Source organism: Laceyella tengchongensis, assembly GCF_900182735.1.
Lineage (GTDB): Bacteria > Bacillota > Bacilli > Thermoactinomycetales > Thermoactinomycetaceae > Laceyella > Laceyella tengchongensis.
In genome coordinates this window covers 1-230,686 of sequence record NZ_FXTU01000004.1, presented here as the reverse complement: position 1 = coordinate 230,686, position 230,686 = coordinate 1, and the positions used below count along the sequence as shown (strand labels likewise).

At 48.2% G+C, this 230,686-nt stretch carries 219 protein-coding genes, 1 tRNA gene, 2 pseudogenes, 3 riboswitches and 2 other annotated features (1 of these 227 cut by a window edge); of the genes and pseudogenes, 72 read left to right on the top strand and 150 right to left on the bottom strand.

Annotation, left to right across the window (positions count from 1 at the left end):
* From QQZ12_RS10545 to QQZ12_RS10535, 3 genes are all read right to left on the bottom strand, one after another.
* Window positions 1–464 carry the 5' portion of a transglycosylase domain-containing protein gene (locus QQZ12_RS10545; RefSeq protein ID WP_284724398.1) on the bottom strand. 2,191 nt of this gene lie to the left of the window's left edge, so 464 of the gene's 2,655 nt are visible here — the first part of the coding sequence; its start codon is at window positions 462–464; the stop codon falls past the left edge of the window.
* A gap of 996 nt (window positions 465–1,460) precedes the next feature.
* Entirely contained in the window at window positions 1,461–3,074 is a 1,614-nt protein-coding gene (locus QQZ12_RS10540; RefSeq protein ID WP_284724397.1) for an esterase/lipase family protein, read from the bottom strand.
* Window positions 3,075–3,491: 417 nt separating this feature from the next.
* Window positions 3,492–4,424, bottom strand: coding sequence for an RluA family pseudouridine synthase (locus QQZ12_RS10535; protein ID WP_284724396.1), 933 nt, complete (start codon window positions 4,422–4,424; stop codon window positions 3,492–3,494).
* 206 nt (window positions 4,425–4,630) lie between these two features.
* Window positions 4,631–4,740: riboswitch (TPP riboswitch) on the top strand.
* Between the two features lie 139 nt (window positions 4,741–4,879).
* On the opposite strand from QQZ12_RS10535, the gene QQZ12_RS10530 reads away from it, so the two are divergent.
* The 4 genes and pseudogenes from QQZ12_RS10530 (at window position 4,880) to QQZ12_RS10515 (ending at window position 7,673) form a co-directional block, all read left to right on the top strand.
* Window positions 4,880–5,890 carry an ABC transporter substrate-binding protein gene (locus QQZ12_RS10530; protein ID WP_102993286.1) on the top strand — a complete coding sequence of 337 codons (1,011 nt, stop codon included), beginning with the start codon at window positions 4,880–4,882 and terminating at the stop codon, window positions 5,888–5,890.
* Window positions 5,891–5,892: 2 nt separating this feature from the next.
* Window positions 5,893–6,191 (top strand): annotated as a pseudogene (locus tag QQZ12_RS10525) (thiamine-binding protein).
* On the top strand, window positions 6,175–6,945 hold the full coding sequence (locus QQZ12_RS10520; RefSeq protein WP_102993287.1) for an ABC transporter permease: 771 nt from the start codon (window positions 6,175–6,177) through the stop codon (window positions 6,943–6,945). Before QQZ12_RS10525 ends, QQZ12_RS10520 begins: the two are co-directional and overlap by 17 nt.
* On the top strand, window positions 6,942–7,673 hold the full coding sequence (locus QQZ12_RS10515) for an ABC transporter ATP-binding protein (RefSeq protein WP_284724395.1): 732 nt from the start codon (window positions 6,942–6,944) through the stop codon (window positions 7,671–7,673). Before QQZ12_RS10520 ends, QQZ12_RS10515 begins: the two co-directional genes overlap by 4 nt.
* A 150-nt stretch (window positions 7,674–7,823) precedes the next feature.
* Here QQZ12_RS10515 and QQZ12_RS10510 read toward each other — a convergent pair whose 3' ends face one another.
* The 6 genes from QQZ12_RS10510 to QQZ12_RS10485 form a co-directional block, all read right to left on the bottom strand.
* Window positions 7,824–9,515: a transglutaminase domain-containing protein gene (locus tag QQZ12_RS10510; protein WP_284724394.1), complete on the bottom strand. Its 1,692-nt coding sequence runs from the start codon at window positions 9,513–9,515 to the stop codon at window positions 7,824–7,826.
* Window positions 9,516–9,617: 102 nt separating this feature from the next.
* Window positions 9,618–10,283, bottom strand: a complete 666-nt coding sequence (locus tag QQZ12_RS10505) for a hypothetical protein (RefSeq protein WP_106342268.1) — start codon at window positions 10,281–10,283, stop codon at window positions 9,618–9,620.
* Window positions 10,284–10,344: 61 nt separating this feature from the next.
* Entirely contained in the window at window positions 10,345–12,360 is a 2,016-nt protein-coding gene (ligA, locus tag QQZ12_RS10500) for an NAD-dependent DNA ligase LigA (RefSeq protein ID WP_102993291.1), read from the bottom strand.
* 64 nt (window positions 12,361–12,424) lie between these two features.
* Window positions 12,425–14,602 carry a DNA helicase PcrA gene (gene pcrA, locus QQZ12_RS10495; RefSeq protein ID WP_284724393.1) on the bottom strand — a complete coding sequence of 726 codons (2,178 nt, stop codon included), beginning with the start codon at window positions 14,600–14,602 and terminating at the stop codon, window positions 12,425–12,427.
* A complete protein-coding gene (gene pcrB / locus QQZ12_RS10490) occupies window positions 14,586–15,320 on the bottom strand; it encodes a heptaprenylglyceryl phosphate synthase (RefSeq protein WP_102993292.1) in 735 nt (244 codons plus the stop codon). Before pcrB ends, pcrA begins: the two co-directional genes overlap by 17 nt.
* 201 nt (window positions 15,321–15,521) lie before the next feature.
* Window positions 15,522–15,830 (bottom strand): YerC/YecD family TrpR-related protein, encoded by a 309-nt coding sequence (locus QQZ12_RS10485; protein ID WP_102993293.1) that lies wholly within the window; start codon window positions 15,828–15,830, stop codon window positions 15,522–15,524.
* An 885-nt stretch (window positions 15,831–16,715) separates the two neighbouring features.
* Here QQZ12_RS10485 and QQZ12_RS10480 point away from each other — a divergent pair.
* On the top strand, window positions 16,716–18,044 hold the full coding sequence (locus QQZ12_RS10480; RefSeq protein WP_284724392.1) for a UDP-glucose dehydrogenase family protein: 1,329 nt from the start codon (window positions 16,716–16,718) through the stop codon (window positions 18,042–18,044).
* Window positions 18,045–18,080: 36 nt separating this feature from the next.
* Window positions 18,081–18,518: a peptidylprolyl isomerase gene (locus QQZ12_RS10475; protein ID WP_102993296.1), complete on the top strand. Its 438-nt coding sequence runs from the start codon at window positions 18,081–18,083 to the stop codon at window positions 18,516–18,518.
* A 68-nt stretch (window positions 18,519–18,586) separates the two neighbouring features.
* Here QQZ12_RS10475 and QQZ12_RS10470 read toward each other — a convergent pair whose 3' ends face one another.
* The 13 genes from QQZ12_RS10470 to QQZ12_RS10410 all read right to left on the bottom strand — a co-directional run bounded on the left by QQZ12_RS10470 (window position 18,587) and on the right by QQZ12_RS10410 (window position 32,551).
* The gene (locus QQZ12_RS10470; RefSeq protein ID WP_154987647.1) at window positions 18,587–19,174 is read right to left on the bottom strand and encodes an N-acetylmuramoyl-L-alanine amidase family protein; all 588 of its coding nucleotides are present in this window, start codon (window positions 19,172–19,174) and stop codon (window positions 18,587–18,589) included.
* Between the two features lie 182 nt (window positions 19,175–19,356).
* On the bottom strand, window positions 19,357–19,989 hold the full coding sequence (locus QQZ12_RS10465) for a nitroreductase family protein (RefSeq protein WP_102993298.1): 633 nt from the start codon (window positions 19,987–19,989) through the stop codon (window positions 19,357–19,359).
* 129 nt (window positions 19,990–20,118) lie between these two features.
* Window positions 20,119–21,486: a 23S rRNA (uracil(1939)-C(5))-methyltransferase RlmD gene (gene rlmD, locus QQZ12_RS10460; RefSeq protein ID WP_431606307.1), complete on the bottom strand. Its 1,368-nt coding sequence runs from the start codon at window positions 21,484–21,486 to the stop codon at window positions 20,119–20,121.
* A gap of 119 nt (window positions 21,487–21,605) precedes the next feature.
* Window positions 21,606–22,490 carry a diacylglycerol kinase gene (locus QQZ12_RS10455; RefSeq protein ID WP_102993300.1) on the bottom strand — a complete coding sequence of 295 codons (885 nt, stop codon included), beginning with the start codon at window positions 22,488–22,490 and terminating at the stop codon, window positions 21,606–21,608.
* A 202-nt stretch (window positions 22,491–22,692) separates the two neighbouring features.
* Window positions 22,693–23,994 carry an NCS2 family permease gene (locus QQZ12_RS10450; protein WP_102993301.1) on the bottom strand — a complete coding sequence of 434 codons (1,302 nt, stop codon included), beginning with the start codon at window positions 23,992–23,994 and terminating at the stop codon, window positions 22,693–22,695.
* 206 nt (window positions 23,995–24,200) lie between these two features.
* Entirely contained in the window at window positions 24,201–25,616 is a 1,416-nt protein-coding gene (gene gndA, locus QQZ12_RS10445) for an NADP-dependent phosphogluconate dehydrogenase (protein WP_102993302.1), read from the bottom strand.
* Window positions 25,617–25,676: 60 nt separating this feature from the next.
* A complete protein-coding gene (locus QQZ12_RS10440) occupies window positions 25,677–26,771 on the bottom strand; it encodes a HupE/UreJ family protein (RefSeq protein WP_189318891.1) in 1,095 nt (364 codons plus the stop codon).
* Between the two features lie 208 nt (window positions 26,772–26,979).
* Entirely contained in the window at window positions 26,980–27,741 is a 762-nt protein-coding gene (locus QQZ12_RS10435) for a sirohydrochlorin chelatase (protein WP_102993304.1), read from the bottom strand.
* Window positions 27,742–27,773: 32 nt separating this feature from the next.
* A complete protein-coding gene (locus QQZ12_RS10430; RefSeq protein WP_102993305.1) occupies window positions 27,774–28,085 on the bottom strand; it encodes a hypothetical protein in 312 nt (103 codons plus the stop codon).
* A 59-nt stretch (window positions 28,086–28,144) separates the two neighbouring features.
* Entirely contained in the window at window positions 28,145–29,578 is a 1,434-nt protein-coding gene (gene gatB / locus QQZ12_RS10425; RefSeq protein ID WP_102993306.1) for an Asp-tRNA(Asn)/Glu-tRNA(Gln) amidotransferase subunit GatB, read from the bottom strand.
* The gene (gene gatA, locus QQZ12_RS10420) at window positions 29,575–31,041 is read right to left on the bottom strand and encodes an Asp-tRNA(Asn)/Glu-tRNA(Gln) amidotransferase subunit GatA (protein ID WP_102993307.1); all 1,467 of its coding nucleotides are present in this window, start codon (window positions 31,039–31,041) and stop codon (window positions 29,575–29,577) included. The genes gatB and gatA overlap by 4 nt, the downstream gene beginning before the upstream one ends.
* Window positions 31,042–31,056: 15 nt before the next feature.
* On the bottom strand, window positions 31,057–31,344 hold the full coding sequence (gene gatC / locus QQZ12_RS10415) for an Asp-tRNA(Asn)/Glu-tRNA(Gln) amidotransferase subunit GatC (protein WP_102993308.1): 288 nt from the start codon (window positions 31,342–31,344) through the stop codon (window positions 31,057–31,059).
* A 331-nt stretch (window positions 31,345–31,675) separates the two neighbouring features.
* Window positions 31,676–32,551, bottom strand: coding sequence for a LysR family transcriptional regulator (locus QQZ12_RS10410; protein ID WP_102993309.1), 876 nt, complete (start codon window positions 32,549–32,551; stop codon window positions 31,676–31,678).
* A 380-nt stretch (window positions 32,552–32,931) separates the two neighbouring features.
* Between QQZ12_RS10410 and QQZ12_RS10405 the strand changes: the two genes are divergently transcribed.
* Together QQZ12_RS10405 and QQZ12_RS10400 are read left to right on the top strand one after the other, a co-directional pair.
* Complete coding sequence (locus QQZ12_RS10405) at window positions 32,932–35,007, top strand: carbon starvation CstA family protein (protein ID WP_102993310.1); 2,076 nt, start codon at window positions 32,932–32,934, stop codon at window positions 35,005–35,007.
* Window positions 35,008–35,020: 13 nt separating this feature from the next.
* Complete coding sequence (locus QQZ12_RS10400; RefSeq protein ID WP_022737057.1) at window positions 35,021–35,233, top strand: YbdD/YjiX family protein; 213 nt, start codon at window positions 35,021–35,023, stop codon at window positions 35,231–35,233.
* Between the two features lie 60 nt (window positions 35,234–35,293).
* Here the strand turns inward: QQZ12_RS10400 and QQZ12_RS10395 are convergent, their stop codons facing one another.
* The 7 genes from QQZ12_RS10395 to QQZ12_RS10365 form a co-directional block, all read right to left on the bottom strand.
* On the bottom strand, window positions 35,294–35,542 hold the full coding sequence (locus QQZ12_RS10395) for a twin-arginine translocase TatA/TatE family subunit (RefSeq protein ID WP_022737058.1): 249 nt from the start codon (window positions 35,540–35,542) through the stop codon (window positions 35,294–35,296).
* A gap of 163 nt (window positions 35,543–35,705) precedes the next feature.
* On the bottom strand, window positions 35,706–36,050 hold the full coding sequence (locus QQZ12_RS10390) for a hypothetical protein (RefSeq protein WP_284724391.1): 345 nt from the start codon (window positions 36,048–36,050) through the stop codon (window positions 35,706–35,708).
* Between the two features lie 145 nt (window positions 36,051–36,195).
* Complete coding sequence (locus tag QQZ12_RS10385) at window positions 36,196–36,849, bottom strand: amino acid ABC transporter permease (protein WP_102993907.1); 654 nt, start codon at window positions 36,847–36,849, stop codon at window positions 36,196–36,198.
* Window positions 36,850–36,864: 15 nt separating this feature from the next.
* Complete coding sequence (locus QQZ12_RS10380; protein ID WP_029071915.1) at window positions 36,865–37,524, bottom strand: amino acid ABC transporter permease; 660 nt, start codon at window positions 37,522–37,524, stop codon at window positions 36,865–36,867.
* 141 nt (window positions 37,525–37,665) lie between these two features.
* The gene (locus tag QQZ12_RS10375) at window positions 37,666–38,511 is read right to left on the bottom strand and encodes a transporter substrate-binding domain-containing protein (RefSeq protein WP_284724390.1); all 846 of its coding nucleotides are present in this window, start codon (window positions 38,509–38,511) and stop codon (window positions 37,666–37,668) included.
* A gap of 72 nt (window positions 38,512–38,583) precedes the next feature.
* Window positions 38,584–39,312, bottom strand: a complete 729-nt coding sequence (locus QQZ12_RS10370; protein ID WP_284724430.1) for an amino acid ABC transporter ATP-binding protein — start codon at window positions 39,310–39,312, stop codon at window positions 38,584–38,586.
* A 369-nt stretch (window positions 39,313–39,681) separates the two neighbouring features.
* Window positions 39,682–40,350: a TetR/AcrR family transcriptional regulator gene (locus QQZ12_RS10365; protein WP_284724429.1), complete on the bottom strand. Its 669-nt coding sequence runs from the start codon at window positions 40,348–40,350 to the stop codon at window positions 39,682–39,684.
* 105 nt (window positions 40,351–40,455) lie between these two features.
* Here QQZ12_RS10365 and QQZ12_RS10360 point away from each other — a divergent pair, with 105 nt between their 5' ends.
* Complete coding sequence (locus QQZ12_RS10360) at window positions 40,456–41,622, top strand: DUF418 domain-containing protein (protein WP_284724389.1); 1,167 nt, start codon at window positions 40,456–40,458, stop codon at window positions 41,620–41,622.
* 64 nt (window positions 41,623–41,686) lie between these two features.
* On the opposite strand, the gene pruA is transcribed toward QQZ12_RS10360, so the two are convergent.
* A complete protein-coding gene (gene pruA, locus QQZ12_RS10355; protein ID WP_102993316.1) occupies window positions 41,687–43,231 on the bottom strand; it encodes an L-glutamate gamma-semialdehyde dehydrogenase in 1,545 nt (514 codons plus the stop codon).
* A gap of 454 nt (window positions 43,232–43,685) precedes the next feature.
* On the opposite strand from pruA, the gene QQZ12_RS10350 reads away from it, so the two are divergent.
* The 3 genes from QQZ12_RS10350 to QQZ12_RS10340 all read left to right on the top strand — a co-directional run bounded on the left by QQZ12_RS10350 (window position 43,686) and on the right by QQZ12_RS10340 (window position 45,776).
* On the top strand, window positions 43,686–44,453 hold the full coding sequence (locus QQZ12_RS10350) for a DUF2935 domain-containing protein (protein WP_284724388.1): 768 nt from the start codon (window positions 43,686–43,688) through the stop codon (window positions 44,451–44,453).
* 93 nt (window positions 44,454–44,546) lie between these two features.
* The gene (locus QQZ12_RS10345; protein ID WP_102993318.1) at window positions 44,547–45,287 is read left to right on the top strand and encodes a YheC/YheD family protein; all 741 of its coding nucleotides are present in this window, start codon (window positions 44,547–44,549) and stop codon (window positions 45,285–45,287) included.
* 99 nt (window positions 45,288–45,386) lie between these two features.
* Window positions 45,387–45,776, top strand: a complete 390-nt coding sequence (locus QQZ12_RS10340; protein ID WP_054096248.1) for a DUF2512 family protein — start codon at window positions 45,387–45,389, stop codon at window positions 45,774–45,776.
* Between the two features lie 53 nt (window positions 45,777–45,829).
* Here the strand turns inward: QQZ12_RS10340 and QQZ12_RS10335 are convergent, their stop codons facing one another.
* The 3 genes from QQZ12_RS10335 to QQZ12_RS10325 all read right to left on the bottom strand — a co-directional run bounded on the left by QQZ12_RS10335 (window position 45,830) and on the right by QQZ12_RS10325 (window position 51,267).
* Complete coding sequence (locus QQZ12_RS10335) at window positions 45,830–47,611, bottom strand: acyl-CoA dehydrogenase FadE (RefSeq protein WP_154986427.1); 1,782 nt, start codon at window positions 47,609–47,611, stop codon at window positions 45,830–45,832.
* 78 nt (window positions 47,612–47,689) lie between these two features.
* Window positions 47,690–48,871 carry an acetyl-CoA C-acyltransferase gene (locus tag QQZ12_RS10330; protein WP_102993321.1) on the bottom strand — a complete coding sequence of 394 codons (1,182 nt, stop codon included), beginning with the start codon at window positions 48,869–48,871 and terminating at the stop codon, window positions 47,690–47,692.
* Window positions 48,872–48,891: 20 nt separating this feature from the next.
* Window positions 48,892–51,267, bottom strand: a complete 2,376-nt coding sequence (locus tag QQZ12_RS10325; RefSeq protein WP_102993322.1) for a 3-hydroxyacyl-CoA dehydrogenase/enoyl-CoA hydratase family protein — start codon at window positions 51,265–51,267, stop codon at window positions 48,892–48,894.
* A 491-nt stretch (window positions 51,268–51,758) separates the two neighbouring features.
* On the opposite strand from QQZ12_RS10325, the gene QQZ12_RS10320 reads away from it, so the two are divergent.
* Window positions 51,759–52,757: a ketoacyl-ACP synthase III gene (locus QQZ12_RS10320; protein ID WP_102993323.1), complete on the top strand. Its 999-nt coding sequence runs from the start codon at window positions 51,759–51,761 to the stop codon at window positions 52,755–52,757.
* 90 nt (window positions 52,758–52,847) lie between these two features.
* On the opposite strand, the gene QQZ12_RS10315 is transcribed toward QQZ12_RS10320, so the two are convergent.
* The 13 genes from QQZ12_RS10315 to QQZ12_RS10255 all read right to left on the bottom strand — a co-directional run bounded on the left by QQZ12_RS10315 (window position 52,848) and on the right by QQZ12_RS10255 (window position 64,905).
* Window positions 52,848–53,234, bottom strand: a complete 387-nt coding sequence (locus QQZ12_RS10315) for a hypothetical protein (RefSeq protein WP_102993324.1) — start codon at window positions 53,232–53,234, stop codon at window positions 52,848–52,850.
* A 265-nt stretch (window positions 53,235–53,499) separates the two neighbouring features.
* The gene (gene bioC / locus QQZ12_RS10310) at window positions 53,500–54,312 is read right to left on the bottom strand and encodes a malonyl-ACP O-methyltransferase BioC (RefSeq protein WP_102993325.1); all 813 of its coding nucleotides are present in this window, start codon (window positions 54,310–54,312) and stop codon (window positions 53,500–53,502) included.
* A complete protein-coding gene (locus QQZ12_RS10305) occupies window positions 54,305–54,997 on the bottom strand; it encodes an alpha/beta fold hydrolase (RefSeq protein WP_102993326.1) in 693 nt (230 codons plus the stop codon). Before QQZ12_RS10305 ends, bioC begins: the two co-directional genes overlap by 8 nt.
* Window positions 54,994–56,178, bottom strand: coding sequence for an 8-amino-7-oxononanoate synthase (gene bioF, locus QQZ12_RS10300; protein WP_284724387.1), 1,185 nt, complete (start codon window positions 56,176–56,178; stop codon window positions 54,994–54,996). Before bioF ends, QQZ12_RS10305 begins: the two co-directional genes overlap by 4 nt.
* Complete coding sequence (bioB, locus tag QQZ12_RS10295) at window positions 56,175–57,155, bottom strand: biotin synthase BioB (RefSeq protein WP_102993328.1); 981 nt, start codon at window positions 57,153–57,155, stop codon at window positions 56,175–56,177. The genes bioF and bioB overlap by 4 nt, the downstream gene beginning before the upstream one ends.
* The gene (gene bioD / locus QQZ12_RS10290) at window positions 57,148–57,873 is read right to left on the bottom strand and encodes a dethiobiotin synthase (RefSeq protein WP_284724386.1); all 726 of its coding nucleotides are present in this window, start codon (window positions 57,871–57,873) and stop codon (window positions 57,148–57,150) included. Before bioD ends, bioB begins: the two co-directional genes overlap by 8 nt.
* The gene (bioA, locus tag QQZ12_RS10285) at window positions 57,870–59,252 is read right to left on the bottom strand and encodes an adenosylmethionine--8-amino-7-oxononanoate transaminase (RefSeq protein WP_431606306.1); all 1,383 of its coding nucleotides are present in this window, start codon (window positions 59,250–59,252) and stop codon (window positions 57,870–57,872) included. Before bioA ends, bioD begins: the two co-directional genes overlap by 4 nt.
* Before the next feature lie 204 nt (window positions 59,253–59,456).
* Complete coding sequence (locus QQZ12_RS10280; RefSeq protein ID WP_284724384.1) at window positions 59,457–60,347, bottom strand: ATP-binding protein; 891 nt, start codon at window positions 60,345–60,347, stop codon at window positions 59,457–59,459.
* A gap of 293 nt (window positions 60,348–60,640) precedes the next feature.
* On the bottom strand, window positions 60,641–61,414 hold the full coding sequence (locus QQZ12_RS10275) for a sporulation protein (protein WP_054096241.1): 774 nt from the start codon (window positions 61,412–61,414) through the stop codon (window positions 60,641–60,643).
* Between the two features lie 51 nt (window positions 61,415–61,465).
* Entirely contained in the window at window positions 61,466–62,317 is an 852-nt protein-coding gene (locus QQZ12_RS10270) for a methyltransferase domain-containing protein (RefSeq protein WP_284724383.1), read from the bottom strand.
* Window positions 62,310–62,465, bottom strand: coding sequence for a hypothetical protein (locus QQZ12_RS10265; RefSeq protein ID WP_189318894.1), 156 nt, complete (start codon window positions 62,463–62,465; stop codon window positions 62,310–62,312). The genes QQZ12_RS10270 and QQZ12_RS10265 overlap by 8 nt, the downstream gene beginning before the upstream one ends.
* Before the next feature lie 75 nt (window positions 62,466–62,540).
* Window positions 62,541–63,179, bottom strand: coding sequence for a lytic transglycosylase domain-containing protein (locus tag QQZ12_RS10260; RefSeq protein WP_102993332.1), 639 nt, complete (start codon window positions 63,177–63,179; stop codon window positions 62,541–62,543).
* A gap of 226 nt (window positions 63,180–63,405) precedes the next feature.
* A complete protein-coding gene (locus QQZ12_RS10255; protein WP_284724382.1) occupies window positions 63,406–64,905 on the bottom strand; it encodes a carboxypeptidase M32 in 1,500 nt (499 codons plus the stop codon).
* 214 nt (window positions 64,906–65,119) lie between these two features.
* On the opposite strand from QQZ12_RS10255, the gene QQZ12_RS10250 reads away from it, so the two are divergent.
* The 4 genes from QQZ12_RS10250 (at window position 65,120) to ptsP (ending at window position 70,036) form a co-directional block, all read left to right on the top strand.
* Window positions 65,120–67,342, top strand: a complete 2,223-nt coding sequence (locus QQZ12_RS10250; protein ID WP_284724381.1) for a sigma 54-interacting transcriptional regulator — start codon at window positions 65,120–65,122, stop codon at window positions 67,340–67,342.
* Window positions 67,343–67,508: 166 nt separating this feature from the next.
* The gene (locus QQZ12_RS10245) at window positions 67,509–67,838 is read left to right on the top strand and encodes a PTS sugar transporter subunit IIB (RefSeq protein WP_022737088.1); all 330 of its coding nucleotides are present in this window, start codon (window positions 67,509–67,511) and stop codon (window positions 67,836–67,838) included.
* 219 nt (window positions 67,839–68,057) lie between these two features.
* Complete coding sequence (locus QQZ12_RS10240; RefSeq protein WP_022737089.1) at window positions 68,058–68,312, top strand: HPr family phosphocarrier protein; 255 nt, start codon at window positions 68,058–68,060, stop codon at window positions 68,310–68,312.
* Between the two features lie 20 nt (window positions 68,313–68,332).
* On the top strand, window positions 68,333–70,036 hold the full coding sequence (ptsP, locus tag QQZ12_RS10235) for a phosphoenolpyruvate--protein phosphotransferase (RefSeq protein ID WP_189318895.1): 1,704 nt from the start codon (window positions 68,333–68,335) through the stop codon (window positions 70,034–70,036).
* Between the two features lie 121 nt (window positions 70,037–70,157).
* Here the strand turns inward: ptsP and speD are convergent, their stop codons facing one another.
* Window positions 70,158–70,568: an adenosylmethionine decarboxylase gene (gene speD, locus QQZ12_RS10230; protein ID WP_022737091.1), complete on the bottom strand. Its 411-nt coding sequence runs from the start codon at window positions 70,566–70,568 to the stop codon at window positions 70,158–70,160.
* Between the two features lie 371 nt (window positions 70,569–70,939).
* On the opposite strand from speD, the gene QQZ12_RS10225 reads away from it, so the two are divergent.
* The 3 genes from QQZ12_RS10225 (at window position 70,940) to QQZ12_RS10215 (ending at window position 72,127) form a co-directional block, all read left to right on the top strand.
* A complete protein-coding gene (locus tag QQZ12_RS10225; protein WP_102993337.1) occupies window positions 70,940–71,422 on the top strand; it encodes a DinB family protein in 483 nt (160 codons plus the stop codon).
* A gap of 116 nt (window positions 71,423–71,538) precedes the next feature.
* Entirely contained in the window at window positions 71,539–71,715 is a 177-nt protein-coding gene (locus QQZ12_RS10220; protein ID WP_189318896.1) for a hypothetical protein, read from the top strand.
* 61 nt (window positions 71,716–71,776) lie between these two features.
* Window positions 71,777–72,127, top strand: coding sequence for a L,D-transpeptidase (locus QQZ12_RS10215; protein ID WP_102993338.1), 351 nt, complete (start codon window positions 71,777–71,779; stop codon window positions 72,125–72,127).
* A 1-nt stretch (window position 72,128) separates the two neighbouring features.
* Here QQZ12_RS10215 and QQZ12_RS10210 read toward each other — a convergent pair whose 3' ends face one another.
* Both QQZ12_RS10210 and QQZ12_RS10205 read right to left on the bottom strand, forming a co-directional pair.
* On the bottom strand, window positions 72,129–72,512 hold the full coding sequence (locus QQZ12_RS10210) for a hypothetical protein (protein ID WP_102993339.1): 384 nt from the start codon (window positions 72,510–72,512) through the stop codon (window positions 72,129–72,131).
* A gap of 1 nt (window position 72,513) precedes the next feature.
* On the bottom strand, window positions 72,514–73,425 hold the full coding sequence (locus QQZ12_RS10205; RefSeq protein WP_189318897.1) for an alkaline phosphatase family protein: 912 nt from the start codon (window positions 73,423–73,425) through the stop codon (window positions 72,514–72,516).
* Between the two features lie 74 nt (window positions 73,426–73,499).
* On the opposite strand from QQZ12_RS10205, the gene QQZ12_RS10200 reads away from it, so the two are divergent.
* Window positions 73,500–73,799, top strand: coding sequence for a DUF1811 family protein (locus QQZ12_RS10200; protein WP_102993341.1), 300 nt, complete (start codon window positions 73,500–73,502; stop codon window positions 73,797–73,799).
* 311 nt (window positions 73,800–74,110) lie between these two features.
* Here the strand turns inward: QQZ12_RS10200 and QQZ12_RS10195 are convergent, their stop codons facing one another.
* The 7 genes from QQZ12_RS10195 to QQZ12_RS10165 form a co-directional block, all read right to left on the bottom strand.
* Window positions 74,111–75,070, bottom strand: a complete 960-nt coding sequence (locus QQZ12_RS10195; RefSeq protein WP_102993342.1) for a 4-hydroxy-3-methylbut-2-enyl diphosphate reductase — start codon at window positions 75,068–75,070, stop codon at window positions 74,111–74,113.
* A gap of 164 nt (window positions 75,071–75,234) precedes the next feature.
* Window positions 75,235–75,696 carry a hypothetical protein gene (locus tag QQZ12_RS10190; RefSeq protein WP_146130609.1) on the bottom strand — a complete coding sequence of 154 codons (462 nt, stop codon included), beginning with the start codon at window positions 75,694–75,696 and terminating at the stop codon, window positions 75,235–75,237.
* A 735-nt stretch (window positions 75,697–76,431) separates the two neighbouring features.
* On the bottom strand, window positions 76,432–78,288 hold the full coding sequence (locus tag QQZ12_RS10185; RefSeq protein WP_284724380.1) for a bifunctional homocysteine S-methyltransferase/methylenetetrahydrofolate reductase: 1,857 nt from the start codon (window positions 78,286–78,288) through the stop codon (window positions 76,432–76,434).
* 12 nt (window positions 78,289–78,300) lie between these two features.
* Window positions 78,301–81,744, bottom strand: coding sequence for a methionine synthase (gene metH / locus QQZ12_RS10180; RefSeq protein ID WP_284724379.1), 3,444 nt, complete (start codon window positions 81,742–81,744; stop codon window positions 78,301–78,303).
* A gap of 79 nt (window positions 81,745–81,823) precedes the next feature.
* Window positions 81,824–81,933: riboswitch (SAM riboswitch) on the bottom strand.
* 54 nt (window positions 81,934–81,987) lie between these two features.
* Complete coding sequence (locus QQZ12_RS10175; protein ID WP_154987593.1) at window positions 81,988–83,313, bottom strand: tetratricopeptide repeat protein; 1,326 nt, start codon at window positions 83,311–83,313, stop codon at window positions 81,988–81,990.
* A 293-nt stretch (window positions 83,314–83,606) separates the two neighbouring features.
* Window positions 83,607–83,945: a DUF2085 domain-containing protein gene (locus QQZ12_RS10170; RefSeq protein WP_181352905.1), complete on the bottom strand. Its 339-nt coding sequence runs from the start codon at window positions 83,943–83,945 to the stop codon at window positions 83,607–83,609.
* Window positions 83,946–83,961: 16 nt separating this feature from the next.
* Entirely contained in the window at window positions 83,962–84,303 is a 342-nt protein-coding gene (locus tag QQZ12_RS10165; protein WP_194830673.1) for a hypothetical protein, read from the bottom strand.
* Window positions 84,304–84,771: 468 nt separating this feature from the next.
* Between QQZ12_RS10165 and QQZ12_RS10160 the strand changes: the two genes are divergently transcribed.
* The 4 genes from QQZ12_RS10160 (at window position 84,772) to QQZ12_RS10145 (ending at window position 89,009) form a co-directional block, all read left to right on the top strand.
* Window positions 84,772–85,515 (top strand): DeoR/GlpR family DNA-binding transcription regulator, encoded by a 744-nt coding sequence (locus QQZ12_RS10160; protein WP_102993348.1) that lies wholly within the window; start codon window positions 84,772–84,774, stop codon window positions 85,513–85,515.
* The gene (pfkB, locus tag QQZ12_RS10155; protein WP_284724378.1) at window positions 85,512–86,426 is read left to right on the top strand and encodes a 1-phosphofructokinase; all 915 of its coding nucleotides are present in this window, start codon (window positions 85,512–85,514) and stop codon (window positions 86,424–86,426) included. Before QQZ12_RS10160 ends, pfkB begins: the two co-directional genes overlap by 4 nt.
* Window positions 86,427–86,437: 11 nt before the next feature.
* On the top strand, window positions 86,438–88,282 hold the full coding sequence (locus QQZ12_RS10150; RefSeq protein WP_284724377.1) for a PTS fructose transporter subunit IIABC: 1,845 nt from the start codon (window positions 86,438–86,440) through the stop codon (window positions 88,280–88,282).
* A 250-nt stretch (window positions 88,283–88,532) separates the two neighbouring features.
* Entirely contained in the window at window positions 88,533–89,009 is a 477-nt protein-coding gene (locus QQZ12_RS10145; protein ID WP_102993351.1) for a DinB family protein, read from the top strand.
* Window positions 89,010–89,093: 84 nt separating this feature from the next.
* Here the strand turns inward: QQZ12_RS10145 and QQZ12_RS10140 are convergent, their stop codons facing one another.
* The 7 genes from QQZ12_RS10140 to lepB all read right to left on the bottom strand — a co-directional run bounded on the left by QQZ12_RS10140 (window position 89,094) and on the right by lepB (window position 97,972).
* Window positions 89,094–90,329: a DUF4145 domain-containing protein gene (locus QQZ12_RS10140; RefSeq protein ID WP_284724376.1), complete on the bottom strand. Its 1,236-nt coding sequence runs from the start codon at window positions 90,327–90,329 to the stop codon at window positions 89,094–89,096.
* Window positions 90,330–90,474: 145 nt separating this feature from the next.
* Window positions 90,475–91,221, bottom strand: coding sequence for a thioesterase II family protein (locus QQZ12_RS10135; RefSeq protein ID WP_284724375.1), 747 nt, complete (start codon window positions 91,219–91,221; stop codon window positions 90,475–90,477).
* A 158-nt stretch (window positions 91,222–91,379) separates the two neighbouring features.
* The gene (locus QQZ12_RS10130) at window positions 91,380–92,006 is read right to left on the bottom strand and encodes a tetratricopeptide repeat protein (RefSeq protein WP_102993354.1); all 627 of its coding nucleotides are present in this window, start codon (window positions 92,004–92,006) and stop codon (window positions 91,380–91,382) included.
* 216 nt (window positions 92,007–92,222) lie between these two features.
* Window positions 92,223–93,005, bottom strand: a complete 783-nt coding sequence (locus tag QQZ12_RS10125; protein ID WP_284724374.1) for an SGNH/GDSL hydrolase family protein — start codon at window positions 93,003–93,005, stop codon at window positions 92,223–92,225.
* Between the two features lie 136 nt (window positions 93,006–93,141).
* Window positions 93,142–95,181, bottom strand: a complete 2,040-nt coding sequence (locus tag QQZ12_RS10120) for a hypothetical protein (RefSeq protein ID WP_284724373.1) — start codon at window positions 95,179–95,181, stop codon at window positions 93,142–93,144.
* Window positions 95,182–95,234: 53 nt separating this feature from the next.
* Window positions 95,235–97,367, bottom strand: a complete 2,133-nt coding sequence (locus tag QQZ12_RS10115) for a HelD family protein (RefSeq protein ID WP_431606305.1) — start codon at window positions 97,365–97,367, stop codon at window positions 95,235–95,237.
* A 140-nt stretch (window positions 97,368–97,507) separates the two neighbouring features.
* Complete coding sequence (gene lepB, locus QQZ12_RS10110; RefSeq protein WP_102993357.1) at window positions 97,508–97,972, bottom strand: signal peptidase I; 465 nt, start codon at window positions 97,970–97,972, stop codon at window positions 97,508–97,510.
* Between the two features lie 192 nt (window positions 97,973–98,164).
* Window positions 98,165–98,264: riboswitch (guanidine-I (ykkC/yxkD leader) on the top strand.
* A 235-nt stretch (window positions 98,265–98,499) separates the two neighbouring features.
* On the opposite strand from lepB, the gene sugE reads away from it, so the two are divergent.
* Window positions 98,500–98,817, top strand: a complete 318-nt coding sequence (sugE, locus tag QQZ12_RS10105; protein ID WP_102993359.1) for a quaternary ammonium compound efflux SMR transporter SugE — start codon at window positions 98,500–98,502, stop codon at window positions 98,815–98,817.
* 41 nt (window positions 98,818–98,858) lie between these two features.
* Here sugE and QQZ12_RS10100 read toward each other — a convergent pair whose 3' ends face one another.
* Window positions 98,859–99,698, bottom strand: coding sequence for a hypothetical protein (locus QQZ12_RS10100; RefSeq protein ID WP_102993360.1), 840 nt, complete (start codon window positions 99,696–99,698; stop codon window positions 98,859–98,861).
* Window positions 99,699–99,824: 126 nt separating this feature from the next.
* On the opposite strand from QQZ12_RS10100, the gene QQZ12_RS10095 reads away from it, so the two are divergent.
* Window positions 99,825–100,535, top strand: coding sequence for an endonuclease/exonuclease/phosphatase family protein (locus QQZ12_RS10095; protein ID WP_102993361.1), 711 nt, complete (start codon window positions 99,825–99,827; stop codon window positions 100,533–100,535).
* On the opposite strand, the gene QQZ12_RS10090 is transcribed toward QQZ12_RS10095, so the two are convergent.
* From QQZ12_RS10090 to QQZ12_RS10070, 5 genes are all read right to left on the bottom strand, one after another.
* The gene (locus QQZ12_RS10090; RefSeq protein WP_102993362.1) at window positions 100,532–100,732 is read right to left on the bottom strand and encodes a YwbE family protein; all 201 of its coding nucleotides are present in this window, start codon (window positions 100,730–100,732) and stop codon (window positions 100,532–100,534) included. The two genes, QQZ12_RS10095 and QQZ12_RS10090, sit on opposite strands and share 4 nt — an antisense overlap.
* 135 nt (window positions 100,733–100,867) lie before the next feature.
* Window positions 100,868–101,623, bottom strand: coding sequence for a hypothetical protein (locus QQZ12_RS10085; protein WP_102993363.1), 756 nt, complete (start codon window positions 101,621–101,623; stop codon window positions 100,868–100,870).
* 188 nt (window positions 101,624–101,811) lie between these two features.
* Window positions 101,812–103,368 carry an ABC-F family ATP-binding cassette domain-containing protein gene (locus QQZ12_RS10080; protein WP_284724371.1) on the bottom strand — a complete coding sequence of 519 codons (1,557 nt, stop codon included), beginning with the start codon at window positions 103,366–103,368 and terminating at the stop codon, window positions 101,812–101,814.
* Between the two features lie 269 nt (window positions 103,369–103,637).
* Entirely contained in the window at window positions 103,638–105,599 is a 1,962-nt protein-coding gene (locus tag QQZ12_RS10075) for a glycoside hydrolase family 15 protein (RefSeq protein WP_102993365.1), read from the bottom strand.
* 147 nt (window positions 105,600–105,746) lie between these two features.
* A complete protein-coding gene (locus tag QQZ12_RS10070; RefSeq protein ID WP_102993911.1) occupies window positions 105,747–106,787 on the bottom strand; it encodes a LacI family DNA-binding transcriptional regulator in 1,041 nt (346 codons plus the stop codon).
* A gap of 459 nt (window positions 106,788–107,246) precedes the next feature.
* On the opposite strand from QQZ12_RS10070, the gene QQZ12_RS10065 reads away from it, so the two are divergent.
* The 4 genes from QQZ12_RS10065 (at window position 107,247) to QQZ12_RS10050 (ending at window position 110,783) form a co-directional block, all read left to right on the top strand.
* The gene (locus QQZ12_RS10065) at window positions 107,247–108,497 is read left to right on the top strand and encodes an extracellular solute-binding protein (RefSeq protein WP_102993366.1); all 1,251 of its coding nucleotides are present in this window, start codon (window positions 107,247–107,249) and stop codon (window positions 108,495–108,497) included.
* A gap of 114 nt (window positions 108,498–108,611) precedes the next feature.
* On the top strand, window positions 108,612–109,532 hold the full coding sequence (locus tag QQZ12_RS10060) for a carbohydrate ABC transporter permease (RefSeq protein WP_223247984.1): 921 nt from the start codon (window positions 108,612–108,614) through the stop codon (window positions 109,530–109,532).
* Between the two features lies 1 nt (window position 109,533).
* Window positions 109,534–110,361 (top strand): carbohydrate ABC transporter permease, encoded by an 828-nt coding sequence (locus tag QQZ12_RS10055; protein ID WP_102993367.1) that lies wholly within the window; start codon window positions 109,534–109,536, stop codon window positions 110,359–110,361.
* A gap of 197 nt (window positions 110,362–110,558) precedes the next feature.
* Window positions 110,559–110,783 carry a hypothetical protein gene (locus tag QQZ12_RS10050; protein ID WP_102993368.1) on the top strand — a complete coding sequence of 75 codons (225 nt, stop codon included), beginning with the start codon at window positions 110,559–110,561 and terminating at the stop codon, window positions 110,781–110,783.
* Between the two features lie 67 nt (window positions 110,784–110,850).
* Here QQZ12_RS10050 and QQZ12_RS10045 read toward each other — a convergent pair whose 3' ends face one another.
* The 4 genes from QQZ12_RS10045 to QQZ12_RS10030 all read right to left on the bottom strand — a co-directional run bounded on the left by QQZ12_RS10045 (window position 110,851) and on the right by QQZ12_RS10030 (window position 115,890).
* Entirely contained in the window at window positions 110,851–111,705 is an 855-nt protein-coding gene (locus QQZ12_RS10045; protein WP_416332433.1) for an undecaprenyl-diphosphate phosphatase, read from the bottom strand.
* A 444-nt stretch (window positions 111,706–112,149) separates the two neighbouring features.
* Window positions 112,150–113,070, bottom strand: a complete 921-nt coding sequence (gene murQ / locus QQZ12_RS10040; RefSeq protein ID WP_284724370.1) for an N-acetylmuramic acid 6-phosphate etherase — start codon at window positions 113,068–113,070, stop codon at window positions 112,150–112,152.
* Between the two features lie 55 nt (window positions 113,071–113,125).
* Window positions 113,126–114,367, bottom strand: coding sequence for a (Fe-S)-binding protein (locus QQZ12_RS10035; protein WP_284724428.1), 1,242 nt, complete (start codon window positions 114,365–114,367; stop codon window positions 113,126–113,128).
* Window positions 114,368–114,453: 86 nt separating this feature from the next.
* Window positions 114,454–115,890: an FAD-binding oxidoreductase gene (locus QQZ12_RS10030; RefSeq protein ID WP_102993373.1), complete on the bottom strand. Its 1,437-nt coding sequence runs from the start codon at window positions 115,888–115,890 to the stop codon at window positions 114,454–114,456.
* A 303-nt stretch (window positions 115,891–116,193) separates the two neighbouring features.
* Between QQZ12_RS10030 and QQZ12_RS10025 the strand changes: the two genes are divergently transcribed.
* Complete coding sequence (locus QQZ12_RS10025; protein WP_284724369.1) at window positions 116,194–116,811, top strand: LysE/ArgO family amino acid transporter; 618 nt, start codon at window positions 116,194–116,196, stop codon at window positions 116,809–116,811.
* A 48-nt stretch (window positions 116,812–116,859) separates the two neighbouring features.
* Here the strand turns inward: QQZ12_RS10025 and QQZ12_RS10020 are convergent, their stop codons facing one another.
* The gene (locus QQZ12_RS10020) at window positions 116,860–117,630 is read right to left on the bottom strand and encodes a peptidoglycan DD-metalloendopeptidase family protein (protein WP_284724368.1); all 771 of its coding nucleotides are present in this window, start codon (window positions 117,628–117,630) and stop codon (window positions 116,860–116,862) included.
* Window positions 117,631–117,973: 343 nt separating this feature from the next.
* Between QQZ12_RS10020 and QQZ12_RS10015 the strand changes: the two genes are divergently transcribed.
* Window positions 117,974–118,399 carry an RrF2 family transcriptional regulator gene (locus tag QQZ12_RS10015; protein ID WP_284724367.1) on the top strand — a complete coding sequence of 142 codons (426 nt, stop codon included), beginning with the start codon at window positions 117,974–117,976 and terminating at the stop codon, window positions 118,397–118,399.
* Between the two features lie 190 nt (window positions 118,400–118,589).
* Window positions 118,590–118,907, top strand: a complete 318-nt coding sequence (trxA, locus tag QQZ12_RS10010) for a thioredoxin (RefSeq protein WP_102993377.1) — start codon at window positions 118,590–118,592, stop codon at window positions 118,905–118,907.
* Window positions 118,908–119,284: 377 nt separating this feature from the next.
* On the opposite strand, the gene QQZ12_RS10005 is transcribed toward trxA, so the two are convergent.
* The 8 genes from QQZ12_RS10005 to QQZ12_RS09970 form a co-directional block, all read right to left on the bottom strand.
* On the bottom strand, window positions 119,285–119,893 hold the full coding sequence (locus tag QQZ12_RS10005) for a CAP domain-containing protein (RefSeq protein WP_284724366.1): 609 nt from the start codon (window positions 119,891–119,893) through the stop codon (window positions 119,285–119,287).
* Between the two features lie 137 nt (window positions 119,894–120,030).
* Window positions 120,031–120,303, bottom strand: a complete 273-nt coding sequence (locus tag QQZ12_RS10000; protein WP_102993379.1) for a hypothetical protein — start codon at window positions 120,301–120,303, stop codon at window positions 120,031–120,033.
* Window positions 120,304–120,394: 91 nt separating this feature from the next.
* On the bottom strand, window positions 120,395–121,027 hold the full coding sequence (locus tag QQZ12_RS09995) for a response regulator transcription factor (RefSeq protein WP_284724365.1): 633 nt from the start codon (window positions 121,025–121,027) through the stop codon (window positions 120,395–120,397).
* Entirely contained in the window at window positions 121,024–122,088 is a 1,065-nt protein-coding gene (locus tag QQZ12_RS09990; protein WP_284724364.1) for a HAMP domain-containing sensor histidine kinase, read from the bottom strand. Before QQZ12_RS09990 ends, QQZ12_RS09995 begins: the two co-directional genes overlap by 4 nt.
* The gene (liaF, locus tag QQZ12_RS09985) at window positions 122,085–122,795 is read right to left on the bottom strand and encodes a cell wall-active antibiotics response protein LiaF (protein WP_189318899.1); all 711 of its coding nucleotides are present in this window, start codon (window positions 122,793–122,795) and stop codon (window positions 122,085–122,087) included. Before liaF ends, QQZ12_RS09990 begins: the two co-directional genes overlap by 4 nt.
* A 259-nt stretch (window positions 122,796–123,054) precedes the next feature.
* Window positions 123,055–123,342: a hypothetical protein gene (locus QQZ12_RS09980; RefSeq protein ID WP_102993382.1), complete on the bottom strand. Its 288-nt coding sequence runs from the start codon at window positions 123,340–123,342 to the stop codon at window positions 123,055–123,057.
* 166 nt (window positions 123,343–123,508) lie between these two features.
* Window positions 123,509–124,150, bottom strand: coding sequence for a PspA/IM30 family protein (locus tag QQZ12_RS09975; protein WP_189318900.1), 642 nt, complete (start codon window positions 124,148–124,150; stop codon window positions 123,509–123,511).
* A gap of 34 nt (window positions 124,151–124,184) precedes the next feature.
* Entirely contained in the window at window positions 124,185–124,562 is a 378-nt protein-coding gene (locus QQZ12_RS09970) for a hypothetical protein (RefSeq protein ID WP_102993384.1), read from the bottom strand.
* Between the two features lie 371 nt (window positions 124,563–124,933).
* Here QQZ12_RS09970 and QQZ12_RS09965 point away from each other — a divergent pair, with 371 nt between their 5' ends.
* The 8 genes from QQZ12_RS09965 (at window position 124,934) to QQZ12_RS09930 (ending at window position 134,198) form a co-directional block, all read left to right on the top strand.
* Window positions 124,934–126,019, top strand: coding sequence for a nitric oxide synthase oxygenase (locus tag QQZ12_RS09965; protein WP_284724363.1), 1,086 nt, complete (start codon window positions 124,934–124,936; stop codon window positions 126,017–126,019).
* A gap of 348 nt (window positions 126,020–126,367) precedes the next feature.
* A complete protein-coding gene (locus tag QQZ12_RS09960; protein ID WP_284724362.1) occupies window positions 126,368–127,063 on the top strand; it encodes an iron-containing redox enzyme family protein in 696 nt (231 codons plus the stop codon).
* A gap of 78 nt (window positions 127,064–127,141) precedes the next feature.
* On the top strand, window positions 127,142–128,377 hold the full coding sequence (locus tag QQZ12_RS09955) for an ATP-grasp domain-containing protein (RefSeq protein WP_284724361.1): 1,236 nt from the start codon (window positions 127,142–127,144) through the stop codon (window positions 128,375–128,377).
* Between the two features lie 9 nt (window positions 128,378–128,386).
* Entirely contained in the window at window positions 128,387–129,601 is a 1,215-nt protein-coding gene (locus QQZ12_RS09950) for an ATP-grasp domain-containing protein (RefSeq protein WP_102993387.1), read from the top strand.
* 22 nt (window positions 129,602–129,623) lie between these two features.
* Window positions 129,624–130,877 (top strand): MFS transporter, encoded by a 1,254-nt coding sequence (locus QQZ12_RS09945; RefSeq protein WP_284724360.1) that lies wholly within the window; start codon window positions 129,624–129,626, stop codon window positions 130,875–130,877.
* Window positions 130,878–131,579: 702 nt separating this feature from the next.
* Window positions 131,580–132,134 (top strand): DJ-1/PfpI family protein, encoded by a 555-nt coding sequence (locus QQZ12_RS09940; RefSeq protein ID WP_284724359.1) that lies wholly within the window; start codon window positions 131,580–131,582, stop codon window positions 132,132–132,134.
* A 341-nt stretch (window positions 132,135–132,475) separates the two neighbouring features.
* Complete coding sequence (locus QQZ12_RS09935) at window positions 132,476–133,639, top strand: S8 family peptidase (RefSeq protein ID WP_106342352.1); 1,164 nt, start codon at window positions 132,476–132,478, stop codon at window positions 133,637–133,639.
* 217 nt (window positions 133,640–133,856) lie between these two features.
* Window positions 133,857–134,198, top strand: a complete 342-nt coding sequence (locus QQZ12_RS09930; RefSeq protein ID WP_284724358.1) for a hypothetical protein — start codon at window positions 133,857–133,859, stop codon at window positions 134,196–134,198.
* A 106-nt stretch (window positions 134,199–134,304) separates the two neighbouring features.
* Here the strand turns inward: QQZ12_RS09930 and QQZ12_RS09925 are convergent, their stop codons facing one another.
* The 15 genes from QQZ12_RS09925 to QQZ12_RS09855 form a co-directional block, all read right to left on the bottom strand.
* Entirely contained in the window at window positions 134,305–134,937 is a 633-nt protein-coding gene (locus tag QQZ12_RS09925) for a DedA family protein (RefSeq protein WP_284724357.1), read from the bottom strand.
* 994 nt (window positions 134,938–135,931) lie between these two features.
* Window positions 135,932–136,297, bottom strand: a complete 366-nt coding sequence (locus QQZ12_RS09920) for a beta/gamma crystallin-related protein (protein WP_102993394.1) — start codon at window positions 136,295–136,297, stop codon at window positions 135,932–135,934.
* 452 nt (window positions 136,298–136,749) lie between these two features.
* On the bottom strand, window positions 136,750–137,226 hold the full coding sequence (locus QQZ12_RS09915; RefSeq protein ID WP_284724356.1) for a hypothetical protein: 477 nt from the start codon (window positions 137,224–137,226) through the stop codon (window positions 136,750–136,752).
* 326 nt (window positions 137,227–137,552) lie between these two features.
* Window positions 137,553–138,245 (bottom strand): hypothetical protein, encoded by a 693-nt coding sequence (locus tag QQZ12_RS09910; RefSeq protein WP_102993397.1) that lies wholly within the window; start codon window positions 138,243–138,245, stop codon window positions 137,553–137,555.
* Between the two features lie 212 nt (window positions 138,246–138,457).
* Window positions 138,458–138,844 carry a ribonuclease toxin immunity protein CdiI gene (cdiI, locus tag QQZ12_RS09905; protein WP_102993398.1) on the bottom strand — a complete coding sequence of 129 codons (387 nt, stop codon included), beginning with the start codon at window positions 138,842–138,844 and terminating at the stop codon, window positions 138,458–138,460.
* A 22-nt stretch (window positions 138,845–138,866) separates the two neighbouring features.
* The gene (locus QQZ12_RS09900; protein ID WP_284724355.1) at window positions 138,867–140,342 is read right to left on the bottom strand and encodes a CdiA family toxin C-terminal domain-containing protein; all 1,476 of its coding nucleotides are present in this window, start codon (window positions 140,340–140,342) and stop codon (window positions 138,867–138,869) included.
* A gap of 396 nt (window positions 140,343–140,738) precedes the next feature.
* Complete coding sequence (locus tag QQZ12_RS09895; RefSeq protein ID WP_284724354.1) at window positions 140,739–141,431, bottom strand: hypothetical protein; 693 nt, start codon at window positions 141,429–141,431, stop codon at window positions 140,739–140,741.
* 836 nt (window positions 141,432–142,267) lie between these two features.
* Window positions 142,268–142,516: a DUF7660 family protein gene (locus tag QQZ12_RS09890; protein WP_284724353.1), complete on the bottom strand. Its 249-nt coding sequence runs from the start codon at window positions 142,514–142,516 to the stop codon at window positions 142,268–142,270.
* Window positions 142,517–142,528: 12 nt separating this feature from the next.
* Window positions 142,529–144,058 carry a ParB/Srx family N-terminal domain-containing protein gene (locus tag QQZ12_RS09885; protein ID WP_284724352.1) on the bottom strand — a complete coding sequence of 510 codons (1,530 nt, stop codon included), beginning with the start codon at window positions 144,056–144,058 and terminating at the stop codon, window positions 142,529–142,531.
* 261 nt (window positions 144,059–144,319) lie between these two features.
* Window positions 144,320–145,234, bottom strand: coding sequence for an ABC transporter ATP-binding protein (locus QQZ12_RS09880; RefSeq protein ID WP_223247985.1), 915 nt, complete (start codon window positions 145,232–145,234; stop codon window positions 144,320–144,322).
* Between the two features lie 2 nt (window positions 145,235–145,236).
* Window positions 145,237–145,953, bottom strand: a complete 717-nt coding sequence (locus QQZ12_RS09875; RefSeq protein WP_123827484.1) for an ABC transporter permease — start codon at window positions 145,951–145,953, stop codon at window positions 145,237–145,239.
* Between the two features lie 127 nt (window positions 145,954–146,080).
* Window positions 146,081–146,311 (bottom strand): hypothetical protein, encoded by a 231-nt coding sequence (locus QQZ12_RS09870; protein ID WP_102993404.1) that lies wholly within the window; start codon window positions 146,309–146,311, stop codon window positions 146,081–146,083.
* A gap of 368 nt (window positions 146,312–146,679) precedes the next feature.
* Window positions 146,680–147,192, bottom strand: a complete 513-nt coding sequence (locus QQZ12_RS09865; protein WP_102993405.1) for an Imm6 family immunity protein — start codon at window positions 147,190–147,192, stop codon at window positions 146,680–146,682.
* 278 nt (window positions 147,193–147,470) lie between these two features.
* Window positions 147,471–147,842: a type II toxin-antitoxin system RelE family toxin gene (locus QQZ12_RS09860; RefSeq protein WP_102993406.1), complete on the bottom strand. Its 372-nt coding sequence runs from the start codon at window positions 147,840–147,842 to the stop codon at window positions 147,471–147,473.
* Complete coding sequence (locus QQZ12_RS09855) at window positions 147,842–148,231, bottom strand: hypothetical protein (RefSeq protein ID WP_102993407.1); 390 nt, start codon at window positions 148,229–148,231, stop codon at window positions 147,842–147,844. The genes QQZ12_RS09860 and QQZ12_RS09855 overlap by 1 nt, the downstream gene beginning before the upstream one ends.
* Window positions 148,232–148,409: 178 nt before the next feature.
* Here QQZ12_RS09855 and QQZ12_RS09850 point away from each other — a divergent pair, with 178 nt between their 5' ends.
* Window positions 148,410–148,901, top strand: a complete 492-nt coding sequence (locus QQZ12_RS09850; protein ID WP_102993408.1) for an HIT family protein — start codon at window positions 148,410–148,412, stop codon at window positions 148,899–148,901.
* Window positions 148,902–149,414: 513 nt separating this feature from the next.
* Here the strand turns inward: QQZ12_RS09850 and QQZ12_RS09845 are convergent.
* The 6 genes from QQZ12_RS09845 to QQZ12_RS09820 form a co-directional block, all read right to left on the bottom strand.
* Window positions 149,415–150,056, bottom strand: a complete 642-nt coding sequence (locus QQZ12_RS09845) for a class I SAM-dependent methyltransferase (protein ID WP_181353055.1) — start codon at window positions 150,054–150,056, stop codon at window positions 149,415–149,417.
* Window positions 150,057–150,114: 58 nt separating this feature from the next.
* Window positions 150,115–150,891, bottom strand: coding sequence for an alpha/beta fold hydrolase (locus QQZ12_RS09840; protein WP_102993410.1), 777 nt, complete (start codon window positions 150,889–150,891; stop codon window positions 150,115–150,117).
* Between the two features lie 17 nt (window positions 150,892–150,908).
* Complete coding sequence (locus QQZ12_RS09835; RefSeq protein ID WP_219904914.1) at window positions 150,909–152,222, bottom strand: salicylate synthase; 1,314 nt, start codon at window positions 152,220–152,222, stop codon at window positions 150,909–150,911.
* A gap of 2 nt (window positions 152,223–152,224) precedes the next feature.
* Window positions 152,225–152,371, bottom strand: a complete 147-nt coding sequence (locus tag QQZ12_RS09830; protein WP_181353052.1) for an SRPBCC family protein — start codon at window positions 152,369–152,371, stop codon at window positions 152,225–152,227.
* Entirely contained in the window at window positions 152,368–152,691 is a 324-nt protein-coding gene (locus QQZ12_RS09825) for an SRPBCC family protein (protein ID WP_181353051.1), read from the bottom strand. The genes QQZ12_RS09830 and QQZ12_RS09825 overlap by 4 nt, the downstream gene beginning before the upstream one ends.
* Before the next feature lie 164 nt (window positions 152,692–152,855).
* Window positions 152,856–153,953: a restriction endonuclease-related protein gene (locus QQZ12_RS09820; RefSeq protein ID WP_102993412.1), complete on the bottom strand. Its 1,098-nt coding sequence runs from the start codon at window positions 153,951–153,953 to the stop codon at window positions 152,856–152,858.
* Window positions 153,954–154,296: 343 nt separating this feature from the next.
* Window positions 154,297–154,533, top strand: a binding site (T-box leader).
* 49 nt (window positions 154,534–154,582) lie between these two features.
* Here QQZ12_RS09820 and metG point away from each other — a divergent pair.
* Window positions 154,583–156,565: a methionine--tRNA ligase gene (gene metG, locus QQZ12_RS09815; RefSeq protein WP_284724351.1), complete on the top strand. Its 1,983-nt coding sequence runs from the start codon at window positions 154,583–154,585 to the stop codon at window positions 156,563–156,565.
* 65 nt (window positions 156,566–156,630) lie between these two features.
* Here metG and QQZ12_RS09810 read toward each other — a convergent pair whose 3' ends face one another.
* From QQZ12_RS09810 to QQZ12_RS09800, 3 genes and pseudogenes are all read right to left on the bottom strand, one after another.
* On the bottom strand, window positions 156,631–157,290 hold the full coding sequence (locus tag QQZ12_RS09810; RefSeq protein ID WP_102993414.1) for an ADP-ribosylglycohydrolase family protein: 660 nt from the start codon (window positions 157,288–157,290) through the stop codon (window positions 156,631–156,633).
* A pseudogene (gene ileS, locus QQZ12_RS09805) lies at window positions 157,248–158,954 on the bottom strand (isoleucine--tRNA ligase); the annotation flags it as partial. The gene QQZ12_RS09810 and the pseudogene ileS, both read right to left, overlap by 43 nt.
* Window positions 158,955–159,016: 62 nt before the next feature.
* Window positions 159,017–159,811 (bottom strand): nucleotidyltransferase domain-containing protein, encoded by a 795-nt coding sequence (locus QQZ12_RS09800; RefSeq protein ID WP_102993415.1) that lies wholly within the window; start codon window positions 159,809–159,811, stop codon window positions 159,017–159,019.
* A gap of 60 nt (window positions 159,812–159,871) precedes the next feature.
* Window positions 159,872–160,084: a binding site (T-box leader), on the top strand.
* Window positions 160,085–160,128: 44 nt separating this feature from the next.
* Here QQZ12_RS09800 and argS point away from each other — a divergent pair.
* A complete protein-coding gene (gene argS, locus QQZ12_RS09795) occupies window positions 160,129–161,811 on the top strand; it encodes an arginine--tRNA ligase (protein WP_102993416.1) in 1,683 nt (560 codons plus the stop codon).
* A gap of 29 nt (window positions 161,812–161,840) precedes the next feature.
* On the opposite strand, the gene QQZ12_RS09790 is transcribed toward argS, so the two are convergent.
* The 6 genes from QQZ12_RS09790 to QQZ12_RS09765 form a co-directional block, all read right to left on the bottom strand.
* The gene (locus QQZ12_RS09790; RefSeq protein WP_102993417.1) at window positions 161,841–163,208 is read right to left on the bottom strand and encodes a nucleotidyltransferase family protein; all 1,368 of its coding nucleotides are present in this window, start codon (window positions 163,206–163,208) and stop codon (window positions 161,841–161,843) included.
* Between the two features lie 12 nt (window positions 163,209–163,220).
* A complete protein-coding gene (locus tag QQZ12_RS09785) occupies window positions 163,221–164,507 on the bottom strand; it encodes a hypothetical protein (protein WP_102993418.1) in 1,287 nt (428 codons plus the stop codon).
* Window positions 164,508–164,513: 6 nt separating this feature from the next.
* On the bottom strand, window positions 164,514–166,148 hold the full coding sequence (locus QQZ12_RS09780) for a pyridoxal phosphate-dependent decarboxylase family protein (RefSeq protein WP_102993419.1): 1,635 nt from the start codon (window positions 166,146–166,148) through the stop codon (window positions 164,514–164,516).
* 31 nt (window positions 166,149–166,179) lie between these two features.
* Entirely contained in the window at window positions 166,180–166,467 is a 288-nt protein-coding gene (locus QQZ12_RS09775) for a VVA0879 family protein (RefSeq protein WP_123827486.1), read from the bottom strand.
* Between the two features lie 11 nt (window positions 166,468–166,478).
* Window positions 166,479–166,781: a hypothetical protein gene (locus tag QQZ12_RS09770; RefSeq protein WP_102993421.1), complete on the bottom strand. Its 303-nt coding sequence runs from the start codon at window positions 166,779–166,781 to the stop codon at window positions 166,479–166,481.
* Window positions 166,782–167,153: 372 nt separating this feature from the next.
* The gene (locus QQZ12_RS09765; protein WP_102993423.1) at window positions 167,154–167,480 is read right to left on the bottom strand and encodes a hypothetical protein; all 327 of its coding nucleotides are present in this window, start codon (window positions 167,478–167,480) and stop codon (window positions 167,154–167,156) included.
* Window positions 167,481–167,836: 356 nt separating this feature from the next.
* Between QQZ12_RS09765 and QQZ12_RS09760 the strand changes: the two genes are divergently transcribed.
* Window positions 167,837–169,222: a helix-turn-helix domain-containing protein gene (locus tag QQZ12_RS09760; protein ID WP_102993424.1), complete on the top strand. Its 1,386-nt coding sequence runs from the start codon at window positions 167,837–167,839 to the stop codon at window positions 169,220–169,222.
* Window positions 169,223–169,269: 47 nt separating this feature from the next.
* On the opposite strand, the gene QQZ12_RS09755 is transcribed toward QQZ12_RS09760, so the two are convergent.
* Together QQZ12_RS09755 and QQZ12_RS09750 are read right to left on the bottom strand one after the other, a co-directional pair.
* The gene (locus QQZ12_RS09755; RefSeq protein ID WP_189318902.1) at window positions 169,270–169,998 is read right to left on the bottom strand and encodes an N-acetylmuramoyl-L-alanine amidase; all 729 of its coding nucleotides are present in this window, start codon (window positions 169,996–169,998) and stop codon (window positions 169,270–169,272) included.
* A complete protein-coding gene (locus QQZ12_RS09750; RefSeq protein ID WP_245888371.1) occupies window positions 169,982–170,293 on the bottom strand; it encodes a phage holin family protein in 312 nt (103 codons plus the stop codon). Before QQZ12_RS09750 ends, QQZ12_RS09755 begins: the two co-directional genes overlap by 17 nt.
* Before the next feature lie 26 nt (window positions 170,294–170,319).
* Between QQZ12_RS09750 and QQZ12_RS09745 the strand changes: the two genes are divergently transcribed.
* Complete coding sequence (locus QQZ12_RS09745) at window positions 170,320–171,030, top strand: site-specific integrase (RefSeq protein ID WP_102993427.1); 711 nt, start codon at window positions 170,320–170,322, stop codon at window positions 171,028–171,030.
* Between the two features lie 52 nt (window positions 171,031–171,082).
* On the opposite strand, the gene QQZ12_RS09740 is transcribed toward QQZ12_RS09745, so the two are convergent.
* Window positions 171,083–171,829, bottom strand: coding sequence for a hypothetical protein (locus QQZ12_RS09740; protein ID WP_102993428.1), 747 nt, complete (start codon window positions 171,827–171,829; stop codon window positions 171,083–171,085).
* Between the two features lie 1,007 nt (window positions 171,830–172,836).
* Here QQZ12_RS09740 and QQZ12_RS09735 point away from each other — a divergent pair.
* Window positions 172,837–173,430 (top strand): recombinase family protein, encoded by a 594-nt coding sequence (locus QQZ12_RS09735; RefSeq protein ID WP_106343015.1) that lies wholly within the window; start codon window positions 172,837–172,839, stop codon window positions 173,428–173,430.
* Window positions 173,430–173,807, top strand: coding sequence for a GIY-YIG nuclease family protein (locus tag QQZ12_RS09730; protein ID WP_106343014.1), 378 nt, complete (start codon window positions 173,430–173,432; stop codon window positions 173,805–173,807). The genes QQZ12_RS09735 and QQZ12_RS09730 overlap by 1 nt, the downstream gene beginning before the upstream one ends.
* A gap of 968 nt (window positions 173,808–174,775) precedes the next feature.
* Here QQZ12_RS09730 and QQZ12_RS09725 read toward each other — a convergent pair.
* The 12 genes from QQZ12_RS09725 to QQZ12_RS09670 all read right to left on the bottom strand — a co-directional run bounded on the left by QQZ12_RS09725 (window position 174,776) and on the right by QQZ12_RS09670 (window position 183,594).
* On the bottom strand, window positions 174,776–175,165 hold the full coding sequence (locus QQZ12_RS09725; RefSeq protein WP_106343013.1) for an HNH endonuclease: 390 nt from the start codon (window positions 175,163–175,165) through the stop codon (window positions 174,776–174,778).
* A 123-nt stretch (window positions 175,166–175,288) separates the two neighbouring features.
* Entirely contained in the window at window positions 175,289–175,864 is a 576-nt protein-coding gene (locus tag QQZ12_RS09720; RefSeq protein ID WP_284724350.1) for a hypothetical protein, read from the bottom strand.
* Between the two features lie 16 nt (window positions 175,865–175,880).
* Window positions 175,881–176,672 (bottom strand): hypothetical protein, encoded by a 792-nt coding sequence (locus tag QQZ12_RS09715; RefSeq protein ID WP_284724349.1) that lies wholly within the window; start codon window positions 176,670–176,672, stop codon window positions 175,881–175,883.
* Window positions 176,673–176,691: 19 nt separating this feature from the next.
* Complete coding sequence (locus QQZ12_RS09710; protein ID WP_284724348.1) at window positions 176,692–177,045, bottom strand: hypothetical protein; 354 nt, start codon at window positions 177,043–177,045, stop codon at window positions 176,692–176,694.
* Window positions 177,038–177,196 carry a hypothetical protein gene (locus tag QQZ12_RS09705; RefSeq protein WP_284724347.1) on the bottom strand — a complete coding sequence of 53 codons (159 nt, stop codon included), beginning with the start codon at window positions 177,194–177,196 and terminating at the stop codon, window positions 177,038–177,040. The genes QQZ12_RS09710 and QQZ12_RS09705 overlap by 8 nt, the downstream gene beginning before the upstream one ends.
* 309 nt (window positions 177,197–177,505) lie before the next feature.
* Window positions 177,506–177,772 carry a helix-turn-helix domain-containing protein gene (locus tag QQZ12_RS09700; protein WP_284724346.1) on the bottom strand — a complete coding sequence of 89 codons (267 nt, stop codon included), beginning with the start codon at window positions 177,770–177,772 and terminating at the stop codon, window positions 177,506–177,508.
* A gap of 230 nt (window positions 177,773–178,002) precedes the next feature.
* On the bottom strand, window positions 178,003–178,872 hold the full coding sequence (locus QQZ12_RS09695; protein WP_284724345.1) for a helix-turn-helix transcriptional regulator: 870 nt from the start codon (window positions 178,870–178,872) through the stop codon (window positions 178,003–178,005).
* 64 nt (window positions 178,873–178,936) lie between these two features.
* Window positions 178,937–179,326, bottom strand: a complete 390-nt coding sequence (locus tag QQZ12_RS09690; protein ID WP_284724344.1) for a hypothetical protein — start codon at window positions 179,324–179,326, stop codon at window positions 178,937–178,939.
* Between the two features lie 905 nt (window positions 179,327–180,231).
* Window positions 180,232–181,329: a hypothetical protein gene (locus QQZ12_RS09685; protein ID WP_284724343.1), complete on the bottom strand. Its 1,098-nt coding sequence runs from the start codon at window positions 181,327–181,329 to the stop codon at window positions 180,232–180,234.
* Window positions 181,330–181,384: 55 nt separating this feature from the next.
* On the bottom strand, window positions 181,385–182,191 hold the full coding sequence (locus QQZ12_RS09680) for a helix-turn-helix domain-containing protein (protein ID WP_284724342.1): 807 nt from the start codon (window positions 182,189–182,191) through the stop codon (window positions 181,385–181,387).
* 164 nt (window positions 182,192–182,355) lie between these two features.
* Window positions 182,356–183,381, bottom strand: coding sequence for a tyrosine-type recombinase/integrase (locus tag QQZ12_RS09675; protein WP_284724341.1), 1,026 nt, complete (start codon window positions 183,379–183,381; stop codon window positions 182,356–182,358).
* A 137-nt stretch (window positions 183,382–183,518) separates the two neighbouring features.
* Window positions 183,519–183,594, bottom strand: a tRNA-Ala gene (locus tag QQZ12_RS09670).
* 244 nt (window positions 183,595–183,838) lie between these two features.
* Between QQZ12_RS09670 and QQZ12_RS09665 the strand changes: the two genes are divergently transcribed.
* Window positions 183,839–184,618, top strand: coding sequence for a 2OG-Fe dioxygenase family protein (locus tag QQZ12_RS09665; protein ID WP_284724340.1), 780 nt, complete (start codon window positions 183,839–183,841; stop codon window positions 184,616–184,618).
* Between the two features lie 87 nt (window positions 184,619–184,705).
* On the opposite strand, the gene QQZ12_RS09660 is transcribed toward QQZ12_RS09665, so the two are convergent.
* The 3 genes from QQZ12_RS09660 to QQZ12_RS09650 all read right to left on the bottom strand — a co-directional run bounded on the left by QQZ12_RS09660 (window position 184,706) and on the right by QQZ12_RS09650 (window position 188,232).
* Complete coding sequence (locus tag QQZ12_RS09660; protein ID WP_284724339.1) at window positions 184,706–185,806, bottom strand: hypothetical protein; 1,101 nt, start codon at window positions 185,804–185,806, stop codon at window positions 184,706–184,708.
* A gap of 21 nt (window positions 185,807–185,827) precedes the next feature.
* Window positions 185,828–187,108, bottom strand: a complete 1,281-nt coding sequence (locus QQZ12_RS09655; protein WP_284724338.1) for a hypothetical protein — start codon at window positions 187,106–187,108, stop codon at window positions 185,828–185,830.
* Between the two features lie 239 nt (window positions 187,109–187,347).
* Window positions 187,348–188,232: a phosphate/phosphite/phosphonate ABC transporter substrate-binding protein gene (locus QQZ12_RS09650; protein ID WP_102993432.1), complete on the bottom strand. Its 885-nt coding sequence runs from the start codon at window positions 188,230–188,232 to the stop codon at window positions 187,348–187,350.
* 543 nt (window positions 188,233–188,775) lie between these two features.
* Between QQZ12_RS09650 and QQZ12_RS09645 the strand changes: the two genes are divergently transcribed.
* The 7 genes from QQZ12_RS09645 to QQZ12_RS09615 are packed head-to-tail and all read left to right on the top strand — an operon-like array spanning window position 188,776 to window position 194,576.
* Complete coding sequence (locus QQZ12_RS09645) at window positions 188,776–189,048, top strand: hypothetical protein (protein WP_102993433.1); 273 nt, start codon at window positions 188,776–188,778, stop codon at window positions 189,046–189,048.
* 18 nt (window positions 189,049–189,066) lie between these two features.
* Entirely contained in the window at window positions 189,067–189,390 is a 324-nt protein-coding gene (locus QQZ12_RS09640) for a hypothetical protein (protein ID WP_102993434.1), read from the top strand.
* 13 nt (window positions 189,391–189,403) lie between these two features.
* Window positions 189,404–190,072 carry a TraC-like domain-containing protein gene (locus QQZ12_RS09635; protein ID WP_284724337.1) on the top strand — a complete coding sequence of 223 codons (669 nt, stop codon included), beginning with the start codon at window positions 189,404–189,406 and terminating at the stop codon, window positions 190,070–190,072.
* An 18-nt stretch (window positions 190,073–190,090) separates the two neighbouring features.
* The gene (locus tag QQZ12_RS09630) at window positions 190,091–191,974 is read left to right on the top strand and encodes a VirB4 family type IV secretion system protein (protein WP_284724336.1); all 1,884 of its coding nucleotides are present in this window, start codon (window positions 190,091–190,093) and stop codon (window positions 191,972–191,974) included.
* On the top strand, window positions 191,974–192,996 hold the full coding sequence (locus QQZ12_RS09625; protein WP_102993437.1) for a peptidoglycan DD-metalloendopeptidase family protein: 1,023 nt from the start codon (window positions 191,974–191,976) through the stop codon (window positions 192,994–192,996). The genes QQZ12_RS09630 and QQZ12_RS09625 overlap by 1 nt, the downstream gene beginning before the upstream one ends.
* A gap of 16 nt (window positions 192,997–193,012) precedes the next feature.
* The gene (locus QQZ12_RS09620; RefSeq protein WP_102993438.1) at window positions 193,013–193,537 is read left to right on the top strand and encodes a hypothetical protein; all 525 of its coding nucleotides are present in this window, start codon (window positions 193,013–193,015) and stop codon (window positions 193,535–193,537) included.
* A 1-nt stretch (window position 193,538) separates the two neighbouring features.
* A complete protein-coding gene (locus tag QQZ12_RS09615; RefSeq protein WP_102993439.1) occupies window positions 193,539–194,576 on the top strand; it encodes a conjugal transfer protein TrbL family protein in 1,038 nt (345 codons plus the stop codon).
* A 180-nt stretch (window positions 194,577–194,756) separates the two neighbouring features.
* Here QQZ12_RS09615 and QQZ12_RS09610 read toward each other — a convergent pair whose 3' ends face one another.
* The 4 genes from QQZ12_RS09610 to QQZ12_RS09595 form a co-directional block, all read right to left on the bottom strand.
* Window positions 194,757–195,107 (bottom strand): hypothetical protein, encoded by a 351-nt coding sequence (locus tag QQZ12_RS09610; protein WP_102993440.1) that lies wholly within the window; start codon window positions 195,105–195,107, stop codon window positions 194,757–194,759.
* Window positions 195,108–195,214: 107 nt separating this feature from the next.
* Window positions 195,215–195,604, bottom strand: a complete 390-nt coding sequence (locus QQZ12_RS09605) for a hypothetical protein (RefSeq protein WP_102993441.1) — start codon at window positions 195,602–195,604, stop codon at window positions 195,215–195,217.
* A 195-nt stretch (window positions 195,605–195,799) separates the two neighbouring features.
* Window positions 195,800–196,180 carry a hypothetical protein gene (locus tag QQZ12_RS09600; RefSeq protein ID WP_123827487.1) on the bottom strand — a complete coding sequence of 127 codons (381 nt, stop codon included), beginning with the start codon at window positions 196,178–196,180 and terminating at the stop codon, window positions 195,800–195,802.
* Between the two features lie 40 nt (window positions 196,181–196,220).
* Window positions 196,221–196,580 carry a hypothetical protein gene (locus QQZ12_RS09595; RefSeq protein WP_284724335.1) on the bottom strand — a complete coding sequence of 120 codons (360 nt, stop codon included), beginning with the start codon at window positions 196,578–196,580 and terminating at the stop codon, window positions 196,221–196,223.
* Window positions 196,581–197,005: 425 nt separating this feature from the next.
* Between QQZ12_RS09595 and QQZ12_RS09590 the strand changes: the two genes are divergently transcribed.
* Window positions 197,006–197,314 (top strand): hypothetical protein, encoded by a 309-nt coding sequence (locus tag QQZ12_RS09590; protein WP_284724334.1) that lies wholly within the window; start codon window positions 197,006–197,008, stop codon window positions 197,312–197,314.
* A 143-nt stretch (window positions 197,315–197,457) separates the two neighbouring features.
* Here the strand turns inward: QQZ12_RS09590 and QQZ12_RS09585 are convergent, their stop codons facing one another.
* The 3 genes from QQZ12_RS09585 to QQZ12_RS09575 form a co-directional block, all read right to left on the bottom strand.
* The gene (locus tag QQZ12_RS09585) at window positions 197,458–198,696 is read right to left on the bottom strand and encodes a hypothetical protein (protein WP_284724333.1); all 1,239 of its coding nucleotides are present in this window, start codon (window positions 198,694–198,696) and stop codon (window positions 197,458–197,460) included.
* Window positions 198,697–198,716: 20 nt separating this feature from the next.
* Window positions 198,717–199,031 carry a hypothetical protein gene (locus tag QQZ12_RS09580; protein ID WP_154986581.1) on the bottom strand — a complete coding sequence of 105 codons (315 nt, stop codon included), beginning with the start codon at window positions 199,029–199,031 and terminating at the stop codon, window positions 198,717–198,719.
* Between the two features lie 202 nt (window positions 199,032–199,233).
* Window positions 199,234–200,187 (bottom strand): hypothetical protein, encoded by a 954-nt coding sequence (locus QQZ12_RS09575; protein WP_284724332.1) that lies wholly within the window; start codon window positions 200,185–200,187, stop codon window positions 199,234–199,236.
* A 354-nt stretch (window positions 200,188–200,541) separates the two neighbouring features.
* Between QQZ12_RS09575 and QQZ12_RS09570 the strand changes: the two genes are divergently transcribed.
* The 7 genes from QQZ12_RS09570 to QQZ12_RS09540 all read left to right on the top strand — a co-directional run bounded on the left by QQZ12_RS09570 (window position 200,542) and on the right by QQZ12_RS09540 (window position 208,418).
* The gene (locus QQZ12_RS09570; RefSeq protein ID WP_284724331.1) at window positions 200,542–201,564 is read left to right on the top strand and encodes a hypothetical protein; all 1,023 of its coding nucleotides are present in this window, start codon (window positions 200,542–200,544) and stop codon (window positions 201,562–201,564) included.
* Window positions 201,565–201,609: 45 nt separating this feature from the next.
* Entirely contained in the window at window positions 201,610–203,592 is a 1,983-nt protein-coding gene (locus tag QQZ12_RS09565) for a VirD4-like conjugal transfer protein, CD1115 family (RefSeq protein ID WP_284724330.1), read from the top strand.
* A 165-nt stretch (window positions 203,593–203,757) separates the two neighbouring features.
* A complete protein-coding gene (locus QQZ12_RS09560; RefSeq protein ID WP_284724329.1) occupies window positions 203,758–204,369 on the top strand; it encodes a hypothetical protein in 612 nt (203 codons plus the stop codon).
* Window positions 204,370–204,399: 30 nt separating this feature from the next.
* Window positions 204,400–205,302 (top strand): hypothetical protein, encoded by a 903-nt coding sequence (locus tag QQZ12_RS09555; RefSeq protein ID WP_284724328.1) that lies wholly within the window; start codon window positions 204,400–204,402, stop codon window positions 205,300–205,302.
* Window positions 205,303–205,953: 651 nt separating this feature from the next.
* Window positions 205,954–206,127 carry a hypothetical protein gene (locus QQZ12_RS09550; RefSeq protein WP_284724327.1) on the top strand — a complete coding sequence of 58 codons (174 nt, stop codon included), beginning with the start codon at window positions 205,954–205,956 and terminating at the stop codon, window positions 206,125–206,127.
* A gap of 111 nt (window positions 206,128–206,238) precedes the next feature.
* Window positions 206,239–206,790 carry a hypothetical protein gene (locus tag QQZ12_RS09545; protein WP_284724326.1) on the top strand — a complete coding sequence of 184 codons (552 nt, stop codon included), beginning with the start codon at window positions 206,239–206,241 and terminating at the stop codon, window positions 206,788–206,790.
* A gap of 410 nt (window positions 206,791–207,200) precedes the next feature.
* Window positions 207,201–208,418, top strand: coding sequence for a type VII secretion protein EssB/YukC (locus QQZ12_RS09540; RefSeq protein ID WP_102993453.1), 1,218 nt, complete (start codon window positions 207,201–207,203; stop codon window positions 208,416–208,418).
* A gap of 81 nt (window positions 208,419–208,499) precedes the next feature.
* Here the strand turns inward: QQZ12_RS09540 and QQZ12_RS09535 are convergent, their stop codons facing one another.
* On the bottom strand, window positions 208,500–209,420 hold the full coding sequence (locus tag QQZ12_RS09535) for a glycerophosphodiester phosphodiesterase (protein WP_284724325.1): 921 nt from the start codon (window positions 209,418–209,420) through the stop codon (window positions 208,500–208,502).
* A gap of 39 nt (window positions 209,421–209,459) precedes the next feature.
* The gene (gene glpT, locus QQZ12_RS09530) at window positions 209,460–210,809 is read right to left on the bottom strand and encodes a glycerol-3-phosphate transporter (RefSeq protein WP_102993455.1); all 1,350 of its coding nucleotides are present in this window, start codon (window positions 210,807–210,809) and stop codon (window positions 209,460–209,462) included.
* Between the two features lie 374 nt (window positions 210,810–211,183).
* Here glpT and QQZ12_RS09525 point away from each other — a divergent pair, with 374 nt between their 5' ends.
* On the top strand, window positions 211,184–211,714 hold the full coding sequence (locus QQZ12_RS09525) for a DinB family protein (protein WP_284724324.1): 531 nt from the start codon (window positions 211,184–211,186) through the stop codon (window positions 211,712–211,714).
* 149 nt (window positions 211,715–211,863) lie between these two features.
* On the opposite strand, the gene QQZ12_RS09520 is transcribed toward QQZ12_RS09525, so the two are convergent.
* From QQZ12_RS09520 to QQZ12_RS09510, 3 genes are all read right to left on the bottom strand, one after another.
* The gene (locus tag QQZ12_RS09520; protein WP_284724323.1) at window positions 211,864–212,115 is read right to left on the bottom strand and encodes a hypothetical protein; all 252 of its coding nucleotides are present in this window, start codon (window positions 212,113–212,115) and stop codon (window positions 211,864–211,866) included.
* Window positions 212,116–212,308: 193 nt separating this feature from the next.
* Window positions 212,309–212,926, bottom strand: coding sequence for a PH domain-containing protein (locus tag QQZ12_RS09515; protein ID WP_284724322.1), 618 nt, complete (start codon window positions 212,924–212,926; stop codon window positions 212,309–212,311).
* Window positions 212,927–213,112: 186 nt separating this feature from the next.
* Window positions 213,113–213,619 (bottom strand): TlpA family protein disulfide reductase, encoded by a 507-nt coding sequence (locus QQZ12_RS09510; protein ID WP_181353044.1) that lies wholly within the window; start codon window positions 213,617–213,619, stop codon window positions 213,113–213,115.
* A gap of 278 nt (window positions 213,620–213,897) precedes the next feature.
* Between QQZ12_RS09510 and QQZ12_RS09505 the strand changes: the two genes are divergently transcribed.
* Complete coding sequence (locus tag QQZ12_RS09505) at window positions 213,898–215,202, top strand: helix-turn-helix transcriptional regulator (RefSeq protein ID WP_106342987.1); 1,305 nt, start codon at window positions 213,898–213,900, stop codon at window positions 215,200–215,202.
* A 54-nt stretch (window positions 215,203–215,256) separates the two neighbouring features.
* Here QQZ12_RS09505 and QQZ12_RS09500 read toward each other — a convergent pair whose 3' ends face one another.
* The gene (locus QQZ12_RS09500; protein WP_022737991.1) at window positions 215,257–215,406 is read right to left on the bottom strand and encodes a hypothetical protein; all 150 of its coding nucleotides are present in this window, start codon (window positions 215,404–215,406) and stop codon (window positions 215,257–215,259) included.
* Between the two features lie 532 nt (window positions 215,407–215,938).
* Between QQZ12_RS09500 and QQZ12_RS09495 the strand changes: the two genes are divergently transcribed.
* Window positions 215,939–216,619 carry a Crp/Fnr family transcriptional regulator gene (locus QQZ12_RS09495; RefSeq protein WP_102993459.1) on the top strand — a complete coding sequence of 227 codons (681 nt, stop codon included), beginning with the start codon at window positions 215,939–215,941 and terminating at the stop codon, window positions 216,617–216,619.
* A gap of 43 nt (window positions 216,620–216,662) precedes the next feature.
* Here QQZ12_RS09495 and QQZ12_RS09490 read toward each other — a convergent pair whose 3' ends face one another.
* From QQZ12_RS09490 to QQZ12_RS09460, 7 genes are all read right to left on the bottom strand, one after another.
* Window positions 216,663–218,360 carry a YndJ family protein gene (locus QQZ12_RS09490; protein WP_284724321.1) on the bottom strand — a complete coding sequence of 566 codons (1,698 nt, stop codon included), beginning with the start codon at window positions 218,358–218,360 and terminating at the stop codon, window positions 216,663–216,665.
* 169 nt (window positions 218,361–218,529) lie between these two features.
* Window positions 218,530–218,916, bottom strand: a complete 387-nt coding sequence (locus QQZ12_RS09485) for a VOC family protein (RefSeq protein ID WP_022737987.1) — start codon at window positions 218,914–218,916, stop codon at window positions 218,530–218,532.
* Between the two features lie 102 nt (window positions 218,917–219,018).
* Entirely contained in the window at window positions 219,019–219,510 is a 492-nt protein-coding gene (locus QQZ12_RS09480; RefSeq protein WP_054095730.1) for a BslA/BslB family hydrophobin, read from the bottom strand.
* Between the two features lie 325 nt (window positions 219,511–219,835).
* Window positions 219,836–221,977, bottom strand: a complete 2,142-nt coding sequence (locus tag QQZ12_RS09475; RefSeq protein WP_284724320.1) for a tetratricopeptide repeat protein — start codon at window positions 221,975–221,977, stop codon at window positions 219,836–219,838.
* A 13-nt stretch (window positions 221,978–221,990) separates the two neighbouring features.
* Entirely contained in the window at window positions 221,991–223,757 is a 1,767-nt protein-coding gene (locus QQZ12_RS09470; RefSeq protein WP_102993464.1) for an HSP90 family protein, read from the bottom strand.
* A gap of 149 nt (window positions 223,758–223,906) precedes the next feature.
* Complete coding sequence (locus QQZ12_RS09465) at window positions 223,907–224,962, bottom strand: hypothetical protein (RefSeq protein ID WP_284724319.1); 1,056 nt, start codon at window positions 224,960–224,962, stop codon at window positions 223,907–223,909.
* Between the two features lie 330 nt (window positions 224,963–225,292).
* Window positions 225,293–225,799, bottom strand: coding sequence for a GNAT family N-acetyltransferase (locus tag QQZ12_RS09460; protein ID WP_284724318.1), 507 nt, complete (start codon window positions 225,797–225,799; stop codon window positions 225,293–225,295).
* A gap of 183 nt (window positions 225,800–225,982) precedes the next feature.
* Between QQZ12_RS09460 and QQZ12_RS09455 the strand changes: the two genes are divergently transcribed.
* The 4 genes from QQZ12_RS09455 to QQZ12_RS09440 all read left to right on the top strand — a co-directional run bounded on the left by QQZ12_RS09455 (window position 225,983) and on the right by QQZ12_RS09440 (window position 230,293).
* Window positions 225,983–226,231 (top strand): hypothetical protein, encoded by a 249-nt coding sequence (locus tag QQZ12_RS09455; RefSeq protein WP_054095735.1) that lies wholly within the window; start codon window positions 225,983–225,985, stop codon window positions 226,229–226,231.
* 269 nt (window positions 226,232–226,500) lie between these two features.
* On the top strand, window positions 226,501–228,033 hold the full coding sequence (locus tag QQZ12_RS09450; RefSeq protein ID WP_102993467.1) for an MDR family MFS transporter: 1,533 nt from the start codon (window positions 226,501–226,503) through the stop codon (window positions 228,031–228,033).
* Between the two features lie 110 nt (window positions 228,034–228,143).
* Window positions 228,144–228,341 (top strand): hypothetical protein, encoded by a 198-nt coding sequence (locus QQZ12_RS09445; protein ID WP_022737977.1) that lies wholly within the window; start codon window positions 228,144–228,146, stop codon window positions 228,339–228,341.
* A gap of 380 nt (window positions 228,342–228,721) precedes the next feature.
* On the top strand, window positions 228,722–230,293 hold the full coding sequence (locus QQZ12_RS09440) for an esterase/lipase family protein (protein ID WP_154986597.1): 1,572 nt from the start codon (window positions 228,722–228,724) through the stop codon (window positions 230,291–230,293).
* Window positions 230,294–230,686 lie beyond the last annotated feature (393 nt).

The following is a 230,686-nucleotide window of genomic DNA, read 5'->3' as shown; positions in this document are numbered from 1 at the left end:
ATGTTTTTGATTATCGCACGTCCCAAGCCTTCATAGTCAATCCCGTTATGCTCATAAAAACGACGGTCTTCCACTTTGACGAAGGCTGTCAATAAGTCCGGATTCACCTTCTTAATTTTATCAATCTCAACCCATTCTCGATATTCGTTACCAAACACAGCTACTACATCGCCTTTGCTATCGAGAATTTTGGAGTTGGTCGGCATTTTCGTCGGATCTTTCGCTTTTTCTAAATCCAACGTTTCCGCCGACATCATCACCGCGGTACAGCCGCCGACCATAATCAATAACGAAGTCAATAAGACCAGCATCATCCATTTCCAGTTGAAAAACCGTTGCCACCCTTGCTTTTGCGGGCCGCGTCCGCCGGTGCCCCTCGGGCCGCCGCTGCGGCTGGAGCGGGAACGGGAGCCGGCGCGTTCACTGCGAGTCCGTGGTGGCATGGGGCTGTATCCGCTTTTCATGCTCACCTTACGAAAATCGTCCATCGCGTCTACCTCCTGAAATACTGATCGTTCATCGCAGTATCTCTACCTGTCTGGATTTTCCTTCTATTAACAACTTCTTTTTCGGCTTTTGTCGGCTAGTTCCTGCCTCCGCACTTGTGCTATAGTGAAGCGGGAGGTGAGGGATAAATGCACGAGCGAGCCGCTATTTTTGCGTGTCGCTTCACCGGAGTGGTCGGACTGCTATTTTCCCTGTTCTTATGGAAAGTCAGCGGTCTCCCCTCCTTCGTTGCCGGCTTAGTCAGCTCCTGTTTCTGGTTTGCCTTGGCGTGGTGGATTCAACGACGCGCAGGGTCTGCGATAAAATAACACATTCCATTATAACGGAAAGCCCATCGAAATGGTTTGTCATTTTTAAAAAATATTACAGTAATATTACAATGACTTATGTAGATTTTACATGAAATCCCCTGATAGTCAAACCCCCGGTTATTGGAATGCGGCACCGGCCATGACACTGGCACAGAGCGAGCGAAAAGGGAAACCAACCGAATCGTCCGGCCCGCTTCTAGTCGTGTCTGGCAGATCGCGTTGATGGATGCAAAACAGCAAAACCTTTTTTCCGAAGAGTGTCTCACCACGCGGGAAGCAAATGGGCAAACGGAGCCGCTAGCCCTTGGGACCCATCATTCCTTTCCCGCCCAATGAGACGGCTAAACGCAAGACCGCCGAGCATCAGTGGCGATGAGCTGGTCTGGTTTGCTTCATGTGCCTCCTTCTATACATTCGACATACTCTGCCTTTTTATATTCTTTTTCGACACCTTGTCGATGATTGATCACATTTTAAATTCCCCGTTTGCTCACCGGCCATGGGGTCTATGTCTATTATTTATGTAGTATTCTTTCATATTAGAAGTGGTTTCCGCACAGCCAAACACTGGCAACAGTTAACATCAAACGCATAATCAAGAACAACCCCGGATCGTATCAATGTGATCCGGGGTTGTTTCATTCACTTACCGATGTATACTGATTTGACCAAAGTGCGGGCATACGGTTGCCCGTCTTTCGTTTTCCCGCTCAATTCCACGGTGATGTTATACACGCCAGCTTGCGATCCCGACACCGCACCAGTCAAGGTGGCGTCGGCTTTTTTGGTTTTATACAACGCCATTTCCTTGACTTGTCCTTGGGGATCGACAACCTTGATCTTGCCGGTCAAGGAGGCGAGGTCCACGCTCTCTAAGCCCTTCAGCTTCAATTCTGCCGAAGACTGTTTGTTCAGTGCAGGCAGATCCAGTTCAACGGTAGCTTTGCCCATGAAATGGGTTGTCAGCAGATACGCGTCTTTCTGTTTGGAAAGCAACTTCACCTGCCAATTGCCCGCTTCTGGCTTGGCGACACGGATCACTTGGACCGTGGCACCGCGGAAGAACGCCTGATCCTTGCTTTTTAACACAGGCTTCAGCACTTTGCCGGAAGGGGAAATGAGTGTCACCTGAGTGTCAGCTGCTTTGGTGCGCACCGTGAAGATGGCTTCTTTCACGCCCGGTTCCACGGGAACTTGCTGAACGTGTTGTTTACTGATAGGCAAGGCGCCACCACGGACAAAAGTTTCTTGCTTGTCGGCGCTGTTTACTGCCGCCGATGGTTGGCTAGCTTTCGGCTCGGTTGCGGACGTAGCTGTCGCTGTGCGCAAGACAGACTCAATCTTGCTAAACACGGCACGGCCGATGCGAATCTCATCATGGTCGAGGTCAGAGGCAGTAAATAGATGGGTTCCATAAGGGAGGTCGGTGCTCCATACGTTGACTAACCCGTCATTCTCCCCGTATTGGGACAGATAGGCTCCACCCAAAGCCAAAGCGGAGAAAGTCGGCCCCCAGCTGGTTCCAGCAGCGGTGTAATACTTGTTCAGGCGAGCGTTGGCGTGGTTATCCGTCTGTGCGCGGTATTTGGCCATCTCCCCTACTTGCAGGGAGTACGTACCCGGATCTTGTTTGCCCAGCAAAGCAGCCAGCCAGCCGGCCCAGCTACTGTACGCCAAGTCGGCCAAATGAGAACCTTCATGGGGCGAGCCCAAGGTGACTACTTTGTTAACATAGCGGTAAGCGCCATAATGGATCAAAGCGGCTTGAGAATCGGGGCCGCCCTTGCTGTGGGCGACAATATTCACTTTTTGGCCGAAGTGGTTATAGATTTTCTCCAGCATTCCAGCGAGCAGGCGCCCGTTGTCCATCGGAGTGGCCGCATCACCGCCGGGTGCGTCGTACAGCTGAACGAACGCCGTCCGATACCCTTTGTTGTATGCGGTTTCATACATATCATTCACACCGTGGTAGTTGGTTTCTTCCCACCAGCTTTGCGCCCTGCTGTGCAAGCCTTGCACAAAGACGATCGGTGGCTTGCTGAGGTCAGCATTGGCCGGGGTAGCCCCGATGAACCAAGTTCCCGGAGCGGTGCTGTTGCCCGGTGCTGGTAGCGCTTCCATTTGTGCCCCGTCGAAGGAGACTTGCCCCATCGGTTGCGGATCAGGAATTTTCCCGGTAGCTCCAACCGTTTGGTATGGCATGATCAGCAACACACTGACCAGCAACATCAACCACACTTGCCGGCGCTTTTGCATGTAACATCCCTCCATTTTTAATGAAAACGGCATCCGCTTATCCCTTTGTCGCTTTTGTGAAAATTTCCATAAATTTTCAAGCAACCCTGCTTGTAACAAAGGTAAAACAACAATGATTTCTTGCTTTAGAGCAAAAACGTTGCTGAGATAAGCGCATCCAATCCAATTGTATAATATTAAAAACATTAGTTCTATAAAGATTACATAAAATATTCGTTAATTAATTTAAATAATCAATTTATTCGGAACGAATAAACTAAAAAAGCCTGACCACCGCAGATGGGCGTGTCAGACTGGCGCTCACATTACCTTTACCTTTGTCAGGTTGGCTGGGCAGAATACATAAACTCACTTTTTTTAATAAATACCTCGTCATGCTGAACACATAGGAGAACGGTGTTGGAACCGCCGCACTCCTCAACTCCTGCTGTCAGATTGTCGCAACCGCTCCACGAGTTGCTGCATGTCGGCAGGCAATGGAGATTCCCAAGCCATCCATTCTTTCCGACGAGGATGAAACAATTTCAAGTAAGTGGCATGCAGGGCTTGCCGGGCGATCAAATCTTGGTCCCCACCTGTGCCATATACGTCATCACCGATGATCGGATGGCCGATAGAAGCGAGATGCAAGCGGATTTGGTGCGTCCGACCCGTTTCCAGTGAGAGCCGCACCAAGGTGGCCGCAGCCATCCGTTCCACCACTTCATAATGGGTCACCGCCGGATACCCTTCACCGGACTCGCTGACCGTGCGACTGATTTTCTGTTCAGAATCGATGTAAATCGCTTTGTCGATCGTACCTCGGTCACTGGCAAAGCGGTGATGTGTGCAAGCCAGATAAACACGCTCATATCGTTTCTCCGCCATCTGCTCGGCCAAAAAAGCGTGGGCATAAGCATGTTTACCGACGACCAACAAGCCGGAAGTGTCACGGTCCAGCCGGGTGACCGGGCGCATACGGTGTTTCTCCCCTCGCTCAGACCAATACTGCATCAAGCCGTTGGCCAAGGTTCCGTCTGGATACCCCCTGGTCGGATGGACCACCAAGCCAGGCGGTTTGTCAATGACGATGAGATCCTCATCCTCGTAAACAACGGTGAAATCGACGGGCTGAGGAGGGATATGATCCGTCTCTTCCGTTTGCATGCGGATCACGATCTGATCGCCGGCCTTGACCCGAGCCGTAAAATAGATGAACTCCCCATTTACCGTCACCAGGCGGTTTAGCTTCATCCGCGTCATAAAGCGCCTGGAAAAGCGGTATTGGCGGCGCAACACTTGATGAAGCATCAGGCCGTCTTCCTGGGAAGTGACAGTGTGTGTAAATGAAGCTTTGTTTTCTTGTTCCATGAACCGATTCAATCCTTCATCTCAGAGTGTGAGTCGATCGCTCCTCAAGTGGCTGGCGGTGATACGCGGCCGCCTTGGGGAGGCTGGCTGATGGATGTAGTATATCACGCTCACCTCGGAAACGAAACGCACCGCTTCTTGTCTCTGCACATAAATCCCTATGGACAAGCAGGAAGAGTTTCCGTATAATGAGCCCGAAACAACATACAAACCCATGGGGGAGCTGGATAATGGCCGGCTGAGAGTGTGTGCCGACACACAGACCCTTTCACCTGATCCGGGTAATGCCGGCGTAGGGATTTGGATTGTGATAGACATATCTGTCTGGCTAAACCAACGCCTCCCGGTCAGGGGGCGTTTTTTTTGTTGCGCGCGCTGGCCAAAGCATGAAAACGCTATTACCACCTCCATGGGCACATCAGGGAGCCTGGTGAAAAGAAAAGGAGCGGTTGTTAATGAAGAAACAATGGTGGAAGATCGGACTTACCATTGCTCTCTGCCTGTCCGCCGTGGCTTGCGGCAACCCTGCATCGTCCGGGACGACAGATGGGCAAAACACAGGAAAGAAGATCACCTTGGTCCTTGATTGGACTCCCAACACCAACCACACCGGCCTTTATGTGGCCAAAGAGAAAGGGTATTTCAAACAAGCCGGATTGGATGTGGACATCATCCAACCAGGTGAAAGCGGAGCGGAGCAAATGGTGGCCGGCGGCAAAGCTGATTTCGGCGTGAGCTACCAAGAAGCCGTCACACAAGCCCGCGTGCAAAAGGTACCGATTGTTTCAATCGCCGCAGTGATCCAGCACAATACGTCTGGTTTTGCGTCCCCTGTTTCCAAAAACATCCAAAAACCGAAGGGTTTTGAAGGCAAGACCTACGGCGGATTTGGCTCGCCGGTGGAAAAGCAGATGCTTGCTTCATTGATGCAACGGGAACAGGCCGATGTGAACAAAGTGAATATCATCAACACTGGAAACACGGACTTCTTCACTGCGGTAAAACGAAATGTGGACTTCATGTGGATTTATTATGGATGGACTGGCATCGAAGCGGAGTTGAAGGGCCAAAAACTGAACATGATCTATCTCACTGATTATGCCAAAGAGCTAGATTATTACACTCCTGTCCTGATCACCAACGAGCAGAAGATCAAACAGGACCCCGCGACCGTGAAAGCATTCATGAAAGCAGTCAGCCAAGGATACCAATTTGCGATTAAACAGCCGCAGGAAGCCGCCGACATCCTGAGCCGGGCGGAACCTGACCTCGACCCGAAACTGGTGCATAAGAGCCAAGCCTGGTTAAGCCCGCGCTACCAAGGAGATGCTCCCGCTTGGGGCGTGCAAAAGAAAGAAGTGTGGGCTGGTTACGCCGAATGGATGAAACAACACGGCTTGCTGGAAGGCACGTTTCAACCTGAGCAAGCGTTTACCAATGCCTTTCTACCTGAGGGGGGTAAATGAAAATGGCACAAGCGCTAGTGAGCGTGCAGATTCTGCCGCATACCCCAAATGGGGAGAGCGTCATCCCCTATGTAGACAGAGCGATCGAAATCATTCAGCAAGCAGGGTGCCTTACCGCGTCGGCCCGCTGGAAACGACGATGGAAGGGGAATTGCCTGAGCTGTTGGCGATTATCGAGCGCATGAATGAGGCCATGATCGAAATGGGCTGTCCCAGCGTGTTGCATCAGGTGAAAATCTACTTTAATCCCGCCGGCGCATCGATCCGCGGGTTGACAGGCAAATATGATGAAAAACAGTAAAGCGTTGGCCCCATTCGGCATGATTTTGTTGTTGTTAGCCGGATGGGAACTAACCGTGCGCACCAAACAGGTGGAAGCGTGGCTGTTGCCAGCGCCCTCCGCTGTATATGAGGCTTGGACGGCGTCTGTGGATCGGACGCTGGAACACCTTGGGGCGACAGTGGGAATCGCCTTGAGCGGACTGGGCTTTGGTCTTGTGGCTGGACTGCTCCTCGCCACGCTCTTTCATCTGTCACCTTTGTTGCGCGCCATGTTCCAACCGCTGGTGGTATTGTCGCAAAACGTGCCGATGATCGCCTTGGCGCCGCTCTTGATCATGTGGCTTGGCTTTGGCGACATGCCCAAAATCTTGGTGGTAGCGATCGCTTGCTTCTTTCCGATCGCCGTATCTACGATGGACGGGTTCCGACAGACCGACCGCACCCTGCTCATCTACATGGAAATGGCCGGAGCCACACGCTGGCAACGCTTTAGCAAGCTGGAATGGCCTTCCGCCTTGCCTGCCTTTTTCTCCGGCCTAAAACTGGCGGCCACCTACAGCGTGATGGGCGCCGTGATCGCCGAATGGCTGGGAGCCAAAGAAGGGCTCGGCGTTATGATGCAACTCGCCTCCGCATCTTTCCGCACGGACAGGGTCTTTTTGGCGATGTTTTTCATCGCCGGAGTGAGCTTGCTTCTGTACGCCGCCATCTGTCTCATCGAGCGGCTGGTGGTTCGATGGCGCCCGCAAGTGAAGGGAGGGACACCCCGATGAAGCTGGAAGTAACTGGCCTTTCCTTCGCTTATGGACAACGTCCTGTGATCGACGACCTTCATTTTGTTGTGCGTCAAGGGGAGTTCGTCTCATTGATCGGCCCTTCCGGGAGTGGCAAAAGTACGTTATTTTATTTGCTGGGAGGCCTGCACTGCCCGCAAGTGGGAGAAATTCTCCTGGACGGCCAACGGATCAACGGCGAGCGTGGCCACTTGGCATACATGCCACAACAGCCCTCGCTGATGCCGTGGCGCACGATTCTTGATAATGTGCGCTTGGCCCAAGAACTAAGCGGGCACAAGGACCCGACGCAACTCACACATTTGTTGCGGGGGGCTGGATTAGCCGAGGTAGCCGACCGCTATCCGCACGAGCTAAGCGGGGGCATGCAGCAGCGGGTGGCTTTCATCCGGGCGTTGGCAAGCAACCGCGACCTGCTTTGCCTAGACGAACCGTTCGGTTCCTTGGACGCACTCACGCGAACCCGCATGCAAACTTGGCTCTTACGTCTCTTGGAGCATGAGAAGCGCACCATTTTGTTTATCACGCACAGCATTGAGGAAGCGATCCTGCTGTCTGACCGCATTTTGGTGTTAAGTGCGTCGCCGATGAAGGTTATACGGGAAGTGCCGGTGCCTTTCGCACGCGGACAGGCACGTTATGAACGGCGCGGCACGAAGGAATGGTTGGCATTGCAGCGGGAGCTTGAAACGATGTTGCTCGGTTAGGGAAATGAAAAAAGCGGGGAGAATACTGTTTCGCAAGCGAACGCAAAGCATTCTCCCCGCTTTTTTTGATCTCAAACCCCATATCGTAAAGTGAATTATACCGGCAATACAAATCCCCTGCACATCAACGTGCGCAGGGGATTTGTATAGTTAATAGGAAACGCCGGTCCGCTTGTGTGTCCGTTTAAATTCATCGGGTAACGGATCAAAGTACTGCATATCCAGTCTTTTTACAAAGCGGCCATCCGGTGTAATATGCCCTGAACCCCAAGTCGGGTCCATCGTCACCCAACGTCCGTTCAACTTGGCTTCTACCCAGGCATGGCGTTGCCCTCCTGCCTCTCCTTCCACAAAGCGGCTGGGGATGTCTAAGCTTCGTAGCAAAGCGAGAGTCAAGAACACATAATCTTGGCACACTCCTTTGCGGGTGGACAACGATTTAATCGCACTGTCGTTCCAAGAGAACCGGTTATTCCGGAACTTATCCATGTCATAAGTCATATTTTTGGCTACATAGGTGTAGATGGCGCGGGCTTTCGCGCGGTCGGTCACTTTGCCGGCGGTGATCTCTTTGGCCAAATCGACGATCAGCGGATGATCTGATTGAATTCCGCGGCCCGGCAAAAGATCACGTCCATCCATTTGCGCCCGGCTGGTCACGCGAAAGGTCGCCACTGTGAAAAAGCGGAAGTAATCGCGGTTTTGTGAGGTGATCTCCGGCGCGTACAACGTCACTTTGTATTCTCCTGCTCCAAAGCGTAACCAAATCTTGCTGTCAAATTGATAACCTCCCACAGGCAGGAAATAGGTTGCTTTGTCCTTGCCTTTCTGTATGCGGACAATCATGTGCGTCGTTTGTTTGGCAAAAGGTGCAGATTCATCGATGCGGCCCGCGATACGGTAAGTCAGGTCGGCCTGCTCGCCACCCACCAGCGGTGCTGTAAGGTGAATCCCCCGTTCAGCGTAAAGCCTGGTGAAGCGTATGGGTTCCTTCTCCTCCGCCAGCGGGTGATTCACATACAAGGTGGCCCCGTCCAGATAGGTTCCTTTCCGCTTGCTGTCAGGCACCAATATTTTCAGCTGATGAACCCCTTGCCCGTAAGTCAGGGGGATTTGTTCTTCAAACTGCCCTTTTTCCACAGAGACGACCCGGCGCGTTTCCCGTGCCCCCCGCTTCAACTGCACCAATACGGTACGCACGTCGGGACGGATACGCCCTTTTAAGGAGATCGCTTTCCGCTTCTCGCTGTATCCCATGACCGGCTCATCCAGTTTGAGCTTCGCTTTTGCGGCCACGACGCTGTATGACACATCCCGCTCCACATCATCGTTCAGATTTGCGGCGATAAACGAAGCCATCAAATAATAAGTATCTTCCTGTTCCTCACTTGGCAATCTCAGTGTGACCCGATATTCCCCTTTGCCTTGAAACAGGCGAATCTTCTCATTAAACCGTCCCTGCTTGACGGGTGCGTAAACATCCTGTTCATCGGGAAGGTCGGGGTTCCCTCCCTTGCCCAAGTATTTAATGTGAATCCATACGTACGGTTGGGACAGACGTTGATACTGGGTGATTTTTCCCGCCACAGGCAACATCGTGTCCACATGCATCCGATTGTGCGCAGGCTGGTTCAAGGTGGCGTCCATCTTTTTCGCATAAGGATCTAGGGTGATCACCTCGTTACTATGCCGTTTGTTTACATCTTCCAAAAGCTCTTGAAGCGTCGGCTCCTTCAACGCGGACGACACCCATTTGTCAGGGGCGAATCCCCCCTCCTCATACGCGGCCATGCCAATGACGCAAACTGTCAGCAGTGCGCAACAGGTCACTATCCATCTCATGTTCATCGCTCTCCGGCCTTTCCGTCATTCTTTTCGGTCAAGCTCTTCGAACAAACGCGTTTTTTTACTTCTCATCACATATTTAAAACAACTCAGAAAAGATTATTTGCGAACCATCCCTTTTCCCCCCACCGCGACGGTTGCCGAATCGATGCCTTCCACGGGTTGGTTCAACTTGTAAACTTTATGGTTAATCACATCGCTGATCGTCTGGATGTCCAATTCATCCCGCATCTGGTTGACCAGAGACTGATACAAGTTGGAAAATTGAATCGCCACTTCTCTTGTCTCCAAACATTTCGGGTTAAACAAAATCCCTCCTGTCTGTGAAACGGAGAAGAGGCTCTGGATTTTGGACAGCGTCGCCAAAATGTCTTCTGGCAGAATCCACATCGATTTGCGACGAAAGGTGCGCAACCGAAAGTGCGACTCAATGATCTGCGAGCGATACTCTTGCTTCTTGAGAAAAAAGTAAGCAAGCAATGCCTGATTGAGATCATGCATGATGGTGCTCAATTCCTTGTACAACTCCAATCGCTCCTGCATCAAGAGTTGCGTTTTGGGCCCCAACTTCAACGCTTCCGAAGTGAGCACCGTATTCACTACTATGGTACCGCAAAACAATAATGTCGAAAACAGGCTGGAGATGATCGCCGCATCGACTTCCGGGCTGAAATTGAGCTTCCATGATAATCCCACCAGCCCCAGCAACAACAAGACAAGCCCCACGCTGATGTATATCCACTTCTTGCGCAATCTCTTCTGCATGGTTTCTCCTCCGTCAAATGAAACGGGGCATGAAGACCCGCCTCACGCCCCGTTCATCTCGTTACTTCGGCAAATGGGCTAAGAATGTCTCTTCGTCCCAGACCGTGATCCCCAACTTATTCGCCTTATCCAATTTGGAGCCTGCCTTCTCGCCTGCGATAAGCAGGTCAGTTTTCTTGCTCACACTGCCAGTCACATGGGCGCCTAACGACTCCAGCAATTCGGATGCTTCCTTGCGCGACATGCGCTCCAACGTGCCGGTGATGACAACGGTCTTGCCCGCAAATGGGCTCTCCATCGCCCCATCCCCAGCTCGGACAGGTGCAGGGCCAGTATAATGCATATTGACGCCCGCTTCCGCCAAGCGACGCAGCGTCTCGCGCACTTCCGGCTTCTTCATGTAAGTGGTAATGCTAGCCGCCATCTTCGGACCGATCTCTTCCAATTGGGTCAACTCTTCCTCCGTCGCCGAAAGCAACGCTTCCATGGAGCCGTAATGTTGCGCCAAGATCTTGGCGCCCTTGGCCCCCACAAAGCGAATGCCCAAGCCAAACAACAGCCGCTCCAGCGAGTTAGACTTGCTCGCCTCGATGGCGCGCAGGAGATTGGCCACCGATTTTTCGCCCATGCGCTCCAAACGCAACAGATCTTCGCTTTTCAGATAGTATAGATCAGCCACACTGCGCACTAACCCCCGCTCAAACAGTTGGGTCACCACTTTTTCGCCCAGACCCTCGATGTTCATCGCGCCGCGCGACACAAAATGAATGATCCCTTCCCGTGTTTGCGCCGGGCATGCGGGATTGATACAGCGCAGGGCCACTTCCCCCTCTAGGCGGACCAGCCGGCTCTCGCATTCCGGGCAGTGCGTCGGCATGGTAAAGGGCCGTTCGTCCCCTGTCCGCTTGTCGGTGAGGACGGCCACCACTTCCGGAATGATGTCGCCCGCTTTTTTCACTATCACATGGTCTCCCAACATCAAACCCTTTTCCCGAATCATGTCTTCATTATGCAACGAAGCCCGTTTGACCGTCGTTCCCGCCAGCGAAACCGGTTGTAGCACCGCGGTGGGCGTGACGACGCCGGTGCGCCCCACATTCAGCTCGATCTCCTCCAGCCGGGTGACTGCCTCTTCGGCGGGGAATTTGTAGGCAATCGCCCAGCGCGGACTTTTGGCAGTGAAGCCCATTTCTTCCCGCAGCGCTAAATCGTCCACCTTGATCACGATGCCATCGATATCATACGCCAGGTCAGGACGGCGCTCCTGCCATTCTTGCACGTACTGGAGCATCTCTTCGACACCTTCTACCGTCCGCCGTTCGGGGTTCACTTTAAATCCGAGTTCGGACAGGAATGCCAATGCTTCGGTATGGGTCGTGAAAGAGAGTCCCTCGTTCTGCCCAATCCCATATAAGAAGATGTCCAACGTCCGTTCTGCGGCCAGCTTGGGGTCCAATTGCCGCAGGGAACCAGCGGCGGCATTGCGCGGATTGGCAAACAAGGCTTCCCCACGCTCCTCCCGCACGCTATTCAGACGCGCAAACGCGGCCCGCGGCATGTACGCTTCCCCGCGCACTTCTAAGCTGACCGGCTGGCGCAACTTAAGCGGCAACGAACGGATCGTTTTCAGGTTTTGCGTGATATCCTCCCCCACCGTTCCATCCCCGCGAGTAGCGCCGAGCACAAACCGGCCATCCTCGTATCGCAGGGAGACGGCCAAACCGTCGATTTTCAACTCGCATACATACCGCACCGGCTTGTCTCCGGCCGCCTTTCGCACCCGCTCATCAAATTCCCGCAAGTCTTGTTCGTTGAAGGCGTTACCCAGACTGAGCATCGGAGAAAGGTGCTCCACCTTCTCAAAATGAGGCAAGATTTCCCCACCTACACGCTGGGTCGGCGAATCAGGGGTGGAAAGCTCCGGAAACTCACGCTCTAACTCAATCAACTCCCGTAGCAATTGATCGTATTCCGCGTCAGATATGGTCGGTTGGTCCAACACATGATACCGGTAATTGTGTTCATTCAGTATGTCGTGTAACGCTTGTACGCGTGCTTGGGCTTGTTCCAAATTCAATCCGTTTCATCCTCCTAAACTTAAGGACTGCATGTGAGTGGGTAAACGCAGGCCGCATGACACCCTACGCTTTTTTGATCGGGGCGTACTTGGCCAACAGTTTTTTCACGCCGATCGGCGCCGGAAAAGCGATGTTCAATTCCAAGTCCTCGCCTTCCCCTTGCACTTTTACCACTGTACCTAGGCCCCACTTGGCGTGTTCGGCTTTATCTCCCACCCGCCAATCGGCCACCACATTGGGGGTCGGCCGCACGACTCTGCGTGGGGTGGCGTTGCTGGCCGATTGTCTGCTACCAACTTCTTCCACCAACTCCACCGGAATCTCCTTCAAAAAACGAGAAGGTAAGTAGGAGGTGGTTTGTCCATAGATGGTTCGCGTCCGGGCACGCGTCAGATGTAACACTTTCTCCGCGCGCGTGATGCCCACATAGGCAAGCCGGCGTTCTTCTTCCATCTCGTCTTCGTCATCCAGCGAGCGCATGTGTGGGAAGATCCCCTCTTCCATACCTACCAAAAAGACGGTAGGAAATTCCAACCCCTTGGCACTGTGCAAGGTCATCAGCACCACTGAATCCCCCTTGTCCGCCTCTTCCTGCTCGTCTCCCAATGCATCCAAATCGGAGATGAGTGCCAAATCGGTCAAAAAGGCAACCAGCGACTTATCTTCATTGTGCTTCTCAAATTCTTGGGCCACCGACAGGAACTCGTCGATGTTCTCCAACCGGCTAGCGGCCTCCAAGCTGTTTTCCCGTTTCAATTCCTCGCGATAACCGCTACGCTTCAAGACCTCTTCCGTGATCTCCACCGCCGACAAGTACTCGATCATGGCGTGCAGGTGGCGCACCAAGTCCACAAATTCGCTGAGCGGCTTCAATGTGCGTTGCGTCAGGCCGATTTCCTCCATCTCCAACAAAGCACCAAACAGCGACAATCCGTGCTCGCGGGCATATCCGGCAATCTTGTCCAACGTCGCTACGCCGATGCCGCGCTTGGGCACATTGATGATCCGGGTCAAGCTCAGATCGTCATGCGGATTGACGATGAGGCGTAGATAAGCTAGCACGTCTTTGATCTCTTTGCGCTCATAGAATTTGATTCCACCGACAATCGAATAGGGGATGTTCGCCTTCATCATCACTTCCTCCAACACCCGCGACTGGGCGTTGGTGCGATATAGAACGGCGAAGTTTTTATAAGGTTGCCCTTCTTTGCGGCCCTGTAAGATATGCTCAGCCACATAGTGCGCTTCCTCATGCTCCGTCCCCGCCTCAAACAGGTGGAGCATTTCCCCCTCGTCATTGTCCGTCCACAACTCTTTCGGCTTGCGCTCGGTGTTGTGGGCAATGACATGGTTAGCGGCGGCCAAGATCTTTTTGGTTGAGCGGTAGTTTTGTTCCAATTTGATCACGGTCGCTTGGGGATAATCGCGTTCAAAATTGAGGATATTGCTGATATCCGCACCGCGGAACCGATAAATGGACTGGTCCGAATCGCCCACGACGCAAAGGTTTTGGTGTTTTTCGGCCAGCATCTTGGTGAGGATGTACTGCACATGGTTGGTGTCTTGGTATTCATCAACATGGATGAATTGAAACTTCCGCTGGTAATAATCTTTTACCTCAGGTTGGGTTCGCAACAACTTCACCGTGACCATCAACAAGTCATCAAAATCGAGCGATTCGTTGGTGCGCAGTTTGTCTTGATATTTCTCGTACACGTCAGCCGCTACTTCATCCATAAACGTCTGGGCATGCGCCTTCATTTCGCCCGGTTCGCGCAACATATTTTTGGCATGGCTGATCTTACCCAGCAAAGTGCGCGGCTCAAACTTCTTGGGATCAAGGTTTTGCTCTTTTAACACCTGTTTGATCACCGTCAACTGGTCTGATGTGTCCAGGATGGTGAAATTGCGGGAATAACCCAGCCTGTCGATGTCTCTGCGCAACATGCGGACGCACATGGAGTGAAACGTGGAGATCCAGATTTCTTCTGCCATCGGGCCTACCAACTGGCCGATGCGCTCCTTCATCTCCCGCGCCGCTTTATTCGTAAATGTGATCGCCAACACATTCCAGGGATGAATCCCTTTCTCCGCTAACAAATACGCCACGCGATGTGTCAGCACGCGGGTCTTGCCGCTGCCCGCACCCGCAATGATCTGAACCGGCCCGTCGGTTGTTTCCACGGCCTGCTTCTGCATCGGATTCAGCCCCTGCAGAAGTTCTTCACCGGTTTTTAACACGCTGATCACCCTTTCTATCCGTCTCTTTCACCCACTTGACCGTCTTAGCCGCCCGTTCTGCATGGGTGTAGATCAAATTGCCGACGACGACGGTGTCGGCAAGCTCAGCCGCTGCGACGGTTTGCTCCTTTGTGGTGATGCCACCGCCGTAAAAGATACGGCTTTTCCTACATACACGTTGTGCAGCATCCACCAACGCCATATCGCCAAATCGTCCGCTGTATTCGATGTACAGCACCGGCCAGCAAAACAAATGTTCGACCAAACGCGCATACGCGACCATTTGCTCCTCCGTGCAAGCCGTCTCCGCCTGCGTGAGGCGCGCCACTTTGGCCTCTGGATTTAGCACCGTATACCCCAATAACAGCACTTTGTCCCACGGGATCAGGTCTCCGTATTTGCGCAAGGCATCCACATGCGCACCGTGAATCCAGCGCGCTTCCTTCGTATTGATAACGGTGGGAATCAAATATCCGTCAAATCCCGGCACCACCGCATTGATCTCCGAAACCTCTTGCACACACAAAACTCCATATTCACGGACACGATGGAGCAAATCCCTTGTGTTTTTAAACGTAATCCCATCCGTCCCGCCGACGATAATCGCATCCGTCCCCGCATTGCACACCAACTTGAGGGCCAGATCGGAAATCGTCCGGTTCGGGTCTAATTTAAACACATGCCGCCACCTGGCGGCCTGCTCTTTCAATATCGTCATCTCTCATCTCGCCCCCAAACCTACAAGCATTATTATACACTGGGTATTGTGGCAAAAGAAAACCCCGCCTATATGAATAAGCGGGGACTATTTGGTGACAAAGGGCCGGAACCGATTTTTGCGCTTGCCTCCCGCGGTCACGTCGGCGAAAAAGGCTGTTGCCACAATCGCTCTTCGGGTTACCGGCCTTCTTACCTGCCGTCAGGCTTTGTCGCCCTCATCTTTATACAGGCGATCCAAAGCGAGCTTATACCCATCCGTGCCGTAATGAAGACACCGTTTGACGCGGGAGATCGTAGCCGTGCTCGCTCCCGTCTCCGTCTCAATCTGGTTGTAGGTGTAACCCTCTTCCAACATGCGCGCCACTTCCAAGCGTTGCGCAAGGGATTTGATCTCATTCACGGTGCAGAGATCTTCGAAAAATCGATAGCAATCTTCCATATTCTCTAGTTGAAGTACTGCATTGAACAATTGCTCGACTTCTTTTTTATTCAACTTGTTGAGTTGCATCCTTTTTCCTCCTCATGGCGAGGGCTTATAGCTTTTACTCTTTAAAGTAACACATTCTTTCATGTGTGAAAAGATTTTTGTCCTATTCCCTTTCAACCAAATGCCCTGATCCCTCCGCATGCTGAGCTTACCCCGCGCGGGTGGGATCAGTTGGCGAAAGCCCCATTATTCATAAGAGTAAGCGCTTTCTGTCTGTGTCCATTTACAGTATACAAGAACTACTTGTTTTTGGCACGTCTTTTGCGATCATCCCCGACGCCTCTTATCTGCTCGACGTCGGCGGCGGAAAAATTATTCGCATGCGAAAGATGCGCACCGAGATGCACAATTGGTACAATGGAGGAAAGAGTTTCCACTGACGAAACGAGGTGATTGTCTGTGTATCAAAGTTGAAACATGAGAGCTGGAAGAGTTCAAGTAATCCACTGCGTCAGCTAAGACGGGAAGCAGCAGGCGCTCATCAGTGTGGGGCGGCCGGGCTTCGCCGGTTTCGGCATAAATAAATCAAATCAACCTTTCATCCTTCCTCAACCCATTTTTTACAATGGCCACCTAATATAAAATATAGGGAATTTTTGCTTCCAATGGCGATGAAAGGCTTGTACCGCCTCGTCCAACACCTTCACGACCAAAGGGGCAACATCCAGCTCCTCGCTCCCGACGCCAATGAAGGCGAGTATGTCGTCAATCAAGTCACTCTTTCGCGAGTTTTCCTTTTTTTCTGTACCCTGATTGCTAGATTGCGATCTTTCACCCTTTTCGATGAAAAGAGTACCGTTGACGGATGCCTGAGAGGGGGCGCCATCCGCGCATCGGACGGGGTGTCGCCGGGTTGATGGAACCATGTTTGAAAAGAACGGCTCAACTTGCAAGGGAGGCAGAAACATGAACATCGGAGTTATCGGATTAGGCTATGTCGGATTGGTGACTGCGGTTTGCTTAGCCACTCAAGGGCACCGCGTCATCGGCGTGGATGTCGCGCAAGCCACCATCGACCAGTTGCAAAACGGAAAACCGCCCATTTACGAAACAGGGCTTGCGGAGCTGTTGCGCCAAGCGCAGTCCGGCAGCGTGATCCGCTTCACGACGGATATCGCGCATGCCATCAAAGAATCAACCGTCCTATTTGTGACGGTGGAAACGTCCTCCCTGCCAGACGGCTCGCCCGACCTCAGCCAAGTGTGGGAAATATGCGACCAGCTAGCCATTTACGGGCAAGCGGGGCAGCTGGTGATCATCAAAAGCACCGTTCCGGTCGGGACAACCGATGCCTTCGCCGAACGGCTATCCAATAACCATCACATCCAATTTCTCGATGTGGTCCACAATCCAGATTTTTTGCAGCAAGGGCGGGCGGTGGACGATTTCCTTTCCCCCGACCGCATCGTTGTCGGCTACGAAAACGAATCAACCATTCCTTTGATCAACGAACTGTATCATTTCAATCAAACGCCCATTCAATTTTGCCGGCGTACCAGCGCTGAACTTATCAATTATGCGGCCAACGCTTTTTTGGCGATGAAGATTTCCTATATCAACATGTTTAGCCAACTCTGCGAGACGTTTGGCGCAGATGTCGCTGATATCGCGCAAAGCATTGGCAACGATCCCCACATCGCCCCGCATTTTCTCAAAGCAGGTATCGGCTATGGCGGTTCATGCATCGCGAAAGACATCCACACACTGATCCAGACGGCCCGGGCGGAGGGAGTCCCCTTGCCGCTATTGGAAGCGGCTGACCGAGTCAACGCTTGGCAAATGACGCGCTTCGTGGAAAGAATCGAACAACGGCTGGACACGCTAGCTGATAAACGCATCGCCTTGTTCGGACTCTCCTGCAAACCGGGAACCGACGATATCCGAGAAGCCCCCTCCCTTCGGTTCACCGAGATCGCCTTGGCCAAGGGGGCCCGCATCGTTGCGCACGACCCATTGGTGAAGGCGTTCCCTTATCCTCAAGTGGAGCTATTTTCTGATCCATACACCTGCATGCAAGGGGCAGATGCCATCGTCATTCTGACGGACTGGCCCGATTTCCGCGCAATTAATTGGAAACGTATGTGTGAATTGCCCAACGAACCGCTCCTATTTGATGGATGCAACCTATTCTCCATCCAAGAAATCAAGATGTTAGCCGGCTCTTGCCCGTTGGAGTACCATTCCATCGGTCGCCCCTGTGTGAAGACATTTGAATCCGAGAAACAGGTAAGGTAGAATGAGAAACGTATTGCGAAGAGAGGAGAGTTTCACATGGCGATCAAAGGCCGTATCGAACTGGAAAACGGGGGCCAAATCCTGATTGACTTTTTCCCCGAAGCTGCACCCATCACCGTGAAGAACTTCCAAAAATTAGCGAATGAAGGGTTTTACAACGGACTCACCTTCCACCGAGTCATCCCCGGCTTCGTCAGCCAAGGCGGTTGCCCCCATGGCATCGGCACGGGAGATGCAGGATACACCATTCCTTGCGAAACGAAAAACAACCCGCACCGCCATGTGCCAGGTGCGCTATCCATGGCCCATCGCGGCCCAGACACAGGTTCCTGCCAATTCTTCATCGTGCATGAGCCCCAGCCGCATTTGGATGGGGTCCACACGGTGTTTGGTCAAGTGACGTCCGGCATGGAATTCGTGACCAGCATGAAACAAGGCGAAAAAATGAAAACCGTAGAAGTATGGGAAGAATAAACCCAACAAAAAGACTGCTACCCTGATGAAGGTTAGCAGTCTATTTCAATTCTTTAGCTGAAAAATCACTAAACACTCGCCTCTTCTTTCCGTCTGCATTTATAAATGCGGGCAATGCCGTCGGCGATGCACTTGGCGTACTCTTCTATAAATGATTCATGGGATAACAGGTGATTGTCTTCTTCATGGGTGATAAATAATGATTTGACTGCAATCGCCGGCATCTTCACTTGTCTTAGCTCCAACATCTGTCCGTCAATCCACTCCGTGTCGTTCTTCTTTCCTAAATCCGCCACCCCGTGCTTGCGCATGAATAAGGCGATTTGATTATGCAGCCAACATTGGATTCGGCGCGTTTCGCATCCGGCGACCACGCTGACATAGGAAGCGAAGCCCGATGCTTTCGGATCAAGGGAAGCGTTGGTATGGATACTTAAAAATAAATCCGCACCGCACTGATTGGCCCACTGAATGCGCTCCTCTGTACTAGTCGTGACATCCATCGAGCGCGTCATCGTCACCTGAAGGCCGTCATAGCGAAGCAGTTGCCTGCGGATATGGCGGGCGATGTTTAAGCACACCTCTTTTTCCGATAACTTATTCCCAACCGCTCCGTAATCCGCACCACCGTGTCCCGGATCTAAGCAAACTAACACCACAATGTCACCTCACGACTCACCATTCTCCACTCCTCGTCGTCTTATCCATTAGTTCCCGTCTTACACTATACCAAAACACCATTCCCCGCCCAAACTTTTTCTTTTTCGTCGAGCGGACCGATTCGGAAATGAAGGAAGGCGACATTCCACTTGGAACATCGCCTTAGAAACCCGTCGCGTCAAAAACAGTCTTGAATCACCAATTGATCGAGCGGCAACCGGTTGGTCGGACGAGCCGGAGCTTCGGCTTTGCCCACAGATATCAACATAACAGGTACATACCGTGCGGGAATGTTAAACTCCTCGATCAGCGCCTGCCGGTTGAAACCGCCCATGGGGCAAGTGTCATACCCCTTCGCTTTCGCTGCCAACATCAGTTGCATAGCCGACAACGACGCATTCATTATCGCTTCATCGCGCGCAAATTGCGGGTTGTTGGTATACGCGCCATCGATTTGCGAAATCATGGTGTCGTGGATTTGTTGGGTGATGTGCCCTTCTTTCAACGCTTCGCCATAGATCTGATGCCCCGTTTTATTCGCTTCCAAATCCCCCAGCACCGCTACCGTGACGCAAGCGTCAACCACTTGCTCTTGGTTGTACGCGATAGGTAACAATTTTTGCTTTTGCTCAGGCGAAGAGATGACGAGATACCGCCAATGCTGCAGGTTCCAGGATGAAGGTGCTTTGGCCGCCAGTGTGAGGATTTCCTCCAGATCCGCTTGCGGCATTTCCACTCCTGCTTGGTACTTGCGCACACTGCCGCGGGCTAGCATCACTTCGATGGCCGACGCCGCTGTCGATTGTGTCATGAGCGATTTCCACCTTTCCTAAAAAATAACTCGTTGAACTCATTTTACTATATTATAGTAACTAAGTATACAAAAATAATAAATACCTCGGAAACAAAAAAATTCTCATTCACATACTGTCCACTCAGGTCATGAGCGAGGCTCCCTCACCAACAGCGCACAGCACTCCACATGGCCCGTTTGTGGAAACATGTCTACTGGTTGCACTTCCTGCACCCGATATCCCAATTCCAGGAGCAACTTGGCGTCCCGGGCCAGGGTCGCGGAGTTGCAGGAAACATAAACCAACCGCTCCGGACGCATATCGGCCACCGTCTGAAGTAACACAGGGTCACACCCTTTGCGCGGTGGATCAACAATGACTACATCTGGTTTGATCCCTTCCTCCAACCATTTGGGCATCACTAGCTCAGCGGCCCCGACGGCGAAATGAGCGTGGGTGATCCCGTTCAATCGGGCGTTGGCTTTGGCGTCGCGAATCGCCTCAGGCACGATTTCCACTCCGTACACCCGTTTGGCGTGTTTAGCCAAGTACAGGGCGATGGTGCCGATGCCACAATAAGCGTCGATGACGGTCTCGTTTCCGGTCAAGGCTGCATAACGCAAAACTTGATCGTACAGCACTTTGGTCTGGCTGGTGTTCACTTGGTAGAAGGAATGGGGAGAGATGGCGAATTTCACATCGCCAATGGTATCGTGAATCACTTCTTTTCCCCACAATCGCTTGTTTTTGGGGCCCAAGATCACATTCGTCCGTTTGCTATTGATGTTTTGAACCAATGATGTCAGCTGTGGGAACGCCGCCACCAGCCGTTTAACCAACTCCTTGCGCTTAGGAAGGGATTCTCCGTTTGTGACTAGCACAATCATCATTTCTCCGGTGTTGGAACCGATTCGCACCATGACATGGCGCAGCACCCCCGTATGCTTCTGCTCGTTATAGATGGGGATGCCCAACTCCTCGGCCTGCGCCCTGACTAGGCTGATGGCCGCATCATTTAATTCGTGCTGGATCACGCATGATTCCATGTCAATGATGTCATGAGACCCCGGCGCATAAAAGCCGGCGACCACTTTCCCCTGCCGCCGCCCGAACGGCACTTGCGCTTTATTGCGATAACGCCACGGATCACTCATTCCCAACACCGGATGGATCAGCACATCATCCATCCCGCCGATCCGCTTGAAATGGTCAGCCACCTGTTGCCGTTTGTGCTTCAACTGCGCTTCATAGGAAAGGTGCTGGGACTGGCAGCCACCGCATGCCTCATAGACGGGGCAAATCGGTTCGGTCCGGTCGGGATGGGCTTGCACCAGCTCCAACAGCTTGCCGCGCGCGTAATTTTTTTTGACGGACTCGATCCGCACCCGCACAGTTTCGCCGGGCACAGTCAAAGGGACAAAAACGGCGAATCCCTCATATTTGCCCACACCCGCTCCATCATGGGCCTGTCCCGTCACCTCTAACTCAATCAATTGTCCTGGCTGCACAACCAACAGTCATTCCTCCATTAGCTATCATAATCTCCTATGCTGTTCCGCCCACTACAAGGCTCGATGGGGCGGGCGGCTTCTATCCATTCATGAAAAAAACGTCCACCGCTGTATGATGAACGCTAAGGGCAAAAAATCTCGAGACGGTGCGGCACAATCTCAAATCTTCCCACCAATTCGCCGCCATGTTCCCCATCCAAATTCAGCTTCAATGTTTCAGGCGTATCTACGTCGATTTGTTCCGTCTGGAAATAAACCACCCGCGAATCATGCACATGCTCCCCCTTCATGGCCAATGTGGCCAATTGCAGGAGATCGGCCATGTTGGTTTTGGGCACCACCAATACATCAAACAGACCATCACTGATATCGGCCGTGGGCGCCAACCGTTCAAAACCGCCTACCGACACGCTGTTGGCAATAATAAAGAGCAGGACTTCCGCTTCCCACTCACCGCGCGGTGTCTGCAAACGCAACGGAAATGGCTTATGCAAGGTTCCCAGCTTCTCAATCGCTTTCGCATAATAAGCGAAAGGGCCCATCATGGTCTTCAGGCGGCTGGGCGCTTCATAAGTCACTTCGGTGATTCTTCCCGCAGCGGCCACGTTGATGAAATAACGCTCACCGAATTTGCCCACATCAACCAAGGTGGTTCGGCTCCCAGTGATGACATCGCATGCCGCCAGAATGTCCCGTGGCAACCGCAACGCCCGCGCCAAATCGTTGGTTGTTCCCGCTGGCAAGATGCCCAATTTGGGTGGATGCTCACATCCGGCCAAGCCATTGACCACTTCATGAATCGTCCCGTCCCCTCCCGCAGCGATCACGACATCAAACTGGCGTTCCGCCGCCTGGCGCGCTTCCTCCGCTGCCGTCCAACGTTCGGTCGTTGCATAGCAAGAGGTTTCAAACCCGGCTTGTTCCAATTTGGTCAGCAGCTGTGGCAATTGCTTGACGACCAATTCCCGACCCGCAGTTGGATTATAAATCAGGCGAGCGCGTTTCATTTCACTGCCACCCCCCTGTATACTTTCACGGATGCATCCATTATGACTTTAGTTTACCCAACTTCCGCCCCGACTTCACATTCAGATCGAACAATCCTGTGTCGATTTCCCCCGCTGAACTGCTAGCTCCCCGTTCCATGAGCGCAAAAAAGCCTTTTCCCGTAGCCGGATAGCCGGGAAAAGGCCGGTACACCAGTTTCAATCAGTGTGGCAAGTAAACCAATTGGAACAAAAACAGCACAGCAAACACATAAACCAGTGGATGAACCTGCTTGCTTTCTCCTTTGCACAGCTTCATCAACGGATAGGAGACAAAGCCCAGCGCGATGCCAGTAGCAATGCTGGAGGTCAGCGGCATGCTCAGAATCACCAGAAAAGCAGGAAACGCTTCATCAATGCGGTCCCACTTGATATGAGCCACATGCCCCATCATCAGTGAGCCGACCACGATCAGCGCAGGTGCGGTGATCGCCGACATCCCTGACACGGCGCCGATCAACGGGCTGAAGAAAGCGGACACCGCAAACAGCAGAGCCACCACAACCGCCGTCAATCCCGTCCGTCCTCCTGTCGCTACACCCGATGCCGATTCAATGTAAGCGGAAGTTGGACTCGTTCCAAAAATCGAACCGATGAGAGTTGCCAGCGAATCGGCCAGGATGGTCCGCTCCCCGCGCGGCAGGTGATCCCCATCCATCAGCTTCGCTTGTTTAGCCACTCCCAACACGGTGCCGGTGGTGTCAAACAGCGTCACCAGCAAAAAGGAAAATACGACTGCGTACAAGCCGAAATCAATCACATCTTGCACAGCGGTGACCGGATTGGAGACCGCCAACTGTTCGGGAAAGCGAGGCAAGGCCACAATTCCTTTGTCAAATGACAATTTCCCCATCAAGGCAGCGATAATCCCCGTGCCCAGCATCCCGATGAACAGGGCGCCATTGATGTTTAGTGCTAGGCAGACCAAGGTAATCGCCAAACCGACCAAGGTGAGGATCACCGAAGGGGAGTGCAGATCGCCAAGTGCAACCAAGTTGCTCGGATGATCTACCACCAACCCTGACATGCGCAATCCGATGAACGCGATGAACAAACCGATTCCGGCGGTGATGGCGCTTTTCAAATTGCCGGGAATCACTTCAATCAGTTTGGTTCGCAGAGGAGTCAAGGAGAGCAGAACAAACAACACTCCCGCGACAAAAACGGCGGCAAACGCTGCCTCATACCCCAATCCCTTGTGCCCCTGCACCACAGAATAGGCAAAATAAGCATTCAACCCCATCGCCGGCGCAATCGCAATCGGATAATTGGCGAACAATCCCATGATCAGGGTGCCGACAATCGTTGCGATCACGGTGGCCATAAAGCTCATTTCAAACGGAACACCAGCATCTTTCAAAATGATCGGGTTGACCACAATAATATATGACATCGTGAAAAACGTCGTCAGACCGGCGACGATTTCATTTCGTACAGTCGAGCCAGCTTTTTTGATATTAAACATGAATGAGTTCCTCCGAAACACGAATATTAAACATCACAACAACAATATTATTCGTTTTTTAGTCTTTTTTCAATGGGTGATTTTTCTATCTGCGCTAACCCGGTCAATAACAGGATGCATCCTCACCTCCCAAACCATGCAAAAAAACAGCACCTCTCCCCAGTTGATAGGGAAAGGTGCTGTTTTCGCTTTCGTTCTTTTGCTGATTATTTATCCAGCCATTGGGTGTGAAACACGCCTTCTCTGTCCACCCGCTGGTAGGTGTGCGCCCCAAAATAATCCCGTTGCGCTTGCAACAAGTTGGCAGGCAACTGCTCAGAGCGGTAGCTGTCATAATAGCTCAGTGCGCTGGCAAACGCCGGTACCGGGATGCCGTTGAGCACCGCTGCGGCAACCACTTCACGCCATGCTTCTTGATATTCTTCCACAATGCCTTTGAAATAGGGGTCCAAGAGCAGGTTGGTCAAGCCGGGGTCGCGGTCATACGCCTCCTTAATGTTTTGCAGGAAACGAGCACGGATGATACAACCGCCCCGGAAGATCATCGCGATTTCACCCGGCTTCAAATCCCAACCGAACTCGTCGGACGCCGCTTTCATCTGTGCAAATCCCTGTGCGTAAGAACAGATTTTGCTTGCATAAAGGGCTTTTCTGATCGATTCCACAAACGCTTTGCGGTCTTGGATCACAGTGCAGCCTGGTTTCGGCCCAGAGAGCAACTTGCTCGCTTTGATCCGCTCTTCTTTCATCGCTGACAAAAAGCGTGCATACACCGATTCGGTGATGATGGTCAAAGGCACACCCAAGTCCAGCGAACTTTGGCTGGTCCATTTGCCCGTCCCTTTTTGGCCAGCGGTGTCCAAAATCTTTTCCACCAACGGCTCGCCGGTCTCTTCGTCCACTTTGGCGAAAATGTCAGCAGTAATTTCGATCAGGTAGCTGTCCAATTCGCCTTGATTCCACTCGGCGAACACTTCATGCAGTTCCTGGGCGTCCATGTTCAACAGGTGTTTCATCAAAAAGTACGCTTCGCAGATCAACTGCATGTCCCCATACTCAATGCCGTTGTGAACCATTTTCACATAATGGCCGGCTCCGTCCGGACCGATATATGTACAGCAGGGCTCCCCATTCACTTTGGCGGAGATGGCCGTCAGAATCGGCTCCACCAACTGATAAGCTTCACGCTGTCCGCCTGGCATGATCGCCGGCCCTTTCAACGCCCCTTCTTCGCCGCCGGATACACCCGCGCCGATAAAGTGAATGCCCGCTTCAGACAGCTCTTGGTTGCGGCGAACCGTATCCTGATAGAACGTGTTTCCACCGTCGATGACGATGTCCCCCGGTTCTAGATACTTTTTCAACTGGGCGATCATATCATCCGTCGGCTTGCCCGCTTTCACCATCAACAGAACCCGTCGCGGCCGTTCCAACGAATCGATGAACTCTTGCATCGTGTAAGTGCCGACCAGCTTCCGGCCCGCATGCTCTTCCAGCATTTGCTTTGTTCTTTCCGGCGACCGGTTGAACAGGGACACGGTATACCCTCTGCTCTCAATATTCAAGGCCAAGTTTTTGCCCATGACTGCTAGGCCGATTACGCCAATATCACTTTTCGCCATCAGGCTCCACCCTTTCTTCTCATCACATTGGCCTCATCGGTGTCAATCCACCGTGAGGCTTTACAAATCAAACATCGGAATGTCCCATGCAAACGCCCGTTCCACAAACCAAGCCAGCCCGCACAAGGCGATCACGACCGTCAAGCCGCGTGCCACAAGGACAAATGGCTTGTACCGCCAGGCATAAGTCAGCAGGGGCCACACCAAAGCGACTAGGACGACTTGTCCCACTTCTATCCCAATGTTAAACGAAAACAATGCCGTCAACAAATGGTTTTTCGGCAACTGGATATCCGCCAAGGACCCCGCGAATCCCAAACCGTGAATCAATCCAAAATAAAACGTTAGCACCCAGCGCTTCACCCACGGTTTCCCTTGGGCTAGCCAAACATTTTCCAACGCCACGAACAAGATGCTGAGGGCGATCAACGCTTCCACCCACTTAGATGGAACAGCCAAAATGTTCATCATCGCCAAGAACAATGTGATGGAATGCGCGATGGTGAAGGAAGTGACCACCTTAAGCATCTCCCGCCAATGATCGCGCACCAGTAGAAGCGCCAGCAGAAAAGCCAAGTGGTCAAATCCAAACCATATGTGCTCCACACCCAACTGGAAGAATTCTTGCGCGGCTACCCACCAAGACAGGGCCGTTCCGGCATGAACCGTCAACTCCCTGACACTCTCGCTGAAGACAAATGTGCTCTTCGTCCCATTCTCCGAGAGGGTCAACACATTTTGGTGCTGTTTACCCGCCACGTCAAAAAAAAGATCGTCCACAAAGGATAGCTTGCCCAATTTTTGATTGGATGAATAAACCAACTTCAGTTCCACGTGCGCATGGTTCTGCCAATCCGCCGCCACTAAACGCACCTGCATCGGCCGATCTTCATTGCTGATCTTGAAAGACTGACGGATCATGCGCTCCAGTTTGGATTTGGTTTCAGGTGACAACGGTTCATTTTGTTGCAATCGAATCCCATCGACCCGCGCCAATAAGGCCGCTTCCACCAACATCTCCACGGTAAGGGATGTCTCTTGCAACGAGACTTTCGTCGACACAATGGTCAACGGATGGGCGGACGTTTGATGTACAGGCAATAACAACAATAAGGCCAGGACGACGATCAACCACCTGCGCCACCCGTTCCGCATCGGCATCACTCCTTGTCAAACATACTCACGATTATATCATGTTTGAACGAAGTTATTTGCCCAACTTGCGGAAATGTTCATTTGCCCATGCACTTCGGGCCGCTACTCGCTTTTTACGCATCCTCAGTTTGTTGTCCTTTTGCTTTGAAACTATTAGAGAGTAGCATAGTCTGAAGCCCCCCTTATGGTAAAGGGGGGCTTGTCGGTTTCACTGCCCATATTTGTCTGCCCATGCTTCCCGCACCACAGCCTCGATCCAGTGCGGAATCAAAGGGCTGGGCAAATAAGCTTGCCCCGTGTACACCACCTCGGCGCCGCTGAGCCGCTTTGGCAACTTGTTCCGAGTAAACGTTCCCTCGCTCAAAAAGAGGGGCACGACCAACACCCGGTACCTTGTTGACAACGCTAAAAGCTGCTGTCGTACATTATCTGGCAACAAGGTGGCACAGGCAACAGCCGCAAATCCCAACTTGGCTTGCAATTGCCGAGCCAAGCTCTCCATCATCGACTGCCACCGTTCCTGAAATCCAATCTGGTCACTCCCATGCCCCACCAATAATAACGCTTCTTCTGCTGGCTGGGTAGATAGAGAACCCGCCCGCTCAGCCAGTACCTCCACGATCAACGGATGATCATCCATGGCCGGGCACAAGCGAACAACCAGATCGCCCGGCACCGCCTGCTGAATCATTACCTTGTGGAATTCGCCCCCCACGCCGAGCAGGTGACGGATCTCTTCTATGTGGGTGCTTCCAGAAGAAACGAACAATGGCACCGCGGCAAGGTCAGTAACCCCTAGCTGTTTCAGCGCCGCGATTCCCTGCACTACCGACCGTCCAGGCACATACTCCAAAAAACTGGTCGCCAGCGGGGCATCTACTGCCGCTTGTGACACAGCACGGTCAACCAGGTGCACCCAATCTTTGTTTTTTGAACCATGCGCGATCACCAGCACACCGCGTTTACCCATCCAGCCTCACCCCTGTGTTTCCATCTGCCCGTTTATGCCCGTTCTCGATAGATGCGGCGGTACGATTGCAGGCAGAGAAAAGCGAAAAACATGCTAACCATCCCGCTCAATATACTTTCAGACACCAGCAAAAGATTCACCAACCCGTCGGCCACCAGCAACCAAATTGTGATCAAATACACATTACGGGAAAACGGCTTACCCCTCAGCTCATAGAAAGTGACATAAAAATAAAGTGCTACCAAAAACGAATGGACGGCAAAGACGGGCAATTGAGCGACAAACAGTTGATAAAGCCCTCCGCCGAGAAACAAGACAGCGATGATCAGGTAAAAGCCCAGCATCTCTGTCGCCCCCTTTTTAAAAGGAGCCCGCCTCTTTGAAAGGCGAGCTCCCCAACCTTTTATAGTCCGATTTCTTCTTTAATCAATTTGTTGACCAGTTGCGGATTGGCTTTCCCTTTGGTCGCTTTCATCACTTGACCCACGAGGAAACCGAGTGCGCGGTCTTTGCCGTTTTTCAAGTCTTCCACCGACTCTTGGTTGGCCGCCAACACTTTGGTCACTTCCTCACGCAACTGCCCTTCGTCGCTGATTTGGACGAGGCCCTTCTCTTCGACGATCACATTTGGTTCTTTACCGGTTGCAAGCATCTCTTTAAACACTTTTTTAGCGATTTTGGTACTAATCGTCCCTTTTTGGATCAGTTGGATCATGCCAGCCAGATGGGCGGGCGTCATCACGATGTCCGTGATTTCTTTCCCTTCCGCATTGAGGTGGCCCAACAGATCAGTAATCACCCAGTTGGAGGCCAATTTGGGGTCGACATTGGCCGCGACCACTTGCTCATAATAATCGGCAACCGCCTTGGTATTGGTAAGAATCGTGGCATCGTAGTCGGACAGTTGGAATTCAGTCATATAACGTTCCTTACGAGCATCCGGCAACTCTGGCAACTCGCGACGGATCGCTTCTTTCCAGGCCTCTGAAATATGCAAGCGTACCAGGTCCGGTTCTGGGAAATAGCGGTAGTCATGCGCTTCTTCCTTGCTGCGCATCAACTTGGTGCGATTTTCATTTTCCAACCAGCGCAAGGTCTGCTGGGTGATCTTCTCGCCTCGATCCAACATCTCTGCTTGGCGTCCTTGCTCATATTCCAGCGCCCGCTCTACATTGCGGAACGAGTTGAGGTTTTTCATTTCTGTTTTGGTGCCAAACTCCTTTTGTCCCACCGGCCGCAAGCTGATGTTGGCGTCACAGCGGAGAGAGCCTTCTTCCATCTTCACATCGGACACACCGGTGTATTGAATGATCTGCTTCAATTTCTCCAGATACGCTCTGGCTTCCGCTGGAGAGCGCAAATCAGGCTCCGACACAATCTCGATCAATGGCACACCGACACGGTTGAAATCGACGAGAGAGCCTTCTCCCTCTTCCAGGTGGTTTAGCTTTCCTGCATCCTCTTCCAAATGAAGGCGTGTGATGCCGATTCGTTTTTTCTCCCCATCCACCTCAATCTCAATCCAGCCGTTTTGCCCGATGGGTTGGTCGTACTGCGAGATTTGATACGCTTTGGGTGAGTCTGGATAGAAGTAGTTTTTCCGATCGAACTTGCTGTATTCGGCGATCTCGCAGTTCAAGGCCATGGCTGCCTTGATCGCGAAGTTGACCGCTTCTTTGTTCAGCACCGGCAACACTCCGGGATGTCCCAGACACACCGGGCAGGTGTGGCTATTTGGCGGAGCCCCGAATTCCGTAGAACAGCCGCAGAAAATCTTGGTTTTCGTGGAAAGCTCCACATGGACTTCCAGTCCAATCACCGTTTCATATTTGCTCATGCTCGTTTCCCTCCCAACGGCGGAACAGGCAGTCGTTCCGTTTCTTGCTCAAACGCGTGTGCCACACGGAGTACGGTCGCTTCGTCAAATGCTTTGCCGATGATTTGCAGGCCGACCGGCAAGCCTTCAGCCAAGCCGCACGGCACGCTAATCGCGGGCAATCCAGCCAAGTTGACAGGGATGGTCAAGATGTCGTTCATGTACATTGTCAACGGATCGTTGATGTTTTCACCGATCTTAAAGGCCGTCGTCGGCGTCGTCGGCCCGACGATGACGTCATAGTCAGCGAATACCCGTTCAAAATCTTGACGGATCAAGGTGCGCACTTTTTGCGCTTTCAAATAGTACGCATCATAATAACCCGAGCTAAGCGCATACGTACCCAGCATAATCCGCCGTTTCACTTCCGAGCCGAATCCTTGGCTACGCGTTTCGAGGTACATGTCCAACAGATTTTGCCCTTGTTTGCGCACACCGTAACGAACCCCGTCATAACGGGCCAAGTTGGACGAAGCTTCCGCTGGAGCGATCAGATAATAAGCGGCCACGGCATAGTCGGAGTGAGGCAACGACACCTCTTCCACCACTGCTCCCATTTGTTCCAGCTTCTTGATCGCCGCTTGAACGCGCTCTTTAACCCCCGCATCGATCCCTTCACCCATCATCTCTTTGGGCACTGCCACTTTGAGCCCCTTGATATCGCCAGTCAGGGCGGACAAGAAGTCAGGCACGTCCACTTGGGCCGACGTAGAGTCTTTGGCATCATGCCCGGAGATCGCCTGCAACACATAAGCGGCGTCTTCCACGTTTTTGGTCAACGGGCCGATCTGATCCAACGACGAAGCAAAAGCGACAAGACCGTACCGTGAGACCCGTCCATAGGTAGGCTTGAGGCCGACCACGCCGCAAAACGCCGCTGGTTGCCGGATCGATCCGCCTGTGTCGGAGCCCAAAGCGTAATAAACTTCCCCTGCAGCGACAGCAGCCGCAGAACCACCGCTAGAACCACCCGGCACCCGGGAGAGGTCCCAAGGATTGTATGTAGGATGAAAACCGGAGTTTTCCGTAGAGCCACCCATGGCGAATTCATCCATGTTCAGTTTGCCGACGGTAACCGATTCGGCTTCAGCAAGCTTATCGACAACCGTAGCATTATAAATCGGGTTGTAGTTGGCAAGCAACTGGCTGGCGCAAGTGGTCGTCAGCCCTTCCGTGCACAAGTTGTCTTTGAGCCCGACCGGCAATCCTCCCAACAAGCCGCGTGTGGAGGAGTTGGCCCACTTTTTGTCTAGTTCTGCTGCTTGTTTGCGCGCCCCTTCTTCATCCACTTTCAAAAAAGCGCGCACGTCGCCGTCCACTTTCGCAATTTGCGCCAAGGACTCTTCAACCAGGTCACTTGCCGACAATTCTCCAGTGGAGAGTCGTTTATGTATTTCCTTCAATGAGTCACGCAATAAAGACATTCCGTTTCCCCCCTATTATTCAAATACAGCTGGCACGCGGAACATGCCGTCTTGCTGCTCCGGCGCATTGGCCAATGCTTTGTCCCGCTCAAGCGAAGGCCGAACCTCGTCTTCCCGAAGCACATTCTGCATGGGCAGGACATGACTCGTTGGTTCCACGGCTTCTGTATCCAACTCGTTCAGCTTTTCCACAAATTGAAGAATATCGTTAAGCTGGGTGGTGTATTGCTCCGCCTCTTCCTCGGACAACTTCAATCGGCCCAGCATCGCTACTTTTTGCACTTGTTCTTTGGAAATAGACAATTTTCTTCACCTCCGCAAACAATAAACCTTGCATCATAAGTCAAATCTTTTCACAGTATAGCACAAAAAGAAAGCCAACACTCACTAAGGAGTGCCGAGACGGATGACAAAGTGCCCCAAAGCGGGTTGTCAGACCGCATTCCCTAGCGGCCCCAAACGATCGAAGTCGCTTCCCTTCCATCACAGGGCCTAAGACGAACATGCAACTGACGGGGGTTGTCTACCATCTGAACACTCTCAAAGGAATGTCGGCAAAAGCATAATTCACCTTTCACACTATAACAATCGAAATATTCCATCTCTTCCTGGCGACACTTGCCTGCTGGTGAAATTATGATCTGTATTGGCGGAAGTAGTCCTTGATGATCGCCACAAACGGCTCTAGTGTTTCCACCGCTTCCTCTTTGCAAATGAATACGATGCTCTCCTTTCGGTATTGTTTGGGGATGGGATAACTGCGAACCCATCCTTCCTGCACCAGTTTGTCGCTCATGGAACGGGAAACAAGGGCCACCCCCATCCCGGAGCGCATGCACCCTAGCAGATTTTCTATCGTATAAAATTCTATTTTTTTATGGGGGATGATCTGTTCCTCAGTCAACCACCGTTCCAACTTGGCCCGGTATCGACATCCCGACCGCAAAAGAAGTAGCGTTTGATTTTGCAAGTCTTTATACGAGGTCAACGGGGGATGAGAAGCGTTCATAATCAAAACCAATTCTTCGTCGATAATGTGCTCTTTGGCGAGCTTCACTTCTTTGTCGAAGTCGATCACCAACGCGCCATCCAATTCATTGGCAAGCACGGCATTGGTAAGCTCTTCCGTGGTGCCGGTCGACAAGGATAGGTTTACTTGGGGATGCAATTGATGGTAAAGGGAGATGATGGGTGACATGTGGAGGTTGGATGTAATGACTGTCGCACCAACAGCCAAGGAATCGGGAGCGGGTGGCAGGTGATGGATGGACTGTTTCATTTCTTCATAAAGGGCTAATATTTTTTTGGCGTATTCCAAAAAATCTTTTCCCTTCGGTGTCAATTCCACGCCCCGACCTGTTCGGTAAAACAACTGTGTCTGAAAAACCGACTCGATCTTTTTGATCCGGTTGGAGACATTGGCCTGAACATAATTCAAGCGGACGGCCGCCTTGCTGATGCTTTTATGGGTGGCCACGGATTTAAACACTTCCAAATCACTGATATTCATGTCCCAGCATCACCTGTGTATGATTTTTTTTATATCTATTATTAACACTAATAGTTTAACATAAATAAATTTAGACATTAAAATGCAACCGTAAAAGGACTGTTTAAATATTCCGTATAATGGGAGCAGGTAGCATGGCTTTGACTTATTTCCATGCTGATCTCCGTCGTCACCGTGTCAGCACTCCTCATTTCGCTTGGGCAAACTTGATACCATAATAAATGGCTTGCGTAGAGAGAAGGGCTTTCCTTCTCCATTTTTCTCTTTACCGCTTCCAGCGTGCATGATTACGATGCAAATACGATTTGCCATTTTAAAAATTGTATATATAATTAGAATAAAATCTCTATTTTAATACCGCTTTCTTGAGGAGGTATGGTATGATCCGTTCTCGTTGGCTTTCTTATCTGCTATGGACAGGCATCTCTGTGCTTGGCGCCGCCGCTTTCGCCATCCTCGCACTACAACGCGGTGAGTCGGTCAACGCCATCTGGCTACTGACGGCCGCCATCTGCTCTTATGCTATCAGTTACCGCTTTTACAGCCGCTTCTTGGCCAGAAAAGTGTTTGAATTGGACGACAACCGCAAAACTCCAGCCGAGATTCACAATGACGGCAAAGATTTCGTCCCCACCAACAAATGGGTCTTGTTTGGGCACCACTTCGCAGCAATCGCTGGCGCCGGCCCACTCGTCGGCCCGATCTTGGCCGCGCAAATGGGGTATCTGCCTGGCACCCTGTGGATCATTGTCGGGGTCGTGATCGGCGGTGCCGTACATGATTTTATCGTTCTCTTCGGTTCCATGCGCAGAAACGGAAAATCCATCGGTGACATGGTCAAGGAAGAGATCGGGCCAGTCGGGGGCTTCACCGCCCTGTTCGGCATTCTCGGCATTCTGATCATCTTATTGGCCGTGCTGGGCCTGGTAGTTGTCAAAGCGCTCGCCGACAGCCCTTGGGGCATGTTCACCATCACCATGACCATCCCCATCGCCCTGTTCATGGGTGTTTATATGCGTTATTTGCGTCCGGGGAAAGTGCTGGAAACCTCATTGATCGGGTTTGCCTTGCTCCTGCTTTCGCTCTATCTGGGGCAATGGGTGTCCACCCATCCGACGCTAGCCACCTATTTCACTCTGGAAGGCACCACCATCGCCTGGCTCATGATCATTTACGGCTTTATCGCTTCGGTTATCCCGGTTTGGCTGTTGTTGGCACCCCGCGACTATCTGAGCACCTTCCTGAAAGTGGGCACGATCTTCGCGCTGGCCTTCGGTATTTTGCTTGTACTTCCTGATTTGCAAATGCCCGCGATCACCAAATTCATCGACGGCACCGGCCCCGTGTTTGCCGGCGACCTCTTCCCGTTCGTCTTCATCACCATCGCTTGCGGCTCCATCTCTGGGTTTCACGCCTTGGTTTCATCTGGCACCACTCCCAAAATGATCACTCGCGAATCCCATGCGCGGATGATCGGCTTCGGGGGCATGCTGACGGAGTCACTCGTCGCGGTGATGGCACTGATCGCCGCCTGTCTGCTCACACCAGGCGTCTACATGGCCATGAATAGCCCAGCAGCCATCATCGGCACCGACGTAGCCTCCGCTGCTGCTACGGTTTCCAAGTTCGGCGAAGTATTCACGATCACACCGGCCGACCTGCAAAATTTGGCCAACGCCATCGGTGAACAGTCGATCTTGTCGCGCACGGGCGGCGCACCCACGTTGGCAGTTGGCATTGCGACCATTTTCTCCAGCGTGATCGGCGGGAAGGCACTCATGGCCTTCTGGTATCACTTCGCCATCTTATTTGAAGCGGTGTTCATCCTGACAACGATTGACGCCGGCACACGGGTTGGCCGTTTCATTTTGCAAGATCTGCTGGGGCATTTCCATTCCAAGTTAGGAAAAACAGACTGGTATCCCGCCAACATCATGGCCAGCGGTCTGGTCGTAGCCGGATGGGGTTACTTTTTATACCAGGGCGTGATTGACCCGCTTGGCGGCATCAACACCCTGTGGCCGCTATTCGGCATCGCCAATCAGATGTTGGCGGTTGTGGGGTTGGTGATAGGCACGACGATTCTCATCAAGATGGGAAAAGCGGTGTATGCTTGGGTTAGTTTTGTTCCGCTCGTTTGGCTCACAACGGTGACGATGACCGCAGGGTGGCAAAAGCTATTCCACGACTCCCCCTCTGTCAGTTTCTTGCGAGCAGCCGAAAAATACGAGCAGGCAATCGCTTCCGGACAAGTGCTGGCACCAGCCAAATCCATTGCAGAGATGGAGCGCATCGCGTTCAACAACCACATTGATGCGGTGATGACACTCCTCTTCATGGCCTTGGTGGCAATCATCATTCTCGATGCGGTGCGCGTCTGGTATAAAGTGCTGGTCAAGCGGGAAAACCTCCCGCTGAAGGAGGCACCCTATGTCCCACGCCAACCTGGAGTATAAGGGAGGGAAAGTCATGGAAAAACAAGCGACTTGCCCAATCTGGCTAAAAATGTTGAAAGCGCTGGCATCTTATCTGAACGGCATGGCCGGGGTGCCAGACTATGAGCGGTATCTCGCCCATTTTCACAAGCATCATCCTGGAGAAACCCCACTTACCGAAGCGGAATTCCATCGTCGGGCCACTGATGAGAAATATGGCGGCGGTAGCATTCGCCGGTGCTGTTGAACAAAAAGCCAGACGGCCATAAGGCTGTCTGGCTTTTTGTTTGCCGGCGCATCAGATCCCTTAGTTTGTTTGCGGCTTCACTTCTTCTTTCTTCACTTCGGCTTTTGCGGAAGCAGGTTCCGTCACAGTCGCCGCAATTGCTTGGGGCTTTTCTTTTTTGTCGTCATCATCCATCAGGCCGTTGGTCGCGTTTTTAAACTCACGAATCGACTTGCCAAGGGCTCGTCCCAAGTCCGGCAACTTCTTCGGTCCAAACAGAATCAATGCCACGATAAAAATCAGAATCCACTCAATCCCATTGATGCCCATGGTTTCCCTCCTTCCGGCAAAAAAGATCGGGCGCATTCTCAGTTGTATTATACAGCTATTTGCCGCCAATAGAAAAGAAAAGCCTATTTTCCCCTCGCACTGGGCTCTTCCTTTTAAATCTTCACCTAAACAAAAAAAGCACTGTCCAACAGCGCTTTTCACATCAACCCACGCTTTTGTCCATCAGCTTGGACAACTCCTTTTTTTGCTCCGGCGAACAGAGCGCCAACGCTTGCATGATCTTAGATTGCCATTCTTCCTCCCGCGCCAGCTGTTCATCAAATGTTTGTTGCCGATGTTGCATCGACGCGATCTCCTGTTTGATTTCCTTCATGTCCTTTTCCAATCCGACCCAATGCCGCTCCCACTTCTCCAAACACTGTTCCAAACGCACCATATCTTCGTGCATCCGGTTCATGTCCGTCTTTAACTGCTCCACGCTCGCTCCTTGGACATCCAATCTTTCAAGCACCGCATAGATGAGCGATTTGATCTCCTCCATTACCATCAGCCCCAACCCTCTTAATTATTCTCATACGCTTCTCTTTTCTATCATCAACCTTTTACAAAAGCCTTGTTACCAATCGGCTCCTTCCCAACCCGCACGACAATCTCATGTATATTATATGATAACCTCAACATCCAAAATATGTCTATCCTGCTAATTTTTTCTCTAACTGCCTACTTGCTTGCGAGAGACTATAATTGATCACAAAATAGACCAACGACACAAAAATCAGCAAAGGAACGGTCATGTTGTAATAACGGCTGTACACGATTTGCGCGTTATGCATCAATTCGGGCAATGAAATGGCTACCGCTAGTGAAGTGTCTTTCAATAATGAGACAAATTGGCTCACCATCGGCGGAATCATGCGCCGCAATGCTTGCGGCAACACAATGTGCCACAAAGTTTGCACATAAGTCAAACCGGAAGCCCGCGCCGCCTCGATTTGCCCCTTGTCAACCGAATTCAGGCCACCGCGCACGATTTCCCCGACCAGCGCAGATGTAAAAATGGTCATGCTGATGATCACCGATATGGTGATCGGCAATTCCCAGCCCCACTCTTTGAAAGCGAAAAACCCGAAGAAGATGATCAACAAAAGTGGGAGGTTGCGAACCGTTTCGATATATAGCGCCGCCAAGTGGGATAGCACGGGTATTTTGGTGTAGCGTAGCGTTCCCAAGACAATGCCGCATATGAAGCTGAATAAAATCGAAAACAAGGCGACTTCCAAGGTGACCAACAGACCGTCCAACAACGTCTTCATAATGTCGGCGCGTGTCAAAAAGGAAAAATCCATCGCTTCCCCCTCCATTTAACTAGATTCCTTGCCCAGCCAACGGCGTTCTAAAAAATGGACCAACAGGCTGAGTGGAACAGTGAGTAGCAGATAAACGACCGCAACAAAAAGATATACAGGCGTCACATCTGCTTCCGTCGTAGCCACATCGGTGAAATACATCAATTCTCCGCCCGCGATTACCGCCAACACTGACGAGTTTTTCACTAGATTGATGAACTGGTTACCAAGCGGCGGGACAATTAGTTTAAACGCCTGCGGCAAAATAACGTACCACATCGCCTGGACATAAGTCATTCCCGACGACCTGGCTGCTTCCATCTGCCCGCGCGGCACGGATTGGATTCCGGCCCGGATCACTTCTGCGATATAAGAACTGGTGTAAATGGACAAGCCAATCGTCCCCACCGCAAACTGTGAGAGCTTGATCCCCACCGCAGGTAAAGCGAAAAAGACAAAGAAAATCTGTGCGACGAGGGGGGTGTTGCGGATGAACTCAACATACGCCGTTCCAAAACCGGCCAACGCCTTAACACCGGAGATGCGCAACACGGCGATCACCGTACCTAAGATCAGGCTGAAGACCAGTGCAAGCAAACTAACGGAAATCGTTGTCCACAACCCATCATAGAACTCTTGCTGATAAAACTCCAAAAAACTGAAATCCACCTGCACGCCACTCCTTTCTCATTCCCACTCGGCCGAAAGCAACCTTCACACGGTGAGCGCCTCCTCATTTCATCGGAAAAGGATGTTTTCCGACCGCATACCAGTGAAACCGCTGGAAAACATCCTTCCCATCCTTTGCTTCCTCTTCTATTTCCCAGGCGAAGCTTGTACCGCCTGCCGGGGCAGATCTTGAGGCGGCGCTTGTTTAAACCACTTCATGTACAGGTTGGCATAGGTACCGTCCGCGATGATTTGATCGAGAAATTGATCGACATAGGCTCGTAGCTCATTCGCCCCTTTTTTCAAGCCGATGCCGTAAGGCTCTTTGGTGAATTGGCCCCCAACCAGTTTGAAGTTGGGATCTTGTTGTTGCATGCCCATCAATATACTGTCATCCGTGGTCAAGGCGTCCACTTGACCCGCGCGCAAAGCGGTAAACGCATCGGCGTAATTTTCATACAATTGAATTTGCGCGTCAGGCTCCACCGACTTCAGGTTGTTTCCGCTGGTCGCCCCTTTGGCCGTGGCCACTTTTTTCCCTTTGGTGTCATGCACTGTTTTGATGGGACTGTTGTTGGGGACGAGCAACGATTGACCAGCCATAAAATAAACGCGCGAGAAATCGACTTCTTTTTTTCGCTTCTCCGAGATGGTCATCGTAGCGCAGATCAGATCGATGTCTCCGCCATTGAGCAGCTTGATCCGCGTTTTGGAATTCACTTCTTTTAACTCCAACTTGGACTCATCTCCCAGCATGCGCTTAGCCAGTTCTTTCATCAAGTCGATTTCAAACCCTTTGACCTGCCCGTCCGCGGGATCTTTATATCCAAACAGGTGCGTATCGTATTTGACGCCGGCAACCAGCTTTCCACGTTGCTTAATCTGTTCGAGCGAGTTGTCATCGGCTACCTTTCCCCCACCGCCGGTTCCGTTGCAAGCGGCGCCAAACAACGCCATGGCGGTTATCAGTAAAAGAGTGCACCATTTGCGCATGCCTATCTCCCCTTTTCATGTGCCTTCTCTCCACTCCACCGTTCTTTTAACCCGTCCTGCCCCACGCGTGGCTCAGTGTTTTAAGATTTTGCTTAAAAAAACCTGTGTCCGCTCTTCTTTCGGGTGGTTGAAAAACTGGTCAGGAGTAGCGTCTTCCAAGATGCGGCCCCCGTCCATGAAAATAATCCGGTCCGCCACTTCACGGGCAAATCCCATTTCGTGCGTCACCACGACCATGGTCATCCCTTCATTGGCCAGTGTTCGCATCACATCCAACACTTCGCCGATCATTTCGGGGTCCAGTGCCGATGTCGGTTCATCAAACAGCATGATCTTTGGCTTCATGGCCAACCCACGGGCAATGGCCACGCGTTGTTGCTGTCCGCCTGACAACTGAGCTGGATAGCTGTCCGCTTTTTCCGGAATGCCCACTTTGGCCAAGTATTGTCGCGCGATGCGTTCCGCTTCCTCCTTGGGCATTTTGCGCACTTTGCGGGGTGCCAACGTGATATTTTCCAACACCGTTTTATGCGGATACAAATGAAAATGCTGAAACACCATGCCGATTTCTTGGCGCAAGCGATTGATGTCCGTTTTTTTGTCCTGCACATTATATCCATCCACAATCAGCTCTCCGTCCGAGATCGTCTCCAACTGATTAATGCAACGCAACAACGTGCTTTTGCCCGAACCACTCGGGCCCAAAATGACAACCACCTCACCGGCTTTGATCTCGAGATGGATATCGCTTAAAACTTGAAAGTCGCCATACCATTTATTCACTCCCTTAAAACGGATGATGGCTAATCCCTCCCTTCATCGTGCAAAGAGTAACAATAGTCAATCTTTTATTCCGGTCACCCGGTCATGCTTTCATCTTACATTGAAGGCTTCAAAAAACGACAAATCGCTACAATAAGTTACAAATCGCCGCCATTTCTTTTTTCCGGCCACTCTGGCCCCCTCTCTTGCTTGCTCTTCGCACGAGGGCGGGTCTGGCAAATAACAAACCCCGAACCCCACCTACACAGGTGAGATTCGGGGCTCTTCCGCATGAAGCCGCATATCGATGTGATGAACGGGCCATATCAAGCTCGACCCAGTCGCTCGACTCGCGAGGCGTAACACACGTCCCTTCCTCGCGTGAACGTCATCATCCCTCCTCTTTATTCAGTTGAGCAAGCCTAATCGATACGCTTTTAAAGCCTTCGAAATCTCCTCCATCACAAAATTATCCTGGCTGTCCCTGTGAAGAAACAAAGGTTCCAGATGGTGCGTCAAAATGGCGTCAACCTTGGCTGGCGGGAACTTGTCCGGTAGGAGAATGCTATGTATCGCTAATCCGTCTACCAACGCATACAGTCGCTCCGTCTCCAAATCAAGGTCAAGATCAGGCTTTAACAAGTTCACCTGCGTCAGCAAGCGTAGCGCTCCCCGAATAATTTGGTGCAAGTCTTCATACATCTCTTCATTCAGCGGCTGTAGCTCAGGGTCATGTAGCGCCTTGGCTGAAAACGAATGCCACACTTCCACTTCCAACTGCCTATCCTCATCCAATGGGATGAATTGCTCCAGCAACAACTTGAGGTCATTGAAAGGAACTCCCGTGTAAGGGATGGTCTCCAACCGTTGCGCGATGCGGTCATTCAGATGCTTGGTGGCAAACACGAACAGCTGCGACTGGTTGGAAAAATAATAGCGCATCGAGCTGACCGGCAATCCCGCTTCTTTGGCGATGTTGCGCACCGTGCATTGCTCCAGCCCTTCGTTGCGAATAACCCGCCAAGCGGCTTCCGCGATTTTCTGTTTTTGTTTTTCGTGATCCACTTTTTTTGGCATAAACAAAATTATAGCACACTTGATTTATTTCGCTCAATTGTGTTAATATTTATTTGGTACTTCTGTACGAAATAAAACCAAAGGATGGGAGAGGAAGCATAAAAGATGGCACACGCCAAGCGAATCAAAACGCTGGACATTTTGCGGGGGTTAGCGATCTTAGGCACATTGGGGACCAACATCTGGCTATTTGCGTATTTGGGTGACTTAAATTATCTTTTAACCTTTACCCACAACGAATGGTGGTCCTCGGCGGACGCGTTTTGGCGCACCTTGATGCTTGCTTTGGTCAACGGAAAATTGCTCGGTTTGTTAGCGATCATGTTCGGTATCGGATTAGAGTTGAAATATCGGCAAGCGCAACGATTGGGGCGCCCCTGGCCGGGCATGTATATATGGATTTCACTCATTTTGCTGTTGGAAGGATTTCTACACTTCACCTTGGTGATGGAGTACGACATTTTGATGTCTTATGCCGTGACGGCGATTCTAGTCTCCTTCATCGTCAAGGGGGGAGAAAAAGTGATGCGCATCGCCATGATCGTCTTCGCGGTCATTCACGTTTTCTTCATCGGCTTCGTCAGCTTGGGCGTGCTAGCTCATCAAGTCACCGCCGACACGATGGCCACTCCTCAAGCGGTGATCACCCTCTATCAAAGCGGAACCTGGTGGGAACAGGTGCAATATCGGCTCAGTGATTTTTGGCTCTTGCGCCTCGAAGCGCTCTACGCCATTCCTTACAATACCCTTCTGTTTTTGATCGGTGTCAAATTGATGCGAAAAGGGGCCTTCCAAGATGACGTCAACGGCCGGAACCTGCGGAAGAAATTGATGAAGATCGGTTTGCTCGTCGGCTTGCCTCTCAATTTGTTGTGGTTTGTTCCTGGCGGTTATTTCGACTTTCCGGTGCGGTATCTATTCGCCCCGATTCTGTCGCTCGGTTACATGGGGTTGATCGGGTGGTTGGTAGACAAATTCCGTTCCTTGTCTCTGTGGGGCTTCTTGGAGAAGGCGGGTAAAATGTCCTTGAGTTGTTATGTGTTGCAGAATATCGTGTGCTCGATTTTGTTTTACGGATGGGGAATTGGTTTGGGCGGCAATCTCAACTCACTTACGGTCATCGCCATTTGGATCGGCGTCTGCCTGTTTCAACTGCTTTTCGCCCACTTATGGCTCCGGCGCTTCCCCATGGGGCCGATGGAAACCGCCCGCAAGGCGCTGACTGGATTGCTGGAGAAAGGAAAACGGACGGAAAAAAGCTTGCGCGCCTGATTGCAGAGCAAAACGACAAATAAGCCGCCGGGTCGATTCCCGACGGCTTGTTCTTTGCACAGGCTTACAGCGCTTCCGATACCAATTTTGCTTGGGTAAACAGCAACAGGTAGTCACGGCCACCTGCTTTGGAGTCCGTACCGGACATGTTGAATCCGCCAAACGGATGAACACCTACCAGCGCACCCGTGCACTTGCGGTTGAAGTACAGGTTACCCACGAAGAATTCTTCGCGTGCGCGCTCCAAGTGCATGCGGTTGCGGGAGATGACGGCACCGGTCAAACCGTAATCGGTGTTGTTGGCAATCGCCAAGGCATCGTCAAAGTCTTTCGCTTTGATAAACGCTACCACCGGACCGAAAATTTCTTCTTGGGCAATCCGTGCATCAGGTGCCACATCCGCAAACACGGTCGGCTGGATGAAATAACCGTTCCCTTCGGCTTTGCCACCGCCAGCCATCAGGCGGCCTTCTTGTTTACCAATCTCAATGTATTCAAGGATTTTGTTGTACGCTTTGTCATCCACAACTGGACCCAGGTCAATGCCCAAGGTTTGTGCTTCGCCAACTTTAAGCTCTTTCGTTTTGGCAACCACTTTTTCCAACACTTCATCATACACATCTTGGTGGATGATGGCGCGAGAGCATGCGGAGCATTTTTGGCCGGAGAAACCAAATGCCGACTTCACAATGCTGTCAACCGCCAAATCGATGTCGCAGTCACTGTCTACCACGATGGAGTCTTTTCCGCCCATTTCAGCCACTACGCGCTTAATCCATTTTTGGCCTGGCACGGTTTTGGCCGCCAACTCGTTGATGCGCAAGCCGACTTCACGGGAACCGGTGAAGGAGATGAAACGGGTTTTCGGATGGGTCACAAAGTATTCTCCCACTTCTCTGCCTGGTCCCGGTACATAGTTGACTACACCATCAGGCAGGCCAGCTTCTTTGAGGATCTCCATGAATTTGTAAGCAATCACGTTGGTTGGGGTCGCTGGTTTCAGCACGACGGTGTTCCCAGCCACTACTGCGGCGGTGGTCATACCTACTGTGATCGCGAGCGGGAAGTTCCATGGCGGAATGATCGCACCCACGCCAAGCGGGATGTAGTAAAGGTTGTTGTCTTCGCCCGGCAATGGGGTCAGCGGTTGACGTTCGCTCAAGCGAATCATTTCACGGCCGTAGAACTCCATGAAATCAATCGCTTCCGCTGTATCCGCATCTGCTTCTGGCCAGCTTTTGCCCGCTTCCAATACCATCCAAGCCGAGAATTCATGCTTTTTGCGGCGCAGGATGGCAGCAGCTTTAAACAGCACACGCGCGCGTGCTTCCGGGCTCACTTTTTTCCAGCTTTCGAAAGCGGTGAGAGCCGTTTGCATCGCTTTTTCAGCCAATTCGGTATTGGCTTCGGACACAATCCCGATCACTTCATCCACATTGGATGGGTTGATCGATTTTACTTTGCGATCGGTTTTGATGTGCTCGCCGCCGATGATGATGTCATATTCTTTGCCCAGCTCAGACTTCACTTTGTTTAAAGCGGTTTCAAAAGCGCGACGATTAGCTTCTTGGGAAAAATCCGTAAACGGTTCGTTGCGGTACTCGATCATTTCATAACCTCCTATAGCTTGATCGTTCCTTGATAGTGTAGCCCACTACCCACCCTACCATGAAACGACGGGCAAAACGAGCCTTGTTTATTTTTATTTCAAACTATATAATAAAAAGACCTTATCACCTAATACTATACAATAATAAAATCCCAAATGAAAGTAAGAGTTCCTTTAACCCGTGACCGCTCCAGCTTAAGCACCTATCAATAAAAAAAGCTGGCTCCCCATCAAGGCTGTCGCTTCCACTTTCCACTTTTCCTCCTATTCCATTTTATTCTATCTGGTATTCCATCAACCCCATTCACTCTCTCCGTAAAATAATATTATCATCCACCTTTAAAATTTTTATAATCATGCATCAAATTGCATAAACATTCGCTTTATTCCTGCGACTATTGTCCATTTTCTCCGCATAACATGGTACGGAAATCGCATGCAAGGAGGAACAAACATGTCCGATATCAAACAGGCCACACATTTTGAGCAGCGGTTTTGGCTGGCTGTGTTGCGGGATCATTGCCAATTCATTCTTGATGCACTCGGCCCCTCCGAGGAGAAAGAAATCGCCCAAGCGCAGGCGCTGTTGCAACGGTTTACCCATTTGGCTGACCACACCCCCTTTGATCTAAACGCGTCACAGGAAGCTGCTCAATCGTTGCGAGAGCTGAAACTCCATCTTTTGCGCCGCTTGTTAACCGAATCCATCACCTTTCATTTGCCGCCAACCTTCATTAATCATATGGTGAACGAAATCGATGAGTATCTACGCATTTTGGGCTGCCTGATCAACAATCAAGTTCCGCCCCTTGAGCATCCTTTGCACCACCACCTGCTTTGGTTGCCCGACGCGGCCGGACACGCGGAAGGGATTCAAATCAATACGGATGGTACGGAAAAAGAATTCAAACGCAAACAACGCTATTTCATTAAAAAATTTGAGGAATTTTACATAAAGGCCATCGAGTTAACCGGGTATTTGCGAACACAGTTGTCTCATTTTCCCGCCTTGTCCCGTTTCAACAAAGAGGTGGATTTGGAGATCCGCGTGTTTCAAGCATTTTTGCGAGAGGTAGAAGAGCTTCGCCTCAGCAACAAGTTGTTAGGCACCCTTGCCCCGCTGATGGCCGATCACATGTACAGAGAAGAATGCTATTATCTGCATAAGCTGGCACAAGTTTCGGAAATTAAAAAACCCCGTTGCCGCCCAATAGAAAATTAGGCGGGCCCCCTAGTCATTCCACCACACTTCATGTTCCTCCCTTCATAGGATATAGCAATACCAACATTCTCTTAGGGGAGGAACATAACCGCCATGGACAATATCATAAGCAAGCAGCATAACAAACGATTGCTTCAACAAGACCCTCTCTTGGCTCCCCACCTACCCAAGACGCTCCCCCTCACTTTGTCCAACCTCGATGACATGCTAAAACGGTACGCTTTTGTTTATTTGAAACCGGATAATTCCTGCCAAGGCAAAGGGTTATTTCGTGTCGACCGCCTCGACCCCTCCCATTTCGCCTTGCGTTCACGCGAAGAGCACCGCCCCCGTGTCTTCCAATCCCTCCACACCCTATATACCTTTTTGCTCAAACATAAAATGCGCCGTCGATATTTGATTCAGCGTGGAATCCGCAGCCAGACATTGACTGGGCAAATGGTAGACATCCGCGTGCACTTGTCCCGTGTGCACGGCAAGTGGGTGGTAGCGGGTATCGTCGGACGCGTCGCACCCCATCGCCGGATCGCCACCAATGCCTACAGCGGCGGGAAATCTGTTCATGTCTATCCCCTCCTGACCAAAGGCATGGGATACACACACCACGCCGCGCTGGCCACCATCGACAATATGATCGCGCTATCCCGCAGGGCTGTTGCGGTCATGAGCGCCCGCTATCCCAAATGGCCAGAATACGGGCTGGACATAGGTATCGATGGCAATGGCCACATGTGGATTTATGAAATCAATATCAAGCCTGGCGGTTTGGTGTTTAAAAACTTAAGTGCCAAAGCGTATAAGCGGATTCTGCTGTTGCACCGGTTGGCGCGCTGACGAGGAGTCAGGTGATTGATTCTGTCTGGTGAACGGGTATAAGGCCATTTCATCCGTGGCATGCTAGAAGAAGATGACAAACGCAAGGGGCGAAGGTTGATGAGCCATCCGTTTCAGTTATTAGTGAAATTCATTTATACCAGTCTCATTCTCTACCTCATATTAGGCTTTGCCTATCACGTCCCGACCGCGTGGATTTTACTCACCAGCATCGCCTTGACTTTATCGGGCTATGCGATGGATGTCTATCTCCTGCCGCGGATCGGCAATCTGTTTTCAACCCTCTCCGATTTGTTCGTGAGCTTCACTTTAGTTTGGTTGATCGGCACCTACACATTCGATAGCGACATCGGACTGCAATTGTATAAGCTTCAAAACATCCCGCTTTTTCAGCTTTCGCTGACGGTTTCCATCATCTACAGCGCGATCGAATGGTTTTTTCACCGCTGGATTCATCGTCTGAGCGGAAAGGAAGAGATTTTTCCATAAAAGAGCAACCCCCCAGCTTTGGGCCGAGGGGTTGCTCTTTTTTCCTCGCTCAATTATACAACGTATTTTTCCGCATCCAAGATGCGCGCAGCAATGGTCCGCTTCAAAGCCACTTCGTTCAGCGGTTCGAGGCGTGTGAGTCTCTTCAGGACAGACAGTTGCGTACGCAACACATCTCCCTCTTCCAACGCTGCCAGGGTGTGGCGAGCGAACGATTCCACCCGCTGGAACGATTCGTAGATAAACGCACGAGTCAAATCGATTTTGGCTTGCTCTTTGTCTTCCCCGTTTTTGGAGATGGCTTTTTTGGTGCGCAACAGCGCGCTTTCCATAGCAAACGTCTCAATTGCGATGTCTGCGATGTCACGCAGAATCTCTTGTTCTTTGTTCAATTCGGCCTCGTATTTTTGCACGGCCAGGCCTGCGACCATCAGGAACACCTTTTTGGCATTTTCCACCAGATGCTCTTCCGCTTCCAAAGCAGGAGCGTCTTCTTCTGGAATGTATGGCATCATGGACAGCAGCTCTTCTTGAAGTTCCATTCCCGCTTGCAGGAGCGCCAGCTCGCCTTTCATCGCTTTTCTCATCAGGGTCGCCGGAATGAGCAAGCGGTTGATTTCGTTGGTGCCTTCGAAGATGCGGTTAATCCGCGCGTCACGGTACATGTTTTCGATCTCATACTCATTCATGAAGCCGTAACCGCCGTGGATCTGTACCCCTTCATCCACCACATAGTCCAGCACTTCCGAGCCGAACACTTTGGCGATTGAACACTCAATAGCCAATTCTCCAATCGCTTCAGCGACAGCTGCACCTTCAGCGTCTTCTACACCTTCCAGTCCGGCGTCAAACATGCCGCCCACCCGGTAGGCCAAGCTTTCCAACGCGTAAATTTTGGTAGCCATCGTCGCCAACTTCTCTCGGATCAAGCCGAATTTGGCAATTGGAATGTTAAACTGTTTGCGCTCTTTGGCGTATTTGGCGGAGATCTCCAATGCCCGCTTAGCCGAACCCAAGGTGCCGACAGCCAGTTTGTAACGGCCGATGTTCAGGATGTTGAAGGCGATTTTGTGCCCTTTGCCTACTTCACCGAGCAGGTTTTCCACCGGCACCTGCGCATCTTGCAGGATCAGTGTACGGGTGGAGGAACCTTTGATCCCCATTTTCTTCTCTTCCGGACCGACGGATACACCCGGGAAATCACGCTCAACGATAAAAGCGGTAAACTTGTCGCCATCTACTTTGGCGTACACGACAAATACATCAGCAAAGCCGGAGTTGGTGATCCATTGCTTTTCACCGTTTAAGATGTAATGCTTGCCATCTGGGCTCAGAACTGCGGTGGTTTTAGCTCCCAGCGCGTCGGAACCGGAGCTCGGCTCGGTCAGTGCGTAAGCGGCGAACTTTTGTCCCGTAGCCAGGCCGGGTAGGTATTTTTTCTTTTGTTCTTCATTACCGAAGAACACAATCGGCAACGTACCGATTCCGACATGGGCACCGTGGGACAAGCCGAATGCGCGACCCAGGGAGATTTTTTCGGTGATGAGGCTGGAGCTGATTTTATCCAAGCCGAGTCCGTCGTATTTCTCTGGCACATCGGCGCCAAGCAGACCCAATTCGCCTGCTTCACCCAAGAGGCGCACCGTGTGCTCAAATTTGTGTTCTTCGATTTCGTGCAGCACCGGCCACACTTTATCTTTAACGAAGTCTTCTGTTGTTTTGGCAATCATCTTTTGCTCTTCGTTAAACTCTTCTGGAGTAAACACATCTTGCAAGTCCGCCTGTTCCAGCAGGAAAGCTCCGCCTTTTACTTTTTTATCCGCCACTTTTGTCATCCTCCCATAGTCGAAGTGAATATAAGATATGCTGGCGTTTGCCGGCGCCGTGCTATCGCGCCGGCATGGTTGCCTCTGTTACGAAACCCGTTCGATCAAACCGGCCGCGCCCATGCCGCCGCCGATACACATGGTGACGATTCCGTATCTTCCATTTCTCCGTTCAAGCTCGTTTATGATAGAAACAGTCAGCTTCGCTCCAGTACATCCCAGCGGATGGCCCAACGCAATGGCACCACCATTGACATTGACGATTTCAGGATTGATGCCCAGCTCCCGAATCACCGCTACCGCTTGCGATGCAAAAGCTTCATTCAGTTCAACCAGGTCGATCTCATCCAAGGAGACTCCCACTTTGTCGAGCAACTTCGGTACAGCTGCCACCGGTCCGATTCCCATAATCTCCGGAGCCACTCCACCCAAAGCGAACCCGCGGAAAATGGCTAGCGGTTTCACACCCAACGCTTCTGCTTTCTCGCGGGACATGATGATCACCGCCGCCGCGCCGTCACTGGTTTGCGATGCATTCCCCGCCGTCACCGTGCCATTCACATGGAAAACGGGGCGCAACTTGCTGAGCGTTTCCAAGTTGGAGTCCGGACGAACCCCTTCGTCGGTGTCAAACACCCGCTCCGTGAACTGCAACTTGCCTTTGGCATCGAAAGAATGCTCTTTCACCGTGATCGGTACGATTTCGTCTTTGAATTTGCCCGATTGGATGGCTGCATACGCTTTTTGATGGCTGGCGAGCGCGAACCGGTCTTGGTCTTCACGGGTTACATTAAACCGCTTCGCCACTTCCTCGGCCGTGTGCCCCATGGACATGTACGCCTCTGGCAAGTGCTCCATCAAATAAGGGTTGGGAGCTGGCTTGTAGCCGCCCATCGGCACCATGCTCATGCTTTCCACACCGCCGGCGATGATGATATCGGCGAAACCGGTCATGATTTTCTCCGCGGCGATTGCAATCGTCTGCAAACCGGAAGAGCAGAACCGGTTCACAGTCATCCCCGGCACATCGTTTGGCAATCCGGCGCGCAAAGCGACGAGCCGAGCCATGTTCATGCCTTGCTCCCCTTCAGGGAAAGCACATCCCAACACCACATCTTCAATCTCTTTCGGGTCCACCTGCGGGACGCGGCGCAACAAATCTTTTACCACCTCTGCGGCCAAGTCATCTGGGCGGGTATGTTTCAACGAACCTTTCCCCGCTTTGCCGACCGCCGTTCTCGCCCCGGCGACAATCACAGCTTCACGCATAATCTTTCCTCCTTCTCCCTCTAGTTGCGCAACGGTTTGCCTTTTTTCAACATGTATTGCATCCGCGCCTGTGTTTTCGGCTCCCCGATCAAGCTGAGGAATGCCTCCCGCTCAATGTCAAGCAGATATTGCTCGCTCACCAAGGTTCCTTCTGGCACATTGCCGCCAGATAAGACAAACGCGAGCTTATCTGCGATTTTATAGTCATGTTCGGAGATGTGACCGGATTTCAACAGGCCGTAAGCACCCAATTTCAAGACGTTGTACCCCGTTTCGCCGACTACGGGAATCATGCGCGGCTTCGGAGCTTGGTAACCGGATTTATAAAGACCCAAGGCGACTTGTTTCGCATCGTGGACGAGATGATCGCGATTGGCGGTAATGCCGTCATAAGCGCGAAGGAACTTATACTTCCGCGCTTCCAAGGCGCTTGTCGACACTTTGGCCTGACCGATAGCCATAAAAATGTGATTGACCAGCGGTTGCAACGAGATGCGATCCTTCGGGTCAACCCCTTCCGTCCAGCGCAACAACATCTCTTTGTTGCCGCCGCCACCCGGAATGAGACCCACGCCGACTTCCACCAATCCCATATACGTTTCTCCCGCCGCTTGAATGCGGTCGCAAGGCAGACACATTTCCACACCGCCACCCAGCGTCAAACCGTACGGAGCAGCCACAACCGGACGATCCAAGGTTCGCAGGGAACCCATCGCGTTTTGGAATTGGCGCACCATCAGGTCGAGTTCAAACCAGTTTTGATCTTGCGCCTCCATCAGCATCATCATGATGTTGGCCCCGACGCAGAAGTTGGCGGCTTCTGCCGAGATGACCAGCCCCCGGTAATTGGCGGCTACTTCTTTGACGGCAGCGTTGATCATGGAGATCACGTCTGCACCGATGGCCTGTTTCAGCGGATGCAATTCCAGGCAGGCGATGTCGTCTCCGATGTCGATCAAGCTGGCACCGCGATTGCCTTTGATGAGCTTGCCTTGCTCTTTCAAGCGGGCGAGGGAAATCACTTTTTCGTTTTCTTCCACTTCACCCCACTTGCCACCGATATGGAAGGAATGCCGCTTGCCTTCCTTCACTTCGTAGAAGCGGGTGTTTCCGTCCGCAATCCACGCCTCTACCCAAGCCGGGATGGTCTCTCCCTCTTCTTTCATCCGTTCCACTGATTTAACCAATCCGATTGCATCCCAGGTTTCAAAGGGACCCAAATCCCAGTTGAAGCCCCATTTCATCGCTTGGTCCACACTGACGATGTCACCGGCGATCTCTTCCAGGCGCTTGGCGGAATACAGCAACACTTTCTTAGTGATGGTCCAAGCCAATTTGCCCGCCACATCGTCGGCGTACACCAGTGCTTGCAATTGCTCCGGCAAGCTTTTGGCCTTCTTGGCCTGCTCCAATGAGCGCGTTTTCAACTTCTTGCGCGGCCGATACTCCATCGTCGCCAGATCCAATGCGTGAATCTCTTTTCCGGACTCGGTTTTCACTTTCTTATAGAAGCCTTGGCCCGTCTTTTCACCCAGCCATTTTTTCTCCACCATCTGTTTCAAGACGGGGGAAACTTCAAACGCCGCTTTTTCCTCTTCATCACTCGCGTTTTCATGGACATTGCCTGCCACATGCACAAAGGTATCCAAGCCGACCAAATCCAGTGTGCGGAACGTGGCGCTCTTAGGACGGCCCATCGCTCGCCCGGTTACGTCATCCACTTCATCCGGCCCCATGCCCAGATCGACCATCGCTTGCAAGGTGATCTGTAAGCCGTAGGTACCGATGCGGTTAGCGATAAAGTTTGGTGTATCTTTGCAAAGCACAACTCCTTTGCCCAGCACCTCTTCGGCAAAATGTTTCATCTCTTCAACAATCTGAGGATCCGTATCGTTCCCGGGAATGATCTCCAACAACTTCATATAGCGGGGCGGATTGAAAAAGTGTGTCCCCAAAAAGTGGCGGCGAAACGCTTCTCTTCTTCCTTCCACCATTTTATTGATGGAAATGCCAGAAGTGTTAGAACTAACCACGGTTCCCGGTTTCCACACTTTTTCGAGGCGTTCGTACAAGCCCTGTTTGATAGCGAGGTTCTCCACGACCACTTCAATGATCCAATCGACTTCCGCCAAACGGTCGAAATCATCTTCCATGTTGCCGATTTCAATGAGTGCCGCCACGTCCTTGGTGTAGAGCGGTGCTGGCTTCTCCTTGAACAAGCGCTCTTTTCCTGCTTGCGCCAACCGATTGCGTTCTTTCTTATCCTTGCTCTCCACTGACTCGCGGGGCACGATGTCCAAGAGCAAGGTGGGGATGCCCACATTAGCGAGATGGCCGGCAATGGCTGCCCCCATGACGCCTGCGCCCAAGACTGCCGCTTTTTTGATGCGTGCCAACGATGATTCCTCCTCTCAAAGTCCGCCCCTCATCTGAATGAACAGTCATTCATTAAGAGGTCTGAAAAAAACCCCTCCAACCGGATAGAGTTTCGAGTAAGCGTTATCATTTAGAAATGGGTAAATTTTATATCATTTAATAATATTATTTCTCTGTTTTTTTCATGCGTCAAGGGGCTAATAAAAATTTTTTGCCAATTTCTTTTCTGAATAGACGAAAACCCTTGCCGCTGATGGTATATCCTCTTTTTCCTGCACATCATCTCTCGGGTGTGCCTGGCAAATCAAGTTGGTGGGGAACACGCCCTAGTGAAAACAGCACGGACATTCCCGCATGCTCTACCGTTTTGACGGCTTGCAGCGCACACCTTGCAAATGCCCCTTTTCCTTTGCACAGGAATGAGGTATACTCGGCGTATAAGTTTATAACCTGGTACTAATATAAGGTACTAATATAAGGTACTAATGCCAGGTATCAAGGAGGCCCCATGATGTATTCCCTAGCGAAAATCACCGGCATCGGTACACATGTGCCAGAAGAACGGCTCACCAATGCCGATTTGGAGCGAATGGTTGACACCTCTGATGAATGGATCGTCCCCCGCACCGGCATTAGAGAGCGGCGCGTCTCAGCACCTGATGAATGGTCAAGCCATCTGGCCATCAAAGCGGTGGACAATATGTTGGCACGTTATCCAGTCACCTTGGACCAGGTCGATCTGATCCTGGTCGCCACTGCGACGCCCGACACCTCGTTTCCCAGCGTCGCCTGCCAGATCCAAGACCATTATGGATTGCCCGACACGGGAGCCCTTGACATCTCTGCCGCTTGCGCGGGTTTTGTCTACGCCCTTCACCTCGCCAATGGCATGATCACATCAGGACTTCACCGCAAAATCCTCGTCATCGCCGCAGAAACACTGACCAAAATCACAGACTACACGGACCGTAACACCTGCATCCTGCTGGGGGATGGCGCCGGCGCAGTCATGGTTGAAGCCTGTCCAGCCGACCAAGCGAGTTTTATCCACACCCGCATGACAACGGACGGTTCAGCGGGCATCCATTTGTACAAAAGCGACCTCGCCACCCATATTCGGGGGAAGGAGATCATCAAAAACGGATACATGATCCAGAACGGACGAGAAGTGTTTAAGATCGCCGTCAGCACCTTGTCGCGCGAAATCCCGCGCTTGTTGGAACAAACAGAATACACGCTTGACGACATTGATTGGTTTGTGCCACATAGCGCCAATTTGCGCATCATTGACGCTGTCTGTGGGCGACTTGATTTTCCGACCGAAAAGACACTGTTTAGCGCGGAGTATTTTGGTAACACCTCCTCCGCTTCGATTCCGCTGGCATTGCAAATGGGGTTGGATGAAGGCAAAGTGAAACAAGGGGATTTGTTGTTATTGTCCGGCTTCGGAGGGGGATTTGTTCACATGAGCTCACTGCTTCGCTGGACCGCATCAGGGCGTCGAGTCTGAAAACAGCATACAAAAAAAGGGGTTCTACCTGTTTGGTAAGACCCCCTCTCTCTGGCACGCTTTCCTGAATCTGCCCATCCAATCCCTTCCTTACGCTTGTTGCACCCGCGAAGGTGACGTCCGCGGCCGCAAGGCAGGTGTTTGTGGGATGTACTTTTTCATTTGCTGAAACGACAAAAAGACCCACCACAGATAATGAATCACACCAAAAACAATGGCGTGTATCCACCATTCCATCTGCGGCAAGATGTCTATCGCAATCAAGTAGGAAGGCAAGATGGCCCATTGTGCCTTTTCGCCAACCGCTTCCGCCATATCCCAATAGTACACCTCTTCCACCCGATTCACTCGGTCGCGATAGGCCAGTTTAAGAAACGGACGGACACAGTTGTAATAGAAAAAGCCGGGGATTCCCAACAATCGGCGATTCGCGGCCATCATCAGATAGGTCAGGATGATGAGCAAAAGATAGGTCATGTGATCACCCCGATGCGAAAGTTATTATTTAAAATAGTACTATACACTCTTCTTTGTTTTTGACTGATTTCCTGCTTTAATTCGTTAATTTCACACCGATTCCATATCATTTATAAGAAAAGGGAAAAACAAAATACAATTTAATAAAATAACAAATTTTCTCCGCAAAAGCAAGTGGCAATCACAACAATCCATCATGGGCCTTAACACCTTTTGCATCACAACACAAGCCGGGTAGTGTTCAACGCACCACCCGGCTTGTTTGTCATGTTTTCTCCGTTTTTTTCCCTTCCATCAGCAACACGTTATAAGTGGCAATCACCCCGTCTGGTACTGCATATTCGCGGTCATACCGGTTCATGACTTCTTTGAGCAACCGCCGTTCGGTCGCCAGGGGCAAGCGAGATTGGCTGTGGCTGGCCCCCGTCTTTTTCAGCGCCGATAAAAATTGACGACAAGATGCGAACTCCACCTTTACCCTCTCTTCCCGTACCTCTGTCTCCGTCCAGCCTGCACCATCTAACCACGCTTTCCAGCGCGCCGCCGACAACAGCGGCAAGCCATGCGTCTGCGTCGGCAAGCCCCACTCTTTTTCAACCGTGGCACAGATGTGGTGCAACTCCACAAATGTATCTGATCCAAATGTGCCCGCAACCAGCCGCCCACCCGGACGCAACAAGCGGAACCAGTGTTCAAGCACGGTTTGCGGCTGGGTAAACCACTGAATGGCGGCATTGGAGATGATCAGGTCATAGCTTCCCTTGGCCGTAGCCGACCATGCTTCCGCATCGGCCACAATAAATGTGACCCTATCAGTCGCCACCCGCCGTTTCGCCTCGCTCACCATCGCTTCGGCCAAATCGAGCGCTACAATCTCTGCTTTCGGGAATGCCCCCGACAACAGCGCCGTCAAATATCCCGTCCCGCAACCCACCTCCAACACCCGCTGAGGCGATGGCCCCCCTTGTATGACGGAGTCGAGCAATTGGCGAGCCATCTTCCGCTGCACGTCCGCATATCGGTCGTAAGTGGCCGCGGCCGCATTAAAACTACGGGCGACTCGTTGTTTGTCAATCAATGTTGCACCTCTCCTTCATCCATGCGACAAATCGGTCCGGTTGGCTCAAAAACGGCACATGACCCACCTCCGGCCACACCGTCAGATCACCTTGCGGCAATAGCTCCGCCAACTCTTCCGCGCCGACAACAGGGCAAATCGGGTCGGCAGCCCCACTGAGCAAGTGAACGGGAAGCTGTAGCCAAGGCGCAAGTTCACGAACGGAAACCGTCCGCAAATAACCAAGGCCGTCCAGCAACGTTTCCGCATCAGGCGCACAGCCGCGAATCACTCGTATTGTAGCGGGAATGCGCTTGACTTCCGTAGTGGTGAACAAACGCCCGTCAAACTCCTGCAACACCTGCTCCGGGTCTTCAGTCACTCTGCGCATCATCCTCTCAAGCAGGCGCGCATCCCGTTTCTGTGTGATGAATTGGCTTGCACCACTGACCACGCACACCTCCGTCACGTGCTGTGGATAAGCGGCTGCATACTGGAGCGCCAGAAAAGCGCCCATCGACCATCCAATCAGCACAAACGGGGGCGCAATGTGAAGGCGGCGCGCAATCTCCTCCGCAGAGGGCGCCACATCGAGGAAAGATATCACCTGGTGTTCAGCCTCTGGTAAGCGCTCGATGACCAGTTGCCAACAGCGCTCATCGGCCGACCAACCCGCCAGCCAAAGACAGCGAACCCGCTGTTTCATCGCACCGCCCCCTGTTCGGCCACCCGCAGTACCGCCGCTACTGCCCGCTCCACATCTGCTTTCGTATGAGTGGCCATCAGGGAAAACCGCAGGCGGCTCTGCCCTTCCGGCACGGTCGGCGGACGGATGGCTACAGCCAACACGCCTTCCTCAGCTAAAGCTTGGCTCAGCTTGATCGCCAGTTCGCTCTCACCCACAATCAACGGGACGATCTGGGTGGTCGATCCGCCGATGGATAGGCCTGCCTCTTGCAACTTTTGTCGAAACCACGCGCTCCGTTCATGCAGATCGCGGCGCAGATTGTCCCCCGCTTCCACCAAACGCAAGGACGCGCGGATCGCCGCCACTAACACCGGTGGCAAGGCGGTGGTGTAGATCAAAGGGCGACAACGGTTTAGCAGATATTGAATCCACTCCTTTTTACCAGCTACATATGCGCCGTACACGCCAAACGCTTTGCTAAACGTACCCATATGCAGATCGACGTCCTCCGCCACCCCCAGATGGTGGGCCATACCCGCCCCGCCGGGTCCCCACACCCCTGCGGCATGTGCCTCGTCCAACACCAGTGCGGCGTTATACTTCCGCTTCAACTGCACCAGATCGGATAATGGCACCACATCGCCGTCCATGCTGAACACCGAATCGGTGACAATCAGCTTGCGCTTAGCTCCTTTAGCATCGGCCCGCTTCAACAGAACTTCCAAATGATCTAGGTTCAGGTGGCGGTAACGATATGATTGGGCGCCGCTCAACCGAATCCCGTCCACGATGCTGGCATGGTTGTACTGGTCGCTGAACACCGCGTCTGACGGCTTCAGCAGAGCGGACAACAGCCCTAGGTTGGCCATGTACCCGTTGGGAAATAACAAGGCCGCTTCGGTCCCCTTGAAACGGGCGATTTCCCGCTCCAGCGCCTCCGTTTCCTCGTTGTGACCGATAATCAGCCGGGACGCCACCCCGCCAATCCCTTGGGATACCGACTCGGCCACAGCCATCCCCAACTCCGGATGAGTGGCCAAGCCGAGATAATTGTTAGACGAAAAATTGAGGAGACGCCGTCCCTCCCGGATGAGAACAGTTTGGCCCGCCTGTTGTGCTGGAATGAGCGTGCGGAGCAAATGCCGCTCCGCCCACGCCCCCGTTTCCTCGCGTAACGTGCTCTCCCAACTTTCGCTCACAGTGCGCACTCCTCAATCTCAAAGCCCATGTCCTTGATCATCTGATGATCAGTCAAAACGGCTTGCCCTTCCGTCGTCAAATAATCACCGACAAAGATGGCGTTGGCGGGGTATAGAGACAACGGTTGCAATTGACGCAAATTGGATTCGCGCCCTCCTGATACCCGGATCTCTTTGTCGGGCAACAGGAAGCGGAACAGAGCCAACACTTTGAGGCAATAGAGCGGGTTAAGCTCATCCAGATGTCCAAGCGGTGTGCCCGGGATGGCGTGCAAGAAGTTAACCGGTACCGAATCCGCATTCAACTCCCTCAACCCGTATCCCATCTCAACCACTTGTTCCATCGTCTCGCCCATGCCGATGATGCAACCCGAACAAGGGGAGATTCCGGCCGCTTTGGCCATCTCCACCGTGCGCACCCGGTCTTCATACGTATGGGTGGTCGTAATGTTGGCGTAATGTCCGGCGCTGGTGTTCAAGTTGTGATTATACCGGTCCACACCGGCTTCTTTGAGCTGGTGGGCTTGCTCTTCGGTCAAAATTCCCAAGCAGGCGCAGATCTTTAACGGCATTTCTTGCTTAATTTCTTTCACCGCGGCGATGACTTCCTCCAATTCACCTTTGGTCGGTCCCCGGCCGCTGGCCACAATGCAATAGGTTCCCGCTTTACGGCGTTGCGCCTCTTTGGCCCCTGCGATCAGCTGGTCTTTCTTTAGCAAGGTATACTTCTCGATGGGTGCCGTGGAAACGATCGATTGCGAACAGTAGCCGCAATCCTCGGGACACAAACCGCTTTTGGCGTTCATGATCATGTTGAGCTTTACTTTCTTGCCGAAATACGTCCGGCGTACGCGGAATGCCGCCTGCAACAGGGGCAACACCTCATCGTCCGGCGCTTTTAGCACCGCCAATCCTTCCTCCAACGACAATCTTTCCCCCGCCAAAGCCTTATCCGCCAGCTGTTCCCAATTACCCATTTGCGTTTCCCCCTTTTAACGTTTCCATGACCAGTCCGACATCCAGGTTCGCGCATCCCGCTTCTTTAAGCACTGCCCCGGTAAGCTCCCCCTCCAGCCAAGGCAGACTTCCCCAGACAGGGAGTTTCGCCACTTGCCTGATCAGACGCGGATTGTCCGCCGCGCTCGGATCGTCCAGCCCCGCAGGCCAGCCGTTTAAGATGACCCCAGCCGGTGTCAAACCTTGTTGGCGAATAGCTAGGGCAGTCAGCGCCGTATGGTTGACTGTTCCCAACCGTCCATGCGCAACGATCACCACCGGCCACCCGATTGCGGTAGCTAAGTCGGCGATGGTCCAATCCGCGCCAAGCGGAACCAGCCATCCGCCCGCCCCCTCAACCAGCACCACATCGCATGCTCGCGCCTGTTCTCCCAGCCTACGCAAGATCGGCTCGCGCGCAATCTCCACCCCGGCCCATTCAGCAGCCAGCCCCGGTGCCACCGGTTCCGGGAAGTGGTAACAGACGATCTCATCCACTGGTTCGGAAAGATCCAGCCACGTCTTCAACCGCATCCCATCCGTGTCAGGGTCTATTAAGCGGCCTCCGCTTTGCACCGGCTTCATCACCCCGACACGGAGTCCCTGCTCCCGCAGAGCCCACGCTAAGGCCGCCGTGACCACGGTTTTGCCAACCTCCGTTCCCGTTCCAGTGATAAACAAGCCGTTTCCCGGAATCACGCTGTCCCCTCCCTGATCGCCTGTTCCAGAATCCCAACCATCGCTTGCAAATCGGCGAGGGGAGTAGCTAGCGGCGGCATGAAGGTGACGACGTGATCCAGTGGCCGGGTGATCAGCCCCAATTCCCGCGCCCGTCGGCAAACCCGCGCCCCGATCGCTTCCTCCCACGGATGCGGCTCTTTGGTCACCTTATCCTTCACCAACTCGATGCCGACCATCAAGCCGAGTTGGCGCACTTCTCCGACGTGGGGCAGGGCCTTCATCGGCTCTAGCCACTCCGCCAGGTGCCGGCTGGCCTTAGCCACATGCTCTAGCACGCGCTCTTCCTCATACAGTGCCAAATTGGCTAGCGCCACCGCGCATCCCAGTTGGTTTCCCGTATAAGAATGTCCGTGATAGAACGTTTTGCCTTCATGGTGTTCGCCATAAAAAGCGTCATACACCTCATCGGAGGTGAGTGTCGCTGCCACCGGCAAATATCCGCCGGTCAGCTTTTTGCCGACCATCATGATATCCGGTTGCACCGCTTCATGCTCACAGGCGAACAGCCGCCCGGTCCGTCCGAATCCGGTGGCCACTTCATCAATGAGCAACAGCACCTCATGCGCCCGGCAAAGCTTTTCGATCTCAGCTAACGTTCCTGGCGGCATCATGATCATGCCTCCCGCACCCTGCACCATCGGTTCAACGATCAATCCTGCCACCTTATCCCCATGTTCCGCCAACACCTCAGCCAACTCATCCAAACAGGCTTGCCGGCAGGCCTCTGGCGAACCATCAAAACGATAAGGATAAGGGTAAGACACTTTCAGCGTCGGAAACAGCATCCCGGAAAAAGTGGTGTGAAACGTGTCCATCCCTCCCACGCTCACCGCTCCAACCGTATCGCCGTGATAAGCGTTCTTCATGCTGATGAATACTTGTTTCTCTGGACGTCCCCGCAATTTCCAATACTGGTAAGCCATTTTTAACCCGATTTCCACCGCTTCCGCCCCGCTGTCGGAATAAAACACTTTTTGCAGTCGCTCTGGGGTCAACTGCACCAGCTTTTCCGCCAACAACAACGCGGGGACATTTGACATCCCCAACAACGTGCTGTGGGCCACTTGATCCAGCTGTTCTCGTATCGCAGCATTTAGCTTTGGATGCCCATGGCCATGCACATTGAGCCATACCGACGCATTGCCATCGTAATACGCCCGGCCCCGCACATCGTAAAGCTTAACCCCTTCTCCCCGTTCGATGATCAAGGGCTCATCTTCCAAATACCCCTTCATCTGTGTAAATGGATTCCATAGAAAGCGCCGATTTTTCTCCAGCAACTCGTCATAACTCCACGTCGCCAAGCCACTATCCCCCTTTATGTAAACCAATACCAAACAATAGGTTTACATTAATAATAGGAATGACTTCAGTATATTGTCAACTTAATTATAAAATCTAGTTTACAATTATTAGACAGGCACCCACTTAAAGAGGTGCCTTGGCCTTGCCTTTGGGAAAATTCTTTACTATGCCCATCTGCGTGCAAGGAGAAAAAATGACCGAACAAATAGAAAATGGAGATCGGCAACATCAGTGACTCAACCATCACCTCCGCGTTGTGCCGTCAGCTTAGGAAGACAAACGGAAATCTTCGTTCCCCTTCCAACTTGGCTACTGATGTGAATTTCACCCCCATGTGCCTCAATCAATTGCTTGGCGATCGCCATTCCCAGACCCGTGCCTTGGGAATGCTTTGCCGTATTCGTTCCGCGATAATACCGTTCAAACAACATCCCTTGTGTCTCCTGATCCATGCCTTGGCCGTCGTCTTCCACCACGATCACCATTCGATCCGTCTCTGACTGTACCGACACCTTTACTTCCGTCCCTGGTGGATTATGCGTCACCGCATTGGCCAACAAATTATGTAACGCACGTTGAAACCACTCTTTATCCAACCGCACCATCACGCGATCCACAAACGGTTGAAATGACAAAGCATACGCCTCCGAACATGGATCGTTCATCACATCGATCACCGTTTGCCGCACCACCTCTACCAGATCATGCTCCGCCAACTGAAGTGGCAATGCCTCATTCTTCAAGCGAAACGTCAGATTTAGATCCGCAATCAACTGTTCCATATAATGCGCCTTGTCTCGGATCACCCCGGCATAGCGGCGAATCTCTGCCGGCTCCCAGTCGTACTGCTCTTCCGCCGGCAAATCAGCGTATCCTTTCACCGAACTGCGCGCAGTCAAAAACAAAATCGGCGCTTCCGTCCGTTCCCGCAGATCATAGCCGTTGGCGTCGGGCAACATGACATCAAGCACAATGATGTGCGGTTGGAACTCGTCGATCAACCGCAAGGCTTCGCGGCCGTCTTCAGCCAATGCCACATGACTAAACCCTTCTTTTTGCAACACAATCTGGATCAATTGCGAGATCTCCCGTTCATCATCGACCAACAAGACACGAACCTCTTCCACGGTCTCCGCTCCTCCTTTGACAGTTGCGATCTAGCCTAATCCAACCGTTCACTGACAAATCCCCTCTGAAAACCGCATTCAAACGCCATCAATCTTGCCAATACATACAAAAAAAACCACCCGTTTGCAAGGTGCCTTTCCATCACGACTCCCCCAGGGTGCGGACCGAACAACGTAAAATGCCACGTGATAAGCGGCGTAGAAAAAAGCAAAAACCAAGCCTGATCTCACATGGCTTGGTTTTTGCGTCTTTATCAGCGCCTGTCGGCATCTTTTGCTGGCCGCTTAGCCAGTTAGCCGATCAAGTCTTTGGCGTGGTGATTGATAAACTGCCGAATCGTTTCCGCGGCGTACTCGCCAGAAGTGAGATCGGCTTTGGTGAACACAAACCGCCCCTTCTTTTCATCCAAATCCAATTCGTCAGCCAACAGACCGAGTAGGCCTTTGCCCTTTTTGTCCAGCTCGAAAAAGCCAGCCACCCCGTTTTGCGTATGTGCCGGCTGGAACATAAAGACGATCTCGTCATATTCGCCGCGCAACCATTCCGTCGGCCGGAACTGTATGATTTGGAAGCCGCCGCCTTTCTTACCAGTGTAGCCTTCTTCGTGCGGCACAAAGCCGAGCTTGTTAAACCCATCCCAGAAATATTCTTGCAGGCCGGATGGGTAAACATCCACAAAGTCGCGATCCTGCGCATCAATGCCGCTTTTGATCTCCAGGTTGGTTTGGAAATAATATCGCGTATTCACTGATGACGCCGGAATAAATTCTGGGCAAACAAAAGTGAATGGATACTCTCTTGTTTCTTCTGGGGCCACCTGAAAGGTTTCCTCTGTAACCGGAATAGTTGCGATCGTTTCGTTGACATTGACGATATTGTCCCCGCGCTGATAAGCGGAAGCCAAGCGAAACTCCACTTCCAACCCTTCGATGGCTTGTTCGACCTGCCCTCCGGTCAAGACGATTTTCCCCGTCACAGGCTGTCCCATTTTCAGCCGAAAATCATCTAATACCAGGTCGACCTTTGCAGCGCCGAACCCAAAAGAAGCAAAGATGTTTTTTAACATTCATTTTCAGCCCTTTCGATGTTTTCAACCTAATCCTATCATAAATTCATGTTATTTAAACAGCATTACCTCTGATGGGTCATCTGTCTTTTCAAAAAGAAACTGCAAAAAATGCATGGTGGCATACACCCCGTTTCCACAGCGGTGCGCCCGTTCATAACGCCGGATCACCTCTAGAAGTATGCGCCGTTGGAGCCAAAGGGGATGGCTCGTCCGACCAGCCGCTTCCCCCACCGCCTTGATCGCTTTCAAAAAGGAAAGGCCATTCGCATATTCCAAGCGCATCCAACTCTCCCACGAGTCGATTTTGACGAGTCCAGCCGCCGTCAATAACTCTTCCCACTCTTTCGATGAACGGGTGGGAAACAAGTGTTGCTCGCGGGGGAGATTCCATTCTTCCTCCACTTGGCCAAACAGCGCACCCAGTTCAGCGCAGTTGTCCGGCCCGTAAATGGAAGCTAGCAGGCGTCCGCCCGTTTCCAGATTGTCCGCCAATCTTCCGAACGTCTTCAGCGGCTCCCGAAACCAATGGCACACCGCATTGCACACAATCAGGCCAAACGGCCCCAACCCGCTCAAGTCGACGTCCTCCACATCGCCGACCACCACTTTCAGCCGGGAGCGATCATCTCCCACTTTCTCACAGGTGGCCCGCACCATGCGGTCGGCGATATCCAGAGCGACGACCTCCGCTTCCGGAAATGCTTCCAGAATCAATTGTGTCATATGGCCCGTCCCGCATCCGACATCCAATATCCGACGCGGTGGCGGCCACCCATGGCGATCCAGTTGCATCAGAAGGCGGCAAGCGACTTTCCGGTAACTCTCCGCATAATCGTCATAAATGAGCGAAGCCCGGTTAAAGCGATTGACGCGCTGTTGCTTCTCCTTCTCCCTATCCACCGGCTTCTCCTCCCCTTTTGACACCTTTGTCGCCATCTTCGTCGGCAACCGGATGCTCAAGCCGCTTACTGCGGCTTCTCCGGCGGTCATCCCGCCCAAGGGGCGCTAGAAGCAAGATCGCCTGCCGACGGGATAACTTTTCTATCATCTGTCTCCAATCTCCTGCACTCCGCCGAAAAGGGAAAAATCCGGTGGAATCCCAGCCGGATTTTTATTTTGGCTTCTATTTTTTCTCCTTCTGTTCTCTCAGATACTCTTCGTAATTATCCTTGTACAACTGTTTGTACTTTTCGTAGTAATAGCTTACGCGAGCCACGTAATGGCGCGTCTCACCATATTTGATCTGATCGAGGTTTTGCCTCGTCCCGTCCCAGACCCCGGTGCGTAACCATTTATCCACATTTCCTAAACCGGCATTGTACGCGGCAATCACAGCTACATAATTCCCTTTGTAACGGTCACTTAAAAACTTGATGTACCAGCTACCCATTCGGATATTCGTCGCCGGGTCAAACACATAGTCTCGAAAAGCGGGCGAAAAATGTCCGTTCCGAATGATATCATTGACTGTCGACGGCATAAGCTGCATCAGCCCTTGCGCGCCAACCGCCGATTTCTTGTCTGGATCGAACTTGCTCTCCTGGCGGATCACCGCCATGACCAGAAACGGATCTGCTCCCGTCTCTTGTGCACTATCAAAGATATACTCTTCATATTCAAGCGGATACATCAACCGATTAAACAAGGGAATGGCCACCATCACAAACACTAGCAGCACGGCAAACGCCAGCAGAATCACCCGCTTAGACGGAAGAGCTTCCACCGCTGGCTTGATCCACTTTTTTATATTCATCTGCTCCATTATTGATCAACCTATCTTTCCCCTTGTGGAAGTCCGATTGTCATGCATGTAAACAATACCGTCAATAATCTACCTTCCACGATAAACTTAATTTTAAGCGGCGTCAATTCACAACCTTCGCGATGAATTAAACGATTTGTGTATATTTTTCGCACACAGGCGAAGACGGCCCAGCACCAAACCGCCCCACCCCCGCGAGATATGATGCGCAGGGGTGGGGCGGGGCTTAACGCCCGAGGTGCAACTCGTCTGCTTTCCGCTTCAGATAAGCGATGTAAGGGGCGATCGTCATCTCGGAACCGGTCGCTCGCCGCACCAACTCGGTCGTCGTCCATCTGCTTCCGTGGCGGTATACGTTCTCCTTCAACCAACCATGGAGGGTCGATACGTTTCCGTTTGCGATTTCGTCCGGTATCTGCGGATGGACGCGGCATGCGGCCTCATAAAATTGGCAACTGAGGATATTGCCGAGGGTGTATCCTTGAAACATCCCGCCGATGAAGTCAGCATACCAATGAATGTCTTGAAGCACCCCGTGGTTATCATCCGTCGGACTGATTCCAAGATCACTTTGGTAGCGGGAGCGCCACATCTCCGGCAAATCTTTGACGTCCAGTTTTCCTTCCAACATGGCCATTTCCAGATCGAAGCGGATGATAACATGCAGATTGTATGTGAATTCATCCGCTTCAATGCGAATGAGCGACTTCTCCGCCCGGTTGATCGCCCGCACGTAGTCATCCAAGGAAACATTCCCCAGCTGGGAGGGAAAAGCGGCTTGTAAAGAAGGATAGTGCGCTTGCCAGAATGCCCGGCTCCGGCCGACGACATTTTCCCACAAGCGGGATTGGCTTTCATGAATCCCTGACGAGGCTCCCGTATGCAACGGTGTTCCTTCCAGATCAGCGTCTATACCCAACTCATAAAAGGCGTGCCCCGTTTCATGGATGGTGCTAAACAGCACCTCCGTCACATCCTCTTCATTGACCCGCGTTGTGATTCGCACATCATCGTGCGCCAATCGAATCATGAACGGATGAGGTGCCAAGTCAAGCCGCCCGCGGTTGAAATCGAAGCCCATCGCACTGATCAGTTGCTTCGCATAAGCCAATTGCTTTTCTTTAGGAAAGTGCTGTTTAATACAGGCTTGCGACACCTCCGGACCGGCTGTCACCTGCTCCACCAATGGTACCAACTGCTTGCGCAATTTCCCGAACAACGCTTGCAGCTCTTTGGCTTTCATGCCATAGTCGGCGCGGTCGATCAGCGGATCGGCCACATGATCAAAGCCGGAGAAATAATGGGCGTATTCCCGGCTCAGCTCCAATGTTCGTTCCAGATGCGGAGCCACCTTGTCAAAACGATTTTCCTCCCGGGCGGCTACCCAAGCCTGATAGGTTTCTGAGGTATTTTGATAGAAGCGGGAAACAAAATCCGCTGGCACCTTTGTTTCCCTGTCAACCTCTCTTTTCGCCGCGCGGATCAAATCCGCTTCAAGGGAGTCAGACGGCCATTGGCCATCCAATTCTTCCAAAAGTTCACCCAAGCGGGGATCAGTCAGCTTATCATGCGCAATTCGTCCCAAAGCCGCCAATTGGCTACCCCGCGCACCTCCTGCCGTTTGGGGCATGTATGTATTTTGATCCCAATTCAACAGTGAGATTACAGATTGCAAATCATAAATTTCCTTGAGCCGCTTTTTCAACTCTTGCCATTTCTTTTCCATTTTGTTCCCTCACTTATCTTATGCGCTGAATCGTTCATTCTTAATTGAATTTCTTCATATAAGACATTCTTCCTGCTCCCGAAATGATTTCCGCAGAGAACAACGCTCCTTAATCCCTTAACTTGCCAATTAATCCTAAGGAATCCAATCGACAATTAGTGTGCAAAGTGTGTATGATAGAATCACCAACTTTTACACGGAGCGAAAAGGAAGTATGAAAAAACTTGATGCCATCCATCAACAACTGAACAAACAGCCAGCAGGAACCACTGCGGGAGAGTTGGCAAAACAATTGGACTTAGACCGTTCAACCGTCAGTCGCTACCTCAACCAACTCGTCAAACAGGGGTTGGCGGAAAAAATTGCCGGGCGACCAGTTCTATACCGTCCAACCCAGCCAGAGGCTCCATTTCCGATGCAAGCGGCCCATTCCGGGATCGCCGACCTGTTGAAAGAAGCATTGGCGGCTTTATTGTATCCCCCGCACGGATTACCCATCTTGCTCACCGGTGAAACAGGGGTGGGTAAAACACACATGGCGCAAACACTGGTTCAAGTCGCCACGGAAGCAGGCCACTTATCGCCGGGCACACCGTTTATCACCTTCAACTGCGCCGAATACGCCCAAAATCCTGAGCTCTTGCTGGCCCAGCTATTCGGGGTGAGAAAAGGCGCCTTCACCGGAGCCGTAGAAGACAAGCCGGGCTTGGTGGAACGGGCCGATCGCGGCATTCTTTTTTTGGATGAGATCCACCGCCTTCCCCCATCGGGTCAGGAAATGCTATTCTCCCTGATGGATCAGGGGAGCTTTCGCCGGCTAGGGGAGACCCATGCTGAACGAACGGTGGCCATCCGCCTGATCGGCGCTACCACGGAAGCACCGGATGCCGCCTTACTGCCCACATTGATGCGCCGTTTTTCAGTCAAGCTGACCATTCCTCCGCTACGTGAACGCCCCCCGCAAGAACGAGCGCGGCTACTCTCCACTTTCTTGAAAGAGGAAGAAACGCAGATGGGGGTACCCTTGACTGTGACAGAGGAATGCCGGGCCCGTTTTTTGTCCTATCCCTGTCCGGGCAATATCGGCCAATTGAAGAGTGACATTCAAATCGCTTGCGCCAGAGCCTTTCTGCGTCAGCTTGGTCACCGCAAAGACCAAGTGATCGTCACCATCAACGATTTGCCTACACACCTGCGCCAACAAGGGCCAGTGACCACGGCCATCGCTTCCCGTTTGAAACAGGTGCCCTCAGACAATATTTATGAGCAACTGTTGCATCGCCATGCCCTGTTGTCACAGCAAGGAGCGACACCCCTGGAAATGGAACGGGAACTTCAGGAAACGGTCAATTCCTACATCCGCCGCTTGGTTACATCATTCAAACCAGGCGATTCCCAAGAAAGCGAACCGCCGCTAGACCCACAATTGCTCCAATTGTTGGAGCAGACGCTCTCACCGTGGCGTGACAAACTCCCACAAGCGGCACAGCCATTTCCACTGAAAGCGTTGGCATTGCACATCCAAGCCTTCATCCGGCAACCGGAACGGCGCCCATCTCAGCCCGTGCTATCCGACTTGCCTGTCCTTCCTCTGCACAAAAAACTGGCGCGGCAAATCGGCCGTGCTTTGGAAGAGCATTACCGGCTGCGCCTGCCTGAATATGAATTGGACTTGATCGCACTCTTTTTCTCGCTGGATGGACAAACCGATCCGGCCAAACAGCGGTGCATCGCCACAGTCTGTCTCACCGGGGAAGGGGCCGCGTCCACATTGGAAAGTTGGTTGGCAAAGCGCCTGCCGCCCGCCGACAGTGATGTGGTGGTCCGCTCGGCGCAAATCGATCCGTTTACGCGCCGGTCCCCAGGTTTAGAGCAGCTGCGGGAAACCTATGACTTGATTGCCATCGTGGGCACGGTTCCGCCCGCCCTGACGGATATCCCTTATTTCCCAGCATGGGAGTTGTACCAGCCAGAAGGATTCCGCAAGTTGGCGCACCATTTGGCTAAGACCCGCAAACCACAGTCGGTGCAAGAATCGGAAATCCCGTTGACGCCGGAACGGGTGCCAGAACTCATCCTTCAAGGGCTTTTGGACACAATAACCCATTATAACCCCAAACGGTTGGTGCGATTGATTGAGCAAGAAGCGCCCCGCTTTCGGGAACTGTTCGATTGGACGCCCGAACGGGAGATGGGCATGTGGATGCACTTGGGCATTTACATGGATCAACTCCTTGCTGCCCAATTACACCGGACGCAAGCCAAAGTGTCCTCCCAAAGTCCGCCTGCTCCCAAACCGCCCACCGCCCATCTGACGCTGTGGGAGGGTTTTCTGCAACAATTGGAACAAGACATGGGTGTCCGTTTTCCGCCCGCCGCCGCGCATGAACTGGCTCGTTTGTCTGCCGAAACAACAAACAGATCCATTTCTTCATGAACCGTGCGAAGTGTGCAACCTGTTTTTGCACACTTTCCCGGTTCATCTTCATTTACCGCCCGTTACGAGGGTTGGCATCAAAATTGCACGTCATATGGGTGCCATCCCCCGAAAACGGTTTTTCCATCTTGAAGTAAAAAACCTGTCACCGGGGAGGGACAAACCGATGGGTCGCACCATCCGTTTATTGCTTGTGTGCAGTTGGGGCGCCTCTTCCGGCGTGCTATGTCGAAAAATCAATGAAGCCGCGCAGGACAAAGGGGTTCCATTAGTGGCTGAAGCCGTCGGGATCCATGAGTGCCAAGCGAAGTTGCCGCTGGTTGATGTGATTTTATTGGAGCCGCAAATCGGACATCATAAGCGTGACCTGCAAAAAAAGGCGGATGCCCATGCCATCCCCTTGGCCATGGTGAACCCGGTAGCCTTCGCCACCATGAACGGCGAAAAAGTGTTGGAGCAAGCAATGGCGCTCGCCTCCATTCCTTTCTCCTCTTGAACCATAACGCCTTTGGCACACAGACAAATGAAAGCGTACAACAAAAAACGCTGTTTCATCTGACACCTTAAACTGTCACAAACAGCGCCAGAAGATGAAAAAAACATCGCGGATCTTCCCGCCAAACGGGATCATCCATTCTGGCAGGCATGCGAGCCATTCTTGGGAAGGCCGCACGCCCCATTCAAATAAACCGTAAGAAAGGATTTGTGAAGACCTATGGAAAAAACAGTAACCATTACCAACGCAAGCGGATTGCATGCACGTCCAGCAGCTCTTTTGGTGAAAGAGGCTTCCGCATTCAAAAGCGTTATCAAATTAGTGAAAAACGGAAAAGAAGTAGACGCTAAAAGTTTGCTCGGCGTAATGTCCTTGGCTGCCAAACAAAATGATGAGATTACGATCCGCGCTGAAGGCGAAGATGCAGAAGCAGCTGTCAATAAATTGGCGGAAATCATCGCAACGCTTTCGTAATGATTAAGGGGGATTCCACAGTGAGCCAAACCATCCAAGGCGTAGGCGCCGCACCGGGCATCAATCTGGGTACCGCTGTATGGTGGCGCAAAGAGCAACCCACAGTCACGGTGAAAACGGTTGCCGACACGCAAGCGGAAACGGCAAAGTTAAAACAAGCCATCAATCAAACCAAAGAGCAAATCAACACTTTGCGCCAAACAGCGGCGGAGCGCATGGGCGAGGAAGAAGCGCAAGTGTTTGACGCTCATTTGGCGTTTTTGGACGACCCCGGTTTCACCGGTGAAATGGAAAACCGCATCCATAGCCAGAAAAAAAACGCAGAAGCGATCTGCCAAGAAGTGACGGAAGAGATGAGCGCGTTGATGGCGTCGCTCGATGACGAATACATGCAGGCCCGTGCCGACGACATCCGTGATGTGGGCTCTCGGTTGTTGCTGAACCTGCTTGGCAAAAAGCCGTTCGACCCCTCGCAGTTGAAAGCGGGAGATGTGGTTGTCGCCGAAGAATTAACCCCATCAGACACCGCACAGTTTCCGGAAGGCATCGCCGGCATGGTGACAGCCAAAGGAAGCAAAACCGCGCACGCGGCAATCATGGCTCGCACCTTGGGCATTCCGGCGGTGCTAGGGTTGGGCGCATGGATTGACAACATTCAAGATGACGACAAATTGATCGTGAACGGGGATAAAGGAACGATCATCCTCAACCCTAGCGAAGCGGAAGAACAAGAGGCCCGGCAACTCATCGCCGCCCAAAAAGAAGCGCGGGAAGCCGCTTTGAAAGAGGCAGCGGCTGATGCCTATACGGCAGACGGCAAACGGATTCAAACATTCGCCAACATCGGTAGCTTAAATGACATCGAGCTGGCAGTCAAAAACCATGCTGAGGGAGTCGGCTTGTTCCGCACCGAATTCTTGTACTTGGAAAGCGACCACTGGCCAACCGAGGAAGAGCAATACCAAGCTTATGCCAAAGTGCTCTCCGCCTTCAACGGACGACCGGTGGTGATCCGTACCTTGGATATCGGCGGGGACAAAGACCTGCCGTATGCTGATTTGCCGAAAGAGGAGAATCCTTTCCTCGGCCACCGCGCCATCCGTTATTGCTTAGCCAACCCAGACGTCTTCAAAACGCAATTGAAGGCGCTGTTGCGGGCAAGTGTACACGGCAACTTGTGGATCATGTTCCCAATGATCGAGAACCTGTCTGAAATCCGTGCGGCCAAAGCCTTGCTGGAAGAATGCCGGCAAGAACTCACCGGTGCAGGGACAGAGGTCGCCGACGATATCAAAGTCGGCATCATGATCGAAGTGCCGGCAGCAGCCGTCACCGCCGATCTCTTGGCGAAAGAAGTAGACTTCATGAGCATCGGCACCAATGACTTGACTCAGTACACCTTGGCCGCCGACCGTGGCAACGAGCAAGTGGCCCATCTGTACGACGCCGCCCATCCCGCGGTGCTGCGCTTGGTCAAAATGACCTGTGACGCCGCCAATAAAGCGGGCATCTTGGTAGGCATGTGTGGAGAGCTGGCCGGAGACGTAACCATGACAGAAATCTTGGTCGGTCTCGGATTGCATGAGCTGTCCATGAGCGCATCCGCGATTCCAGAAGTGAAGCAACGCGTGCGCCTCATCGACAGCGCCAAAGCCAAAGCGCTGGCGGACAAAGCCCTTCAGTTGGAAGATGGCGATCAAGTCCGCGCACTGATTCGTTCCTAACAATAAAAACGAATAAAACCGACTCGCTAGCGAGTCGGTTTTCGTCATTCGCAAAATTAAGTAAAGCCGACTAAAATCTCCCATCGTGAGACTTCAGTCGGCTACCACCTATTCTCTATGTTCAAACAGTCACTTCTTCTCTAGTCAACGTAGCTACGTCTGGTTGGATGACCTCAATCGGCCCTACACCTCTGCGAAGCACTTTCGAAAATGCTTGCGTCGGCTTCAGCACATCGATCATGTATTTGATGGCGATCATGGGATCAACAGTGTGACCACAGGTGTAACAATCCAGGGCAGCGAACCCTTTTTCCGGATAGGTATGAATCGTCAGATGACTTTCCGAGAGCATCACAAGCACTGTGGCCCCCTGGGGCTCAAATTGTTGGGATTGTACAGACAAAATCGTCGCCCCACATGCTTTAGCAGCTTCTTTCATATGATGCTCCAAAAACGCAACATCATTGATCAGATCAAAGTCAACGCCCCACGCGTCCATCGCTACATGTCTTCCGAAAGTAGAAAATTCCATATCTTTCGGCCCCCTTCCTAGCAAAAAGTTGGTGTGAGCCAAATTCCGCTAGGATCTGCTTGTTCACCACGGGGGAAGGTTAGTCCAGTGAGGTCCCAACCCTTTAAGTGAATCCTGGATCCTACTAGCTCAATGTCACAATCATTAACTTAACACATCTCTTTATGAACTGCAACAGTTATTTTAGGCAAAAATGATCTCACTCCTGCCCTGTATTTTACCACAGCAAGAAGGACACACCCATCCCCTCTTCATTGTTAATTAATGTCACTTCAGCCGTTTGCTTTCAAAGGGTTTCATGCTCCTAGTAGAGAATTAATCCGATTAACCGTTTTGCCATTTCCAATACACAACAGAAAGGATGAGGAGCATTGACCGCCATTTGCCAAATCAGGCAACACCTCTTTGAAGAGTTGGATTTGATGGTTCGCACCACTGCCGCATTGATTGAAAAAATCGAAGACAAGGATTGGCATTACCAACCGCAATCCGCGATGCGCACTCTCCTTGAAGTTGTCAATCATCTCGTCCAAATCCCCACTGTCGATTTAGCCATTATTCAGGAACAAGACGAAATCTCCATACGTAAACTGGAAAAGGAACTGTTCACCGACAATGCGACGGAGCTACTGAACCTCTTGCACTCCGGCGCAGACCGCCTAAAATCGTACATGGCGGCCTTAACCGTCGAGGACTTTGTCCACAAAACGGGCAAACCATTTTACAGCCAGGAAGGCATCGCCTATTCCAAATGGCTGATCGAAATCCTGACCCATCTGTCCCATCATCGTTCCCAACTCTTCGAGTATTTAAAGGAATTGCATTACAACGTCAATATGTTTGATCTATATTGATGCTTTCTAGTCCCGAATGTCTAAAACCATTTGAAACGGGAAGGATAAGACATTAGGGTAATCGGATTCGCCGGATTCGCCCCATTCGCACATCCTTCACCGCAGGAGGCTGAACGATGTACTTATCCCCCAGAGAGCGAGGTATCGTCATTCGGGCTCTAATCAAAGTGCTGGCGATGGAGCCGCGCGCAAATGAATATAAAAAATTGTTAGACCGCTTGCGAGAAGAACATGAACGGGAAGAGGAAATCTTGTTGATTAACGGTTTCCTCTGCAACATGGACGATGGCTAAAATCATGGGTGCATGCATCACTCCTTTTCTTCGTATGTTGTAGAAAAGGAGTGATTTTATTATGTATTTGATTGTGGTTGAATTAAAACGGTTCCGACTGTACCTGTACCAAAACGGCAGGCAGATCAGATCTTATCCCATCGCAATCGGCCGGGCGGCCAGCACCACCCCCGAAGGCACTTACCGGATCATCAACAAAGTCCCCTACCCTAACAGTTATCCCGGCGGCCCCCTCAGCCCCTTCGGCACATACTGGCTGGGATTGTCTCGTCCCCATTATGGCATTCACGGTACCAACCGCCCGTCTTCAATCGGCAAACGAGTTTCCAGAGGCTGCATTCGCATGTACAACCATCATGTAAACGAATTGGCCCGCATGGTCCCGATCGGCACCACTGTCATCATCCGCTGATTCACCATCCAGCCTTGGGATGTTTTTTCAACACTACGTCAGAGATCAGCAAGTAAGGGGAATATTCTTCAGCGGCTAAAGGCTGCGCCGTGATCAACATAGCAAACGGCTCCTTCGTCCGCTCGTCCGCCAACAGCACCCCGGCATGTTCTTTGGCAAAAGCGATCGCATATTCTTGGCCATCAGCCAATTTGAAACAATACAAATAAGCATCATTCCCCCGGTCATACAACCAGACGGACTGCATCTCCCGGGTCAGTGCCTGATTCGATTCCGTCCATTCTGGAATGGATAATATCAGCACCGCTCCGTTGCTCAATTCCGCCCATCCTCCGTCTTCCGGTATGACTGCCTGCCGAATCTGTGGAATATACCTTGTCGACATCTTAGATTTCCCCTTTCTGGCGCCGTTCCACCAACCGCTGTAGCAGCGGTGCAATACTGCATAAATTCCACTCAGCTACTTGCCCGTCTTCTATCGCCCCGACATCTCCAACCACCAACGTCGGAACCGGGTTCATGGTATGGGTGCGCACGCGCAAGTCTTCCATGTTGCCATGGTCGCTCACCAGCACAATCGTATCCTGGTGTTGGCGCAACCGAAGCATGGCCCCCAGGAACCGGTCCAATGTCTCAACCACCCACCGCACCAACTCGGGATCATGCTTGTGCCCCGCGCGATCACTCAAGAAAAACTCATGCACCACCAAATCATGGTCGCGTCCCAAGCGGGTGAGATGTTCGGCCGCCGTTTCGGGCGTGATCTCGTCTACCTCGGGCAAATGCTCCTTCAACGTGCGCCTGGTCAAATCATGATATACCGCTTCCCCCCGCAACAACTCTGGTAGGTATCGAACCGGCACCTGCGCCGACAGCATCGTCGCGGTCGACACGGAAATCCAGCCGCGTCTGGTCGCTGGGCGCTCAAAATATTCCTGCGTATAGCTATTGGCAAATGTAGCTTTCCAACCTTTGCGGGCAAATTGCTTATAGATGTTGTCTTCCTGAACCCAGTCGCGCAACCGGCGAAACGGTAGCCCGGCCATATGCATCCCCATTGCTTGCGGCGCATTTCTACCAGTAAAAATGGCCGCTTGGCCTGTTGCGCTCTGCGGCAATCCCTCGACCCCAAGCCGGGTGTCCGTCGCGATCAGGCGCACTTCTTTTCCATGCGTACCAACCGCCGCACGGCTAAGCGGCAATCCGCTCAACCAGCTTCTGAGATGCGGTGTCGGCTCGGTCACCCAAGGATTGTATTCCGCATCGTCGCCCAACCCTACTCCGTCAACAAACAGCAAGAAAACAGTAATCCCCTTCACCTCCAGTCTTTTTCATTGTAACATGTGATTGTGATACAAAGGAGGAAACGAAGATGCGCTTCAGCGAGATGGACAAAGAAACCCTTACCGAAACGATTCGCCAGCTGGAACAGGAAGAGAAGTGGGCGAGAGAACACGGACTAGACAGCCAAGTTAACATCATCAGCCAAAAACGCAAACTGGCCCGCTCGTATTTGGTCGATCCCGCCACCATCCCCCCGAAACGGTGGTACGCGGTCGAAGGAGAAACGCGCCGCTTCTATGTGGATTATCTCAACGGCGTGATGGCTTGGGGGAATTGGGAAGGGACTGAAGAATTGATCGCTCTTCCATTGGCCGTGCTAAAAAGTTAATTTTTTTGGCAAATCCGGGTTAAATTTCGTCTTTTTGAACATACTACATCTAGGAGGTGTGTTTAAAAAGATGTATTATGTCATAAGAGATTCTGAAAAATTACCACCATCCATCATTCACGAGGACAACTACTTCGCCTGGTATAATCCCATGAAAAAGGATCATCAGGTGGAATTCCGCGGTACCATGAACCAATGCTACGACTTCATGGCTACCCGCTACCAACAAAGATGACATGCTTGCGTTTCGCCTAATTGTTAGAATAATCAAGCACATCCACCCAACAAAAAACCGGGGTTGCCCCGGTTTTCTATTTTTGCTGATTCAACTTTTTCTCACGCACTGGCGGCAGGATTTTCTTCATGTCCACTTTGCGCTCAATTACCCAGGTGCTTGGATCGCTCTCTTCAAACTGCTCCAGAAACTGAATCACTTCGCGGGTAATCGGCGTCGGGGTGGATGCGCCCGCCGTCACGCCCACCTTTTTCTTCCCTTTCAACCATTCGATGTTCAATTCCGTCACATCGCTGATCCGGTACGCCTCTACGCCGGCGATCTCTTTGGCCACCTGTGCCAAGCGGTTAGAATTGTTGCTGCGCGGATCTCCTACCACAATCACCAAATCCGTCTGCTTGGCTTGTTCGGCGACCGCTTCTTGCCTCTCTTGCGTTGCGAGGCAGATTTCATTGTGAATCTCGACCGTCGGGAATTTGGCACGCACTTTATTCATCAAATGCGCCGTATCCCATTGGCTCATGGTCGTTTGGTTGGTAACCAACAGCCGATCTGTGTTTAGTTCCAACTTCTCGATGTCTTCTTCCTTCTCAATCAGGTGCACGCGCCCCGGAGCGACGCCCATCGCCCCTTCCGGCTCCGGATGGTTCTTCTTGCCAATGTAGATCACTTCATATCCGTCAGCCACTTTTTCGCGAATCAAATCATGGGTGCGAGTTACATCCGGGCAAGTGGCGTCCACGATCGTCAGCCCTTTTGCCCGCGCCTTTTTGCGCACCTCTGGCGAAACTCCGTGGGCCGTGAAGATCACCGTCCCCTTGTCCACTTTATCAAGAAGCTCGAAGCGATTTTCCCCATCCAGGGTGATGATGCCTTCATCTTCAAAGGCGTCCACGACATGGCTGTTGTGGACGATCATACCCAAAATGTATATCGGACGCGGCAAGTCCAGATTTTTGGCGGCTTGTCGAGCCAAAACCATGGCATCGACCACGCCATAGCAGTATCCGCGCGGTGTGATTTTCACTACTTCCATTCCTGTTTCCCTCCCGACCCCGTTTGGTCCGAGGCATAGTCCATCTCATTATAGCTTATTCTCCAACTGGAACCAAGGGAAGGTCGCCCGGCTCTGGCCATCCCAAAAGATGGGCTGGTCTGCACGGTACATTCGCACGGGGGCATTCATAAGATACACTGTCATCACAAATGAAGGAAGTGAAAACATGGAAAGACCACAAAAACCTTACACGCCGCCAGCACCACCTGCAAAGCCGATGCCACCGATGCCGCCCATGCCACCCATGAAACCGATGCCGCCATGCCCGCCCATGAGACCTTGCCCGCCGGCGCAACCGATGCCGATGCCAATGCCCATGCCGTATCCATATCCAGGGCACCATCATATGATGCACCGTTTGCCGTGTGATCCCCATGCTTTGCGAAATCTGTATATGCAATTGAAAATCTGCCATAAGTTCGAAATGGCAATGCTGAAGTGGCATATGAAATATTGTTGTAGCCGCCGCCGTCCCCATCCCGTTCCCCCGCGTCATTGTTCTTCCTCACACGTATCTTCATCAAGACGGCACGAAAGCAGTTGCTGTTGTTAACAACCCGCCTTCCCTCCAAGCAATTCGGGAGGGCATCCTTTCTTTTTTGCACAAAAAAACCCCGCCATGCTCCGCGAGGTTTTTAAACCAATGATAAGTGCTTATAAAAAAACGGGTTCCGCCGGAGCAGAGCGGGTCCGGCGATTGTGGCCGGGTGAAGTTGCAGGCCTAGTTCTCCTTGTTTTTAATGCGTTCGCGTATGTACAGGCCCGCCAAAATAAATGAGATCAGCATGGAGAACAGCAACAGGCCATGTTCCAGAATATTCGCATACATCTCCCCGGCTTCCCTCCTTCGACTCATTCGCCTTTAAATTTATACTATATAACAGAATAAACGTAAAGATAAAGCCACTTTAATTCAAAATATGGACAATTCATCCCTGTTTCTATTCAATTATTGCTGTTGATAAAGTGAATTTTCCACTATGGAAATGATTGGTTCCAGGGGTACGACCAACATCTTACCCAGAAGACCAGCTTTCTCTCATCCGATGCAAAATCCATCTTTTTGTATGATTTTGACATCTCTTGTCTTGTTGTGTCGAATGAAAGGAATGCAACGAATGGTCGTCAAATAGTTATCCGAGAATCCAATCATTCCAATGGTTGTAGCATAAAATCTAAAAAATTGATAAAAAGTTGACACAAAATCGTTTGTCGCATCGAATGATTATGTACCTGAACTTTTTCATCTCAGTTTTGGTTTGGTTTTGGGTGTTTCCATGTTTATCCCCCCTGTAAAAACAGGGGGGATTTTTTTCTTGCCCGTACAGAACCTGTCTCCATCAGGCCCGCAAAGCAATGTGCTGACTATCGTACTGATGGATGAAGCGGATCAACTCCTCAGACATCTGCCAATATGAGAATGGAGTAATCAAGTAAATCCCGTTGAAACGGGATAATGCCACTTCCAGCAATTCCTTCGCTACCGCCACGCCTTCCCTGCGCCCTGCCGCTTTGTCTGGCTGTTGCTCCATGCGCTTTAACACTTCCGGCGAAATTTTTATCCCTGGCACTTCATTATGCAAAAATAGCGCATTGCGATACCCCGTCAACGGCATGATCCCGATGAAGATGGGAATGGGGATGTGTTTCGTCGCTTCATGCACATCGATGATTCCTTGGGCATCGTACACAGGCTGAGTCATGATGAAATCGGCTCCTGCCTCCACTTTTTTCTCCAGGCGGCGCACGGCAGCGTCCAACTGGCGCACATGCGGATTAAACGCTGCCCCGACGACAAACCGGGCTTTCTGTTTCAATTGGCGTCCAGCAAAAGAGATTCCCTCATTCAATTGCTTCACCATGCGGATCAGCTCAAACGAAGTAACATCATAGATGGAGCTAGCCCCCGGCAAGTCGCCCATCCGCGTCGGATCTCCGGTGATGACGAGGATTTGGTCGATGCCCAACGCATGAAGACCCATCAAGTGCGATTGTTGCCCCAGCAGGTTGCGGTCGCGGCAGGCGACATGGACAAGTGGCTCAATTCCCATCTTCTCTTTTAAAATCGCCCCCAAGGCCAAATTGCTCATGCGGGCAGTGGCCAAGGAGTTGTCGGCCATCGTGATCGCATCAACCCCTGCTTGGTGCAACCGGCTGGCGCCATGCAAAAAAGCGGAAATGTCCAAGTCCTTGGGTGTGTCAAATTCGCACACGATCGTCCGTTTATGGCGCACTTTCTCTACGACCGTCGGTTTGACGCGCTCGGTTATCTCCACCGCTACCGGTTGTGCTGTCTCCCGATTCTGCGGATTGCGGCGTGGCACCGGCTTTCTTCCTTTCAGGCTTTGGGCTAGCAACCGGATGTGTTCAGGGGTAGTGCCGCAACATCCCCCCAACAAGCTAACCCCTTGCTCCACCAACAACTCCGCCGTTTGTTCAAAATAGGCGGGATTAGATTTATAAGCCAACTCCCCATCGGTGATCCCTAACCGGCTGGCATTGGGAAACGCGGTGATGACCAATTGTTCTGGCACCACCGTTTTCTCCAATCCGCGCAACAATTCCATCGGCCCTAAACGGCAATTGAGACCAACTCCATCTACCCCCCGCTCAGCCAACAACTGAAACGCGGTAGAGATGGAAAACGCATCACGCGTCCGGCCCACTTCCAACATTGAAAACTGAGCCAGCAAGGGAAGTTTGGTCAGAGGACGGATCACTTCGACAGCCAACAGCATTTCCTTTACATCGAGAAATGTCTCCAACAGAATGCCATCCACCCCGGCATGCAACAGCGCCGTGGCTTGTTCTTCATACATGTCGCGGTATTCCTCTTCATCATAGGCGGGCACGCGCCCGGCACAGATGGAGCCGATCGAGCCCAAGATGTAGGCGTCATCCCCCACCGATTCCCGGGCCAAACGCACCGCTTCCCGGTTGAGGCGCGTCACTCTCCCTTCCAACCCATACCGCGTCAACCGCTCCCGGTTGGCTCCATACGTATGCGTCTCAATCACCCGCGCTCCCGCTTCATAATAAGCTTGGTGCACTCCCGCCACCAGTTTGGGGTCGCTTAGCACCAACTCTTCGGTACAATCGCCGATGGAAACGCCCTGCTGGTACAAATAAGTGGTCATTGCCCCGTCGCCCACGAGCAACTCGCTCCGCAACCGTTCAATCAAATTTGGTTTGCCCATCTATTTTCCTCCTCACACCACACTGAAATAACGGGCTTCAGGGTGCGCAAACACCATCGCCGACACCGACGCTTCTGGCTCCATCATGAACCCTTCCGTCAGCGCAACCCCGATCTCTTCCGGCTCAAGCAATCGGAACAGCTTGGCTTGGTCTTCCAGATCGGGACAAGCTGGGTATCCAAACGATACGCGAATTCCTTGATATCTGGCGGCAAATCGTTCTTTCATGGTCATGGTGACCGGGTCGGGGAAGCCCCAAGCACTACGCATCACCTGATGAATCCGTTCCGCAAACCCTTCCGCCGTCTCCAACGCCAATGCTTGCAACAAGTGGGAACGCAAGTAGTCGCCCTGCTCTTTCCACTTTTCCGCTTGCTCGCGCACTCCCAAACCGGCGGTGACGGCGAAAAAGCCGACGGTATCCATCTCTCCCGACTCCACCGGCCGCACAAAGTCAGCCAAACAGAGATAAGAGCCTTTCGTCTGTCTTGGGAAAGTAAACCGTTCAATAACCCGACTGTGATCGTTGGGGTCATAAATCAGAATCGTGTCGCCATCCGCTTGTGCCGGGAAAAACCGATAGCAACCGTGCGGACGGATCAACCGGTCGGAAATAGCCGCGGCAAACAACTCATCCACCTGAGCTTTCAATTGGCAAGCTTTCTCATCACCAGCAGCCAACAGCTCCGCCACATTCCCCTTCAGGCCCAAATGCTTGCCCAAGAGCATCTGCTCATTGATATAAGGGCGCAGTTGCGCGAGCGGCACATCCCGATACACATGTTTCTCATAGTCGGGCGGGACGAACAGCGGGGCTTGGCGGTTGATGTCGCTGACACGTCGCACAGCCACCTGCACACTCGCTTTCACTTCGGTGTTCGCCGCTTGCGATTTGACTCGCTTCGCCCGCAACTCGGCCTCCAGCGCATCCCGTTCTTCCGGATTCATCAAACGGTTTGCCAATTCAAGGCCATTCATGGCGTCTCTGGCATACAAGACCGGGCCATTGTATTCGGGAGAGATGCGGGTATCCGTAAATTTGCGTGACAGCGCCGCCCCACCGACGAGCATCGGCACATGAATATCAGCTTTTCGCAAATCCTGCGCAGTCACTACCATCTGTTGGGCAGACTTCACCAACAAGCCTGACAACCCGATCATATCTGGACGCTCACGCCGCGCTGCTTCGATCAGTTGTTCCGGCGGCACCTTGATGCCGAGGTTCACCACCTCATAACCGTTATTGGCCATGATGATTTCCACCAAATTCTTGCCGATGTCATGGACATCGCCTTTTACTGTCGCCAAGATCACTTTCCCCCTGGCATGCGTCTTCGCTTTGTCCATATGCGGCTCCAGATAAGCCACGGACGCTTTCATCACTTCGGCGCTCTGCAACACCTCGGCCACAATCAGTTGGTTGTCGTTGAACAAGCGCCCCACTTCATCCATGCCCGCCATGAGCGGCCCATTAATAATGTCAAGCGGCTTATATTTGGTCAGCGCCTCATCCAGGTCGGAAAACAGGCCGTCTTTGCTTCCCTCCACCACATAGCGCGCCAAGCGCTCCTCCAATGTCAGATGGTCTGATTGCTTTTTCTCTTCCACTTTTTTGTCTCGATAAAAGGCCGTGAATTCAGCCAGCACTGCATCGTAATTAGCTTGGTTGGTGTCAAAGAGCAATCGCTCCGCCAAACGGCGTTCCTCTTCCGAAATCGAAGCGTAGCGCTCCAGTTTTTCGGTATTCACGATGGCATAGTCCAAACCGGCTTTGGTGCATTCATACAGATAAACGGCATTAAGGACTTCGCGACCCGCCAATGGCAAGCCGAAGGAGACGTTGGACACACCCAAGATGGTGGCAGTGCCGGGAAGCGCTTCTTTGATCAGGCGGATCCCCTCCACCGTTTCCACGGCCGACCCAATGTACTGTTCATCACCTGTGCCCACGGGGAACACCAATGGATCGAAAATGATGTCCTCTGGCGCAATGCCGTATTTCTCCACCAACAATTCATACGATCGCAATGCCACTTCCAGTTTGCGCTCCCGTGAAACAGCCATGCCCTGTTCATCAATGGTTCCAACCACCACCGCGGCTCCAAATCGCTTCACCAGCGGCAACACCTCTTGGAAGCGCTCCTCGCCGTCCTCCAAGTTGATGGAATTGATCACTGCTTTGCCTTGCGTATAAGTTAATGCCCGGGCAATCACTTGGGGGTCAGTAGAGTCGATCATCAGCGGCGCTTTGACTTTCTTGGTGACAAACGACAAAAACTTCTCCATATCAGCCAATTCATCACGGTCAGGATCGGCCAGGCAGATGTCGATCACCTGGGCTCCCCCTTTCACCTGCTTGCGGGCGATCTCTGATGCTTCCTCATAACTCCCTTCCACGATCAAGCGTTTAAACTTGCGCGAACCGATAACATTGGTCCGCTCCCCAACTAAAATGGGGCGGTTGTCTTCTAAGAAAACGGCCTCAATTCCCGATACAGCGGGAGCATGTGTGGCTTGCAACTGGCGTGGTTTAATGCCAGCCAATGCTTCGCTCATCGCCCGGATGTGATCAGGCGTGGTGCCACAACAGCCCCCGGCAATATTGAGCCAACCGTTAGCCGCAAAATCGGCCATTTTACGGGCCAGCGCTTGCGGCGTTTCCAAATAGTCACCGTTTTCATCAGGCAAACCGGCATTCGGGTAGCAACTGACGGCGCATCGAGCCATCCCCGCCAGGGTGCGGATATGGTCGGTCATGAACTCGGGGCCGGTCGCGCAATTCAAGCCCACGGCAAACGGTTTGAGATGCTCGATCGACACATAAAAAGAGTCAATCGTCTGTCCCGCAAGCATGGTTCCCATCGGTTCAATCGTGCCGGAGACCATCACCGGCAAGGTGACACCTAATTCAGCGAACGCCCGCTCAATACCCACACTCCCCGCTTTGACATTTAGCGTGTCTTGCGATGTTTCCAACAAGAGAAAGTCAACGCCCCCTTGAATCAAAGCTTTTGCCTGCAAATAATAGCCTTGGGCCAGCTCGTCAAAGGTGGTGCCACCGGTCACGGACAGCGTTTTGGTAGTCGGACCCATCGCCCCGGCAACATAGCGCGGCCATTCCGGCGTTGAGAACTTGCGGCATGATTTCACCGCCAACCGCGCCGCCGCTAAGTTGATCTCTTCCGTCAATTCAGGCTTTTCATACTCTGCTAACACGATGGGAGTCGCCCCAAAGGTGTTGGTTTCTACAATATCTGCCCCCGCCGCGAAATAGGCATCGTGAATCGACTCGATGAGATCAGGGCGGGTCAGGTTCAACATCTCGTTGCACCCATCTAAGGCTTCCCCCCCAAAGTCCGCCGCCGTCAACGCAGCTTGTTGCAACATCGTCCCCATCGCGCCATCCAAGATTAGGATCTTCTCTTTCAGTCGTTCAGACACACACTGCTTGGCCATGCTGGCTCCACCCTCTCCTCAAAATAAAAAAACACCATTCATCTCCGAAAGATGAAAGGTGTTTGCCGCTCGCTTATCACTCTCATCTTTCAGAGAGAACACTCTCTGACAGGAATTAGCACCACATTGGAATAACCAACAGGTTGCCGGGCTTCATTGGGCCAGTCCCTCCGCCACTCTGGATAAGAGATTATTTTTATATCTCAATAATATAGCTATTTCGCAAAACCGTGTCAATCAAATTCACAAATACAGTTTGTTTTTGTTGAGCTCTTTTTGCGTTTGATACATCCGTTGGGTCGCTTCCTGGAATTTCGCTTCTTCACCAATTTTTTCATAACAATCTGCCAGTTCATAATAACACTGGTAGACGCGGTCTTTTAACTTATTTTTGTCCGCAATCTTGCCAGCGCTTTGGAAATATTCGATAGCATCCAGGTAATGGTTCATATTTTTCATCGCTTGCCCCAACAAGATCAGTGCCGTGCTGGTCAACAAACCATGGTGAATGCGTTCCGCCATGTCCAAAGCCTGTTTCAGTATATCTCGCGCTTGTTCCATTTTCCCTTGCATGAGATAGACTTGTCCCAACGAACAGCTCGCTTGCACCAAATCCTCTTTGTCGCTCACATGCTCTCCCAGCTCCAGCACAAACTCAAATGCAACCTCTGCATCAGCCAGTTGGCCCGCGTCTTGATAGGAGTGAGCCAGCACCGACCACAATCGGAACATCCCCCCATACTCCCTGCTACCCACGGCGATTTGGCTTCCTTCGCGGGCATAGCGGATAGCATCTTGGTAAAGCTTCATCTTGCGCAGGAGTTCTGCCCGAAGCGCATACGTCTGGAGGATCAGCTGGCGTGAGCGAATCTGCGGCAACAGAGCCCACACCTCATCGACACCACGCAATGCCTCATCGGCCCGATCCAGTTTTTGCAGATTTTCGATCCGAGCGAGCAAAAGCTTCACATGCATTTGTTCGAAAATTTCTTCTTCATCAGTTAAAGCGTCCAGCCCTCGCTCAACATATTTCAGCGCTTGCTCCCAGTCCTTGTGTTGCATACGGCATTCTGACAGACACAAGTAACTGGCCGCCTCCAAGTTGACTTTGGGGGAGTAGGGGTCCTGATAAGCGAGACGGATGGCTTCGCTCAGTTCCCTTTCTGCTTTGCGCCAATCCCGCTTGATAAAATGAATGCGCCCTTTGAGGTAGTGAATCGTCGCTTGGTGTTGAGAGGTAACCTCATCGGATAAATCGGACAACAGAGCTAAAGCGCGTTGATAGTTGCCAAGTTGGATCATGGTTTCAATCGCGGTGAATTTCACTTGCAAGCTTTCGATGCTCCCAGTGTCCTTTTCGATCATGTCGGGCACTTCACTCAGATCCAAACCCAGTTTGTTCATGAGATACAACACTTTGTCTTTGTTCACATGAGGTACGCCACGCTCGATGTTACTGATAGTGGCAGTGGAGATGTGCTGGTCAGAGAGATCTTCCAGCCGCAATCCCCGTTCCTTTCTCACTTTACGAATGTATTTGCCCACTTCACTCATTTCCAAAATGTTCATCGCGACCTATCCTTTCCGAATTCTTGTTATTTCTATATTACTCCATCTATTTCATTTTATAAAGGAATAAACATATAAATTTTTCCATATAAAGGAGTGTAATTTTTTCCAACTGCTTTATTTTTTATTTCTTACCCACGACTGCCCCCGCAATATCACATAAAAAGATAAATAATCTGAAAAAACCACAAAAAGAAACCGATTCCTTATCTCTTTCGGGACAAGAAATATTTTCCCAATACCTCTATCTTCTCCATAAAATGAATCTTTATGCCAAATTTATGTTTTTTGTTTTATTTGATCAATTGGACCAACTTTAGTGCACCATCTACCACGATGACAGAGAGACCCCAGCCGCTGAGCAGGCCCGTCGCCACGCGGAGCAGGTTGTTGCTCTGGCGCCAACCCAGCCATTGCGTTCCCCCGTCGATCAGCATCGGCATCTGTGCCAACAATCCAAACGGCCAAGGCGGCGCTAGCGGGATCAACAGCAGGATCGGAATAAACAAATAACCCATCATAATGCCCAGACAGCGCGCACAGACGGGCAAAGGTTGTCCCCCCATATGAAAACACCGTTCTGGCTTGCGGTGGCAGGGCACGAACTTCAGCCAATCAAGCCATCGCCCCATTCGCTTCCCCCTCGCTTTAGTCCGAACAATTGCAATCGACACAATTGCAGTCCACGCAGTTGCAATCCACGCAGTCACAGTCAAACACATCGCATCCATCGCATCCGCAATCAAAGTCGTCACACTTCTTCCGGCGCCGCTTGTAATAGATGAACCACACCAAAAAAAGGACGCCACTCGCAACCAAACAGGCACTCCCTTCCAAGATCAGCCCCTGCACCAACAAGATTCCCCCGGCGACCGCCAACAACAGAATCAACGTCAGACTCACGAAGAACAATCCGCTAGCCCCTTTCTTACCAAAGTGTTCGCTTGCCGCGGCGATCGCAAGCCAAATCGAGCCAACTGCGCCAACCATACAGTAAACAAAACATCTTGAAACAAGCTTTACGGCAATCATGTTGCAATCAATGGAAAATCAGGAGATCATGCTGTTCATATCCCTTATGCCGGACTCACCTCATTTGTCAACTCTCTTCCCATCCCTTCGTCTTGACCATCATCGGACACACGGATGAAAGGAATGCCATTGCACCAACAAGTGTGACTCACCACTGGGGACTGGGCGCTTTCTCACTATCCCTGTTACCTCAATTCATAATCAACAGAAGGCAATCTGTTTGTCAATATGATTTTGTTTACCGACATGATATTTCCTCTTTTGATTTTGCTGATTTGGTTACAAATTATCTGTAAAAGTTTGTAGTTTATGTAGATTCATCCCATTCTTTTGAATGAAAAAGATAGAAAATGAACGAAATTGATTGATTAAGCAAACGACATCCGCTATGATAAGAAGGAAGCGAGGTGAACGAAAACGCTTACAATCCAACGACACCAAGTGATCTTGGATCTGCTGAAACAGAAGGGTGCTGTCAAACTGCAAGAGCTTGTCCTAGCGACGGATTCGTCAGAATCCACCATCCGCCGCGATTTGATCGAGTTGGAACGGCGCCGTCTTCTCAAGCGGATTCACGGCGGAGCCGCCTTGCTACAAACCAAGGGAGCCGAACCAACCATTGCTGAAAAATCAACCAAAAACCTTCAAATCAAACAACGCATCGCTGCAACCGCTGCTTCCTTGGTTGAGCCCGGTGATTGCATCTATCTCGATGCGGGTAGCACCACATTGGAAATGGTGCCCCACCTGCAAGCCAAAAATCTGACCGTTGTCACCAACGGCTTCGCGCAATTGGAAGCACTGGCTGAACGGCAAATCCGCGCCTATTTGCTGGGGGGAATGATCAAATTGTCCACCCGCGCGATGATTGGGAGCATGGCCTTGGAGTCCTTGCGCCTCTATCGTTTTGATAAGTGTTTTTTGGGAACCAACGGCATTGATTTGGAGCTGGGATACACCACGCCCGACCCCGAAGAAGCCATGATTAAAAAAACGGCGGCGCGCTTGGCCAGCCAGGCATATGTGCTAGCGGACGGCCAGAAGTTCCATGAAGTGGCCTTCGCTAAAGTCGCTGACATCCATGAGATGCGCATCATTACCGACAAGCTCCCGGAAGAGCAGCGACAATCCTATCTAAATCAGACCGACATTATTGAGGTGGACACATGATTTATACAGTAACACTCAATCCATCGATCGACTTCACCGTCCATGTTCAAACCTTGCGCCGAGGCGAATTGAATCGCATGGATCAGGAACAGAAATACCCAGGCGGCAAAGGAATCAATGTCTCCCGCATTTTAGCGCGAATAGGGGTGGAAACCACCGCCCTCGGCTTTGTCGGCGGGTTCACTGGCACCTATCTCACCAAAGCATTGACGAGTGAGGGAGTGGCGCATGATTTTGTCCGTATCGACGGGGATACCCGCATCAACATCAAATTGAAGGAACAGAGTGGGGAAACGGAAATCAATGGCGCAGGCCCTTCCATCCCCCCCGATCGCCTACAGCAATTCCTGCAAAAGCTGGAACGCCTCCGGGCCGGGGACATGCTGGTGCTCGCCGGCACCATTCCCCCTTCGCTCCCGCCTGACCTGTACCAAACACTGCTGGTCACCTACGGCAAACGCGGCATCAAGGTGGTAGTCGATACGAGCGGTGAAGCACTCGCGCAGGTCATTCGCCACCATCCCTTTCTGATCAAACCGAATCACCACGAGCTGGGTGAATTATTTAACACGACCTTCACCTCGCTCGACGAAACGATCCCTTATGGCGAGAAGTTGTTGGCCCAGGGGATTAGACATGTCATTGTGTCTATGGCCGACAAGGGCGCTCTGTTGTTCACCGCCGATGGGATCTACCGATCCAACGTGCCACGCGGTACCGTGGTTAACTCTGTGGGCGCAGGTGATTCCTTGGTCGCCGGCTTCATCGGCCACCTGTCGCAACACGGTTCAGTACCAGATGCATTCCGCTATGGTATCGCGACCGGTGGTGCTACCGCTTTTTCAGCGGACTTGGCCAGTCTAGACACGATCGAAACCGTTTATCCACAAGTTCAACTAACCAAACTGTAAGGAGGGGCCTCATGAAGATCACAGACTTATTAAAACCGGACACCATCATCATGGAACTTCAAGCGACCACCAAAGAGGCAGTGATCGAAGAACTGGTCGCCAAATTAGATGAAGCGGGGCGGCTCGCAGACCGCAACAAGTTTAAAGAAGCGATTCTCAAGCGGGAAGCGTCGGGATCGACGGGCATCGGCGATGGCATCGCCATCCCCCACGCCAAAACGGATGCCGTCAAAATACCGTCGATTTGCTTCGGCAAAAGCGTTCAGGGCATCGATTATGAAGCGCTTGACGGCCAACCAGCCCACCTATTCTTTATGATCGCCGCTGGCGAGGGAGCTGATGAAGCCCACCTTGAAACCTTGTCGCGCCTGTCCGTTCTCCTGATGGACAGCGCATTCCGCCAACAGTTGGAACAAGCCCGCACTGCGGAAGAGTTGGTAGCACTCATCCAAGACAAAGAAATGGAAAACGAGCCGGAAGAAGCGGCGTCCACCCACACCACCGATAAGCTCATATTGGCAGTGACAGCCTGCCCCACGGGCATTGCCCACACATACATGGCCGCTGACGCGCTCAACGCAAAAGCGCGGGAAATGGGCCTTACCATCAAAGTGGAAACCAATGGGTCAACCGGTGTGAAAAACAAGCTCACACCAGAAGATATTGCCCAAGCCACCGCCATCATCGTAGCCGCCGACAAACAGGTCGAGATGAGCCGTTTTCATGGAAAACCCGTCATTCAAGTGCGTGTCGCAGAAGCGATCCATCAACCGGAACGGCTCCTTACAGCCGCCCTCCGGCAGGAGGCTCCTCTCTATGTCGCGGACAACGCAGCGGGCCGCACTGAATCCTCTCAGGGAGGAGCTGGTTTCTACAAGCACTTGATGAATGGCGTGAGCAACATGTTGCCGTTTGTGGTGGGGGGCGGTGTGCTGATCGCCTTAGCCTTCGCCTGGGGTGGCATTGAGGCCAAAGGACCAGTCGCCGAGATGTTGATGAAAATCGGAAGCGAAGGCGCGTTCCATTTCCTCGTGCCCATCTTGGCCGGCTTTATTGCAATGAGCATTGCTGACCGTCCGGGCTTCGCTCCTGGGGTCGTTGGCGGTTTTTTGGCGGCCTCAGCGCAAGCCGGTTTTTTGGGCGGGTTGATCGCCGGTTTCTTGGCCGGATACATCGTGGTCGGCCTGAAAAAAGCGTTGGCATTCTTGCCTGAACAGCTCGACGGGCTAAAACCGGTTCTCTTGTATCCCGTGCTGGGCATCTTGCTCACCGGCATCCTGATGATCACCGTGGTCAACGGCCCGGTAGGCGCGCTAAACAAGGCGCTAGCCGCTTGGCTTAGTGGCCTCTCCGGCACCAACGCCGTCCTGTTGGGCGTGATCTTGGGCGGCATGATGGCCGCGGATATGGGCGGCCCCATCAACAAAGCGGCTTTCACATTCGGCCTCGCCTGCATGGAAGCGGGCAACTTCGGCCCACATGCTGCGGTGATGGCTGGCGGAATGGTTCCACCACTGGGCATCGCGTTAGCCACCACTTTCTTCAAACGCAAATTTAGTGACTCTGAGCGGAAAGCGGGTTTGACCAATTATCTCCTGGGGGCCTCATTTATCACAGAAGGAGCGATTCCCTTCGCGGCCGCTGACCCCTTGCGTGTTTTGGCAAGCTGCATAGTCGGGGCGGCTGTCGCTGGCGGATTATCCTTGTGGCTAGGGATCACACTGCCCGCGCCTCACGGCGGATTGTTCGTCATCCCCCTCGTCAACAAGCCGTTCCATTACGCGGCGGCCATTGTGGTGGGTTCTCTCGTTACTGCCTTCGCACTTGGCGTTTGGAAACGGCCAAGGCAGGATTGACACTACGGTGTGTCTGATGAATAGGCTAGCGGCTCCAAAACCATTTTCTCATTCGCTTCACGCGTGGCGAGGCGCTCCTCGAGAAAAGGTTTTTCCGCCGCTTCTTCCCCACAAACTTGATTTGCCAGACACGCCCTAGCGGCATACGGACAACGGATGGCTGTTTTTTTGCAAAAACCGATCTCATCCTCCCTTTTTTCAGTTATAATATACTTTTGTAAGCAACTTCTAATTTGGAAGGTGAATCTTGATGAGCAAAGCAAACGGTTTTGTCAACAGTTGGTTGCGTCACCGCCTGGTCATCTTGGAGTTGTTGGAGCAATTGCAAGACGAGCATTTGGATTATCGCCCTTGGGAAAAAGGCATGTCCCTGAAAGAATTGGTCTTGCACATGCTGCAATCCGCCGACATGTTTGTCAATTCAGTTATCGCAGGACATTTTGTATCCCCTGCTGAGCCGGAAAAGGCTGTGAACACCGTCGCCGAGTTGCGGGAATTGGCGCAAGCACTGACCGACAAAAACCGCCAATCCTTGTCCAGCCTGCCGGATGAAAAGTTTGCCGCTATGGTGGACGTGACCAAACCATTCGGCCGACCGCTTTCGGGTGAAGTGCTTTTGCAAATGATGCGGGATCATGAGATCCACCACAAAGGACAACTGTACACTTACGCGCGGATCGTCGGGGTAGAAACGCTACCGCTGTTTGTCAAGTTGCAATTGGATTAAGGGTGTGCGTAAAGGGATCAACCTTGGCGCGTGCCATCGCTATTCAGCCGAGTCGTGGATTTCCTTCCATGACTCGGCTTTTTCTCATAACCTGAACAGATTCCAAAGGCCACCTTTTTTCTTTTTCAACCATTGTCCGGCTTCGGCATCCCCTGCCTCCGCTGCTTTGGTCAACCATCTTTCCCCCGCGGCAATGTCTTGCGCCATGACCTTTCCTTCGATCAGCGCGTACCCATATTCCCGCATCGCGATCACCTCACCCGCTTCCGCCGCTTTACGGAGCCAGAACTCCCCCTGCGCCTGATCCCGCTCATACCCGACGCCGTGCAACAAGCGGTAGCCTAAAATGCGCATAGCAATCGGCTCTTCTTTCTCCGCCGCCTGCTGAATCCACCGTTTTCCCTCCGCCTCGTTTCGCTGGAGGCCGTCCCCTTCCAGCAAGCGGTAACCCAAAATCCGCATCGCTTCTGGATATTCCGCTTCTGTCGACCGGCGTAACCACATCTCCCCTTCAACCGCATCCTGACGCAACCCATCCCCGACTAACAAGCGATAGCCCAACTCCATCATCGACCAACTGTCACCCGCTTGCGACGCTTTTCTAAGCCACTTCTCCCCTTCGACCACATCTTGCTTCACTTGCTTGCCCGTCAATTTCCGATAGGCCAACTCCGCCATCGACCACACATCCCCCGCCTCTGCCGCCTTAGCCAGCCATTTCATTCCTTCTGCGACTTTGTCTTTGTTCTCCGCCGGGTTTGCTTGGCCTGCAATCGCCGACTCCTGTTCCATGGTGCCGGTCGCTCCGGGGTCGGTAGACATGACCTGTTTCAATTTCTTCTCCAGCGCCTTTTCCAAGATCTCTTCAATTCGATCCAGACTGACGCTTTCCGGCCACGACGGGCGAGGATGAACATACCCCTCATGCATGAATGACGGGTTTACGTACTGTTTCATAAACCATACGCTTAATTCATATAGGATGCGGTGTGCGCGCAAAGCCTGTTCAATGCTCTCGTATTTAGGATTGTGAACTGCCTTATTCCCTTCTGTCCGCACAAAATCAAAATGGCTCCGCATCTCTTCGGTGATCGCCCCTTGTTGCGCCAACGCTTTCAGCCTTTCGTATTGGGTGGCGGAAACTAGCCTGGTTCGCCCTTCCTTGGCGGCGATGAGCTTGGCCAATTCTTCGCCGAACACCCTCGCTTTGGCCAACGATGCGTGGGGATCGTCAAAAAGATTCCGTTCTAACTGTTCACCTAAGCTCACCAAATCGACCGATACATCCGCTAAAAAAGAAAACAATCCATGCTTGCTCACCATCAAACTCTCCTTATCGGATTGATCATGCATGAAGTATATCCTTATATTTATACAATATCATGAATAATTCATCAGTTCGTATAAAACGAATAACCCGGCATTCCCATGATGGGCGAATGCCGGGTCTGGCCACAGCGCACGGCTACTTCTCCACTGCTGCCACAATCTGTTCCAAAGCGTCCGTATTTTCTTGAAACAAATAAAAGTGGCCCCCTGCAAACTGCTGCATGAAAAAGCCGCCCGCTGTCATCTGTTGCCATGCCGCCAACTCATCCTGTTTCACATCAGGGTCCTCGATTCCGCCAAACGCCAAAATGGGGCAGGTCAACGGCTCCTCTTGGCGGTAAACGTAGCGATCCACCAACGCAAAATCGGCTCGAATGATGGGAAGGATCAATTCCATCAGCTCCCGGTTCGCTAATACTTCTTCCGGAGTACCATTCAATTCACGCAACTGATCGATCAATTCCTCGTCGGAAGAGTCATATCCGAGTGGTTTGCTCCGGGGGATGTGCGGCGCCTGTTTGGCAGAAACAATTAACTTCTGCGGCAACGGACGGTTCCGCCTACGCAATTCCCGAGCCAGCTCAAACCCGATCAACGCTCCCATGCTATGTCCAAAAATAAGAAAGGGTTGGTCCAGAAAGGGCTCCAATTCATCAGCCAGTTGCGGCACCAGCCGCTCAATCGAGGACACCGGCTCTTCCAACAGGCGATTTTCACGGCCCGGCAACTGAACCGGACACACCTCGATCCGTTTGGAAAACCGAGCTTGCCATTGGGTGAAAATCGAGGCGCTGCCCCCTGCGTATGGAAAGCAAAACAGACGCATCTCCGCTTGCGGATTCGGCTTGCGGTACATCAACACCTGATTTGTTTTGGTAGTCATCCCGACACTCTCCATTCTATGTAAACGCGATTTCAAACCTTGCTTGCCCCATGAAGGGCTTTTGCATCGACTGGCTGCGAATCCGGAGGAGTGGCGACCAACGCCCCCACTCCCTTGCTATGTCAGACCGTTCTTCTTGCAGGGCGTGATGGTTGCGGTTACTTTTTGGAGACTCCGTTGATCAAGTAATTGCCCCACTCACGCATGGCCACCACTTCACCCGCTTCAGCCGCTTTTTGCAACCAAAGCTCACCTTCTTCGATGTTTTGCGGGAAGGTGATGCCATTGAGCAGACGGTAACCCAGAATCCGCATCGCAATTGGCTCAGCCGCCTCAGCTGCTCTGCGAATCCAGACTTCCCCTTCTTCCAAGTCTTGCTCCAAACCGTCACCTTCCAACAAGCGGTAACCCAAGATGCGCATGGCCACCGGATAATTGGCTTCAGCCGACAGTCGTAGCCACTTCTCCCCTTCGACTGCATCCTGAGCCAATCCTTCTCCTACGATCAACCGGTATCCAAGCTCCATCATCGCCCACTTGTCATTGGCCTCGGCCGCTCTGCGCAACCACTTTTCACCCTCAACCAGGTTTTGCCGCACCTTGTTTCCTGTCAAAAGCAGGTATGCCAACTCCGCCATGGACCATACATCCCCCGCTTCGGCGGCTTTGATCATCCATTTAATGCCTTCATCCTGGCGCAGGCGTTCCTTCTCTTCATGAAAGTCCAGCACTTGCCCATTTCCTTGTGCTTCTGCCTCTTGGTTTTCATGTTCAAATTGACTCACAGCCCAATCTCCCCCTATAAAAAAATGAATAAATACCTTTCAACGATTCTATTATACTAAACCTGCACTGATTAAAAATCTTAATTTTGTAAAATACAAGTCAAATTAGGAACGATTTAACGCTGAACATCACCTTTTGAAGCAGGTAACACGAAAAAATGTTTCCGGCGCGCGCTACATGCCGCTTACCAGAAACACTTCCTCTTGCGATCAACGTCAATGAAGCGATGCATAACCCAATTTGCGAAATGCCTCAGCAATCAGCCGTTGCCCCTGGTCATTGGGGTGGACACCATCCCAAAAAAGCAATCCTTTGGCACCTGGGTCTTGATCATGATTCGGGCCATTAAAGGCATCGTAAACCTTAGCTACGTCATACCCCTTGGTTTGCCGCTCGTGAATATGGCGGTTGATCTCATCGAGACAAGGCTTCAATATTTCAAACCGGGTTTTGCTTCGGTCTGCGCCGAGGGCATGCTTGTCTTCATCGACAAAGGGATTGTACACATCCATCGTCCGGTACAAGGTTGGTTGCCCAGCGCGCAAGCCTTGGATGCTGTCGACGATCTGATCCCAATTCCGCTTGAAATGAACAACAGCTTGGCGCAGGCAGTCCTCTTGGTCAACGCCCCCGCACGTCCCTCTGATATAGCGGTTGCGCGCGCCAAGCAGATCATTGCCGCCGATATTCCATGTGACCACTTGGGCGCTGGCAACCGCATTGCGCAGATCTGCATCCGTTTGTAACGCGTTGGCCAAATCGGCGCTCGTCCAGCCATTTACACTCTGATTCGTCAACAAAACATCATTTCCCGTATCAGCTGCGATATAATCCCGGTAGCGATACACATACCCATACCAAGAACCAAAACCGGTGCCAAGCGAATCACCCAAAGCAGTGTAGCGCCAGGTGGTAGCGGCAAATGTCGGAGAAGTGGTCGACAGGAGTGAGAAAAGGGTTGTCATCAACACCAGCAGCAACAGGCGGCCTTTGTTCACAACAGTCACCTCATTTATATCGAGCAGGGTTTTATGCTTATTTTTATCATATTATTCTGAATAATTATTGGTAACACCCCTTTCACCTCCCGGCCGGCCGCAAGTGCATGTACGCATCCTACAGCCGGCAAGCCGTTCACTGCCGCATCATCCATTGTTTCTCCTGTTTGACACCTTTTCGCACATATCGATTCAAAGCCAGGACACTAACTGCGGACAGAATGACGAACAATCCTAACCCAACCCAATGAATCCCCCACCATTTGGGACTGGGCAAATCCTCGAACACGATTTCAAACAAACCGCTAAACAACGCCATGGGAAACCCAAAAATCGTAATTAAGTTGATCAGCCGGCCGGCGCGCAATTCGCTGTGGCTTTTGATGATGTTCTCCAATTCGGACACCGTGTTGTACAACTCATTAAGCTGCGTGCCCAATCCCCATCTCTTCTTCACTGTCTCACGGAATCGGTCGAGGTAATAATCTACGGAAGATGGCATCGTCGCCAATATCTTGTTGCGAATCTCCACCTTCTTGACGGTAATCCAGCGATTCAGCTCCATCAACTTCTTCCCGGACAGGGTTTGATTTTGCCGCAACAGCTCCTCCACCGACTCCATCACCTCCGCACATTCTTCGCGGATGCGTTGGAATGTGTTCACCCTGTCGACCAGTTTTTTCACTTCTCCCGCATAAAGCGCAAAATCAAGCGGTTCGCTGTTCCAATCGTCCAGGATCAAGATGCCACCAGGATGAATGAGCGCATAGCCGCACGGCAATTCAATAAAATCAAATGAATGCTTCGGCGGCAAGGGATGGATGGGTGGCACCCGGTTCTGGTATGTGCCTGAAGCGCAAACCGCCAAATATCGCTGCATCGTCGGCGAACTGACAAACACTTGTTGTTTCCCCAATGAATTCCACTTGGCGGCGATAAATACTTTTCCGTTGTGATAAATAGGTTCGCACTCATAAATGTTGCAAGCAGCCCCGATGGAGCCATCGGCCAGATAAGGGTTCACCTTAATGGAGTTAGCAGGGTTGTACAACTCCCATATTGCACCGACCACCTCGGCCCATTCCAACTTGGAGCCCATGGTGCCATCATCCAACTGCCGCGGCGCGAATAAAGCGGTCATGTTTTCGTTGGAAGCCATCCATGGGCGATTGGCCGGTGATCGCTCCGGAACCAGCGGTTGGTCGCAGGGACGCTCGCCGCCCCAGCGCTCATCCTCCATCTCTTCCAATTTTCGCCACAAATCCTGTAGATGGAGATTCATCGTGGGGTCAACTTGGATCACCATGTCTCGACCCGTCCCTTTTAGATCAGGACGGTAGATAGCGATAAACTGGAAACCTGACTGGAGCCAAGTCCGTTCTTCATCATGAATCAGAAAGGATTTCAACAAGCCGATGTTCGTGTTCTCCCTAGTGATAAAAGCATCGACCAGCACGGTTCGGTTCGCATGGATCACTGGAAGCTCTAACTGCGTCACCGTCGCGTTTTTCAAGCCTTGCAAATATTTTTGATACTCCAGGCGCAAATGGGTGATCGCCGCATTGTATTCTTCGATGTGATCCAGCTCAGGCACTTCATATGGCGCCACCTCTTCCAGAAGCAAAAGAATGACCAAATAAAGGCAGGAAAGCAACCCACGTTGCACATGCTCCGGATCGATCCGCACCGCCATCTCCCCGGTCGCGTGCAACTGTTCTTCCGTCACATAGGAAGCGTAAGCCAAGGCACTGTGTAAGCAACCCCAAGATTCAAATGGTTTCCCCGTGGTTTTCACATCACCCATTTCCCAACGGATGCTGTAATCCAGCCACTCCAGCGGAAACTCTTGCGCATCCACTCCCTGATGGCGGCAATAAAACAAGACAAAGGCCAAACAGGCGTCCGGGGAGAGATCGGCAAAGAAAAATTGCAACTGTTTGACCGGTAAATGGCGCCGTAATTCCAACGAGGGGAGTTCCCGCACGAATTCGGTTGTTGAACCGACCTCCGTTCCCCAATGGGTTAACATCAATCCATTTGTCGGAATGGGGAACTCATCGGCAAAGAGGATTTCATGTTCTTCCTGAACCTTTCGGTGGGGGGCGTAAGTGATCGACAACTCTTCCAATTCGTCATACAGTTGTTTCAAACATTCGTTCAGCTTCATTGTTGTCACCCATATTCTCTCTTTTTTTTGGCGTTTTTTCGGGCGACGAAAAAGCATCCACGCTAACGTAACACTTCCTCACCGCCCAATTCACCCAGCCCATGCCGCGCCGCTTTTTCCAACAGCGGAGAATGGCGCTCAGAAGACATCATCACCAAATGATGCAAAGCCCGGGTGCAACCTACGAACAACAGTTTAGCATGGAGCTCATCTACAGGATAGCGCCCCTCATCCACTTCCACCAAAATGACGGCGTCAAACTCCATTCCCTTGGTCAAATAAATAGGGATCACCGAAATGCCCCCGTGATATTCAGCCTGTGTAGAAGTGATCAGATGCGCCTCCACCCCTTGGTCGCGCAACTCGGCCGCTATTCTCTCACTCTCCGCTTCTGTCCGCGTCACCACGGCCACGGTGCCAACCCCTCGCTCGATCAAGGCCTGCACTTCCCGAGCCAACAACACATTCCGCTCCGCCGCCGACACGGACAACATCCGCACCGGGTCCCCACTTCGATAAACAGGAGTAGCCACTGCCACACCTTTGGCATAATCCCGGACAATCTCATTGGCAAACTGAATGATTTCCATGGTTGAACGATAGCTCTTGTTTAATTGCACATACCGGCACGTGCCTTTTGCAAATAAGTCCATCAATTCGCGCCACTCAGTAATCCCTTTATGGACATGGATGTTTTGTAACAGATCGCCCAATATGGTGAAAGAGTTGCTTTGGCAAAACCGTTGCAACACCGCCAGCTGATAAGGAGATACATCTTGCGCCTCATCGATCACCACATGATCAAACGTATTTTCGTTAGAAATCCCGTGCAACGCAACATGGATGTGCAGCAAAGGAGCCAAATCGGTAACGCCGATCCGCTTTCGTTTCAACTTTTGGACAAACGCCGCGGGTGGCGCAACATCGAATTCGGCTGACTTCGTGCTGATTAGGCGCAGATACCATGACCAAGGAGTCGGTTGAGGCCATGCCTTCATATAGGTGCGCAACCGCTGGTTGGCTTGTTTGCGAATCTTCCCCCGCGGATCGATATCACGCAACTCTTTCAACTCCATCTCCAACCAGCGCTTCAATCTCGCAAATACGCGTTCTTTCCGCTTCAGGAGAGGATAATGCCGATACTCTTCCGCAAACCAACGCCGGATCTCCTCCGCTGGCAACACCTTGCCTTCCCAAGGCGAAAACGGCTTTTCCGGCACAAACGTCGCTTCCAGCTCCGTCAAAGACGCCGCGATCCGATCATGAAACGCAAGGCTTCCTTTATATCGGAACCAGGCCAAATCCGCTTGATCGACGGTACCCCCCATCGCGAATTCATCCGCCCATTCCTTTTCCACAGGCGGCAGCTCGTCGTCAAAAAAGTCATAGGCCCAATCGACAAAGGTGAATTGCTGCACATCGCCCACGCCCAATTCAGGCAACACGTCCGAGATATAATCGACAAACATGCGGTTGGGAGCAAAGATGACAAACCGTTCCGCCCGTAGCTGTTCTTGATACTGGTACAGCAAATAAGCCAAGCGGTGCAAAGCGACCGTGGTTTTACCACTCCCCGGCACCCCTTGGATTACGAGCGGGATGTTGCGTTCGGCGCGGATGATTTGGTCTTGTTCATGCTGGATCGTGGACACGATATCCCTTAAGCGATTGTCTTTCTTTTCACCCAAACGGTAAAGCAAAAATTCATCCACCATCCCGGATGACTTTTCCCCGCGCACATAACTGTCAACCACCCGCTGAATCTGTTGCTTGCGAATCGCGATATTTCGCTTCAAATACACCGTCCCCTCAATCACTCCTTCAGGGGAGGTGTACTCAGCGCGGTCCGTCTCTCCTGTAAATGAATAAAATAGACTGGCGACAGGAGCCCGCCAATCAATGACCAGCGGCGCGTTCTCCTTGTCATCCTGCACGCCGACTTTGCCGATATAGAGCGGTGTCGGCTCGTCTTTTCCGTCCTCTGCAAAATCTAATCTTCCAAAATAAGGCTCATTTCGGGCGATACGCAATTGTTTTAACCGATTTTGCCGTTGATTGTCGAGCGCCTGTTCCACCAAGTCCTTGCCTCGGTAACGCGGAATCCCCTCCAACTCGACCAGCTGCTTTTCGATTTTTTCCAGCATCACTTGCAACCGGGCTTCTTCCTGTGCGTAAGCCTCGTTCAACCCTACCACACCCCTTCACTTTTGCTTATTAGGACAGTGAAAAGCACCCGCTCTGCGCTAGGTGCTTATGCTATAGATGTATCCGTTTTCAATTTTGTGTCTCGAAAGACATCATCGGAAATATAGCATAAAAGAACAAAAGCCAAAAATCAATAGATGATCTTGCCTAACAACTGATCCTCGTGGATGGTTCCCAGTCGGCGGCTGTCAAGCGTGTCCAGCCGGTCGTCGCTCAACAGATAATACTCATCTTCGGGAATTTGGACAGGCGCGGTGTCGATAATGCCTTTGGCTCGGGCCACGTAAGGCTCACGCACCAATTGCCCGTTGATATAGACCTTGCTATCTTTGATCTCAACTTTTTGTTTAGGCAGGCCGATCACCCGCCTAACCAGCGGTTTGCCCGAATTTGAACGAAACACGACCAGATCCCCTTGTTCCAGGGACAGCGGATAGTTCGCCACCAGGCAAAACTCTTTATTCTTCAGTGTCGGTTCCATTCCGACACCATGCACCTGGTAAATTCCGAAAAACAACCGCAAGCCAAGCGCCAGGCCGGCTAAACCGATAATGGCATACAACAAAAGGTGGAGTGTTTTGGGTGAATCGGACAAATGGGATCCCTTCCTTTGTCTCTACATGTGTGATGGCGTTGGCAACGACACTTTCTTTTCACCATAATATAACAATGGTTAAAAATAGTCGAACATTTATTGAAGTATAATATTAAATATTATTCCTTTTAAAATAATTATTTCTTATCTCCATGCACTTCGTCTATCCGCTATCATGTGTTACAATGCCATGGAGAAGTTTTCTAGGGTTCCGTAGCGGCTTTGCTAGACTGGACCGAGAGAAAACGCACGGCTTAAACCGTGTACACGGAGGGACAAAAGCCCGGGAGGATATCAACTAGGATACCTCCCGGGCTTTTTACGTAATGATTTCCTCCCCATTCGCCTTTCGTTTTTCGAGAGCGTGTCTGGTGAATAGGCCAGCGACTCCAAAACCATTTTCTCATTCGCTTCACGCATGGCGAGGCGCTCCTCGAGAAAAGGTTTTTCCGCCGCTTCTTCCCTACCAACTTGATTTGCCAGACACACCCTAATGTAACCAAACCCATACAAAGGAGGCTAGCATCTTGGCTTGGTTTTACTTGCTCATCGCAGGCGTGTTTGAGGTGGTATGGGCGATCTCCCTCAAACAGTCACATGGCTTCACCCGCCTTTATCCATCCTTGATCACCATCGGAGGTATGATAGTCAGCTTCTTCTTTCTGGCTTTGGCAACCAAAACATTGCCCATCGGCACCGCGTACGCCATCTGGACGGGCATCGGGGCAGTAGGGGCAGTGTTGTTGGGAATCTTCCTATTCAATGAACCGCGCGACCTTAGCCGCCTGTTCTTTTTGGGGCTGATCCTAGCCGGCATCATCGGCCTAAAGCTATCCGCGCGCTAAACGGGGCCTTCAGCGTTTTTACCCATTCAACTTCTGTTGCGTCAATCACTGACAAATTGTCCACTCAACCAAAAAACGCCCTTGCAAATTCCGCCGACCTGCGGGTGCCCCTCGACGGTTTGCGGCGCGGACACCACGTCAATCGTCCCCCCCAGCGTCTTGACCAACAACGCCCAATAATCTTGGCCGGAATACGCGTTGGTTTTCCGCTCACATGCCAGCACGCGGCCCGACAGCATCGCTTCTGCCCGGGGTTCGCCGCCTCCATCCGGATCAGCAAACAACCCGGTCGGGATGAATGATTCAACCGCCATCGGCATGTCCGGATCATTTGCGGCTTGATACTCCGCTTCATTCGCATAGCAACTCAATTCATAAGCAAATGCGGCGATCTGCACGGATACCGTCTGCGGCAACGATTCCAAGCGGCGCATTGGCCCATACTCCGGCACCTCGAACAAGAAAGGATAATCGCCCCGCGCTTCCTCCCCCACCAGACCGGCTTTGGGATTGGCCCAGGCGAAGTAAGAGAGCTCCAACGGCAACTGATCGCGGGTCAGCACTTTTTCCAGCCGGGCAATCATCCGCCCCTGCCCCCGATAATGGGGATGGAGATCGATGATACGCCCTTGCTCATCGATCGGTAACGTTAATTGCTCCCCGCCGGGCAACAAATACTCCACATAGTGGCTGTCCGGCGTCTTCACTTCCCGCCCAGCCCCCTGCAAAATGTGCTGGTCAACCAATGCTTCTATATCGTCGTCTGTGGCAATGTGAAACCCAATGCTACGGTAATGATTGGACACGTCATCCGCTCCGTTTCTGTTAAAGTCGAAGTCCATTGTATACGAAGACCCACTACACGCGCCAGCCGCTTCCATAAAAAACACGCCCGGCGCATTGGCGGGGCGGGCCTCCCCTCCGGCGCCAGTGGGTTTCCCGCCTGGGCCGATTTACTTGATTCAAGCCAGCGAACATGGTAAAGATGAGAGGTGGAGGGATGAAGCGTGAGACTAAAAGTGATGTTGTTAAACATGCACCACGGCCGCGGATGCGATGGGCGGTGGGACATGGAGAGGGTTTTGCATGTGCTCAGAACCGCAAATGCGGATGTGATCGGATTGAATGAAGTGGATCGGTGCTTTTCCAGACGAAGTTGCTATCTGGATCAAGCCCATTGGTTGGCCCAACGGCTGGGGATGCACCATTTATTTGGCAAAGCCCAAACCCTTGGCCCCGACCGCCAATTTGGCAACGCCATTTTATCCCGTCTACCCATTCTCGCGTCACAAAACCATCTTTTTCGAAGCCGCATCGCCGAAAACCGGTCATTGCTGGAAGCTAAGCTGAAGTTTCATGGGCGGGCGATCAAGGTTTATCTCTCCCATCTCCCTCTCAATCCTTGGCTTCACCGCAAGCAGACAGATTTCATCCTGCATCGGGTGACACAAGAGACCCACCCTGTCATTCTGATGGGCGATTGGAACATGCGCCCCGATTCCGCCGCTTGGCGAAAGCTGTCATCCCACCTGACGGACATCAGTCGAGCCAGAGGCAAAAAGCCCTTGCTCACCTATCCGGCACCCCATCCACGCTGGCAATTGGACTATATCTTTGTCAGCCCGGAATGGCGAGTGATCCAGGCAGAAGTCTCTACTCCCCTGCCGCAAGCTTCCGACCATCTCCCCTTAATTGCCAAACTGCGGCTGGATGATTAAGTCTTAGACAAAATTTCCTTGACCCGACCCACCTGTCCATCTTGCAAGCGTACCTTGATCCCGTGTGGATGTGTCGGTGAATTCGTCAAGATCTCCTTCACCACTCCCTGAGTTAACTTCCCTGTCCGCTGATCCCGCTTCAACACAATCCGTACTTCCATTCCTGGTGCGATGTTAGCGCGTGTCCGTCCATCCATCTAGTGAACCTCCCATGAGAAAAGCTTGCCATGTGGCAAGGCAAGCTTTTTCCATAGTATATCCCGATTCACCCACCCCTGCGAGGCAGAAGATCACCATCCGCTGCTCCGTCACGGGACAACTGCCCTTCATCGCTAACAGCAATCCCAGAAAAAACTCCCTTCGGGCCGCTCGCGATCGGGCCGGATAAAGAAATATCCCATCCCCGAATCGCCGAAATTGACAAAGTCGAGGTAAGCGATGCCTTCTTCCTTACTGCGGCTCATGAAGAGCGGTCCCTCTGTAGGCGACTGATAAATCGAACGCCCAAGCTGATCCTTCTGCCACAGCTCCGGCGGAATGTTGTCTATCACTTTCAAAAAACAATCGATCTGCCCGGCAAAAGTAGCCGCATCTCCACCCGGCTGTTGGATGAATGTGGGGGTTCCCTTCAGCTTGGTCTCCATCTCAGATAGGCTCGACCAGGCTTTCCCACCTTCCTCCAAGCGTTGGAAAAAACGAACATAATCCTCCGGTGAAATGCCATCCTCCTTCTCCCGCCAACCGACAACAGTAACTGATGGCAACAGCGCGGAGGCCGAAGTGGGTCGCTCCGTCCATCTGCCTGTGCACTGCTCTGCCTCTAGGAAAACAAAGGCATGATCCTCGTAACAGTGATCCCTCTCATTTTGGCACAAAAAAAGATAGACACGCCTGCCCTCGCGCCCGAGATCAATCCGCTTCGGATGATGGGCAAACTGTGCCAGCAAAGGCATCGCCCGGCCACAACTTGAACAAGACGGCCACAACGCTTCCGGCAATCCCCAAGGCCGTCCCCCATATTGATCGACAAAAGAAAAAGATTCGGGCCAACATTCACTCATGACCAAAGTGGGAACGAAGCTTTTCATCGCTGATCAACCCCCGAATACGAATGCATGTTCGCATTTTATTTATTAAAAAAACGGAGGCGGGACAACCCCATTTTTCTTGCCGAAAAAAAGACGGGGAAACGTCCCCGCCTGCGCTTGCCCATAAAAAGGTTCCTAAGCCGATGTTAAATTTTCACTCCAGGTGGTCAGAATCCCCATCTGACCTTTTAAAACACTTTTGTCGTCCACGCTTCGCAATTCCACACATCGGTCACCACGTCACGATAAAACTCCGGTTCGTGGCAGATGATCAGCACGCTTCCTTTATACGCTTTTAATGCCCGCCTCAGCTCATCTTTGGCATCCACATCCAAGTGGTTGGTCGGCTCGTCCAACACTAGCAGGTTGGTTTCTCTGTTGATCAGCTTGCACAGGCGCACTTTGGCTTTCTCCCCGCCGCTTAGCACCTCCACTTTGCTTTCGATATGCTGTGTGGTCAAGCCGCACTTGGCAAGGGCGGCGCGCACTTCAAACTGCGTAAATCCGGGAAACTCATTCCAAATCTCTTCGATGCATGTGTTGTGATTGGCCGTCTTGATCTCTTGTTCAAAGTAGCCGATGTGTAAATACTCCCCCCGTTCCACCGAGCCGGAGAGGGGTTGAATCTCACCCAAGATGCTACGCAACAACGTCGTTTTCCCGATCCCGTTCGCCCCGATCAAAGCGATCTTCTGCCCACGCTCCATCCGCAAATCCAGCGGGCGGGACAAAGGCTCATCATAGCCGATGACCAATTGGCGTGTCTCAAAAATCAATTTGCCGGACGTACGCGCTTCTTTAAAGTGAAATTCCGGTTTCGGCTTCTCCTTGGCCAGCTCAATCACTTCCATTTTGTCCAGCTTCTTCTGGCGAGACATCGCCATATTCCTTGTGGACACCCGCGCTTTGTTGCGTTGCACAAAATCTTTCAACTCCGCGATTTCTTGCTGTTGCTTTTTATAGGCCGCTTCCAACTGTTGTTTCTTGGCTTCGTATACCTGCTTAAAACGGTCATAATCACCCACGTATCGGTTTAGCTGCTGGTTTTCCATATGGTAGACGAGATTGATCACACTGTTCAAAAAGGGAATGTCATGCGAGATGAGGATAAACGCATTTTCATATTCTTGCAAATAACGCTGTAGCCATGTGATATGTTGCTCATCCAGATAGTTCGTCGGCTCGTCTAACAGCAGGATATCCGGCTTCTCCAGCAGGAGCTTGGCCAACAGCACCTTTGTCCGCTGCCCCCCACTCAACTCATGCACATCCCGATCTAAACCGATATCCTCCAATCCGAGTCCTCTGGCGATCTCCACCACCTTGGCATCGATTGTGTAGAAATCGTTGTTGGTCAGCAAATCCTGCAAGGGGGCCACCTCTTCCATCAGCCGTTCCAGCTCGTCCGGAGTGGCCTCCGCCATCTTGGCGTATATTTCGTTCATTTCCGCTTCGATATCAAACAAATATTGAAACGCGCTTTTCAGCACATCGCGAATCGTCATCCCTTTTTTCAGCGCGGCATGTTGATCAAGATAGCCGACGCGCACTTTGGAAGCCCACTCGATTTTGCCCTCATCCGGCTCCAGCTTCCCAGTGATGATGTTCATGAAAGTGGATTTCCCTTCGCCATTGGCCCCGATCAGGCCGACATGTTCCCCTTTGAGCAACCGGAACGACATAGCTTGGAAAATCGCGCGGTCGCCAAACCCGTGGCTTAAGTTTTTAACTGTCAGAATGCTCATGTGCGACACTCTCTTCCATTTATACTGAAGCTTCTATGCTAAAGCTTTCATCCACACCCAATAACCCCCGACCGATCGGGAGCGCATCCATTTGAGTGTAGCATGTCTTTCCTACTAGCACCATCCCGGATTTGTTAAAAACCAAGCGCCAAAAATCGGACGAGGGGGAAGTCATTTGATAGCGGAGTGACTTGAAGCCAGCCTCAAAGCAAAAATCCCCCATCGGCTACAGTTGCCGATAGGGGCTTCACTTATAGGGCCATGGTTGTTTAGATCGTTTCCACGCCCGCTTCTGCGAGCATTTGGGCAGTCAGCACAAACATCGCGTGCGACCAAGTGAGCGGCACTACCCATGCTGGCTCCCCGGTCGCTTTATCGACTTGCTCCGGCAAAAGATCTAACGCTGTGGCATGCTCTACCGCCCAAGTAAAATGTTTTTTGGCTTCGCTCAAACGGCCTTGCAAGATGCGATATTGCGCCAGCCACAAAGTGGTCAGGATCCACGGGTTTCCCCCGATGTACGTATCATCTTCATAACGGCGAATCCCTCCCACCACCGGAGCGGTGCATGTCTGTTCGATCGCATCCGCCGTGGCGACCATCCGCGGATCTTCGGGGTCAAACACCTGGAATGGAACAGACAAACCGATCAAGCTGATATCCTTCACATCATCTTGCGCCAATTGGCGGCGAACATACCCCTTGTCGTCCGTCACGGTGGCGACCAGTTTGCCTTGGGCCACCGCTTCCTCATACTCCGTTTCGCTCACGGAGCGCTTGATCCCACGCAGAAACGTTTGCGTCCGTTCGTCAACTGTGTTCTGTTCCATCCCCCGCTTGATGCTGTCGGCTGCCGCAAGCCAAGCGTCCGCCAAGGAGGCGTGGCCCAACTCTCGCGCGATGGCAGCCGCACCAGTCAAGCCGCCGAACACAGCTGCCGCCGAATACGTGTGCTCCGCTTCACGCTCTTCCCAAAGATCCTTGCTGGGAAGGGGCAATCCCGTCTCTTCATCTAAAAAGTTGAGCAAAAAGGTAGCCCCTTTCTCCACAGCCGGCCACACTTCTTCTAGGAAAGCGCGGTCACCGGTCACAAGAAAATGTTGATGCATTCCCCATAAGATCGAACCGCCTTCATCGATCTGCAACCCCCACGACGGAGCCAAGCGGCCGTCATGATAGTGGCGCTGTTGCCAAGAACCGTCCGGGTCCTGCGCGAGCACCGCCCAACGGTAAAACGCCCGGGATAGCGAAGTTAGTCCCGCTTGGTCAAACGCCGTGGTGATGTAAGCCGCGTCGCGCCCCCAACAGTATGCGTAACCGCCGCAGCGGGTAAAGGCTTCATCAAACTCCGGCGCCGCAATCACGCACCCTGTCTTCTGGTCGGACATCAGCTTAAACACGAGCAACGAACGCTCATAGATCGCTTGCACCCGTTCATTCGCCAGGGCTAACGGTTTGGCCTCCTGCAAGTATGCGCGCCAATAAGCTTCCGTCCGGGCCAACCATTTGTCAGCAGTCACCTGCTTGGCCTCCTGCATGTTGGCAATCGCCTCATGCACGGTCGAGCCCGCGGCCAAGTAGAGCGGCAACACCTGCGTTTCTCCCGGTGCCAAGGTCATCCGAAATGACAGAGCCCCGTGCGGCACCATGCCAATCGCATCACCCGGCAGATAACCTGCGGACGCATGGTGGAATGCATCACCAATCGCATAGCCCGCGCAATCGTTTGCACCAGACAGCGCAAAAGCATACTGGTGGCGGAAATAAAGCAATCCGTCGATCTGCCGCTCAAACGCTACGGTGTTGTACAAGGCATGCTCAGCGATCTGCAGAGAAGCGTACACGAAAAACGAAAGGGACAAGGGCTGTTCTCCCTTATTGGTCAACGTGACATGACGCACTAGCAAATCTTTATCCGGCACTGCGAAGTCGGTTGTCGCCACCACCAAGGGAACATCCCATCCTGTCGCCTGCGTGCGCAGGATGTTGGTTCCGGGCAAATAGGCTTGCTCATGGCTCCACGCTTGTTCATTCTCCAGCCAGCTCGTCGCCGACTGCATTCCGTCCACCAATACCCCCATTTTCATGGTTTCCACATGTTGCGGCATATCCACATGCGGCCACCACAGCCGATGAATTTCGCCGCGGGCGTCCAAAGCGGCCAACATGGAAGAATTACCGATCACAGCATCGTTGAGATAAGGTTTTTGGGTGATGGGCGATCTGTTCATGGATGATGCTCCTTTCGATACAATCGAGATGAGATTTTGGTTGCCGGCGGAGCGGCATGCGAGGGAAGTTTTTCCCCGATGAACGCCCCGCCATCCTTGCGGCGAATGAGGCACAGCGTTGGCACCGACGGCTTGCATCGGCAAAAATCAAAGGGAATCGTCAACATGGGGTAAAAATCTGACCGATTGGCGGATCACCAGCCGATGCGGCACGGTCACATTTGGTTCAGGCACTTTTTCCCCTTGCAATATCCGGATCAAGTGGCGCGCTGTCTGATAGCCCAAATGGTAGATGCCGATATCTACTGTCGTCATCGGCGGATTGCTCAATTCCGACAGCACGATGTTGTTAAAGCCGACGACAGACACATCCTCGGGAATCTGATAACCGGCTCCCACCAATTCGCGAATCATGCCAAAGGCGACCACATCGTCGGACACCACAAACGCAGTGGGCCGGTCAGGTGCGTTCATCACCATGGAGACAGCGTGAAATCCGTTTTTAGGCAAAATGTCTGACGCGATCACCCATTCGTCCCTAAGTGGCAATTTCGCCTGGGATAACGCTTTTTGATAACCAGCCAAGCGGTCGCCCGACACGACCAACTCCGGCGGACCGCTGACAAACCCGATGCGGCGGTGCCCCTGGTTGATCAAATGAACCGTCGCATCAAAAGCCGCGGCGATGTTATCATTGTTCACCGCCGGCACGTCAGGATGCTCAAGGGAGCGCCCCAACACCACAAACGGAAAATCCAACGCTAGCAATTTTTCTATTACGGGGTCCGCTTTGCGGGGCTTGATCAGGATCATCCCATCCACCTGACGCCCCAACACCATGCGGGTAACCGTTTCCATTTCTTCTTTCGGATTATTGGCCGAAGACATCAACAAGTCATATTGTTTTTGATTCGCGCAAGCCAGCATGCCCCGCAACACTTCAGAGAAAAAGGGGTTGGCAAACAGCTCTTCGGCCGAACGCGGCAACACGAGCCCCAACGTTTTGGTGCTCTTGGAGACCAGCTTCTTCGCTGTCATGTTGGGATGGTAACCGAGCGTTTCCATCGCTTGCCGCACTTTTTCGGCGGTGGCCTTGCTGATGCGCGGATGATTAGAGATGACGCGGGAGACAGTAGAAGGGGATACCCCCGCCAACCGCGCCACATCTTTAATGGTTACAGAAGGCATCGCTTTCTCTCCAAATTTGTGCAAACGTTTGTATATCCTATCCTAGCGGAAAGGCCAAAGATTGTAAACCTCCCCTTTTCTGCTACACAAAAACCTTTTAATTTCGCTCAAAATAACACATTTATCGCAAGCTAGCATTAATATAACAAAGAAATATCTAGAAAACAGACGAAATTTAAAGACAATCTCTACATATCGTTGTTTATGCCTTATTTAGGCAATATTTGGTCGTGTGCAAACGCTTTCCAACTCCCTCTTTTTGGTGTAGGATAAGTCATACAGGAGAACTGCCTCATCTCGTCTTTTTGCGAAAACGTTTGCACTGATGTTGAAATGTTGGGCTAGTCATTATCATCGATCCTCTTTTTCCCTTGTCCCCTGCCATCCCTAAAAAGCGGCATGGGCGAGTAACCACCCAGACATTTCAACAGTACATCCCACAGAAAGGGGCTAACAGGCATGAAAAAATTTTTGCGCACCTTCGCTTCCGTCGCGCTCGCGGGTTCGTTGCTGGTCGGTTGTAGCCCTTCCGCCACCGAACAGTCATCTGGACCGGTCACCATCACTTTCTGGAACACGATGAATACGGAAGAGACAGAAACATTGAAAGAAATTATCGCCAATTTCGAAAAAGAGCACAAAGACATCAAAGTCAAAATGGAAAACGTGCCGTTTGCCGAAGGGCAGAACAAATTTAAAACCGCGGCCCAAGCGGGCAAGGGCCCTGACGTCCTTCGTTCTGAAATCGCTTGGACACCGGAATTCGCCGCATTGGGCCTGCTGGAACCCCTCGATAATTACTTCAAAGACCAAGACGACTTTTTGGATAATGCCCTCAAATACAGCAAGTGGAACGGAAAAACCTGGAGCGTACCCCAAGTGACCGATGCGCTCGGCCTGCTTTACAACAAAAAACTGCTGGCGGAAAAAGGATTTAAGGAACCACCCAAAACCATGGACGAATTTTACCAAATGGCTAAAGCCTTGTCCGACCCGGCCAAAGATAAGTGGGGATTCTATTACCGCCAGTCGGACGCTTACTGGTTTCAGCCCTTCATGTGGGCCTTTGGTGGTGGGTTAATCACGGAGAATAAAGAAATTCAAATCAACAACGCCGGATCGGTCAAAGGATTGGAATTTTTGCTCAAACTGCGGGATGATAAAGTGATGCCCGACGAGTTCAGCGCGGCCAACGATTACAACAATCTGCAACAAGCGTTCAAAACCGGGCGCGCTGCAATGGTCTTCCAAGGTCCTTGGGCCACGTCGGATCTCTTGCAAGGTGAGCAATTCAAAGATCCAAACAACCTGGGCATCGCCCCGATCCCAGCCGGCCCGGAAGGCAAAACCGGATCTCCGGTCGGGGGGAACGGCTTCGTCATCTATGCTGGTTCCAAACACAAAGAAGCCTCCTACAAATTTATCGCTTACTTGACCAATGCGGAAAACCAAGCCAAGTTCGCCTCCAAAAACGGGCTTATCCCGACCCGCAAATCGGCGTTTGAACTGAAAGAAGTGAAGGAAAATCGCTTGGTCAACGACTGGCGCCCCGTCCTCGACAAAGCGACCAACCGCCCAGTCATCCCGGAAGGCGGCCAGATCTACACCACGTTCAATCCGGAAATCCAAGCTGCCTTCAAAAAAGAAAAAACACCGCAACAAGCGTTGGATGCAGTGGCCGAATCTTGGAAGAAGTTGCTTAAGAAATAATTGTCCGCCCGCATTCATTCCGCTGGCGGGCCAAAGGGAAGAGGAGCGGACAGCCCTCTTCCCTCTTCACACTCTTTGCGCAAAAGCGCCAATGATGGAAGGAGGCGGGCTAAAGTGAGTACCCGTAATAATGCGTGGATCGCATATGTCTTCTTGGCACCTGTGTTCATCGTTATGACCTTGCTCGTTTTTATTCCGCTGGCACAAGGCATCTCGTACAGCTTTACCAACATGAACCAATACAACATGGGCAACCAATTCCTGCCGCCCAGCTATGAATGGATCGGCTTGAAAAACTACAGCGACCTCTTCGGCACCATCTTCCAACCCAAATCCGTCTTCCGTGACGTTTTAGTACAAACAGCGATCTGGACTTTCGTCAACGTGTTTTTCCACTTCACCTTGGGCTTGTTCCTGGCTTTGCTGCTGAATCGCAAGATCAAAGGCAGAGGCATTTACCGGATGTTGCTCATGGTCCCTTGGGCGGTGCCTTCCTTTGTTGGCGCTTTCGCTTGGCAATGGATGTACAACGACAAATACGGCCTGTTTAATTTAGTATTGAAAAACCTGGGCCTCCCTGCCGTGCCCTGGCTGGGAGACAGCTTCTGGGCGATGTTTTCGGCCATTTTGGTCAATGTTTGGATCGGCATTCCGTTCATGATGGTCACCCTCTTGGGCGGCTTGCAGAGCATCCCGGAGTCGCTATATGAGGCAGCGCGCATCGATGGCGCCACCTGGTGGCAACAGCTGAAAAACATCACTTTGCCCCTGCTGAAACCCGTCGCCGCTACTGCCACCACACTTGGGATCATCTGGACATTCAACATGTTCAACATCATTTATCTGATTACGGGCGGCGGTCCGGTTCACTCCACCGAAATCCTAGTGACCTACGCGTACCGGGAAGCGTTCCGCAATTGGAATTTGGGAATCGCTTCAACCTACGGGGTTGTGATCCTGAGCGTGCTCATCGTCTTCACTCTCTTTTATCGACGCGTGCTAAAAGCCAATGCCAACGAGGGGGTGTATTACTGAGATGCGCCAATCAAACGGATGGGTACACCTGATATTGATCATTTCCTGCTTTCTTGCCGTGTTTCCAGTTCTCTGGATCTTGGCGACCAGTTTCAAACCGGAAGCGGAGGTCTTTTCCAGCTCGATCCAATGGATTCCCGAAACCTTCACCTTGGAAAACTACAAGACTGTCTTAACCCGCTCGAATGGAATCTTCCTAACCTGGTTTAAGAACAGCGTCTTGATCGCCCTGTTTACCACCTTGGTCGGCTTGGTCTTGTCGACGACGGCGGCTTACGCCATTTCGCGCTATAAATTCCGCGGGCGAAGCGGCGTGGAACTCAGCGTGTTGATCACGCAGATGTTTCCTGGCGCGCTGCTGATCATCCCGCTCTATCTGATCATCAACAAACTGGGGTTGCTAAACAGTTACTTTGGTATTATCTTGGCTTACTCCACAGTTTCGGTGCCTTTTTGCATCATGAACTTGAAAAGTTTCTTCGACACCATCCCTTATGAGCTAGAAGAAGCGGCCCGGGTAGACGGGTTGTCCCACTTGGGTACCTTTGTGCGGATCGTCCTGCCGCTCTCCTTGCCCGGCCTGGCTGTGACGGCGTTTTATTCCTTCATCACCGCCTGGAATGAATTTTTGATCGCCATCACCTTAATGAATGAAGAAACGATGTACACCTTGCCGATTGGCTTGCAGCAGTTCGTCAATCAATTCAACACCGACTACCACCTGATGGCGGCTGCCGCAATCCTAATCACGTTGCCGGTCTTGTGCTTCTTCCTGTTTGCGCAACGCTACTTGATCTCCGGCATGACCGCCGGTGGCACCAAAGGGTAAAAAGCCGCAAGATTTTTCAGCCCAAGACAAGACCAGCTAGGTGATTGCAAACGAAGAGTTGAATGTTAAACCCAACCGTCCTAAAACCCCAACCTTTGGGGTTCTTTTTTTGTGTCCTTCCTTCTTCTCGGGTATGGCCAAGCACCAACAAACGCCCCCAGAATAGAATAATCATAAATCCATGGGAGGTGCCTATCATGACTCAAAACCAGCCCTATGCACATGAATATGAAGAGCAACATGCGCCTTATGCGTTTGGGGAGGAATTGATGACGCACAACGCTTGGCCGACGCCCGACGCCCAGACGCAACAATTTTATCCGTTCTTCTTCTTCACCTTTCCGTTCCCGCGTCCCTTTCCGTTTTTCACCGCTCCTTTCTTTCCATATCGGAGACCTTATCGGAGATATAGATATTGGTAAGATCGGCCCAATACAAAAACCACCCCAAGCCTGGCAACCAGGCATCTGAGGTGGTTTTTTGGTATGGTCAAGATACGACAAAGAACAAGATCAACGCCAGCACGATGCGGTAAATGGCAAACGGCACCAGCTTGATTTTGTTGATCAGCTTCAGGAAGTAACGGATTGACAGCAGGGCAAAGATAAAGGCACTCACAAAGCCAGCGATGAAAAACGGCAATGCATCCATTGTGAAATGCTCCCAGTTTTTGAGCAAGGATACGGTGCTAGCCCCCAACATGATCGGTACAGCCATGATGAAGGTGAAATCCGAGGCCGCACGGTGGCTCAAGCCCATCAACACCCCGCCGGAAATGGTCGACCCAGAACGGGAAAAGCCCGGCCACAACACGGCGATGCATTGGAACAACCCGATCCCGATCGCATGCTTGTATGTAATCTGATCCACCGTCTCCACTTTGGGTCGAGCCGGACGGAACCAGTCTGCGGCAATCATCAAAATAGCGCCGCCGATCAAAGAGTAGATAACCAAATTAACAGTAAAGAATTCCTCAATTTTATCTTCAAACAACAGCCCCAAGATGCCAGCCGGCAACAGACCGACAATCACTTGGGTCAATTTGAGGCGGCTGCCTTCTCCATCCGTCTTCTTGCCCAGTCCCAACAGGTCGATAAAGCGGTCTTTCATCACAACGACCACAGCCAGAACCGAACCCAACTGGATGCAGACTTTGAATGTTACCGCCACGTCATGTCCAAATATCTCTTTCGATTTCAACCACAGATCGTCGACAATAATCATGTGTCCCGTGGACGAAACCGGGGCAAACTCTGTCAATCCTTCAACAAGCCCCAAGATGATGGCTACGATAATGTCCCACAAGTTCAATTCCTCACCTTTCCTGACACGATGTGTGTGCATTATTCTGTTTCAATTCAAACCTATTCTGATTATAACAGTGTTGCAAGAAGGAAGTTGGTTCAATTTATTGAACCTATAGAGACAAACTTACAATCTGAATCAAGCGGATGCAACCGTCGCAGGAAAACGCAAAAAACCCCAAGAAAAAAAAGCACTTGGCTCGCGGCCAGAGGTTGTTGGTAACGCACCTTCCCGTGGAGCTGCTCATCAACGGCTTGTTTCTTATGTATGCTGATTATGCTGTGTTGATGAGCACATTCTGTCTCTCCCTCCCCACAAAAATTCGGGCCTGTGAATCCATCTGCGTGAAACACCTTTTTCATCAACTTCCCAGATTATTATCGAATCAAAGATTTAATTGCGCCTTACCTGTTTCTTAAATCATTCTTAATTGTGCATGCGAAGCGAATGAAAAATCGGATGTAAAGCCGCTCTGACGACGAGTCACCGCGCCAGCGAAAGCGCTCGGCGCACATTGCCGTTTGCTTGCTCTAGCAACCTGACGGCCCTTGCGTAAGTGATTTCCGCCTTGATCATGACGATCGCTGTTTTCACTTCATGACGTGCTTGCTCCAATGATTCTTCCGCCCGCTCACGGGAAACGCCGGTCACGGTGCGAATGATTTCGATGGCCCGCTCCTTCAGTTTGCGGTTGCTGATGTTCACATCCACCATTAAATTTTCGTACACTTTGCCCAGCTTTACCATGGTGGCGGTGGAAATCATATTGAGAACCATCTTCTGCGCCGTTCCCGCTTTCATCCGGGTGGAGCCGGCCAACACCTCCGGCCCCACAACCACTTCAATCGCCTGATCGGCCTCCTGACTGATACGGGCACGCTCATTGCAAGAAAGAGCGACCGTGCGAGCACCCATGCGGCGGGCATACTTCAGCGCGCCGATCACATACGGCGTACGTCCGCTGGCGGCAATCCCCACCACCGTATCCCGATCAGTGAGGCCGATTTCGCGCAAATCCCGCTCGCCCCATTCCTCATTGTCTTCGGCGCCTTCCACCGCTTGGACAAAGGCTTTTTCACCACCGGCCATCAATCCCAGCACCGTTTCGGGGCTCGTGCTAAACGTGGGCGGACACTCCGCTGCATCCAAGACGCCCAACCGCCCGCTGGTTCCGGCTCCCACATAGATCAACCGCCCGCCCAGGCTCAACGATTGCACCGCATACTCCACAGCCACTTGGACATCAGGCAACACCTTTTGAACCGCCAACGCCACTTTTTGATCTTCTTCATTAATGATGCGCAAAATCTCCAACGTGTCGGCGGAATCCAACCTCATGGACTTTTCATTTCGCGCCTCTGTCGTCAACGTGCTTAACCGCTCATTGATTTGCTTCAATCTCATCCACCCTCCCATGCTTAATCCGTTCCCATGTCATCCCACTTGCCCCGCTAAGTCCTCACAAGGCGCGGTCTAGCAGATCCATGAGATGTACCGCTTCCATCTTTCCTGTTAGCCCCGCCCGGATGATGCCCTGCCTCATCTGCAACAAACACCCTGGATTGGAAATCGCGATGAAATGCGCATCCGTTTTCTTCACAGCTTCCATTTTTGCATCCAATATCTCCATCGATTGGTCAAAATGCGTAATGTTATAAATGCCCGCCGATCCGCAACATTGATCCGCCTGTTCCAACTCCACCACTTCCACTCCAGGAATGAGATTGAGCAATTGGCGCGGTTGGTCGCGCACCCCCTGACCATGAGCAAGGTGACAAGAATCTTGGTAAGTGACCCGCGCGCTAAGCTCTTTAGTGAAAGAAAGCGGTGGCAATGCCGCCAACAATTCGCTGGCATCCCGCACCTTGGCCGCAAACGCTTCGGCACGCTTTTGCCAACCTGGGTCATCCTCAAACCAATGAGGATACTCCTTGAGCGCGGCCCCGCAACCGCCAGCGCTGTTGACGATAAAGTCTACCTGGCTTTGTTCAAACGCTTCAATATTCCGCTTCGCCAACTCCACCGCCCACGCCTTCTCCCCAGCATGAGCATGGAGCGCCCCGCAACAAGTCTGGCCGCCGACAAACACCACCTCACACCCAGCCTTAGCCAACAAACGCGCTGTCGCTTGATTGGTCTCGAAAAACAAGACATCCATCACGCAGCCGGTAAAGTAACCAACCGTATACAAGCTCTCCCCTTCCGCCCGCATCCGTTGTTGGCGCTTGCCGCGAATGAACGGCGAGGCCACCGGTTCCACCGCCTGTTGCATTTCCGCCAGTGCCCGTGGCAACACCCGGGCCCAACCCGTGCGCGTGGCCAGTCTTTGCAATCCAAGCGCTTGCACCGCCCACAACACCGTACCCAAGGCTTTCATCCGGTTCGGGTGGGGAAAGACGTGTTCAAACACCAATCTTCGCAACAAGGAGGGCTTGGCTGTCTTTTTGTTTTGATCTTCCACCACCTCTCGCGCCGTTTCGAGCAAGCTACCATAAGAGACGCTCGCTGGGCAAGCCGTCTCGCAAGCGCGGCAACCCAGGCAAGCGTACATGTTTTTGGCAAACTCCGCATCTGCTGGCAATTGCGCTTGCGCTACCCCCTTCATTAAAGCGATCCGGCCGCGTGGGCTGTGCGATTCCAAACCCGTCTGCCGATACGTTGGGCAAGCAGGCAGGCAAAAGCCGCATTGCATGCAGTTCATGATTTCATCTAAATTAAATTTGCCCGCGGCCACAGGCGTCACCTCATCCTGACCGATAGCCAGATCACATGCTTTGTCCGTTTGGTTCATTGTTTGATCACCACCCGTCGGCGGGCACTGTTGGCAAACATTTTGCCTGGATTCATGATGTGGTTGGGGTCAAACGCTTCTTTGATCGCTTTCATCAAGGCGATGCCCCCCTCTCCCACTTGCAGGGGTAGATAATCCCGTTTCGCCAGCCCGATTCCGTGTTCGCCAGAGATCGTCCCGCCCAATCGGAGCGCAGCCAGGAAGATTTCCTCAAAAGCCTGTTCCACGCGGGCAAGCTCTTCTTTGTTCCGTTCATCTGTCAGACAAGTGGGATGCAAGTTGCCATCCCCAGCATGGCCAAACGTGCAGATCTGCACATCGTATTTTTCCGCGATCCGCTCAATCTCTGCAACCATCTCCGCCAAACGGGAACGGGGCACCGTGGCGTCCTCCAGTATAGTGGTAGGCCGCAAACGCGACAACGCCGACAATGCCGCGCGCCGAGCCGCCAGCAGGTTAGCACCCTCTTCGGGCGTCTGAGCCACCCGTACTTGCACCGCCCCTTCTTCCTTGGCGATCTCCGCGATCCGCTCTATATCTCGCTCTACCCATTCTTCCGGACCATCCTGCTCGATGAGCAACATCGCCTTCATTCCCGTCGGCAAACCCAGCTTCGCAAATTCATCCACTACCCGCATCGTGGCCTGGTCGAGAAACTCCATCGTCGCCGGGATAATTTTGGCAGCGATCACCCGCTCGACCGTCCGCGCGGCATCTCCTAGGCTAGCGTAATAAGCTGCCATGGTCCGTTTCGCTTCCGGCAGCGGAAGCAATTTGAGCGTCAACTGTGTGATGACGGCCAACGTCCCCTCCGACCCAGCCAATAGGCGCGTCATATCATATCCGGCCACATCTTTGACGTTTTTACCGCCGGCGCGCAACACTTCGCCCGACGGCAAAACATATTCCAACCCCATCAGGTAGTCCTTGGTAACCCCATACTTCAATCCTCTCATCCCTCCTGCGCACTGAGCCACATTTCCTCCCACCGTGGAAATGCGCATACTGCCCGGATCAGGCGGGTAAAACAAGCCTTCCGCTTCCACCGCTTGGTGGAGATCAGCCGTCACCACACCTGGTTCCACCGTCACTGTCAGATTCTCGCGATCAATCTCCACAATCCGGTTAAACCGTTGCATATTCAGCACAATCCCTCCCGCCGTCGGTACCGTGCCTGCCGCCAAGTTGGTACCCGAACCGCGCGTCGTGACAGGGATCCGGTGTTCATTGGCGATCTTCAGGATTTCCGATACCTCTGCAGTGGTTTGCGGCATGATCACTGCGTCCGGCATCGCCTGGAAAATCGGTGTGGCATCATATGAGTAAACATATCTTTCATTCAAGCTGTCCAAAAACCGCTCTTCACCCACGACCGCGATCAAGCGCCGCTTCACATCCGGAGCCAGCTTCCCTTCAAGTCTGTCCGCATTCATCCCAAACCCCTCCTCGCGCATAAAATGAGATGGATTGCTTCCTCACCCTAAGTTATTCCTCTACCCACGCGCAAACTCCTGGAACGAAGATGCGCCGGCACCCGAAGCACTTGGGCCAATGTTCGCCATGCCCCCTTGAAAACGAGCTATCACACCCAAGCCAACCCGAAAATTTTTATTTAACATGTCATTTCATATAAAATAAATATTATATCTATTTCGTTTTTCCATCACATTGGTTTTAATAACACTCACCACACGCCCGGGAGCCGAGTTTAGCTTAACCAAGTGGAGGTGCCAACGATGATTCAAGCTCTAATCCATGGCGCGCTTCTCGCCTTTGGCCTCATTTTACCCTTGGGCGCGCAAAATGTGTTCGTATTCAACCAAGGTGCTACCCAAACGCATTTTCGTCGGGCCTTGCCCGTCATCTTGACTGCGTCGTTGTGCGACACATTGCTCATCACCTTGGCGGTGCTGGGCGTCTCCGTTCTCATCCTTACAGTCAGCTGGTTGCAAATCGTTTTATTCTCGATCGGCATCTTGTTCTTACTCTACATGGGTTGGTCCATCTGGCGGGCAGAAACAGGCTCGGCTGAAAAACATGCAGAGCAGATGTCGACCAAGCAACAGATTTCCTTTGCCGCTTCTGTATCCTTATTAAATCCCCATGCGATCTTGGACACGATTGGGGTGATCGGCACCAGTTCCATCCAATATCAAGGAATGGAGAAATGGGCTTTTAGCCTCGCCTGTATCTCCGTTTCATGGCTGTGGTTTTTCGGATTAGGCCTGTGTGGAAGGTGGGTTGGCCAACTGGATGCGTCGGGCAGGGCTCTAGGCCTCATCAACAAGATTTCTGCCTTGATCATTTGGGGTGTGGCTGTCTATATGATCCTTCACCTCACCAACCCAAATTAGTTGCAAAGCAAAGCGCCAATCCGCGGATTGGCGCTTCAACTTCACCCATTAACTACAAGTGGGAGCCACTTGCCCATCTGAACCGGTGTAAACATACGTATCGGAAATATAGCCTGTACCAATGTAATCCCACAAGTTACTGGTGCCATATGTTCCCGTCACGGTTTCTCCCCGTTTTTGGCACTTGATCGTAACTTTTTGCCCATCAGCCACAGAGCCAACAATGGCATAGTTGGTTCCCGGGCCGGAACGCACATTGACCGAAACGCCGCTGTTCGTGTTCACCGTGCCAATAACTCCGCCCGTGCTACAACTGTTCTTGCTGGTGTAATTTTTGGTGCCGAAGTAGTAAATTTGCGACCCGTTCCACACGATTTTTTGCGGGGACCCGTTCAGGCGTTGCTCATAATGCAAGTGCGGCCCCGTTGATCCCCCCGATGAACCGACCGTTCCGATTTTTTGTCCTTGTGACACCGATTGCCCAACACTGACACTAAACGCGTTGAGATGCGCGTACAGGGTCGTCCATCCGCTTCCGTGATCAATCACCACGTACTTGCCGTAACTGGTCGATCCCAAATCGCGCACGGTGGTCACCTTGCCCGCGGCAGACGCGACAACCGGATCTCCCAAATCATCGGCCCGATTCAAATCAACCGAGTTCTGAGGATTATGATTGGTACGCGTCTGTCCTTCCCAAACTTGGCCACAAGGGAACGGCATTTGAAAAGCCGGAGCGGCGAGAGCGCTTTGCGGAAAAAATGTAACAACAACCGACAATAGCAGGGTCAACAATGAAAAGCGCACGATGTGGTTCATCACAGCATCTCCTCCAAACGATGATTGCCAAACCCATTTCCCCTAGCCGGGAAAGGATTTGTCATTCTTGCTGTTCACAAAATGCCCTAAACAATTGTGTCCTTTTTCGCCACCATTTGCTCTCCTGTTACGAATAAACCGTCTCTACTTTTCGTTTGCCCATCTCCTCCTTTGTTGGCACAAGATAAAGAGAAAACGCATATATAATTATTCAAAAGAAACATAATTTCCTCTATTAAAACACGTAAAAATTCGATTAAATTTGTGAATTTTACTGCCACCCTCGTTTGACAAAGCCAAATGTAACTGTTATGATTACATTTACCCGAGGAGGATGGCTGCATTGAACAGTGAATTTCACATCGCCGTACACAGTCTGGTCTTTTTGGCCTATCTGCCCTCGCGCATGGCTTCCAGTGAATTGCTCGCTTCCAATATCTGCACCAATCCCGTGCGGATCAGGAAAGTGATGAACCTGTTGAAAGCAGCTGGCTTGGTCGACGTGCAAAAAGGAACGGGCGGCGGATACATTTTACGTGGCAATCCCCGCCAGATCACATTGGGATCGATCTACCGCCTGACATCTGCAGGCTCGCTGGTCTCTGACTGGCGCTCCGGCGACCCGACCATGGATTGCATCGTCGCCTCGCAAATCGGCCAAGTGATGAGTCACATCTTCGAGGGCGCAGAGGAGCAATTCGAACGCCATTTGGATCAGTACACGATCCAGGACCTACTCAACCAAATGCAAATGAATAAAAGAAATTAGGGGGCGTGTCTAGGTAGCACATATTCCCGCTTTTCCATGCGATAGCTTGGTTTGCCAGACACGCTCTGGACCCCTCATTCACTTTGAATCATTTGTGGGTTTGCGGCCCTTTGTTTCGGGTAAAGTGTAACTGATACAGTTACAATTCAATATTTCTTTATCACATCAATTAAAAGGGAAGTGACACCTGATGTCTGTAATCAACATTAATGATGCCACGTTTGAGCAAACCTTGAAAAGCGCCCCCTTGGTGCTCGTCGACTTCTGGGCTCCGTGGTGCGGCCCATGCAGAGCCTTGGCCCCGATCTTGGATGAATTGGCGGCTGAATTGCAAGGCCAAGTCGTCATCGCCAAGCTGAATGTAGATGAAAATCCGCAAACGGCTGCCAACTTCGGGATCAGAAGCATTCCGGCCCTAAAGCTGTTCAAAAATGGTAACGAAGTGGATTCACGTGTCGGTTTGCAACCGCTGGAAGAGCTGAAAAAACTGGTTCTCCAACATCAATAACATCCCCTTCAAGACCGGCAACGCCGCCCCTACGGACCGTTGCCGGTCTTTTAGCTATGTTTTAGCACCTGTATATAAAACCAATTCTTTTTTATAGTAAAAATACCTATTCAAAATGGTATAATGACAGTAAATACCTAGGAATCCCATCACGCTTTCCCATTTCGCGTCGCACTATCACCCATGCTAGTTTTCTTTGCCTATCACTTTGAAGGAGGGAGCGCGCATGGTTCGTCCACAATTGTCCAAATGTTCCAAATGCGGCAAAGACGAGTGCGAGTGCTGACTGGGTAACCTTCTAAACAGCCAAACGACAGCCCAACAGGGGCTGTCGTTTGGCTGTTGTATATATTGTATATCATTAACACCCACTTGGTTTATTTAGCGATAAATTGCTGAGTCCAATAGCATCCGTAAGAACCGCCTTTGACATATCCGACACCAATATGCGTGTAATCCGGATTCAAGATGTTGGCACGGTGTCCATCGGAATTCATCCAGCTCTCCATCACTTTCTCGGCCGTGGTTTGCCCGGCGGCGATATTTTCTCCCGCCATCCGGTATTTCACCCCGAACCGCTTCAACATATCAAACGGCGAACCGTAAGTGAGCGAATCATGGCTGAAGTAATTATTTTCTTTCATGTCTTCTGATTTTTTCCGAGCGACGCGAGATACGCTTTCGCTGATCTCCAATTTGCGCAATCCCCGTTGTTGCCGTTCTTTATTCACCAGTGCAACGACTTCTTTTTCAATTGCCAGCATCGCGGACTGGGATTTGTCAGCGACGGATTGGTTGGGCTTGTCATCAGCTTGATTCGTTGTTCGTTTGCTTGTGCTCTTCTCCCGGTCGGTGCTTTCTGCTCTCTTTTCCTGTTTGGACGGAGATGGTGCGGATGGCTTGGCTTCTTCTTTTATCTCTGGTTTTGTTTGCTTCTCAACTGGTTCACTTGGTTTCTCCGCTTTTTCCGGTGAAGGCGATTCCATGTTACATATCCATGCTTCGCAAAGGAGCTGTCGCTTACGAACCTCGTCAACAGCCCCCGCTCTCTTTTTTACCAAAACTCAAAAAAACAGCACAGGTCAAATCCGACTCTGTGCTGGCTGGGCTGTACCAAACGCCCTCATGATCTCTTCCGCTCTTCAATTTGACGCAACAACATCTGCGCCTTGAAATAATACAAATTTCGCCGCACTTGCCCCGCATCCGGGTTTTCCGAAGACTCCCCCACGTTTGGGTCGATTTGCTTCAATTGGTGGCAAATCAAATTCAAGGCGATCTTTTGCCGCTGGAGGGTGAGCCATTTTGGCTTCTCCCCTTCTTGATTTAACTGAGCTTCAATCCGCTCCAACTCCCGATTCACTTGCTGCAAAAAAAGGTCCTCACCGATAATCATCATGTGTCTCCCTTGCGATGTTTTTGTCCTATATATATTAACCTTTTATTGATGCAAAGTGAATGCGAAAAAAGACCGGATCTAATATCCCTTAGGGCACCAAGCGGTTGCGGTGAGCGTAGATAGCCGCTTGGGTGCGGTCTTCCACTTCCAGCTTAGAAAAGATGTGGGTGACGTGGGTTTTCACTGTTTTCACGGTGATGTGGAGCAGATCGGCAATCTCTTGGTTCGTCTTCCCTTCCGCGATCAAGCGGAGCACCTCTATTTCCCGGGCGGTCAGGGATTCATGCGGTTTGCTTTCTTCGGCGCGCCGCATTTTGGACAACATCTTGCCAGTCACTTTGGCCTCCAAGACCGGTTCCCCCTTCATCTCCGCCCTGACCGCCTCGGCGATTTCATGCGCCTTGGATGTTTTCAATAAATAACTAAAAGCGCCAGCCTCAAGCACAGGATACAACTTGTCATCATCAATAAAGCTGGTCAGGACAATGATCTTCGGATTCTCCATCACGCGGCAGATCTCCTTGGTAGCCTCAATTCCATCCATCACATCCATGACCAGATCCATCAAAATGACATCTGGCTGGGTCTCTTGTGCCAGCCGAACGGCCTCGAGGCCATTGGCTGCTTCCGCGACAATCGTGATGTCCGGCATGACCGACAAATAGGAAGCCAAACCCATCCGCACCATCTCATGGTCATCCACGATCATGACTCGAATCACGCTTTCTCCCCCTCTCCATCAACCACAATGGGCACTTTCACTTCGATTTGGGTCCCTTTACCCGGCACGGAAATCACTTCAGCGATGCCCCCGATTTCACTGGCCCGCTCCTGAATAGACTGCAAACCGTATGAAGAGGACTTCACTTTGGACATATCGAAGCCCACGCCGTTGTCAATCATCCGCAAATGGACATGGCGGCCCCGAAACACCAAACGCACGGTGACTGACGTCGCTTGCGCGTGGCGAAACACATTGGACAGCCCTTCTTGCACAATCCGAAACAAATGATCCTCTACTCCTTTGGGCAAGCGAGGCAAATCCCCTACTTCCCAGTGCAACGAAGCGGGATGCTTGGCGCCAAACTCATCAAGCAACTCCGCCAATCCCTCTTTCAGCCCTTTGCCCTCCAGAGTTACCGGGCGCAATTGCAACAACAGCGCGCGCATCTCGTTTTGGGCAATCCCGGCCATTTTCTCAATCATAGCAATTTGCTTGCCCACCGAGTCCTCCGCTTCAGGCAAGGTTTCTTTCATTGCCGAAGCCATCAAGGAGATGGCAAAAAGCTGTTGACTGACAGCGTCGTGCAACTCCCGTGCCAACCTTTGCCGCTCTTCGGATATAACCGCTTGTTTCTGAGCTTCTACCCATTCCGCTTTCTCCGTGGATAATTTTTGCAATGAGGCGACTTGCTTTTCAATCCGTTCTGCCATCTGATTGAGCCGGGTTCCCACCAAGCCGATTTCATCTTCCCCAAGATCGGGCAGGCGATAGGAGAAATTACCTCGCTCAAAGCGCAGAATGGCCTCAATCAAGCGGGACAGCCTCCGTTTAATCGCATACCCGTAGAGAAAGCCAGCGCAAGCGCCCACAAGCAGAACCAAAACAAACGCCACCAACAAAACAGGCACTTTCGACAACTTGGTTGTCCACAGCGTTTCCCAACCCAAGCGATAGGCATTGAGAAACACGGTCAGCAACAAGAAGGCCAAAACGGCGCAAACCCAGATGGTATACTGTGTCATGCGCCAGTGGATGTTGGTCGGTCGGTTTCCGTTCATAATTGCCTCACGCCCACGTCCCCTACCAACAGGGAAATGCTGATTTTCACTTTCCGCCTAGCTTGCTCATATCCTTTGGTTTCCAACATGATTTGGCGGTTGACGCCTCCTTGGTGGTGGCCTAGAATATCCAGATAGCCGGCGCTAACGGTTGCGGCAACAGACACATCTAGGTCATCTGGGACATAAATGTCCACATCTCCGATAAGCCCGCTGATCACGATCGCACTTTCCCCTTCGGGAATGATCGCTTTTGACAAATCCAATTTGATATCGTTAACCATGGCGGACCGATTGAGATCAACCAAGTCATAACGCAGATTCATCAAGTGCAGGGTTCCCGCCATTGCATTGGGGGAGCCGGATTTCTTTACGATCAAATCAGCCGGCGGCACATGGGCACCTCCATCCATTTCCGGCGTCTCCTCTTGGCTACGGCCGGTGAATAGGCGGTAACCGAAAAAGACCAGCAAGATGGAGAAGGCAATCCATCCCCACTCCACTTCGGCAAGGTGACTGACAAATACAACCGCGGACAAAAGCAAAAAGCCATAACCCCATTTGCGGCGGTGATTGCGCAACAAAATGATCCCGATGATAAATAAAACCGATGAGCCTACAAAAAACCAATCAGTCAACCCCCATAAAATCAAGGCCCCGGCACCCAAGATAATCCATCCCGCCAACCTGTTTTGAAACAGGCGCACAATGCTCCCCCCTTCTTTCCCGCATGGCCGAGTGCTCAATGCACACGGATATTGCCGCTCAGATTCTCCAACATGATGGCATGTCTCCTCTATTCGTTGGTCGCACTTCCATCCTGTTTGTTTTCGGTTATGCGTATAGGCGCACTCCACGCCACCATGGGCCACCCTCCGTAACCACCAACGAACATCCCGCTTATTTTCAGGGATCATATCCTTCTATTATGGACGAAGAGCCCCAGCCTTGAAAACAGGGCAACGGTCAACCCCTGATCATGCGCCAGCCCCAATACAAGCATGCCGCGCCAAAGCAAAAGCCGATCAAAAAGGGGACCCCGGGCAAGAACAGAAGGATACCGAATAGAAAAGTAAACAGTCCCACCCGTTTTTCCTCCGTCGATTCCGCTCTTTTCATCAAGCTGGCGCCAATAACGATCACGGCCCCAGCAAGCAAAGAGCCCACTACGCCATCGGGGATACCATTCATGAACGCCAGCGCCCCAAGAATCATGAAAAACAAGCCAGCCTGCTTTTTTTTGTCCCGCTTCATCTTTCCCCACCTTTATCAGTTATGTTCCCATTGCCCTAAGACCTCTTCTTGGTAAAACGTATCAAGAAACCACCTCATGCCCGAGCCCTGACCGGGCAAACCAACAGCCAACGCACAAAAGACTCCGTCCGAATCCGGAGTCTTTTGTGCGCGTGCCCTCTTGTCCTTATGAACTCCCTTCAGCCGGATTAAGAGCGATCTGAGCGGCGGATGACGATGCCGGAATCAGCTTAGCCTCCGTGGGATTCTCACCAGCTAGCTCCCGCGTCTTAATCTCCATTTCCGCAATGCGCTCTTCAATGCGCTGGAACTCTTTCAGCAAGGTGTCAGAGGTGGTGAAATGAAGCATGGCTTGAACGCGCTGATTCGCTTTAGCCATCTCAGCGCGGGCCACCAATTCATTTTTCTTGTCTTTCAGATCAAGATATTTTTTCTCCAGTTGGCTCACTCGGTGCCGTAAGGCGTCAGTCTGCGTGGTGGATTTATGCGCATATCCTTCGTATTCTTTCACTTTTTCCCGATAGTATTCTTCTTCCGCCAAGGCTCTGTTCGCCAGCTCTTCTTCTCCCGCTTCCTTGGCGATTCGGGCCTGTTCTGCACGCTTTTCAGCCAGCTTGCCCGCATCACTCGCTTGCCGGCGGTATTGCTCAGTCAGCAACTGTTGTTTGGCAAGCATCGCTTTGGCCGAGGAAATCTCCTTCTCAATGTTGCGCAGATGCCGTTTAAGCATTGCTTCTGGCTTTTCCGCATCATTGATGATTTCATGGTAGGTCGCCACCAAGTAATCCCAAATTCGTTGCCAAGACATAAGCCATTCCCCCTCATGATGATGTGATTTTATGCTATTGTTTATTTTGTTTGTCCATAAACGCACGCCAATCGGCATCAAAAGAAGTTTCGTTTGTCGGCGTTCTTGGCGCGGTCACCTTCTCCAAGGAGATGGGTAAACCCCCGTTGAAAACCTTCCATCCCAGATAAAAGAGCACTCCGCCAATCAATAAACCGACCACCGAGGGGAACCATCTGAATAACAATAGCGCCGCCACCCCCATCACTAGTACGGCTACTACCTTCTGCCCTTCAGTGGTTGCCCGTTTCCACCGTTTCAATCCGTATACCGTGAGAGCACCCGTCAACAACAAGATGAGTAAGCCGCCAACGTCATCGAGGCAGATGGCGATCCCGATGAGTAACAACAACCCTCCAAACAATTTTTTCATCTGTTTCCCTCCCTTGCACCTGCTCGACTCCATCATACCGAAGCGTCCTTGTGCACAACACGACCCTGAGTGCCATTTTGGACTACGACTTGAGTCGGAGGGACGCTTGCGACCATAGCGCGATTCCCTCTCAAACCGGCATTCCGCTTTATGCTCTTAATATGTATCTCTCCAATCCACCAGCATCACCGTCGCATTGCCAGCTGACCAACTCTCAAACCTTCTATGCACCATCTGCTTTGCCAAAACAAACCGGCTCTTTTTTATCACCAAAAGAAACTGATATGATGGACATGCATTTCATATCACCGATTAGGTAACCGTTTGCTCAAAACTACATTGTGTTTATTTAGGAGGACGCTCATTTTCATATGAACAACGCGCTACATCATGCGGCAGAACAATTCATCCAGACTTGCTACCAGGAACTGGGCAAACCGGCAACCGAAACACAAGCGAGACTGAAGGAAGTGAAACGGCACATTGACCGGTTCGGCTATTATGAGCACACAGAAGAAGAATTGGCGCATGGCGCCAAAATGGCCTGGCGCAATGCCAACCGATGCATCGGTCGCCTGTTCTGGAATCGCCTAAACGTGATCGATGCCCGTCATCTCCAAAAAGAGGCGGATGTGTTTCAAGCCTTGCTCAATCACATTGAAATAGGCACCAACGGCGGAGAAATCATACCCACCATCACCATCTTCCAACCAGAAATAGATCAAGACGCCCCTGTGCGTATCTGGAATCATCAACTCATCCGCTATGCGGGATATGACACCCCCTCCGGCATCGTCGGTGACCCTTCATCCCTGGCCTTCACTCGCGCTTGCCAATCCTTGGGATGGCGCGGAGCGGGCACGCATTTCGACCCGTTGCCACTCGTCGTCCAACTGAACGGGCAAACGCCGCGATGGCTGCCGATACCGCGGGAACTCATCTTAGAAGTGCCGATCCTTCATCCGCACCATGACTTGTTTGGCGAGTTGGAGGTCAAATGGTACGCCGTGCCAATCATCGCGGACATGCGTTTGGAAATCGGAGGGATCAACTACCCGGCAGCTCCGTTTAATGGTTGGTACATGGGCACAGAGATTGGAGCGCGAAATCTGGCAGATGAAGCGCGCTACAACTTGCTTCCGCGCATCGCGGCCAACCTTGGTTTGGACACGCGTTCCCACGCCTCCTTATGGAAAGACCGGGCCTTGGTTGAGTTGAATATCGCCGTGTTGCACTCCTTCAAACGCCACGGAGTGACCATCGTGGATCACCACACAGCCGCCCAACAGTTTAAAGCCTTTGAAAAAAACGAAGAAAAAGCTGGACGGGACTTGACCGGAGACTGGACTTGGCTGATCCCGCCCCTATCTCCCGCAACCACCCACATCTTCCACCGAACCTACGAAAATGCGATTGTGTCACCCAATTTTTTCTATCAACAGCCGCCTTATCTCTAATAAGGCGGTTAAATCTTGTTGTAAGGAGTCCTGGAACCAACACACAGGGCAGGTGCATGATCAAATAGTAAAATTTTAAATTTATATTCTAAATCAAACAAAAACATCTTCGTTCACAGCCCGTCATCAGTAAATGATCAGTTTTTAAAAAAACATAAAATCAATAAATTATAGATATAACTTTCTATCTATCTAGACATCTATCATTCATAATAAAAATAATGAATGTACATATAATTAAATTTTATATATAACTGATTCGACTAAATTTATTGAATATTTTATCGGTCGGTGATATATTGTACTTGTGAATCCAAACATCATGAAAAGAAGGGTGGATGCCAAACCATGGCCGTAACAACGGGTATTCCGACAAGAGAAGAAATGGAAAGCATCGCTAAGGAAGAAATGGAGAAGTTGTTTGAAACTGTTCCGATGATCAAAGAGTTTCACGCCGGACAAGCTATTGATCGGGAATATTACAAGCGTCACCTGATGGAAACGATCATTCGCATCGGACTGAACAATGAAGTCGACTCCTACTGCTTGTACAAAATCGGCTACAGCGACAACAAACTAGCGCAACTCCTCTCCACTTACCTCGCGGAAGAATTCGGCCATGACAACCTGTTCCTATCCGACCTGGAGAAATTCGGCGTGACCAGGGAAGAAGTGAAAAACACTCCCCCGCTCTTTTCTACCCAATTGCTGATCGGCTACATGTACTATTCCATCGACAAAGACGGCCCCATGCCCACCATGGTGTGGAACTGGTTCGTCGAATGGTATTCCGACCAGTACAACATGAACATCGCCAAAAAAGCCGCTGACGAATACGGTACAGAATATGTGAAGGGCTCCATGGCCCACCTGGGCGTGGATGAGCACGAAGATCACGTCGGGCTCATGTATCAAACAGTCGAGCGGGTGATGAAAACCCCAGAAGACGGTGAAAAAGCAAAAGATTATCTGCGCAAATTCATCCACCTCATCAGCATGTACTTCCAAGAGCTGCATGACACAACGATTGGCCAAAACGCTTAAAGCAAACCCAAGGGAGAAAATGTTCTTCATTTTCTCCCTTCTATATAATCCCCACATATTGAAAGGATGAGAAAGGCAATGAACGTGGTAATATTAGAGCCTGTTTCTTCGGGATGGAAGCTGATCCCCAAAGCGAAAGAGTTGAACCACACCGTGATTGTTCTGACCTATGACCAAGGGGAACGGATCATTCCCGCCGAGTTTCTGCGACTGGCCGACCGGATTGAGCGCGTTGACACAAACGACGACCAGGCAGTGATAGACCTAGCATGGAAACTGGATAAAGAACTGGGTATCGATGCGGTTATTCCCGGATTTGAGTATTATGTCCCCCTGAGTAACCGGATTAACCACTTGTTGGGCAATGCAGGATTAAATCCTGAAGTGGTCGATCACCTGCGATACAAGGATTTGATGCGAACTGCCCTTGCCGATGCTGGAGTGCGTGTCCCTCGCTACCGCTTGGTGACTGACGCGGAGGAACTGGAAACGGCGGCGGCGTATGTCGGTTTTCCCCTGGTCGCCAAACCGGTCGACTGCTCGGGAAGCTTCAACGTGCGAAAAGCAGACAACCACTCGGAATTGGAAGAAGCTTACCGGCGCATCGCAGAAATGGGGGTTAACGATTTGGAACAGACGGCGCGCGGGGACGTGCTGCTTGAAGAATATTTGCAAGGGCCGGAATACAGTGTGGAAGGCTTGGTAGATGGGGAAACAATTCACTATTTCAGCATCACCGAAAAACTGCTGGGTCCGGAGCCTTACTTTGTGGAAGTGGGCCATATCGTCAGCGCTCCCTTGGACGCAGAAGCCGAAAAGAACATCCATCATTACGTAAGCCAAGTCATCAAAGCACTTTGCATCAACATGGGTCCATTCCACGCTGAAATCCGCCTGACGTCAACAGGGCCCGTCTTGATCGAAATCGGGGTTCGCTTGGCTGGAGATTACATCTGCGATTTGATTTATCATGCCAAAGGGATCGACCTGTACAAGCTGATGATAGACAGTTACTTGGGCAACCCTTTGTCACTGCCGGAGCAAACCGCCCAGCGGGTGGCGGGAGTCCGCTTCTTCGTTCGCGAAAATCTCAAACGCTACGACACGGTGGAAGGGTTGGAGCAACTTCGCGCCCTTGACGGCCTCATTGACTGCAACCTCACTATCCCGACAGGTCAGGAGATTCCAGAAGCGAACAGTTTCATGGGCAGAATCGGATATTTTGCCGTGGTTGGCGACGACTATGATCGCCTGAAAGAAACCTTGTTGCAAGGCGACCGCCAAATCAAGTTTAAGCAGCTCACCAAAAAATAGGAGGAAACGATGAAAGCGGAAAACATCGTGGTGATCAACCGTTGGGATGACGACTTCGCCGCATATGATCGCTTGTTAGACCACCAGCAACACCGCGTCTTCTACATTGTGAATAAAGCCGGTGGCGAGGGCATCCGCCATATTAGACAACATACAAAAACCTTTGTGGTGGACAATCTCGAAGATGTAACCCAATTGATGGGTCCCATGCAGGCGATTAGCGATGAACACGGGCAAATCGACCGGCTCTTAGCCCTATCGGAGTTTGATTTGATCCAAGCGGCCGAGTTGCGTTCACGCTTTCGTATCCCCGGTGTGGACAGGGAGCAAGTCAAACTGTTTCGCGACAAGGTGAGCATGAAGGAGCGGCTGCTCGCCAAAGGTTTGTCCGTTCCCCGCTTTCTTGACTTGCGTGACAGTGAAGAGGCCATCCGTTTCGCTGCGGAAGTGGGTTACCCGCTAATCCTCAAACCCCGGACGGGCGCCGCGAGCCAAGGGGTGTATAAGGTCGACACGGAAGCAGACCTCCGCCGCCTCCTTCAGGCGACCGACATCACCGATTACGAGTGCGAGGAGTATGTGGACGGCCCCATCTATCATGTGGACGGTGTGATTCATCAACAACAGTTGCTATTCGTCCGACCCTCCCGCTATATCCACACCTGCCTGGATTTCAACCATGGCCAGCCGCTTGGGTCAGTCATGCTGCCTCCAGGCGAACAGAACGACACCATCACGCTGTTTACCAAACAAGTACTCCAAGCCTTGGGTCTTGAACGCGGCATTTTCCATTTGGAGATCATCATGCGGAACGACTCCGAGCCGGTCTTTCTGGAGATTGGAGCCAGAATCGGCGGAGGGGAGATTCCCTTTTTGTTCAAAGACCTCTACGGGCTGGACTTGGTCAAAGAATGGGTGGATCTTGAGCTGGATCAGTTTAAGGGCCTGCATATCAAAAACTCGTCTTGGTACGGAGGCTTCCTCATGGTGCCGGAGCCGGCCGAAACCCCTTGCGAAGTGGTAGAGCGAACAGATCTGATCCAAACCATCGGTACCTTGTACAAACAGATTCTTCCCGAACCCGGCCAGATCTTGGATGGGAACGGCGGATATCTAAAGATCGGTGGCCGCTTCCGATACAAGTCCCTAGATCCCATGCAAATTGAGCGGGATATTGCCATGACCATCGAGAAATACAAATTGATTACCCGTTTATGCGACTAGAAAATGAGAAGGTGGTTCATGCATGTCTCGTCTAAAAGTGTTTAAAAACAGACATTTCAACTTCTTCTTTTTAGCCACGCTTGTCGGGCTACTCGGCGAAGGGATGTTTACCTTGGCCACACTCGTCATCATGACCAAAACAACTGGCTCAGTCATTGCGATCGGCTATATGCTCATCCTGCAATTAACGCCGTCCCTGTTTCTCTCCCCCTTCGCTGGCGTATTAATCGACCGGATCAACAACGCCAACATCGCCATTTGGTGCAACCTACTCCGCTTCCTGTGCATTGGCGCCTTGCCATTGCTCACCTATCTGGGCGCTTTCAGCATGCCCCTGTTTTATCTATCTGTCTTCTTAAATTATATCGCTTGGTACATTCTAGCTCCGACCACAGAAAGCATGTTGAAAAAAATACTGAAAGAAGACGAATACGTTTACGGCGTGTCGCTCACCGAATCGGCTTGGCAAGTGGGGCTGCTGTCAGCGGCTCTGTTCGCAGGACTGTTTATGAAAATGTGGGGCGTCGATGTGACGCTGATCATCACCGCGGCCACTTACCTGCTTGGCGTCGCTCTCTTCATGCCGTTGAAAGGAGTCTACGCCGACCGCCCACAAGCGGTTTCGCTTTCCTTGACGGCCTATTTCAACGACATGAAGGAAGGATGGGAATATCTCGTCAACCACAAAAAAATGTTTTACTTCAGCTTGGCTTCAGCCATCTCCCTCCCTTACTTGATGACCATGAATGTACTGATCTCTCCGTTCAACTACAATCTGATCAACGGCAATGAACTGACGCTGGGAGTCATCGATTCCGCAGCGGGGATTGGTAGCTTGATTTCCGCTGCCATCTGCATCATCTTGGCCAATAGCAAGCGCTTGCCTGGTTTGTTGCTGGGGTCAATTCTGTTCACCGCATTGTCCACCTACCTGTTTGCCGCGTCACCAAATACATTGTGGGCTTTTTTCTATTACCTGCTACTGGGCATGTTTGTGGGGAATACGAAAGTCTTGTCCAAATCGCTCGTGTTTACTTATGTCCATCCTGATTATGTCGGACGCACCATGACAGCCATTTCCATGCTCAGCCTTTTGTTGGCGATCGTCAGTTGTTGGGTGGTGAGTTACATTGGGGAAATCGACTTGAAATTGGCTTACTACGCATTGGCTGGCACATTGGTGTTTCCGCTCATCTGCACGTGGTTGGGCAAAAGACGAGTTGAATCGGACAGCCTCGTTCACACACAACAAAGAAAGGCGGTATCCAATGATTGAGCCGAGAGGCAACCCGCTTGCTTCTGCGCGGCATTCCACAGGCCTCTGTTAATCACAACCAAGAAGACGTCGTAATGGCAAAGGAACGGTAATAAGCGTATCAAACCTCGATAAGGCCGTCTTTTGGCGGCCTTCAGAGCCTGTGCTCCTTCTCCAGCCGCTTCCGCCCACCGGCAGACTAGGCCGATTTCCATTCGCCATGTGCCAGATGGCCAGCGCCTTTCCCTCCAAACAGCGTTCCTTCAAGCCCTGAAAAAGACAAGACATGGAGCCCACTTGCATTCCCCTTTCCGGCTCGCGCGTTCAACCTTCATCGTGAGATAACGTCTAGAGCGTGTCTAGCCATTCAAATTGACGGATTGCGGCCCATTCATCAGACACGCACTCTAGAGGGCAGAGGATGTGAATCGATTGATTTACTCTTGTAAAAAGCATCTGTTACAAGCGGTAAAACAGTATCTGGTCCCCCATGTTAATCAAATGAACAAGAAGACTCGCCCCTGTTTCATGTGCAAATCCAGGGCCGATTACACTGTTTATATCTTTTCCATCCACAAGAAGCACACAAAACGCGGACAGGCGGAAACACTTTTCGACCATGGGGCAAAACAGCTAAAAAAAGACGTTTCATCCATGCGCCGAGAGTGAAAAAAATGAGGGGGAATTCACCTCCCACAACCAAATGCAAAAGGGGGACCAGCCATGTCCAAAAAAATACTGATTGTCGCCGGTGACGCCGTCGAAGCGTTGGAAGTTTACTATCCGTACTACCGGTGTTTAGAACAAGGCTATGAAACAGATATTGCCGCACCAACCAAGAAAACCATTCACACGGTGGTGCACGACTTTGAAGCTTGGGAAACCTACACCGAGAAAAAGGGGTATGGTTTGGCGGCCACCCTCTCCTTCGCAGAGGTTGATCCCAACCAATATGACGGACTGATCATCCCAGGCGGGCGAGCTCCCGAATACATCCGCCTCCATCCCGATTACGGTCGCATTTTGCGCCCGTTTTTCGAAAACAACAAACCGATCATGGTTGTTTGCCATGGGGGCATCTCCCTCGCTCCAGTTAAAGACCTGATCCAAGGTCGATCCATGACCGCTTATACCGCCTGCAAGCCCGATATCGAAGCGTTAGGCGCTACCTATGTAGAAAACCATGTACACGTGGACGGCAATCTCATCTCCGGCCATGCTTGGAACAACTTGCCGGATTTGATGCGCGAATTCATCCAACAGGTAGAAAAGAGCTGAACACACTACCAGATCAGCGCCATGTCCGACACCTGAGTAGCATCAACAACAAGGGAACCAACCGGTTCCCTTTTCTTATACATCCTCTCATTCATTGTTGAATCCTCCCCCATTTCGCCCTCATATCTTGTAAAAAAACCTTGCTCCAAAATGGAAATAATTTAAAAAATAAAGCAATACAAAGCAACATATAGCATTTATAATAGTAAAAAACATTCCTTGTTCATTAAATTAAATGAAATAACTTCCACAAAACCACATAATTGCCGAAATACTTTCGTAACAAAATTTGATTATTTTCATTTTGTAGAATATTAATCCAATAACGAAAGGATGAGCTGATGTTTAAGCATCCATTTGCTGTGGTCACCGCTTTGGCCCTGAGCACCATGATGGTCGTATCGCCCGCCATTCCCCAAGCCCACGCAGTCGCCAAAGACCAAATGCCGCAAGAAATCATCGTTAAGTTCAAACCTGGCACGTCTTCAACCAAAGCCGCTTCCATCCATGCGACTGCCAAAGGCAAAGTGGCCTCCAAACATGCCAAATTGGGTTACCAAGTGATCAAACTGAACAAAGGGCAAAGTGTCCAAGAAGCCATCAAAGCCTATAAAAAGAACCCCAACGTCGAATATGTTGAACCCAACGGCGAAGTGCATGCCACCTTCATCCCAAACGACCCCAAATATCCTCAACAATACGCTCCGCAAAAAGTGGGGGCGGAAGCTGCTTGGGATGTAACGAAGGGTTCCAACCAAGTGAAAGTGGCCATCGTGGACACCGGCGTGGATTACAATCATCCTGATCTGGCCGGCAAAGTGGAAAAAGGGAAAGACTTCATTGACAATGACAACGATCCCATGGACGAAAACAGCCACGGCACCCATTGCGCCGGGATCACCGCTGCCAAAACCAACAATGGCGAAGGGATTGCCGGTATGGCTCCTGAAGTAACCATCTTGGCAGAGCGCGTCTTGGATGCCAACGGTTCCGGCACGTGGGATTCAGTCGCCAATGGCATCACCCACGCCGCTGACGCCGGTGCGCAAGTCATCAGCTTGAGTTTGGGTGGACCGCAAAGCTCCCAAACTCTAGAAGATGCGGTTAAGTACGCTGCCAGCAAAGGCGCCGTGATTGTGGCTGCGGCTGGCAATGAATCAACCAGCGCTCCCAGCTACCCCGGCCGGTATGATGAAGCAATCGCTGTTGCCGCCACAGACCAAAACGACAAAAAAGCTTCTTTCTCCAACTACGGTGACTGGGTTGACGTAGCAGCTCCAGGAGTGAATATTCTCTCCACCGTACCTGGTGGTGGTTATGAGGCGATGTCCGGCACCTCCATGGCTACCCCGTTGGTCGCCGGTGAAGCCGCATTGCTCGCATCCCAAGGCAAAAGCGCCAGTGAAATTCGCCAAGCCATCGAAGGAACCGCGGACAAAATCCCCGGTACCGGCACTGATTGGGCTCACGGACGCATCAACGCCGCTAACGCTGTAAAACAATAAGCACGGATAGTGGAAACAGACATTTTCTAGTTAGAGTACGGTATCTCCTTCCCAACCAAACCACACTTGAATGATAACGCAAACAACTCCTCCAAACACGTGATCCAAGCAAAACAGCGGGTTCCCTACGACCCGCTGTTTCGCATTTGCTTAGTCCAAACATTAGCAACTTATGCTATGATATCTTTTATACCTTTGATGAAGGAGGAACAAGTGCATGATCGTTTGGAGAGGATGGGGTATTTTAATCCTTCCTATTGTGGCATTGTGTGTGGCTCCGTTGCAATTCCTTACCGTCGAATGGTTGAAGTTTCCTGAACAATCCTTGCCGGCAAACCTCGCCCTCATTGTGGGCTTTTTCCTATCCGCCATCATTATTTGGTTTTTGGGAAAACGATTGAACAGCAAAACGGCTGAACGGGTGTTTGTGGACAAGGAGTCAGGACAAGAATTCAAATTGGGTCCCCAACATTTGTTTTTCTACATCCGCATGGAATACTGGGCCTTCATTCTTCCCGTCATCGCGGTAATCATCTTTATCGCCAGACTGGTGGGCTAAAGTAACTTCTAAGCCGGAACGGATGGTTCCGGCATTCTCCGCATCCCCTCCAATCTCCGGCAACCTTTCTCATTACCATGCCCCCTTCATTTGCTTGTACTGCCATTTACTCCGTCCCATTGTCCACCTGTTTGGACGGATTGAGGCGGGTTCCCCATTTGACCAGCGCAAATACCGCCACGGCAATCCCCAAAACGATGAACAAGTATTTCAAATATTTTTCGACCAACAAAAAAACTTCCTCCCACTGTTCACCAAAAACATATCCGATAGCAAAAAACGCCATCACCCACATCAGAGCTCCCGGATATGCATACAAAGCAAACGTGCGGTACGGAATGCGGATGATTCCCACAAAATAACCGATAAACTGGCGAATACCAGGCACAAAGTAACTGATGAGCAACAATTTATTCCCGTATTTACGATAAGATTGCCGCGTTTTCTCCAAGCTTTCCGGCTTTATAAACAGCCATTTCCCATAGCGCTCAACCAATGGCGCCCCCAGCTTATAACCAAGTGCATAAGTGGCGGTCATCCCCAATACTGCCCCGGCATAGGCGGCTCCGATAGCCGGCAACCATGACAGTACCCCTTTGAAAGACAAAAAACCGGTGTAAGTCAGTGTCGTATTGCCCGGAGGAATCGGCAAAGCAATCGCATCCAGAGGCAACCCGATCAACATAACCCAGTAACCATAGTCTGCAAACAATTGTTCAATCAATTCCATAAACTTCATTTCAAGTAGCGCTCCTTAGATGACTGACTGGCATCGTTTATTGTTTTCATTTATTTCGGAGTAAAGGTTCCGCACATAGATCATAACCGACAATCTTCTCCCGGGTTCGCTGAAATATGGGCAAACCTTTTTATCGCTTTTGGTGAGGTGGACTCCAACCAGGCCTATTTCGTCCAACTGGCATCACTGCAAAAGTCCTGCTCCCTCCTCATCGAATACATATAACAAATAAATTCATACTAAAAAACGCAAATATTACATAAAAAATCAAAAAAAACCTATTCTAGGGTGTGTCTGGCAACTCAAGTTGGTGGAAAAGAAGCGGCGGAAAAGCCTTTTCTCGAGGAGCGCCGATGCGCAAGTGAACCGAATGAGAAAATGGTTTTGGAGCCGCTGGCCTATTCATCAGACACGCCCTAGTAACCGAACTGATCCAGTTGTCCTGTAATTTTAAAACCGTCATGATTTATCCTGCCAAACCATAATACCCAAAAGTGGAGAATTAAACATCTTTCCTTTTTATGAATTTTTCCCACGATATTATGTTCTTCGAGCAAATTAACAGTTTTCAAGCAATGCGGTTATTTCCCATTCAGTTTATCATCGATTTCATCCATTTCAACTTCCACTTAAACAATTAAGTCAAAAGAAATGAATTGCAACAAAGTGACAACGCATGCTCTAACAAATAGCCGCGACATATCATAGGCAACTTATGAAACAAGCGAAGTGGGCCAGAAAACCTACAAGCAAGCGAGCCCATGACAAAAGGTTCTTACTCTTATACCGTGAAAAGAGTAAGAACCTTTTGTCAAATCAGGAGGAGGAACCACATTCAGCTTAGGGCATGTCTGGCGAATCAAGCTAGTGGATCGAAGCGGCGAACAACCCTTTTCCCCGACAAGCATCTCGTCACATATGAAGCGAATGGGAAACCGTTTTGGGAGCCGCACTCCTATTTTCATCAGACACGCACTAGAAAACCACTTTTTCCTTAGTCAGCACGTAGGGAAGTGATCATATCATTGAAGCCCCAGCTGCCCAAGTCGGGACTGCCTTGGCAGAATCTGAGCGAACGTCCGCCCCAATAAGCATGCTCAAACACTCTTACACATCCACCGGAAACCTTGAGAGAAGAGGCCATATCATTAAACCAGCCAACCCCTCTGTAACCCGCACTGTCAACGCACGCACTCCAAGTGCGACCACCATAATTGATATGCTCGTACAAAGTGACATTGACACAAGCATTCGTATTGACATCATCGGTAGCCTCCGCAGCGCTCACGGAACTGAACCCAAGGGAAAACACCGTAACCACAGCCATACAAACAGCCAACCATTTTCCGAAGATTTTCATGATTGATTCCTCCTATCACACTTATTTTAATGGTCAAAAGAGGAAAACAAACCAAGTAAACCCTCCTCCTTATTCCAAATTTTATAAAATACAGAACATTTTTTTCAATGTGTTCTAAAACACATTGCTTAGCTGATCATCGTAATATTTCATCTCTCAAAAATATTTCATTGCATTTATGAAATAATTAAACGGATCCTCGCTTATCTAATCATCCACTTCACATATACCAGTGCAAACAGCAATTTCTCCACAGCGTACCGTTTATTTAGCATGCAAGAGAAAGAGCCAACGATTAATCTTCCCTTTCTATGTAATTTCACTTAGCCTATAAAAACACCCAATCCTTCACCCTTAAAAATCGGTCAAGCGTGACCACGCCTAATTACTAAAAACCCGGTCCTCTTTCGGATTCATCTCGCCTCATTTCATTAAACAACACTCGAACAAATTTACCGACCTTGTAACCTTGTTTTTTCTTCATTGAGCTTTTTATTCATTTGTTTCATCTTCTTTTGAAAAAGATTATAAATATAGTTACCTCTTCTACGGTCGACACTAGCTGTGACTTCTGTTAATGGACAAATTGGTGGAACTGATTCGGTTTCAACCACGATGACTGGTAGCTCATAAAACACATTATCCGGTTCATCTAAATAAAGCTTCCACTTTCCCTTCAACTTTCTACGATATACCTCCCCAACATATCGTGCCAATGAGTCCAACATCGTCTTCTCACTATCTTTTAATATATCTCCTACAGTAGCATAGTTTTCCAATATCCAGCTTTCGAGTCGCAATAATGAGTCAGGACTGTAATTAAGTTGTAGCTCCTTCGGCAGCTTTTCAATTAATTCATCTAATCTATCCTCCATTTCCATTAGCCAGTATTGAAATAAGTCTTTATTTGCTTCATGATCACTTTTCATCTGCCATGCTGCTTCCTTTCTCAATTTCGACTACAGATTTAGCAAGTGGGCAAACCAGAGAGAACTCATTTTCAATCCCTCTCATTCCCTCTTAACCAGTCACTCATACTGCTAGAGAACGTGCCTTCTGTTGCCTTCATTGCTCCCAAGATCCTACGTATTTAATAGTTTTTTTCAATAAAATGCCCCCACCACTTATTGCTCCTTCCATTAATAGAGCGTGCCTGATGAATAAACCAGCGACCGCAAAATAGCGTCCCCACTGACCAAGCGGGCCCTCATTGAAGAAAATCCGCCAGTTTTATTCGCCAGACACGCCCCAGATTTCAGCCTATGATACGACCCTTTTCATCTATTGGAATTACCTCTCCGTCAATATCTCTAGCATTATCCAATCGATAACCGTTAATGTGACAAAACTCATTTGCATCATCTATAATCGGTTCAACTCCAAGCGCAGCTTCTATTTCATAAAGTGCTTTTTCCAGCCTCGGTGCATTCCATTCATAGATCTCTTGTTGAGGCTCCCCTGCCAACGTATATGGCAACCACGCCGTACTATACGTTATGACATCAACTATTAATGCTCCAATAAACATGGCTTTTATACTTACTACATTCTCAAATCCCTGTTTTACACCGTCCTTATTTATAAGTTTTCCTTCACCAACAAATTGAAGAGAACAAGGATATACGTATCCGGTCGCGCCTTGTTCTTTCTTCAACCAATCCAAAAAATACGTTGCTAACTCATTCTCATTGTGACTAGGATAATCTATTGAAATGTCTGCCTTTTGAACTCGTCGCCACTTTACTTGTTCTCCTACATTCTCATTGAATATCCAATTTTTAGACAAAAGGATTTTTGAAGGAGATAATAATTCATACCGTTTCAAGATTGAAATACATTTCTCACACATATTTATAAGTGATCTCACCCGTTCGGGTCCAACAAAATCCGTTATCTCAGTCTCATCCTCAAACCACCAATCCGCTACGGGTAAATCTAAAATAACCATGACTTAGTCACCCCATCCGAGAAATTTAGTTTCATACCTGGAAATCTCCCGGCAGTATCTTCTAGACTTTGAAGTCTATTCTTTGCTTAAAATTCTTCCCACATTCCATCTTTGATAATTTTGTTATTAGCTGGGCATTTACTAGTTGCTTTGTTGCACTAGTAATGTTTGAATTAATTTTTTTATTTGATTGAAGCAATACCTCTGTTCTTTCATTGTGATATGTCAAATTTATGTTTAATTTCTTGTAAGTAAGCTTTAACTTTATCTTTATCATGATGATTTCGGGTTAAATAATTATCACTTGCTTCTTTTAAATATTGATAAAATGTTTCATAGTCTACAATTGCATTTTCCTCTATCTCAACCAATGGAGGATGTATACTAAAATTCACTCCACTATCTCCAAAATACCCTTCCTCCCAAGGTTCATAATCCATAGCAAAGGTACAGCAAACTGGACCTATACCAAACCCCTGTCCTAACCTAAATTCATTCAACGCTTGTAAAAATTTACCATCACCTATTACTTGATAATAAAACCTCATAACGTCCACTTTTTCCTCAAAGTCTTCTATTATCAGAACATCATTTTCCATTTCTTAAGGCCCCCTAATATGTTTAATTAATCACAGGAAAGAAGTTAATAATCTCATCTGTATTTTTGTCTTTAAAACCTATAAACTTTAACTTTTCTCCATTTATCTCTGCGAAACCTTCAACCGTATCACTAGGAGATCTACCTTTACCGAGACTTATCCTTTTACTATCGATTCCCTCTGCCATAGCTTCTTTACCTAATTTTAAAATCTGTTCATCAGATATTATGTTAGGATCGTAAACCGTTTTAGGGTTCTTATATACTTTCCAATTTCCTGTAAAATTTCCCTTGCCGCCATTAGCCATACTTTTGCCATCATAGACTGGTAATTTATACTTGATCTCATAAATACCTTTTACCTTGGGATGCTGTGTTTTATAGACAATTACTTGACTGATATCTGTAACTTGGTCACTAAAATTATCTAAAATGAATTTTTCAAAGTTACTTAGATTATGACCACCTTTTATTCCAATCGATGGCTTTGCTCTAAATCCTTCTACCTCTATTAAATGTTTATCATAACCCTTTTTAAATTTGACTTTAATGTTCGCTATATCTTTAGTAATTTCACTCGTCGTTCCCTTACTCCCACCATTCGAAGCAAACCTCTGCAACCAAGCACCAAACGGTGTATCCCCAACAGTTTTCGGAGCAGAAGTCGTCCCATCCTTAAAAACAGAAACGGCCGTTAACGGAATATCATTGATTTTGGATACAACAGCAGGACCAATGAGTTTTCCTCCGTATTGAGCAATCCCCAAACCAGCAAACCCAATCGCAACGCTTAATAATCCGGCAAATCCTGCTTTCTTCCAGTCCACCTTCCCATCACGCATATAATCGAAGGATGCACTGTCAGCCACTCCGGCCACACCACCTGATCCGACGAACGGAAGCCATTTGCCTAGCCACGGAGGAGCCATTGTTGCGATTCTCCCCCCAATCAACCGAAAGGCAAGCGCACCGGCCCCTAATCCAATCAAACCGGCGATTCCCCCAATTAACGCCTCTTGGGCTATGCTAGAAACATCCTTATCAGCCATCCAAGCACCAAATCCGCTAACCGCCATTCCCATCACGATCGAAGTGCCTACAAGGGGGTTGGTACTTAGTAAAAACAGTCCCAGCCCCAGACACAGCAGCGCTAAAATCAAGGACAACTGCTTTTGCAGCCATTTCAATAGTTGATCAATAAAACCGGTCGATTCTTGCACCGGGGCTTTAGGAATTTCCGCCTTCGGCACCTCAACCTTATTTTCCGGTATCTTCACTTTAGGTATCTCAATTGGATCACTTGGTATCTCTACTTTCGGTATCTCAATGGGGTCATTGCTCGGAATCGTTGGTAATTCAATGCCATCTGCAAGCAATATCTGCTCTGATTTTGTGCCAAACCATGGATGGGTCTGCGCAAATGTTAAATGGGGTATAGATAAATTTATGACAAATAGTAGAAATAGAATAGTAGCTATCTTCCACTTGCCCTTAAACAATAATATTCCTCCTTCATCCTAAACTACCTACATTTCTGAAAGCGATGATTTGGTTCAACAACATGGCAAGAGCCCCTTCACAGGCGATTACATTGATATATTCCCACCTTGGCGACCCTTTACAACATTTTTTATTCTACTTTAATAGTTTCATGAAAAACTCTGTTGGTCGCTCATTCGATCTCCTACAAACCTACAGATAAAAAAGCGGAAATAACATTCATGCCACAATAGCATCTACAAGCATTTATTTGGAGTATATTTCTCATACTTTTTTAAGATAAACAATGAAGTTCCCATCCTACTCGATTACCTCCTTCACTTATTGCAATGAGTCAACAATCATTACACAGATTTATAATCTGCCCAAACTTTTCACCAGACACACCCTAGATTTCAGCCTATGATACGACCCTTCTCATCAATTGGAATTACCTCTCCGTCAATATCTCTAGCATTATCCAATCGATAACCATTAATGTGGCAAAACTCATTTGCATCATCTATAATCGGTTCAACTCCAAGAGCAGCTTCGATTTCATAAAGTGCTTTTTCCAGCCTAGGTGCATTCCATTCATAGATTTCTTGTTGAGGCTCCCCTGCCAACGTATTTGGTAACCAAGCCGTGCTATACGTTATTACATCAACTACTAATGCTTCAGTAAACCGCGCTTCTATACTCACTACATTCTGAAATCCCTGCTTCACACCGTCCTGATTTATAAGCGTTCCTTCACCAACAAATTGAATAGAACAAGGATATACATATCCGGTCGCGCCTTGTTCTTTCTTCAACCAATCCAAAAAATATGTGGCTAGCTCATTTTCATTGAGACTAGGATAGTCTATTGAAATGTCTCCCTCTTGAACTCGTCGCTGCTTTACTTGTTCTCCTACTTTCTCATTGAATATCCAGTTTTCTGACAAAATAATCTTTGAAGGAGATAATAATTCATACCTCTTCAAGATTGAAATCGATTTTTCACACATATCTATAAGTGATCTCATCCGTTCAGGTTCAACAAAAGTCGTTATCTTGGTCCTATCCTCAAACCACCAATCCGCTACGGGTAAATCTAAAATAACCATGACTTAGTCACCCGATCCGAGAAAGTGATATTTAGTTTCATACCTGGATAATCTTGAGCAACAACTTCCTGAATGCCTTGAAGTCTATTCTTCGCTTGAAATTCATCCCACGTTCCATCTTTTACGCGAATATCAATAATTTGTTATTAGCTGGAGCATTTACTAGCTGCTTAGCTGCACTAGTAAATGTGATCTGTATTTAACATAAGAAAAATCATAGGAGGTTTACAATAATATATTCCCACATAGGTGCTTTACGACTTACTGATGCGTACCTTTTCTAAAAACTTAGGTGCAATTTATTTCAAAGAAATAGGTAAGAAAGCACATATTTAATCAAAAAGGGGTACGTTCACAAACAGATTAACTGCCTCAAAGTTGGTTCATCTTAATGGTTACTAATCATCCGTTTATAAAACTCCCTCATATAAAAATAATAAGGGATTCAAATATAAAAAAGCCACGATCATCATTTGGATATGAATATATGCTGTTCAAGAAATCTATATTCTTCGTTTTAGTAAAAATGTAGTTAAACAATGGTACTGGGCCCATTTTCACTTCATCCTGCTTATCTTTATAAAGCAATAATAAAAAAATAAGGAGCCGTTTACTTTAAATGGCCCCTTATATAATCTAACACTAATATTTCTATCCTACTACAACATCATTTTCTAATTTTTCTACATGCTTATTAGGCAGAATATCTCTAACGCCTTCTCAATTACTCGTAACATATCGAAGTTTATCAACCAAAATTTCACCTTCATATTTTAATTAGCACAACTCACAGAACTAATTAATTATCTAAATAAATTCTTCTAGAGTTGGTCCTATCATTCATAGCGGCTTCCTATATATAAAATAGTAGCAACAAAACCCCAATCAATACTCTTTGTAAAATTCTCTTCTGTAATGATCCCATCCATATCCTCAACCCACGATGCAATACCATTGAGGTAATCTTCCAAATTCGTATTTTCCCATTCACTTGAGTTCTGCTTTAGATCTTTAATCAAATAGGAAATAAATTCTATAAAATCCTCTCTACTATCAATCTTTTCTAACATATCTTGAATATCCAAGTTTAACTCCTCCTATTTAATAATATGAGTTGTGCCATCCCCATTTTTTAGTATTACTGATTTGCCATCCACTTTTGTAGTTAATTTCCATGCATCCTTGTATACCTCAGCTTTAGAAACCCACCTAACTGGAATTTTATCAATTTCTGCTAGTCTAGCTGCCCCTAATCTTCTATGATCTAATGTCCATATGTTCCCCTTTCCATCCTTCCAGACCCTTATAGGTTCCAGTTCGAATATTTTAGAAGGATTTTTAGAGAATGTGTTGGCATTATTAAACACTGTATAGTCACCAGTTTTATTACTTATAGTGCTTTGCATAAATCTTATATCTCTAGGATTTAATACGCTACTCTTATTTGATTCTCCCTCTACTACTCCACCATATTTATTTTCAATCTTCTTTATGCCTTCTTTACGTACTTTAGCAAAATCAAATTTAGGACTCGAAGATTTATCTGTTCTCTTACCCGCAAACTTCTGCAACCAAGCACCAAACGGTGTATCTCCAACAGTTTTCGAATTAGGAACCTTTCCTACTCCGGGCGCTTCAAGAACTTCCAAAGTGGGAATGGGAAGTTTATTAATCTTTGCCACAACCGGGCCTGCATGTTTTTCAATCGTAGCCGTAGCTTTATTAATGAGTGGTTGCACAAGTGGATAAGCACCCGAAGCAAAACCGACCAATGTAGCTCCGGCCAAACCTGAGAGAATAGCTCGTTTCCAATTCAGCTCTTTCCCTCTTAACCAATCATCTACGCCACTGGTGATAGCCCCTTCTGTTGCAGCCATGGCACCCATTTTGCTAAAGAGTCCGCTGGCCATGCGTTGGACTAAAGCGGGAGCTTTACCAAGAATCTGCCTCCCACCACTGATAATAGGACCTAGAAAACGTGATCCTGTTATAGCGGCTCCAAGCCCTGGCGCAAACTTCGCCAAACCGGAAAAGAGCGCACTCGCTACTCCACCACCAATGGCTCCAGCCGCTCCACCAATAGCCGCTCCCAACAGCACCGTTTTGTCTACTTTGCCGCCATTAAGTAACGCTCCGAAGCCTAACGATAAGCCCCAGTTCGCCAACAGCATGAGCCCCAACGGCTCCAATCCTGGAATGAGTAAGAGCCCAACTCCAGCAATGATTACCCCAGCTGAAGCAACCACTTCTTTATTTTCCTTCATCCATTGCCATACGCTATCTAAAGCATTGGTAGTGTTATTCCATAAAGACTGGGCGACTTCCCCCAACTCGATGTTTTTTACATTTTCCCAGGTTTCAGATAATCCTTCTTTGAACTTGTTTTTTAATGCTTGATAACCAGATGCAAGATCGTTTATCCATTCTGGCCTTCTAAAAAAATCGTTTTTTCTTTCGTCAAGTGATTGTTCTTTAGAATCTTCATCCACTGAGACAACCATGTTTTGTCCTGTGATCACTTGCATGATCTTATCTTTCAGTGCTCCTTGCACCTCTGCAAAGGCCATCACTTGGTTTAACAATAAAGCCAACGCAACTCCACAGGCGATGACCACCACATATTCCATTGTTGGCGACCCTTTGCGACTCTGCAGTACCCTGGCCATTCTACTTAAGAATTTTTTCAATAAGCGTTCACCTTCCAAATGATGATTTGATACAATCCTATTTTACGTCAATAGGAAATGAGAGGAAATATTTCAAACAAAACGCTTCATATATGCTGGTAGCTTTCCCTGAATATATTTTCTTAAAACAACAAAAACTGCGAGATGTCGCGGCTAGTCTTTGGCAGAGTATAGTAGACTTCTAAATGAATAATCATCGATTTATTGTGTTGCTTTAGATTCCAAAAATATTTTTTCTAATGAAACTTCTTCAAATTGAACACGGTAAATAGAAATTCCTTCCCTTACAGCGATTGAAATGATTTCAGGAAAAACCTGATCTGAATCAATCTTTAAATGAAAACCAGACTCAGTTGATTTTGCAAAGATTCCTCGTTGTTTAAGACTTTGAATAAACGAATCTTTAGCATTCGCTTCTTGTTTAGTAACCAAATATATATGAATAGAAGCTTGATTCTTTTCTCTCAATTCCCTTAAAGTCCCCATTTGAGTAATCGTTCCATTTTGCATGATTGCCACGCGATGACATATCTTCTCAACTTCTTCTAGGTTATGTGATGTCATAAATATGGTTTTACCTTGTTGTGACAAAGCAAATATGAGTTCTCTAATTTCAATCGCAGACTCTGGATCAAGTGTTGAAGTCGGTTCGTCAAGAAAAATGATTTCTGGATCACCAATTAGCGCTTGAGCAATTCCCAATTTTTTCTTCATTCCTAGCGAGTAAGAATGCACCTTTTTTTTCTCATGGCCTTGTAGCCCAACTCGTTCTAATAGTTGATACAAGTCTTGTTTCTTCATTTTTACTCTCTTTAACTCTCCAAAAAGTGTTAAATGATCCAAGGAAGAGTAAGTCGGATAAAAATTAGAACTATCTGGTAGAACGCCGACCTTTTGATAAATAACAGAGGGGTTCTCCAACACATCCTGTCCAAATAAAAAAACCTTTCCCGATGTTGGGCGAACAATACCTGTAATCATATTTATTGTCGTACTTTTACCAGCACCGTTTTTCCCCAGATAACCAAATATTTCGCCTTTTCCCACTTGAAAAGTAACATTGTTCACAACCGTCCTATTTCCGTACATCTTAGTCAAATTTTCAACTTTAATCACTGTTATAAATCCTTTCTCGAGAAAATTATTGTTGCAACGAAAACCAGTAACAAGCTGATCAACAGCGGTAGAAGTCCCCAATAACCTTTTAAGAGAAGATAATGATATGGAGTAAGATAACGTAAAACATCCCAAATCACCCCATTTTTAGCAAGGGATAACACACCGACAACAGGATAGAGAATACTTGCAATAATCCCTATTAATAATGTATATGAAGATCGGTAAATAATTGTGGACAACAATATCGTCCAACTAATCACAAAAGACACAAAGCAAACTAAACTCCCTAGTAGATGAATGTCGATGGTTTTGGAAACAAAAGCAATTGGGATATACGACAGACATAAAATCGTGCTCCAAAAGAAAACGGTACCCAAGTACTTCCCTAAGATAATGGAGGAACGACTAGACTTGGTCACCAAAAAACGAATCGTCTGGGTTTCGATCTCTTTATTCACGATGTCATGAGAAAGGAGACATACAAATAAGAAACCCAACCCGATTACCAGAAATCGTAATCCTGCTGCATAAGGAGATCCCATTTCGATTTGAGACAATCCATCTGAAGAAAGGTCGTTAAGATTTTCCCCAACAACATCAGCAATAAAGTAAGAAAACCCAATAAACACAACTAATATAAAAATGGATTTAAAACCACGAAACAAAGCGAAAAATTCCTTTTTACATATCGCTAACATATATGAAGCCAGCCCCATTCAATTTTTCTTTTTTTCGTTATACTCAATCATTCCGTTAATCTATCCCAAAACACATAAACGATTCAAAACCCTTCTAGGACTTGTTATCATAATATATATCTCTTCACAATGTGACCTTAAACCATTATTTCATTCCTTTTTTCACCTCGATTTCCCCTAAAACGATATACCCAATACCAATAAGTAGTGTAATAACGCTTGCGATTTGCAACTCACTCCCTAATAATTCAAGGAAATAAGGGAAATTCGAACCTACTTCTACTCTTGTGTTTAAAATTGCAGCGGCAATGTAACGAGTGGCAAATAAGATTGAAGAGATCAAACAAAAGATGGCTCCGGTTAAAATCCTGTACACACAAAAAGCCTCCTACCAATGATTAATGAAAGAACTAAACATTTTAACAAACTCAACATTACTAATGCATTAGTTTCATCCCTTTTATAATATATACGAATCGTTACAAAAACTTTTCTAAAATATAAATTTATTTAATAAGACTCTTACTTTGCATGATTTCCACGTTGAATAACCTCTTGGCCAGAAATCACTTATGGACATAAACACATAAACAATGTAAGCTCTTGGTTCAAGCTTGATCAGTAAAGAATTTGGCAATCTGGATCCCATACACACCAATGAGGAGCGGAATCGTTATCTGGCCTAAGCATAAAAAAGGCTTATCCTCTACAAAGGAAAGCCTTCTATTTAGACTACAGACATATTCAAATCCGACTCAAAATTTCGGATCTCTTTATCTTTTTATCGCTACTTGCCAGTGAATAATGTTCGAGCAAAACCTGTTTTAAATGCTCTGCCAAACTTTCTTGATACCCTTCTATTTTTTTAATTTTTCCCATAAATTCATCATCAATATATTTATCACTGACCATTCCAATGGGTTGTGGCATAGACGTTTCATTTTCATGTTGATAGGCCTTCCAAGCTGTATAACATACCGCATCAACTACACAAGACCAAACCAATCTTGCCTGTGGGCCATATGGGTTTTCACCATAGGCCACCCCTTCAATATAAATTAACCCATCTTCATCCTCATTATCTAAAATCTCATAAAGATCTTCTCCACTATACTTCTTCTCTTCGATCCATTCCCAGCATATATCGATCGCTTCTCTTACCAAAGGATACCACTCGTAATCTTCTATTTTATTCAGAGCTTTATCTGTCAAGGTTAATAAATAAGCCACTCTGGCATCAACATGTACATCCTCCAACCCATTCGAACCACTTCATAATCATAACATCCTTATTCCACAACATATTTTTAAAGGAAGAATGTCCATCCAGCAAACACCTGTGGCAGGCTTATACTCCCCCAAAAAATAACTCTCTTTTGCTAAAAACAGATAGCCTAAATATGGTCAAAAGTCCAATTTTGGTTCGTTTTAATTCCCAAAACAGCAAAAAAAACGCGAAAGCTCGCGATTTACTTTTGGCAATGCCGGATCTACTCTGGGTCACTGTACTAATTGATCTCTTTGTTTAGATTCACCTATTCCCTCTGTTGGTCAAAAAATTGCAATCGTCTTGCTGCCAAACGATAAACCTTTTCCTTATCCCTCGGACCAATCGCAATGATCTCCATGCGTATCATTTCGTCATTAACCACCGGACGATACACAATGCGTAAAGCCATATTCTTAGGTTTTATTTTGGTATAGCCTTTAAGCTCATCTCTCAATGGTTCACCGATCCCCTGGGGTTTTATTAACGGCCCTCTCATTCCCCTTTTAATAATCAAAGCGATAATTTTTTCTTGTTGGTTTTTATCATAGCTACTTAAATCATTGAGTGACTCTTTTGTAAAATGAACTTCGACTTGATATGGTTTTAATAATTCATTTATTTGTTGAGCTATCCTCATCAGTCTTCCTCTTCCACCTCATCAACCAACTTCATAATGTAATTCAAATCTAGTTGGTTGTCTTGAATTACTTGAGGAAGAGGAATATCGGCGATTGTCTCTTTTCTCTCTAAGGCAATTTCCTCAATAGCGTGATCCAACGCCCAATCAACAGCTTCTTTATATGCCAAAAGCTCCTCAAAATACTTCAGATCAGCAATAACCGCTTTTCCAGGCTTCTTTACATTTTGAATCACATACACATCTGTACTTTTCTCTTGGGAATAGGAATCAAGAATCTCAGTCAATTTTTTACTTCGGGTTAATTGAGTGACAGATAAGACTCGATCATTAAGGAACCTTAGAATATCTGTAGTTACACGTCTCTTGGCTGTCATAGCCAACCCCATCCTTTTCCATCTCCTTTTCATCTTTTTATTATATGCACCATGCACTATTATTATACCCTTTTAAATGTGCTTTGGTAAACACATTTAACAACACAATCAAACATTTTCAACTCTAAGAAAGAATTAAGTATTGGCATCACTTAAATAATGATAAACTCAAAACAGGGGTGAGTAATATTTGAAAAACATTACTTTAGCAGACGGCCGTAAGATTACTGTTCATTGTTTAAGCTGTGCTATTGTAGAAGGAACAGTACAGCCAAATGGGGGCACAATCTATGAAACAAAGTTTTTTCATGCTCATCAAGATGTTGCATACCCTATTCGAGGTCTTGTAATTTTAGCTTCAAAAAGGCATATTAAGTGTCTAGATGAGCTTACAGAAGAAGAGCTAAACGATTATATTCATACACTTCATCTGATTCGAAAAGCACAACGCAAAGTCTTAGGGATTGAACAAGTCTACTATTTCTATAATGAAGATACTACACACCATTTCCATACATGGATGGTTCCCCGATATGATTGGATGTATCAGTTTGGGAGATCGATCGAATCAGTTCGTCCTGTACTTCTTCATGCAAGACGAAAAAGAAATTATAAAGATGAAATCGAAAAAATAATAGAAGCAATCCATGCGCTCAAAAACTATTTAAATACTTCAAATTAGAAATGAAGTGGTTATTCTATCACCCTTTCCTTACCTCTTTTCAGTCGTCTCCTCTCATCGTTTAACGATCTCTTCGATTGCTCGACTACTATGAATTGCACAAGCATGATCGATTAATCTCCAATTGTTAGGCTTATTAAATTGCCAAATCATACTTTGCTTTTGCCAGTGTGTCTTCACCCCATAATCCATTGAATTCTAATGTACTTAAATTGAAATACCCTCAGAAACATAGGATTATTCACTGTTCCAAATCTACTCTGGTTTACCCTAAGAATACATCTTTGCATTATCTCGGACTACATTTTCTTACGCCCCCAACCTCATTTTGATCATCAACAAAAAATATACCCCCACCGCTTTCCTTCACACAGCAGGGGCACATGCCAATCCTTATATCTTTAGCTTGCCCAAGCTCACCAATTCAACCATCGTAGGCAAGCTGGTGCAGAAAAGCACTGATTAATTCAAGAAGGGTATTGTTCCACAGCTAGTCCCGATGTACGAACTGAATCACAACTTGTACCACATACTATGCCAACCGTAAAATCCCTTTTCCCCGGCTTTGCTGTTTGTGATCAGTTCTAATTTTTCACATGAAAAGCTGGCACTAAACGTTTCCAAAATTTCCTTGCTGGACACCCCAAAATGGTTGATCACGAAATGGTCTGTCTCCACCGGATATGGGTTACCGGGAACCTGGTTTGAAAAGCAACTCATGGTATACAATCCGCCTTGCTTTAGCACACGGGCGATTTCGTTGGCGAACTTTTCCCTTTGCTCAGCTCGGATACAATGAAAACAGCCACGGTCCGTGACAACGTCGATGCTATCACTTTTAATGGGAATGCCCAGCACATCAGCTACCAGCCAATTGACCTCCACACCATAAAATTCGGCCAATTGTTTCCCTTTTTCTATCGCGTCCTTTGATATGTCCAATCCAGTTACATCATAGCCATTCAACGCCAAATAAACCGCCTCGGTTCCAATACCGCAACCGATATCCAATATCTTGGCCCCTTCTGGGATAACCCCCGTTTCGACCATGTTGATCAGCTTCGGCGAAGCCGTACCGGACGTCCATTCATATTGGGAAGGTTTTAGCGTGGAGTATTTCTTTTTGTAATATTCGTTAATTTGTGTTGATTTCATAACCAACATCCTTTAACAAATTATTTTTCTTGCCTGGACCTAATCAATGCCTGCAAGGTCACTCTGGAACAGCATGATAAAACCGATGGATCTCGTGTGCGACTAACTGTGGCTGTTCCACTTGCACATAATGCCCCGCGTTGGGTATTCCCACGTGCTTGGCACAGTTTAAGCCTTTAGCCAAGTTGCGTGAATGGCGGGGTGAAATAATCACATCTTCATTCGCTGAAATAACCAAAGCCGGACAGGAAATCCGCGACAACTCTTCTTGTAGGTCGATTTGACTCACGCCGGAAAAATCCTGGCTCGCCGCATCCGTTCGCAAGCGCAAATATTCATTCAGTACAAGCGATTGCTTTTCTTCCGGTACCCCCGGAAAAAAACTCCCTTTCAATGTTTCCAGATCCCACTCTCCTGACAATGCTTGCTTTACGAAATCAGGATGTAATCGGATTTTGGCTGAGGTGCATAACAGGATTAATCGGTTTACGTTCGCGGGAAATTGTAAGGCAAACTGCAAACCGATCAGACCGCCAATCGAGTGTCCTACATATGTGACAGGTCGTTTCACCGACAAGGCATCCAAGAACTGATCAATAAATGCTGCCACGTCTGGAATGGTTTTACATATTGTCCCACCCGTCAATCCATGTCCCGGCAAATCCAAGGCAATCAACGGCATGTCCATCTCTGGTTCTAAAAAAAGAGGATACCAGTGGCGGACACTGCCTCCGCCACCATGAATGAAAAGGCACACATCCTCTGAATGATCTATTTCCCCGATATTTCTTACTTCATAGTACGTGCGAATGCCGCCAACATCAATCCATGCCATTCTCACACGCCACTCCTTCACCCATGTTTCAGCACCAACGTGGACAGCATGGTGTTCATTTTGTTAACCGTCTCCAAGTATTCATTCTCAGGATTCGATTCTCCCATGATACCGGCACCCGCTTGAAACGAAATGACATCGCCGTATTGGAAAACAGAGCGTATCGCAATCGCCAAATCCGCTCTATCGCTTGAATCAATCCATCCTACCGCTCCAGCATAGATGCCTCTCGGCTCCTCTTCCAACTGCGAAATCCATTCCAACGCAGAAGCTTTGTCAATCCCCGACACGGTGATGCCGGGAAATAAGGCTTTCAACGCATCCCATGACGTCCGGTCCGCTTTGATCGTCCCCCCAACCCGTGAAGACAAATGCTGAACGCAGCGGTATCGTTTGACTTGCATAAAATCCAGCACCCGAACCGTATCTGGCTCGCACACGCTCCGAATCTCATCCTGCGCCAACCAGATAGACAAAGCGTGTTCTTTCACCTCTTTTGCATCGGTGAATAACTCATCGTGCAATTGTCGATCCCGTTCAGGTGTGTCCCCGCGCGGGCGCGTCCCGGCAAGTGGATTGGTGAGCACAAATCTCTCGCGATCGACGGCCATGAGGATCTCAGGGCTGAAGCCCACCACTTTTGCGCCTCCCAGTTTAAGGCAATACGAACGCACGCTGTTGTTGACGTTTGTCCCCTCCGCATAAGTGAGAATGGGATCAAGTTGATCATGTACCTTGACTGAACGGGAGAGGATCGTCTTATGAAGTTGCCGTTGTTGGATATTGTCAATGAGACATTGGACTTTTTGTTGATAGGTTTCACGGTCAGCATAGTCCAGTTTCAGAGGATACCGCTCATAGGTTGGCAAATCAATCTCCGACTCCAATATTTGGATCAATTCGGCTTGCTGGGTGACTGACTTTATATAAACCCCGCTTTGGGTGAAACGAAGTTCGAACTCCGGCACGATCATACACAAGATTGGCTCCGCACTGGATTTGAAGTAGTTGTAGTAATATTTGCAAATATCAAACCCCACATAACCATATGCCGTCCACTGCTCCAAAGGAAGCGTGTGCAAAAACCTCTCCGCTTGTTTGAGCGGGTCCTTCGCCGGCTCTTCTGTGGTGTCACCAGCATATTGAAAGCGGACAATGTCTTGTAGCACTTCGATTTTGGCCACCACATTGCCGACAATCCGAACCTCACCATTTCCTTCATATAATAGATAATCGGTAACAAATTCACTTGTTGCCAGATGGTGCAGGACTTTCAATGGTTCTTTCGCGCCCGCCACAAATGTCTCTTCATACATTGGGGTTTTCTTCACCCTTATCCCTCCACATTTCCCGGCCATGATTCTACTTTTTCTTTCACGGCGCTCATTTGGATCTTGGTATTTTGATTGAGGAAATGCGTCATCTTCTCTTCACTGATCGGACATTCTGGATCTACTTCAAATTCTTGCATCCAAGTCATTTTTTCACTTGATTGGGGCTTATGACCTCATAAGACCACCGAATATTCATATATTTAAACGGAAACTTAGGGTCCAATCTTTCCGCGGTCGCTTGTTTATTCTCCTTGTCGATGATGCGCCGGGACACCCATGTGCGGGAAGGCCGCTCCCCTTCCGGATATGTTGTCAGTTGAAACAGCACTTCGTTTCCATTTTTCTCTAACACCTTTGCTTCCTTGTATTCCGTGAATAATTTCGTCCAAAGCTCAATATCGTTGGTCAAGTCAAAGGTGGTATCAAAATCGCGCTCTACAATTATCGAGTTTTCGATGCGTGGCATTTTGCTCCTCCTATTCATTCACAATACCGACGGCTCTCACCCAACTCGCATCAAGCCCTTTCACTCGCAATGGAAAGCATGCGACTTCTGCTCTTTTTTACCCAGTAGAAACAAGCTAAGTGTCTGATCTTTAAGAAAATCTGTTAGCCAATCGTCCCACAATCTCAAAATGGCCCTCCCCTTTCTAAAAACGCCACAAATTCATCGACAAACATGGCTGTAAACTCTGGCTTAGATTTTTTATCCCATTTTTCAAGGAAATTTTCCATGTAGAAACGATCTATCTTCTTTCGATGATTAGGGAATAAATAAATGAATCGATCCCACTCTGGAACCTGTGATACATATGCTTGATTTAGTTCATTAGCGAGTTCTTTAGGTCTATGATAATCTTTCATATCAATTGCCCATTTTTTCCCGTTTTTAAAGACAAGATATAGATCAAAGCTGTCGAACTGGGGCCAGAATTCGTAATGAGCAATATTAGGGTGTTTTTTTACCTGTTCAAAAAGGGGAAGCAAGGCAACTTCAGGTCTAACAATGGCACGTTGGGCACTAAATGTGGTTTGATATGCTGATCTCCCCACTGGTTTAGATTGATTTTGATCAATATTTAAAAAGTCATTCACCGCTTTTTTGCACAAATCATCCAAGCAACTCAACTGCCCGTTTTTCCATTTAAGTGGCCAAGCACAATGTTTGCATAAAATTATTCGATTGTTTTTAATACAATGCGAAGGAATCGGTTCGTAAAATCCTCTTACCCAATTCATACTCTTTGTATCAATACCATCAATATCCATCAAACATGAAATATCGTTTATGATAGGGTTTTCACACAAAAACAGGCGAATGTTTGAATATAGCTGCGGCTCATTTATCTCTTTGCAATAATTTCTCAATTGATTAAACGCATAAGTATGATCTTCAAGCTCTGGAGCCTCGTGAGCTCCTTGGCTTAAATCATAACTCAATTCAGTTGGCGCTAAATCTTCTACCAAGCAACCTCTCCAACCCAACTCACTCCATTTCTCACCGAAATACTCCCATTCTTCTATCGGTGTAGTAAGCCACGCAACAAATTCTTGTAAATTCTTTGGAGGACATATTCCCTTTTTGATGCACTCCATTGTTAATTGATTCCAAGATATTTGAAGAGGCTGAGGCAATAACGGTAAGGGAGGAAGTGTTGACTTTTGCGACTGTATTTCATAATGAATAATGCCAATAGCCAAGTCTTTCAGTAATTTAGTAACGTCCATGCAATACTCCTTCTTATCTGATTAGAAATAAAATTACAACTAATTAGCTTTATTTAATTCTACCTACTCAATCCTTTTCCTCCCCTTACAAAAAAATTCCTCTACTCCATCTCACGAATAAAGAGATACCACATTATCATGCATGTTGCGAATTTTTCAATACATTTCCTTTCTCAAGGAAAATAAAAAGGCCCGAGAAAGGACCAATCACTTCATTTAAATTCATACAGCTTGTTTTTCCCTTCAGCTACCCATATCAATGACAAAACAGTCCGAAAAATAGTTCCAGAATATTGCAATCAGTTTTGGGATAAGATAAAATGTAACTACTATCTGTATATCCAAACATTCTATGAAAAGGATGAGTAACGAACGGAACTATCACCAGAGAGCCGGGAAAGGTGAAAGCCGGCATAGGGAACTTCGTGAACATGCCCTTTGAGAATGATTTCTGAACGGGAATCTTAGTAGGAAATTCACGCACACCAGCGTTATCGGGTTGCCCTAAAGGGTACATGATTTTTTAGTAATCACTCATGTACTGAAATTGGGTGGTACCGCGAACAACCTCGCCCCAATAATATTGGAGGCGGTTTTTTATTTTATTTCAAAGAAAGGAGATTTTATCAATGGGTGACAAAAAGACGTTTTATGTAACAACCCCAATTTACTATCCAAGCAACAAACTGCATATCGGTCACACGTATACCACGGTCGCTGGAGATGTCATTGCTCGCTATAAACGGTTACGAGGATATGACGTCATGTACCTAACAGGAACAGATGAACATGGGTTAAAAATACAAAAATCAGCCCGAGCAGCTGGCAAAACCCCACAAGCATTTGTGGATGAAATCGTAGCAGGTGTAAAGGAACTATGGGAAAGCTTAGACATTTCTTATGACGATTACATCCGTACAACAGAGGAACGTCATAAACGAGTCGTGCAACAGGTTTTTCAAAAGTTGTATGATCAAGGGGATATTTATTTAGGCGAGTATGAAGGTCTGTACTGTATTCCCTGTGAAGCCTATTTTACAGAGAGGCAAGCACCTGAACATAAGTGCTTGGATTGTGGTCGCCCTACAGAGAAGATCAGAGAAAAAAGTTATTTTTTCCGTATGAGTAAGTATGTAGATCGCTTGCTTCAATATTATGAAGAACATCCAGAGTTTATTGAACCAGTATCCCGTAAGAATGAAATGATCCAGAACTTTATTAAGCCTGGTTTAGAAGATCTTTCGATCTCTCGTACTACCTTTGATTGGGGGGTCAAAGTTCAACATGATCCGGAACATGTCGTTTATGTGTGGTTAGATGCATTGACGAATTATATTTCCGCGATTGGCTATCTTTCGGATGATCCCGAAGAACAAGCCAAATTTGAAAAGTATTGGCCAGCAGATGTCCATCTAATAGGGAAAGACATTGTGCGCTTCCACACCATTTACTGGCCGATTTTCCTCATGGCTCTTGATTTACCACTTCCCAAAAAAATATTTGGTCACGGTTATTTCTTGGTCAGAGGAGAAAAAATGTCCAAATCCTTAGGGAATGTAATTGATCCTGTACCATTTGTGAATCATTTTGGATTGGATGCTATGCGTTACTATTTATTACGTGAAGTTCCTTTTGGTGCGGATGGAGTATTTACTCCTGAAAACTTCATTGAGCGCGTAAATGCAGACCTCGCTAACGATTTGGGAAATTTGCTTCATCGATCTTTAACAATGGTAGAAAAGTACTTTGGAGGAATCATCCCTGAGTACATTGAAAATGGAACCGAATTTGATGCTGAGCTGACATCCATTATAAATGAAGTGATTGGCAAATTTGAGGAGTCAATAGAAAAACTCCAATATTCGGTTGCATTAACCGAACTATGGAAGATTGTTCGCGCCGGAAACCGTTATATTGAAAAAACCACTCCATGGAATCTTGCAAAAGATGAAGAAAACAAAGCGATCTTAGGCTCTGTTCTTTATCATTTGTTAGAAACTGTCCGGATCGTAAGTATTATGATCCAGCCATTCATGACTCGTACTCCGCAAAAAATATGGGATCAAATTAACATTGTCGAGGAATCTGAAAAAAATTGGGACAGTATTTACCGGTTTGGAAGACTTAAATCGGGAAAGAAAGTAAACAAAGGAAAACCGATTTTCCCACGTTTGGATGTAGAGAAGGAACTAGAAGTGATCGAAGAAATTATGAAGCAATCGTCCAAGCGTAGAGAAGAACCAAAAGAGGAAGTAAAAACAGAGCAAAAAGAAGAAACAACTGATGATCGAGTGATCAGTATTGATGATTTTATGAAGGTCGAATTAAAGGTAGCGGAAGTAATTGATGCGGAACCTGTCAAGGGGACGGATCGACTATTAAAATTACAGTTAGATTTGGGTACGGAACGTCGTCAAGTTGTATCTGGAATTGCTGAGTATTATCGTCCTGAGGAGCTAAAAGGACTAAAAGTGATCTGTGTGTCGAACCTAAAACCAGTGAAACTACGTGGTGAAGATTCGAATGGTATGGTTTTAGCTGCCAAAGAAGGGAATCGCTTGGTGCTTTCTACAGTATCAGCAGATATTCCAAATGGTACCCGTGTGAAATAGCCGACATCAAATGAAGTCGATAGAAATTAGAGATTCTATCGACTTCATTCTGTTTATCGACCTTTCTACTTTTTTGATTCATATTCATATAAGAATCTCATCCAACCTTTGCAATCGGAACAATTCGGATGAGCTTTTATTCCTTCCTTATCATAGAGAATACATTCATTAGATTTCAATTGTTCTCGTTGTTTAATTAATGCCGATCCTAACTCGCTAATCTGGTGATTGTTTTTTCGTTCCATAGCATCCACCCAGTCACCAGGTAATGATTCAGGATGAATGGTAGCTGCAATCGCTCCAGCAATGGATGCTGTAGTGTCTGCATCATTCCCCATGTTCGTAGCAATTAAGATGGCTTCACGAGCGTCTAAAGAATGGATTGCGATTGCAATGGCAATTGGAACTAAAAAACAGGCTTCTCGTTTGATTCCCACACTGTTGTTTAAGGATAAATATAGCCCTTCATAGTCATCGGTAGGAATATGTTTAATCGATTCATATGCCTGTTCGATCAATTCAGATATGTCGGGTAAAGTAGATGGCTTTCCCCATTTCCGTCCTAAAAATGCTGCCTCTTGTGATATCCGAATGATATCCAAAGGAGGAAGGGATTCAAGAGCGGCTGTTATGGCACCGGCAACAGCACAAGCAGCTGATATTGCGGAAGAATCACCATGTTTCCAGTAAATAGTGTTGAAACCGCAAGTAAGCTGAAAAACCAACCACGTGTTTGGTCAATGCCTTCACAGATCATGTCTGCTGGATATTGCTCTTGGAACAGCTCTTCATTTTCAAAGGGGTAGTGATATTGTGCAAATGGCATTGATCCACTATCAAACCACACATCAATCACTTCCGGTGTTCTTTCCATAATGCCAGTGCAACTTGGGCATTTGAGCTTCACTTCGTCTACATATGGTTTGTGAAGCTCCAGGTTTTCATCAATAGGCTGGATAGCTTTTTCCCGCAAGTCACTATGGCTGTGCGGAGCATACTCTGTCGAGCAGTCCGTACATACCCAAACGTTCAATGGGGTCCCCCAATAACGATTACGGCTGATATTCCAATCGACCAGTTCCTCAAGAAATTTACCGAAACGCCCTTCACGAAGATGATCTGGATACCATTTAACCGCGTTGTTGTTTGCGATGAGTTGGTCTTTCACCGCAGTTGTATTAATGAACCAGCTTTCCATTGCATAATAGAGAAGCGGAGATTTACAACGCCAACAAAACGGATAGCTATGCTCATACTTTTCTTTGTGGAAAAGGAGACCCCGTTGAGACAAGTTTTTAACAATATCCACATCACAATCCTTTACAAAACGACCTGCGAACGGCTCAACTTCATCAGTGTAACAACCAGATCTATTCACAACTTGAATCATGCTAATTCCACTCTGTCTTGCTACCCGATAGTCATCTTCACCATGTGCAGGAGCCATATGCACTATCCCTGTACCACTTGTATCACTGACAAAATCAGCTTCAATCACTAAATGACCGTGTTCAGGTGTTACAAATGAGAATGGTGCTTCATACCGAGCGCCAACAAACTCAGCACCTTTGTGGGTGGAGAGAACCTCATATTCTCCCTTCATTACTTTCTCCACTAAGTTGCTTGCAACAATGTATGTTTCACCATCTTGCTTTACTCTGGAATACTCCAACTCCTTATTTACCGCAAGAGCCGCATTAGCTGGTAGAGTCCATGGAGTGGTTGTCCATGCAAGAAAAGTATCATCCGAATCCTTACTGCGGAATTTTACGGTTGCACTCAAGTCTTTTACATCCTCATAGCCTTGTGCAACCTCATGAGAGCTAAGCGTAGTTTGACAACAAGGACAGTATGGGCTCACACGATGTCCTTTATAGAGCAATCCTTTTTTGTGAATGGTGGATAGGATATTCCAAACACTCTCGATATAACTATTTTTTAATGTAATATACGGATCATCCATGTTCGTCCAATAACCAATCGCTTCAGTTAGTTTCCGCCATTCCTTCTCATACGCAAAAACACTATCCTTACACTTTTGGACGAATTCTTCAACACCATATTTCTCAATTTCTTGTTTTCCAGAAATACCGAGTTGTTTTTCAACACCAAGCTCCACAGGTAACCCATGGGTATCCCATCCAGCTTTTCGAATTACCTTGTAGCCAGTCATCGTTTTGTAACGACAGATGAAATCTTTAATTACCCGACCAAGCACGTGACCAATATGGGGCATGCCATTTGCTGTTGGAGGCCCTTCATAGAAAACGAATGGTGGCTTGCCTTCACGATTGGCAATGGATTTTTAGAAGGTATCTTCTTTTTGCCATTGTTGGAGAACTCGCAGCTCTCTGGTTCTTGCTTTTTCTTTTACATCAATTCTCTGCATACATATCATCCTTTCATTCTCGAATGCTTTGGCACAAAAACTCGCCCTTTAATTTCCCCAGCTCATGATAATCGTGATCTCATATATTTAGACAGAAATTCAGCGGATAGGAATAAATTACGATCCCCAAGTAATAAAATGATTTCGATCTCGGAATCAGAAATCTTAAGCCTTTCCCTTAGTTGAAAGTCCAACCTTTTTTCATACGACCACGGATAAATTTGATGGTGTATAAATAACCATTGAAAAAATACTTTTCGTATTTTATGAATCGCGATGAATATATTAGGATCTCTCTTTTGAATTTTTTGCTCCAGTTTGGCAATCTCCTTCTTTAATCCAGCTGAAATAATATTCAACCGCTCCCTACGGAGTGACTCATTATAATAAGGGAAGAATTTTGGCTGAATCTCTTTCGCCAATGGATGTTCACCATAGATCATATGAATCATCTCATAGGTTCCCCCAATATGTATCTCCAGCTTGTCTTTAGTAATTTCATCATAATTAGAGCCAATAACCGGGTATTGAGGTTTAGTGATAGTAATATCAAACCTTCTCCTCTCTCCTTTCACAGCAAAAGTCAAACGCCTTGAATGCAGATCCCACATCCATTGAGGGGATTGTATAATTGGCTTATTCCAACCCTTAATTTCATAAGAAACCTCCTTTTCATAACGGAGTATGTCCTTTGGAAATTGGGTAAACACTTCCAGATCAACGTCAGATTGACAGTGGAAATCTCCTCTTGCCATAGAACCATTTAAACCAATCCCAACTGGATTGAACGTAGAAATAATTTTTTCCTTTATGTATTCTAATTCATCGCACTCAAATACGTTATTTAAAATTTTCACATAAACCACTCCTTTACATTTTTGATTACATCTGATAAGATGCTAATAAAATTTGATACAGGACAACCGATGACTGAGAAAGTAAAAAAGGGATTTGTTTTTCAGCGAGCTAGGGTTGCTGTGAGCCTAGTAAACGCCCCTTTTTGAAGCGCGCTCATGAGATGTTGCGTTGAACCACAGTAAACGTAACCGGGATTCACTCCCGTTATCATAGTAAAGTGGCATTTTTATAATGCAACTGGAGTGGCACCACGGGAAAAACTCGTCTCCTTTACAGGAGATGAGTTTTTTTATTTATATAACAAGGAGGGCTTTCAATGGATATTAAAGAGATGGTAGTTCAAGCACTTGGAGAGGCTTTAGATGATCAGCTAACTAACCAAATTACACTGGTTGTTGAAAAACCAAAAAACCCCGATTTTGGAGACTATGCTATCCCTTGTTTCACTTGGGCAAAAATCCTTAAGCGATCTCCACAAGATATTGCACAACAGTTAGCCTCTACGATCAGTCATCCTCTTTTTTCAAAGGTTAATGCTGTTGGGCCTTACGTCAATGTTTTCTTGGATAAAACACAAATAAGCCTAGAAGTACTGGATCGAATTATTTCTCAAAAAGGAAACTACGGTTCAAACGCTGAAGGCGGTAACCGTTATGTTACAATTGACCTTTCTGGCCCAAACATTGCAAAGCCTTTCTCAATGGGGCATCTACGTTCAACAGTAATCGGTAATGCAATCGCAAACCTTGCTGCAAAAAATGGTTATACTCCTATTCGGATTAATCACTTAGGGGACTGGGGCACTCAATTTGGAAAGTTGATTGTTGCTTATTTAAAATGGGGCGACGAAAACAAGGTAAAACAACAACCGATTACCGAACTATTACGTCTATATGTCAAATTTCATGAGGAAGCCGAAAAGCATCCTGAATTAAACGATGAAGGTCGTCTTTACTTTAAAAAGTTAGAAGATGGAGATCCGCAAACTCGCGAATTGTGGAACTGGTTCCGTGAAGAGTCCTTAAAAGAGTTTTTCCGTATTTATAACCTGCTGGATGTTTCATTTGATTACCTTCATGGAGAAGCCTTCTATAACGACAAAATGGACGAAGTTATAAAAATGCTATCTGAAAAAGGATTGCTCGAAGAGAGTGAAGGCGCTCTTGTTGTTAAGTTAGATGAGTATGAGCTTCCTCCATGTCTTATACAAAAATCTGACGGAGCCACTATTTATGCAACCCGCGACCTTGCAACAGCATTATTTCGCAAACGAAATTTCGACTTTGCCCAATCTTTATATGTCGTAGGGAACGAACAAACATTGCATTTTAAACAAATTAAGCTGGTTCTTAACAAAGCTGGATTCGACTGGGAAAAAGACATGGTCCATATTCCATTTGGCATGATGCTTCAAAATGGAAAGAAAATGTCCACCCGAAAAGGGCGAGTCATTTTGTTGGAAGAAGTTCTAAATGAAGCCGTAGATCTCGCATATCAAATAATAAACGAAAAAAATCCAACACTAGAAAATAAACATGAGGTTGCTCAACAGGTTGGCATAGGCGCGGTTATCTTCCAGGACTTGAAGAACTTCCGAACCAACGATGTTGATTTTTCCTTCGAGCAAATGCTTAACTTTGATGGAGAAACAGGGCCATACTTGCAATATACTCACGCTCGTTGCCACTCATTAATGCGTAAAGCGGGAAACTTTCTCCCTCAAACTGGTCATTCAATCAACGAAGATGAAGCGTGGCCTATTATCTCTCACCTCTCCCGTTTTGGTGAGATCATCAAACAGGCTTGGGAAGATTATGATCCATCTAAAATTGCTCGCTATGCATTGGATCTAGCTCGTTTCTTTAATGGCTTCTATGCAAAAGTGCGCATACTTGATTCAGAAAATCGAGATGCCCGTCTGAACTTGGTCTATTCCGTCGCAACCGTAATTGAAGAATGTTTACGTGTATTAGGAATTAAAGCACCAAGATCAATGTAGAAGGAGAACAGCCTATTTTGGCTGTTCTCCTATTCATTATAAGTAGGAACAATGCCATACTCCCCAACCCCAAATTGATTAAACAGCGCTTTTACCTGATCATCTTGTTTAGGTAGTAGTGAGTAATTAGGTCGATAACTTGTAGACGTTAATATAAAATTCGGAACAATGATCAACTCCTGCTCTTTCCCAGGTGACACAACTACAGCTTGGAACTCAGGATACACCTCTATCTGATCACTATCTAAAATCTGAATTACATCGTCTCGAATGTCACCTTGATACCAATATAGAGGAACAAACACCATTCTCTCGTCATCCATTCCATTGGTCTTTCTATGTTCCCAAATCGGATAGGGGCGATTGGTTCGTTCAAGGTAAGGAATCGTTTTTACAGCTTTAAGTAATCCTATTTTTTCACCAAAATAGGAACTATAAAGTTGGGATAAATACCTGAATTGCATAATCCGATCTCTCACTCGATCTTTTTCATTTTGAACGGCAAACAACATTGGGTCTTCCGTTATTTTTTTATATAGAGGAAATTCACTATAAACCTGGCCAGTTAATTGCCGGATATGTTGAAGTACAGAATAAAGATATTCATCCTTTGTCGCATCTTCTACCATTTGCTTGTCTAGCCCTGGCTTGTTCCATAAAAGGTAAAAATCATTGATATCTCGTAATCGGCAAAAGCCGTGGCGAACTATATGAGCCAGTAAAATTAGAATACTTTTTTCGGCTGTAGGATAATAAACTGATCTTTTTATGTGAAGATCAGTATCCTTGAAAAGGATCAAACCCTCCCCACAGCTTGGAAATGCACCAACATGTATGTCGATCTCTACAATGTCGTCTTCTGATTCTTTCCACATTGGGCACACACCAACAAACTTAGGATAATTGGGGTTATCACGATATATCGCATATCGACCTAGCCGAGCCTTTTTGAGATGATAACCCTTCCTTTGAAGAGATCCAAGATAGTCCCAGATTTGCTGGTGATCGATAACCAAGTCTAAATCGGAAATCATACGTGGAGAGTCAACTTCATATAAAGATTGTAAATATCCCCCTTTTATGACCAATGGATGAAACACCTTATGAATGTCGATTAACTCCTCCATAGCTTGGTCATGAATACGTATCCATCGTTGTACGTCAGTCCAGTGGGGCAACAGTGCCTCTTTTATTTTCTTAGCATTAATATTGGCTAATTCTAACGAAAACTGCCTATTTAATTTCTTAATGACTTGAGGAACTACACGATGAACGATAACAAGTTCGGTAAAAGCCATTAAATCTCTTTCAGAAAAGGTTGCAAGTAAAGCCTCTATACTGTCTCCATGTACTTCAGTTAACCGACCTGTGAGTAATAATAAGTCTTGGATGGCCATTTCCCTCCCCCTTTATTTCAATATGTTTATTGCCTCGTTTACAATCTTCCTCAAACCTATTAAATGATCGCCTGTTGCATAATATTGAGACCAGAATAATTTTTTAGTCATATTTAAAATATGGTCTCCCTTATCTTGTTGATATGAGTAGGGGAGAAGTTTATTGAGAATAGGTCTGCATTCAGTTAAGTTAGTTGCTTGGCTCAATCTTATAAAGCTATCAACTTCGATGTTAGACAAACAAGCGATCAATGTGGTAAGCATCATTTTTCTAACTGGTTGTAACGAGATTGATATTGATTCTGGTGTGTATGTATTGTGAATAGAACACCGAAGAACATTTGTCATGGCAGAGATAAATTTCGGATAGTTACCTCTCCCTATTTGTTGTGCAATTTCAGCCGTTGCGAAGGTATAAAAAACGGAAAGGGATTTTGGGAATAAATCATCCATTAAGTGTCCGATTTCTGAAGCATATAGTAATTGATTAACATAGTCTGGATGATACTCTTCACTTATATAGGTCGCATTTGTACATTCTTCCCTGATCTTTCGATCATTCTTGGAATTACCAATAATCCATTGATACATTTTTTCAAATGAATCAAGCGGAGCAATCTTTTTATTGGTCAGATATGATGAAAATTCATTTCTCAAAAATGTTTTAACATCTATTCCGTACATTTGAGACCATGCTAAATGCCATTTGAATACAGTCATATCGGTAATAGACCAAGCCCGATCCACATCATGAAAGAAAACATCCTCCCAATCAAGTAAACAAAGTCGTCCCTCATCCTTTTTCCATATCAGGTTTCTGGGTAAAAAACCTTGGAACTCAACTCCTTTCTCTAACAAGAGAGAAAGGAGTTGAACCCATAAATCAATCGGGAAAATACCTACTGAGCCCTCATAATCTTCGGATAGTGTAACGCCCATATCTTTCATAACTAATGCACACTTTTGATCTGACAGTGGAATAACCAGTGGAACAACCACTTCAAAAAGAGTTGTTCCAGAAAGACGCTTTGCTGCTTCAATTGCATGATTAACTTCCATCTCAGCTTTTTTAAGAGTAGCCAGTTTCACTATATAATCTGTATCTTGGTAAGTGAGATGACGGAAGTTTCCTTTAAGATCAATAAGGTCACGGCTTCTACGAAATGCATACAAGGGGGAATTTGAGAGAGATACTTGTTTTACTGCTTCCTCCAGTGAATCAGCATCAACTGGGGAAATTTGAGTTTCCTGTACTCCTACTGACCGCCAAAATTGATTTTGCTTTCTTAGTGCAGACATATCAACTCACCACCCTGCCGGACCACTAATTTTGGTAGCGCTTTCGTTTTCAGCCGAATAATCTCCATTCGTCAACATCATTATTTCTTTCAGCATCTGTTCCTCAAAAACCATTCCAACCTGACGAATCTCCGCTTCGACTTCTTTGAGGTTTTTTTCTGATAGAAAAGGATGCCCTACACTCACACCCATAACGGGATACTTGTCAGCGATGCCAAAACCAATCTTATTCCCCAAGTCTTGCAAAGAGTATAGGTCAAAGATGACATTACCTCTTCGATACAACTCTTCACTAAACCTTTGGGTATACTTCTTTACAAGAGTTTTTAACTCTTTCCTACCTTTTAATTGATTTTCTTCGACATACTTTCGAACAACTTGCGGATAAAAAACAAAAGCCGAACGATAGAACATAGGTTGATGAAGGAACAAGAAATAGTTTGTTTTAGAAAGAACTTCGATAACTTGTCGATACGTAACTTCCCTAAATTCCACCGCTTTTTTGAGGCCCTCAAGTCCAAAATGTTGGATGAGTAACCAGAGTTTCAATGATGCAAACCCTCTTGATCCGTAAAACGGTGTAATTAAACCCAAATCAAAACAACCAGACTCTCTTACCTTATCTGGATATCGGGAAAACACCGTTAAAATTTCTGGCTGGCGAAAGAGAACATAACTACTGGCATATGTCACAAACATCCCTTTATGAGGATCTAAAGAGACCGAGTCACTTTCTTCTATGCCAGCCACCTTGCTTCGTAATGTATCGGAAAATAATAAGCTACCACCATGACAAGCATCAACATGCAACCAAAGTCCATATTCATCACATATTTTTCGCAGGGATGAAATACTATCAATACTGGTTGTACGGCAGTTCCCTGCTACTGCAACAACCATGAACGGTTCTACGTCTTCTGGCAGATGATCAAGTTCAAAGCGTACAGCATCTGGATTTGTGGTGTAATCGCTGTTTGATTCAACCCACAATAAACCATCAGAACCCAATCCCAGTACTTCTGCCGCTCCTTTAAAGGAGAAGTGTTCAACACCTTTAGCTAAAACAATCGCTGGACGTTTAGCCAATGAGGATAATCCCTTCTTCTTAAGGCCCGGAAACTTGTGATGAAGAGCAGCCAAAATGGCTATGTGATTAGACATATTTCCACCGGATGTCCACATCCCCCCAACGTTCGAGAGGTTAGGTAGATCTTTCAACTCACACGTAGGATATCCGACTAATTGACGCAACCAAAGAATCAACTGAGTTTCGATAAAACTAGCAATAGGTGCACTTCGGTCAACTGCAATGAGATTTTGATTTAAGAAGCTAACTAGGATATCAGCTGCAATGGAAGCTACACTATTCCCTGTATCTGGAAAGGCAAGGTATTTGGGGTCATTTTGAGCAATGGAATACTTACTGATCATTTGCAGATGTGAAAAAAGATCTGTAAGGCTTTTTCCCTTTCTAGGGAGCTCTGAGGAAACGAGTTCGATACACTCTTCGTTGGTCAGATAATTAAGCACTTTGTGATCTCGTGCTTCACCACTCATAAATCGAATTCCCAATGCTAAAACTTCTTGCAGAAAGTTCTGTTGCTCAGAACTGAAGGAATCGTACAAGAATTTTTCTTCCACAATACTTCACCCTTTCTTGATGAGAGAGAACTTATCGATCAAATAAATGGAAAACCTTCAGTTCTCTTCCATCTGGGAGAATAATGAGTTTGACTTGATTAAAGTCAGTATTTTTATCAACAGTAAACTGACATCCAAGTTCGTTAAGATAAATTCCAATACAATCTCGATAAGCATGTAGCGGATCAAGCCCTAGATGAATAAAATCCTCAAATGACTGTTCATTTCCACACTGTGGACATTCAAATGTTGCTTTTCTTATATCGTGAAATAGTTGCATCATCTCTAGAAACCACTCGTCATCTGTTTGTTTAACCATAACCTTCACCGTTAAATTTTAAACCTTCTTACTGCTTTTCTTACTTTGTAATGAAACACCACCGCGCCAATAATCCAGCCAATCATCGCGATATCGATCCACAGCAGATCCACCATATCGTTGCCAATCGTTTCGTACAAATCGAATGCGAATAGGCTCACAAAGAAGGCTACCAATCGAATTAATTCAAAGGGCCAAATCTTGCTGTCTAATTCATTTACAAAATCACTGTTCCCATTTTTGTAGACAAACCAATTTCGCCATGTTACGCAACCTACACCCACGATAAATAATACAAACGACCAATATTGCATTTATTTCCCTCCAGAGAGAGATTGGATACTCGGCCCCCACCCCGAAGTATCCAATCATTGTGTTATCCCGCTTTCCGTTACCTCTTCACTTACCTAACCACTTTCTTTTAAATAATCCCAATCGATCATCCCCTCGTCTTACCCTCTTACAATCGTCCCGTGTAACTTGATATACCTGCAAAAAGTAATCCACCTTTTTCCTGCCTTTAATTTTCTTTGTCTTACTGCTTGGAATATGGATCACATGTATCTGATCACTTGACTCATCGTGCCAAAATCGGATTTCTGCTTCCTCCATTAATCTGGAACCCCTTTCTGGCAATTCCGTTTATGCTATAATGGAGATAATCTAACTTTTTCTGTGCGGGCCATTTAAATGGCTCTTTTTTTATTGTCTGCAAAGATGTCATACGATCTCCCTGCTATCAGCCGGGTTCCATTGGCCATATCTACCTCCATGACATCTAGTAGAGGAATCCGAATTTCAACCCCATCCCGGCAAAGGAGTTGAGCAATCCTCATTCGCCGCTTTGGATTAGGACTCCGGTCAACGTAGCAGGTCACGGAGATTTTGTCTTCTGGCTGAAGCCCTGCAATGAAATTTTCGTGTTTTTTTACAACAAGGTCTGGGCGACGATCCAAATCCATTAAAAATGGCTGAACTTGATTTACCCGTCCCTCAAGTTGAAGTTTTAACATCAAAAACACTCCTTTTCCTATATAATTTAAAATTACAAGACGTCTGAGAGTGAACTTTCTGATTGTTAACTGCGACGAAAAGTGTTAACCTTTGTGTAGGTAATACTTCATCTTGGCTTCAATTCTACTCAACTAGTTAAAATTTTTCAAACAATGAAATTAATACAAAAAACCGATCATCTCATTAAAATTTAGGCTAAACTCTCAACAAGAATAAAATTTCAATAAACCAAACCATACACTCACTAAAATATAGCTCAAAACACCTTTATATAGTTCAGAATATAGAGTTTATTTTTCTCGAAAATTTTTCTATCATGTAACACAACTAAGAAATTAGTTGGGGTGATCAATTAGTGAAAGAATACATTGTGATAACACCAGAATTGGGAAATTTAATTAGAAGGGCAAGAAAAAGAAAACGTGCACGACAAGAGGATTTAGCAGATGAGATAATTTCAACTGCAACTATAAGCAATATTGAACGTGGAGCTTGTCAAGTAAGCAGGGAAAAGCTTGATCATTTGTGTAAAAAAATTGGTGTAGACTTGAATAAAACCTCATCTATTCTACAGGTACAAGATTTTTCAGAGGAAGACATAAAAAATCGGCTTGTTGCTATTGAGAATGATATTGACCTCGTTAGTGCAGATTTCGCTCAAGAAGAACTAAGAAAAATACATCTAGAAAAAAATGACCCTTTATTAGCTGATTACTATTTTTTAAAAGCAAAATGCTACGCTAAGAAAGAACTAATACCAAAAGCTCATTCATATTATCTAAAATCAATTAAAGAAGTTGATACTCACGAATACTACAATAGCAATATTAAAGCTGCTTCTTATTATGAAATAGGGCGTATTTTGCACACCAGTGATGTAGACGAAGCATTACGTTGTGTTGAAAAAGGATTGGAATCATTTGTTCCTAATAAACAAAGGCGGTATATTGAGTACTATTTAAAAGTAAGTAAAGCTATATATCTAGAAAAGCTTAACAGAGCAGGGGAAGCCCTTCAAATTTTAGAGGAGTTATGGGCTGAAAAAGAAGTCATTCCTAGTACTGAAGTTTTGCTTAACATGTACGATACCCAAGCTAAAATCTATTACAAAATGGAGATATATGAGAAGTCGATCTCAATTGCTAAAGAAGGAATTGAAAGAGCACGGATTGACAGGATGTATGATAGATCTTTTGAACTCTGGACAACACTTGGAAGCTGTTATGTTAAACAAGGCAGACTTAGTGATGCACAGCGATGTTTTCGTACGGCGCTTAATCTAGAAAAAGAAGTTAAGCGAGAATATCTACTTATATCTACTCAAACACAGTTAGGTTTGCTATATTTGAAGCAAAAGAAATTTAAATTTGCAAAAATCCCACTAGAAGAAGCAGTTCAACTTGGACGTAAATGCAAAGATATTCTCAGATTAAATGAAGCACTTGTTGCACTTGGGGATTGCTTATTTGCAGAAGGAAATAAAAGCAAAGCTAAACAATATTATAAAGAAGCGTTGGAACTAACTAACAAAGAAAAAAAAGAAAAGATTCTAGTTAAACTAATGCTTTGCACTGAAGAAAACAGTAAGGAATATAAAATGTATGAGAAAGACTTCATTCAGATGCATATAAGTACGCTTAAAAAAGATCTTCTACAAGAAGGAGGTGAAAATAATATGAGATCAAACTCGCAAGTACGAAAAATTAAATTAAATTCTGCAGGTGATCCCCCAGACGCATAGTAAAAGTTACATATTAGCAAGCTCCCCTAATAGAGGAGCTTGCTTTCTTATATTTCCTTTATATTAATTTCCTTCACTGATTTTCTAATTGATTCAACTACTATTGTCGCAATTTTATCCTCATAAGCCGTGTCCACAATCTCCTTCCCATCCACCGTTACTCTATACATCGGCTTTGGCTTGGCCACTTTCTCTTTCAACCCAAACGCAACCGCTACACCTTTAACGATGGCCTTTGCCAGTCCATCCAAGAATCGACGATCGCGTAACAGCTTGTTTTCCTTCGGATTATCGATAAATAGGTTCTCAAGCAAAACCGCACTCATCTTCGTGTCTCGCAAAACTGCGATCCGGGAGTAAGCGCCTTGGGTATCGTTTTTGGCTACATTACCATGCGGACCAATTCCATATCCTTTCAAATACCCCAACACACTGTCATTGATTGCGTTTTGGATTTTCTGAGTACGGGCCGGAGCCCCCTTGGCAATATAGGATTCAAATCCCGATCCACCGCCTGCATTACAATGCAAAGACAGGAAGAGATCTGCGTTTGTACTATTCGCATAGGCAATTCTTTTTCTTAATCCCTCTGGTGGCCCCGGATAAGAGGACGAAGTGTTCCTGTTACGTGTGAAGGTAACAACGGCCCCTTCATACTTCCCAAAATATTCTCCAACCAGCTCTGCCAATTTCAACGCCACATCTGCCTCACGCAGACCAAAGCCAGTCGCACCCGTGTCCGAGCCACCGTGCCCAGGATCAATGACTACTTTCATCTTTATCATTCTCCTTTCTTTTTTCCCGTAAGATTTCAATCCCTTTCTGGAGCTGTGGTGGAATGGGTAATCCAATCCGACCCGCATTCTCTAGAATGGAGATAGCTTCGTTCACCAAATAAAAAAGCACCGTCCCGTCGCGGAACAAGTGCTGATTCCCCAATGAGGTATCAATCAGATGGGCCACTGCAATAAGCGCAAAGACCATCACTTTTTTGGCGATCCCCATCATCCCCACTTGGCTGGATAACTTCCCTTCTTTACGGGCCGCAAAAAAACCACTTACATAATCAATCGCAACAAAAATCAGCAGAGCCTTTAATGAATTTGACCATCCCCTTCAAGTGGAAGATGATTAATACGAACCCCGCCAGCTTAACAAGTCCACCAAAAATTGAGTATAAAGAAAAAGGCACGTGGACGATCGAAGAAGCCTATCGTTTTCTAAAGCATACAGCAGAAGAACCCTTGTTACATATTGGTTACCTTTTGGCGATCTATACGGGAATGCGGCTAGGGGAAATATTGGGGTTACGGTGGAAGGATTGTGACTTTGAGAAAGGTCAGATCAGCATCCGACAAACATTAGCCCGTACCAGTAAGGGGCTGGTTTTCCAAGAGCCCAAGACGAAAAGCTCCAGAAGGGTCATTGCCATCACGGATGACATTGTAGCCGCACTGAAGAAACATAAGGCATTACAGAACCAAAACAAATTGCTACTTGGTGCCGGATATCAAGACCATGACTTGGTCGTCTGCACAAGTAAAGGAACCCCCATCATACCAAGTAACTTTCGAAGACACTATAAAAGGATGATCAGAGAAGCAGATGTTCCAAAAATCCGCTTTCACGATCTCCGCCACACTCATGCAACCATTATGCTTCAGCTTGGCGAACATCCAAAGGTGGTAAGCGAACGGTTGGGCCACAGCCGAACGAGTGTGACCTTGGATGTTTATAGCCATGTCATTCCCAATATTCAAGGCGGGGCCGCCAAGAAATTCAGTGAGGCGTTTCAAGCAACGAAATAAATCGTTGAAAATTAAGACAAACCACCCTAGAAGATTCCGGGGTGGTTTTGATTTACTCCTCATCGATTCGATATTGCTGAAGGAACTCCCAATCCTTTTCGATAGTATCAGTATCCAATTCAGATCGGATGGTATTACTCATATTAAATATATGGTCAAAGCATTCTTGATATATTATATTCGCATGGTTTCCATCATAAATATTTTTGTCTGATAACTTTGTTGAACAGATGTATTTCATTTTTCTTATAAATTCCGCTACCTGTTTTTTCATTGATCGAGAGATAAAAGGACCATGATTTTTGCAATAGTTATTTAAATCATTGATCAATTTTTCTACCTTATCGCGAATCAGATCTTTTTCATTGGTTAGTTTTTTTATACCTTTTGTGGAAAGATTAATAATGTTATAGACCTTATCTTCAATCTCAGGATATATTTCAAATCTCTTTTCCAGAATCTTATCTCTTAATGCCGATCGTTGAGCCTGCACCGCGATCTTCTGCGTCTGCAAATTGAAATACGCAGTAACTAAGATCGTGCCTGCTCCCGTTAGCAGGGTAATGGGAACCGTGACGAAGATAGCTACGAGTGAATTGATCATGGCAGCATCCACTTCGCCGGAAAAATTACTACCGTTCCATTCACCAGATACCCAATAACTCACAGCAAACACAATAAGTCCGATCGTGGCCAAAAAGAAAAACCATACCATGCTGATGGTGACTTTCCAATCATGCCAAAGAGCTTGTACCTTTTCCCAAAACTCTACTTCCTTCCTTTTTTTCTCTCCACTCATTCCGCTCATTCCTCCTTTAACACAAAGAAGATTCGAGTGGAGAAATGGAAAATCCTTCGCTTAAATAAGAAAGAAAAAAGCCCACTCATCTATGGGCTCTTTTCGTTTTTATGCAATTGAGTTCTCAATGCACCGCCGTATCAATTCGCAGGTCGTATCCGGTCATCGAACTGTAAGTAAGAACCTTGACCACGTTTTGACCACATCCGGCACAGAAGCCAAATTCCCAATCATGAAACAGCGTTTCCCCTTGATACACTAGTGTTTTCTAACGCATTCTACTTACCTTAAGTGTGTGGTCAAAATGTGGTCAAACGGCCTTTTTTGGCTTAATTACATTTTCCGGGAACAGCAAAAAACCGCGAAATCTCGCGGTTTGTCTTTGGTGGAGCATAGCGGGCTCGAACCGCTGACCTCTACACTGCCAGTGTCGGCGGCGGTAATCACCCGTTAACGCATCCGTTATGTTAACGCTCTAGACACGTTATTTACGCTTAGTTTCTACCTATTATAAGCGGTGAATGGGCGGGCTGTCAACGGTGAATGAAACGATAACACTAAACGGAAAAATAAACGGAACCCTGCCGTTAAGAGAACGGAAGCGTGGCGCGTAAGGGTCGAGGTTCCGAAAATTTGCCGCAAAATTTTTTACTGTAGGACATCGAAAAAAGAACGGGCGTTTTCTACGGTAGATTCCGTAACCGTCCGGGTTTCTGAGATTGTAGAGGAGTTTTGACGGTCAGGCCGCATATATCCACAGAGAGTAGCCCCGGGGTTTTTGGAACGATATCTAAAACCGATTCATTAACGACTGAACGGCGCGCAATACGCATTAATTATCGTTTAATTAACCGTTAATCATCGCTTGCATTAGCGCTGTCGATGGTGTCGACTATCAATAGTCTATCAATTGGGCGTACCCACTTGACAGTATGATTGACTATCGATAGTATAATACTTGACAGTCTATCAAATACACCTATCAAAAATGGAAGGGGAAACGGATTATGATTTACGGTTATGCGCGGGTATCTACGAAAGACCAAAGTTTAGACGTCCAAGTCGAACAACTGCGAGCATACGGCGTAGACGACGTGGTAATGGAGAAGGTGAGCGGCAGGAGCGTAGACCACCGGACAGGTTTTAAATCGCTACTGGGTAGGGTTAAAAAAGGGGATACCATCGTTGTCACGAAATTAGACCGCTTTGCTCGCTCGACGAAAGACGCGCTAGAGACTATCGAATACTTAAACGATAAGGGCGTAGGCTTAGTCATCCTTAACTTTGGCGGAATGAACGTAGACACGACGACGCCTACCGGAAAACTAATGATAACGATGTTTTCCGCTGTCGCTGAATTCGAGTTAGGCATTATTAAGGAACGACAACGCGAAGGCATCGCTAAAGCCAAAGAACGCGGCGTATACAAAGGACGGCCTAAACGCTATACCGCTAATCATGCCGGATTGGCACACGCTTTAGAGCTTTACCAGAACCGAGACACGAACGGGCTAACCGTTAAGAAGATAGCGGAGATAACGAATATTTCGGAGGCAACTATTTACCGTGAAGCTCGGAAGTTACGGAAGGGGTGCCTATAATGAATATTAATTTTGATAGGATTATACCTGTTGAAGACGTATTACATCCGGGTTTTGCTTATTGGTTAAGAAAACATGATTTAAGCCATTCAATCAGCGGCCTATATTTCTTTTACAATGACACGGGAAACCTACTTTATATAGGATGGTCAAGCGACCTTACAAAACGGGTTCGCACTCATTTGAAGGGTAACGCTAATACAAAACGCTTCATCGCAGAAGTCGCGGAAGTCCGCCTATTATTCGCTGATTCTTTTGACGCATTCCGCGAGCAGTACCCCGAATGTTGCGAAGGTGTAGATATCGAATATTACCTTATTGAAAAAATGAGTCCAAAATACAACGATGCACGACCGAGGCCAAAGGTGCACCCTTAAAATTACCATAAAATAGGCGGTGCAAACCCGTTGAAAATAGCGGCTTTCCGGCATCGCCTTTTTAATAACGCTTCTTATTTCGTCTGTACGCTATCGAATTTAGCGGGCAGGTACTCTAGGTATCCTCGCAAATAAACAACGCATAGAAAGGCGTATATTCGAGTTTATATAGCGCTGGACATCCGCTATTTACCAACCCCCTAGGATTTCCGGCCGTCCATCCGCCGGGTGCCCGAGGCTGGTATTTACGTCGTTTGTCGGTATCATCTGACGGTATCCTAACGGTGTTTATCGCTGTCTATATAGGTATCATGGCCGTATCTCATCCGCTAAACCCGAACGATTTTTAGCCAGGCATCCGTTGGCCAATGCCTTAAATCCGAACAATTAGACGGACTGCAACCGTAAACCCCTAGAATTCACGAAAACATAACGTTAGCTCACGAAAGATACCGAAATATAGCGTTTTCTAATAATTTACAGTTTACCGTACCGTTATTGCGTTTGCTTTAACGATAATAATTGACCCGTCGGTCAAATAATCGGTGTTATCTTAGTTTGCGATACAAACCGTTTATAGTCATCCCCTACCGATATCTTCCGCACTCTTCTGGTTCTCTTCCGGTCTGATAACGAAGGATAACGGTAGAGAAGAGGAGGTATTAACGTCCCCGCCTGCTTTCTTCGTATAGGCGGCGAAACTCGTCGCGTAAGACTTCAAATGGCGGCAGGTGGCGCCAGTTTTCACCGTTTAAGATTCCGTATTAATAAGCGCTAACTTTGCTAATTGACGTAACCGGAACGCCCGCCGCCTCGAATTCGTCCCATTTAGCGGCATAGTCCGGGTCAGCATCTTTTAACTGGCTGAATACCCCGCTTAATTTGTTAAACAACGTACCCGAATTAGTCGCGAAGTGGCACTCCGTTGCGGTAGCGGTAACAAGCGCCTCCCCGGTTGGTTTGGCGCTTTAATCTTCGTCGCTATTAGAGCGGAAAATTCGCCCAAGCACCGGGCTTAGTTCCGCCGGACGTTTCGCCGCGTTATGGTTCGGGTTTACACAGTGCTTATTCCCGCAAGTACTAGTTAAGCGGTACCCGTCCGGTATCTGACCGTTATACAACTCGTAAATATATCTATGGACGTAGACAACCCGCCCACCGCGTCTTATTTGAGGTTTTGCAAGTTTCGGGTTATGCCCGCAAAAAATCCAATGACCGTCTTTATCTATCTCGACTTCTATAGGTTTAGCATTGAAATGCGGTGTACCCCGTTCCGGGATAACGATTCTATTTCCGGGTGAGGAACCCGTAATTGTATCGTGATAATTGATATTTGCGTGTTTGCGTTCTTCTCTCATGCGCCGCACCTCCGCTTAATAATCCCTTCGCTAACGTCCCAATAAATACCGCGCCGCCTACAATCAAAATTTCCATATTTCCCATCTCTCCTACGCCTTTATTCGCGTCTGTTTTATTAGAGTTTACTTACCGAAGAACTTAAAGAGTTTCGCCCATCCGCTGGAACCGTGTACCGAATTCCGGGGCGGTAACTTCATCGGAGGGTTACCCATCGGTTTATTCGTTGGTATTACGCTACGTCTAGCCCCGACGCCCCCACGCTCTACGACGCGCGAACCGCCTTCATTCATCCCTAGCGCCTTTTCTGCCGCTTGTCGTCCGATGTCATATAACGCCTTTTTAACGTTGCTAGACGGCATATAAGCGCGTGGGTTCCGGCTCACTGGGTCTACGTAAGCAGGGCGGGCGTCTAGCTTCAATTCACGCCACAACCGTTCAACCGCGTCTTTTAGTTCTTCTTCGCTGTCTCCCGTAATTCGTTCCGCCCAATATTCCCGTTGTTCATCAGGTATGTTATACTCGTTCATCAGGTCATTTTTTACCTTATCTAGCCATTTCGTTTTGAAGGGCGCGAGCCGTTCAAGCTCCGCCCGTAGTTTCTCAATCTCGACTTGCGCGTTCATGTGTTCTTTCCGCAGTGCGGTGTATTGTTCTATTTCGATAAATCCGCGCTCCGCGTTATCATTCCGGTCTGTCATCCGTTAGCACCTCCGTTTAGAAGTTAAAGCGGCTTGCGTCGTTGCGTTTTACGGCCATCTTATATAAGCGGTAGTTGGTAAGCGGGTCATTCTGTTTAATCGCCGCCAATTGACGAAGTTTTAAATCGTATTCATTTTGCTTATGCGCGGATTTCAACTCCGCATGAATTTTACCGAGCTTCTCTTTAATCCGTGTCTTGCTGTTCCCTGCGGCTCCTTCTGTCAAAGCGGCGGCAATCCGACCAAAGCGACGCAGAAGGGTTAACCGCTCGTTGTCGTCCATCGCGGATACCTTAATAGCGAGCAAATCCGCTAATCCTTCTTTGTCGTCCGTGTATTGCGCTTCTGCAATGAGGTTATCGGCGTAGGCGTTAACGGTTTCGGACGTGGTGAATTCTACTGAGAGACTCTCCCGCGCGATTTCGCGTTGCAAATTCTCTAGTTCTTCCGCGTACTTCTGTTTCAACGCCTGCATATCCGCCTCAAGATTCATTTCCAGCATTTTCAATTGGAATTTACGTTCCGCCTCACTGTCCGCGTAGCGTTCATGATGTTTAATTTCTTCGTATTGCTTTTTGAACTGGCTCAAGCGCTGGTCTATCGTAACAGAAATAGCTTCTAGCGCAGGAAATGAAACGGGACTTGCAACGCCATCCTCAACCAGTTGCGCGGCCTTGGCCTGTTCGACGTTATAGATATTACCTTTTTCGTAGCGATTGCCGTCTACGTTAGTACTTTCTGTCATAAATAGCGCCTGTTCTACGTGTTTATCTCCGTATTCGTTTGTGTGAATCGTTTGGCTTTTCATAATATATACCTCCTGTTTATTAAAGGGTTAAACCCGTTTCTTCATCGTTAATCAGTTCTATGCTGTCAATTTTTACGCCGTACTCTTTCAAGCGTCCCAACGTAACGCGGGTTAACGGAAAGTTATTCCGCCTTCGCGAAAAATCTCGATGTAAGGGTAAGAAATTCGTTTTCAAATGAATGTGTTTTCCGCCGTGTTCCGCTACAACCTTCGCCGCCTTGTCTAGCGTGCTGTGGGCTACGCCTGATTTGGTAAAATACGGGCTGGAAAAATCTATTACGTCGATTTCTTCACCGTTAGGCGCTTCAATTAGCGCGACGGCTCGTAACTCTTTATCCTTAACGAGTCGTAGGTCTATAACGTATTTACTCATCGCTCATCGCCTCTTTATTCTCTTTTACTTTCTCTTCCAGCCAAGCAATGTAATTAAGCAGGTCTGCCCGCTTTCTGCGCTCCCGCTTAAGCCGCTCTTTAACGATGCGGTTAACGTCTTCTTGCGTGAAGAGCTTTTCCGGTTCTTGCACCGTTCGGCCACCTCCTGCGGTGTAATCGTTGTATTTAAAAAAACACCGTGGAAAGTTAATACTTTTTCCAACGGCGTTTAAATCTGCTGTCCAGTTCGACGTTATAGTATTCCGGTCTGCATCTAATTCGTCTTAATCGGTCTAAAGCAACGGGTTTTACTGCGTGATAATCCTCTTTAAATTCCTTGCAGTACAGATAAGCGAGTCTATTCGCTAACTTTTCTAGTTTGTCGATTCTAACTCTCTTAAGCGAGTATTTATTTACGTTCTCTTCGATAAACTTATACAGCCGCTCGGTGTTAACCGCCATTATTCGTCATCTCCTTCCGCTTTAGTGATGCTATCGAAAAGCATTTGCAAGCGTCGCATTTCCAGTACGAGCGAATCCGTCAGCCCGAACCGCTCAGCAATCCGACGGGATAGGCGCATCGGAATTTCGTGCTTGCGGGCGTGTGAAATATGTGATTCCGAGTAGCCGACGCGTTTCGCTAGTTCGCGACGTGTAATTCCGAGTAGCGAACATATAACGTCTAAATCGCGTCGCGTCATAAGTATTGTCAATCGTTGATTTTTCACGGCGAATCCCTCCCGAAAAAATTTTTTATTTTTTTTTTGCTGAAAGTGAATCACTTTTTAATTTTGGGTATCTCTTACGGGGTGCAACGCGCCCCGGAAGGTAACGCCCCTGCCGATATAGATAACGTAATACCGACTAATACCTAATACATTAATACCGTATAGAATAGATAGAGATAAGAGATAGCAGGCAGAGCCTGCAAGGGACTCTGTCCCTTAATCTCTCTTCTTTATTCTTCTATGTGGTGTCTCAGCTTCTCCGCGAGCCGCTTAACGATTCGGCTAACCTTACTTTGCGAAATATTTAGCTCCGTGGCTACTTCTCGTTGTCCCGCGCCCGGATTGCGATACATATAAACGAGTACCGCCCGCTCTTCGTCTTTCAGCGCCGGGTCGTTAATCATGTTTTCAACGGTAATTTTTAGAGTTACCTGTCCTTCGACGTCGTTTTCTCGTTCGCGGCGCGCGCGTTCCTGTTCCTTATACATCTCTTCGGCGTGGCGTCGTCTCTCTTTCCGTTCCTTGCGGATTCGCGCCAACTCTTGCCGTTCTTCTTCGGTCAGTTCGTCGGATTTAACACCGTGAGCGACCTTTCCGCCGTGTCTGCGTATTAACTCTTGAGTGATACGGGTTAGCTCGTTTCTAATGGCGCGCTCGATGTAGAAGTAACAGAATTCGTCGGGTCGTAGTCGCATGTTATAGATGTCGTCGATGATAATACCGACTCGCGCCGCTATCCTGCTACCTACGTCTTCTACCGCTAAGTGGTACATGTCGGAGCCGATAGAATCACCGTAATATAAATCGGTGTTTTCCTTAACGAATGCGCGGACTTTCGACATAATAGCCGCCGCCAGCTTCGTCTTAGTCTTGCCCGTCTCGAAATTCACATTGTCGCGCATGTCTAGCGGATAGATTAGCTTTTTCAACTCGTACTCGTACCAGTCGTCATTCAGCGCGCCAATGCATTTATCGATTTCTTCTTCGATTTCTTGCGCGTATGACTTCCGCTTGTTGTACTCGGCGAATGCTTCACTCCGTGCCTCGTTTCCTACTTCCAGAGTCGGGTTAAACTCGATGCTGTATTTTTGCTTTTCCATGATTTATCAACCTCCACGGGATTTAGTGTTAATCGGGATTTAAGCGGCGCCACTGTCGACGCCGTTACTTGTAAGTGCGCTCTAAGCTGTCATTCTGAAACGATAGCAGTAGCATTTCGGCAATTCTTTTAATGTAAAAGAGGTTAACGCTTGCCTTTTTGATAACGGGGCTTTCCCGTTGTAAGCTCTTAGCGATTTTAAATGCTAGCCGTCCGATGTTTCGTAGGCTCATATCTTCGATTCCGGTTAAGTCAATGCAAATCATAATGTAGTTGCGAACTAACTTCTCGATGTTAATACCGTTCCAAACGTAGTCAAGTACGCGGATAATATCCTTTGCATGCGGACAGAACAGCGCTTTAGCCTCGCCGGAACGGTCAACCGTAAGCAGTACGTCATGCGGTCGTTTGCAATACGGGCAATTGTAATACGTGGTTTTCGCTTTTTTCGGCATATAAAATTCCTCCTTGATTTAACTTGTCAGACTGAAAAAAAGCCTTCAATATACATTACTGGGCTGACCACGTGGTCGCACAGCTTTCAGAGAAATAACTTTCGGTTTTATATGGAAAAACTTGATTATGATTGCAAAAGAAAAAGCGCAGGCCACGCGGCCTACGCCTTCATAACGTATGAAATACCTTATTGACTCTTCCTAACGGTTACCCGCCGTCATTTCGCGCTCATACTCGAGCAAGGCTCCGTAGATGAAACGCTGGATTGAAGCGTATACGGATACAAGTAACGAATAAAGGTTGCGCTAATGCGGAATAAAATATTATTTGTGATACGGGTTGCCCCGCTCACCTTACCCTTTTTCCGGGTTTAGCTCACCAGAGGATTTAACTGCCTTCATAGATTACAAAAAGCGTTTGAGCCGATTTTATAACCCCTGCCCGCTATTTGCCATAAATCTGTCACATTTAAACCGTCTATCTTGCGGAAAAATACTCTCTCATACCTACATACGCATTTTGGGTCAGAATGCAAGGGCGGAACCGAAAAAAGTTAATTTTTTTTTCGTAGCCCCGCCCGTTTGCGTGCCGCTGTTAACCCCGCTTAAGTGCGCGGGTAACGAACATACGCGCCTTAGTACGTATAACCGCGCTTGTGAACTCTTCACCGTCACCCTTCCGAGGGTCGAATTTAGCGCAATACTTTCGTAGTTCCCGCTGTAGGTAGTTTTCTAGCGCCTCTGCGTCTAGCGCCGGATATTTCCGGCTCATCTCGCTGATGGCCGATTTAATAGCGTCCTGCGCGTTGCTGAATACTTGCGCTTGTTTCTCTGTTAACATTTAAATCACCATTTCGGTAATGGAAATGTATTTATAGTAAGGCGCGGTGTGCGCCATTTACTCGTTATCCGGCTAATCCGAGTTCCTCTTCTAGTTGTTTCTTCGCGTTGCCTGCCTTCCACTCGGAACAGCCCGCCAGCTTCGCCAATCCGCGACGGGTCGGAACTTTTCCCGTTCTCTTGTATTCGTGTACCGCCCACTCATACGGCGTGGTAGGTTTGTCGGTTTGGTCGGTCTCCTCGGTTCCATCCGCTTGGGCGGTTTCGTCGTTTTGGGTGGTTTGGGTGGCACCCGTTGGCTGGTCGGTTGGTTGGTCGGTTGGTTGGTCGGTTGGTTGGTCGGTTACCTCCTCCGGTTGTTCAGGTTGGGTGGTTCCTCCTGGTTGATTGGTCGGTTGGTTGTTATTCGTTGGTCGGTTGGTTGCTTCCGCTTGGGTGGTTGGTAGCGGTTGGGCGGATTCTTCCGACTTGGCGACGTCTTGGGCGGTCTCATCCGCTTGATTGGTTTGGGCGGTATCCGCTACTTGGGCGGTTTCATCCGGTTGGTCGGCTTTGCCGTTGTCTTCTGGTTGGTTGGTTGGTTGGTCGATTCCATCCGGTCGGTCGATTCCATCCGTTTGGGCGGTTGGTTGTTCCGGTTGATTGTTCGGTTGGTCGGCCTGTTCCCGTTGGGTGGTTGGATGGTTTGGGCGGTCTGGTTGCTCCGGTTGGTTGTGGTGGTCTGGGCGGTCGGTTGGGTTTTTTGGCTGGTCGTTTTCCGCCTTCTTCTCCGGTTCCTGTTCCGCGTTCTCGTCCGCCTTCTTCTTCTTCGTCTCTGCCGTCATGATTGCCTCAGAGATGAGGACAGCGGTAACGATTGACCCGCCTAACAACCAACCATCAAGCCCATATTCCCACGTAGCAACGATATTGCTAGCGCCAACGAGTAGGACGCCTTGAATAAAGCCTAAATACGCGGGTACAGACGGTGTATAGCCGCGAAGACGAGAATTAGCAAGATTCAAACCGCCTGTTAGAAATAGGGTTTCAGACAGTAGCGTGGCGACCCACGCATCGCGAGAATTAAAGCCTACACCCATAAAAAGTGCGTGCGTGTGGTGGAGACTCAACCAGACAGCACAACCGAGAACCACTAAAGCCGACAGAACGTTTAAGAATCGCATATATTATCTCCTCCTGTATGACGCTTTTTAAGCGTATTTGTTTTAGTCCGCCATATCAGGCGTAATATTCACATCCGGTCATAGTCTCTTCATAGAGAGCGTCTAAACAGTTGCGCAAAACTCCGTTATAATAGCCCGTCAAAGAGCGTACTTTTCCTTTCTTGAATGCCTTAAATGCTTCTCTTAACGCATACAATCCTATGTCGGTTAGCTCGTTAATGTCGTAACCAGAGCGTAACCATTTAATATTCATCAGAAACACGCCGTAAATTTTGTATAACAATTTTTTATCTCCTGTACGATTGAGTACTAGACTTTTGAATCGGTTGTACGGGTTTTTTCTAGAAAAACGTTTATTAAACTTCTCTATGATGCTTTTAGAAATTACTGCTTCGTCGTCATTTTCGACGGTCTTATCGCTTGTCTCGCTTGGCTGTTCCGGTTCTTCCCGTTGTGACAAATGCGCTGTGTCACTAGTAGAATATGGCAATAGAATATATAAATTCGAGCCGTAGCCGCCCGCTTTTTCTCGTAATACGTTCTTCTTCGCAATAATGCGCAATTCGATGAGTCGGTCAATCGCGCGGATAACCGTCCGGCGACTGATTCCGATACTTTCGGCTAAAGTGTCATGTTTAATGAACGCGGTACCGCAGAATTTGACCGCGTAGCGTGCTAGTAGCTTATAAACGGCGATAGCGTTTTTATTAAGTAGATGCGTTTTATGGTACAAGTGCTTGGCGACGGTTCCGTTTAAGTGTTCAACGTTTTTGAATAGCGAGTATTTCTTCGCGAGTTGCGCGTAGTTATTAGCGGTTTTATTAGCGGTTTTATTAGCGGTTTTATTAGCGGTTTTGCTCATGCTGTCGGCTCCCCTTTACCGAGAGCCCCGACTAACACACGATTATTAGTGTAGCGGTATTGAAGCATATCCCGCCCACTTGCTATAATAAAAACCTCTTTAATGTGTTTTGTGTCGTTGTGTGTCGTCGGGCTTATGCTCGGCGCTTTTTTATGTCTGAATGGCTAAACTCGGATATTTTGTATAGGCGAAAACTTGGCGTGTGTCTTCGATATGTCCGCGTCGGTCATCTGTACATATCGCCGAACCATTGAGATGGAAGAATGACCTAGAATCTTCTGTAGCGACATTACATCGCCGTTATTTAGCAAATATTGCGTCGCAAAGCTATGACGTAGAACGTGCGGCGATACTTTCCGCGTAATCCCCGCTTCTTCCGCGTACCTCTTTAATCGCTTGCGGAATATCTCCCGTTCTAGCGGATTCCCGTAGACCGTGCAGAACAGATAAACGCAATCTATTTCCTTTACCTCGGCTATTAGCTCTTTTAGTAACCGCCCGGTCTTGGGGCTGAACGGTACGAACCGGAATTTACCGCTCTTAGCGTTCTCGGCTTTAACGGTAATGTTTTGTGTCTTAAAGTCGATATCATCAGCGGTAAGCGCGAGTGCCTCACTGATTCTCAACCCGGTGTCTAGTAGTAGAACGATTAGAACGTAATCCCGAAATCCAGCGAATCGCTTAGTATCAGGAATGCGTACCAGCCGCTTTATTTCATCCATCGTTAGCGCCTCTACCGCGTCCACGGGTTCTTTAACGAGCTTGACAGCATGGAAAGGGTTGTCATCGGTGTATTTTTCGGATTTTAGGAAGTTAAAGAAATCGCGCAAATGTTTCAAATGCGTGTTAACCGTGGAAGGCGATAAACCCGCCGTTTTATAGTCGTCATCGACAAATTGGTTATTTTCGTGTTTTACGTGGTTATACCGTAGATAGGAAATGAACTCCCGAACGGTCTGAACGCTTAACGCCCGCAATGATACGTCTTGATGTCCGTTGTCTTCGACGAACTGTAAGAACTTGTTAACGGCTAGCCGCTTGTTAGTTAACGTGCCTTTCGCGGTGCCCTCCGCTTGTTTGGCGTAAATGTACATTTCGACTAGTTCCGGTAGGCTTGCTAACGTTTCATTAGAACGACTTAACGCCCGCTCTAGCTTCGCGCGGCCGCGTCTTCCGTTTTTCGGCAACAAAAAAACCCCCCTTAACACGCGCAAATAACGTGTCAAGAGGGTTAATGTCGGCACAAAAAAGTGTACCGCTACCCTACCGAGTGAATGAACGTTAACACTCCGGTAAAATAACGGTACACCAACGCTTTTAAACCGTGTGGTGGAGCATAGCGGGCTCGAACCGCTGACCTCTACACTGCCAGTGTAGCGCTCTCCCAGCTGAGCTAATGCCCCGTATTCAATTGACTACAATAGTTATTGTATCCAGATGGAACACCCATGTCAACAACAAAATACCCATTCCGGGAAAGTTATTTTATTCCACTAACAAAGCCTTTCATACAAACATATTATCTACCCACCTCGCTTCTTCCTGCCATCACAGCAGGCTCCTCTCATCATCTCAAGATTCAGACTTTGCAAAATCCCCCTCTGCATATAAGCAGCATGGTATGATGCTTACAGGAGGTTTGTCGACATGGAAAAGTTACTCACTCAATCTAAACCATTACAAGAAAACGGGTTCATTCGTTTCGACCTTAAACAAATGTGGTCATATCCGACACTGGGGGAAGAGTTGTCACAATTGCAACAGGCGTTCGCCGATCTGCCGCCTGATCCTTATGCTCCAAATCACACACGTTTCCGCCGCTATTCCCGGGCTATTATCTTGCCGTGGGATGGCTCGTTTTGCTGGCTGCCAAACCATATTCGGGAAGATGGCGTGGAAGTCTGCGAATATTTCCAGGGGACCTTCAATGCCGAGCATGTGGATACCTACCGGGCATTCGCGCCGCTGTCCGAAGCTACCAAGGCCAATCCCCTGTTACATAACATCATCCTCCATGATTACGAGCAAACGTTTTGGGAAGCGCGCGACTTGGTGATGCCCATTCATGTCGGTGTGCATTTGGTCAATTTTCTTGTGAAACCAGGTGAAGAAGCATTCGCATCCCCCAACCACATCCATCAGGACGGCGAGCCGTTCACATTTGCTCATCTTATCACATACCGCAATGTGAAGGGTGGCCTTAATGCCATTGCCCATCCCGACTGTACTGGCAAGCAGTTGGATGAGGTTCCGGAACATCTGGTTCACACGCGATTCACCTTGACCGAACCACTGGACTCCTACGGCGTTTGCGACAGGATGGTCAGCCACTATGTCAGCCCTGTCACTTGCGGCCCCAACGGTAGCATCGCAGAGCGCGGCATGTTGCTGATCGATTATACGCCGACGGTGATAGCAATCACATAATTCAGCCTAGTTGACATAGTAATGTTTAAATTATAACGAACAATAAAAAAGCCAAAGCCCACGGAACAACCTACCGTGGGCTTTTTGCTAAAAGATCAAGTCTTCCAGATTGAATTCATCTGATTTTTTCTTTTGCAATTCTTGCTTGTGCCACTTCGCATCGGCGACGGCCACTTTGTTCAATTGCATCGTATCATTGTAGCTGAGCACCACCACATGTTGGCCCAATTGGTAGTAAGATTGTTTCACTTCTCTTTTGACCGGATTGCCAAATACCTTATTCACTCCAGCAATTTTCCAAGGTTTATCCTTTTGCTCCACTTCGATTCGGGTGAGTCTGTCTTCGTGGAAAGTTAATCTGATCGCTCGATTCTTGTATTCATAGCCGATGCGTTTGATTTTCTGCTCTTTATCTTGCTCTTCATACACCAAGTCCTTGCCGCAGGTGGTCAGTACCTGGTCATAAGTAGTACCCAAAGCGCCGCAACCATACGCTGGCAAATCCCCAGCTTGCATGTATTGCTTCAGCTTTTGCGCTGCGGGTTCCCCACCAGCCAGGGGCAACTCTTTATCTGGGCTCGCTTTGTATTCCTTTTGCAAAGCCGGAACGGATTTGTTCTCCCCCTTAGGTCTGATGCTGCTTCCTTCCAAGCGGATTGTGCGCAACAACCGCTTGTCTGGATCATACACGAAGGTCACTTTGTTCTTGCCCACAGGATAGGCATATTCGCTCACTTCATCATTAAGGCCATTGTGTTTCGTGTCATTAAATTCTTTTTTCACCTTATTGAAAGTTACCTGTGCGAAAGCAGGATCAGTTACTTCCATCTCCGTCAGCACTTGGTTGGTGAAGAAATACGACACCGTCCGACCTGCTTCCCCTTTGATCCGCACTTCATGTCTCAATTCAAACGGGGCAGTCGTTGATTGCGAACGCAATTGGTACACATAGTTTGGGCACTCTTTCATCACATCTTCCAAGCGATCCCCCAGTGCGCCGCAATCGCCGTAGATCAATTCATTCTTCTGTGCCAATCGTTTGGTCTTCACCTCTACCGGCTCATTTCCGGCAATCTGCATCACCCATTGGTTGGTTTGGTCCTCGAACGCAATCAAAATTACACTCAAGATCCCTGGGATCAACAGCACGCCAAAGATCGCGGACAACCATTTCCTTTTTTTCGACATGATCATTTCCCTCCCTTGCCATTAGCGATAGGTTTGTTTCTCTTTAAACTCCCTTTTGATATAGCCAAAATTCGGCTCAAACATATCGGCTCGGCGTAACCAAATGTCTTGGCACTTGTTATCGCTGAAAGAGAAAGTAATCTCTTTCCCATCTATCTTGTATGTAAGATAAAAGGATTTGGTATCAAACAACGTGCTCTCTTTCTCCTGCATCGGCTTACCAAACACTTGCTTCACTTGTTCCGGCGTAATGGCGAGCGAAGGTCTCTCCACCGTTTTAAAATTTTTCTCCGAATAAGAGAAGGTGTTCACAGAAATAGAAGCCAACACCCCACGATAAAACTTGGTCTTGATCTCTCTGTTTTTGAAGGCCCAATTCACATATTGAGTTTCTTCTCCCATGTCGTAGCCTTTTGCAGAAACGAGGGCGCCGCACTTCTTGTACACCTCTGCCAAACTGCTTCCCAACGGGCCGCAGTCGTAGTTAATCATATCCCCTTTGTCAAAGGCCGCCTTCAACTTGACCACCGCATCCATGCCACCACTCGCTTCTTTGTGAGCAGGCGCCCGATGAACTCGGTTAAATGGGTTATACTTCTTGATATAAGGGTATTGTTTGGGATCTTCTATCTCGATCTGTAACAACTTTTTGTTATCTTTGCGAACAGTAAATTTTAATTCTTGTCCGCCTTCCATGTTGTATGTGTATGTCTGCGTTTTAATTTTCTCTTTGCCCTCTGTTTTCTCGAATTCAAACGGCTTATTATTTGTTACGCCAAACGTGCGCCTGATATCGTCCAACGTCGTCGACAGAAACATGTTGTCGATCACAGATATCCGTTTCAATCTCTCATTATTAAAATCAAGTAAAATGATATGATGATCGCCTTTTTGATAGCCCAGAGTTTGAGTTATCGCATCAGATAAGATCGTTCTTCTACTCAATGCGGGTTCACCACAGTTGTCCACCACGCCGCGCACGGTAGAGCCCAACACGCCGCAATCGTAATGGATCAAGTTCCCATCCTTAACCAATCGTTTCAATTGATCCATCTCGGTTTCTTTTGCCTGTTCTATCCCCAACAGATCCCATACCCACTCTTTCGCTTTTCCCTCGTATGCCGTCAATACGATCGACATCACCGTAGGAATGAGAATCACCCCGAACAAAAACGAGAAAAAGCGTTTCAAACGCTTGCGCTTCGGCTTGTCCCGATTTACCGGCTTGTACTCCAGCGCATCTTCAACCTTCTCTTGCATCAAATCATCATTGATATCATCCGACACAAAGCGACGGCCCATCGTACTCACTCCTTTTCCATGTTTCTCCTGACATTTCTTCATCTTAGCAGAAAACCAAACTGAAAACAGTTGCAAAAATTAAAATAAAAAATGAAAAGACACTCTTTCCTTATTGGATGAGTGCCTATGTTCCGGTCACGCTTCCCACCGGCAAACCATATGGGGGATGGGCGTTTCTATGAGACAAGCGCATAAAACAAGGCGACAAGACCATATTCCCGCTTGCCGCCTCACTAAAACTATCGATTTAACGTATAACCTGCGTCAATCAAAAACATCGCGTCACGTACAGATTGATACATCCCGCGATCCGCTTTAACATATTTGGCCAACCCCAAGTCCTTCACCGCGTCCGGTTCGCGGGTGTGAGCCGTAAGCAATGCTTCGGTCAACTTCGCCCGCAACTGGGCATCCATCTCCGGGTGGGCGGCGATAGGTGAACCAGGAATTAACTCTGATTTCCAAAGAATGGTCAAATCATCTGGGCTGATCTCTCCGCTTTTCAGCATTTGCTCATAGGATTGATTGTCCAGCGCCCCTGCCACAGCCCGGCCGCTCTTCACCGCTTGCGCCACTGCGTCATGACTTCCCATGAACCGCGCTTCACTGAAGAATTGGTGCGACTGGATATGCAATAATTGAAAGTAGGCATTTGGCATCAAAAAGCCGGATGTGGATGTGCGATCCACAAAAGCAAACGGCTTGTCCCGCAAGTCTGCAATCGAAGTGATGCCATTGCCCCGGCGGGTGACGATCAAGCTACGGTATCCGCTTCCCGTTTGTGGATACGATTCCATCACCAAAGGAACGGCGCCGATTTCTTTCTCCGCTTTCACATAAGAATAAGAGCCAAGTAGCGCGAAATCAATCTTCCGCTCCTTCATCGCCGCAATCACGGCGTCATAATTGTTCGGCATATACAATTCAATATCAACGCTTAGCTCTTTCTCCAAATAAGCAATAAGGCTCTCATAACGCTCGCGCATCTCCGCCGGATCCCCTTTGGGTACAACGCCCATGCGCAAAGTGACGTCACTCTTGGCACCCGCCAACGAGCTACATCCCGCCATTACGATCAATAGAATCAAACCGGATAATAACCAAATAAGTCCTTGACGTTTCATACCTTCCGCCTCCCGCAGTTACAGGGGTCATCATATCCCTTGAACCAGTGTAAGGGAAGATCCCCAAAAACACACGAACAAAATCACCCTTTCATTCCGTTTATTACCATTTTTAGGCGCTACAGAACAGGCTCTAAACTAGACTGACCAGTCAAATCAAGCGATTGCGCTAATAAAGGATTTTTTTTGAAATGATCTATTGGTATTTGCTCAGGAGACCACCTTTTGAATAAAAACAGCTAATTCATGCCTAAAAAGGCTCATTGAGAACAAGGTTTACAACTTGTGGTCGAATTTCGATATATCTTGAAATGATAAGCACATGTATGTCACCTGTCTGTTAAAAATTTATAATTTAAGATACTGCATTTATTCCATTTCTGTTATATATTTAAATATGTATGTTTTATGATTATTTTATAATATAAAACATACACTCTATTCTACTTAATAATTAATCTTTTCTTTCCTTTTCTTTCTATATCAAACATTCTATTCTTTAATCGTCTAAATTCTACTTTATAAGGAGCGATGACCAAAACAATGAAAGCTTGGATCATGCTTGCACAAGGTGCTGTCAACCCTTTTGAATCTTTGGAAAACTTCCTAACGAATAGTGTATTCAGCGGTCTCCTCAGTTTGGTCACCCCGCTAGCGGCCATAGGAATCGTTGTGTCCGCTTTGGGAATGTATTTATCCACCGAAGAACACAATCGCGATAAGTTCAAAAAGGCGCTCATTTCTACCATTATTATCACGATTATCTGTTTCATCGCCAAAGGAATGATTCTCTGGTTAGAAAGTCAATTTAAATAACCTAAAGGAGGAAGTCACTTGCAAGAGCACAAGCGGTTTAAGATTCCTCGACAAATTGATTCCAGTCTCTATATCTGGCGATTTATCAGGTTGAAAGATTTGATCCTTTTAACACCACCGGTCCTCATTTCGGTGGTTTTGTTTCTTTATATCTTTCCCAATCTGTCTTTCCAGATTCGCTTTTTTTTCAGCATGTTGCCGACCATCTCCGTTGCTTGCTTGATTTTTATCCGCCCCATCAGTGAACGGGGAAACATCACCTTGTTTGATTACTTGCGTTACCGGGCGGAGTTTAATCAGCGACAACGCATCTATTATTTCAAAAAACTGGTACGGAAATAGGAGGGAAATCCAGGTGGCGAAAAAACAGACTGCGGAGAAGAAAACCGTACAAGATTTAATTCCCGTCCGCAACATATATGACTCCGTGATCGAAACCACAGACAATCGTTTTGTCAAGGTCCTATCCGTTACGGCGATTAATACTCATTTGATGAGCTATCAAGAAGTAAAAGAAGTGCTGGAAGGATATGAAAACTTCCTACGATCTTTGAAAAAACCGATCCAAATCGCTCGGGTCTCCGAGCCCATCAATTTAAAAAAATATATCATGGCGTTAAACAACCGTTTCCAATCAACCACCAACGCTCACAAGCGACGCATGCTCGAAAGCTATATCTCCTATGCCGAGCATCTGCAAAAAGATCGGGACATGATCAAGCGCAATCGCTATGTGATTGTGGATGAACCATTCAACAATGAAACCGGCAAAGAAAAAGCCATGATTGAGTTGCGAAGAAGGGTGGATGATCTACGACTTAATCTAGAAGATATGTTTTACAGACAAAAGCTAGAAGTTAAAGAACTGAACGACAATGAGCTCAGGAAATACTTACATATGTTCTACGACTATGAAAACGCCCAGCTCTATCAAATGGAAGACATGAAAGAGTATGCCTATGTAATCGGAAAGCGAAATCTCGTAACCGCTGCCGAAGAAATAAGAAAAAGAGACGAGTATTAATCACAGGGGAGCGAGACCATGTTTGGATTATTCAATAGAAAGAAAACTGAACCGGAAAAAACGTTAGAAAGCATGATTGATGATAATCGCGGATTTCTGGACATCATTGCACCTGACAGCATTGAAGAGCAATTTGATTATATCCGCTTGGGTGGAAACTATGCTCGCACGCTGTGCGTAAGCTACTTCACTAATGATGTGCAAGCCAACTTTTTGCAAAACTTGCACAACATTCCACACAATGTATCTATCGTTCATCATATCGAACCTTCTGCAAGCGACGATATGATCAAATCGCTCAACCGCGCAGTGATTGAGTATCGATCCCGGTTAAATGAGCCAGGATTGCGTCCCATGGATGAGATCAGAATTAAAAATGACTTAAGTGATGCCGAAATTCTCTTGGACAACCTGACATCGGGTCGCGCTGAAATGTTTAATGAACATATGTATGTGCATATCCAAGCCTCCAGCAAAAAAGAGTTGGACGAAGTCACCCAAATTGTCAAGGCGCATGTTAGCAAAACCATGAAGTTGCTTATACCGCACTATCGCATGCTTCCGGCATTCCAAACCATTTTGCCTTTGCGACAAAATCTGGTAAGTGATTTAACTTACCGTAACTTCGATACGGAATCATTATCTTCGCTGTTCCCTTTTGATGAGTGTGAAATCTTCTCTGAAAAGGGAATCATCAAAGGCAAAAATCTGAAGACCAACAGCATCATCATTGTTGACCATGATGAATTGCTAAACCGGAACGAAGTGGTAATCGCGACGTCTGGTGGAGGGAAGTCTACCTATCTTTTTGGTGACATGATTCGCCGCTGGATGCAGGGAACAACCATCCGTGTAATCTGCCCTAAAGGGGAGTTCGGTGACAAAGCCAAACAGTTGGGGGGAGAGTGGGTCAAGGTTTCCCCGCTCAATGGGAATATCATCAATCCGTTTGAAATCATGCACTCACTCATCCCAATCGACGACAATGGTGAGCAGGCAGCCTCCTCCTTGCTCCATCAAAAAATTAGCCGGCTTAAAACCATGTTCACACTGATTTATAAAGATCTCAAAAACAAACAAGTTGAGTTATCCCTATTGGAAAAACTGCTTGTCGAGCTGTATGCGGATTATGGTATCCACTGGGAAACTGACTTTTCCAGCGTTTCTTCAACTGGCTTCCCCTGCATGGAAGACTTGTACCGCAAAATCGAACACAAAATGGAAACGGATGAACAATTTAAACTGCTCAATGGGTTATATCAAGTGCTTTATCCTTATGTAGAAGGCTCTTATGCCAAATGTTTCAACGGTCACACCAATGTGGACTTGTCCAATGACTTTATCGTCTTTGACATCTCCGACTTAAGGGATGAAAGTGATCTGCAACAAGTGGCGATGTTCAACATTCTCACATTTATGCAGGATGACGCATTGCGGGACAAGACCACCATCACCCAAATCTACGTGGACGAGGCGCACGTGCTGGCTGACCCGAGAAACCCTCTGGCGATGAAATTCTTGTCCAACATGTACAAGCTCATCCGCTCATTCCAAGGAGGCGTCACCAGCGCCACCCAACAAGTCGGCGACTTCCTGTCCGCGGTGGAAGGGACACGGAACTATGGGGAAGCAGTGATCCTTAACTCCATTTCCAAGCTGTATCTTCCGATGCTACGGGAAGAGCTCAATTCGATCATGGAAAAAACGTCCGAAAACTTCTCCGAGGAAGAACAACGCCTTCTTATCGTAAATGAAGAGGAAAAAGGGAAAAGCGCCGGCCGAGGAGTGTATGTCGTCGGCTCCAAAAAAGTGAATATCTACGTTGAACTCACTCCAGAAGAACTGCGAATTTGGGATAAGAAGTGGTATGAACGAAAGTTTGGCAAACGTGGTGAACAATAATGTTCAAAGTCATGCTGTTCAAAGATGGCATCAAATACAGCATATACGCAGCCATTGGTTTTTTAGTTATCATCGGGGTGGCCATCTTCGGAAGCCCCCCGCCAGATGCAATGGAATCCGAGGCTGGGCTGGTCATGTGCCAGCCCAGCGGAAAACTGATCTCCGCTGAAGAATTGAACAACAAACTGGCGAAGATGAGCCCTACAAAAGACAACGTATTTTTAGGCAAAGGAGCAGCATTCGTTTCCGCCGGCCAAAAATACGGTGTGGATCCAGTGTTGGTCGCTGCTATCGCCATGCACGAAACCGGCTTTGGTAGATCTTCCATGGTCCGTACCAAAAACAACCCTGGCGGCATTTACTTAAATGGTAGCTTTGCCAGCTTCCCCACCTTGGAAGCGGGAATCGATTATATGACCCGCAACTTATATAAAAATTACATCAAGCAAGGCTTGAAAACACCCGAACAAATTGGGCCCAAATATGCGCCTATCGGAGCGAGCAATGACCCAAATGGCTTAAACCGCCATTGGGTTCCCACTATCACGAAATATGTAAACCAACTAGGCGGCCTATCATATCAATGCACACTTACCGAGGTCGCTAATATAGGAAAACCATCGGCTAGCGGATTTTTGCGTCCCATATCCAAACAATTTCAGAAAACCAGCGGATTTGGCCCACGCTGGGGTCGGATGCACAAAGGCCTGGATTTTGGTTGTAAAAAAGGAGTTACCCCCATCATCGCCGCCAAAGGAGGCATCGTGGTTGCATCCCTATACGGTACACCTGGCTCCGGGTTCAACAATTACGGGAACGCCGTTCTCATCGATCATGGTAACGGAGTACAAACCCTGTATGCTCACATGGAAGTGCGGAAAGTACAGAAAGGGCAACATGTCGCACAAGGACAGCCCGTCGGCATCTGTGGCAAAACCGGCCGCAGCACTGGTCCGCATTTGCACTTTGAAATCAGAATCAATGGGGGACAAGTAAATCCAGAAAAATATATCCCACTATAGAAAATGAGGTGACTCCGTGAACAAAACATATATATACATGACCATATTAGCCGTATGTCTCACTTTCTCCCTTATAGGCAACATGACACAATTCAATAAGATCAATGAATTAGAACATATAATCAAGAAACTAACTGAACAAGATAAGGCACAAGCCGTCGCTAAACAATTTGTACTTACATTGATGGATACACCCACACCCGAAAACGAAAAAAAACTACGTTCCATCACCACCCAAAAAGCTCAACAAAAAATCTTTGCCAATGACATGGACTTAGAAGATGAGTCAACAAAGGGTATAAAGCAGCGAGTTACCATAGAAAAAACATACTTTAACCGTTTGAGTTTGAATCATGTTAATATCCTGATCCAATTCCGTGTTTATCATGACATTGGCAACGGCCAATCCACTGCCGGTATGTATGAGATGAACATAAATCTAACCTCCGACGGACAAGGAGTATGGAAAGTAGACAGCTACGATTTTGAAATCCAAAACGAAAAAAATTTGGATGAAATCGCGATAAAGGATGAGGAATGAGATGAGGAAGTTTCAAAAAATCGTTTTATCGATCGTGCTATTGTCTTTCCTTTCTTTTTGTGTGCTGCCTGTAAATGTATGGGCAGATAAAGGAGGGCAGGAGACAGAAGAGGAAAGTTTTTGGGATAATCTATTTGGTGAAGAAAAAAAAGAAGCATTTAATTGCGAGTATGTTGATCCAATATGTCATATCAACAACTGGTTATTAGAATTAGCCAGAGACTTTTTTTCCAAGGCGATAGAAATCATCGCAAACATCATGAACTACCCACAGAAAATTCTGGATCAACCAACCGTCAAAACATATTACGGTTATTTTGCCAACACAGCTTGGGCTTTCATAACGACATTCACTCTTTTCCATTTGGTTCGCATCTTAGCCAATTATTGGGTGAATGAAGATACCCAAGAACTAAAATCGCTTATGGTAAAGCTAGTTGTCACCGCTGCGATGTGCGGGATGTATCCTAGTGTTTTCCCCCTGTTAGTAACAGCTTCAACTGACACTACATCAGGATTTGCTAATGTCGGTATTAAGCTTGAAAATATAGAGCGAGTGACAAACGTATTTTTGTTTGTCCCAAAAGTTGCCGTATCGGCTACCCTTTTCATGATGCTAATCTTTGCTATTCTGATGCTAATCATCGCTTTTCAAGTTTGTCTCCGTTCAGCGGAATTAGCCTTTTTGTTTATCGCTGGCCCCTTTGCCATCGCCACCAACTTAAACAATGATTTCAACCTGTTTCCTGCTTGGTGGCGTAGCTTTTTATCCCTTTTAATAACACAAGTGATTCAAATTGTTTTGTTGATGCTTTTTATAGAATTATTTGCAGGGGGATTATTAGATCTTTTGCAATTTGAACGATTTATTTTTGGTATCGGATTTGCCTTTTTAATAATGAAAAGTCCCTCCTTTATCAAAGAATTTATGTACTCCACAGGCTCGGGGCAAATGGCGGTAAATGTCATTTCTAAAACAGCTGGTTCTGTTGGCAGCCGCATTGGAAAACAAATGTTGTCAAGGATAGTAAAAAAATAAAAAACCTGAGCAAACGCTCAGGTTTTTTATTATGCCAATGGGCATTAAAATTATTATGATAGTATCCCCCCTAAAGCTAATAAACAGACGATTCCTAAACACCGTAAAATTGTACATTCATAGTTGGCAATATTCCTTTTCTTTGATATCAAAAACAATATTCCATAAATAAATTTTGATTCAATCCACCTTCTTAAACTCACACTCTCTACCATTTGCATCTTTCAAGAGTAACATGTCGTCAGACAACTTTTTAATCCCCAAAACAAAAGTGCGAAGTTTTATGTCAAATGAATATTTCTCTTCACCAATTTTAGTTAGTGTTCCCGAATAATTTTTACCGCTGCGACCTGTAACTGTTAATATATTCTCCTCATAAAAGGCCATCTTTTTTGCAATGCATCCTTCATTCCTAACCACTTCCCATTCACCTTCAAAATTCGTGTCAGACTGGAAATTAAAAAGCAACCCACCAATTACTAACACAATCATACCTACAACCAAAAACATCATTGATTTTTTCACTTTCACGTTTAATTACCCTCTCTTTACCATCATGTTATTTCAAAACAGTCAGTTCTGTTAAAAAAATCACGGACCTGAGCAAACGCTCAGTTTTTTTATCATGTCAAAATCCATTATTTTTGATCTTTAACATATGAACATCGGTCTTTATCGATGTTTATATCCAAAATGTTATCTTCAAGCTTATTAATTCTTAATTCAGCTGAGTCTACTTCAGACATAATTTCAACTACATATTTATATTTATTTTCTCCTATTTTCGCCAAATTACCTGTCATAAACATGCTAGATTCAGGCCCAAACCCAGACATCGTCAGCTGACTTTCCCCCTTAAAAGTGAGAAAAGACGGGCAAGCGCTTTTTTTTCCTTCCATCTTCACCCATCTACCCTCAAGTGACTGGGTCTTAAAATTATTATAATAGTATAGACCCCCTAAAGCTAATAAACAGATGATTCCTAAACACAGTAAAATTGTACGCTTCATAGTTGATTTCCATTCCACAGAAAAAATCACTCCATATGTAATATTTATCTGAAAGGTTTATTACGAGCATAAATATCTTGTTAAATACTGTATTATTGCCAAAATAGATTGCTTGCATTTAACACAAAAAATATACTACAAAGTCTAAACCGGCTTAGAATACAACCTTCTAACAAAAGCAATAAATAATTGATTAGATAAAAATACATTATTTCATTGCTCCTTAATATAACTCTTACATTCATCTTTATTTAGTTGGATATCCATATAATCACCCTTAAACTCTTTTATTAATAATTTCCCATGTATTATTTCAAATCCAGATTTCCCCTTAATCTTACCAGCAAACTTATAATGATTTTTTTCTATTTCCGTAATTGTACTTGTAAAAGTGATATATGACTCATCACCAGCTCCAGTCATTGTAAACTTATTGGTATCATGAAAAGAAATAAAAGGGGGACAAGAATCACTGTTTCCTGTATACATCCATTTACCCGTAATGTCATCAGACTTCATAAACCCAAAATAATAAAATCCTCCTCCAACAAGCACACAAGTAATTATTAATAAACCTATTAACTTCCGATTCATTCTTATCTAGTCCTTTCTTAAACAAATACATTATAGAATATCATTCTTTATCAATCTTTTTATATCTACATACATCACCTTCGTGATCTCTAAAATATAGCATATAATCATTAATTTTCTTAATCCCTACCACAACAGAAAGAATTTGAATGTCAAATTTGTATTCTCCCTCACCTAATTCTGTTAATGTTCCTGTTTCACTATGACCTTCTCTATATTCAATATTTAAAGTTTTTCCTTCGTAGAAACGCAATGATAATGGACAACCGCTTTCTTCGACTCTCTTCCATTCCCCCTCAAAAGCAGTCTCTGATTCAGACAGGAAATAAAAAAATAGTCCACCAATGACTACTAGTAACACACCTACAGCTATAAACACAAATATTTTGTTTAATTTCATATTTAGTTTCCTCCTCTTTACCATCATTAAAAACTACTTCCTTAACACTGATCCAGTCAAAGTTTATGAATAAACCTTTCCATAGGAGAACAATTCTTTTGTATGTAATATTGATATAACTGAAAGGTTTATTATGAGCATGAAATCTTGTCAAATACTGATTAACTTCCAAGATGGATTACTTGCATTGAACATAAAAAATATACCACAATATTCAATAGACATAAAAATTAATTTAACATTCCCCTTGATCTAATATAATCAATTAAATCAAAACCTTCCCAATACCATCAGTCACAGAGCAAAACCTCGTCAATCATGATTAGTATGGTTATTACTATGCATACTTTTTTAATTTAATGGGTAAATCATGTGAGGATAAATGGAACAAACCTACTTAAAAACTTAACTGGGAGGAACGAAAAATGATTACTTTTGATCCTAAAAAACTAAAAGAAGTCATGATCAACGAAGAAGGCTATACCGAATCAGAGTACTATTTTCAATTAAAGGTATTAGAAAGATTAGATGAAAAACTACAAGAACCATTTGACTTATGGTTATATGAGAGAAAAATCTCTACAGACTTCAACGTAGAAGGTATTACACTTGAATTAATCATGAAAAAACATCACTGCACTTTTTTAAGCGCATTGGCAACAATGAACACATATCTCAATAACACTGAAAAAGCTAAGCGATTTTTCACCCAGCCAACCCATTTGGTTAACTAAAAATAGCATCATTAACGAGGTCGCTTAACGGAAAGTTCTATTACATCTTGGGCTATCTCTGTTTTTTAGAATAATATTCATCAAAAATAAAGAATGAATAAAATCATATCCCAAGTTCTTTTCAATTATAAAAACTCCTTCCCTTATCTTTCCTGATCATATTCTCTCTGAGTGTCTATCACTTGATTAACCTCTGCTTGCTTTAACCCGATGCATCTAAATTGCTCTGGCTCCAGCTTCTGACCAGTCCGTTCATTATATTTCATGATGTCAATTGCTACTTTGGATGCTTCCAGCTTAAACGGCTTTAGCTTGAGATCAGGGTATTCTTTCTGAAACATTGCCTGTGTTGATCTATTAAACTGCTTCACTTGCTCCCTCAAGTTATTTCGGATTTCTCCCTGTTCCGCTTGATGCATAGTTTTCATCATGCGCACGAGCCGAGCATGCGTGTGTGCAAGTTTGTCAGTTAATGTTTCGGCTTTATTCGATAATTCATTCCGAGAGGAATTCCTACCCTCTGCCAATCTCTGTTTCTTATCCGCCAGATCAACTTGCTCCACCGGATACCATAGTCCTCTTCCTCGGCCTTTTTGTTTATATCTTTCTGCTTCTTCAGCCAAGAACTCTTCCCTCGTTATGTCTCTTTCTGCTAAAATCTGATTTATTAATGAGTCAAAACGGGTGAATGAGGTGTCCTTGCCATAATTTTCGTGGATAAATTCCTCGATCTGAACATCTAATGTATTGGCATCTTTAAAACCATATGCTTGTCCCACTGCCATATATAGTTGATTTTTTTTACTTACTTTGTCTTTAATGATTTGGAGGTAGTTTTCACCATAATCATATTTTGCGTCCTGTTTAATCTTGCTAAGTTGCCTGTCACCTTGCAGTTTATATGCTTCATACCCAATATTTTCACCATATCTTTCCGCCAATCTAGCATATATTTTATCTGTTTCATTGTGAGCATACTGAATAGCGTCGAACTCTATTGGTTGAAGCCAATAATCGGGATCATTATTTAAATATCCACCAATAAAATTCTCTTCCCATATCCTTACTATCTCTTCACTTTCCCTCTCAACCCCTTTATCTATTACCACTCCTTGATATGCATGTCGTCCTTCATGAAGTACCGTATCTACAATCTCATAACAATTATCACTTTGTAAAAGTTTTTTATTTACGTATATCGTATAACTATTAGGTTCATAAAAACCCATGAGTTCTGGATCATCAGTCATCCTAATTGTACAAGGCTCTCGTCCCTGCAACTTTGCATAATGCTGTTCCAACTGTTGTAGGACGTTGATACGTTCATTTATTGTCAATTGATTCCATTTTGAAATGTGCAGATTCCCCCAAAAAGAATTCATGCAGTCAACTCCTTGATGTGCTATTTCCGACGATTATAAAAAAAGGGGTCTTTTAAAAATACTTCCGCTAAAGAAGGATATTCAGCAAAGTCATTCATATGTATCATTGCTTTAATAAATTCATCCAATTTACAATGTTTAAATACCATCTCCAATGTCACACCATTAATTGGATGATCTGAATAGGTTCGATCTTCCATCCATTGATCTAAAATCGGTTGCAACTGTTCGTTAAAACTTCTCATTAATTCAATGCCCCGATCAGCTTTATCTTCCTTGTTTCCCAACTCTTCCATCAAAATCTTTTTTAGCTTCTTCTCGTCAAACTGTAACATCCTATTTCCTCCTTAAAATTTATTTGTTGTATCAGACAGAGGAGAAAGAAAGCCCCTCTCTCACCTCTGCTAATTATATTCTCTCTGCTTGAGAACGGGGCGTTCTTTCTGATTTAATCTGATACATACGCAATTGATTCCCAACTACTCGTCATTTGAAACGTATCTAGTCTATACGTCCCTACACTGGGTATACATCTAATCAATCAAAATAAGTTACTACAGGCTTACCTACTTTGTCGGCCACTTGGAAAGACCTCTCTACAGACTCATCTCCTTTTATTATCCACTTTTGTTGCTCTTTGTCATAATACATGTTAATCTCTCGCACCGGATCTCCATCGAATTTATCGGATGGATCGCGAAATGTTTGTATCATTTCGACAATCACAGTAAACTCTTCAGGAAACTTTTCTTTTAACACTTCCATATCGTATGTCGTATTAACTTTCCCATCCAAATAGATCTTGGTGCCTTTGATATCTATATGTAACCCAGGGTCAAGCTCAGGATCATCAATTTTCAATTTCAACTTTTCCATGTCATACGCTTCCCAGTCAACATTCTTTATCAAGGATGGATCACGCCGATTAATGGCCTTTTCTTTTTGCTTGGCATAGGTATTAATCACTTGCACCAAAGTGTTAGCAAGCTCCTTCGAGTTCACCCATTGTTCATGCTGTTGCTCTTTTTTTTCTTCCTCTATAAACTGATTACTTACCATACCTAGAAAGCCAAACACTTGCACGTATCCTTCTACATTCAACAACAATAAAAAAACAAGACCCCACTTAAACAATTTGTCATGTGTTTGATACTTGAAGACCATCCGCCCGATCAAGGTTCCCAACGCCCCACCGAGCAGGGACCATAAAAACAGGCGCCCTCCGGAAGGTCGGAAATAGGCGAATGTTCTCAACCGCTCTTCTTCTTCAATTGATTCCTGGTTCCGCTCCCTCCCCACCAAGAGGAAACAGTACACATTAATAAAAATGGCATATAAACCAGGGATGACAAAGAATAACACAGTTGCTCCCATTCCACTGTAAAAGAAAAAAAACAATACTAATGGAAAAATGGTCGAAACAACAGAGACTGCCAAAAACATAAATAGACACCCATTAAAACGCGATACACCTGGATCTCGTGACGTCATGCTATCCTCCACTCCCACCGCAACTTTGTATGAAGGTAATGTAACAACTGTTGTATTGCAAAGAAAATCTATCCATGCAATACTGATTGTTATAAAAACAACTATATTATAACTGATTTTATCATTCTAACATGTATTTATTTGTCTGCTTACCCTTTTCTATCTCCTCAATCTAATGAACAGCCCCATCTTCAATTAACCTCCCCATTCTTTTTCACACGATCACCTTATTCCCAAACTTTCACATCTAAAAAACGATCCCAATCTATAAAATATGTTGAATTCCATTCAAAATAACTATAAATTGTATATGTTATATAATTAACAATTTCAAATGCGTGGAGGAGATACGGCTTGAGTGCCTGGGACACATTCAAGGATCGCCTGGCCGACTTGATTGCTGAGATAATCATCAACATGATCGAAGCGATGATTGCGGAACTGAGAAAACGTGATAAAGACGAAAGAGACTTTTTGCAAATATTTAAGGATGCAATTCAACAGTTGCGTGGAAATGCAGAGAAGCTGATCAAGCAAGACTTGATTGCACAACAACCATACAATTCAGCCCCTATAATCAACCACAAAGACAAAGAGTTGACATTTGACAGCATCGACAACGGCAAGCTTATCTTTCGTGACAAACAAGGTGAATCTTATTATTTGGATGAAAAAGAACTGCCTCTCAGCTTACAAACCCGCGGAACCTTGGCATCCTTTCATTATCTCGACAAAATGGGAAACCGAGAGATTCTTGTGGCCTTCCGTGAAGCCGGCGCACTGGCCCGCGACAAGCGGATTTCGTTACCACAGGCTTATAGCGAATTGTTTAAAGAGCGAATTATGAAGCAAGTCGAGCAACAACTTGACTTACCTGAAAAGCAACTCGAGCAGCCACATCACCATGATCGCCTTACAGCGGTCAAAGGGGCCATGAACACACTTGATGCACTCAAAAAAAACTTGCGCGAGCAAGAAAAAGCAGTGAATGAGTCATTGCGTCGCTTGTATGATCTCCGCAAAGACGGCCGCTTGTCTGATGATTTTTTTCAAAAGCAAGAGGATCGCTTGCTTCATGCTAAAAAAGAAATCGCACGCCATATGACAAAAGCGATTGAAATGGAAAACCAACTCAGCGCACAACTCAAACAGCAATTGAAAGAAACTTATCCCGACTTGAAAACAGATCATCTGACCCTAACCAGTGCCTTCGGATTGTCAGCCATTGCGGCAACTCATCCGAATCTCAAAGAAGCCAATGACTTAAAAGAGTTCTTGCAACAAACACAACCTGCATTGTTTAAAGAGATAACCAAAGAAACTCAACAAGAAACACTGGAGATCACGGAGATCACCGAAACCAGCTTTGAACGTTAGGACCTATAAGAACAAATCAGACACAAGGAGGGTGCTTTTCTACACATGATACGCTTCTACCTCCGACCCATTATCGGGACATTGATCATGACCCTGCTGCTCCTTGTCACTGCGGAATGGCTACTCGCAGGATTAATAATCACGTTTCCTGACGTGTCCAATTTATGGCCCACTCTTTTGGAACGGCACATTCATGTCTTTGAGGAAGCTTGGGCAATACAATTTTTTAAGATATCGCAGTTGGGGCTTTTGCCGGGAGCGGTTTGGTTATACTATCAGCTTTTCAAAAGATTAAAAGGGGACAAATACCAAAACGCGGCGGATTACGGTGCCTTTGGAACGAGCAAGGAAGCCAAGCCAAGCGAGATCTTTGATGACAAACATTTCGTTGCAAACACTTGGAACAAAAGCCCTGAACAGAATTTGGAAAATCCAATGGGTCTCATCTTTGGTTTGTTGAACAACAAGCCCGTTATCATGCCAGAACACACGAAAATCCCTAACCGCAACGTGTTTGTGGTCGGACCGCCCGGCTCAGGGAAAACCCAGGGCTATATCATGACCAACATCATCCATGAAACAGAACGTTCGATCGTGGTCACCGACCCCAAAGGAGAAATATATGAATCAACATCCCAACTGAAACGGGAACAAGGGTATCAAGTTCATCTTGTGAACTTCAAAGAAATGCAAGTAAGCGACCGCTACAATCCGATCGATTATATTATGAAAGAAATCGATGCCGAACAAGTCGCCACCACCGTCGTTCTCAATGCGCAACAAGACCAAAAGCCGGATTTCTGGACACGAGCCGAAGTAGCCTTGTTAAAAACGTTGTTGCTGTATGTGAAATACGAGTGCCCAGAAAACGCAACGATGGCAAAGGTAAAAGAAATCCTCACTGAGTATGGGCAAACACCGGAAGACATGGACGAGTTTTTTATGCGGCTCGAACCTGATCATCCCGCTTACCGTGCATACCAGATCGTCCGCATGGCCCAAGATAAAACCCGGGCTTCCATCTTTATTTCACTCGGGATCACTTTAAGCAAGTTTGACAGCAACGACGTGCGTTGGTTCACCAGCAAAAGCGACTTTAGCTTTGATGACATCGGCAAAAAGAAAATTATGCTGTATGTGATATTGCCTGTAGCTGATCCAACTTGGGAACCGTTGATCTCCACCTTTTTCAACCAGCTGTTCCAACGTTTATACGATGTAGCAGATCACAATTTCAACCGTCTGCCAGTCCCTGTAAATCTGTTGCTGGACGAATTCCCGAACCTGGGGAAAATTCCTGGTTATGAAGAAATCTTGGCCACTTGCCGTTCATATGGAATTAGTTGCAGCACGATTGTACAATCTTTTGGCCAGCTTATTGACAAGTACAACAAAGAAAAAGCAGAAGCCATTCTTGCCAACTGCTCCTTGCGCTATCTTTTGGGCGTCAATGACAAACTGACAGCCGAATATTTTTCCGAACTAATTGGAAAAACAACGATCCAAACCTCCTCCACATCTGTCTCCAAAGGAAAGGGAGGCGGCAGTGAATCCAACTCCAGCAACTATACGCAACGCAACTTGTACACACCTGACGAATTGATGCGCATGAACCGAAGCATCGCCATGTTGCTGGTGACAGGCATGAACCCGGTCCGGTTGCAAAAGATTTTCCAGTTTGATTTCTTCAAAGGCATTCTGACCGAACAAAGTAAAACCAGTCGCTTCGACTTTTACCAAACCAAACCGGAAGCCGAGCGCAACCGGATTGAGCAGGAAATGCAGGATCAGAAGAAAAAGAAAACCGCTCCAGTAAAAGAAAGAACAACCGTAGACACTTCAGATGGATGGATTTCGCTGAGTGATGTTATTGATGAAATCACTGAGCTTGATTTGACGGCAATGGAATCTAAGCAAGAGAAAGAAGCGGAGTCCATCGAAGCGGCTTTGGCCGAAATTGAGCGTGAGTTGGATGATTTGGAGAAGTCAGGATTGTTTACAGTGGGCAACAGCCAATCTGCAGGTTAATAACACCAAGAGGCAGGAACAACCATGTTTGTTATGGTTTCCTGTCTCCGAGCGTCAACAAGCTCTTTAAGCAAACTTAAGTCGATTTCTACATCATCTGAAATATACACAAAAATATATTTTAGATTATAATTGAATTATTAAATTAAAAAGGTGTGATGAAAAATGGCAATACGTGTCTGGCGTTATAACTACGGTCTTGGAACAATTTATGCCGAGCTGGACAAAAGCAAAACCTCGATGATGGACATAATTCAGAAGGCATTTAGTATAGCAGAAGACTTTGGATATATCTACCGAGTTGCAGTAAGCACTGAATCTATCGGTGAAGATGCTTTTGTTGAGACCTATAATTTACAAGGGGTAGGGTCATTTGAACCAATCCATCAGTTACATATCACTACCAAAGCCCCGACTGAAGAGTTTTTAACCTTTATAAAAAAACACCCTGATGTCAATGAACTTTGCTTCACATTAAGCACAACAGGAATAAACGATAAGGGTCAGACTGTTCTAATAGGCGGAGCCGTGGATCTAATCATTTATCTCAACACTGACGAAGAGTGGGGCATGAACATCTTTATCAATACAGATATTTTCGTCCCTTTGTCTCGGGTAAAAGATGCTTGCACTGAAGCAATGGCAGAAACAAATGCCCCTGTCCTGAAACGATTACTTGAAAACTGCTTAACACTCTTTCCTGTCACCGAGTGGGAGTGGCTTGACACCCTATATTATACGGAAACGTATCTTAACCTTTCCGTAAAGAACAAGTAACCTACTATCTAATAGCGAGGCGAACATCTATTGACACCTAAGCTACCTGTTTATCGAGATGCTGCACAGACCAAACTTGATTGGGAAGCTCACAGAGCAGCCTCTTTTGAAGACAGAATGCAGGCCCTTAAACCTTATCTTACAGGCTACGTGGAAGAAAAATTCATTAATTTTAGAGATAATTCTTCTAGAGAAAAAAATGAAGCTGCTTGGTTGGGAACAGTCGGTGAAATCGAATTCCTAGAGCGTCAAGTTTTTGAAAACAAGCAGATCGTTGAAGTATTAGAAGATGATCGTAAAGAAAAAATTAGTCCTAAATTGGAAGATGACGTTACAAACCCAGACTTTCGAATCGACAAAGAAATCTATGAAGTGAAAGCAATAAAAAACACTTCAGGAAAAAGCGCAATCACTTCGCAATTAAAAAAAGCAAACAATCAAATAAAAAACTCCGGCTACGATACACCTACTTATACTAAGGATCAACAGCCACAGGGCATCGCATCGCTGCAATTTATCGGGGAAGAGCTAAAGCTGTCGCTAGAAGAGATTTCTAATGCGATTACCAAACAATGCTCCCCTACCGCGTGCCGTTCATTAAAAGAAGTTCAGGTATATCACGAAAATGAACTCATTCTCAAGTTTGCCAGAAATGAAAAAAACCGCATGGTTGAAGTCCCGATTAATCGCGTCACCTTAAACCAAATAGGTCCCAAAGAGGATATTCTGATCAAGAAGTTAAGTCAAATAACTCCCCAACAACTCAACCGCTTAACTTGCAAGTTCGCCTTGGTCGAAAAAAACGGGGACCAATACATATGTGTCCATAAAAACGACCGAGACAATCCGTCATTGAAACAATTGCTTGGAATAGATAAGGATCACACCAGGCAAACAAAATCTCCTTCATATGAAAGTCAAATGGAAAGATGATAATGAGACCATAGGTCTCGGTTGTAGCACATAGACCATCCATATAAGATCACACGGCGAATGGGAATGAGGGTCTAACACAATTGCCTTATTTCCCATTCGCTTTGTAATGTAAGTCGATTTATCCTGGCTTTCTGTTACCGAACGGGAGTAGCTTGACACTCTGTATTATACGGAAACGTATCTTAACCTTTCCGTTAAGTAATATACGATCAATTCTTGAATTATTAAGATACGAGATTATCGATAACGCTACTCATCTGGGAAACCCCAGATAACAGGCCGAATTTTTTAATAGAATTGGAAGTAAATCGCAATATTTAGATCCTATTCTAAAAAGGCTTCATTTTAAGTTAAAATTACTCAAAAAAGATGATTCTCGTGAAAAATGAATTCATCGGAAATCTTCCAAGGAACTAATTCATTCAATAACTGCGCTCCTAATTTAAGGGGTGCAGTTATTATGCACGCATAATGTTAAAGTTTTAATTAACAAAGAATACGAGTTACACAAGAGAAATTAAGATCATTTATACATTTTTTAAAAATATTGAAAATTATGGTTATAAGTACTATAATAAAACTGTAGCCGCAACATACGTTCTCTACCCGCACTATCTATTCTGGTTAAATAACCGAGGGGGTATGGCGATGCGCGGAAAATGGTTTGTTCTAAAAGGTATGGGTATCGAAGGTCTTATTGCAAAAAAATTCAAAGCACCAAAACCTAGCGACTGCTGGTCATGCGGCAAAGACGACAAACTGTCATGGAGCAACGGGGAGTGGAAATGCTCCCGCTGTGAAGTTGTCGTCGAGCCTGATTAATCTGATTATTTCAAAAAATGGTTGATGACAGTCTAATGTTTGACGTATACTTGAACCAGTCTCATATTTGGGACTGGTTTTTTATTGAAACCAAGAAGGAGAGTAGCCCCCATGAAAAAGCGTTGGTACCAAGCCTTTTTAGACGGCTACAAACCGGCTGTGTTAGAATTGAACACCCATCAAAGTTACAGCCAATTAAAAGAGTACCCACACATTACACACGTTCTACCGCATGAGCCACGTAGCTGTCTGTTCTTTCAAAATGACACCCTGATGAATGACTTTAAAAACAGAATGGACGGTGTACAAGCTTACTCTGGTGCATACCATTATCATCTTGGTATCACCCTTGGGTTTCCTGAACGATCCGTGCAGTACTATGCACACATGCGGGAAATTGAGGAATTGGTCGGTGAATACCCAATTGACGAGGTTCAGAACGGTGTAGGCGTTGTTTGGGCTGGCTTTTACTTTTCTTCTCACAAAGCGTTTATCGTAGATGAGATCAATTGGCTTTGGAAAACATACACCCACACAGAAGCGGTGAAACACCCACTGTATCTAACTGACAAAAAAACGGACAAGACTGTAGAGATCCGCTATGGCGACTTTGACAGCGTCAAAGACTTTGCTAAAACACATCTGATTCCTGCCCATACATAACCCCGAAACGGGGATTTTTTGTTTTATAAACCAAAAAATCTCGCCCAACAGCAAATTCCCTTTCTGGATTAGCGCGGCCCGCTACGGCTAACTGATCTTTAAACAAGCCGATATAGACAGAATCTAGACACCGAAATATAGTAAGATAACTTAGTTGCAAGCGAATTATTCATCCCCTTACAATTAGATACTGTGAAGATGATCTCACCACTCAAAGATTAAAAGACCAAGATAACCTTACAGCAGTTATCTTGGTCTTGACTATTTCACCGTACGCACTTTTTTGTCTCGTAGCTCATCATTGCTATCAATTACATACTTTGGTATGCCTTTATCCAATAAATGTTTAAAACCACAATCGATATTTATTCTTTATAATATAAACATCCCTTATCGAACGGAGGAATCCTATGAAAAAAATCGCCATGGGCAGTGGCACCATTGTTTTTGATCAAGATGATGTTTCTTATGAGTTGCCGACGTCGGACTGCAACGTTACATATGACGAACTGGCACAAATCACCCATCTTCCTGGGATCGGCTTTTCATTTGATTCTTACTTTACCGAAGACCATCACAAATTTGTGATGCGTTTTTTCTTGGAGGACGGTTTTTTTATTTATGAGCGTGTGCGTTCGGAACTCAACCCCTCCAAACAGTTGAGATTGGCTATCGCCAACAATTTGCTCTTTTTAGGAGATTATTTTTCCAATAATGACCACCTGGTCACCCTATTCCACCCACTCAACTTTTTTGTCCATGAAAGCGATGGAACCGTATTGGTATTGTATCGCGGGTTGAAGGGGCAAATGCCCGCTCCCGGTTATGAAGAAGAACCTTTGGTAGAACAGATTAAACGAATGATTCTTCTCCTGTTCACTTCAGCTCGCTATGAAAATTTGCTACTCAATGGCAATAGTTATGCTAACCGTTGCCTTATCAATGAGTATCGAGACATCACCAAACGTATTTTGCGAGCCAAAACAATAAAAGACTTGCAATCCATTCTCGCAGATGAAAGTGAAGCTCTTGAAGATCTGTCATCATCTCAATCTGAAGATGCTTCGGCTAAAGAGGAGTCCAAACCGCAAAGCCACCTCCCTCAAAAAAAAGTTTTGATTGGAGGTGGAATCGCTGTATTCGCCTTAGCTGTGTTTGGTGTAATCTATGGGATATCTTCTTCCAGCGGCACCGCTTCCCAGCTCCCTCCAACGTTTATTGAAGGATTGCGGTACGCAGCCTTGCAAGACTATGCAAAGGCAACACAACAATTCCAACAAACGGATATGAATGACTTGTCACCTGAGTATAGGCAAACAGTGGTAGAGTACTATGTAAATATTGGAGAAATCGACAATGCGCAAAAGCTAAATCCCGATTATCTTACCCAACTGGCCAAAAGCCAACCGCTTTTACCAGGACTGCAATTCGAAAAAGCGGTTATGCTTAAAGACTATGAAAAGATGACAGAATTAAAAGATCAAATCTATTTAAATCAACGGCGCTATAAAATCATCATCGATGCATATCTTAAACAAAAAAAGTTTAAAAGCGCTGAAACCATAGCAAAAGATAGTAACCATCCACAACTAATCCAATACGTAAAGAGTCAACAAGGAAAAAAATAACCTTGTGATGCCAACCAAAAAAACTCTTCTCACAAGCTTGTGAGAAGAGTTTTTCTTTCACCGCCCTGGATCTTCCGGCGGCTATTTGCAATTCTTTTTTAAAAGGTCGGTCAGGCGGTCGGCGTAGTTGGTGAACATGCCGGTCGCGCCCCAATCGAGCATGCGCTTCATATCCGGTTTTTCGTTGACGGTGTAAGGGTGGAACAGCAAGCCACTCTTGCGCACCTTTTGGACGTACGCACGGTCAATGCGGTCGAAGTTGGCACCAACCCCGATGGCGTAGGTTTTGATCTCATCCAGTTCCCGTTTGGTGATGTGGCCTTGTTGGTTTTCATACCACAGCAGGGTAACCAAGGGGAGCTCTGGGTTTAGGGCATGGATTTTTTTCAAGCTTTCTGGGCTGAAAGATTGTATAATCACCTTTCCACGCTTGGCGTGCTTGCCAATGAGCCGATGGGCTTCTAAGGTCTTAAGCAATTTTTCTTCCATGCCCGGGTAGATTTCCGGCGCTTTGGTTTCGATGTAGTAGTTGGCGCTGTGTCCAAAATGGCGAAGCACTTCGTCAAGTGTCGGCACTTTCAACCCTTTGTAGGCCGGCTTCGCTTTGTCGGGATGCGCTTCGTTGAACCATGACCCGGCATCCAACCGCTTGATTTCGGCCAAGGTGTGATCTTTGACCAACCCGGTGCCGTTCGTGGTCCGATCCAGCGTTTCATCGTGCATGGCGATGAGATGGCCGTCTTTGGTCATCTGCAAATCGATTTCAATGTAGTCCGCTTTCATCTTTTTCGCTAGCTGATAAGCGACGATGGTATGCTCAGGCGCATGGCCGGAAGCCCCCCGATGGGCCACATTCAGGACCCGGTCGGGTGACAAAAGGTCCTTATCTCCTTTGCCCGCCCGAGCTGCATCTGGTGCGGCGAAAGCGCTGGTCACCCCGACTGCAAAGCTGAGTCCTAATGCGGCGATGGTCATGGCTACACGTTTCATTGACTTTTTCATTTGCTGTTCCCCCATTGATGTCAGTAGTCAAATGACGGTTTAAACCGTTTTTTGCTCAGATTTGCCTGTGTTCCATGTCAGAGCCAAGAAAAGGATGGCTAAAACACAAGAAACAACCAACAGTGTAAACATCCCATCCCAACCAAAGCCGTCAACGACATAGCCAACAATGGCGCTGGCGAAAGCGGTTCCAAAGAGGTACCCAAAAAATCCAGTCAAGCCAGCCGCGGTGCCTGCAGCTTTTTTGGGCACCAAGTCCAATGCGTGCAAACCAATCATCATAACTGGACCATAAATCAAGAACCCGATCGCTACCAGGGCAATGTTATCCAACAAGGGATTGCCCGCCGGATTTAGCCAGTAGATTAATACCGCGATCAATACGCCGGCCATGAATATGACACTTGCCGGTGCGCGCCGCCCTTTGAACAGCTTGTCGCTCATCCATCCGCTCAGCAGCATGCCTGGAATGCCAGCATATTCATACAGGAAGTACGCCCATCTAGAACCCTCTGGAGAAAAGCCCTTCGCTTCCGTGAGATAAGTGGGTGCCCAGTCGATGACACCATAGCGTACAAAATACACAAAGATATTGGCGAGGGCGATATACCACAAGAACTTGTTGTTCAACACATACTTGAACAGAATTTCCTTCGTGGTCAAATCCTTGTCGTAATCTTCGTTTTCGCTTCCTTGCGGATAGTCGTTTTTGTATTCTTCAATCGGCGGCAAGCCCACCGACTGCGGCGTGTCGCGTACTGTCAATAAGATGAACAGGGCGATCACCAGCGCAATCATTGCCGGGAAGAAGAACACGCTTTTCCAGGTGGCGAAAATCGCGATGCCTAGTGTCATCAACGGAGCCACCAGCCCGCCCCCAATATTATGGGCGATGTTCCACAAAGACATTTTTGTGCCCCGTTCACTGATGGAAAACCAATGCACCACCGTTTTTCCGCTAGGGGGCCATCCCATGCCTTGCGCCCAGCCGTTTAAAAACATCAGCACAAACATCACTGTGATGCTGGATGTAATAGCGGGAATCAAACCGAACGCCATGTTGATCAGAGCTGATAAAATAAGGCCCGTCGCTAGGAAGTACCTGGGGTTGCTCCGGTCGGAAACGATCCCCATCAAAAACTTGCTGATACCATATGCGATGGAAATGGCTGACAGCACCAGTCCCAACTCACCTTTGGAGAAGCCTTCCCGCACCAAATCGGGAATGGCCAGGGAAAAGTTTTTCCGCACCAAATAATAGCCAGCATAACCAATAAAAATGCCCAAAAACACTTGTAGCCGAAGCCGACGATAAGTTGAATCAATCTTATCCGCTGGCAACCTCTCAATATGAGGAGCTGGCTTGAACAATGTCAATAGCCAATTCATCGGCAATTCCCTCCCATGCTAAATATTGGGATGAAAAAAAGAGACCACAAATACAACCCTTTTGCAACGTCGCAAAGAGTTTAAATTAGTGGTCTCCTATCCTCATCACCATTATTAACTTACAAATACAGAAACGATCTAAGCGCTTCCAACTTTCTTTTATGTTAAGTGATTTTATGTCAAGAATGCAACAATTTTTTTACCGTCGGCCAGTCCAATGATTTCCGGTGGCCTAGCCGCAAGCATATAGATTGGTCAATTAAAGCTACCCCACAAGGAGGGCCAAGCGTTTCAGGTAATGGACACAATTGCCCATCGTGAAGCGAGCCGCGATTGTTATAATGAAGGCAACTAAGACCAAGGGAGACAATCAGATGGAAACGAAGGAAATTCTGGAGAAATATGAAGCACTAGCCGGCTACTACATGGACGAATTGGACACATACTCTTGGGAATCGTTTACCTTGAAGCCATCAGCAACAGAATGGTCACTCGGTGAGATGTACAATCACCTCATCGAAACGGGCTTTTTACAATTGGCATCACTCCAAGCCTGCGCCACGGCACCGGAAAACCGCAAATTAAAAAAAACGTGGGTAGGCAAATGGGTGTATATGACAGGTGCTATTCCCCCGATTAAAGCCAAAGTGCCACCATCGGCCGAACACACCTCCCAGCAGCCCCGCTCCCGAGAAGAACTTCGACAAAAGCTGGAGCAATTGTCAGCACAAATGAAAGCAATCGCCCCCTCCATTGACTCCATCTCGCCTGATCGCAAGGTAAAACACCCGTATTTCGGCTATATTAACGCCCAAGAATGGTATCATCATATCGTGATGCATTTCGCCCACCATTTGCGGCAAAAGAAACGGCTGGACGAGTTTATCGCCGCTCACGACGCGTAAGGCTCCTATTTTTTGCGCCCAAGCAAAAAATCACCCCCACCCGAACCACAAATGGAAAACGGGAAGTGCCACACAGCTAGAGTGCGTGTGGCACTTCCCATCACATACTGGCGAAAGCGCGCCTTCCCATTCGTATGCCAATCAAACGGTCACCCTCGGTTTGTCACCAACGCCATAGTCAAACCGAAGACCGACAGCATCAAAAAGACATACAGCACCTTTTGCGCGAGTGAAAAGTCAGACAGTTTGCGTGGGAACAAAGCGGCAAGCTTCGTCCAGACCACCATCGCCAATCCGACTCCCAAGAGATGCGCAAAAAACGCTTGTTTCAGCAGCAGAGCCAAGACAAAAGCCAGAAACAGGAGCCCCACTCCCCACATCCGACTCCTCGGATCATCCACCATCGTCCGCTCCCTTCACAGTTCATCCGCTCTTGCAAACGCTTTCGATTAAGAACTTTTATATTTATTTTCGCGCATCTAGTGCTTCATTTCAATCGTTATCTTATGTTCCTCGCCCCAAGTCGGCCCCTTTGTTCGCCTGAAAAAAACCCGTGATCGAGCATTCGATGCACGGGCGGACAATGATCCGTTATCAGTTGTTGATGTAACGATCAAACACAAAGCCGAAATCTGTCACCATGTAACGACTTCTTGTGCTGGCGAGCCAATCAAACGCGATTTGGTTCAATTCCTTAAATTGTTGGCTGAGCATGCCTTCTGTACTTCTGATTTGGCTCAGGGTGTTGGAGGCCATCTCGATGCTCTTTCTGGACAAACCCAGCAACGCTTCGCTGTCCGCCTGCACGATGGAGATGCGAACGAGTGATTTGTACAGGTCTTTCAACTCATTGATATGTTTTTTATGTACATCGATCGAGTACTCCATGTTTTTGCCGAGCATAAACTTGATCTCCGCGTCCATATCCATCACGCCAGCGGTTTCCAAAGTAACATTGGAGATGCGATAGTTGCAGTAGTCGTACCGGTACAGTGTGCGTTTTTTGCTCGATGCGCTGGTTCCATCCAAGTGAATCAACGCTCTGTTGGTGAAGCAATACTCATCGGCCTTCGACTTGATGAGGAAGTAGATCCGCTCATTATCTTCATGCATCACATAATCGTCCGTATCTACCTTGTTGTAATCTTCTGGCTTGATAACAATCCCCACATCGCTCAGGCCAAGCACATCGGATGCCACTTTTCCTAACATGTTACCATTCCCTTCCTTTGTGTCATGTGATTTTTAAAAGCTATGAAACCATGACTTTGACACCTATTATACTATCACCTCATCTTCTTACGACATAGATTTATCCGTTGCGAAACGAAACAAAACCTATTGGAAAAAGATAGTTATCCTTCTTTGCCACACCCGTCCATCTCCGTCTCCGGATGACTACTTGACCTGTGCACGCAACCATGCTTCTGTATCGGCCGGACGCACACCCTTGACAATCCGCTCGATTTTCCCGTCTCGATTAATAAAGTACGTGGTCGGAATCACTTTAATCTGAAACTGGTTTGATACACGGTCTTGTTGATCCATCACCACAGGAAACCGAATCCCATAATCTTTGGCAAAGAATTGGGCTGATTTCACATCATCCCGTTTTGTCCAATTGACAAACACAAACTCCACTTGCGAACCGTACTTCCGATGCCACTCCACCAACAGCGGAGCCTCCTTATGGCATGGATCACACCACGTGGCGAAAAAACTGATGATCGCTGGTTTGCCTTTGGCATGGCTGTATGCGTATTTCTGACCGTCAATGGTCTCAAGCGTAAAAGCGGGCGCCGGGTCCCCTGGACCAAGCTCTGATGAGCCTGGCAATCCCTTCTGCAAGATGGCGATACCAATCAAAATCAAGAGCAAAGCCCCTACGAAAATTGATTTCTTCATTGTCTCCATTCTCCTATCGTGTCCAGCCTATCCATTTTCTAATATAGAAGAAATCTCATCCAAGAGAAAGAGAACCATTTAGCGGTGGCGCCCCTCCCTGCTTGACTACCCGCCCATCATAGTGAACATCGTGTTTTAATCACTATCAATCATGTGCAAAAGATGATAATCATAAGTAGCAAATGCATTTACATCATTCCACTTAATAATGTTTATTGGTACAATATTTTGGTATATTAAAATTAAAGAATTGACTAACAGAGTAGGTGGCCGTGGCCATGCATATCGGAGAAAAAATAAGACAGCTTCGCATGATGAAGAATATGCGACAGAGTGAATTGGTCGAAGGCATTTGTTCGGTTGCTTATCTCAGCCGCATCGAAAATGGCAAAACCAAACCTTCCGCCCCATTCATCCGCGCCGTATGCCAGAAGCTTGGCATCGTTCCCGATGACATCTGCGACGATGATTCCAACAAGAAAAAGCAACGGATCGCCAACATCATCAGCCAGTACAAAAAAACACGCATTCTTAATGAAACGGATGAATATCTGCTGAAAATTTCCCTGTTTGAATCGCACCTGCTGGACACACGAATCAACATTTACACGATATTGATTCGGCACTATCTGACCGACAACCGAATCAGTGAAGCGCAGCAAGTGTTTCAATTGTCCAAGAAATCGGTTCCCGACGAGGTCCCACCCGACCTGACCATCGAATTTTTCTACTACTATCTCAACTGCGGCAACATCTTTTTCAGCACACAAGATTACATCAAAGCGACCCATTATTACGAACTGGCTGAGCGCTTGTCTAACCGCGTTGGAGAAAAAGACTTAGCAATTCTATTTTACAATCTCAGCCTTGTTAAACAGCATCTATCGCAGGACAAAACGATCTGCCTGCACTATTCGCAAAAAAGCTTAGATATACATAAAAAGCTGGGCAATGAAGTGGATCAGGCCAAAGTGCTGATCACCAAAGCGACGCAATACAACTTAAATCACCAATACAACCAAGCGATCAAGTGTTTGGATGAGGCGTTGGAAATCGTGCTAAAAACGGAAAACGTCAACTTCCTCGGCATGATTGAATACAATTACGGCCGCGCATACCAATCAAAAGGGGAAATTGACACCGCCATCAAGCACTATGAGACATGCCTCCAGCTACGGAGTAAAATCGGCGCGGAACAACCGAAAGTGCACACATACCGGGAATTGATTCTCATCTACATGGAACGCAAAGATTTGGGGAAAGTGGATCAATATTTGAAAGAGGGCCTGCGAATCGCGGAAACCTATCAACAATGGTATCACTATGTCGAGTTTCACATGTTTAAAGCGCTATTGTACAAATCCCACTTTCAAGAACAGCTGTATGAAAAAGAAACGCAGAGACTGATTGATATGGCTGTCGAAAAGAACCAGCTGAACTTGGCAAAAAAAATGGCCCACGATTTGGGGCGACATTACTACGAGAAAAACGCTTACAAAAAGGCGGCTGATTTTTACGATATGGCCCTGCGGTTTGAGGCCCTGTTGCACGCACCCACCACCTTGGCAGACAGCGAAAGCTGATCCATTTCAGGTTCAGTTTTCGCTGTCACCATATGGGGTGCCGTTATCCCAACATCAATCTTCAGACGGCATACCGCCTGGAGGAGGTTGATCGCCTTTAGTGGTCACATCATCCGTCCCTGGTTTTTGCGGCTTTTTGTTTTTGAGGATTTCCTTGCTTTCCCTCTTTTTGCCGCCAACGGTCGGCATCGGCTGCTTTTCCATCGAAACCTCTCCTTTCTCACTGGTACTTTGTCTGATGAATAGATGCGCGGCATCCCCCTTAGGTTTCAAAACCGTGCCCCTTTTTCAGATCACTTGTCTACGGCGCTCGTTGAACAACGAAATTTCCTTTTTATATCGTTTTTTGAAATAAGTGGGTTATAATGGCGGAAAACTCTGATCACTGCCTTCTTGCTACGCCACTCAAGTGAGTCGTCAAACCGCTTTTCTATTCATATAAAAATTAAATCATTTTCATCATCTGAAATCTAGTTAATCCGAATGGTTAAATGACAGGAATTCATAGCTGTTTCAAACGACAATTTAACCAACTCATTTAACCATTTTTGATGATCTTTTCTCGCTCAAACGACCCCACAACCCAAGTACAACGGTATTTCATCAAATCGGGTTCGTTAAATAAAGGTTCATATTCAGTAAATATATATAGATTTAACTCATTGCACTAAACTTTGCGTCCTTTTTATAATAAAAACGCAATCTCCTCTCAGCTTTTTTTCGTGGAGGCATAGGCGTGGAGAAAGCCATACAAACATTCTTGAGTCAATGCCCCAACGATCAGTGGATTGAACATCACCCCGTCCAAATGGAACCCGAAAAAGTGTACATAATCCAAGTTGGTTATGGCACCTTGTGGGAAACCAAAGAGGATGGCAACCATGTCTTGTTGGATGTCTTGCAGGAAGGAAGCATATTTGAGGTACCGTTCATCCCAGATCGGACCTGTGAGTTTCACCCCCACAGCCCCGTCCAGGTCTCCATCTGTGATTGGCGGGAGGTTCTCCACTCTCCAATCGCCGCTTCCGTTATCGCTGAATTGCGAAAATATTGGACCCGCGTACAAACTTTGCAAATGATCAAACACAACAAATTTGTGGAGGATCGACTCATCCAATTTCTTTTCTTCCTTGCTCAGCCATTCCAATCCAAGACCAACGAGCATCAGCTTGCCCTGCCCTTTCCCATCACGCATGAAGAGCTGGCTGCCGCCATCCTCTCCACTCGCGCCACCATCACCCGCTGTCTGAGCCAATTGCGGCGCGAGTGCAAGATTGATTATTTCCAAAAGCAAGGAAAACGTTACATTCTGTTAACCAATCGCTTTATTCATTCACTCATGTCTACCCAGCCGGAAATTTGTTTGGCGAAACTTACCCCATCTACTAACATAAGTAAGGCAAAGCGCATCTCTTAACGCTTTGTCTATTTTTTTTAGAACAACCTTAGGACGGATCAACCTAAGGCTTCCCTTGGGCAGCCTCCTCACGGATCAACTGATAGTGGATGTGAAGAAACCGCCATTTCCATATCCACATCTCATGCTCAGCTTGCATCCTGCCTTCTTCATCCACCCAGACATGGAACCGTTCACGCAAAGGTAAAACCACCAAACCCCAGCGCGAGGTCCAATAAAGCCCCTGATCACCCGGCTTCACTCCTTGAATGCTCGTCAGAACCAACCCATCGCTTTTCCCTTTCGCCCCCGTACCATGCTCCAGCCGCAACACGCCGGTCAAGTTGCCCCCGGGAAACGGCAGGGCAATGTTCATATATGTCTCCTCTGCGAAGGTATGAATGGAGTAAACCGCCACGAATACCGTCCGGCCCGTTCCAGCATGCGTGCGAACCCAAGCGCGGGGCGCCACTCTCCTGTCGCACACTTCTTTCACTGCCACCAGTCTACTGTTCATTTCCGTCACCTTTTCGCCAGCTGGAGGAAGATGGCATTGCCCGATGCGGCCAGTTAACCGGCTATACCATGCAGAAAAGCGGCGGAATCCTTTTTGCCACTCTACTTTCGCCTCCAGTCGGTAGGCCAGCGTATCCTCATAAAAAGATCGAATCGAAGGATGAACGGCATCCGGATCAAAATCAGGCCGGGCGAAAACAGCAAAATCATCTACCAGCCCCCGCACGCAGCGCGCTTCATCAATCCATCCCAAGCGGGTCAAGATGTCGGCACCAATCCGCCCCTTTCCCGCAAGCAAACTATGTGGAATCCCAGATGGCAATCCGCACGCCGGAGGCAAACTCGCACACCAGGCCCACGCTCCGGCCGTCACAAAGCCAAACGCGTTGGCAATCCCATGCAGGAGAACCATTTCCTCAATGGTGAAAAAAGAAATCTGCATCATCCGCCCCAAGCTATAAATGACAGACAAAGCCATTGTCCCCCATATAGTCACTGAAGAAAGCAAAAACAAGGCCCGAATCCCTCCACGCTGTTCTCGCTTCCAAACCACGGGGAGAAGCAGTGCGGTATAAAGTAGCAGGGCTCCGACAAACCAAACAACTGCGACAAACTCTAGTACGGTGGAGAAAGTGATGCCCATGGCCACCAACATCGGGCCGGTGATCACTCCCACGGACATCAACCGGTACCGAAGAGGGAATTGGGCACGCCAGTCCACTGCACGGCCTAATAAGCCGACAAAGATCGGCACCACAAAGGCGGAATAATGAAAATGGATGCCAGTCAACGCTACAATCTCTTCACTGAAATGAAGGACAGGCATCCCAAAACGGCTTGCCACCAACCATCCCCCGCCGATAGCCAGGTAGAGCAAACCGCAATCCATCGCCAGCTCTTCCAATGCATGGCGAATTCGCTCAAGCAGGCGTTTGCATCCGTACACCGCCACCACCACGGTGAAGACGAGCCACGGCACAGAGAGAAGCCCAGCAAGATTACCCTTGGGCAAAAGAAATGAAGCCGCCCCCAGTCCTGCACACCACGGATAACTGCGCCAACACCATTGATACACACGATCAATCTGTCCCAAACGATTCCTCGTTTCTGTCAGGCAGAGCGTCAATGGCACGGTCACACCGATCGCCCACAGCAATAATTGCTCCACCAGATCATTTGTGAAAAATATCACAAATACAACCATAACAAAAGCCGGCAATACCCGTTTCATCGATGGTTTACTCATGGTTTCACTCATTTCTTCTGCGAAGTCATCAGTTGTTTCGCTCCCTCTTCATTATACAATGAACACAGCAAATGCCACTAGGGTGTGTCTGGCCGCTGGCCTATTCATCAGACACGCTCTAGAATAATGACTTGAAAAACACCATGCTGGAAAGCATGGCGTTCTGTCGTCACTTCTTCGGTTCAAAAAATTCGATCCACTCCCCATCAGGGCCGTGTACAAAGAAATAGCGACCAACGGGCAGGGTGGTGATCTCCTCGTCTTGAAAAGAGACATTCAGTTGCTTCAACCGATTCCATTCCTCTTCGATATCATCCACAGTAAATGCAATGTGGTGGACTTTGCCCTCCTCCGGCAATGCTTTCGGATATCCCTGAATCAGTTCCACCTGCGTCTCCTCTGCGCCCGGAAAACCGAGAAACGCCAATTCCAATCCCCCAGCAGGCACCGTAATGCGGCGGATCAATTCCATCCCCACCACCTGTTGATAAAAAGCTAGTGAAGCATCCATATCTTTTACCATCACGCCGACATGTTCGATTTTGCGAATGGACACGCTTTCGCCTCCTCACTTGATTGAACCATCCGTTGCCATTCATTTTAAATGATCGGCGCAATAGAAAACACCCCCGACCGCATAAGACTGGGGGTGATGCACTTAATTTCTCAACTCTAGCACCGCTTCGGCCGTATTGTAAATGCCGATGCCAATGCCCCAATATTCCGCTCTGAACTTATACTGTCCCGCCGAGGGCAACTTTTTCCCGACCAGCCGCAACTCAAATATGCGCATCGCCCCTATATCCACGCCGAACGGCAGAGTCACCGTTTGCCCCCCGTTTTGAATATAGTCCGCCGTCAATGGTTGGCCATTGATCAGATCTCCGGCCACCGCAGAAAACCCTTTAGGCAAATGAAACTTCGCCCGCCCATAAGCCAATACGACATCCGGTTTGTATGTGATCACCACATCGGACACCGCTTCCTGCTTGTTTTTGCTTGGCTCTAGCCTCACTGTCAATGCCTTCCCCTGAGCGGCTTGCCACTTGGACGGAACCTCCGCATCTGCTGGCGCCGGCGGATTCGTCCATCCCACCAACATCCACGACAAGCCCACGATAACTGACAGCCATACCATTCTCAAACGCATTGCACATCTCCCCTTTGTTCATCCATCTGGTTTTCAGGGTGCGTCTGGTGCGTATCCCCGGCGAATCCAACACCACTTTCCCTTCGCTTTCCTTGCCCATCGGCGCTTATCAGGAAAAGATGTCTCCGCCACTTCATATGTATCAACTTGATTTATCAGACAACCCCAAGCAAATATCAATGAGTCATCCGTACATTCACGCTGTTAATTCTCCATTCTCTCTTAAATTCCTTTTTGTTTAAAAAATGTTTAAATCAGGAAGTAAAGACCAAATGAAAACGGCCGGCCTCCCTCATGGGTGGCCAGCCTCCGGCTGATGCGTAATTTATGCTTTTCCCAACTCATCCAACAAGGCTTGCGCTTTTTCATGACCAGTGAGAGCCGCTTTGCGTAGCCATTCTACCGCCTCGCCCTCATGGGTGGCTAAATCGGGATAGTACAGCAGATAGCAACTTAGCAAAAACATGGCTTCCGGCAGTTCGGTGGCAGCTGCCTTCCGCAACCACTCAAACCCTTCTTCCCAGCGAAATGCGACCCCATCTCCTTGCAACAGCCGCCCGGCCAGCTCCAACATGGCGCCTTCCTCTCCCACCATGGCTGCCCGGCGCAACAACACTTCACCCTCCAAACTGCTCTTGGCGAGGCCATCCCCTTCAAGCAACCGGTAGCCCAGTTCATGCATAGCAGGTCCATACTCGGCTTCCGAGGCCCGTTTCAACCACTGCTTCCCTTCCTCGGGGTGCGCAATAAGCACATAGCCCGTGATCAAGCGGCTTCCCAACTGATGCATGGCAGGTGGATACCCTTCCTCCGCTGATCGGCGGAGCCAGTGTTCCCCTTCTTCCTGCCGGTGCGGGAATAGATTGCCTTCCAACAAGAGCGTACCCAGCACCTGCATCGCCACTGCATGGCCCGCTTCGGCTGCGCTTTGGAGCCAAAACTCGCTTTGCTCAAGCTCCTGCGGCCCTCCCAGGCCATCAAGCAAACACAACCCATATTGGAACATGCCGCTCAACGCACCTGCTTCAGCCGACTTGCGCAGCCAGTCTCTTCCTTCTTCCTGGTTGGCAGGCAAGCCTACACCGAACAACAACCGGTAGCCCAGTTGATTCATCGCCTGGGGATCCCCCGCCTGCGCAGTTTGCCGCAATAGCGCAGCCCCCTCTTCAGCTGCTTGTCGCTCAAACAATTGCTCCGCCAACACATGAGCCGCATCCAATCTACCAGCCTCAGCCGCCCGGCGCAACCAAGCGATCCCTTCCTGCTGCTCTTCCGGGCCGCCTTCGAGCAAGGCTAGCGCAAGCCGGAACATCGCCTCCGGATCGTGGGCTTCCACGCCCCGCATCAGTGCCTCCCATGCGGCTCGCGCCTCTGCTTCCCCCTCTTCCTGGCCCGCCTTTTGTTCCATCTGCCAAGCGCGCACCCGTCCGGCGAGCAATGTCACTTCCCGCAATTCTTCCCTGATGCGGTCGCTGTAGCGGGTGGTGCCGTTGCGTTCATCAAATTGGCGTGCCAGCATCTCCGTTTGCTCCTGCAACCATGCTTCCGTTACATATTCGGGAATATGGAGCACCTGCTTTTCCCGATCATCCAAATAGGCGAACAGTACGGAAGCCGCCAAGAAATATTCGAACTTAGAATGGGGGTCTGCTGAAGCCAACGCTTCTGGCAATCCCTTCTCCAAACAAGAAATAGCCCGTGCGTGGTCGATAATCGTCAGATACTTCAAATGCTTTGCTTTCGAGGAGATATAGCCTGGCTGGTCAAGAATTAAGCGGTAACCCCGTTCGTGGAACATGGCCGCTTCCTCCAGCCGACCTTCCTGTAACAAGGGGAGCAGAAAATTGGCAAAGGTGATATGCGGAACGGATTGGCTACAACTCAATTGCCCGGTCACAATCGGCCGCACCCGCTCATACGCTTCCGCAAACTGATCACGGCTCAACAAATAATCCAGTTGAAGATCAAGCTCACACGCCACACAGTCAGATATCGAGTCGCGAGGTACTGCTAACCACCGCTCATACTCCCGTTCGGCCGTTTCCCAGTCGCCTCTTCTCCAGGCAAAAACAAATTTGGTCTGATGATAAAAGCGCTCATTGTAACCCAGTGCTGTGTACCTTTGCTTAAGATCTTCCAGCATCGCTTCCATTTGCTCCAGACTGATCGTCGGGAACCGGTCCAGCTTGTCCACAATCCATTTATACTGCCACATGACAGCCAGGCTGTTGTACGCCTTGGGCTGTTTGTCATAGTGAGCCAAGCACCAACCAAACGTCGTAAATGCCTTGTCCGCTCTGCCAGCATACACCGTCGCCTTCGTCAGCTCCATGCGGGCTGAAAACCCAAGTTCCGTCTGTTGGTACGTGTCGGCCAGCCGCACCGCTTCTTCCAACAGGGCGATTTTCGCTTCACCGTCAGGCAAATCCTTTGCTCGCTTCATCAACGAGTCAAATTGTTCTTTCATCACTTGTTCCCTCCTAAGCGTCTAAGCCTCGTTCAATGAAACGAACCAACCCGCTATTCAGCAGACTCATCTCTTGCGACTTCAGGGGATAATGACCCATTAGCAACGCCTGCACATAAAGCGTTTCCACAATTAACTGGCACAGCTCAGGATCTTGCACCCGAATCACTTTTTGAATGATCTCATTTTCAAAGTTAAAACATAATTGAGCATAATCCTGTCCGGCCTGATTTGTCGTCACCCGCTCAATGATCGATGCAAACAGGGGATTGGCCTCTTCTGTGGTTTGCTCAGCCATACGTAAAAACAACCCTTCTTCGCTTGTCGTGTACAACGCCGGCAGATCATGGGGATAGAACTTCTTAATCTCCGCTTTGCACCGGTAAGGCAACAACACCGCATTGGCCAATCGGATGAAAGAATAGGCTAACTCTCGCTCTTCAATGGATAATTCGGTAAATCCTTGCGTAAATGCCGCAGAATCAATCCGTTCCACATGGGTGTCTGGAAACACGCGCCCCAGCTTTTCAATCAACTCCAGATCGTACATGTATCCCCCGTTAATCACGCAACGCGATTGGGCTTTGGCCACTTTGCTGATCTGCCGAAACTCATCCACGCCCGGCGTATAGCAGATCGTTGGCGTCAGGCGGCGGATCTCCCCCATCGTCATCGTGCCCAGTGACGTTTCAAAGGGTAGCCAGTCGATGAACAGCGCATACAATTCATCATCCTCCAACGCCAGCAGTTTCAGGGAGGAATAATGAACGCGAATAATCTCCCCCAGTAGCGGTGATTTCCGTTCTGCCAATTGTCGGAGATAACGTTTGATGCAATCGCCCAGCTCTTTTTTCACCAACTCCAAGAGCGCGTCATCATAAAACTCCTCGCGGGAGGCCGTCGGCTTCAAATGATTCACATTCAGCACACAGGTAACGAAGAAGGACCAGTCCGGCAAAATCTTCTCCACCGTCTCCGACAAAAGCATCTGTTTCACATAAACGCGGTGTTTTCGCTTGGCGTTGACAGTGACCGAATGCGGCAGAATGTAAGCGATGCCTTGCGCATCACCGAGCGGTGAATGTAGAGGAATCGCATCGATAAAGTCGACATGCCACTTTTCTTTCCCATACACCAATGCATCGATAGAGCTCATCTCCCACGGAGCTTGTTCGGCTGTCAGCCGTATCGCTTTCTCCCCGTAGAAGAAAATCGGGTACGGCAAAAACTCTCCATAATACCTTGCAAACTCTTGCACCCGCTCTGGTGCAAAATAACGCTCAAATCCCTCTTTGCTTTGAATATAAATGCGGGTGCCCGGAGACATCGTCTGCGTCAATTTGCGAATCTGATAGCTTCCGTCCGGGCGTCCCCGCCACTCGATCGTTTCTTCGCTTTTGATAGAACGCGAGATCACCACGATTTCCTCACTGACGATAAAACAGGACAGAAGCCCCACCCCAAACCGACCGATGAAATCCGTCTCATACTCCGACCGCTTTGACGTCTGTCCAATCTGGGCCAAAAAACGGTGCACTTCTTCTTCTGTCAGGCCGACACCATTGTCCTCCACATACAAGGTGGGCGCCATCTCCTCGGCGGTAAACACCTCCATGCCCACTTTCCCATCATGATCCGGCTCAAGCTGTTTGCGGGCGGTGATGGCATCCACTGCATTTTGCAACAGCTCGCGGACAAACACTTGGGGTGTACTGTATAAGTGATTGGACAACAGATCAATCATGCCTTTAAGATTCACTTTAAAGTGGAAATCGCTCATCTTTTCTCACCTGACTAATATAAAGATTATTGCTCTTCACCATTTTATATAGAAAAAAATCCGGTGAGTAGAAAAAAAACTGACTGGTCAATAAAAAGATCATCACTGCATGGTATTTACCCAGCCACCCCTAAAAAAAGAAAGAAAGGTTATAAATCAGAGATTCGGTAAATGATCTCTTCTAAATCAGTTGGGAGGGATTCCCTAGTGTAATTCGTCCACCAGTTGATAAAAAGTTGATCAGACGGCGACGATTCATGCCCATAATGAAGAAAATAATCGAGGATATTCTGCCAAGCCGCGGCTGGGCCTTTGCCTCCGTGGTAAAAGATGAGCGCCGCTGCAGCATCCCGTTGCCAATCACGAGATGGGTGAAAACTGAGCCAATCATGCACCAACTGTTCATGCTCCGGCGACCAGTGCCGCAAATGCCCAAATGCGTAAAGAGCGAGCGACTGCTGATATTCCCAAGGAGACCTTTCGATGATATCCATCAAGGCCCGGTGCGCCAGCGGATGATCCTTGCCTACTTTCCCCAACAAGGTGATCACCTGATCTTGAACCACCAATTCCTCATGGTTTAAATAAGGGAGATACAAAATCATCCCTTCCCGAAGCACCTGCCCGGCCTTGCCGTAAACAATCGCCTCATCATCAACGAAGCGAGTCAACAGCACGCCGATGATCTCTTTTTGCGTATCCGGATAAGGATATTCTTCTGCCAGCAAGCGAAGCAGAAAACGGAGTGCATAGGGAAGGGCTTGACAGTAACCCCCTTGGTGGCGCACATGATCGACCAGGCGAGTCAATCCCCGTTCACGGAGCCGTTCGTCTTCCGCACACATCGCCTTCAAGTGGATCGGCACATCCTCCGCCGTGCCAAACGCATGATGCAATGCTCCCCAATCCAGCTCATCCCATCCACTGAGCAGCGCTTCCGCCACCGGATTGCAAAAAAGAGGATGCTCGTGCAACACTCTGAGCGCCTCCTTCCGCACTTCCAGCAAATCGCCCGTATATTCGGCATCAATTCCCAACCAATACAAGATCGACGCCGCCGTCCACCGCACCTCTGCGTCCGCATGGCCCATCCACTCGCCACACTTTAGCGACAATTCTTCAATCCACTCTCTCCGCCTCTCTTCGGAAACCCCAGCCTCCACTTCTAATGCAATCTGTTTTAATTCATGGAGCAATGCTGTCATAAGTATCTATGATTCCCCTTTACTTAAAATCTGTATTTCTCGCCATAGGATTGCAATGCTCTTTCCCATCAGCGCACAGCCAAACACATTCATCACAGCCCATCAAATCATGTCATCTGATGCATGATATATGAGATATTTCTTAGAATTTTACATAACACGCCCATCATTTCACATCACACTAAGGCACGTCAATGGATTGCCCCCACTTTTCTGGGAATCCATCCCATCTCATTGCTGTTCCGATTGACTCACACGGCACAGGCTCTTCGAAAACTCCAGAAAAAAGCGGTTTAGGCGCCTCTCCATGCTTGCACCTGAACCACCCGCTTATTTTTCTGTATACAAAACCATATGGCATAAATCTACATAACCCTCTCCCACTTTCAGCCCTTGCTGTTCTCTCCCGAATTCCGCAAAGCCCTTTGACCGGTACAAGGCGTGCGCGGCGGAATCCGCTGCTACTGTCAGTTGGATCTGTTCTACATCCGTCTCTGTCCGCACCCGGTCAATCGCCTGCGACAACAACTGCTTGGCAATCCCCTTTCCCCGGTGCTCCGGTTCCACATACACAGCCACGAAATGGGACTTATGCCGGATCTTCAATCGCGCTTCCCGATACCATCCGATAACTCCCACCAGCTTGCCTTTCCCATCAAAGGCGCCCAACATCCAACGCTCCGGCGTGACCGCCAGTTTCTCTGCAAACTGGGCTACTGTCCACTGCGTTTCCTCTTCATACGAACTGCCAAAGGCTTCCGGAGCCTCCTGCAACGCCCGCAGTCGTACGTCGCGATACGCTTCGGCGTCTGTCTCCCGCAATAATCTGAAGACCACGTGCCCGCCCCCTTTTACACATCCTTATGTATATAAAGATAATTGTATCAATATTGACTCTAACGGATAGTTACTTTATATTAGATTAAAATCCTACTATTCTTATTGAATTTCACGAAAAAGATGCGTTACGTCACAACTTATCCTGTCCTGCGTTCATTTGGACAAAAGGGAGGGAGCCTGATGAGTTACATCAATTTGAAAGAACGGTATTTCTTGGCCCAAAAATTGATGAGATCGTTGAACCACGCCGGACAAGAGCGGTCATTGATCACATCCATCTTGAATAAATTTAGCAACCCTGACATCATTCTCACCGCAGAGGAAGCCCACTATCTGCAAGTGCAAATCAATGCCTATCTCGATGAAGCCATGGAGCGCCGGGATGATTATCACATAGAGTTTCTTAACCATTTACGGGAAAAAATATAAAATGCGCCGGGGAGTACACCCCCGGCTTGGTCACGCCTTTTTTTCTTTTTTAAAGAGGATAACTCAAGAGCAAGTGACACTCATCAGGCCAATCTTTACCCGGACAAACGGATACATAACCACCCGCTCCTCCCCCTCTATGGCATGTGATGCCCCCACCTTCGCCGCTCTTGGCAAGCCGCCAACGCGGCACCTTCACTTGCTGAATCGGCGAACCAACTATAAAATATTCTCATCACTTCATTACTGGTTAAAAAGGAGCTAAACAAATGGTTTCCAAAGAAAGTAATCTCCGTCTAGTCGTCGCCGGCTTGCTGTTGGCGATTTTGATGTCGGCGATGGACAATACCATCGTCGCCACCGCCATGGGCACCATCGTGGCGGATCTGGGCGGGCTGGACAAATTCGTCTGGGTCACTTCCGCCTATATGGTCACAGTGATGGCCGGCATGCCGATCTTCGGCAAACTGTCCGATATGTACGGTCGCAAACGTTTCTTCATCTTGGGCTTGGCTCTGTTTTTGCTAGGGTCAATCTTGTGTGGTACGGCGCAAAGCATCGTTCAGCTCAGTATCTACCGCGCAATCCAAGGAATTGGTGGCGGCGCATTGATGCCCATCGCTTTCACTATCGTATTTGACATCTTCCCGCCTGAAAAACGGGGCAAAATGACTGGACTCTTGGGCGCCGTTTTTGGTACTTCCAGCGTCTTCGGCCCGCTTTTAGGTGCATATATCACTGAATACATCAGTTGGCAGTGGATTTTTTACGTTAATGTACCGCTCGGTTTAATTTCTCTGTTTCTTATTTTCATCTATTATAAGGAATCAACAGAACACAGAGAGCAGAAAATCGACTGGTGGGGCGCAATTACACTGGTGGTGGCCGTCGTCAGCCTGATGTTCGCCCTGGAATTGGGAGGCAAGGAATTTGCATGGGATTCCACCCAAATCATCGGGTTGTTCGCTTGCTTCGCGATCTTCTTCCTGTTGTTCATTTTTGCAGAAAGAAAAGCTTCCGATCCAATTATCTCTTTTTGGATGTTTAAGCGGCGCCTGTTCGCCACTTCACAAGTGATCGCTTTTTTGTACGGCGCCACGTTTGTGATCTTAACCGTGTTCATCCCGATTTTTGTGCAAGCCGTGTACGGTGGATCGGCCACCAACGCTGGCTTGGTGCTGACTCCGATGATGTTGGGGTCAGTGGCTGGTAGCGCAGTCGCTGGGGTGTTCCAAACCAAAATCCGCTTCCGCACCCTGATGATCCTATCGGTCATCGCTTATCTGTCGGGTATGTTCCTTTTGAGCACGATGACCCCTGACACAACGCGTTGGTTGTTGACTGCCTACATGATTCTGGTCGGCTTCGGCGTCGGTTTTTCGTTCTCACTCCTGCCGACAGCCACTGTTCACAATATGGAGCCCCGTTTCCGCGGATCGGCAAACTCGACCAACTCGTTCTTCCGATCGCTGGGCATGACTCTGGGCATTACCATATTCGGGACCATCCAAAATAAAGTCTTCACCAATCAGTTATCAGATGCTTTTAAAGACATGCATGGCCCGGCCGCCTTCAATCCGGCCCAGCTCAATGACGCGCGTTCCATTTTTGAAGCGAGCGAGCGGGCACAGATTCCGCCCATGGTCTTGGACAAAATCGTAGATGCGATGTCCTCCTCTATTACCTATACCTTTTTACTGGCTTTGATTCCCATTGCCATCTCAGCCATTGCCATTGCCTTGATGGGCGATAGCAAAGTGGAAACAACGAAACAACCTTCGGCCCAACCAAACGAAGCCTAAAAAATCAAGCCGCCCCGATAAAAAGCCGAACCCAAAAGGGCGGGCACAGGCGTTTAGGTATGATATACTAAATGAGAGTAAACCTATCAATTATAAAGGAGCTTGTCGCAATGATGACTACAGCTGCAATCATCCTGTGCGGGTTGCTATGCCTCATTGCCTTTTTCGTCACTTTCCGCTTGGGAGCGACCCAGTCCAATCAGAAAAACGAAGCTTATACCCAAAGCAGAAAGAAAAGCATCATCTTGCTGTCAATAATCTATCTGGTCGCCACCACCATCGGCATCTTGTTCGTCTATCTCTTATGATGGGGTGGCATAGGCGAGTCCCAACAGAGACTCGCCTTTTTTAGTTTATCAACCGATTCATGCTTTGGAGCGCATCCGCTCTTCTTTCCCACCGATTCTATAAATTCTATTTCCCAGGCAATCCTGACGCGCCAGAAGATATGTCAAAACCATCTTTTGGCTAAATTGTGGTCCCTCCTTTGTTTCATCCACCCATCGACACTTATAAAGCCAACTGTTGAAATAACTTGCCTCAGCAATCCATTGGTCAGATTGTATACCACTCCATGTTTGTAAACTTCTTTATAAAAATAAGAAGGATATGAATATTAACAATAAATTATCTATCTGTTATAATACAGTTACATTCAATATTTTTCTAATAAGGAGGGATTGCGCACATGCGAAAAACTTGGGCTGTCGGCTGTCTCATCCTGTTACTTTTATTCTCCATGGTCGTCCCGCAAGCGACATCACACGGTGGTTCGATTTTTCCGATCGTGATCGGTATTCCCGGCGTTCCTGGAACCGTTTACATCGGTGCCGCTCCACCCCAACTTGATCCCGCCAAGCCAGTCATTGTGTTCGTTCAAGGCTTGTTCAACGCGTCCAGCATCTGGCACACTGGGAACGACATGTATCAGCGCGCACGGGAGTCTGGTTTTGAAACCGCTTTCGTCGAGTTGCATGATGCTGGTGGCGATCCCCGTAGCAATTGGAACAACGGCAAGATGCTTGCCGAACAGTTACAGAAGATCGCCGACCATTTCCCAGGCAAGAAGTTGGTCATGGTCTGCTACAGCAAAGGGGGCATCGACACGCAAACCGCGCTGGTTCACTATGGCAAACACCCTTTGGTGTCCAACGTGATCACCATCGGCTCACCCCATTATGGCAGTCCGCTAGCTGACTTGGCTTACAGTGACTGGGTCTGGTGGCTGTCATCCCTGCTCGGCACAAGAAACGAAGCCGTATACAGTCTACAAACCGGCGTTATGCAATCTTTCCGCATCCAGACCGACAGTCGTCCGGAAATAAATGAAAACGCTTACTTCACTGTTGCTGGTAACAGCTGGGGCCCTTTCCTATCCCCGACTTGGTTTGGCGGACTTTACATGCTGGAAGACAGTGATGGCGTCGTGCCCTTGCGCAGCACCAAGCTCCCCTACGGCAACCATATAAAAACAGGAAATTGGGATCATCTCTCCATTTATCATGGGAAAGAGACCTTTGATGTGATCCGCCCCTATCTAACCTCCACCCGGCAAACCGCTTCCGCCAATAACACGACAGAAAGCGTTTCTCCACTCCTTGCAGAAAACAATATCTACCTTACCGGCGGAGAACAGGAAGGCACCTTGGAGGAATCCCTTGTGATTGAGCCCGGAACGGAAAGCGTCACGCTTAACTGGATGAGCAATCACCCGCTCAACCGCATAGAACTCATCCGCCCTGACGGTCAAGTGCAACCAGCTTCGTTTAAAGTGACGCAAGACCAACAAACCCTTTTCAAAGGCGCTTGGCAACATATCGCTCAGCTGAACAAACCGATGGCGGGCACTTGGAAAATCCGCACTTCCACCGACCGCAAAAGCGCCTATGCCCTGATCGCCACCTTCAACTCCCCCTTGTCAGCCCAACTCGCTTTACAACAAAAAAGACCCTATGCTCCGGAATACCTTGTCACTGCAACCAACAAAGGAAAAAACCGCAACCTGATCAAGGAAATCAAAACAGAAGCGCAAATCCAATATATTCCCGATCCACGCACAAACCCCAAACAAGAACGGATCATCCTCCGCAAACGCGGCCCCATCGATTCCCGCGCCATCCAGATTCCGGTCACATCAGCGGGCACCTACAACCTGACCATTAATATCCGCGGAACCACTACAAGCGGTGCTCCCTTTGCCCGCACCATTGTCAAATCAGTGGCAGTGGACAAGCAAGGCCGCATCCACGGTCGTCCGTAGCACAATAATAAATGAACTTATAACTATCCCCTTCAACATACAAGTGCTCTCTGATTGTCTAATGAAATTTCAACCCCTGCATGACAATCTCATTGTCAAAATCGCGGACAAGGCAGGAGCAACCCATGTAGGCGGCTATCTGTCCTATACTTGCAATCTGTCTCCAGTCGAATCATGGGGCATACAGATTCCCTCTTTGGAACAAAACGCACCCTTGTTGTTTTTCGACAACCGTGTCATTCACACTGAATAAAGCGTTTCACAACCATACAAAAAGGATGGGAAATCTCTCCCATCCTGAGGCTGCTGACAAACTGCCTTGAAAGGCAGGGTCAGCAGCCTTTTTTGTCGAATCAATAAAAAACAATCTATAAGGAGTTTTTTCTATGTTTA

Coding starts and splice junctions, on each gene's coding strand:
- QQZ12_RS10195 (WP_102993342.1), bottom strand. CDS start 75,070: ATGGAAGTAGTGAAAATCACACCGCGCGGATACTGCTATGGCGTGGTC.
- QQZ12_RS10315 (WP_102993324.1), bottom strand. CDS start 53,234: ATGACCTATCTTTTGCTCATCATCCTGACCTATCTGATGATGGCCGCG.
- QQZ12_RS09690 (WP_284724344.1), bottom strand. CDS start 179,326: ATGCCGAAAAAAGCGAAAACCACGTATTACAATTGCCCGTATTGCAAA.
- gndA (WP_102993302.1), bottom strand. CDS start 25,616: ATGGCGAAAAGTGATATTGGCGTAATCGGCCTAGCAGTCATGGGCAAA.
- QQZ12_RS09475 (WP_284724320.1), bottom strand. CDS start 221,977: ATGAAAGAACAATTTGACTCGTTGATGAAGCGAGCAAAGGATTTGCCT.
- QQZ12_RS10090 (WP_102993362.1), bottom strand. CDS start 100,732: ATGGATGGACGGACACGCGCTAACATCGCACCAGGAATGGAAGTACGG.
- QQZ12_RS09465 (WP_284724319.1), bottom strand. CDS start 224,962: ATGACAGCATTGCTCCATGAATTAAAACAGATTGCATTAGAAGTGGAG.
- QQZ12_RS10005 (WP_284724366.1), bottom strand. CDS start 119,893: ATGGAATCGCCTTCACCGGAAAAAGCGGAGAAACCAAGTGAACCAGTT.
- QQZ12_RS10000 (WP_102993379.1), bottom strand. CDS start 120,303: ATGATTATCGGTGAGGACCTTTTTTTGCAGCAAGTGAATCGGGAGTTG.
- pruA (WP_102993316.1), bottom strand. CDS start 43,231: ATGATCGAGTACCGCAACGAACCGTTTACGGATTTTTCCCAAGAAGCT.
- metH (WP_284724379.1), bottom strand. CDS start 81,744: ATGGCCAAGCAGTGTGTGTCTGAACGACTGAAAGAGAAGATCCTAATC.
- QQZ12_RS09945 (WP_284724360.1), top strand. CDS start 129,624: ATGTCTCGTCTAAAAGTGTTTAAAAACAGACATTTCAACTTCTTCTTT.
- QQZ12_RS09685 (WP_284724343.1), bottom strand. CDS start 181,329: ATGCGATTCTTAAACGTTCTGTCGGCTTTAGTGGTTCTCGGTTGTGCT.
- QQZ12_RS10250 (WP_284724381.1), top strand. CDS start 65,120: ATGAAAAAACTTGATGCCATCCATCAACAACTGAACAAACAGCCAGCA.
- QQZ12_RS09650 (WP_102993432.1), bottom strand. CDS start 188,232: ATGAAACGTCAAGGACTTATTTGGTTATTATCCGGTTTGATTCTATTG.
- QQZ12_RS10165 (WP_194830673.1), bottom strand. CDS start 84,303: ATGGTTGGCGCAGTTGGCTCGATTTGGCTTGCGATCGCCGCGGCAAGC.
- QQZ12_RS09840 (WP_102993410.1), bottom strand. CDS start 150,891: ATGGCATGGATTGATGTTGGCGGCATTCGCACGTACTATGAAGTAAGA.
- QQZ12_RS10210 (WP_102993339.1), bottom strand. CDS start 72,512: ATGTCGACAAGGTATATTCCACAGATTCGGCAGGCAGTCATACCGGAA.
- metG (WP_284724351.1), top strand. CDS start 154,583: ATGGGTGACAAAAAGACGTTTTATGTAACAACCCCAATTTACTATCCA.
- QQZ12_RS10020 (WP_284724368.1), bottom strand. CDS start 117,630: ATGAACCACATCGTGCGCTTTTCATTGTTGACCCTGCTATTGTCGGTT.
- QQZ12_RS09710 (WP_284724348.1), bottom strand. CDS start 177,045: ATGAGTAAATACGTTATAGACCTACGACTCGTTAAGGATAAAGAGTTA.
- QQZ12_RS09980 (WP_102993382.1), bottom strand. CDS start 123,342: ATGAAGCGGGACAAAAAAAAGCAGGCTGGCTTGTTTTTCATGATTCTT.
- QQZ12_RS10100 (WP_102993360.1), bottom strand. CDS start 99,698: ATGGAAGCGGCTGGCGCGTGTAGTGGGTCTTCGTATACAATGGACTTC.
- QQZ12_RS10395 (WP_022737058.1), bottom strand. CDS start 35,542: ATGGGCATCAATGGGATTGAGTGGATTCTGATTTTTATCGTGGCATTG.
- QQZ12_RS09540 (WP_102993453.1), top strand. CDS start 207,201: ATGAAAAAAATCGCCATGGGCAGTGGCACCATTGTTTTTGATCAAGAT.
- QQZ12_RS09665 (WP_284724340.1), top strand. CDS start 183,839: ATGGAAAAGTTACTCACTCAATCTAAACCATTACAAGAAAACGGGTTC.
- QQZ12_RS09560 (WP_284724329.1), top strand. CDS start 203,758: ATGGCAATACGTGTCTGGCGTTATAACTACGGTCTTGGAACAATTTAT.
- QQZ12_RS09950 (WP_102993387.1), top strand. CDS start 128,387: ATGAAAGCGGAAAACATCGTGGTGATCAACCGTTGGGATGACGACTTC.
- QQZ12_RS09450 (WP_102993467.1), top strand. CDS start 226,501: ATGGTTTCCAAAGAAAGTAATCTCCGTCTAGTCGTCGCCGGCTTGCTG.
- QQZ12_RS09825 (WP_181353051.1), bottom strand. CDS start 152,691: ATGCCACGCATCGAAAACTCGATAATTGTAGAGCGCGATTTTGATACC.
- QQZ12_RS10465 (WP_102993298.1), bottom strand. CDS start 19,989: ATGACACAATCGACAGCGGCGTCGGCCATCGAAGTGATGCTAGCCCGC.
- QQZ12_RS10505 (WP_106342268.1), bottom strand. CDS start 10,283: ATGCAGAAGAGATTGCGCAAGAAGTGGATATACATCAGCGTGGGGCTT.
- QQZ12_RS10485 (WP_102993293.1), bottom strand. CDS start 15,830: ATGCAACTCAACAAGTTGAATAAAAAAGAAGTCGAGCAATTGTTCAAT.
- QQZ12_RS10440 (WP_189318891.1), bottom strand. CDS start 26,771: ATGCGGAACGGGTGGCGCAGGTGGTTGATCGTCGTCCTGGCCTTATTG.
- QQZ12_RS09820 (WP_102993412.1), bottom strand. CDS start 153,953: ATGGACGTTACTAAATTACTGAAAGACTTGGCTATTGGCATTATTCAT.
- QQZ12_RS10240 (WP_022737089.1), top strand. CDS start 68,058: ATGGAAAAAACAGTAACCATTACCAACGCAAGCGGATTGCATGCACGT.
- QQZ12_RS10540 (WP_284724397.1), bottom strand. CDS start 3,074: ATGCAAAAGCGCCGGCAAGTGTGGTTGATGTTGCTGGTCAGTGTGTTG.
- QQZ12_RS10320 (WP_102993323.1), top strand. CDS start 51,759: ATGTATTCCCTAGCGAAAATCACCGGCATCGGTACACATGTGCCAGAA.
- QQZ12_RS10055 (WP_102993367.1), top strand. CDS start 109,534: ATGCGCCAATCAAACGGATGGGTACACCTGATATTGATCATTTCCTGC.
- gatB (WP_102993306.1), bottom strand. CDS start 29,578: ATGAGCAAATATGAAACGGTGATTGGACTGGAAGTCCATGTGGAGCTT.
- QQZ12_RS10145 (WP_102993351.1), top strand. CDS start 88,533: ATGAGCAAAGCAAACGGTTTTGTCAACAGTTGGTTGCGTCACCGCCTG.
- cdiI (WP_102993398.1), bottom strand. CDS start 138,844: ATGGAAAATGATGTTCTGATAATAGAAGACTTTGAGGAAAAAGTGGAC.
- QQZ12_RS09550 (WP_284724327.1), top strand. CDS start 205,954: ATGCGCGGAAAATGGTTTGTTCTAAAAGGTATGGGTATCGAAGGTCTT.
- QQZ12_RS09875 (WP_123827484.1), bottom strand. CDS start 145,953: ATGGGGCTGGCTTCATATATGTTAGCGATATGTAAAAAGGAATTTTTC.
- QQZ12_RS09580 (WP_154986581.1), bottom strand. CDS start 199,031: ATGTTACAGTTTGACGAGAAGAAGCTAAAAAAGATTTTGATGGAAGAG.
- QQZ12_RS09745 (WP_102993427.1), top strand. CDS start 170,320: ATGAATTTGACCATCCCCTTCAAGTGGAAGATGATTAATACGAACCCC.
- QQZ12_RS10245 (WP_022737088.1), top strand. CDS start 67,509: ATGGGTCGCACCATCCGTTTATTGCTTGTGTGCAGTTGGGGCGCCTCT.
- QQZ12_RS10150 (WP_284724377.1), top strand. CDS start 86,438: ATGAAGATCACAGACTTATTAAAACCGGACACCATCATCATGGAACTT.
- QQZ12_RS10345 (WP_102993318.1), top strand. CDS start 44,547: ATGGACAATATCATAAGCAAGCAGCATAACAAACGATTGCTTCAACAA.
- QQZ12_RS09595 (WP_284724335.1), bottom strand. CDS start 196,580: ATGAAATTAAACAAAATATTTGTGTTTATAGCTGTAGGTGTGTTACTA.
- QQZ12_RS09545 (WP_284724326.1), top strand. CDS start 206,239: ATGAAAAAGCGTTGGTACCAAGCCTTTTTAGACGGCTACAAACCGGCT.
- QQZ12_RS09845 (WP_181353055.1), bottom strand. CDS start 150,056: ATGAAATCAACACAAATTAACGAATATTACAAAAAGAAATACTCCACG.
- QQZ12_RS09990 (WP_284724364.1), bottom strand. CDS start 122,088: ATGAACGGAAACCGACCGACCAACATCCACTGGCGCATGACACAGTAT.
- QQZ12_RS10475 (WP_102993296.1), top strand. CDS start 18,081: ATGGCGATCAAAGGCCGTATCGAACTGGAAAACGGGGGCCAAATCCTG.
- QQZ12_RS10385 (WP_102993907.1), bottom strand. CDS start 36,849: ATGGATTTTTCCTTTTTGACACGCGCCGACATTATGAAGACGTTGTTG.
- trxA (WP_102993377.1), top strand. CDS start 118,590: ATGTCTGTAATCAACATTAATGATGCCACGTTTGAGCAAACCTTGAAA.
- QQZ12_RS09630 (WP_284724336.1), top strand. CDS start 190,091: ATGTTTGGATTATTCAATAGAAAGAAAACTGAACCGGAAAAAACGTTA.
- QQZ12_RS10430 (WP_102993305.1), bottom strand. CDS start 28,085: ATGCTGGGCTTTTACCTGATCATCGCTGTCTTGTTTCTCGGCGGAGGG.
- QQZ12_RS09510 (WP_181353044.1), bottom strand. CDS start 213,619: ATGAAGAAATCAATTTTCGTAGGGGCTTTGCTCTTGATTTTGATTGGT.
- QQZ12_RS09895 (WP_284724354.1), bottom strand. CDS start 141,431: ATGGTTATTTTAGATTTACCCGTAGCGGATTGGTGGTTTGAGGATAGG.
- QQZ12_RS09755 (WP_189318902.1), bottom strand. CDS start 169,998: ATGAAAGTAGTCATTGATCCTGGGCACGGTGGCTCGGACACGGGTGCG.
- QQZ12_RS09785 (WP_102993418.1), bottom strand. CDS start 164,507: ATGTCTGCACTAAGAAAGCAAAATCAATTTTGGCGGTCAGTAGGAGTA.
- QQZ12_RS09790 (WP_102993417.1), bottom strand. CDS start 163,208: ATGGCCATCCAAGACTTATTATTACTCACAGGTCGGTTAACTGAAGTA.
- QQZ12_RS10030 (WP_102993373.1), bottom strand. CDS start 115,890: ATGAATGCGGACAGACTTGAAGGGAAGCTGGCTCCGGATGTGAAGCGG.
- QQZ12_RS10400 (WP_022737057.1), top strand. CDS start 35,021: ATGGAAAAACAAGCGACTTGCCCAATCTGGCTAAAAATGTTGAAAGCG.
- QQZ12_RS10275 (WP_054096241.1), bottom strand. CDS start 61,414: ATGTTAAAAAACATCTTTGCTTCTTTTGGGTTCGGCGCTGCAAAGGTC.
- QQZ12_RS09725 (WP_106343013.1), bottom strand. CDS start 175,165: ATGAGAGAAGAACGCAAACACGCAAATATCAATTATCACGATACAATT.
- QQZ12_RS10480 (WP_284724392.1), top strand. CDS start 16,716: ATGAACATCGGAGTTATCGGATTAGGCTATGTCGGATTGGTGACTGCG.
- QQZ12_RS10255 (WP_284724382.1), bottom strand. CDS start 64,905: ATGGAAAAGAAATGGCAAGAGTTGAAAAAGCGGCTCAAGGAAATTTAT.
- QQZ12_RS09660 (WP_284724339.1), bottom strand. CDS start 185,806: ATGTCGAAAAAAAGGAAATGGTTGTCCGCGATCTTTGGCGTGCTGTTG.
- QQZ12_RS09455 (WP_054095735.1), top strand. CDS start 225,983: ATGAGTTACATCAATTTGAAAGAACGGTATTTCTTGGCCCAAAAATTG.
- QQZ12_RS10360 (WP_284724389.1), top strand. CDS start 40,456: ATGGCACACGCCAAGCGAATCAAAACGCTGGACATTTTGCGGGGGTTA.
- QQZ12_RS09855 (WP_102993407.1), bottom strand. CDS start 148,231: ATGGGGTTGGCTATGACAGCCAAGAGACGTGTAACTACAGATATTCTA.
- QQZ12_RS09715 (WP_284724349.1), bottom strand. CDS start 176,672: ATGAAAAGCCAAACGATTCACACAAACGAATACGGAGATAAACACGTA.
- QQZ12_RS09655 (WP_284724338.1), bottom strand. CDS start 187,108: ATGGGCCGTCGCTTTGTGTCGGATGATATCAATGATGATTTGATGCAA.
- QQZ12_RS09585 (WP_284724333.1), bottom strand. CDS start 198,696: ATGAATTCTTTTTGGGGGAATCTGCACATTTCAAAATGGAATCAATTG.
- murQ (WP_284724370.1), bottom strand. CDS start 113,070: ATGAGATTGAAGCAAATCAATGAGCGGTTAAGCACGTTGACGACAGAG.
- QQZ12_RS10520 (WP_102993287.1), top strand. CDS start 6,175: ATGATGAAAAACAGTAAAGCGTTGGCCCCATTCGGCATGATTTTGTTG.
- QQZ12_RS09735 (WP_106343015.1), top strand. CDS start 172,837: ATGATTTACGGTTATGCGCGGGTATCTACGAAAGACCAAAGTTTAGAC.
- QQZ12_RS10535 (WP_284724396.1), bottom strand. CDS start 4,424: ATGGAACAAGAAAACAAAGCTTCATTTACACACACTGTCACTTCCCAG.
- QQZ12_RS10335 (WP_154986427.1), bottom strand. CDS start 47,611: ATGACAAAAGTGGCGGATAAAAAAGTAAAAGGCGGAGCTTTCCTGCTG.
- QQZ12_RS09480 (WP_054095730.1), bottom strand. CDS start 219,510: ATGCGTTTGAGAATGGTATGGCTGTCAGTTATCGTGGGCTTGTCGTGG.
- QQZ12_RS10455 (WP_102993300.1), bottom strand. CDS start 22,490: ATGAAACGCGCTCGCCTGATTTATAATCCAACTGCGGGTCGGGAATTG.
- QQZ12_RS09885 (WP_284724352.1), bottom strand. CDS start 144,058: ATGGAATATGTGGTGGTCATCGCCTGTGGAGTTGCGTTGGCTTTATTG.
- QQZ12_RS09910 (WP_102993397.1), bottom strand. CDS start 138,245: ATGGTTATTTTAGATTTACCCGTAGCGGATTGGTGGTTTGAGGATGAG.
- QQZ12_RS09955 (WP_284724361.1), top strand. CDS start 127,142: ATGAACGTGGTAATATTAGAGCCTGTTTCTTCGGGATGGAAGCTGATC.
- QQZ12_RS10340 (WP_054096248.1), top strand. CDS start 45,387: ATGAGCCATCCGTTTCAGTTATTAGTGAAATTCATTTATACCAGTCTC.
- QQZ12_RS10065 (WP_102993366.1), top strand. CDS start 107,247: ATGAAAAAATTTTTGCGCACCTTCGCTTCCGTCGCGCTCGCGGGTTCG.
- gatA (WP_102993307.1), bottom strand. CDS start 31,041: ATGTCTTTATTGCGTGACTCATTGAAGGAAATACATAAACGACTCTCC.
- QQZ12_RS09590 (WP_284724334.1), top strand. CDS start 197,006: ATGATTACTTTTGATCCTAAAAAACTAAAAGAAGTCATGATCAACGAA.
- QQZ12_RS09505 (WP_106342987.1), top strand. CDS start 213,898: ATGCATATCGGAGAAAAAATAAGACAGCTTCGCATGATGAAGAATATG.
- QQZ12_RS10265 (WP_189318894.1), bottom strand. CDS start 62,465: ATGATAGAAAAGTTATCCCGTCGGCAGGCGATCTTGCTTCTAGCGCCC.
- QQZ12_RS10170 (WP_181352905.1), bottom strand. CDS start 83,945: ATGGGGCGATGGCTTGATTGGCTGAAGTTCGTGCCCTGCCACCGCAAG.
- QQZ12_RS09765 (WP_102993423.1), bottom strand. CDS start 167,480: ATGTTAAAACTTCAACTTGAGGGACGGGTAAATCAAGTTCAGCCATTT.
- glpT (WP_102993455.1), bottom strand. CDS start 210,809: ATGAATTGGCTATTGACATTGTTCAAGCCAGCTCCTCATATTGAGAGG.
- QQZ12_RS10035 (WP_284724428.1), bottom strand. CDS start 114,367: ATGAACTGCATGCAATGCGGCTTTTGCCTGCCTGCTTGCCCAACGTAT.
- QQZ12_RS10330 (WP_102993321.1), bottom strand. CDS start 48,871: ATGCGTGAAGCTGTGATTGTCGCCGGGGCGAGAACGGCGGTCGGCAAA.
- QQZ12_RS09860 (WP_102993406.1), bottom strand. CDS start 147,842: ATGAGGATAGCTCAACAAATAAATGAATTATTAAAACCATATCAAGTC.
- QQZ12_RS10085 (WP_102993363.1), bottom strand. CDS start 101,623: ATGAAAAGCTTCGTTCCCACTTTGGTCATGAGTGAATGTTGGCCCGAA.
- QQZ12_RS09730 (WP_106343014.1), top strand. CDS start 173,430: ATGAATATTAATTTTGATAGGATTATACCTGTTGAAGACGTATTACAT.
- QQZ12_RS10135 (WP_284724375.1), bottom strand. CDS start 91,221: ATGACTACCAAAACAAATCAGGTGTTGATGTACCGCAAGCCGAATCCG.
- QQZ12_RS10080 (WP_284724371.1), bottom strand. CDS start 103,368: ATGAGCATTCTGACAGTTAAAAACTTAAGCCACGGGTTTGGCGACCGC.
- argS (WP_102993416.1), top strand. CDS start 160,129: ATGGATATTAAAGAGATGGTAGTTCAAGCACTTGGAGAGGCTTTAGAT.
- QQZ12_RS10390 (WP_284724391.1), bottom strand. CDS start 36,050: ATGGTAATGGAGGAGATCAAATCGCTCATCTATGCGGTGCTTGAAAGA.
- QQZ12_RS10375 (WP_284724390.1), bottom strand. CDS start 38,511: ATGCGCAAATGGTGCACTCTTTTACTGATAACCGCCATGGCGTTGTTT.
- QQZ12_RS10200 (WP_102993341.1), top strand. CDS start 73,500: ATGCGCTTCAGCGAGATGGACAAAGAAACCCTTACCGAAACGATTCGC.
- QQZ12_RS09915 (WP_284724356.1), bottom strand. CDS start 137,226: ATGAAAAGTGATCATGAAGCAAATAAAGACTTATTTCAATACTGGCTA.
- QQZ12_RS09695 (WP_284724345.1), bottom strand. CDS start 178,872: ATGGAAAAGCAAAAATACAGCATCGAGTTTAACCCGACTCTGGAAGTA.
- QQZ12_RS10405 (WP_102993310.1), top strand. CDS start 32,932: ATGATCCGTTCTCGTTGGCTTTCTTATCTGCTATGGACAGGCATCTCT.
- QQZ12_RS10185 (WP_284724380.1), bottom strand. CDS start 78,288: ATGGGCAAACCAAATTTGATTGAACGGTTGCGGAGCGAGTTGCTCGTG.
- QQZ12_RS10050 (WP_102993368.1), top strand. CDS start 110,559: ATGACTCAAAACCAGCCCTATGCACATGAATATGAAGAGCAACATGCG.
- QQZ12_RS09970 (WP_102993384.1), bottom strand. CDS start 124,562: ATGAAAAAATTGTTTGGAGGGTTGTTGTTACTCATCGGGATCGCCATC.
- QQZ12_RS10025 (WP_284724369.1), top strand. CDS start 116,194: ATGATTCAAGCTCTAATCCATGGCGCGCTTCTCGCCTTTGGCCTCATT.
- QQZ12_RS09680 (WP_284724342.1), bottom strand. CDS start 182,191: ATGAGCAAAACCGCTAATAAAACCGCTAATAAAACCGCTAATAAAACC.
- QQZ12_RS10045 (WP_416332433.1), bottom strand. CDS start 111,705: ATGCACACACATCGTGTCAGGAAAGGTGAGGAATTGAACTTGTGGGAC.
- bioB (WP_102993328.1), bottom strand. CDS start 57,155: ATGGGTAATTGGGAACAGCTGGCGGATAAGGCTTTGGCGGGGGAAAGA.
- QQZ12_RS10510 (WP_284724394.1), bottom strand. CDS start 9,515: ATGAGATGGATAGTGACCTGTTGCGCACTGCTGACAGTTTGCGTCATT.
- QQZ12_RS10220 (WP_189318896.1), top strand. CDS start 71,539: ATGTACTTATCCCCCAGAGAGCGAGGTATCGTCATTCGGGCTCTAATC.
- QQZ12_RS09720 (WP_284724350.1), bottom strand. CDS start 175,864: ATGACAGACCGGAATGATAACGCGGAGCGCGGATTTATCGAAATAGAA.
- QQZ12_RS09515 (WP_284724322.1), bottom strand. CDS start 212,926: ATGTTAGGAAAAGTGGCATCCGATGTGCTTGGCCTGAGCGATGTGGGG.
- QQZ12_RS09740 (WP_102993428.1), bottom strand. CDS start 171,829: ATGAGTGGAGAGAAAAAAAGGAAGGAAGTAGAGTTTTGGGAAAAGGTA.
- QQZ12_RS10530 (WP_102993286.1), top strand. CDS start 4,880: ATGAAGAAACAATGGTGGAAGATCGGACTTACCATTGCTCTCTGCCTG.
- QQZ12_RS10305 (WP_102993326.1), bottom strand. CDS start 54,997: ATGAAACAGCGGGTTCGCTGTCTTTGGCTGGCGGGTTGGTCGGCCGAT.
- pfkB (WP_284724378.1), top strand. CDS start 85,512: ATGATTTATACAGTAACACTCAATCCATCGATCGACTTCACCGTCCAT.
- QQZ12_RS09600 (WP_123827487.1), bottom strand. CDS start 196,180: ATGAATCGGAAGTTAATAGGTTTATTAATAATTACTTGTGTGCTTGTT.
- QQZ12_RS09770 (WP_102993421.1), bottom strand. CDS start 166,781: ATGCAATATTGGTCGTTTGTATTATTTATCGTGGGTGTAGGTTGCGTA.
- QQZ12_RS10070 (WP_102993911.1), bottom strand. CDS start 106,787: ATGCCTTCTGTAACCATTAAAGATGTGGCGCGGTTGGCGGGGGTATCC.
- QQZ12_RS09535 (WP_284724325.1), bottom strand. CDS start 209,420: ATGAAAAAGTCAATGAAACGTGTAGCCATGACCATCGCCGCATTAGGA.
- QQZ12_RS09615 (WP_102993439.1), top strand. CDS start 193,539: ATGAGGAAGTTTCAAAAAATCGTTTTATCGATCGTGCTATTGTCTTTC.
- QQZ12_RS09960 (WP_284724362.1), top strand. CDS start 126,368: ATGGCCGTAACAACGGGTATTCCGACAAGAGAAGAAATGGAAAGCATC.
- QQZ12_RS09935 (WP_106342352.1), top strand. CDS start 132,476: ATGTTTAAGCATCCATTTGCTGTGGTCACCGCTTTGGCCCTGAGCACC.
- QQZ12_RS09470 (WP_102993464.1), bottom strand. CDS start 223,757: ATGAGCGATTTCCACTTTAAAGTGAATCTTAAAGGCATGATTGATCTG.
- QQZ12_RS10410 (WP_102993309.1), bottom strand. CDS start 32,551: ATGAATATCAGTGATTTGGAAGTGTTTAAATCCGTGGCCACCCATAAA.
- QQZ12_RS09775 (WP_123827486.1), bottom strand. CDS start 166,467: ATGGTTAAACAAACAGATGACGAGTGGTTTCTAGAGATGATGCAACTA.
- QQZ12_RS09500 (WP_022737991.1), bottom strand. CDS start 215,406: ATGGAAAAGCAGCCGATGCCGACCGTTGGCGGCAAAAAGAGGGAAAGC.
- QQZ12_RS09445 (WP_022737977.1), top strand. CDS start 228,144: ATGATGACTACAGCTGCAATCATCCTGTGCGGGTTGCTATGCCTCATT.
- QQZ12_RS09830 (WP_181353052.1), bottom strand. CDS start 152,371: ATGACTTGGATGCAAGAATTTGAAGTAGATCCAGAATGTCCGATCAGT.
- QQZ12_RS09965 (WP_284724363.1), top strand. CDS start 124,934: ATGAACAACGCGCTACATCATGCGGCAGAACAATTCATCCAGACTTGC.
- QQZ12_RS10515 (WP_284724395.1), top strand. CDS start 6,942: ATGAAGCTGGAAGTAACTGGCCTTTCCTTCGCTTATGGACAACGTCCT.
- QQZ12_RS09940 (WP_284724359.1), top strand. CDS start 131,580: ATGTCCAAAAAAATACTGATTGTCGCCGGTGACGCCGTCGAAGCGTTG.
- QQZ12_RS10260 (WP_102993332.1), bottom strand. CDS start 63,179: ATGGAGCAGATGAATATAAAAAAGTGGATCAAGCCAGCGGTGGAAGCT.
- QQZ12_RS09565 (WP_284724330.1), top strand. CDS start 201,610: ATGATACGCTTCTACCTCCGACCCATTATCGGGACATTGATCATGACC.
- QQZ12_RS10450 (WP_102993301.1), bottom strand. CDS start 23,994: ATGTTTAATATCAAAAAAGCTGGCTCGACTGTACGAAATGAAATCGTC.
- speD (WP_022737091.1), bottom strand. CDS start 70,568: ATGGAATTTTCTACTTTCGGAAGACATGTAGCGATGGACGCGTGGGGC.
- QQZ12_RS09525 (WP_284724324.1), top strand. CDS start 211,184: ATGGAAACGAAGGAAATTCTGGAGAAATATGAAGCACTAGCCGGCTAC.
- QQZ12_RS09930 (WP_284724358.1), top strand. CDS start 133,857: ATGATCGTTTGGAGAGGATGGGGTATTTTAATCCTTCCTATTGTGGCA.
- QQZ12_RS09490 (WP_284724321.1), bottom strand. CDS start 218,360: ATGAGTAAACCATCGATGAAACGGGTATTGCCGGCTTTTGTTATGGTT.
- QQZ12_RS09625 (WP_102993437.1), top strand. CDS start 191,974: ATGTTCAAAGTCATGCTGTTCAAAGATGGCATCAAATACAGCATATAC.
- QQZ12_RS09975 (WP_189318900.1), bottom strand. CDS start 124,150: ATGTCTTGGCAACGAATTTGGGATTACTTGGTGGCGACCTACCATGAA.
- QQZ12_RS09575 (WP_284724332.1), bottom strand. CDS start 200,187: ATGACGTCACGAGATCCAGGTGTATCGCGTTTTAATGGGTGTCTATTT.
- pcrB (WP_102993292.1), bottom strand. CDS start 15,320: ATGACGATATTGAAAGAGCAGGCCGCCAGGTGGCGGCATGTGTTTAAA.
- QQZ12_RS10365 (WP_284724429.1), bottom strand. CDS start 40,350: ATGCCAAAAAAAGTGGATCACGAAAAACAAAAACAGAAAATCGCGGAA.
- QQZ12_RS09920 (WP_102993394.1), bottom strand. CDS start 136,297: ATGAAAATCTTCGGAAAATGGTTGGCTGTTTGTATGGCTGTGGTTACG.
- QQZ12_RS10175 (WP_154987593.1), bottom strand. CDS start 83,313: ATGAACATTTTGGAAATGAGTGAAGTGGGCAAATACATTCGTAAAGTG.
- QQZ12_RS10075 (WP_102993365.1), bottom strand. CDS start 105,599: ATGAACAGATCGCCCATCACCCAAAAACCTTATCTCAACGATGCTGTG.
- QQZ12_RS09925 (WP_284724357.1), bottom strand. CDS start 134,937: ATGAAGTTTATGGAATTGATTGAACAATTGTTTGCAGACTATGGTTAC.
- QQZ12_RS09645 (WP_102993433.1), top strand. CDS start 188,776: ATGAAAGCTTGGATCATGCTTGCACAAGGTGCTGTCAACCCTTTTGAA.
- QQZ12_RS10350 (WP_284724388.1), top strand. CDS start 43,686: ATGTCCGATATCAAACAGGCCACACATTTTGAGCAGCGGTTTTGGCTG.
- QQZ12_RS10215 (WP_102993338.1), top strand. CDS start 71,777: ATGTATTTGATTGTGGTTGAATTAAAACGGTTCCGACTGTACCTGTAC.
- QQZ12_RS09440 (WP_154986597.1), top strand. CDS start 228,722: ATGCGAAAAACTTGGGCTGTCGGCTGTCTCATCCTGTTACTTTTATTC.
- QQZ12_RS10435 (WP_102993304.1), bottom strand. CDS start 27,741: ATGGGTAAACGCGGTGTGCTGGTGATCGCGCATGGTTCAAAAAACAAA.